Source organism: Sporotomaculum syntrophicum (assembly GCF_009932395.1).
Classification (GTDB): domain Bacteria; phylum Bacillota; class Desulfotomaculia; order Desulfotomaculales; family Desulfallaceae; genus Sporotomaculum; species Sporotomaculum syntrophicum.
Map to the genome: position 1 here is coordinate 278,881 of NZ_LSRS01000002.1, position 170,196 is coordinate 449,076.

Annotated in this window: 145 protein-coding genes, 1 tRNA gene and 1 other RNA gene (1 of these 147 only partly in view); 126 read left to right on the forward strand and 21 right to left on the reverse strand. The window is 48.5% G+C overall.

Translation table 11 applies throughout. The annotated features are described in order from the left end of the window. The 9 genes from atpA to SPSYN_RS03825 all read left to right on the forward strand — a co-directional run. On the forward strand, positions 1–514 hold the end of the coding sequence (gene atpA, locus SPSYN_RS03785; RefSeq protein WP_161821169.1) for a F0F1 ATP synthase subunit alpha. Its footprint begins 995 nt before the window's first position; 514 of the gene's 1,509 nt are visible here — the last part of the coding sequence; its start codon lies off the left edge, out of view; its stop codon occupies positions 512–514. A 40-nt stretch (positions 515–554) separates the two neighbouring features. Further along, positions 555–1,403: an ATP synthase F1 subunit gamma gene (gene atpG, locus SPSYN_RS03790; protein ID WP_161821170.1), complete on the forward strand. Its 849-nt coding sequence runs from the start codon at positions 555–557 to the stop codon at positions 1,401–1,403. Between the two features lie 173 nt (positions 1,404–1,576). Continuing rightward, positions 1,577–3,001, forward strand: coding sequence for a F0F1 ATP synthase subunit beta (atpD, locus tag SPSYN_RS03795; RefSeq protein WP_161821171.1), 1,425 nt, complete (start codon positions 1,577–1,579; stop codon positions 2,999–3,001). A 2-nt stretch (positions 3,002–3,003) separates the two neighbouring features. Further along, positions 3,004–3,414: a F0F1 ATP synthase subunit epsilon gene (locus SPSYN_RS03800; protein WP_161821172.1), complete on the forward strand. Its 411-nt coding sequence runs from the start codon at positions 3,004–3,006 to the stop codon at positions 3,412–3,414. 279 nt (positions 3,415–3,693) lie between these two features. Further along, entirely contained in the window at positions 3,694–4,953 is a 1,260-nt protein-coding gene (gene murA / locus SPSYN_RS03805; protein WP_161821173.1) for a UDP-N-acetylglucosamine 1-carboxyvinyltransferase, read from the forward strand. A gap of 167 nt (positions 4,954–5,120) precedes the next feature. Continuing rightward, on the forward strand, positions 5,121–6,083 hold the full coding sequence (gene spoIID, locus SPSYN_RS03810; RefSeq protein WP_161821174.1) for a stage II sporulation protein D: 963 nt from the start codon (positions 5,121–5,123) through the stop codon (positions 6,081–6,083). Between the two features lie 401 nt (positions 6,084–6,484). Continuing rightward, positions 6,485–6,745 (forward strand): sporulation transcriptional regulator SpoIIID, encoded by a 261-nt coding sequence (spoIIID, locus tag SPSYN_RS03815; RefSeq protein WP_161821175.1) that lies wholly within the window; start codon positions 6,485–6,487, stop codon positions 6,743–6,745. A 135-nt stretch (positions 6,746–6,880) separates the two neighbouring features. Further along, entirely contained in the window at positions 6,881–7,933 is a 1,053-nt protein-coding gene (mreB, locus tag SPSYN_RS03820; RefSeq protein WP_161821176.1) for a rod shape-determining protein MreB, read from the forward strand. A gap of 296 nt (positions 7,934–8,229) precedes the next feature. Continuing rightward, positions 8,230–12,297 carry a S8 family serine peptidase gene (locus tag SPSYN_RS03825; RefSeq protein ID WP_161821177.1) on the forward strand — a complete coding sequence of 1,356 codons (4,068 nt, stop codon included), beginning with the start codon at positions 8,230–8,232 and terminating at the stop codon, positions 12,295–12,297. Positions 12,298–12,342: 45 nt separating this feature from the next. Here SPSYN_RS03825 and SPSYN_RS03830 read toward each other — a convergent pair whose 3' ends face one another. Both SPSYN_RS03830 and SPSYN_RS03835 read right to left on the reverse strand, forming a co-directional pair. After that, positions 12,343–13,470, reverse strand: a complete 1,128-nt coding sequence (locus SPSYN_RS03830) for an anti-sigma factor family protein (RefSeq protein ID WP_161821178.1) — start codon at positions 13,468–13,470, stop codon at positions 12,343–12,345. Then, positions 13,467–14,105, reverse strand: coding sequence for a sigma-70 family RNA polymerase sigma factor (locus SPSYN_RS03835; protein WP_243152896.1), 639 nt, complete (start codon positions 14,103–14,105; stop codon positions 13,467–13,469). The genes SPSYN_RS03830 and SPSYN_RS03835 overlap by 4 nt, the downstream gene beginning before the upstream one ends. A gap of 572 nt (positions 14,106–14,677) precedes the next feature. Between SPSYN_RS03835 and SPSYN_RS03840 the strand changes: the two genes are divergently transcribed. From SPSYN_RS03840 to SPSYN_RS03985, 30 genes are all read left to right on the forward strand, one after another. Continuing rightward, on the forward strand, positions 14,678–16,963 hold the full coding sequence (locus tag SPSYN_RS03840) for a copper amine oxidase N-terminal domain-containing protein (RefSeq protein WP_161821179.1): 2,286 nt from the start codon (positions 14,678–14,680) through the stop codon (positions 16,961–16,963). Positions 16,964–17,120: 157 nt separating this feature from the next. Further along, positions 17,121–18,224 (forward strand): TolC family protein, encoded by a 1,104-nt coding sequence (locus tag SPSYN_RS03845; protein WP_161821180.1) that lies wholly within the window; start codon positions 17,121–17,123, stop codon positions 18,222–18,224. Positions 18,225–18,434: 210 nt separating this feature from the next. Next, positions 18,435–20,156, forward strand: coding sequence for a stalk domain-containing protein (locus tag SPSYN_RS03850; protein WP_161821181.1), 1,722 nt, complete (start codon positions 18,435–18,437; stop codon positions 20,154–20,156). 61 nt (positions 20,157–20,217) lie between these two features. Next, positions 20,218–21,939 (forward strand): stalk domain-containing protein, encoded by a 1,722-nt coding sequence (locus SPSYN_RS03855; RefSeq protein WP_161821182.1) that lies wholly within the window; start codon positions 20,218–20,220, stop codon positions 21,937–21,939. Between the two features lie 177 nt (positions 21,940–22,116). After that, positions 22,117–22,596, forward strand: a complete 480-nt coding sequence (locus SPSYN_RS03860; protein WP_161821183.1) for a MarR family winged helix-turn-helix transcriptional regulator — start codon at positions 22,117–22,119, stop codon at positions 22,594–22,596. A gap of 75 nt (positions 22,597–22,671) precedes the next feature. Then, entirely contained in the window at positions 22,672–23,823 is a 1,152-nt protein-coding gene (locus tag SPSYN_RS03865; protein ID WP_161821184.1) for an efflux RND transporter periplasmic adaptor subunit, read from the forward strand. A 4-nt stretch (positions 23,824–23,827) separates the two neighbouring features. Next, the gene (locus SPSYN_RS03870; protein WP_161821185.1) at positions 23,828–26,956 is read left to right on the forward strand and encodes an efflux RND transporter permease subunit; all 3,129 of its coding nucleotides are present in this window, start codon (positions 23,828–23,830) and stop codon (positions 26,954–26,956) included. A gap of 686 nt (positions 26,957–27,642) precedes the next feature. Further along, positions 27,643–30,087 (forward strand): hypothetical protein, encoded by a 2,445-nt coding sequence (locus tag SPSYN_RS03875; protein ID WP_161821186.1) that lies wholly within the window; start codon positions 27,643–27,645, stop codon positions 30,085–30,087. A gap of 94 nt (positions 30,088–30,181) precedes the next feature. Further along, a complete protein-coding gene (locus tag SPSYN_RS03880; RefSeq protein ID WP_161821187.1) occupies positions 30,182–31,522 on the forward strand; it encodes an S-layer homology domain-containing protein in 1,341 nt (446 codons plus the stop codon). Between the two features lie 49 nt (positions 31,523–31,571). After that, on the forward strand, positions 31,572–34,616 hold the full coding sequence (locus SPSYN_RS03885) for an S-layer homology domain-containing protein (protein ID WP_161821188.1): 3,045 nt from the start codon (positions 31,572–31,574) through the stop codon (positions 34,614–34,616). Between the two features lie 63 nt (positions 34,617–34,679). Continuing rightward, positions 34,680–36,005: a dockerin type I domain-containing protein gene (locus tag SPSYN_RS03890; RefSeq protein WP_161821189.1), complete on the forward strand. Its 1,326-nt coding sequence runs from the start codon at positions 34,680–34,682 to the stop codon at positions 36,003–36,005. Between the two features lie 371 nt (positions 36,006–36,376). Then, positions 36,377–38,758 (forward strand): O-antigen ligase family protein, encoded by a 2,382-nt coding sequence (locus SPSYN_RS03895; protein WP_161821190.1) that lies wholly within the window; start codon positions 36,377–36,379, stop codon positions 38,756–38,758. A gap of 58 nt (positions 38,759–38,816) precedes the next feature. Then, complete coding sequence (gene wbaP / locus SPSYN_RS03900; RefSeq protein ID WP_243152897.1) at positions 38,817–40,343, forward strand: undecaprenyl-phosphate galactose phosphotransferase WbaP; 1,527 nt, start codon at positions 38,817–38,819, stop codon at positions 40,341–40,343. A 59-nt stretch (positions 40,344–40,402) separates the two neighbouring features. Then, on the forward strand, positions 40,403–41,506 hold the full coding sequence (locus SPSYN_RS03905; RefSeq protein ID WP_161821191.1) for a glycosyltransferase: 1,104 nt from the start codon (positions 40,403–40,405) through the stop codon (positions 41,504–41,506). A 17-nt stretch (positions 41,507–41,523) separates the two neighbouring features. After that, positions 41,524–42,318 (forward strand): ABC transporter permease, encoded by a 795-nt coding sequence (locus SPSYN_RS03910; protein ID WP_202623718.1) that lies wholly within the window; start codon positions 41,524–41,526, stop codon positions 42,316–42,318. Continuing rightward, positions 42,315–43,550 (forward strand): ABC transporter ATP-binding protein, encoded by a 1,236-nt coding sequence (locus SPSYN_RS03915; RefSeq protein ID WP_161821192.1) that lies wholly within the window; start codon positions 42,315–42,317, stop codon positions 43,548–43,550. Before SPSYN_RS03910 ends, SPSYN_RS03915 begins: the two co-directional genes overlap by 4 nt. Before the next feature lie 5 nt (positions 43,551–43,555). Further along, positions 43,556–45,016, forward strand: coding sequence for an FkbM family methyltransferase (locus tag SPSYN_RS03920; protein ID WP_161821193.1), 1,461 nt, complete (start codon positions 43,556–43,558; stop codon positions 45,014–45,016). Next, complete coding sequence (locus SPSYN_RS03925; RefSeq protein ID WP_161821194.1) at positions 45,013–48,798, forward strand: glycosyltransferase; 3,786 nt, start codon at positions 45,013–45,015, stop codon at positions 48,796–48,798. Before SPSYN_RS03920 ends, SPSYN_RS03925 begins: the two co-directional genes overlap by 4 nt. Before the next feature lie 16 nt (positions 48,799–48,814). After that, positions 48,815–49,849, forward strand: a complete 1,035-nt coding sequence (gene gmd / locus SPSYN_RS03930) for a GDP-mannose 4,6-dehydratase (protein ID WP_161821195.1) — start codon at positions 48,815–48,817, stop codon at positions 49,847–49,849. A 20-nt stretch (positions 49,850–49,869) separates the two neighbouring features. Next, positions 49,870–50,784: a GDP-mannose 4,6-dehydratase gene (locus SPSYN_RS03935; protein WP_279279243.1), complete on the forward strand. Its 915-nt coding sequence runs from the start codon at positions 49,870–49,872 to the stop codon at positions 50,782–50,784. After that, positions 50,781–51,953 (forward strand): glycosyltransferase family 4 protein, encoded by a 1,173-nt coding sequence (locus SPSYN_RS03940; protein ID WP_161821196.1) that lies wholly within the window; start codon positions 50,781–50,783, stop codon positions 51,951–51,953. Before SPSYN_RS03935 ends, SPSYN_RS03940 begins: the two co-directional genes overlap by 4 nt. 59 nt (positions 51,954–52,012) lie before the next feature. Continuing rightward, positions 52,013–53,395, forward strand: coding sequence for a mannose-1-phosphate guanylyltransferase/mannose-6-phosphate isomerase (locus SPSYN_RS03945; protein WP_161821197.1), 1,383 nt, complete (start codon positions 52,013–52,015; stop codon positions 53,393–53,395). 17 nt (positions 53,396–53,412) lie between these two features. Further along, positions 53,413–54,321, forward strand: a complete 909-nt coding sequence (locus tag SPSYN_RS03950) for a hypothetical protein (protein ID WP_161821198.1) — start codon at positions 53,413–53,415, stop codon at positions 54,319–54,321. A gap of 43 nt (positions 54,322–54,364) precedes the next feature. Continuing rightward, on the forward strand, positions 54,365–56,620 hold the full coding sequence (locus SPSYN_RS03955) for a hypothetical protein (protein ID WP_161821199.1): 2,256 nt from the start codon (positions 54,365–54,367) through the stop codon (positions 56,618–56,620). A 28-nt stretch (positions 56,621–56,648) separates the two neighbouring features. Next, positions 56,649–57,698, forward strand: a complete 1,050-nt coding sequence (locus tag SPSYN_RS03960; RefSeq protein WP_161821200.1) for a glycosyltransferase family 2 protein — start codon at positions 56,649–56,651, stop codon at positions 57,696–57,698. Between the two features lie 22 nt (positions 57,699–57,720). Beyond that, positions 57,721–59,109, forward strand: a complete 1,389-nt coding sequence (locus SPSYN_RS03965; RefSeq protein ID WP_279279237.1) for a phosphohexomutase domain-containing protein — start codon at positions 57,721–57,723, stop codon at positions 59,107–59,109. Positions 59,110–59,217: 108 nt separating this feature from the next. Beyond that, complete coding sequence (locus tag SPSYN_RS03970) at positions 59,218–60,267, forward strand: copper amine oxidase N-terminal domain-containing protein (RefSeq protein ID WP_161821201.1); 1,050 nt, start codon at positions 59,218–59,220, stop codon at positions 60,265–60,267. Between the two features lie 130 nt (positions 60,268–60,397). After that, positions 60,398–60,865: a hypothetical protein gene (locus SPSYN_RS03975; RefSeq protein WP_243152918.1), complete on the forward strand. Its 468-nt coding sequence runs from the start codon at positions 60,398–60,400 to the stop codon at positions 60,863–60,865. A gap of 133 nt (positions 60,866–60,998) precedes the next feature. After that, positions 60,999–62,960, forward strand: coding sequence for a DUF5693 family protein (locus SPSYN_RS03980; protein WP_161821203.1), 1,962 nt, complete (start codon positions 60,999–61,001; stop codon positions 62,958–62,960). A 114-nt stretch (positions 62,961–63,074) separates the two neighbouring features. Further along, positions 63,075–63,695, forward strand: a complete 621-nt coding sequence (locus SPSYN_RS03985) for a stalk domain-containing protein (RefSeq protein WP_279279244.1) — start codon at positions 63,075–63,077, stop codon at positions 63,693–63,695. Between the two features lie 4 nt (positions 63,696–63,699). Here SPSYN_RS03985 and SPSYN_RS03990 read toward each other — a convergent pair whose 3' ends face one another. Continuing rightward, positions 63,700–65,619, reverse strand: coding sequence for an FAD-dependent oxidoreductase (locus SPSYN_RS03990; RefSeq protein ID WP_161821205.1), 1,920 nt, complete (start codon positions 65,617–65,619; stop codon positions 63,700–63,702). A gap of 235 nt (positions 65,620–65,854) precedes the next feature. Between SPSYN_RS03990 and SPSYN_RS03995 the strand changes: the two genes are divergently transcribed. The 9 genes from SPSYN_RS03995 (at position 65,855) to SPSYN_RS04035 (ending at position 75,691) form a co-directional block, all read left to right on the forward strand. Continuing rightward, positions 65,855–66,589 (forward strand): WecB/TagA/CpsF family glycosyltransferase, encoded by a 735-nt coding sequence (locus tag SPSYN_RS03995; protein ID WP_161821420.1) that lies wholly within the window; start codon positions 65,855–65,857, stop codon positions 66,587–66,589. Between the two features lie 108 nt (positions 66,590–66,697). Continuing rightward, positions 66,698–68,002 (forward strand): LCP family protein, encoded by a 1,305-nt coding sequence (locus SPSYN_RS04000; RefSeq protein WP_243152898.1) that lies wholly within the window; start codon positions 66,698–66,700, stop codon positions 68,000–68,002. A gap of 261 nt (positions 68,003–68,263) precedes the next feature. Further along, complete coding sequence (locus SPSYN_RS04005) at positions 68,264–69,673, forward strand: S-layer homology domain-containing protein (protein ID WP_161821206.1); 1,410 nt, start codon at positions 68,264–68,266, stop codon at positions 69,671–69,673. Positions 69,674–69,754: 81 nt separating this feature from the next. Further along, on the forward strand, positions 69,755–70,426 hold the full coding sequence (locus tag SPSYN_RS04010) for a hypothetical protein (RefSeq protein WP_161821207.1): 672 nt from the start codon (positions 69,755–69,757) through the stop codon (positions 70,424–70,426). Continuing rightward, on the forward strand, positions 70,419–71,207 hold the full coding sequence (locus SPSYN_RS04015; RefSeq protein ID WP_161821208.1) for a tyrosine-protein phosphatase: 789 nt from the start codon (positions 70,419–70,421) through the stop codon (positions 71,205–71,207). The genes SPSYN_RS04010 and SPSYN_RS04015 overlap by 8 nt, the downstream gene beginning before the upstream one ends. 73 nt (positions 71,208–71,280) lie before the next feature. Then, positions 71,281–72,693: a GumC family protein gene (locus tag SPSYN_RS04020; RefSeq protein WP_161821209.1), complete on the forward strand. Its 1,413-nt coding sequence runs from the start codon at positions 71,281–71,283 to the stop codon at positions 72,691–72,693. A gap of 102 nt (positions 72,694–72,795) precedes the next feature. Then, positions 72,796–73,896, forward strand: a complete 1,101-nt coding sequence (gene csaB, locus SPSYN_RS04025; protein ID WP_161821210.1) for a polysaccharide pyruvyl transferase CsaB — start codon at positions 72,796–72,798, stop codon at positions 73,894–73,896. Between the two features lie 94 nt (positions 73,897–73,990). Continuing rightward, the gene (fabZ, locus tag SPSYN_RS04030) at positions 73,991–74,419 is read left to right on the forward strand and encodes a 3-hydroxyacyl-ACP dehydratase FabZ (protein ID WP_161821211.1); all 429 of its coding nucleotides are present in this window, start codon (positions 73,991–73,993) and stop codon (positions 74,417–74,419) included. Between the two features lie 192 nt (positions 74,420–74,611). Continuing rightward, positions 74,612–75,691, forward strand: coding sequence for an MraY family glycosyltransferase (locus SPSYN_RS04035; protein WP_243152899.1), 1,080 nt, complete (start codon positions 74,612–74,614; stop codon positions 75,689–75,691). A 1-nt stretch (position 75,692) separates the two neighbouring features. Here the strand turns inward: SPSYN_RS04035 and SPSYN_RS04040 are convergent, their stop codons facing one another. Then, entirely contained in the window at positions 75,693–75,860 is a 168-nt protein-coding gene (locus SPSYN_RS04040) for a hypothetical protein (RefSeq protein WP_161821212.1), read from the reverse strand. 159 nt (positions 75,861–76,019) lie between these two features. Between SPSYN_RS04040 and SPSYN_RS04045 the strand changes: the two genes are divergently transcribed. The 6 genes from SPSYN_RS04045 (at position 76,020) to SPSYN_RS04070 (ending at position 83,386) form a co-directional block, all read left to right on the forward strand. Beyond that, positions 76,020–77,474 carry a phosphoglucomutase/phosphomannomutase family protein gene (locus SPSYN_RS04045; protein ID WP_161821213.1) on the forward strand — a complete coding sequence of 485 codons (1,455 nt, stop codon included), beginning with the start codon at positions 76,020–76,022 and terminating at the stop codon, positions 77,472–77,474. A gap of 160 nt (positions 77,475–77,634) precedes the next feature. After that, on the forward strand, positions 77,635–78,336 hold the full coding sequence (locus SPSYN_RS04050; protein WP_161821214.1) for a CpsD/CapB family tyrosine-protein kinase: 702 nt from the start codon (positions 77,635–77,637) through the stop codon (positions 78,334–78,336). An 85-nt stretch (positions 78,337–78,421) separates the two neighbouring features. Further along, complete coding sequence (locus SPSYN_RS04055; RefSeq protein ID WP_161821215.1) at positions 78,422–78,676, forward strand: hypothetical protein; 255 nt, start codon at positions 78,422–78,424, stop codon at positions 78,674–78,676. Between the two features lie 58 nt (positions 78,677–78,734). Then, positions 78,735–80,537, forward strand: a complete 1,803-nt coding sequence (locus SPSYN_RS04060; protein ID WP_161821423.1) for a polysaccharide biosynthesis protein — start codon at positions 78,735–78,737, stop codon at positions 80,535–80,537. 552 nt (positions 80,538–81,089) lie between these two features. Beyond that, positions 81,090–81,569, forward strand: coding sequence for a lasso peptide biosynthesis B2 protein (locus SPSYN_RS04065; protein WP_243152900.1), 480 nt, complete (start codon positions 81,090–81,092; stop codon positions 81,567–81,569). 26 nt (positions 81,570–81,595) lie between these two features. Beyond that, complete coding sequence (locus tag SPSYN_RS04070) at positions 81,596–83,386, forward strand: ABC transporter ATP-binding protein (protein ID WP_161821216.1); 1,791 nt, start codon at positions 81,596–81,598, stop codon at positions 83,384–83,386. A 32-nt stretch (positions 83,387–83,418) separates the two neighbouring features. On the opposite strand, the gene SPSYN_RS04075 is transcribed toward SPSYN_RS04070, so the two are convergent. Further along, the gene (locus SPSYN_RS04075; protein ID WP_243152901.1) at positions 83,419–83,736 is read right to left on the reverse strand and encodes a lasso peptide biosynthesis PqqD family chaperone; all 318 of its coding nucleotides are present in this window, start codon (positions 83,734–83,736) and stop codon (positions 83,419–83,421) included. Next, the gene (locus tag SPSYN_RS04080; protein ID WP_161821217.1) at positions 83,733–84,671 is read right to left on the reverse strand and encodes a phosphoenolpyruvate carboxykinase (ATP); all 939 of its coding nucleotides are present in this window, start codon (positions 84,669–84,671) and stop codon (positions 83,733–83,735) included. Before SPSYN_RS04080 ends, SPSYN_RS04075 begins: the two co-directional genes overlap by 4 nt. Positions 84,672–84,872: 201 nt before the next feature. Between SPSYN_RS04080 and SPSYN_RS04085 the strand changes: the two genes are divergently transcribed. Next, positions 84,873–85,013: a hypothetical protein gene (locus SPSYN_RS04085; RefSeq protein WP_161821218.1), complete on the forward strand. Its 141-nt coding sequence runs from the start codon at positions 84,873–84,875 to the stop codon at positions 85,011–85,013. Between the two features lie 58 nt (positions 85,014–85,071). Here the strand turns inward: SPSYN_RS04085 and SPSYN_RS04090 are convergent, their stop codons facing one another. Beyond that, complete coding sequence (locus SPSYN_RS04090; protein ID WP_161821219.1) at positions 85,072–86,916, reverse strand: asparagine synthase-related protein; 1,845 nt, start codon at positions 86,914–86,916, stop codon at positions 85,072–85,074. Between the two features lie 211 nt (positions 86,917–87,127). On the opposite strand from SPSYN_RS04090, the gene SPSYN_RS04095 reads away from it, so the two are divergent. From SPSYN_RS04095 to SPSYN_RS04125, 7 genes are read left to right on the forward strand one after another with little or no spacing between them, the layout of a single operon-like run. Beyond that, positions 87,128–87,805, forward strand: a complete 678-nt coding sequence (locus tag SPSYN_RS04095) for a PIG-L deacetylase family protein (protein ID WP_161821220.1) — start codon at positions 87,128–87,130, stop codon at positions 87,803–87,805. Position 87,806: 1 nt separating this feature from the next. Beyond that, positions 87,807–88,634: a formyltransferase family protein gene (locus tag SPSYN_RS04100; RefSeq protein ID WP_161821221.1), complete on the forward strand. Its 828-nt coding sequence runs from the start codon at positions 87,807–87,809 to the stop codon at positions 88,632–88,634. A 1-nt stretch (position 88,635) separates the two neighbouring features. After that, positions 88,636–89,241, forward strand: coding sequence for a sugar transferase (locus SPSYN_RS04105; RefSeq protein WP_161821222.1), 606 nt, complete (start codon positions 88,636–88,638; stop codon positions 89,239–89,241). A 28-nt stretch (positions 89,242–89,269) separates the two neighbouring features. Beyond that, complete coding sequence (locus tag SPSYN_RS04110; RefSeq protein ID WP_243152921.1) at positions 89,270–90,715, forward strand: B12-binding domain-containing radical SAM protein; 1,446 nt, start codon at positions 89,270–89,272, stop codon at positions 90,713–90,715. Beyond that, positions 90,709–91,866, forward strand: coding sequence for a glycosyltransferase family 2 protein (locus tag SPSYN_RS04115; protein ID WP_161821224.1), 1,158 nt, complete (start codon positions 90,709–90,711; stop codon positions 91,864–91,866). The genes SPSYN_RS04110 and SPSYN_RS04115 overlap by 7 nt, the downstream gene beginning before the upstream one ends. Positions 91,867–91,870: 4 nt before the next feature. Then, positions 91,871–92,977 (forward strand): glycosyltransferase, encoded by a 1,107-nt coding sequence (locus SPSYN_RS04120; protein ID WP_161821225.1) that lies wholly within the window; start codon positions 91,871–91,873, stop codon positions 92,975–92,977. A 12-nt stretch (positions 92,978–92,989) separates the two neighbouring features. Then, positions 92,990–94,087 (forward strand): glycosyltransferase family 1 protein, encoded by a 1,098-nt coding sequence (locus SPSYN_RS04125; RefSeq protein WP_161821226.1) that lies wholly within the window; start codon positions 92,990–92,992, stop codon positions 94,085–94,087. Between the two features lie 71 nt (positions 94,088–94,158). Here SPSYN_RS04125 and SPSYN_RS04130 read toward each other — a convergent pair whose 3' ends face one another. Continuing rightward, positions 94,159–94,641, reverse strand: a complete 483-nt coding sequence (locus SPSYN_RS04130) for a hypothetical protein (RefSeq protein WP_161821227.1) — start codon at positions 94,639–94,641, stop codon at positions 94,159–94,161. 33 nt (positions 94,642–94,674) lie between these two features. On the opposite strand from SPSYN_RS04130, the gene SPSYN_RS04135 reads away from it, so the two are divergent. From SPSYN_RS04135 to SPSYN_RS04160, 6 genes are all read left to right on the forward strand, one after another. Continuing rightward, a complete protein-coding gene (locus tag SPSYN_RS04135) occupies positions 94,675–95,409 on the forward strand; it encodes a hypothetical protein (RefSeq protein ID WP_161821228.1) in 735 nt (244 codons plus the stop codon). 26 nt (positions 95,410–95,435) lie between these two features. Beyond that, on the forward strand, positions 95,436–96,569 hold the full coding sequence (locus SPSYN_RS04140; protein ID WP_161821229.1) for a glycosyltransferase: 1,134 nt from the start codon (positions 95,436–95,438) through the stop codon (positions 96,567–96,569). After that, complete coding sequence (locus tag SPSYN_RS04145) at positions 96,562–97,530, forward strand: polysaccharide deacetylase family protein (protein WP_161821230.1); 969 nt, start codon at positions 96,562–96,564, stop codon at positions 97,528–97,530. Before SPSYN_RS04140 ends, SPSYN_RS04145 begins: the two co-directional genes overlap by 8 nt. Then, entirely contained in the window at positions 97,511–98,848 is a 1,338-nt protein-coding gene (locus tag SPSYN_RS04150; RefSeq protein WP_161821231.1) for a lipopolysaccharide biosynthesis protein, read from the forward strand. Before SPSYN_RS04145 ends, SPSYN_RS04150 begins: the two co-directional genes overlap by 20 nt. Positions 98,849–98,963: 115 nt before the next feature. Beyond that, positions 98,964–100,229, forward strand: coding sequence for a nucleotidyltransferase domain-containing protein (locus SPSYN_RS04155; protein ID WP_161821232.1), 1,266 nt, complete (start codon positions 98,964–98,966; stop codon positions 100,227–100,229). A gap of 50 nt (positions 100,230–100,279) precedes the next feature. Further along, a complete protein-coding gene (locus SPSYN_RS04160; RefSeq protein ID WP_161821233.1) occupies positions 100,280–101,773 on the forward strand; it encodes a tyrosine-protein kinase domain-containing protein in 1,494 nt (497 codons plus the stop codon). Here the strand turns inward: SPSYN_RS04160 and SPSYN_RS04165 are convergent. Further along, entirely contained in the window at positions 101,770–102,990 is a 1,221-nt protein-coding gene (locus tag SPSYN_RS04165; protein WP_161821234.1) for a DegT/DnrJ/EryC1/StrS family aminotransferase, read from the reverse strand. The two genes, SPSYN_RS04160 and SPSYN_RS04165, sit on opposite strands and share 4 nt — an antisense overlap. 127 nt (positions 102,991–103,117) lie before the next feature. Here SPSYN_RS04165 and SPSYN_RS04170 point away from each other — a divergent pair, with 127 nt between their 5' ends. Beyond that, positions 103,118–103,351 carry a YlmC/YmxH family sporulation protein gene (locus SPSYN_RS04170; RefSeq protein WP_161821235.1) on the forward strand — a complete coding sequence of 78 codons (234 nt, stop codon included), beginning with the start codon at positions 103,118–103,120 and terminating at the stop codon, positions 103,349–103,351. A 68-nt stretch (positions 103,352–103,419) separates the two neighbouring features. Here the strand turns inward: SPSYN_RS04170 and SPSYN_RS04175 are convergent. After that, positions 103,420–103,495, reverse strand: a tRNA-Lys gene (locus SPSYN_RS04175). A gap of 234 nt (positions 103,496–103,729) precedes the next feature. Here SPSYN_RS04175 and metK point away from each other — a divergent pair. From metK to prfB, 8 genes are all read left to right on the forward strand, one after another. Then, positions 103,730–104,920 carry a methionine adenosyltransferase gene (gene metK, locus SPSYN_RS04180; RefSeq protein WP_161821236.1) on the forward strand — a complete coding sequence of 397 codons (1,191 nt, stop codon included), beginning with the start codon at positions 103,730–103,732 and terminating at the stop codon, positions 104,918–104,920. Between the two features lie 326 nt (positions 104,921–105,246). Continuing rightward, entirely contained in the window at positions 105,247–105,729 is a 483-nt protein-coding gene (locus tag SPSYN_RS04185) for a hypothetical protein (protein WP_161821237.1), read from the forward strand. Positions 105,730–105,997: 268 nt separating this feature from the next. Further along, on the forward strand, positions 105,998–107,650 hold the full coding sequence (locus SPSYN_RS04190) for a GGDEF domain-containing protein (RefSeq protein WP_161821238.1): 1,653 nt from the start codon (positions 105,998–106,000) through the stop codon (positions 107,648–107,650). 56 nt (positions 107,651–107,706) lie between these two features. Beyond that, positions 107,707–108,453, forward strand: coding sequence for a ComF family protein (locus tag SPSYN_RS04195; RefSeq protein WP_161821239.1), 747 nt, complete (start codon positions 107,707–107,709; stop codon positions 108,451–108,453). A 290-nt stretch (positions 108,454–108,743) separates the two neighbouring features. Then, positions 108,744–108,941, forward strand: a complete 198-nt coding sequence (locus SPSYN_RS04200; RefSeq protein WP_161821240.1) for a cold shock domain-containing protein — start codon at positions 108,744–108,746, stop codon at positions 108,939–108,941. Positions 108,942–109,109: 168 nt separating this feature from the next. Further along, on the forward strand, positions 109,110–109,658 hold the full coding sequence (gene hpf / locus SPSYN_RS04205) for a ribosome hibernation-promoting factor, HPF/YfiA family (RefSeq protein WP_161821241.1): 549 nt from the start codon (positions 109,110–109,112) through the stop codon (positions 109,656–109,658). A gap of 175 nt (positions 109,659–109,833) precedes the next feature. Continuing rightward, positions 109,834–112,464, forward strand: a complete 2,631-nt coding sequence (gene secA, locus SPSYN_RS04210) for a preprotein translocase subunit SecA (protein WP_161821242.1) — start codon at positions 109,834–109,836, stop codon at positions 112,462–112,464. A 13-nt stretch (positions 112,465–112,477) separates the two neighbouring features. Beyond that, positions 112,478–113,582, forward strand: a protein-coding gene (gene prfB, locus SPSYN_RS04215; RefSeq protein ID WP_243152902.1) for a peptide chain release factor 2 whose coding sequence is annotated in 2 segments (ribosomal slippage) — positions 112,478–112,534 and positions 112,536–113,582 — 1,104 coding nt in all. Because the reading frame shifts where the segments join, the coding sequence is not laid out codon by codon here. Positions 113,583–113,742: 160 nt separating this feature from the next. Here prfB and SPSYN_RS04220 read toward each other — a convergent pair. After that, positions 113,743–114,258 (reverse strand): ferritin family protein, encoded by a 516-nt coding sequence (locus SPSYN_RS04220; RefSeq protein ID WP_161821243.1) that lies wholly within the window; start codon positions 114,256–114,258, stop codon positions 113,743–113,745. A gap of 215 nt (positions 114,259–114,473) precedes the next feature. Here SPSYN_RS04220 and SPSYN_RS04225 point away from each other — a divergent pair, with 215 nt between their 5' ends. The 11 genes from SPSYN_RS04225 (at position 114,474) to SPSYN_RS04275 (ending at position 125,057) form a co-directional block, all read left to right on the forward strand. Continuing rightward, a complete protein-coding gene (locus SPSYN_RS04225; protein ID WP_161821244.1) occupies positions 114,474–115,325 on the forward strand; it encodes a YitT family protein in 852 nt (283 codons plus the stop codon). 23 nt (positions 115,326–115,348) lie between these two features. Then, a complete protein-coding gene (locus tag SPSYN_RS04230) occupies positions 115,349–116,170 on the forward strand; it encodes a transketolase (protein ID WP_161821245.1) in 822 nt (273 codons plus the stop codon). Positions 116,171–116,224: 54 nt separating this feature from the next. Further along, positions 116,225–117,172: a transketolase family protein gene (locus SPSYN_RS04235; RefSeq protein ID WP_161821246.1), complete on the forward strand. Its 948-nt coding sequence runs from the start codon at positions 116,225–116,227 to the stop codon at positions 117,170–117,172. A 200-nt stretch (positions 117,173–117,372) separates the two neighbouring features. After that, positions 117,373–118,059, forward strand: a complete 687-nt coding sequence (ftsE, locus tag SPSYN_RS04240) for a cell division ATP-binding protein FtsE (RefSeq protein WP_161821247.1) — start codon at positions 117,373–117,375, stop codon at positions 118,057–118,059. After that, complete coding sequence (gene ftsX, locus SPSYN_RS04245; protein ID WP_161821248.1) at positions 118,049–118,936, forward strand: permease-like cell division protein FtsX; 888 nt, start codon at positions 118,049–118,051, stop codon at positions 118,934–118,936. Before ftsE ends, ftsX begins: the two co-directional genes overlap by 11 nt. A 90-nt stretch (positions 118,937–119,026) precedes the next feature. Then, positions 119,027–120,166, forward strand: a complete 1,140-nt coding sequence (locus SPSYN_RS04250; protein ID WP_161821249.1) for a murein hydrolase activator EnvC family protein — start codon at positions 119,027–119,029, stop codon at positions 120,164–120,166. 151 nt (positions 120,167–120,317) lie between these two features. Beyond that, complete coding sequence (locus tag SPSYN_RS04255) at positions 120,318–121,472, forward strand: S41 family peptidase (RefSeq protein WP_161821250.1); 1,155 nt, start codon at positions 120,318–120,320, stop codon at positions 121,470–121,472. Between the two features lie 28 nt (positions 121,473–121,500). Continuing rightward, entirely contained in the window at positions 121,501–122,742 is a 1,242-nt protein-coding gene (locus tag SPSYN_RS04260; RefSeq protein ID WP_161821251.1) for a PDZ domain-containing protein, read from the forward strand. Positions 122,743–123,051: 309 nt separating this feature from the next. After that, positions 123,052–123,615, forward strand: a complete 564-nt coding sequence (locus SPSYN_RS04265; protein ID WP_161821252.1) for a non-canonical purine NTP pyrophosphatase — start codon at positions 123,052–123,054, stop codon at positions 123,613–123,615. After that, entirely contained in the window at positions 123,609–124,421 is an 813-nt protein-coding gene (locus SPSYN_RS04270; protein WP_161821253.1) for an SIR2 family protein, read from the forward strand. Before SPSYN_RS04265 ends, SPSYN_RS04270 begins: the two co-directional genes overlap by 7 nt. A gap of 36 nt (positions 124,422–124,457) precedes the next feature. Beyond that, positions 124,458–125,057: a uracil-DNA glycosylase gene (locus SPSYN_RS04275; protein ID WP_161821254.1), complete on the forward strand. Its 600-nt coding sequence runs from the start codon at positions 124,458–124,460 to the stop codon at positions 125,055–125,057. 137 nt (positions 125,058–125,194) lie between these two features. Here the strand turns inward: SPSYN_RS04275 and SPSYN_RS04280 are convergent, their stop codons facing one another. Further along, positions 125,195–125,557, reverse strand: coding sequence for a DUF2508 family protein (locus SPSYN_RS04280; RefSeq protein ID WP_161821255.1), 363 nt, complete (start codon positions 125,555–125,557; stop codon positions 125,195–125,197). A 239-nt stretch (positions 125,558–125,796) separates the two neighbouring features. Between SPSYN_RS04280 and SPSYN_RS04285 the strand changes: the two genes are divergently transcribed. The 4 genes from SPSYN_RS04285 to SPSYN_RS04300 all read left to right on the forward strand — a co-directional run bounded on the left by SPSYN_RS04285 (position 125,797) and on the right by SPSYN_RS04300 (position 130,511). Next, positions 125,797–127,323: a sugar ABC transporter substrate-binding protein gene (locus SPSYN_RS04285; RefSeq protein WP_161821256.1), complete on the forward strand. Its 1,527-nt coding sequence runs from the start codon at positions 125,797–125,799 to the stop codon at positions 127,321–127,323. 252 nt (positions 127,324–127,575) lie between these two features. Continuing rightward, positions 127,576–129,555, forward strand: coding sequence for an excinuclease ABC subunit UvrB (gene uvrB, locus SPSYN_RS04290; RefSeq protein ID WP_161821257.1), 1,980 nt, complete (start codon positions 127,576–127,578; stop codon positions 129,553–129,555). 288 nt (positions 129,556–129,843) lie between these two features. Further along, on the forward strand, positions 129,844–130,110 hold the full coding sequence (locus tag SPSYN_RS04295) for an AbrB/MazE/SpoVT family DNA-binding domain-containing protein (protein ID WP_161821258.1): 267 nt from the start codon (positions 129,844–129,846) through the stop codon (positions 130,108–130,110). Continuing rightward, positions 130,110–130,511 carry a type II toxin-antitoxin system VapC family toxin gene (locus tag SPSYN_RS04300; protein WP_161821259.1) on the forward strand — a complete coding sequence of 134 codons (402 nt, stop codon included), beginning with the start codon at positions 130,110–130,112 and terminating at the stop codon, positions 130,509–130,511. The genes SPSYN_RS04295 and SPSYN_RS04300 overlap by 1 nt, the downstream gene beginning before the upstream one ends. 16 nt (positions 130,512–130,527) lie before the next feature. Here SPSYN_RS04300 and pssA read toward each other — a convergent pair whose 3' ends face one another. After that, positions 130,528–131,052: a CDP-diacylglycerol--serine O-phosphatidyltransferase gene (gene pssA / locus SPSYN_RS04305; protein WP_161821260.1), complete on the reverse strand. Its 525-nt coding sequence runs from the start codon at positions 131,050–131,052 to the stop codon at positions 130,528–130,530. Then, a complete protein-coding gene (locus tag SPSYN_RS04310) occupies positions 131,045–131,671 on the reverse strand; it encodes a phosphatidylserine decarboxylase family protein (protein ID WP_161821261.1) in 627 nt (208 codons plus the stop codon). The genes pssA and SPSYN_RS04310 overlap by 8 nt, the downstream gene beginning before the upstream one ends. A gap of 232 nt (positions 131,672–131,903) precedes the next feature. Between SPSYN_RS04310 and uvrA the strand changes: the two genes are divergently transcribed. The 4 genes from uvrA (at position 131,904) to SPSYN_RS04330 (ending at position 138,647) form a co-directional block, all read left to right on the forward strand. After that, positions 131,904–134,711, forward strand: coding sequence for an excinuclease ABC subunit UvrA (uvrA, locus tag SPSYN_RS04315; RefSeq protein WP_161821262.1), 2,808 nt, complete (start codon positions 131,904–131,906; stop codon positions 134,709–134,711). 92 nt (positions 134,712–134,803) lie between these two features. Then, on the forward strand, positions 134,804–135,673 hold the full coding sequence (locus tag SPSYN_RS04320; RefSeq protein WP_161821263.1) for an REP-associated tyrosine transposase: 870 nt from the start codon (positions 134,804–134,806) through the stop codon (positions 135,671–135,673). Positions 135,674–135,747: 74 nt separating this feature from the next. Further along, on the forward strand, positions 135,748–137,601 hold the full coding sequence (uvrC, locus tag SPSYN_RS04325; protein ID WP_161821264.1) for an excinuclease ABC subunit UvrC: 1,854 nt from the start codon (positions 135,748–135,750) through the stop codon (positions 137,599–137,601). Between the two features lie 227 nt (positions 137,602–137,828). Further along, positions 137,829–138,647, forward strand: a complete 819-nt coding sequence (locus SPSYN_RS04330) for a Cof-type HAD-IIB family hydrolase (protein WP_161821265.1) — start codon at positions 137,829–137,831, stop codon at positions 138,645–138,647. Positions 138,648–138,781: 134 nt separating this feature from the next. On the opposite strand, the gene SPSYN_RS04335 is transcribed toward SPSYN_RS04330, so the two are convergent. Continuing rightward, a complete protein-coding gene (locus SPSYN_RS04335; protein WP_161821266.1) occupies positions 138,782–140,173 on the reverse strand; it encodes a glucose-6-phosphate isomerase in 1,392 nt (463 codons plus the stop codon). Between the two features lie 351 nt (positions 140,174–140,524). On the opposite strand from SPSYN_RS04335, the gene SPSYN_RS04340 reads away from it, so the two are divergent. From SPSYN_RS04340 to SPSYN_RS04395, 12 genes are all read left to right on the forward strand, one after another. After that, positions 140,525–141,328: a PHP domain-containing protein gene (locus SPSYN_RS04340; RefSeq protein WP_161821267.1), complete on the forward strand. Its 804-nt coding sequence runs from the start codon at positions 140,525–140,527 to the stop codon at positions 141,326–141,328. 75 nt (positions 141,329–141,403) lie between these two features. Then, positions 141,404–142,258, forward strand: a complete 855-nt coding sequence (gene rapZ, locus SPSYN_RS04345) for an RNase adapter RapZ (protein WP_161821426.1) — start codon at positions 141,404–141,406, stop codon at positions 142,256–142,258. 243 nt (positions 142,259–142,501) lie between these two features. Then, positions 142,502–143,680, forward strand: coding sequence for a cysteine desulfurase family protein (locus tag SPSYN_RS04350; protein WP_161821268.1), 1,179 nt, complete (start codon positions 142,502–142,504; stop codon positions 143,678–143,680). Between the two features lie 85 nt (positions 143,681–143,765). Beyond that, positions 143,766–144,962, forward strand: coding sequence for a tRNA uracil 4-sulfurtransferase ThiI (gene thiI / locus SPSYN_RS04355; RefSeq protein ID WP_161821269.1), 1,197 nt, complete (start codon positions 143,766–143,768; stop codon positions 144,960–144,962). Between the two features lie 104 nt (positions 144,963–145,066). Beyond that, a complete protein-coding gene (whiA, locus tag SPSYN_RS04360; protein ID WP_161821270.1) occupies positions 145,067–146,014 on the forward strand; it encodes a DNA-binding protein WhiA in 948 nt (315 codons plus the stop codon). 144 nt (positions 146,015–146,158) lie between these two features. After that, positions 146,159–147,589, forward strand: coding sequence for an RNA polymerase factor sigma-54 (rpoN, locus tag SPSYN_RS04365; protein WP_161821271.1), 1,431 nt, complete (start codon positions 146,159–146,161; stop codon positions 147,587–147,589). 375 nt (positions 147,590–147,964) lie between these two features. Further along, positions 147,965–149,212: a phosphoglycerate kinase gene (locus SPSYN_RS04370; RefSeq protein ID WP_161821272.1), complete on the forward strand. Its 1,248-nt coding sequence runs from the start codon at positions 147,965–147,967 to the stop codon at positions 149,210–149,212. Beyond that, positions 149,194–149,961 (forward strand): triose-phosphate isomerase, encoded by a 768-nt coding sequence (gene tpiA / locus SPSYN_RS04375; RefSeq protein ID WP_161821273.1) that lies wholly within the window; start codon positions 149,194–149,196, stop codon positions 149,959–149,961. The genes SPSYN_RS04370 and tpiA overlap by 19 nt, the downstream gene beginning before the upstream one ends. Before the next feature lie 15 nt (positions 149,962–149,976). Further along, positions 149,977–151,524, forward strand: coding sequence for a 2,3-bisphosphoglycerate-independent phosphoglycerate mutase (gpmI, locus tag SPSYN_RS04380; protein ID WP_161821274.1), 1,548 nt, complete (start codon positions 149,977–149,979; stop codon positions 151,522–151,524). Between the two features lie 64 nt (positions 151,525–151,588). Continuing rightward, the gene (gene eno, locus SPSYN_RS04385; protein ID WP_161821275.1) at positions 151,589–152,875 is read left to right on the forward strand and encodes a phosphopyruvate hydratase; all 1,287 of its coding nucleotides are present in this window, start codon (positions 151,589–151,591) and stop codon (positions 152,873–152,875) included. A gap of 103 nt (positions 152,876–152,978) precedes the next feature. Next, entirely contained in the window at positions 152,979–153,215 is a 237-nt protein-coding gene (secG, locus tag SPSYN_RS04390) for a preprotein translocase subunit SecG (RefSeq protein ID WP_161821276.1), read from the forward strand. Between the two features lie 212 nt (positions 153,216–153,427). Beyond that, positions 153,428–155,581 carry a sodium-translocating pyrophosphatase gene (locus SPSYN_RS04395; RefSeq protein WP_202623719.1) on the forward strand — a complete coding sequence of 718 codons (2,154 nt, stop codon included), beginning with the start codon at positions 153,428–153,430 and terminating at the stop codon, positions 155,579–155,581. A 74-nt stretch (positions 155,582–155,655) separates the two neighbouring features. On the opposite strand, the gene SPSYN_RS04400 is transcribed toward SPSYN_RS04395, so the two are convergent. Then, positions 155,656–155,841 carry a hypothetical protein gene (locus SPSYN_RS04400; RefSeq protein ID WP_161821277.1) on the reverse strand — a complete coding sequence of 62 codons (186 nt, stop codon included), beginning with the start codon at positions 155,839–155,841 and terminating at the stop codon, positions 155,656–155,658. A gap of 154 nt (positions 155,842–155,995) precedes the next feature. Here SPSYN_RS04400 and SPSYN_RS04405 point away from each other — a divergent pair, with 154 nt between their 5' ends. The 5 genes from SPSYN_RS04405 (at position 155,996) to ssrA (ending at position 158,333) form a co-directional block, all read left to right on the forward strand. Then, complete coding sequence (locus tag SPSYN_RS04405) at positions 155,996–156,220, forward strand: hypothetical protein (protein WP_161821278.1); 225 nt, start codon at positions 155,996–155,998, stop codon at positions 156,218–156,220. 141 nt (positions 156,221–156,361) lie between these two features. Beyond that, entirely contained in the window at positions 156,362–156,781 is a 420-nt protein-coding gene (locus SPSYN_RS04410; RefSeq protein ID WP_243152903.1) for a PaaI family thioesterase, read from the forward strand. Between the two features lie 25 nt (positions 156,782–156,806). Next, a complete protein-coding gene (locus tag SPSYN_RS04415) occupies positions 156,807–157,358 on the forward strand; it encodes an HD domain-containing protein (protein WP_161821279.1) in 552 nt (183 codons plus the stop codon). 141 nt (positions 157,359–157,499) lie between these two features. Next, the gene (gene smpB, locus SPSYN_RS04420; protein WP_161821280.1) at positions 157,500–157,958 is read left to right on the forward strand and encodes an SsrA-binding protein SmpB; all 459 of its coding nucleotides are present in this window, start codon (positions 157,500–157,502) and stop codon (positions 157,956–157,958) included. Positions 157,959–157,972: 14 nt separating this feature from the next. Continuing rightward, positions 157,973–158,333, forward strand: a transfer-messenger RNA (tmRNA) gene (gene ssrA, locus SPSYN_RS04425). Here the strand turns inward: ssrA and SPSYN_RS04430 are convergent. From SPSYN_RS04430 to SPSYN_RS04440, 3 genes are read right to left on the reverse strand one after another with little or no spacing between them, the layout of a single operon-like run. Beyond that, a complete protein-coding gene (locus SPSYN_RS04430; RefSeq protein ID WP_161821281.1) occupies positions 158,312–159,820 on the reverse strand; it encodes a recombinase family protein in 1,509 nt (502 codons plus the stop codon). The genes ssrA and SPSYN_RS04430 overlap by 22 nt on opposite strands. Next, the gene (locus tag SPSYN_RS04435; protein ID WP_161821282.1) at positions 159,817–160,248 is read right to left on the reverse strand and encodes an ImmA/IrrE family metallo-endopeptidase; all 432 of its coding nucleotides are present in this window, start codon (positions 160,246–160,248) and stop codon (positions 159,817–159,819) included. Before SPSYN_RS04435 ends, SPSYN_RS04430 begins: the two co-directional genes overlap by 4 nt. Before the next feature lie 9 nt (positions 160,249–160,257). Next, a complete protein-coding gene (locus tag SPSYN_RS04440; protein ID WP_161821283.1) occupies positions 160,258–160,668 on the reverse strand; it encodes a helix-turn-helix domain-containing protein in 411 nt (136 codons plus the stop codon). Positions 160,669–160,867: 199 nt separating this feature from the next. On the opposite strand from SPSYN_RS04440, the gene SPSYN_RS04445 reads away from it, so the two are divergent. From SPSYN_RS04445 to SPSYN_RS04505, 13 genes are all read left to right on the forward strand, one after another. Then, positions 160,868–161,122, forward strand: coding sequence for a helix-turn-helix transcriptional regulator (locus SPSYN_RS04445; protein WP_161821284.1), 255 nt, complete (start codon positions 160,868–160,870; stop codon positions 161,120–161,122). Between the two features lie 2 nt (positions 161,123–161,124). After that, positions 161,125–161,340 carry a hypothetical protein gene (locus SPSYN_RS04450; RefSeq protein WP_161821285.1) on the forward strand — a complete coding sequence of 72 codons (216 nt, stop codon included), beginning with the start codon at positions 161,125–161,127 and terminating at the stop codon, positions 161,338–161,340. A 60-nt stretch (positions 161,341–161,400) separates the two neighbouring features. After that, a complete protein-coding gene (locus SPSYN_RS15900) occupies positions 161,401–162,639 on the forward strand; it encodes an AAA family ATPase (protein WP_279279238.1) in 1,239 nt (412 codons plus the stop codon). Positions 162,640–162,813: 174 nt separating this feature from the next. Further along, positions 162,814–164,838 (forward strand): AAA family ATPase, encoded by a 2,025-nt coding sequence (locus tag SPSYN_RS04460; RefSeq protein WP_161821286.1) that lies wholly within the window; start codon positions 162,814–162,816, stop codon positions 164,836–164,838. A 128-nt stretch (positions 164,839–164,966) separates the two neighbouring features. Next, on the forward strand, positions 164,967–165,167 hold the full coding sequence (locus SPSYN_RS04465; protein ID WP_161821287.1) for a hypothetical protein: 201 nt from the start codon (positions 164,967–164,969) through the stop codon (positions 165,165–165,167). 49 nt (positions 165,168–165,216) lie between these two features. After that, on the forward strand, positions 165,217–165,549 hold the full coding sequence (locus SPSYN_RS04470) for a DNA replication protein (RefSeq protein ID WP_161821429.1): 333 nt from the start codon (positions 165,217–165,219) through the stop codon (positions 165,547–165,549). A gap of 144 nt (positions 165,550–165,693) precedes the next feature. After that, complete coding sequence (locus SPSYN_RS04475; RefSeq protein WP_161821288.1) at positions 165,694–166,719, forward strand: DnaD domain protein; 1,026 nt, start codon at positions 165,694–165,696, stop codon at positions 166,717–166,719. Then, complete coding sequence (locus tag SPSYN_RS04480; RefSeq protein ID WP_161821289.1) at positions 166,649–167,404, forward strand: ATP-binding protein; 756 nt, start codon at positions 166,649–166,651, stop codon at positions 167,402–167,404. Before SPSYN_RS04475 ends, SPSYN_RS04480 begins: the two co-directional genes overlap by 71 nt. Before the next feature lie 13 nt (positions 167,405–167,417). Next, entirely contained in the window at positions 167,418–167,783 is a 366-nt protein-coding gene (locus SPSYN_RS04485; RefSeq protein WP_161821290.1) for a hypothetical protein, read from the forward strand. After that, entirely contained in the window at positions 167,783–168,133 is a 351-nt protein-coding gene (locus SPSYN_RS04490; protein WP_161821291.1) for a RusA family crossover junction endodeoxyribonuclease, read from the forward strand. Before SPSYN_RS04485 ends, SPSYN_RS04490 begins: the two co-directional genes overlap by 1 nt. Before the next feature lie 197 nt (positions 168,134–168,330). Next, complete coding sequence (locus SPSYN_RS15905) at positions 168,331–168,687, forward strand: hypothetical protein (RefSeq protein ID WP_243152905.1); 357 nt, start codon at positions 168,331–168,333, stop codon at positions 168,685–168,687. Between the two features lie 12 nt (positions 168,688–168,699). Continuing rightward, positions 168,700–169,062, forward strand: a complete 363-nt coding sequence (locus SPSYN_RS04500; RefSeq protein ID WP_161821292.1) for a hypothetical protein — start codon at positions 168,700–168,702, stop codon at positions 169,060–169,062. A 191-nt stretch (positions 169,063–169,253) separates the two neighbouring features. Continuing rightward, the gene (locus tag SPSYN_RS04505; RefSeq protein ID WP_161821293.1) at positions 169,254–169,457 is read left to right on the forward strand and encodes a hypothetical protein; all 204 of its coding nucleotides are present in this window, start codon (positions 169,254–169,256) and stop codon (positions 169,455–169,457) included. Between the two features lie 6 nt (positions 169,458–169,463). On the opposite strand, the gene SPSYN_RS04510 is transcribed toward SPSYN_RS04505, so the two are convergent. Together SPSYN_RS04510 and SPSYN_RS15840 are read right to left on the reverse strand one after the other, a co-directional pair. Further along, positions 169,464–169,817, reverse strand: coding sequence for a hypothetical protein (locus SPSYN_RS04510; RefSeq protein WP_161821294.1), 354 nt, complete (start codon positions 169,815–169,817; stop codon positions 169,464–169,466). A 148-nt stretch (positions 169,818–169,965) separates the two neighbouring features. Beyond that, positions 169,966–170,196 (reverse strand): hypothetical protein (locus tag SPSYN_RS15840; protein WP_207708546.1); only part of this gene is annotated, 231 nt, incomplete at its 5' end.

A 170,196-nucleotide genomic window follows, 5' to 3' on the forward strand; every position in this document is an offset into this window, starting at 1 on the left:
AAACGTCATATCTATTACCGACGGCCAGATCTACCTGGAGACCGACCTGTTTTACGCCGGTATCCGTCCCGCTATTAACGTGGGTATATCTGTATCTCGCGTGGGTGGTGCCGCTCAGATTAAAGCTATGAAACAAGTTGCCGGTACTCTGCGTTTGGACCTGGCTCAGTATCGTGAATTAGCCGCATTCGCCCAGTTTGGTTCTGATTTGGATAAATCTACCCAGGCTCGACTAACTCGTGGTGAACGCATGGTGGAAATACTTAAACAAGGCCAGTATGTGCCGATGGATGTTGAAGATCAGGTTATCGCCATTTTTGCCGGCGCCAACGGCTTTTATGACGACATGCCGTTAGATCAGGTTTTACCCTTTGAAGCAGGACTACTAAAATTTATCAAAACCAGCAAGGCCGATATACGCAAAGGGTTGACTGAAAAACAAGAAATTACTAAGGACCTGGAAGAAAAACTTAAGGCCGCTATCAAGGAATTTAAAGAAAGCTTTATTAAATAAAGTACCCGGCGAATGCTTTAGCGAGGTGGTGAAACAGTAAATGGCGAGTTTGCGCGACCTGAAGCGTCGTATTAAAAGTATTAGCAGTACCCAAAAGATCACCAAAGCCATGAAGGCGGTGGCTGCAGCAAAAATGCGGCGTGCCCAGGATAGTGTGCTGGCTGCCAGGCCCTTCGCACGGCGGGTGCGAGATGTTCTGGGCAGGGTGGGCTCTGCTTCCGTAGGCATGAAACATCCACTACTTGCCGTACGCGAGCCGCAAAAGGTTGCTTATATTATTGTAACTGCGGACCGCGGCCTGTGTGGAGGCTTTAACGCCAACGTTATTAAAATGGGTGTTCAGGAAATTAAAAAGCACCCGGACGCTGATCTTATTACTATCGGCCGTAAAGGCAGAGACTTCTACCGCCGCCGTGGGTACAACATTGCTCAGCAATATATTGGCACAGCAAAAGCTGACATCAGTCTGACCAATGAAGTTGCCAGGTTTGTCATCGACAAATACGCGGCCGAAGAATATGATGAGGTTTATTTGATTTACAGCCGGTTTGTAAACGTGCTAGTTCAAAGACCCGTAGTGCAGAAGATTCTGCCTGTTGAGCCCCCGGAAGGGGAAGCCGACGAAAAGAAAGTTGATTATATTTTTGAGCCTGATGCAGAAACGATCATGGATAGCATACTGCCCATGTATATACAAAATGCACTGTTCCAGTCATTGCTGGAAACTAATGCTGGTTTCTACAGCGCTCAGATGACGGCTATGGATAATGCCACTAAGAATGCTTCAGATATGATTGACAGGCTAACGCTTTCTATGAACCTTGCCCGTCAGGCTGCCATTACCAAGGAAATTTCCGAGATTGTCGGCGGCGCTGCCGCTCTGGAGTAAATTACGGGATGGCTTAAGTAACCAGCTATTAAAGGAGGTGCAAGAACCTGTTTCTTGCAGTTTACACGCTTTTGGTGTGATGGCCAGGCGAAAACTGCCTCCCGTTAGTCGGCGGGAGCGAAACCTTAATAATATAGTTATCTGAGGTTTCAAGAACCAGGTACGGATAGTTAATGGCTAACGTAGGTGAAGTTGTTCAGGTCATTGGCGTGGTGGTGGACATCCGTTTCCCGCCCGGCCAGGTACCTGATATATATAACGCTGTTAGAATAACCAGCGAAAAAGAAGACGTATTTGGTAAAAAAATTGATCTCACCTTGGAAGTTGCCCAGCACTTGGGTAATAATATAGTCCGTGCCGTAGCTATGTCTACCACAGATGGTTTAGTGCGGGGCATGCAAGCCGAAGACCTTGGTAAACCAATTAGTGTGCCCGTAGGTAAACCGATGCTTGGTCGCATGGTGGACGTGCTGGGTAGGCCTATTGACGGTAAAGGTGATATTGAAATTGAAGAGGAATATCCCATTCACCGGCCGGCTCCTGCACTAGTGGACCAGGCCGGCAGTACGGAACAGTTGGAAACCGGTATTAAAGTTATTGACCTTATGGTACCCTTCCTTAAGGGTGGCAAGGTAGGTTTGTTCGGTGGCGCCGGTGTGGGTAAAACCGTTGTTATTATGGAGCTTATTAATAACATTGCCAGCCAGCACGGCGGTATATCAGTGTTTGCCGGCGTGGGCGAGCGTACCCGTGAAGGCAACGACCTGTATTACGAAATGACTGATGCGGGTGTTATGCCGAAAACCACCATGGTGTTCGGCCAGATGAATGAGCCCCCCGGGGTGCGACTCCGTGTTGCCCTGACCGGTCTGTGCATGGCCGAATATTTCCGTGATGAGCAGGGCGCCGATACGCTGCTGTTCATTGATAACATTTTCCGTTTCACCCAGGCCGGTTCCGAGGTTTCGGCTCTCTTGGGCCGGATGCCTTCCGCTGTGGGTTACCAGCCGACACTGGCTACAGAGATGGGCCAGATGCAGGAGCGGATTACTTCCACTAAAAATGGTTCGGTTACTTCCGTGCAGGCTGTTTACGTGCCTGCTGACGACTTGACCGACCCCGCTCCGGCAACAACCTTTGCCCACCTGGATGCCACCGTTGTGTTGTCCCGTGAGATTGCCTCACTGGGTATTTACCCTGCTGTGGACCCGCTGGACTCCACGTCCAGGATTTTGGATCCCATCATCATTGGCCAGGAGCACTATGAAACTGCCCGTGGCGTGCAGCTGGTACTGCAGCGTTACAAAGAACTTCAAGATATTATCGCAATTCTTGGTATGGAAGAATTATCAGACGAGGATAAATTAACAGTGGCGCGGGCCAGGAAACTGCAGCGTTTCCTTTCTCAGCCATTCCACGTGGCTGAACAGTTTACAGGGTCTCCCGGAGCGTATGTAGCTCTGAAAGACAGTATTCGTGGCTTCCGGGAGATCATTGACGGTAAGCATGATGAACTGCCTGAGGACGCGTTCTACATGGTAGGCACCATTGAGGAGGCAGTAGCCAAGGCCAAAGGTATGGCAGGAGAAGGTGCATAAGCATGGCGGAAGAAAAACTGCAGCGGTTGGAAGTTGTTACACCCCAGGAAAGGGTATACAGCCAGGATATTAGATTTGTGGTGCTGCCCGGCGCTGAAGGTGAACTGGGTGTTTTACCCGAACATGCTCCGCTGGTCAGTGCATTAAAAACCGGCCTGGTGCGTGTGCAAAACGAAGGTAATACCTTAAAAATAGCGGTTAGCGGCGGTTTTGCAGAGGTGCGCAATAGCAAGGTGACCGTTCTGGCCAACGCTGCCGAGCGCGAAGACCAAATTAATATCGAACGCGCCAAAGCAGCCAAGGAACGCGCCGAACAGCGCCTGGCCGCCAAAGACCCGGATATCGATTTGATAAGGGCAGAGGCCGCTCTGAAGAGAGCCCTCAACCGTCTCAGAGCAACGGGTCAGGCTTAAACTTTTATAAACAAACTGCCGCAATGGTATTAGGTTAAGTATATGCGTTACGCGTAACTTATATTATTCAAGATTAATTTATTTAAAAAGGTTGGGAATTAGGCAAAAGCCGTAATCCCCAACCTTTTTTTTGCCATTATTGACACTCTTGGTGTCGGGTGTTACTGATAAAAAAGCTTAAATAAACATCAGTTGGCCTACCGAGGATTCGGGTATGTGCGGTGCATTAATTGGTAACAATAGGTAGCAGAAATTTGTTTTATATATAGGAGGAATAAGTTGGATAAGCTGTATTTAAGGGGTGGCAGGCCATTATTTGGTGAAGTACGGGTTAGCGGTTCAAAAAATGCTGTGCTGCCTATTATTGCAGCCTGCCTGCTGCCTATCTCCCCCTGTATACTGCATGATATTCCTGATTTGGCTGATGTGCATACGATATGTCTGGTGCTGCAGCATCTCGGTGCCAGGATTAACAGGCAAGGAAAAACGCTGGAAATTATTCCGACTGCCAAACCCAACACCGAGGCTCCGTATGAATTTGTGCGCCAAATGCGTGCATCATTTTTAGTTATGGGCCCGCTGTTAGCCCGTGCCGGTCTGGCCGATATATCTTTGCCGGGTGGCTGTGCCATTGGGAGCAGGCCTGTTGACCTGCATTTAAAGGGCTTTCATGCGCTGGGCGCCCACATTGAACATGGCTACGGAAGCATCCGTGTCAAAACCGGTCTTGGTGGGCTGTGGGGCAAACGAATTTACCTGGATTTCCCCAGCGTAGGAGCTACCGAAAACATTATGATGGCCGCGGTGCTGGCCGAGGGGCAGACTATCATTGAAAATGCGGCTGAAGAACCTGAAATAGTGGATTTAGCTAATTTCTTGGGGGCTATGGGAGCAAAAATTAAAGGGGCCGGCACCAAGGTCGTCAGAATAACTGGCGTGCGGGAATTACATGGTGCAACACATACTGTCATACCCGACCGTATTGAGGCAGGTACCTTTCTAATAGCGGGTGCGATCACCGGCGGTAATATTCTAGTTAGCAATGTGATATCCGACCACGTTAAACCGGTACTGGCTAAACTACGGGAAATGGGTATAACAGTGTATGAAGAATGCGGCGGGCTGCGTGTCATTGGTCCTGAGAAATTCAGTGCGGTTGATGTCAAAACCATGCCTTATCCTGGTTTCCCTACCGACATGCAGCCCCAGATGATGGCGCTGATGACCTGCGCCAAAGGAACCAGCATCATCACCGAAACTGTATTTGAAAACCGTTTCATGCATGTTGGCGAGTTAAAAAGAATGGGTGCGCAGATTAAAACGGTTGGCCGCAATGCCGTCATACAGGGTCCGGTTAAATTGAGCGGCGCCCCGGTTAAGGCTACCGACTTGCGCGCCGGGGCTGCCCTTGTGCTGGCAGGCTTATGCTCCCAAGGGATCACAGAAGTGAGTAATGTGTATCATATCGAGCGGGGCTACGAACACCTCGTGGAAAAGCTACAGGGTCTGGGCGCCGATATATGGGGGACAGATATATAGCTTTTAGCCAATGATACTTAGCTTGGCATTGTGCCTTCTTTCTCAAACCCCGAACTTGTTTAAGACAGGCTTGTTTAGGTAATAATTACCTATAAGGACACATATACTGCCCTAGAGACAAATTTCCTATATCACTGAGCAGGGGTAAGCAAGAAGGTGAGGATGACGTGCGCAGGCTATTTGTTATTACATTAATTCTGGTCATGGTACTGGCGTTAGGGCTGCCCTGGCTGGCTCAGCATCTGATGGAGCCCCGGGTGCAGGATGAGGGTACCATTGTGCGGTTATTCAGGCATGAAACCGGCAGGGTGGAGTTAATCCCGCTGGAGGATTATGTCACCGGCGTGGTGGCTGCCGAAATGCCCGCCCTGTTCCCTGAAGAGGCATTAAAAGCCCAGGCGCTGGCGGCCAGGACTTACATTGTTAAGCGTATGATGGCCGGCGGGGTAGTGAACAATCATCATGAGGGCGCCGACGTCTGTGATGATCCTACTCATGCTCAGGGATATTTAACTACGGAAGCTATGAAAGAACGCTGGGGAAAAATAAAGTACTACCAGTATTATTATAAAATCCGAATGGCTGTGGATAGCACAGCGGGAGAGATTATTACCTACCAGGGGCAGCCAATTGATCCTGTGTTTCATGCAGCCTGCGGCGGGCATACCGAAAACGCTGAGGACGTATGGAAGTTTGCCGTGCCTTACCTGCGCAGTGTGGCCTGTCCCTATGAAAACAATCCCGAATCGGTTCGCCAGGTAGCTTTTGTACGGGACCAGGTAGCAAAAGCATTGAACGTGGATTTTGAGTCTGTTTCAGCTTCTACCAACCAAAAGGAATTAATCCAGGTGGTTGAAAGTACTGCTACCGGCAGGCCAAAAACCTTACTGGTTAATGACAGGCGCTTATCCGCCTCGGAAATACGCCAGAAACTTGGACTGCGCTCTACAAATTTTACCTGGCAGTTGAAAGATGACCAAATTATTTTTGAAACAGTTGGTTACGGGCATGGTGTAGGTATGTGCCAGTATGGGGCCTGTGGCCTGGCACAGCACGGTAATGATTATAAAAAAATAATTAATCACTTCTATACAGGCGTTCAGATTAATAATATCAGTGATTACAGCTAAGATTAAATTCAGATTAGTTTATAGACATGCATCAAAAACCAGAGATGGGTCACAATAAATTTATGAAACCTTGACTATTAGCCAGGAAGGGAGATATATTTATGTGGCCCTTTGAGAAAAGATTGCGCGACCAAAATGCATTGGAAAAACACAGCCGCTGGTTAAGACGCTGGTTTTTTATTCTACCGGTGGTACATCTAATATAATGCCAAACAGGCAAATTAGGGTGGTTCGGCCAGACTACATGGCTGAACCGTTTTTTTTACATTGCCAGCCAAAAATACACGCAATAAACAATATTACAAATATTGCCAAACTTATCTGGCAAGTGTCAACATCTACAGGAGCATTTCTACCTACCACCTGCATATAATGTATTAAATGCCCGGGGAGGTAAGGCTATGCAGGAATACATCCAAAAGCGGGTGCTGGAGCTTTGTACCTATATTTTAGAAACGCAAGCTACTGTGCGCCAGGCAGCTCAGGTTTTCGGAGTAAGTAAATCCACCGTACATAAAGATATGACAGAAAGACTACCTTCATTAAATAAAGACCTGGCTCAACAGGTGAAAAAAGTACTGGATTTTAATAAGTCAGAAAGACACCTGCGCGGTGGAGAAGCAACCCGTAAAAAATATCGAAAAGAGGAAAAACAAAATTAGCATAACTGGAGGAATTTGTCCCATTAAGTAGAAGTATTACAATTTACAATTATACTAATTTCACTGCAGAGTCTAAAATGCAGTGAAAATTATAAATAAGATATCGCTTAACAATCCGAAAGGGGACAAGTTTAGATGCTCCATATGGGTGCCGATATAGGTATTGACTTAGGCACAGCCAATGTAATTGTTAATGTGAAAGGCAAAGGTGTTGTGCTAAAAGAACCATCGGTGGTTGCTATAGATAAATCCTCAGGCCAGGTTATTGCGGTGGGGAGCAAAGCCAGGCGCATGCTGGGCCGAACTCCGGGTAACATAGTGGCCATTCGCCCGTTGCGCGACGGCGTGATTGCAGATTATGATGTCACAGAAAAAATGCTGCGTTATTTTATTGGCAGGGCTAATGGCAATAAAATATTATTTAAACCCCGTGTCATGGTATGCATACCCTCCGGCGTCACCGGGGTGGAAGAGCGGGCAGTAAAACAGGCCGCAATCCAGGCGGGTGCCAGGCAGGCGTTTGTAATTGAGGAGCCGTTGGCCGCAGCACTGGGTGCCGGTTTGGATATAGCGCAGCCGGGCGGTACGATGGTGGTGGACATTGGTGGCGGCACCACCGATATAGCCGTGCTCTCCCTGGGCGGCGTTGTAACAAGCCGGTCTTTAAGATTGGGCGGTGACAAATTCGATGAAGCCATTGTTAAATATATCCGCAGGGAATTCAATTTGGCCATCGGTGAGCGAACCGGTGAGGATATTAAAGTTGAAATAGCTAACGCCTGCCCTGATGCTGCTCCGGTGCTTAACATGCAGGTAAGAGGGCGGGATTTGCTTAACGGGCTGCCCAGAGAAATAACCGTTACTAGTCATCAAATACATAGTGCGATAAATGAAAACTTGTCACAGGTAGTGAATACTGTGAAGGAAGTTCTGGAGGAAACTCCTCCGGAGTTAGCTTCAGATATCATGGATAAAGGTATCGTGCTAACCGGTGGCGGGGCGCTGCTGCAGAACATCGATATGCTTATAACTCGTGAAACCGGGCTGAATGTAATTATTGCTGAAGACCCGTTATCATGCGTAGCCTTGGGGACGGGACGTGCCCTGACCATGCTGGACGTGCTGAACTCAAAACCAAATAACCGTTTAATATCAAGCACACTAAAGCATAGTATGAATGCAGTTTAAAAAACTTTGTAAAAAAACATCAGGCAACAAAACAGGTTTATTTTAATTCGGCAAAATAACCTGTTTTTTTATTTGTTCAATTAGGAACAAAATTTTCTTGGGTAAGTCTATATAATCTAGGCATTAAATATATACCCAATTATTACTTAAGCTTACTAAATATTCATCATATAAACTAAAAGGAAATTATATGGTTTTTGTCGAAGATGGTGTAAGCTAAGTAATCAATTGCAAAACAACCAGTACATTGTACTCCTGATATGATCTAGAGATATTGTTTATTTAAGGAGGATAAAATGCGTATATCCAAGCGTTGGTTGCTAACCTTAGCGCTTTTAGTGATAGCTATGGGTGTGTGGGGCTGGCAGGAGTCACAAAGCCGGGAACCAAATATGAGCGAAAATGACCGTTCTGAAACAACTTACAATAAGGAAGCAAGTACCCTGGATACAAATCTGGTGATGTTTGCCCTGGAACCTGACCGGACTCTAACCGCTTCAGAGGAAGTTGAATTGAGTGAACAGGTTGACTGGTTAGGGCGCCTGGATGGCAAAACTCTGCTGGTGCGGGCGAGGGAGGAGCAAAAACAAGAGCTGGTGAATCTGCCGTATATTAAAAATGTTTCTGCTTACCTGCCTGAACAGAAGGCACCTTCCGGGCTCGTCGGCACTACCGGTACTTCAACATCAGATAACACCCCGGTAGAGCTAACGGTTACCCTTGCTAAACCCGGTGATAAGACTGCTGTTATAGACCTCGTCAAAAGCCTGGACGGGCGCGTGCTGGAAGGTGCCGGTGACAATGGTGTTTACCTGCGGGTAGAACTACCCGCTGGTGCAGTTAATGAGCTGGCCGCATCCTCCGGTGTACTGTACATAGAGAAGTATAACGTGCCTGAGCTGTTAAATGACCGGGCCAGGGATATTGTGGGGGCCAGGCCGCTGGCCATTCCCCAGTTTATCGCTGCAGCGGGGCTTACCGGTGAAGGCCAAACCATTGGCCTGGCCGACAGTGGTCTGGATGCCGGCTCGGTGAGCAACCTTCATCCTGATCTGGAAAGCTCAGCCGGCAAAAAACCCCGGGTGATTATGCTTAAATCATGGGCCGGGGTGGATACTCCCGCCGACGAAAGCGGTCATGGCACCCATATGGCCGGCACTCTGGTGGGGAGCGGTAAGGCATCTGCTGGCAAGTATTCCGGTGTGGCGCCCGGAGCCAGCCTTTACTTTCAGGGCATCGTGGACAAGGAGCAAAACCCGGCTCCACCCCTGGACCTCAAAGAGCTTTTTGAACCGGCCTATAAGGCTGATGTGCGCATCCATGTAAATGGCTGGGGTAAAAAGCAGAATGCCTATGTTAGCAGTACGGCTCAAATTGACCAATTTGTGCGCAGTAACCCGGATTTTTTAGTGATTTTCGGAGCGGGCAACTCGGGTGCTCAGGAGGGCACTATCACTGCCGAAGCCAATAGCAAAAATGCTCTGGTGGTGGGTGCAGCCATAAGCCCCCGGCCCGCCTTTGAAAAAGATATTTGTGATAGCGATGAAATAGCCGCCTTTTCCAGCCGTGGCCCTACTGGTGATGGTCGCATTAAACCGGAACTGGTTGCCCCCGGTACATCAATTATTTCTACCGCATCCCGGCTGGCGGAGGGTAACCTTGCCGGTAGACCAGACTATAACATAATGCAGGGCACCAGCATGGCCACGGCGGTGACCGGCGGTTCTGCAGCATTATTGCGCCAATATCTGGTTGAAAACACTAGGCATGCCGACCCATCCGCAGCCCTGATGAAGGCCGCCTTGATTAACGGGGCAACCGGCCTTGAGCAGGAACCGGAGGCAGCCGGATTTGGTTTGCTGGATATCGGTGCTACCACCATGGCCATAGAAAACGAACTCTTTGATTTAGTGGACGATAATGCAGGGGTAGCCGGCGGTGACAGCATAACCTATGAAAAGAAAATTACCCATTCCGGCGCTCCACTTAAGGCTACTTTGGCCTGGACAGATCCGGCGGCTGCTCCGGGCGCCAGGTCGGTGCTGGTTAACGATCTGGATTTAGAGGTTATTGGACCGGATGGTCAAAAATATTACGGCAACGATTTCAACAATAAGGGCCTACGAGATACTCATAACAATGTGGAACAGGTAAACATACCCTCTCCTGAACCGGGAACTTATAAAATTGTGGTGCGCGGCAGTTCACTGCAGCAGGACGCTTCACCGTCAAAGGGAATAAACCAGGACTACGCGCTAGTGTACGGGCAGCAAATGGCCAGGGAAACCATAACCGGTGAAAAACTAATAACATTACCCGAAAATACCATTGCGGCTGTTGACGACCGAATTTTGGCAGCAAGTAAAAAACTGCCGGCCGGTGCCGAACTTTACATGATTGGCCCTCCTGACCGACCCGAACGGGTTTACGCAGTTGGCCGTACCTGGCAGGCCAGTGGTGTTAAGGCATTATCTAAAGATGGCCGTACTATACTGGTGCGCATTAACGAAGAATACCGGGAAGGGGGGTATGCCATTGATACCCGGGCAAAGAATGTTCCGGGCAAGGCCATTCCATCAGGTGTCAGCGTTCATGCCGGGCTTAACCCTCGCACGCAGACGCTCTGGCAAGCCAATATTGTCGGCCGTGAAATTGCGGGCGTTATAAATGGAGTTGACCAGAAAAACCGCAGGGTGAAACTGCTGGATAACGAGGAAGTTTTTTCTATTGCAGACGAAGCGGTAATATCTTTTTCAGATATTGTGGTGGATGGGGATACCGCCGATCTGCCATTTGGTGCCTCCACCACTGCTGAACTAGAGAAAGTACTTTCGGGTATGCCGGTGCAAATTACCCTTGGTGCCGATGGTAAGGTATATAATTTAGCGGTAAAACGGCACCTGGCTGTTGGCCGGGTAGTGTCTGTGGAGCCGGGTGCGAAAACCATAACTATTTCACCAGGCAGAAGCTATCATATAAGGCCGGGTATTAATATAGACAGAGATCGGGTAAGCATTGAACTAAGTGATATTAGTGAAGGGGAACTGGCAATATTAGATCTGGTTCCCAACACCAACGAAGTATTAAACCTTACCGTCTATTCTGATGTTTTCTACGGCCGGGTTGTTTATGCCGAGCGGGATACCCTTTATCTAATGGACAATGCTAAGGGGTTCATAAATTTACAATTTAAACCGGGAAGTCAAGTGTTTCGCTGGGGAATGGCATCCGGAACTAGAATTTTAAGTCCGGGACAGTGGGTGCGGGTGATTACCAATCCTCTTTCCAAGGAAGTTTGGCGGGTGGATATTGCCGATGCATCGGACAAGGTTAGCTCAGCATTAAAAGAAGTAACAGGCAAAAGCATAACCTTAACCAACGGGCAAGTTTATCAGCTAAGCAACGTTTCAGTGCTCACCAAAAATAATTTGCCGGTGCGGCCTCGTGACCTCGTACCTGGTGAACCGGTTAAGGTAACTGCATTATACGGCCCGGCGGGTGAACAAATTGTAGCTGCCTTAGAGGCTCAAACACGCAAAGGTGTCAAAACGCCGGAAATTAAAATTATATCTACTATACCTTATGAGGATTTTTCACTAATTAGTGGTCACACTGCATCTTCCCGGCTTTACGTTGTATACCAGGCGGGAATTATTCGAGAGGTTGAGATTACCGGTTCCGGCGATTTTTACTATCCGGTTAAAGCCGGGGAGGCTGAAAACATCAGTCTGGTCGCTGTGGATGATAATAGTGGTGGTGTGACCGGTGTGCAATTGAGCCTGCCCCGCCTGCAAAAAGCCTTTACGGATATTGATAACCACTGGGCTGAAGTAGATATTCGCCAGCTGGTCTCCCGGGGGATGTTAAAAGGTTATCCGGACGGCACCTTTAAACCGGACCGGGCGGTAAACAGGGTGGAATTAACAGTGCTGGTCACCAAACTGATCGGGGCCGGCAGTTCTGAGAACGTTCTGCCATTCAAAGATGCACCTACCATCCCGCGCTGGGCGCAAAGTTCTGTAGCACTGGCCTTTAGCAGGAATCTTGCGTTTGGTTTTGAAGATAACACCTTTCGCCCTTATGATAGTATCACCAGGGAGGAGGCTGCCACTCTTTTGGTGAGGATCTATGACAGCATAAACGGGGTACCAGCTGGTCCGGCCGCACCGCAACCTTATAATGATCAGGAGAGTATTGCAGCCTGGGCAATGGCAGATGTGTACACTGCCCGCGTCCTGGGATTGATGACCGGTAAACCAGGCAATCTTTTTAGCCCCAAAGATGATATTACCCGGGCCGAAACGGCAGCGGCCCTTAATCATCTGCTAAATAAAATTATCCGGGGAGACAAAAAAGGGCAGTAACTTACTGCCCTTCAAATTGGATCTTAATTTACCGTTAATTATTTCTTAATTCTCCAGCCACAAAATAATGGTTGCAGTATTGCTTTCTTGCTCCCAGGTCTTTAATTGCGCTAATATACCGGCCATCTTTACCTCAAGCTGGTTTCTTTCCTCTAATGTTTGGGCTGCCGTCATTTGGGCTTCCAGTGATCGGTACTGTTCCACCTTTTCATTATACCGGCTATTTAAATCATCTTTTTGCGTATCCGCAGTAACTACCTGACCCAGTGTTTTAAGCTCGTCCTGCAGCTTCCCGGACCCTTCATGGTTAACTATCGCCTTTAAAGTCACCTGGCCACCGTCGGTCGTATTTTCCGATCCGAGCACTTCGTACTGAGCGCCGGAGTTATTGATGAAAGACAAAGCCTGGTTATGAGCATTGGCTAAATGTTCAACCTTAACCCTAATTAGAGTGCGTGCAATAACGTGATCCTGAGCTGTATTTAACAGGGCGTACTGTTCAGGGGACTCATTGGCGGCTAAGAATGTCCCGCCCTTTTGTTGAACAGTGTTACCAGGCTGTTTGTTGCTATCGCCGGAAACGTCACCACCGGCAGGTTCTTGCTCAACTTCAACTGCATTTGGGCTACTGGAGCCCACAGTTGCTTGATTGCCCCCTTGTCTAACAGGGGTTGATTGGTTACCTGCTGCTTCGTTATCAGGTTCTCCATTCGATTCAGCCGGCAAAATACCTGGTTTAGCAATACCGTTATTAGGAAGGGTTTTGCTCCCTTGTTCTTTAGAGCTAACCTGCGCTGTAGAGCCGTCGTCGTTATTGGCCACATGCCCGGCAATATTACCACCCATTTGCAAATACGCACCGATAGAACCCACCGTCATTAGTAAAAAAGTGGCCGCAACTGCCAAACTGCGCTTCCAGCTATATAAGAGCCTGCGCCAACCGGTTCTTTGTTGGCAGGTAAGTTGAGCCATTACTTCGTTTGCGAACCCGGGCGGTGCTGTTATATCCCCCAGTTCCTCTTTTAAAATGGCGCTGAGTTCACGCCAAAACTCCACTTCATTTTGGCAAACGGTGCAAGCTTTTAAATGTTCTGCGACTGAAGTGCTTTCATCATCTGCGAGTTCCCCGTCCAACCACTGGGGTATCTTTTCTTTTACTTCGCTGCAGTTCACTTGTTTCCACCCCCTTTATGCTGTTTCCCCTGGTAAGGTGAATTCCTCCCCTGCCAGACAGCCAGTTGTGTAATCTTCTCTTTTAATGACTGGCGTCCCCGGTTGATTCGGGACTTCACCGTCCCCAGGGAGCAATCCAGCATAGTTGCTATTTCATCGTAGGAATAACCCTGCATTTCCCTTAAAACCAGTACCGTTCGATGTTCTGGTGATAACTCCTGCAAAGCGTTACGCACCATATTGCGAAATTCCTTGTTTTCATAAGCGATCTCAGGATCTTCAACATCCGAAGCCACCAGGCGGGGCATTTCGCCCTCGGCTGTCTGTACCGGGTTGTCAAGGTAGACATCGGGTTTCCTTTTGCGCCTTTCATTAATGGAAAGGTTAACCGCGATACGGTGCAGCCAGGTACCGAAATCAGCTTCGTTGCGAAATCCGGGCAATGCTCGATACGCTTTTATAAAAACATTCTGCGCTAAATCCTGGGCATCGGCATAATTACCTGAAAGCTGGTAACAAAGCATATAAATTTTATCCTGATATAGGATGACCAGCTGCTCAAATGCCTTTGTGTCTCCCTTTTGTGATTTCTCAACCAGAAGCTTTACTTTATCCAAAGGCTTTACATTATCCAAAGGGATTGTTCCCCCTCAAATTTCTAACCCCGGACACTTTTTAGACACGCGTATATATTGAAAAGTTCCGGTGCCAGGTTTGTATTTGCTAAAAACAATGCAGCTAAATAGTTAATCTAATTAATAATTTACTTGAAAATTAATATAATTACAAAGGATACTAATGTCTATATGACCGATTATTTCAATTATTGAATAATACGCCGGGTTTATCAATTTTCCATATGTATTATACCGCTGCCTTTACTGCCAGGAACAGCGTTTTAGAAAAAAAATACCCTGCCTTGGAACTTTTGCTGATAACGAGGTGTCTAAAAACAGAATGCTAAACTAAGAGTTACAAAAAGCCCCATCTAAATGAAAAATAACTAACCAGTGGAACTTTTGCCTGTAAAGGCGTGTCTAATATCATAAGTTCGTATTTAAAGGAGAGTCGGTGGCCAAGCCACTTCTCTATAAAACCAGTTAGTTATTTAACTGCAAATGAATAAGGAGGGATGCAACACCAGGATATAAAGGCACCATCTTTTCCAGGCCGGTAGGCCAAAAATATTTTAAGGAGGGAATTAGATTTGCGTAAAGTACGTAACAAAAAGTTTTGCCTGGTAATGGCAGTGGTATTTGCCTTAACAATGGTATTTCCGTTTGCCGCATTTGCTTCCGATACTAGAACATTGAATATACCAACGGTTAATGATGATCAGGAAGCTCAATTAGGTACAGTATTTTTTGAATTTACGGCCGGTCAGCTTTCCAATGGTGATAGTGTAACAATGACCCTGCCTAGTGACTTCCAATTCTTGCAGGCCGGAAAAAGTAAAGACAATGTAATGAAAAATAGTGATTGGGATTCAGTGGGTAATGGTGTTTACGGCGAAATAGACGGCAACTATTTTAAGATTCCAGATACTTATCAAGGTGACACAAACGGTTTAAAGGGTGCATCCATTGATGTTGATATGCTGGATGAAAACGAAATTCAGGTAACCATTAATGGTGCGGATAGTGACCTTATTGACAATTGGGATTCGTACATGTACCTGTATCTTGGCAATGTATATATTGAAGACGGATTTGAAGGCGACATTGACTTAAGATTAAAAGCTCCCAGCACCAGTGGTTTTGAATCCGGTGACGTTACTGTAGGTCGCTGCACCGGTGGCGAAGTTGAAATAGAAGTAACCGATGCTCCTACTTTCAGCGATAGCGACACAGTAACTATCCGTATTGAAGAAGATGTGCCCGGCGCTCTGGAAAGTGAAAAAGAAAGCTTACAGTTTGTTCTGCCCAACGGATTTGAATGGGGCGTTGTGGAAAATGTGAAGGTATTCTGGGGCGAAGTACCTGGCTATAACACTAAAGATGAATTGGCAAATGCTCTGGAAAATGCATTTGATGCCGATGAAGATGAATTGAATTTAAACCTCAATGGTTTCAAAGAAAGCAAAAAAGCCATTGCTTTTGAAGTCGAGGTTGAGATTGTAGTGGAAGATGAAACCGATGCTGAGATTGGTGATATTACCGCTAAAATCTACGGTGAAAGCGATTTCACGCCAAACGAAGTGTTTGTTGGTAGATATGGACAGTTTGATTCCACCATTACTGCCGGTGAACCCACTACAATAGTAGCCGGCATGCTGGAACAGGTAATTGCCGACATCACTATTGAAGAATCCATCAAAGAGAGCTTAATGGACGGTCGTACCTTAACACTCACCCTGCCCTCCAACTATAAGTGGGGCAAAATTGACACGGACAGGGACAGTGGCTTAGGATTAGTCTTTGAAGGTTTCCCCGGTAAAGACGGTCAAACCGCTAAGTGGAAAATTGACGGCAAATCAAGCGATGCAGCCGAATTAGTGCTCGAAGAAATGGAAGTTGTTGTCGAGCCCGGTACCACCGGTGATCTGGTCATCGAAGTGGGCGGTACCTGTGGTCTTTCCGGTGAACTGACAGTTGCTAAAACAGTTGAAGCTGTAACCATAACCTCTGCCGGCGATGCAGCGATACTGGCCATCGGTAAAGCAGGTCAGGCCATTGGTGATTTAACTATTACCGAAAATACAGCCGGTGCTCTAAGTGAAGCTAAATTGTTGGTGCAACTGCCCGAAGGTTTCAAGTGGGTTAATTACAAGGATGTAGAAGTAACTGAAGGCGACATGAAAATTAAAACAGATAATATCACCACTGGTAATGACGACAGAGATATAGTAATTACTATTGATAAAGACAGTAATGTTGCCAGCACCCTTACCTTGAAAAACCTGGCAGTAACCGTTGACCGGACTGCCCCGGAAGGCGATGTTTTAGTAAAAGTTAAAGGCGACGCTGTTAACGAAGTAAATAATTGGAATGAAATTGATGATGTGTTTGATACTAATGGTCAAAACGGTTACGTTGAAATTAGCGGTTATCAAGCATTCGAGCTTGACGGCGGTAAAATCTTCCCCGAAACCGGTACCGCAGCCAAGACTGTTGCAGCTATCGTAGGAACTCCTGCTCCTTCCGACCAGACACTGACCACCACCATCGCTCTTGGTGACAATGGCAGCTACATTTCTGACGGCCGGATTATGGTTCAACTGCGTGATGCCGCTACTGCTCTGGGCGTAGCGCCGCAGAATATTTTCTGGGATAACAAAGCCAAGGCCGCTACCTTCATTAAAGGTGACCGGGTTGTACAATTGACTGTTGGTGACCCGCAGGTCAAACTGAATGGCACTAACCTGCCCACCGACAAAGGTGCAGAAATTAAAGACGGCCGGACCTTCGTATCCTTATCCGCAGCTGGTATTGCTTTGAACGCAGTAGCTCAGTGGGATAACGAAACCAAGACCGCTACCCTGACAGTTAAGTAAATAATCAGTTAAACAAGCCTGGGTTCTCGGACCCAGGCTTTCTCTTTCTATACATATTTATGAGCCGCCTGATATTGTTGACAATACAGTCAACTTTAGCTATAATTTAGCTGTTAAATAGTTAACTAAATTAAATAATGGTAAAGGGTGGTGGAGAGTGAGAAAACTGACCGTAATGTTCTTAGCGATGATCATGGTGTTTTTGGGCACAGCCTCAGCTGCTCTGGCGAAAGAACCTGCAACTCCTCAGTTGACTATAGAAGATGTTATGAGAATGGCTGTGGAAAATAGTACAGCCTTAAAAAGTGGTAACTTGGCTAAAGACCAAGCCTGGGAAGCCAGAAAAGATGCAGCAGATGATGTCAGTTTAAGACCCAGTGGCGGTGGTGGTCCCGTAAATGAAAAAGCGGAATCTTCGTTTACCAAATTAATGCAAACAAGCAATAGATACTTAACTCAAAGCAAATTATTGCAGCAAGAAGAAAAAAACGTTAAACTTGATGCCTACCAAAAATATATAAGCGTGCTGATATCCCAGGAAAAAATTAAAAACGCGGAAATTACGCTGGCTAAAGATCAATTGGCCGAACGCCTGGCAAAAATATGCGCGCAAGTAGGTACTATATCAAACCCGGAAATGGTTGCGGCTCAATCAACGGTGCAAGCATCTGCCGCTGCTTTGCAGGAGGCCATTGAGAATTTGGACAAAGCTTATGTTGAGCTTAATGCAGTAATTGGCTTATGGCCTGAAGACAGGCCAATCCTTCAAGACGAAATAGCCTTTGAGACATTTAAAGTGGATAATATAAATGCTGAGGCCAGCCGGGCTGAAACAAGCAGTGAAGCTTTATGGAGTCTTCAGCAGTTAGTTAACCTGCAAAAAATGGATTTAAGTTACTTTCGGTATGGCCCTGGTTCAGGAGCGCTAAGTTCCTACGATATAGAAAAAATTGACGTTGATATAGCTGAACTGAATGTTGAGGAAGCACGTAAGGAAGTTCGAAACGGTGTCTTTACATTATATAAAGATATCCAGGCTGCCGAAGAGCAATACAACAAAGTAAATGCCGCGATCAAGCTGATGGAAGAGACGTTAAGGGTCGCTAAAGTTAAATATGATGTTGGTATGGCCACTGCAATGGATATCAAAACAAGTGAAGCTGAACTGGCTTCATATGAGACTAATTTAGCGCTGCTAAAATATCAACATGCGATACTGGTAGCGAATTTTAAAAACCTCACTGGCAAGGAATTAGTTTAGTAATAGCTTATGTTTTATGTTTACTAAGACGAGGTTTCGTATTGTTGCTGCACAAATCCAATTGCTGTCCCCTAAGAAGAATTAAAGCGCTATTTTATAATAGCGCTTATCATTTGTCGGAAGCTTAAAACGTCAGTCAAATTATGCTGCTTTTGTGTAAAAAAATACGGATTCTCAAATGGCTATTGAAATAATATTACGGAGGTTAATATGCGAAGTTACATAATAAATATTTGTGCCGGTATACTCAGCTGTTTTTTAATTGCCTCTCCTGTTATTGCCGCACCGGCAAATACACAGGTGGACACGGTGGCATTAAAACTTAACGAAAGCCAGGCCAGGGTTGATGGGGTGCCGTATGAGTTAGAAACTGCACCACGGCTTAATGAAGGAATAACCCTGGTACCCCTGCGCTTCATTGCCGAAATCTTTGGTGCTGAGGTCGGCTGGAATAAAGAAGACAATCAAATAGCTATTCAACAAAACGATAAAAACATCATTTTGCAGCCGGGTAGTAACCAGGCTATGATTAACGGTGAGCCTCAAACTATATCCGGAGCAGCAACTGTAGTTAATGAAACAACGCTGGTCCCATTGCGTTTTTTGGTGGAGAGTTTAAACTATCAAGTGAGTTTTATACCCGAAACCAAAGAGATAAATATTAAACAATTAACACCTGCAAATATACCGCCCATAGCCGACTTCGTTATCAATAAGGAAACTGTGGCTCAGGGTGAAACGGTGGTATACGAAGACCAAAGCAGCGATCCGGATGGCGACCAAATCGTAACCGAAATTTGGACCGGTAATGAGCGGGCTTTCTTTGCCCCGGGTGAATATGAAGTAACATTAAAGGTTAAAGACAGCCTGGGGGCCTGGAGTGAGCCTTGTACCAAAAAGATAACCGTAACGGAAGAAGTTAAAATGGACCGTCTTACCTACAACCTGCAAAATCCTGTACCGGGGGAACCACTGGGCAACCTTAACATACCTGTGCTGCAGTTAAAACAATTTGACCCGCCGGTAAGCATGGACAGGGAACAAGTGCTTGTCAGCAATAGTCCGGAGGAAATCAAAGAAGACGGTATCCTCTACAGCGATACCCTTCGTGGGAAAAATCGACTGTATTTTCACCACATCAATGGTTCAAACGAGAAGAAGAGACTATTTCTTTTAGCTATAAATCAGGAAGACAAACCCGTAAAACTGGTGATTAAAAGGTGGGGTGTGGCCGGCCCGAGTGATGCTATGTCTGCGGGCAAAACAGCTGCTTACCGTTTTCTGGATTTTGATCGAAGTCAAGCTCGCACTTTAGTGTTGCAGCCAGGTGAACAAGCTATTATTAATGAAGGGATAGTTAATACTCTTGAGCCGGGACAGGTTATAAATGCAATGTTTGATGTGGAGGCAGATGGCGACCTGCTTTACTCCGTAGTAGCAGTTGGCAACCAGGAGCAGCTGTTTGAATACGACAATTTAACGATTCTACCCCGTGATGATAACCATATCCGGGGCACTTTCCCATTGGCCAACCGCTCTGTATCGGTACAGCTAAAAGGTGATGAGCCGGCAAGGCTTATCGTTGCCGACGGTAAAGAAGACAAATTTTTATACGGCAAGGATAACAATACCAGCACCATGGGACGGTACAGCTTGTTCAGTAGTGACACCGGTAATTACGGGGTGGTATACCGGGTTAGAATCGGTACCCAGCAGCGAGTTGGGGTAATATTCTCACCCCGGGGTGGCGTATTTGCTGGAGCCGGTTCCTGGGACGGTGAGGCTTTTAACTTGCCTAATAAGGGTATATTAAAGCCACAGACGGAATATGCCATGATTGGCGTTGTCGAGCCGGGTAAAGAAAAAGTGCTGGAGTTTATTCCGCCGGCCGGGTCCTTTTTACCGATTAATTTAATATTTATGCCATTTTAGGCTGCACTATATGATTAGATACAATCGGTTAAATATCACTGGAAGTAGAAGGAGGCCAACTATGCGCAGGTGCTTAATCCACTTAGTGTTTATAACCTTATTTCTTATAGCTGCTGCCCCTGGGGCGGCGGAAAACGAGGCAGAAACCGTCATCATGAAAATAAATGATCCGGTTGTGCAGGTGGACGGGATGCCCTATGAAATGCAAGTGGCTCCCAGTGTTAGTGACAGCACCACCATGGTTCCGCTGCGTTTTATTTTAGAAGTATATGGTGCTGAGGTTGGCTGGGATGCCGAGGCCAGGGAAATTTCCGTGCGGCATAATGATGTTGAGATCCGCCTTGAGCCAGGTGTAGCTGAGGCCATAGTAAATGGCGAAGTGCTGGCTATTACCGGGGCGCCGGTTATTGAAAATAATATTACGCTGGTACCCTTGCGTTTCCTGGCGGAAAAATTAAACTATCAGGTTGATTACCTGCCGGACACCAAAGAGATAATTATCAAACAGCTGCCCCCGCCAAACCGTCCGCCTGTGGCTGAGTTTGAATTTGAAAAAGATGTAGTACCCCAGGGTGAAACGATTTATTTCAACGATAAAAGTTATGATCCCGATGGGGATATTATTGTTGAAAGTAAATGGACAGGCCGGGAGAGAGCTTATTTTGCTTCGGGAGAATACCAGGTTACCCTGGAGGTAATGGATAGCCAGGGTAATTGGAGTGAGCCTTTTACCAAAACGCTTACAGTAACTGACGAGGTAAAGATGGACCGGCTTACTTATAACTTGCATTATCCTATCCCCGGCGAACCCCTGGGCAATATAACTAATTTCAATGTATTGGATTTGGATCAAGTTAATCCTGACGTAAGTATAGACAATCTGAAGGTAATGATTAGCAACAGCCCTGAAACAGTGCTGGAAGACGGTATTTTATTTAGCGATTTTTTTAGCGGCGAAACACGCTTGTACTATCATCATATAAACGGTTCGGGAGAAAATAAAAAAATAATCCCATTGCTCATTAACCAGAGCGATGCACCGGTATCTCTGCTTATTAAACGAGCAGGCATAGCCGGACCGGGTGAGGTGATGGCAGTGGGTAGATCGGCTGCTTACCGGTACCTGGATTTTAATGAGGCTGGCGCTAAGTATATCGAGCTGCAGCCGGGGCAAATATATAAACTTAATGAAGAAATCAATAGTCTGGTTCAGCCTGGTGCTACAGTTGACGGCATATTTGATGTCGACGCATTGGGGGAATTGCTGTTTCAAGTGATTGTCACAGGGGAACATTCTACTATGGAGGATTACAGACACCTTACTATTCTTAATAAGGACGATGTGCATATCCGGGGTACTTTCCCTGCTGCTAACCGATCTTTGTCAATCCAGCTGGATGGCACGGAGCCGGTCCGTTTAGTTGTGGCAGACGGTAATTATGATGAATTTTTAACCGGGCATGATAACCAATCCAATTTGCCGGGCAATGACTCTCAGCAGAGTAAAAACTTGGGCAACTGCGGTGTTACTTATAAAATTACCATACAGGCTCGGGAGCGAATGGGGGTCATATTTTCACCGCGTGGCGGCGTGTTTTCCGGGGCCGGTAAGTGGGAGAGTGACGGTGGAAAAGCATTTTACCTGCCCAACAAGGGAATTATGCAGCCCCAGACAGAGTTTGCCCTAATCGGCGTTATTGAACCCGGTCAGGAAAAAGTACTGGAATTTATACCGCCGGCCGGCTCTTTTTTGCCTGTAAACCTGATCTTTCTACCCTTTTGACTTTAATTATTGTTTCGACACTTCCCAGTTCTCTTAAGAGTACTTGGAAGTGTTTTTTTATTTCGCTCCCATGACTGCCAATTGACACCTCCGGGTAAAGAAATTATACTTAATCTTATAAATAATTAAATATGAAAACAATTACCGAAATACTCAGGCAAAGGAGGGATAATTTTAATGACTACCGAAAAAAGTAAAATTATTGCCCGTTACTATGACCGCCTGGATGAGCTGGGTCAAATATTTTTGCGCAGGCTGCACCAGGAAATAGAAGGTACTCTGCCTAATGCAATAACGGGCAATCAGTTTATGATGATGAAAATAATCAGCGTGCGGGGCCGGGCAACGGTATCCAGTGTGGCAGACGACTTAAGGGTGTCCCTGAGCGCCGTGACTGCCCAGGTTGACCGGCTATGCAAAATGGGGATGGTGGTGCGCAGCCGTTCGGAGGAAGACCGTCGCGTTGTCTGGTTGACGTTAACAAATGCCGGGCAAGATGTGGTTGATATATGTGACGCTGCCAGGCAAAGAGTCATGCAGCGCTACCTTGGACACCTGGATGAGCAGGATCTGTTACATATGATCAATATAAATGAAAAGATACTTGCACTGATGCAACAAGAGGAAAGGGAGGGCAAGACTAATAAACTAGAGTAAGTAGTTATATTCAACTAAATAATTAACTGACTGTTGTTAGGGGAGGTAGTTGCCATTAAACGTAAGGCATTATTTATGATAGCAGGTTGGCTGGTTATTATGTTTTGCCTGACCGGCTGCAATAAGGAACAGGCCGAAACTAAAGATGAGGAAGTTGTAATCCCAGTCCAAACCGCGGTGGTGAGCAAGGGAACCCTTAGTGATATTACCGTGGTCACAGGTAAATTGGAAGCCCTGGCCACCTCGGATGTTGTACCCAGCGGGCAGGGTGGTAAGGTTGCAGCGGTTAATGTGCAGGTGGGCAGCCAGGTTAGTAAAGGCCAAACACTGATTACTCTGGAGAATACCTCCGAGGCTACACTGAAGGCGGCAATCCACCAGGCCGAGCAAGGCGTGACCCAGGCTCAGTCGAACCTGGAAATAGCTCGCATCAATTTCGAACAGGCCTCTGCCAACTACGAGCGGGGCAAACAGCTCTATGAATCGGGAGCCATTCCCCAGGCAGGACAGGCAGGGTTTGAAACAGCTTATGAAATACCCTACAAGCAAGCCAAGGTAAATTTCGAGCAGGTAGCGCCTGCAGCGCTGGCCAGCGCCCAGGCAGCCGTAGCGATGGCAAAGGAGAACTATAACCAGCAGTATAACAACTCGTTTATTAAATCGCCCATCAGCGGCGTAGTAACCGCCATTAATGTTAATCCGGGCGAACTAGCAAGTGCTGCTGCTCAAAAACCCGTAGTAACCGTGGTTAACCTGGCTAAAGTAGAGGTGAACACCACCGTAACAGAGAGCCAGATCAATAAAATTAAACAGGGTCAACAGGTTCCGGTAAACGTCAGCGCGGTTTCCAGCCAACCGTTTACCGGGGTAATCACGAACATTGCCCTGGCAGCGGATCCCACCAGCAAAGCTTATCCCATTAAGGTGCAGATAGATAATGCCCGGCACTTGTTAAAGCCCGGCATGTTTGCCGAAGTACAAATTGAACAAACATTACCGGAAACTATACTAGTGCCCAGGGAAGCGGCGGTTAAAAGAGACAGTGCGGATATTGTCTGGGTGGTTAGCCAGGACCGGGTAAAATCCAGAGAGGTTACACTAGGTGCCAGTGACGGCAAACAAATTCAAATTCTCAAGGGGCTTAAGGTGGGAGACCAGGTGGTTACATCAGGCCAAAACATGCTCGATGAAAATACTAGAGTGTCAGTAAAGAGCCAGGTGAAGTAAGCTTATGAAAATTACCGACGTTTCAATTAAGCGGCCGATGTTGATTTTTGTTTGTGTAACCATAGTTCTCTTGCTGGGGGCAGTATCTTTTTCCAAGCTAAGCATTGATTTATTCCCTGAAATGGAATTGCCGGTGGCACTGGTCATGACCAATTACCAGGGGGTAGGTCCGGAGGAAATTGAAGAGCAGATTACCAAGCCAATTGAATCTGTACTCAGCTCGGTAAGCGATTTGGATACTATTACATCGACAAGTATGACGGGCAGCTCCACAGTCATGTTGATGTTGGACTGGGGAGCAAATATGGATGCCGCTTCACTGGAAATCCGGGAGAACATTGACCTGATTCGCGATATCCTGCCGGAGGAAGCGTCTGCACCGGTGGTTTTTAAAGCGGACCTGTCCATGATGCCCATAATATATTTAGCGGTAAACAGTTCAGACCCCATGCAGCTCAAGCAGACAGTAGACGAAATCATTCAGCCCCGGCTGGAGCGGGTGAGCGGGGTAGCCAGCGCTTATTATATAGGCGGCTGGGAACGGGAAATCCAGGTTCAGGTGGATCCCGTTAAGCTGAATGGCTATGGCCTGAGCATAAATACCCTGACCGCCGTCCTGGGCGGCGATAACAGGAATGTTTCCGCCGGCAGCGTGCAGGAGGGCCGCAGCGATTTACTGCTGCGGGTAACCGGTGAATTTCAAAACCTGGACCAGATCCGCAGGGTAGTGGTGGGCAGCTTCGGGGGAAGCCCGGTGTACTTGAGTGATGTTGCCCGGGTGGTGGACGGGCAGAAGGAAACTACGCAAATTGGCCGGGTTAACGGTGAGCCGGGCATGTTGCTGATGATCAACAAGCAAAGTGGCGGGAATACGGTAGCCGCTGCCGAAGATGTCAGGGCGGAACTGGAAAAGCTGGAGCGGGAACTTCCTTCGGTCGATTTTCGAATTATCATGGACCAGTCGGAGTACATTAATACGTCCATTAAAAATTTAACCAACCACGCAGTTATCGGCGGTATTCTGGCCGTACTGATGGTCTTGATTTTCCTGCGCAATTTCCGCAGCACCCTGATTATATCAACGTCGATACCGCTTTCCATTATCGGCGCCTTCGTGCTGCTCTATTTTGATAACATGACCATCAACGTCATTACCCTGGGCGGTTTGGCTCTGGGGGTAGGCTTAATAGTAGATGATTCTATTGTGGTCTTGGAAAATATTGTCCGGCACAACGAAGCCGGGCTGGATCCCCTCACCGCATCCCGGCAGGCCACGGATGAGGTGGGGTCGGCAGTTATCGCCTCGTCACTGACGGTGGTGGCGGTGTTTGTACCCTTTATTTTCGCTTCAGGTATGGCCGCTCAGCTTTTTACGCCGATGGCACTGACCATTAGCTTCTGCATCCTGGCTTCGCTGCTGGTGGCGATAACCGTAGTGCCGCTGTTGGCTTCCCGCTGGTTAAAAGCCCGCGCAGCTCAGGAAGAACAGGCAACCGGTAGTGAGGTAAAAACGCGGGGTGTGTCGCGGTTGTACAGTGTCTCCGAAAGATGGTTTAAAACACTGGACGAGAATTACCGCCGGCTTTTGCAGGCTGCCCTGAGGCGTAGAAAGCTGACGATTATAGTAGTTGTGATCACGTTTGTGATAACCCTGTGCGCTGTACCCCTGGTGGGGATGGAGTTCATGCCCAGTGAGGATCAGGGGTTTGTGACTATTGACGTGCAAATGCCGAAAGGCACCTCGCTGAATGAAACCGACCGGGTAATTACCGATATTGAACGGATGATCGAAGACAACCCGGCCATTGATAGTATTACCTGCCTTATCGGCAGCGGGGGATCAATGATTGAGGGCAGCAGCTCGGACAGAGGCCAATTGATAATCCAGCTGGTGGATAAGGCCAAGAGAAATGTAACCTCGGATGACCTGGCCACCCGGTTGGATGAGCAGCTAAAAGACATTCCCGGTGTGGATCTGAACGTTTCAGCCATGGAGCAGGGCATGGGGACCGGTACTGCGCCGATAGAAATTAAAATTAGCGGTGATGATCTGGATGTTCTGGCCCGGCTTGGTGAACAGGTGGCCGCTGTGGTAGAGCAAGTACCCGGTACCCGCGAGGTAGCCAGCAGCATGGAAGAGGGACGTCCTGAGCTGCACATCATTGTAAACCGGGACCGGGCAGCCATGTACGGTTTAAGTTTGGCCGAGGTGTCATCCGCCGTGCGCACGGCTATTGACGGTACTGTGGCCACCCGCTACCGGGTGGGCGGTGATGAGGTGGACATCCGGGTGCAGCTGCAGGAAACCGGCACAAAGTTTTCCCAAAGCGAATTGTCCGGCCTGAATATCACTACACCGGCCGGCACCTTGCTCCCCTTGAGCCAGGTGGCGGAACTAACGCAGGAACAGGGCCCCAATAGTATTTCCCGTGAGGACCAGGCTCGCATTGTGACGGTTACATCTCAGCTTGCCGGGCGTGATCTGGGCAGCGTTACCGAGGATATTCAGCGAGGCGTGGCCAAAATAGACATGCCCTCCGGTTACCTGGTGGAATACGGCGGTGAGCAGGAGCAGATGGCTGATACCTTTGGCACGCTGTTGCTGGTGCTGGTGCTGGCCATCATTATGGTCTATCTGGTCATGGTGGCCCAGTTTGAATCCTTAATGTATCCTTTTGTAATTATGTTTTCGGTACCGGTAACCCTGACCGGAGTTGTGTTTTCGCTGTTAATCACCCGCCGGACCTTCAGTGTTGTAGCCTTTATCGGTGTGATTATGCTGGTGGGTATAGTGGTGAAAAACGCTATAGTGCTGGTGGACTATGTCAATATTCTCAGGCGGCGCGGTCTGGAGAGGAATGATGCCATTTTAAAGGCCGGACCCACCCGGCTGCGGCCGATTCTCATGACGGCGCTGTGTACTTCCATAGCTATGCTGCCTATGGCCCTGGGGATTGGTGAGGGGTCTGAATCACAGGCACCACTGGCCACGGTAGTGGTGGGTGGGCTGCTTTTCTCCACGCTGATTACCCTGGTGCTGGTGCCGGTGGGATATACCTTAATGGATGACTTTAGCAGCAAAGTTAGGGCTAAGCTATGGAGAGGAAAAAAGGACATTAGTAAATCAGCATAGTTGAGCGGGAGAGAATTCCGGTTTGTGTCACAGGATGCGCAAAAACGCGTCCTGTGTTGTTCTAAACAAACATTTCCTGGTAGTGCAGGTATATATACAGTAAATAAGCTGATTAACCTGGCAGGCTCGTGTTAAGTGCGGCTATCGAAGTTCTTGTCCGGTCGGACGATGTCAAATTAGCAGAAAATTTATTGATAATTTAAAGTAATTCATGTATGATTATTCTATGCATAGATTAATTAACCAATAAAAGCGTTTATTTCTATTCTTATTTGTATTTTTGGCTCACTAAAAGCAACAGGCGGATTACCGCCAGGGACTTATCGGCGGAGACAATTTGCTCATACATATTAATGAAGGTAAAGGTATATTTAAAATCAATTAATTAATGTAATAATTTAACGGTTTATAAATAAATATAACTTGGATAAATACATTTCTGAAAAACTAGAGCAGTATATAATCAATTGCGGAACTTTTAATGGCTAAAGCGTGTCTAATAAGATGATTTGGATTAACATGGTATGTAAGGTAAATTTGCTAAGTATATTAATAATTCTATGGAAGGAGTGATGCATGAAATTGCATTATATATATGAAGTAAGGGAGGGATGCCTGGTAGTAATTTAGTTGAACAACAATATGGTCCGAGTTACCAAGTACCAACGAGAAGGAGGGAAACTTAAGTGTCACAAAGAAATAACAAATTTATGCTGATTATGTCTATTGTTGCACTGTGCTGCTTTATGTTTGCCGGTGCGGCAATGGCAGCCGACAATAATCTTGAGGTTAAGGCCACTGCTGATTGTTTTGGCCCTAACTACGCTTTAGCCAGTGGAAAAGCGACTTATGTTTTCGAAGCCACAGGGTTGAATCTAAACGCTAGTTGCTTTGGTTACGCCGATAACGTAACTATTGCGATCGATTTTGACTCTACTAATAAAGAGGGCGATTTCGATTTAAGCGCAACAACAGGGTTGACCGTGCCGGTTAAAGTATACACTAATGACGGAAACTGGTACTTTGCTCAGCCTACAGCTCAAATAGCTGGTAATGTGGTAACTTTAAGCATTCCTGCTATGCAGGAACTGGTCAATTCCGAAGCAAAAGTAAATACAATTGTGGTTGGTGATAAACTGCAGAACATTATTGCCACCGCACCATGCCAGGAAGAAACCTACTGTTTTAAAATGACGGTGAGCGGTTGCTGTAATGATGCCTTAACGAAAATGTTCCCTGTTTATTACTGGCCGGCCGGTGTTGTTGATGTTCAATATGCAGCCATTGAAGACGCCTGTAGCTGCCTTTACGTAACAGGCAAAGTTGTAAACTGCAATGGTGATGGCATGAGCAATGTCAACGTCGGCGTGCAGGTAAAAGCAAAAGACGATTGCAACTGGGAAACTATCAGTAATTTATGTTCTGGTAACGTCAAAACCAACGCTAAAGGAGAATTTGGTTGTGGTATACCAACAGATCAATGCGCTGGTGAATATGAATTCAGAATCGTTGCCGAAAGAAACGATGTAATATCGGGTATTGCTTGGAATAAATCGAATGATAAATGCAAATTCGTGTCGGAGCCGTATGGATTTAAACTTATCGGCAATGCACCTGTAACTGTTGCCTGGAAAGAATGCCCCACAAATCTCAAGTTCAACAAATGCAATGAACTGACTATTCAACTGTTGGATGATTGCGCATGTAAAAACCTGGCCACCAACGAGATTGCTCGGGTTATTAAATTAGACGCTTTCTACACAAATGGTGGTATCCCGGAAGTTGCCGGCCACTTTTATGCAACTGCCCAAGATTGCGCTGCTGACCAAAACCAAATCGGAAGTATCGTTATTCCTGCCGGGCAAAATCAAGTTACAGTATACCTTAAGCCCATTATGTCCGATGTCGCTATACCCGAAGCCGTAAGACAGGGAGGAACTGTAGACATCCCCATTAAGCTGGTAGCCAGTTCCGCAAACCTGACAAGTGCTGTATGTGATACTAACATTTCTTTAAACAACAATCTTAACCTGGAAGTTAAACCTCTGGCTACCAACGTTAACGACAAAAAAGCCCGGGCCGCCTGGCCTCTGGAAGCTGCAGTGTGGCTTGATACCCTAAGCATACCAGGCATGGGCGCAGCCGATAACTACAGTGTATGTGTTAAGGCTTATCAAGTTGGTGAACAAGGTGGAGAACTTAAAGACTTTGTGGTCAGCACAGAGTTAATCGCTGCTTATTCACCTGATGCAGATTGCATACCTTGTGATTTCGACAAATGCACCGGTTGCCAGGATTTATGCCGTTGCTTTAATGCAACCTATTGCACAGTTAAACAACACTTCTATATTTACGTTCCTGAAAGCTGGGCCGGTAAAACAGTACAGTTTGAGGCTTCCTTCATGAACGAACAGCAAGTGGTTATTACTTCAAACGTAGTAGAAATTGCTTTCGTCACTCCTGTTGAATTGATGCGTGAACTGGACTTCGATAGATGGCAGCTCATTTCTACGCCTAAGTATCTGGCCAAGAAGTGCGTGGAAGCTAACGGTAATCCTGAAGCTTACGGCACTTTTAAAGACCTGCTGGACGCTAACGGAGTCAAATATTCCAAGATCATCACCTGGGATGAGACAGCCGGGGAAGAGATCAACAACTGGCGTGTAGTAGACCCAACCGAAGTTGTTGAACCGCTGAAGGCTTATTTTGTCAAGACCAGTCAGCGAGGCGAATTTGGCACCGCTGATTATGTGGCTGAGTATGTATTTGCTCGCGTAACTCATCCGTCACTGATGATGCCACAAGTGCGTAACCTTAACGCCGGTTGGAATCTGGTTGGTGTAAGCGTGAATGACACCAATAAAGAGGACGGAAGACCCTTATACAGACAGTCCGATGATATTTATTTAGCTTTGGGTTCCATGTATAAAGGCTCCAAGCTGGTTTGGAACCCCGGCCAATACCTGGGCAACCTGGCCGAATGGATCAGCTACTCCTGGGTCACCCCCAATGGTGAAGAAACCGACGAGTACGCAGAGCTATTCAATGGTGACGGTTACTGGGCATACCTGACCGAATGGCAGCAACTGGCCGCCAATATCGGGCAGGATCTCATCTACAACGGAAAATAATAATAAACTCATGCAAATCGATTAGTTATTCAATTGGGGTGGGTTATCTTGGTAACCCACCCTGCCAACTTTATAATAATAATGAGGTGCTAACATGACGGCTGGAAAATGTGCATCGTTAAGAATTGTCATCGCTTTAGCTCTGGTTTTCTCCATGTGCCTGGCCAGTGCGGCATTTGCTGAGCCAGCTGCCCCAACTATACCTGCATTTCCTGCAATTTATGACGGGACGGTAAAAGCAGCCGATGGCACCGCCATCGTTTCAGGCACTGTTAAAGCATATATTAACAACGAGGTAAAGGGAGAAGTTGCTATTAAAAGTGGCGCTTACCAGGACCTTATAGTAACAGGTGAGCAAGATCAAATCGTAACCTTTAAGGTTGTCGTTAACGGTAATGAGTACACTGCCATAAGCGATCCTGCTCAGGTAAAGTTCGCAATTGGCGCTGTTAGCGGGGATAATTTCCCCATGGTTAACCTTACCGTAAATCTAACCGGTGCGTCACAGGTTTCCTTGAGCGCCCCCACAGCCAGTCCGGTACCCGGCAAGTATTCCGCCGGCGTTAAAGTAAGCTTTAAATCTGCTACTACCGGCGCAAAAATTTATTACACTACCGATGATACCAGTCCTGTAGATAGCCAGAGCAAAAAGGAGTATACTGCGCCTATCGCCGTGACAAGCACTACTATTTTCAAGGCTGTGGCCGAGAAAGATAATTTGTACAGCGCCGTTAAAACTTTTGCGTATAGCATCGGCGCCGGCGGTGCACCTAGCAGCGGTGGCAACAACCAGGATGCTTCTACAGAACCTGAAGAGCCTGGTAGCACCAACGAAGACACCAATCAGGAGCCCCCGGCAGATAATAATATCGATGTCTCTTTTACTGATTTAAACGGTCACTGGGCAGAAGCAACCATTAAAGCTTTGGCCGGCAAACAAATAATCACCGGTTACCCCGACAACACTTTTATGCCCGGCAAGAATATAACCAGAGCTGAATGTGCTGTTATACTGGCCAGGGCGTTAAACCTGAACGCAGAAAGTGAAACGGTTCTTGATACATTTAGCGATCAAGCAGGTATTCCACAATGGTCCAGGCAGGCACTGGCTGCAGCCGTAAACGACGGCTTGCTGAAAGGCTATCCGGCTCCGGGTGGCGGAGTGGCTGTAAATGCGCAAAATAACATCACCAGACAGGAACTGGCGGTTATTATGAGCCGTATCCTGAACCAGAAACTTGGTGTACAAGAAAAGGCAGAGCTAACCTTTGCCGATAATAGCGCAATTGCAGCCTGGGCGTCTGAAGATATCGCCATAGCAGTGGCCAATGGGATTGTTAAAGGGTATTCGGATAACACCTTTAAACCCGGTAACAATGTCACAAGGGCTGAGGTTGCAGCAATGGTTTCCCGTCTGTTGGACCTGCTTGAATAGTATCATTTAATAACCGATAATATTGTGCTTTATTAAGGAGGGAAATTCATTGTTGCACAAGGACAAGTGTTCCTTTAACAAGACTACGCGAGTGCTGGTATTTATGTTGGCCCTTGTGCTGTGCGCCTTTGGCGCCATGACTGCAATGGCCCAAACCGACACCACACCGCCAACTTTCGATTATTCAACTCCTGCCGACGGAGCCACCAAGGTGGATTTGGCACTGCAGGTGGTATGCTGTTACTTTAATGAAAATGAGATTTTAGATGCAGAAAAATGCAAACTTGATTTGATAACCTTCAAGGATTCATCCGGTGAAGATGTGGTTTTAGATGATGTTTACGGTAAAGACATTCAGCTTAACCAACTGGTTATAACGCCTAAAGCCTGGCTTAAAGCCGACACCACCTATATTATCAATATTCCCTACGGAGCGATTCAAGATCACGCCGGCAACCCGGCCGAGGCTGTAACCATTACATTTAGTACCGGTGAGGAAATAGATCTTCCCGATACAGTTCCTGCGGTTAAAACAGGAGCTGCCACTGCCATTACAGGAACTTCAGCTACACTAAACGGGACAATTGAAAATAATGGCGGTGCTCCGGTTACAGAATACGGTTTTATATGGACCGCAGACAATACTAACTGGCAAACTGTAGTTATAGACACAAATGATTATACCGGCCAATTTAGTTATGATATAACCGGCTTAACTGCTGGTGGCAGCTATTCTTACAAAGCTTTTGCCAGGAATTCTGAAGGTTCCGGTTACGGCGACCAGGTAACCTTCGCAACATCTAATCCACCATCCGGTGAAAACAAGTCTCCAACAGTTAAAACTAACGAAGCAGAGGTTAACGGAAATACGGCCGCATTAAACGGCAGTATTATCTCTAGCGGCGGTGCGGATATAGCTGAATATGGCTTTGAATACAGTTCCGATTTCAGCACCTGGACTAAACGTGTAGCGGGCACGAACAATCATATTGGAAGCTACAGCGCCGATTTAGGCGAATTGTCGGAAGGTACAACTTACTACTATAAATCATATGCGGTAAACTCTGTAGGAACCGGCTATGGCTATGTCAGTGCTTTTAGCACGGCAACCGATGCCGACACCGTGATTTCGGCGCCCATCGATGTTGCCGGTGAAGCCGGAAGTCTGGTGCAGGTACCCATTAAACTTAATAGCTTGGGTAATGTGGCAGGTTTACAATTTGATATTAAGTGCGATAACGGCTTACTCACCTATGAGTCTTTTGCAGCAGGTGATTTTACCCCAGCGGATGAATTTTCCACCAACCTTAATGAACTGGAAAATGGCGCTGTCAGGGTATTGATTTACAACCCGCAAAATGACGCCAATATTGAGCAGGGTGAAGGCAGTGTAGTGGTGCTATCTTTCCGGGTAGCCCAAGATGCTCAGCCCGGTGACAGCTGTGCGCTCAAACTGAGCGGATTTGAGGCGGTGGAAAGCGACGCCGGCATTATTGAGAATGTTGTCGCCATTGACGGTTTCTTCGCTGTACCGCAGCAGGATGTAGTTGATCTGCCCACCGTGCAGACCCTAGACGCTGCTAATATAACTAAAGTTTCGGCTACCATAAAAGGTATGGTAGAAGCAGCTGGCAGCAGCGCGGTTACTGAGTATGGCTTTGAGTGGACCACCGACCAGGCTAACTGGACTAAGGAAGTTCTGGGCGATAGTGAGCCCTACGGAGCATTCAGCAAAGACCTGAGCGGATTGACGGAAAACACTACTTATTACTTTAAGTCTTACGCCGTTAATGATTCAGGTACTGCGTATGGCGCTGTTAAAAGCTTTACTACCCTCGAGGCGCCAACCGTTGAGGAACCAACTGCTCCGGTAGTTGAAACCAAAGACGCCTCCAGTGTAGATAGAACATCAGCAGTGCTAAACGGCCGTGTTGTCGGCAATGGCGGTGCTGCCTTGAATGAATACGGTTTCCAGTGGAGTAAGGATCAGGCAGAGTGGACCACCGAGCTAGTGGGCACGGAAGATGTTTCGGGTAACTTTAGCTTTAAATTAAGTAATTTGCAGTCCGGCACTACGTATTATTTTAAAGCTTTCGCCGGCAACGAAATTGACCGCACTTATGGGGATACGCTGAACTTTAAAACTAAATCCTCCAGTAGCGGTGGCGGTGGTGGAGGCGGCAGCAGCTGCAGCAGGCCGGTAGTCAAAAAATATGACCCGGCTAAGGATGCTAAAAATGTAGCTGTAGACGCCAAAGTATCTGTTACCTTTGATATCAAGGTGGCCAAAGTGTCGAACGATGCACTGGACAAAATCACCATCGAAGATGCCGACGGCAATGAAGTAGGTGGTATTGATGTAACCATCGACGATGACATACTGACCATTGACCATGATGATTTTGCTTTAAACACTGAATATACGGTCACCATTCCAGAGGATACGGTAAGGTGCTCAAAATCAAACTCTTCTTCATATTACAACAAAGTAATTAGTTGGAAATTTAACACCATAACTGGTCAGGCCGATAATGAACCCGGCATTAACTGCACCTTTGTAGATGTGCCGAATAGTCACTGGGCCTATGATGTTATCACTGACCTTTGCCGGCAAGAGATCATTTCCGGCTACCCGGACGGCACATTTAAACCCGCTAATAATATCACCAGGGCTGAATTTGCCAAAATAATCGTTGAGGCGATGGAACTGGCCGAGGAGAAGCCGGTCGACCCGTCCTTCACCGATGTAAGTAGCAATGCCTGGTATTACGGGTATGTTGAAGCTGCGGCCAAAGCCGGATTGGTGAAAGGTTACAATAGCGGGCAGTTTATGCCCAACGCCCAGATTACCAGAGAGCAAATCGCGGCTATTTTAGTCAGAGCTTTGGATAAGGAAAGCACTGCGTTGGCCAATGCATCTGCAGCGACCGACTTCGCCGATGATCAGGCTATTGCAGCCTGGGCCAGGGGCTATGTAGTAACAGCCGTGGCCGAAGGGCTGGTAGGCGGTTACCCCGACAACACCTTCGGGCCGCAAAAGAATGCTACCAGGGCTGAAGCGTCTGCAATGATTTCGCGTTTCTTGGAGAAGTAAAGAATGCTGCGGCGCTGTTATATGGACAGCGCCGCAATATAAGAATTGAGGTGAAATATTAATATGGGAAGAAAATTTTGCATAGCCTTGTTAGCCATTGCCATGGTTATGTTTGTAGCTGGTGCAGCTTTTGCCGCCCCGGTGATGCCTGCAGTCTATGATGGCACTGCAGTATATAATGATGCCGGTAAAACTCCCGTAGAAGCCGGTTTGTTGCGAGCTTATATTGACGACGAACTGGTCAGTAAGGATATTGACCCTAATTCACATATTAAAGATGGTGCTTTTTCTAACTTCCTGGGAGATATTAATGATGACAAAGGAGATGCGGACTACACAAAAGTTGGTAAGCCTGTGGTCTTTAAAGTGGTCATCGGCGGCCAGGAATATGATGCAATTGCTTCTGAACCTGTAATCTATACAATTGGTGATGTAAGAAACATTGAATTAACTGTCCAAACTGTGCCCCAGCCAAAGGTTGTACCGGCACTGCAAACCTTAAGTGCAACGGATATAGCCACAACATCAGCTACATTAAACGGCAAGATCACCTCTAATGGTAACGCAGCTATCACTGAGTATGGTTTTAAATGGGGTACAAACGAATCCTCTTTAACTAACAAGTTAATAGTAGGGGAAAGTAATTTAACAGGATTGTTTAGCAAGAATTTAACAGGCTTGGCTGAAAACACAACCTATTATTACCAGGCTTACGCCACCAACAGTGAGGGGACGGGTACAGCATCGGAAATAGAGTCATTTAAAACCACAACTAATACCAACACTACTATCGAGGCCACTTTTGATCTGCCTGAACTGCAAGGATTGCCTGGAGACGTGATTGAAGTGCCTGTAACCCTGGACAGTACGGGCGGCATTGCCGGGGTTGAGTTGGTTATCAGCACTTGTGATGAACTGCTGACGTACCAGGATATAGATGAAGGTAGTTTAACAGATGGTTTCATGGTTGCTTATAATGAGCAAAATGGCAAATTAGTAATTGCCGACTTAGACGGCGCCACTATCCCCCAGGGTACCGGGACTATCGCTGTACTAAAGTTCAAAGTGAACGATGAAGTTCAGAACGGACAGAGTTGCGAACTCCAGTTTAGCGGTGTTGTGTTGAGTGACACAGATTCTAAGACTGTAGCTGCCGGTAATATAAATATTAATAATGGTTCTTTCGTAGTAATTACACGTATCATGGGTGATGTTAACGGCGATAAACTTATTAACGTATCCGATGTGATAAAAGCTGTAAACTTTGCCCTGGAGAAGGAAACCCCCACCGCGGAAGAGCGATATGCTTCCGACATAAATGGTGACGGCAGGATATCTGTGGCTGATGTGGTGGCCATAATTAATTTGGTCTTGCAAAAACAAGTTTAATTTTAAAGATTCAGGTTTGGATTTAGCTAGAGAAAGCCCTTTCTAGGGTCTTTCTCTAGCTATAATATTTTTTAAGGGGGTATTTCATTGTTAAATATTAAATTTAAGCACGGAGCTTTATTAATTTTATTGGTTTGTTAGTTCCAGGTCTTTCAGCTTGCTCATTCCAATTAAGCTCTGATAATTATAAAGTAATAGAAAATGGGGGATTTGAAGCTAATCGTTTTCTGATGTTGCTTTTGTGGCTATTAGAAATCAATAATTGGATAAAAGGGAGGATCGTGCAATTATTTGTTGAATTAGAAATCATTAGTTTAACGTTTTGAGTGTTTATATGGGAATGTTAATGAATGACAATGGAGTGTAACGTAATGACTGCCAAAAAGAAAAGGGTCAGTTCAGTAACAGTTAAACAAACTTTAGATAATAAAGATTATCTTGAATTTGGTATGCTGCATCAGATAGCTTTCTGGGGTCTGGCCTTATTGCTATTTCTCCCGCCTTACTTACGGGGGCTTTTCTTTGCACCGGAGCAGGAAAAAACGCTTATATTTGCCACCGTGGTATTTGGGTTGACCTTTCTATGGCGCTGGCTACAAAACGATCATATATTTTTACGTGGGCCGATGGATTACTTTGCTTTAGCCCTGCCATTGATTTACATAATATCCACCATTACTGCGGTGAACAAAGGGCTGGCCATAGATGAAGTAGTCAAGAACATTCTATATTTCCTGGTCTACTGGTCTGCTTCCCGGCTAGTGCGCAATCAAGGTGATGTATATAAACTGTTACACGTAATTTATCTAAGCGCCATTGGCGTGGCTCTGGCCGGGCTGGCTACGGCTACGGGGCTGATACATATTAAGGACGGGTATAATGTTGGCCAGTTTGGTGGTTTTATTTCGTCTACTTTCCAGTATCATAACGCGCTGGCCGCCTATTTGGGCGCAGTTATCTTTATCGGGTTCTACCTGTGGTATAAAAGTTTTAATGAGCATACCACATATGGGTTTGATAAATTAAAAGCATTATATTTCCTTTATCTAATTGGTAATTTCTTTCTTTTGACAGTACTGTTTGCCTCGAAGTCCAGGGCAGGTTTACTGGTTTTTGCCCTGGTGTTGGTCATCTACTTGCTTGGCCTGGGCAGCCAAAAGCGGCTTTATACATTACTTACCGCCGGAGGCCTGGGCGCTGTAGCATATCTGGCAAGCAAGCAGTTCATTGGTTCGGTACAGAACGGGAGTAACTGGCAGGCCTGGCTATGGATTGCCGGCGGTATAATACTTGCTGTTGCTATACAAATGTTCATATGTTTAATACGCAATTTAGCTACCAACAAATGGGGGGATAGCCCTAAACAATATTTGCTGGCCTTTGTCTCCCTGGCTGGGATGGCTCTGGCAGCTGGTGTCATATGGCTTGCAGTAAAACCTGGTTTGATTGAGAAGATAACCGGCTTTGATTTCCTCTGGACGGCCTACCACCGCTTCTACTACATGGGCAGCGCCATTGATATGATTAAAGAACGGCCTATTCTAGGCTGGGGCGGCGGGGGCTGGCAAGAAGCTTACGAAGCCTTTTTAAATTTCCGCTACACCACCCGGCAAGCGCACAGTTATTATTTTCAGGTGGCAGTGGAGACAGGACTTACCGGCATGGCAGTTGTATTAGGCCTGTGGATTTCCTATATAACTTTAACCTTCAGGCAATTAAGAGATAAATTAAACGATATGTCGCACAAGCAATTGATATGGCTGTTCCTGGTAATGTTTTTAATGATTGGCGGTCACGCTGTAGTTGATTTTGATTTATCATTATCAGCTATAACGATACTCTTATGGTGCATATTTGGTGTGACAAGCGCTCTGGCAACCCCTCTGGAAGATAGGTCGGAAGCTAAAGCACCAATACAACATAAGTCAATAAAATATTTACCGCCGGCGCTTGCTACTATATGTATGGTCGTAATATTTTCAGGAGCCGCTGTTCTGGTGCAGGCCAATAGCCTGGGCAACAAAGGATACCAATTCCTTAATGCAAACGATATAAATCGCGGGATTGAGTACGTGGGCAAGGCCTCTTTATACAACCCACATAACTCAAATTATCACCTGGTTCTATCCCAGGCTTATGCTAAGCAAGGCAACCTGGCTATTGCTTTAATAGAGGCCAAATTAGCGGTAAATAAAAGTATGTATTCAGTTGCAGCCAGAAACAACTATATTCAAATTGCTTTGACTGCCGGACAGAATAAGCAGGCGGCAAGAGAAAACGAATATATCTATAAACTTACGCCTAATAGTATAGAGGCTTATGAAGGTTATGCCACTAATTACTTAAATCTAGGTATTAGTGAGCTGCAATCAGGCAACCGGGAGGATGCTAAAGCATATCTAAATAAGGCTTTAAATGTAAGCCTGCTCATCAGCCAACAAGAGAAACAATTAACCGATATCGATAAAGATTTGTGGGAGGGGCCATTGCTGGCGGACACTGAACGAATTTACCTTGTTAAGGGGCAGGCCGCCTATTGCTTGGGCATGTTCTCCGATGCCCTCAATTACTTGCAGCAGGCAGCTCAAGGCGAAAACAGCGAGATAAAGGGGCAGGCTCTTTTATGGCAGGGATTAGTACAAGATAGAAAAGGCAACCAGGCAGAAGCTGATCAGTTGCTTAATCAGATAAATCAAGTAAATCCCCAGCTAATGCAAAATTATCAGGCATTAAAGAGCATCCCTGTTTTATAAATGCCAGCCAGGGCTGGCTGGCCAGCTTCTTTCAGGTTAGAAAGGGTTTGTGGTAAAAGTGGGCTATGATAACGGTTTAGGCGTTGTGGGAGGGGCATACCCCGGGGCGATACAAAGTGCTTCCGCAGATATACCGGTGGTCACCTATAATAAACGCCAATCCTTAGCAATTCCTTTATTGATCACGACTGACATTGCAGCTTTCTGCCTTAGTATAATAATGGCATATCTAATCCGCGTAGAATTATTTCCGGTGCTATTTAACAACCTGCCCCGAACCTCATGGGAGTTTGTATATGCGCTTTGGTGGTTACCTATTCTAGGGTGCATGTTTTTCATTTTTGAAAAAGCATATTCAAGGCGAGTCCCCTTTTGGCAAGAAGCCGGACAAATAGTCAAAACAACCACATTAGCTTTTTTAGTAGCTGTATGTTTTGTATTTTTAACCAAACAGGGTAATGAAAACTCAAGGGCTCTGGTAATGCTTGCGTGGATATTTAGCTTGTTTCTGTTACCTGCTATGCGTTATTTTAGTAAAAAACTGTTGTTTAAAGCACATATATGGGAAAGGCCGGTTATTATTCTAGGGGCAGGTGAAACTGGAAAACTCATACTTAATGCCTTTAATCGAGAAACCTTCATTGGTTATAAACCGATTGGTTTTTTAGATGACGATATCAAAAAGCAAAAGCATCCGCCGGAACTACCGTCAGGTGAAAAGGTTCCGGTGCTGGGAGGCTTTGACGATGCTGAAATCATTATTGAAAAGAGCGGAGTACATGATGTAATTGTGGCTGCTCCCGGACTAACTGGCAACAGGCTGGTGAATTTGGTTAACAAGCTTCAGCGCAAGACATATAACCTTCTTGTAATCCCCGACCTTTTTAATATGGCTATGGAGGGTGTGGAGGTTCAGCATTTATTCAACGAAAGAACCCTCGTTTTAAAACTAAAAAACAATTTGAATGACCGGTTTAACTTGATAACAAAGACGATATTTGATTTTATAGTCTCTTTAATACTTTTTTGCTTACTTACTCCACTCATGTTAATCCTGGCCATTGCTATTAAGATAGATTCAAGGGGTTCAATTTTTTTTAGTGATACTCGTATCGGTAAAGATGGTACAGAATTTAAATGTTACAAATTTAGGACAATGTACTCCAACGCTGATAAAATTTTAGAACAATACCTGGCAGTAAACCCCCACGCGCGGAAACAATGGGAGAAATATGCCAAGCTTAAGGATTATGATCCCCGTGTTACCAGAGTGGGTGCCTTTATAAGAAGATTTAGCCTTGACGAGCTGCCCCAGGTGCTAAATGTTATAAAGGGCGACATGAGCCTGGTTGGGCCACGTCCTTATTTACCACGAGAAAAGGAAAACATGCTGGGGCGGGAGGATATATTGATTACCAGACCCGGTATAACCGGACTCTGGCAGGTAAGCGGGCGGAATGATGTTGAATTTGCTGAACGCCTGCGGCTTGATGTATGGTATGTTAGAAACTGGTCGTTGTGGCTGGATATATCAATATTGATGCGAACTGTGGTCGTGGTCTTAAAAGGTAAGGGCGCATATTAGATTTGAGATTATTATGGGAAGGTATATTAATACTATATCCTATATAGGAGAATCATTTAATGAAAATTGCGCTGGTGCATGATTGGTTGACAAACTATGGAGGAGCGGAAAGGGTGATTGAGAGCTTTCACAGTGTTTTCCCCGCGGCACCGGTTTACACGATTTTTTATGACCAAAGCCGTCTACCTGACAGTTTTAAGTATATGGATATCAGAACTTCTTTTTTGCAAAAGATTCCCTTCGGGCGCAAAAAACACCAGTTTTTTTTACAATTTATGCCCCTGGCAGTTGAGCAATTCAATTTATCTGAATATGACCTGGTACTCAGTTCATCTTCCAGTTGCGCCAAAGGTATCATCACCGGTACAGGTACTTGTCATATTTGTTATTGTAATACCCCAATGCGGTATGCTTGGGACTTTTATCATGAATACATAGGTAAAAAGGGACTACTGATGCGTAGTTATATTGCCTGGCAGATGAAACAGATCAGACAATGGGATCGTATTAGCGCAGACCGGGTGGATTATTATATTGCTAATTCCCACCACGTTGCCGGGAGGATTAAAAAACATTACAGACATGATTCCAACGTCATTTATCCACCGGTGGATACGGATTTTTACCATCCAAATGGCGATAAAAGAAATTTTTTTTTATGTGGCGGGAGGCTGGTAGGATATAAAAGAACAGATTTAGCAGTTGCAGCTTTCTCGCGTCTGCAGCTTCCCCTTTGGGTTATCGGTGATGGTGAGGAATATAAAAACTTGAAAAAGATAGCAGGTCCTTGTGTCAAATTTTTAGGGAAGGTTAATGATTCAGAATTACGCAGCTTGTATCAGCAATGCCGGGCTTTTATTTTCCCAGGTGAAGAAGATTTCGGAATTATGCCTGTGGAAGCTCAGGCATGCGGTCGCCCGGTAATTGCTTTTGGCAGGGGCGGAGCCCTTGAGACGGTGATAGATGGACAAACGGGTATGTTTTTTACGGAGCAGTCAGTTGATTCTTTGATGATTGCTGTTAACAGGTTTATTAACTCTGAATCCAATTACATTCAGGAAACGATTGCCGACTTTGCCAAACGTTTTGGTAAAGCACGATTTGAATTGGAAATAAATGATTTTGTAACATCTAAGTACAATGAATATAAAAGCAATCTTTAAGGTGGCATTAAAACATAATGAAAAATATGCTTATAGCCTTATGGCAATACCGCCACTTTATTAAGTCATCTATACGTGGAGAACTTAAGGCTCGTGTTGCGCGTTCGCGTTTGGGTACCCTTTGGTTTGTTCTGCATCCTTTGGCACAAGCAACCATTTTTGCATTGGTTTTAGCTGAAGTGCTTGGAGCTAAGTTGCCTAACATTGAGAACAAGGCTGCCTATCCTATCTACCTAATGTCCGGTATGGCGGCTTGGGGGCTATTTAGTGATATATTAAACCGCTGCTTGAATATTTTTGTCGAGTATAGTAGCACACTTAAAAAAATTTCTTTCCCCCGCCTGTGCTTGCCTATGATTGTTTGGGGCAGTGCTTTAATCAACCATATATTACTTCTGCTGGCAATCGTTGTAGTGTTTTTATTTTTTGGTCACACTCCCAGAGTAACCTGGTTTGTCATTCCGCTGGGTATATTGCTTATTTCCTTATTTGCCTTTGGCATGGGGGTTATGCTTGGCATATTTAATGTCTTTACCAGGGATGTTGGGCAGGTTATAGGTGTGGTTATGCAAATATGGTTTTGGCTGACTCCTATAGTATATCCATATGAGATTATCCCGCAAAACTTGCGTTGGCTTGCCGAAATCAACCTGATGGTTCCGCTGGTTCGAATTTATCAAGATGCCTTGCTTTACAATCAATGGCCTGATTTTACTACGCTGTGGCTGCCGGCTGTTGTTGCCATGTCGCTGTTCATGTTCTCATTTGTGCTGTTTCGCAAGGCTGGCCCGGAACTGGTGGATGTCTTATGAGTAATATTGTTCTTGATGTACAAAACGTGGGTAAATCCTTTGTTTCTTATCGTTCCAACCTGTCGCGTTTCCTAAGGTGGTTTGGACTTCCCGTCCGCCCCGTGCATGAATACTGGGCGGTAAGGGATATCTCTTTTACCTTACATGCTGGCGAGGCACTGGCACTTATCGGACAAAATGGGGCAGGCAAGAGTACCTTACTTAAGTTAATTACCGGTACATTGCGCAACACTGTCGGCAATATTGCAGTAAATGGACGTATCAGCGCGATTCTTGAACTGGGTCTGGGTTTTAATCCGGAATTCACCGGCAGGCAGAATGTCTATCTTTCCTGTGGTCTTTTGGGCTTATCCAACCGTCAAATTGATGAGATAATTCCGGCCATTGAAGACTTTTCCGAACTTAGTGAATTCTTTGATCAACCGCTTCGCGTTTACTCCAGTGGTATGCAGGCACGTCTAGCCTTTTCTGTGGCGACGGCCGTGCGCCCGGACGTGCTGATCGTGGACGAAATACTTTCAGTGGGAGATAGTTACTTTCAACATAAAAGCTTTGACAAAATAAGACAATTTAAACAGCAAGGCACTACTATTCTATTTGTGACTCACAGTATGAGTGATGTAAGGGCATTGTGTGACCGTGTCATTTTGCTTGACAATGGTAAAGTTCTTAAAGATGGTCCGCCGGACGAAGTTGTGGATTACTACAACGCGTTAATCGCGGATAAAGAAAACGCCAAGCTGAGCGTACAGCAAAGGCGGCAGCAAGATGGTTGGTTACTTACCCGTTCAGGTAATTTTCAAGCAGCTTTAAAAAGTCTGATATTGATGGACGAAGCCACTCAGGAGTCTGTTGAAACAGTCAGAGTTGGGCAAAGGCTAGTACTGAAACTCACTGCTGTAATTAACGATAACATTCCCCGTTTAGTATTGGGTTATATGCTTAGGGACCGAACAGGCCATGTTGTCTGGGGCACAAATACATGGCACACCCGGCAGGTAGTCAATAATCTCAAGACGGGGGATGAAGTAGAATTTTTTTTGCGTTTTACTTGCACTCTGGGCCCGGGATCATATTCATTTTCTCCCGCTCTTGTTAGTTCAGATACCCATCTTGAGGACAACTACGAATGGGTTGATAATGCCCTTGTATTTGATGTCATAAACACAGACAAAAACTTCTTCATAGGTACAAGCTGGCTTGACGCTGTTTTTCAAATCAGCCGGAGGTAAAGGATATGTTTGTTTCATATGCGCAAAATTTTGAAGATGTTATGCTTTGGCGTGCTCTTAAACATGTAGAAAATGGTTTTTATATTGATATTGGTGCTCAAGACCCTGTGGTTGACTCGGTGAGCCTTGCATTTTACGAGCAGGGCTGGCGTGGTGTTCATGTAGAGCCGTCAATTTATTACGCGGATAGACTTCGCATTGCACGTCCTGATGAAACTGTTATTCAGTCAGCCATAGGAAGCAGGAGCGGGGTGCTCAGTTTTTATGAAATTGATGCTACGGGTTTAAGCACCGGTGATGCACGGATTGCCGAAAAACACCGGGCTGCCGGTTTTACCGTTAAGGAAACAACAGTATCTTGCCTGACTCTGTCAGATATTCTAGAGCGCTACCAGGAACGCGAGGTTCATTGGCTGAAAATTGATGTGGAGGGTATGGAAACTCAAGTAATCCAAGGCTGGCTGCCCTCAGAGGTTAGGCCATGGGTAGTTGTTGTTGAAAGTACCTATCCTTTGAACCAGGTAGAAACTCATGAAGAATGGGAACCACTGCTTACTAAACTCGGTTACGAATTCGTTTATTTTGACGGGCTGAACAGGTTTTATGTTTCAAAAGCCCATAATGAGCTAAAGGAACGCTTTAAAAGCCCACCTAATTTTTTTGATAATTTTGCTTTGAGCGGCACAAGCGGCGTTTTTTGCGAATTACTAAACAATAAACTAACGCAGAGCGAGCAAGAATTTTATAACCAAGTAGAACGTGGTCGGGAAGAAAACCAGCGTTTAATGGACACCTTGGCCGAACGGGAGCGGGAGATCAATGAACTGCAGGCTTACGTTGAACAGCTTAACAATGACTGGAAAGTGGCCAAGGGAGACCTGGATGATGCAAATAAGCGCAATAACGAGCTGCATGCTCACGTTGAACAGCTAAACAATGAATTGAACGTGGCCAAGGAAGACCTAGATGCTGTAAATAAACGCGTTAACGAGCTGGAAGTTAGTCATACGCAACAAAAAACGATGGCGGAAGAGGTCAATCGTGAACTGCAGGCGGTATATGCTAGCTGGTCCTGGCGCCTAACTAAGCCATTGCGGTTGATGAACAAGTATATTAAAAGGCTCCCCGGGGTCATTAAAGCCTTGCTGTTATATGCAGCCGGTTTAACAATGCGTATTGCCCGGTGGTTTTTTGAAATTGCTCTAAGCTATGTACGACGACACCCCAAGCAGAAAGAGTTTATAAAAAAACATTTGTCTCGCTGGCCACTTCTTCAGGTCCGTTTATATAATTTCGCGTCAGTACGGCATGATCAAGCTTCAAAGCTAGTGTGCCTGACTTCCGCTGCTCCAGAAGGTAGCCCTGACCTGAGCGGTTGCCCGGCATCGGTTAGGAGTACCTACCTGCAGCTTTGGGAAGCCCGTGCCCATGCAGCTAAAAGCTGGGAAAAGGAGGGGCGTCCGTGAGAATAGTGCTGGATTTACAAGGTGCACAAACCACAGGTAGTCGTCACCGTGGAATTGGCCGATACTCTCTTGCACTGGCACAAGCCATGACACGCCTAGCTGTAGGACATGAGATCATCCTAACCTTAAACGGCAGTTTTTCCGATACTATCGAGCCCATCCGGGCGGTCTTTGACGGTTTGGTTTCTCAAGAAAATATCCGGGTATGGCAGGCGCCAGGTCCGGTAAGTGAAATAGAGACCGCGAATACCTGGCGGCGCCAGGCGGCTGAGCGTCTGCGGGAAGCCTTTTTGGCCAACCTTAAGCCGGATGTGGTTTTGGTCTCCAGCTTATTTGAAGGTCTGGGAGATGATGCAGTTACTAGCATTGGTGTTTTTGACAATACATTGCCTACCGCACTCACCCTATATGATTTGATTCCCCTGATTCACCGGGAACATTATTTGCAAAATCCGGCGGTGGAGGCATGGTACCAGCACAAGCTGGGTCATTTGCGCCGGGCGCATCTGTGGCTGGCCATATCTGAGTCGTCAAGGCGGGAAGGAATTGAGTATCTAGGTTTACCTGAGGAATGGGTGGTCAACATTTCCACTGCAGCTGATGCTTGCTTCCGGCCGGTTGAACTGTCGAACACTAAGGTTGAAGAACTGCGCAGGTGTTATGGATTGGCGAAGCCCTTTATCATGTATACTGGTGGTATTGATTATCGTAAAAATATTGAAGGTTTAATCCGAGCATATGCTAAGCTACCGCAAACTTTAAGGCAGGCTTATCAACTGGCCATTGTTTGCTCCATACAGCCTGGGGATAAACAAGCCTATGAATGTCTTGCTGCCTCCCAGGGGGTGGGCGCCGGTGAAATCGTTTTTACTGGTTTTGTGCCAGATGAAGAGCTACTCGCCCTCTACAACCTCTGCCGGGCCTTTGTTTTCCCTTCCTGGCACGAAGGCTTCGGCCTACCCGTCTTGGAGGCTATGGCCTGTGGGGCGGCCGTAATCGGTGCCAACACTTCCAGTATACCGGAAGTGATTGGCCGGGCGGATGCTTTGTTTGACCCTTTCGATGACGCTGACATATCTGCTAGGCTTGCTAAGGTACTAACGGACGAATCTTTTAATGCCGAACTTCGGCGACACGGTCTTGAACAGGCCAAAAAGTTTTCCTGGGAGAACAGTGCCCGAAGTGCCCTGGATGCTTTAGCCCGTTTACATAAAGCCCAGGAAAAATTGGACGGGTTAAAAAAATATTATCTGGTTAATAACAGACCGCGTATGGCTTATGTTTCCCCCTTGCCACCGGAAAAGAGCGGAATTGCCGACTACAGTGCTGAGTTGTTACCCGAACTTGCACGCTACTATGAGATTGATGTTGTTATCAATCAGCTGGAAGTTTCTGACCCCTGGGTAAAGGCCAACTGTCAATTGCGTAGCGTCGATTGGTTCAACGCGAATGCCGGCAGGTATGACCGGGTGATTTACCATTTCGGCAACTCACCTTTTCACGAGCACATGTTCGGGTTGTTGGAGCAACACCCTGGTGTAGTGGTGTTACACGATTTCTTCTTGGGCAATGTTATCTCCCAAATGGATAATGTTAGTTTCGATAAGTATATTTGGGCGCGGGCGCTCTATTTCTCTCACGGCTATTATGCTATTCATGACCGTTTTCAGTCGAATGCCATAGCGAATTTGGCCTTGAAATATCCCTGCAATCTGAGCGTTTGGCAACAGGCTAGAGGTGTTATTGTCCATTCCGATTTTTGCCGCCGCCTGGCGGTTCGGTGGTATGGAACAAAGATAGCGCAGGAGTGTCAAATAATACCCCTACTAAGGGTACCGGCGCGAGCATTAAATCGCGATGATGCCAGGCAGACGCTAGGGTTTGGGGAGTCTGACTTTGTGGTCTGCAGTTTCGGCCTGTTAGGGCCTACCAAGCTGAACCATCGATTGCTTGAGGTTTGGCTGGCTACCCCCATGGTTAAAGACAAAACTTGCCGACTGGTCTTTGTAGGGGAAAATCATGGTGGTGAATACGGAGCTGAGTTGCTTGAGGCCATTCGCAAAAGCGGTTTCGCTGATCGCATTAGTATCACCGGCTTCGCGCCTGCTGAGCAGTATCAACACTATCTGGCGGCGGCGGATGTAGCAGTGCAGTTGCGTACACTTTCTCGAGGAGAAACATCTGCAGCAGTTCTGGACTGTATGAATTATGGTCTGCCAACCGTAGTGAATGCTCACGGTTCATTGGCAGAACTTCCATCCGACTGTGTTGTCATGCTGCCTGATGAATTTACGGACCAACAGTTAGCACAGGCTTTGGAGACATTATGGCGTGAACCTCAACAACGTCAGACATTAGGCGAGAGGTCTTGCACCTATATCCATGCCCATCACGCTCCACGCCAGATGGCCGATAGTTATGCTAGTTCCATAGAGAGCTTTTATAACGGTCCAGCGGTAATTCGTTACCGTCTGATAGAGTCCCTTGCCGCCTTGGAGGGTGCCCCAAGTGAGGAATGCCAGTGGTTCGATCTGGCTCAGGCAGTGGCGGAAAATTTGTCGTTGTCTCAACCGCAACGACAGCTACTTGTGGATGTATCAATTTTGGTAACGCATGATGCTAAGAGTGGAGTCCAGCGGGTAGTACGCAGTATATTAACGGAATTGTTGGAGCACCCTCCGGATGGTTTCCGAGTTGAGCCCGTTTATGCGACAACTGAAGTTCCTTATCATTATGCTCGCCGTTTCACCCTGAAATTTTTGGCTTGTCCTGATGATATGCTCTTTGATGAACCAGTTGAGCTCTACCCTGGTGATATTTTTTTGGGACTCGACCTGACTTCAGGGATTATTCCTCAGCATACAGATTTTTTAGATAAAGTGCGTAGTCTGAGTGGATACGTATTTTTCATTGTATATGACCTTTTACCTGTTTTCTACCCGTACCATTTCCCTGCCTTAGTTAGTGATTTACACGTAAAGTGGTTGAACACAATTGCTCAGGGCGACGGTGCCCTGTGTATTTCCCGTGCGGTAGCGGATGAGCTGAACTCCTGGCTGGACAGTTCTCAGCTGCAGCGCCACCGTCCCTTTAAAATTGGATGGTTCCACCTGGGAGCCGACATTGAAGCTAGCCTGCCTACCACAGGATTGCCCGAGGGGTTTAAGGCCCATCTTGCTTTACTGCAAAATCAGCCCAGTGTTCTGATGGTGGGCACTGTTGAGCCGCGCAAGGGGCATTCTCAGGCCCTGGCAGCCTTTGAACTTTTGTGGGCGCAGGGCGTTGAGGCAAACCTGGTGATTGTAGGTAAGCAGGGATGGAAGGTTGAAGGATTGGTTGAACGGTTGCAAAGCCACCCGGAGTCAGGCAAACGCCTTTTCTGGCATCCGGGCATCAGTGACGAAGGGTTACTTAAACTCTATGAAAAGGCAACTGGCGTGCTGATAGCTTCAGAAGGTGAGGGTTTTGGACTGCCTTTGATCGAGGCTGCCCGGCATTGTCGACCTATTCTAGCCCGGGATATTCCTGTGTTCCGGGAGGTAGCAGGGGATTACGCCAGTTATTTTTTCGGCACTACACCGGAAGCATTGGCAGAAGCTTTAAAAGAATGGTTGGCTGCCCTGCAAGCGGGAACCGCCCCTGCCTCAGAGGGTATGCACTGGCAGACTTGGGCGGAAAGTACCCAACAAATAGTTGAATTGTTAACAGATTCAAACCATCCTAATTGGATATATCACTGGTTACCCCGTTCCAAAGTAAATGTGCCAACAAATAAAGTATAGGAGAGAGAAAAGAAACATGAAGACAGCGATAATCACCGGCATTACCGGTCAAGATGGTGCTTACTTGGCTGAGCTGCTGCTGGGAAAAGGATATATAGTTTATGGCACCTATCGCCGGACAAGTTCGGTAAATTTTTGGCGTATTGAAGAACTAGGCATAGCAAAACATCCAAATCTTAATCTAGTCGAGTACGATCTCACAGATTTGAGCTCAGCCATCCGTTTATTACAAAAAACAGAAGCTGCTGAAGTATATAACCTGGCGGCGCAAAGTTTTGTGGCCTTATCTTTCGACCAGCCAATCACTACTGCGGAGATTACCGGTCTTGGAGTGCTGAACTTACTGGAGGCTATTCGCATTGTTAACCCGCGGATTCGTTTCTACCAGGCTTCTACCTCAGAAATGTTTGGTAAAGTTCAATCGATTCCGCAAAATGAGGAAACGCCATTTTACCCGCGTAGCCCATATGGTGTTGCCAAACTCTTTGCTCATTGGAGTGCAATAAACTATCGTGAAAGTTATGATATTTTTGCTTGCAACGGCATTTTGTTTAACCATGAATCACCCCTGCGTGGCCTTGAGTTTGTGACACGCAAAATAACTGACGCGGCAGCTAAGATAAAGCTAGGCCAACTGGATTGCCTGGAACTGGGAAACCTCGATGCCAAACGTGATTGGGGTTATGCTAAGGAATATGTGCAGGGTATGTGGCTTATGTTGCAGGCATCTCAACCGGACACTTATGTGCTGGCTACTAACCGGACAGCAACGGTAAGGGATTTTGTGCGCATGGCTTTTCGGGCAGTTGGCATTGAGCTGACCTTCCATGGGGAAGGAATAGAAGAAACAGCCATAGACACAGCTAGCGGTAAAACGCTTGTGCGTGTTAATCCTGAGTTTTACCGTCCGGCCGAGGTCGACATACTGCTTGGTGATCCCTCTAAAGCCAAACGTCAGCTTGGTTGGGAGTCTAGAACCTCTTTGGAGGAGCTCTGCCGAATGATGGTAGAGGCAGACCTGCGCCGCAACGAAAGGGGGTACTCTTTCTGAGTATTGACAGACGCGCTTTTATTACAGGTTTTGGAGGCTTTACCGGTCGTTACCTCGTCGATGAACTGGGTGCAAATGGATATGAAGTTTTTGGTTTGGAAAACCGGCAAACCTGTATTAATGGGGCAGTAGAATATTTATGCGATATAAATGATCAAATGCGTTTAACAGAGATATTGGCGAAGGTAAAGCCGGATGTCATCATACACCTTGCCGGAATATCTTTTGCGGTGCATGATAATACAAGAGAGATTTACCAGGCTAACTTGTTAGGAACTTTATCCCTTTTAAAGGCGATTGAAGACAGCAAATGTTGTCCGTATAAGGTCATACTGGCCAGTAGTGCTCATGTTTATGGGAACCAAGCACAATCGCCGATTTTGGAATCCTGTATCCCTGCTCCGGTAAGTGATTATGCGGTTAGCAAGCTGGCCATGGAACACATGGCTAGGTTGTGGTTTGACCGCCTGCCAATCTTGGTAACGCGCCCGTTCAACTACACAGGTGTAGGTCAGACGGCAATGTTTTTGCCGCCCAAGATCGTTAATCATTTTGTCAGGCGGGCTCCGGAAATAGAACTGGGTAATCTTGATGTGGCCCGGGACTGGTCCGATGTACGGGACGTAACGCTTATCTACCGTCGCCTGCTCGAGTGCCCGGCGCATGGTGTAGTGGTGAATATATGTTCGGGTATATCGTACTCTTTACAGTATGTTTTGGAGACGATGATAAAGATTACCGGACACCAAATCAAAGTCCGTGTCAATCCGGAATTTGTGCGTTTAAATGAGGTTAAGGAACTTAGGGGAGAAAACAGTTTGTTGCAGTCACTCATTGGTAATATACCGAGGCGTCCTTTGCAGGAAACGTTAGCATGGATGTATGAATCTGAACTGTCCTTAACCGGAGCCATTGCAGGTGAAGCTAAGCAATGAGGGTAGTACTGGCCGCGGATGCAATCAAACCGCCCCTTACTGGTATTGGGAGGTATACTTGGGAACTAGCCACCCGTTTGCCAAATCATGCAGGTATTAAGTCTGTCCATTACTTGGCACATGGCCGTTGGAGAACTCCGGAGGAAATTAATGCGGTTGGGCTTAGATATGATACCGGTGGGGTGGGTAAGGGTTGTAAAATTAAAAATCTATATCGTTGTCTTGGGCGGAACCGGGTTGTAAGTGGAGTTTACGATATACTGGCAGCATTACTTACTAAAGCTAGTCTAAACAGAAAAGATATAGATATCTTTCACGGGCCGAATTATTTTGTGCCGGAGGTAGATGTACCCTGTGTAGTTACGGTACATGACCTCTCTACCCATATTAATCAAGACTGGCATCCAGCCCCCCGGGCTGCACGAATCAATAGATTGATGAGCAGGTCTGTGGCAAATTCCAAGCTGGTTATTACTGATTCCCAGGCAATCAGGACGGAGGTAATATCTTACTTTGACCTCCCGGAAGACAGGGTTGTCGCTATACCTCTGGGTGTCGATGTTGCTTTCAGGCCTAGAGCAGAGGCCGATCTTAGGACACCTCTCAGGAAGCTTGGCCTGCAGCCAGGCGGTTATTGTCTTTGTGTTTCAACCATCGAGCCGCGTAAAAATATATTACGCCTGATCAATTCATACCGAAAGCTTCCCGCTTATGTTCGACGTTGTCAGCCCCTTGTGTTGGTGGGTGAGCCCGGGTGGAACAGTCAGGGCATTCATGAGTCTATTATGCAAGCTTGCCAGGAAGGATGGCTGAAATATATGGGTTTTGTTTCGCAAGATTTGTTACCCTTGCTTTATGCAGGTTGCAGGCTATTTGTCTATCCCTCCCTTTACGAAGGCTTTGGGTTGCCCATTGCAGAGGCCATGGCTAGCGGAGTTCCCGTACTGACATCTAACCGTTCGTCAATGCCGGAAGTAGCAGATGGAGCTGCGTGGCTTGTTGAGCCTGAAAATGAGAATGATCTGCGGGATGGCTTATTAGCGGCGATAGAAGATGAATTCTGGCGTTCTAAAGCTGTTAAGGAAGGCCTTCGTCGAGTGTCGGAAATGAGTTGGGAAGTTTGTATTGCTAAGACAGTTGAGGCTTATCGTGCTGCACTAAACAAATGAATTCCAAGAACTTAAAGTTTTTTTAATATATGCAATCAGGAAAAATGGGAGGACTACTTATGAAAGCTGTTATTTTGGCCGGGGGCAGCGGTACCAGGCTGTGGCCTCTTAGTAGAAACCAGTATCCGAAGCAGTTTTTAAAACTAAGAAATATGGATAAATCTATTTTCCAACTAACACTTGAAAGATGCCTTAAGCTCGTTGGTCTGGCGGAGATTTACATAGTAACAAACATCAACTATAAGTTTTTAGTGCTGGGACAAATTGAGGAGCTTGGCTACAGATTCGACGTGAATCATGTTTTAGTCGAGCCGTCAGGCAAAAATACGCTTCCGGCTGTTTATTATGCTATCAAAGAAATTCAAAAACAGGGTGATGATATAGTAGTAGTGATCCCGTCTGACCAATTGATTGACAATGAAGAGAAATTTATCCGTACCATCAAGCAAGGTGAAAATATAGCTGGGAAATATTTAATTACTTTCGGGATACGTCCAGACAAACCACATACAGGTTACGGTTATATTAAGCCTGCATTGCCTTTGGAGCAAGGTTATACAGTAGATGAATTTAAAGAAAAACCGGATTATGAAACAGCACTATATTACGTAGAAAATGGTTATCTGTGGAATAGTGGTATGTTCATGTTCCATACGGATGTTTTTACAGAAGAAATAAAACAGCATAACCCAGAAGTTTATGAGGCTTTTAAATCAAGCGATATTGATGAAATATATGAAAGAACACCTAGTATATCCATAGATTACGGTGTCATGGAAAAGACTGAACGGGTGGCGGTTATTCCTTTAAATATTGGGTGGAGTGATCTGGGGAGTTTTGATGCTTTATATGAAAGATTTAACGGAGATGAAAACGGAAATATTACTTTTAATGGTGACATATTAATTGATTCATCAAATAATCTTCTCTACACCAATAAGGATAAAACCGTAGCGTTAATTGGTGTTGAGGATTTAATTGTGGTTGATCAAAAGGATGCGTTGTTATTATGTAAAAAAGACCAATCACAAAAAGTTAAAGAAGTAGTTGATAGGTTGAAAAACACTAATAGCCCAAAGGTGGATTTTCATTTGACCACTTACCGGCCGTGGGGTTCTTATACTATTTTAGAGGAAGGGCTATTTTATAAAATAAAGCGCATCACTGTTTTGCCGGGGAAAAAACTAAGTTATCAACTGCACCACCACCGTAGCGAACACTGGATCGTGGTCAAGGGAACAGCCATGGTTACCGTAGAAGGTGTAGAGTCTTTTGTGAGAAGCGGTGAAAGCACTTTTGTAAAGTCAGGGCTCAAACACCGTTTGGAAAACCCTGGGAAGATTTTGCTGGAGGTAATAGAGGTGCAACTTGGTGAGTATTTGGAAGAAAACGATATAGTCAGGATTGATGATGATTTTGGCAGGGAAACTGGTAATGTTTGATATTAAGGTGGTTTTTAATGACTGATTACATGAAAAGATACCTTCATGTGGTAGGGGGGTTACTGGGCGCCCTCGGTGTAGTTTTTGTTGTTATAAAACTGGTAACGTATGCTGATCAGATTAAGTTTTCAGAGTTTGGTGTGAGCACCTTACTTGCATTGCTTAGTCTGGCAGTGGTTTATGGATTAGCTAGTATCATACTGGCGTTTGCTTGGCGTGATCTTCTTAAACATTTGAATTTAAGAGTAGACACCCGTTGGGCTATATGGACACATGGCACTTCGCAGCTCGCAAAATATGTGCCGGGGAATATATTCCACCTTGCCGGGCGACAGGCAATTGGTGTAGCAGCAGGTTTGCCCGCTTGGCCGCTGGCAAAGTCAGCAATTTGGGAATTAGGTACATTATCAGTTACCGGCAGCTTGTTTGTTCTGTTAGTTTTACCTTTTTTTGTGGCGGAAATAACGAGCTTGTTAGCTTTGTTCATCTTCTTCGTTTTTTTCTTGGCTTGTGTATGCGTTATCTATCGCTGGTTTAGTCCTTTGGTTGCGAGGGCTATGAGTATTTATGCTGTTTTTCATGTGTTATCTGGAACCGTTTTTTTTGTGGTCTTATGTATTATTCTTCCTTCCAACTTAGAGATCAGCGCTCTGTTCGCGGGAATTTGCGGTGCTTACGTTGTTGCCTGGTTGGCTGGATTGGTGACACCGGGCGCACCAGCCGGCGCTGGTGTTCGGGAGTTTGTGTTATTTGCCATTTTACATACTGTAGTCAGTGAGGCTGATTTACTTGCTGCCATTGTACTTGGGCGAAGCGTGACGGTAGTTGGAGATGTAGTTTATTATTTTATCGCGCTTGGCATGCGGAAAAAGGAATTTAATGCCAATGCTGACGGATTATCTTCAGTTAAGTACGACGACCTGTAAAAGTGTTATTAGACAGACATATCATTTTTTTAAGGGGTAAGATATGTTTATAAAGAGTAAATGGTTAGCGTTTGGGGCTTATGTCACTGTGTTTCTGATAATTTTATCGATATATGGTACAATTCCATTTTTATCGATACCAACATTAGGACAAGTAGTATGGACTTCAGGTTTTGCAGAGTCTTTTGTAAATGCAGATTGGCCCTCCATTAAAGCAGTAAACTTCGGTTTGCCCGATAAAGCTGCAATTGCATTCGGTCTTGCAGGTGCATTTTTGCAAAGTGCATTCATAGCAGTTTTTGGCATGCACCCGGCAGATGCATATGCATTGGGTGCAGTTGTGTGGCTTGCCTTGTCTCTCTGGGGGGCGATTAGGCTTTGCCAGTTTCTAGGCACCAGTTTTGTGCAAGGTTCATTTCTGTCGTTAATATACCTTACTCTACCAATTGTTTGGTGGCATGATAGGTATTCAATGCTATCTTTCGGTTTTGCATTACTGCCGCTATATCTGTATATCGCATTTATGGTGATCTACCGTTTGCCTGAAATAAAAATATATTCTAAAGATTGGTGGATTACAGTCTGTACGTTTGCCGCGGTTTTTTTACTTTCCGTGTTTATGGATGGGTACACATTTGTAATGTTTTTTGCTGCTTGTGGGCTTATTTGGTTTGTAGCATTTATTCGTAAAGATGTTACAAGAAAGTTACTTGTTTTTCAGTCATTGCCGGTCATTTTACTTTCTGCGTTGCTTTCCTATTTGCTTTACACGCTTTATGTCGGGACTTCCGAGTATTCTCCATCCCCTATGAGTTTCTTCCGTGGATGGGGAGTTGATCTGGTGATGTTGTTAATTCCAAGTCAGGGGGTTGGATGGTTGTGGGACGCACTGGGAATAAGCGTTCCACGTAGTAGTAGTGATTTCTTTGGCGATGCTTCAGTATGGATGACAACCTTTGCACTTCCTTTAATTATTGTTGGTGTAACTGGCTATTGCTTGGCGAGAAAGAATCGTTACGCTCTTCCATTGTTGCTGGTAGCTTTAATAGGGTTTTATTTTTCGCTTGGCCCGTCTTTAAAGGTAGATTCTGTTCGTCCTGTTGATGAGAATGGGAAGGTTCTGGTACAAGGACAGTTGATGCCTCCTGAGGTTGCAATAATACCAACAGGTAATGCGGTCATTTACGAACATGTGCCTGGTTTTAATAGTATGCGTGCAACATATCGCTGGTCGGGGTTGATGTTTACAGCGCTTTGGGGTCTTACAGTGCTCTTCGTAATATCAATCTCGTTAACAAATATAGGTTTTTTAATAAGTAGCATAATTATTGTTTTTTTAATTGTTTCTAACCTTCCGGATGTCCCGAACAGGTTAAAACAGGGAATGAATTATCACAGTGCAATGCACCAGATGGATACTGATTTTGTTCCTTTAGCCGATTATTTGGGAAAGGGGGCAAGAGTCCTTTTTGCACCACCGGGTAACGATTTTATCGTAAATTATTTGGCCGCAACTGGTAACTACCGTGCATTTAATATTGGAGGAGACAAAAATCTTGAAATAGCTCGAAAAGCTTGGCCTCAGCCTATTAAACAAATGCAGCTTTTCAGTCCGGGTCCATATTTTGTCGAAGAACTGAAAATTATTCTTTTGAATGATGTAGTTGACTATGTGGTTATACCATATTTCGATATGCTTTGGGGTGCACATGCTTGGCCTCCTAATAGAAATGAAATTATAAGTCGGAAGGAACAGTTTTCGCAAATGGTCGATATGTTTGAAAAAGACTCTTTGTTTAATGTAAAGAATGAAAAATTATACACATTAATATCTCTTTCCCCAGACGCTAATAGGCAACACATTCAATCTGCCATCCGTGAGGTCTCTATGATATATGATTGCCAACCTCCGCAATGCTTGAACTGGGAGGCAAAACGTGAAGATATTCCGACGCAAGTAGGGAAGCGGGTATCGGGTGCAGTGCGTTCAACCGGCCAATCCGGGTTTTTGGTATTTGGGCCCTATAAACCAATGAAAGCAGGAAATTACATGTTAGAATTGCGCGGTATAATCCACTCAACTAACGGAAGGGTGATTACGGATGTAGTAGGTGATAAAGGGCAGTGCACTTTTGCACGCTTTGAAGAGTTGGATGGTGTGAATTCGAGTAATGCGAGCGTTTTGCTGAACAAAGCAGTGGTGTTGGATAAAGCGATTAGTGATTTGGAGGTCCGGGTTTGGGTGGACGAGTTAGCGGATATTGAGTTGTACGGTTACTCGCTTCGTCCTGTTGATTAAGTTAATACATTTAAAGGGCTGATTTTGAATGAAAAAACTCATAGTGCAAATCCCCTGCTACAACGAAGAAAATACATTGCCTATAACAGTGGCTGATATACCCAGGTTTATACCTGGTGTTGATAAGGTCGAAATAATGATTATTGATGACGGAAGCTCTGATAGAACAGTAGAGGTTGCAAGAGAAATCGGTGTGGAGCATATCATAAGTTTTCCAAAAAATAAAGGGCTGGCAAGGGCTTTTGCAGCAGGATTGGATGCTTGTTTAAGGTTAGGGGCAGATATTATCGTAAATACGGACGGAGATAACCAGTATAACGGTTCGGATATTCCCAAACTGATTAGGCCGATTATAGAGGGTAGAGCCGAGATAGTAATTGGTGATAGGCAGGTAGAAACCATAGAACATTTTTCTAAAACAAAAATTTTATTGCAGAAACTTGGTAGTTGGGTAGTTAGAAAAGCATCATCCACAGATATTCCCGACACTACAAGTGGGTTTAGGGCTTATAGCCGTGATGCTGCTTTGCAGATTAACGTGACATCAGATTATACTTATACTCTAGAAACTATTATTTCTGCCGGCCATCGAAGAATGGGAATAGAATCCGTTCCCATATCTACCAACGAAAAGCTTAGGGAATCGAGATTATTTGGTAGTGTAAGAAAGTATGTATCACGGTCGGCAACAACTATTATTAGAATATACACCATGTATCAACCATTAAAAGTCTTTTTAAGTATGGGTATCTTCTCCATGATTCTTGGTACAATAATTGGTATTAGGTTTTTATTTTTTTATTTTATAGGCCAAGGAACAGGACATATCCAATCCTTAATTCTTATGGCGGTACTTCTTCTTATGGGATTTCAGTTAATTATTTTTGGCATACTAGCTGATTTAATAGCTAACAATAGAAAACTTAATGAGATGATTTTAACGAAAGTTAGAAAAATAGATGCAGATATTGATAAGGACAATTTTTTATATTCAAATAATACTACACGTAAAGGAATAGAGATTTTGGGGTCTAGTTATAATGAAATTGCCTCCGCAAAAGATGAAAATAAAAGTTAGCTAATATTTGGAGTGATTTAAAGTGTATAAATCAATTGAGGCCTGCCGCACTGCTTTTAAGGCATATGATATTCGGGGTAAGGTCCCAGAAGAATTAAATGAAGAAACGGCATATCGCATAGGGCGAGCTTATGTAGATCTCTTTAAAGCTAAAAAAGTAGCGGTGGGGTATGATGTGCGAACATCTAGCCCGACCCTTGTTAATGCGCTTACCAAAGGCTTAATGGAAAGCGGTTGTGATGTTATGGATATCGGTCTATGTGGAACTGAGCAGATTTATTTTGCTACATGTTATATGGAACTTGACGGTGGCATCATGGTGACAGCCAGTCATAATCCTCAGGACTATAACGGTATGAAATTGGTTCGTTCCGGTGCCAGGCCAATTAGTGGGGACAGCGGGTTGAATGAATTGATGGAAAAAGTGATTTATGCTCCTTACACGCCAAGTCTTGTTTCTAGCGCCGGTCTTGGGGAGCATATTCACCAGGATATTATGGCTGAATATGTGCAGCACCTTTTATCATACTTGGATCTATCCATTCTTAGCTCATTCAAAGTAGTAGTGAACGCTGGAAACGGTTGTGCAGGGCCGGTCGTTGATTTATTGGAACAAAAACTGCCTTTTCAATTTATAAAAGTTAACCATGAGCCTGATGGAACATTTCCTAATGGTATTCCCAACCCTTTATTGCCCGAAAATCGGGAGGTAACAGCAAAGGCGGTACAGGAATCGGGAGCGCACATTGGTATTGCTTGGGATGGTGATTTTGACCGGTGCTTTTTGTTTGATGAACAGGGTAATTTTATTGAAGGTTATTACATAGTTGGTTTATTAGCTAAATTTTTTTTACAACGTTACCCGGGGGGCAAGATAATACATGACCCTCGTTTAACTTGGAATACTGTGGAGTTAGTACGAAAACACGGTGGTCTGCCTGTACTCAGTAAAACCGGGCATGCTTTTATTAAAGAGCGCATGCGTTTGGAGAATGCTCTATACGGCGGGGAAATGTCGGCACACCATTATTTTAGAGACTTTGCTTATTGTGACAGCGGCATGATTCCCTGGCTGCTGGTTCTGGAAATGATGAGCCGGGACGGAAAGTATTTATCAGAGTTAATTAGAGAACGAATAAACCGTTTTCCAGCAAGTGGAGAAATTAACCGCGTGGTAGCTCAACCAAAAGAGGTTATGCGATGTGTAGAACAAAAGTATGCAATGGGGAAACCAATTATTGATCGAACAGACGGATTGAGTATGGAATTTGATACATGGCGTTTTAACTTGCGTATGTCAAATACCGAGCCTTTGTTAAGATTGAATGTTGAATCAAGGGGTGATTATAATCTCCTTGAGCAAAAGACAGATGAACTCCTGGCATTTATTGATTCTGTAGCTGAGCATTGATACGAGCATTATTCTATATTACTGTTTTATTATTGGCGGTTATGGAACAACTTAGCAAGCTCCTACGTCAAATAATTAAATAGTGAATTTTTAAGGAGGAGTTTGCTAATGAAAAAAAGATTTGTGGTTCTAGTTATTGCGGCATTTATGTTGTTTGTTTTTGGCAGTATGGCGGAAGCAACGGTGGCCAACAAACAAATTCAAGTTAATTATAATAACGTAAAGATAGTCACTAATGGGAAAGCGGTTACTTTAACAGCCGATCAAGAGCCATTTTTATTGAACGGGGTCACTTTTGTGCCTCTGCGCGCTGCAGGACAAGCATTGAACAGCACTGTGAACTGGGAAGCTTCAACTAAAACCGTTGTTATTACCGGGAACAGTAACAATAACGCGAGTAACACCGATTTGCTTGTACAAATAGCGCAAAAGAATCAGGAGATTGTCGCCTTAAAAGCTCAAGTCGCTGCTTTGCAGGCGAAATTAGACGATGAAGATACTGATGAAGATTATGATCTAGATAAAATTGAAGATAAACTACTGGATCAATACGGTGAACTGGAAGATGTAAAAATTGATGAAATCGCATTGAAGGGTGACGATGATTTTGTGAAAGTTGATGTCGAAGTTGACCTTGACGATTATAAAAAAGAGTGGAAGGATTTAACCGAACGGGAAATTAAAAACTGGGTGGAAGACCTGGTGGAAGAAATCCAAGCTAAGTTAAATAGCAATACGGTAGTTGACGGTATGATTTACAGTACGGATGATGAAGATTTAGTGGAATTCTACAAAAGAGGCAAAAACCGGTTGGATGTATATATCATAAATAATTACAAAGGAGTTAATGCCTCAAAGGTAATAGATAGCCTGGAAGGTGACAGGTATTCAGTAGAAGGTATTAGATTTTCTATAGGTGAGCTTGATTATGAAGAGGATAAAGAACTTGTTAACGTGAACTTTGAAGCCGAAGCAGCCGATGTCGCGGAAAGATGGGATGAATTAAACAGAATCGAGATTAGTGATGCTGTGGATAAAATTGGCAAAGCTATAGCCGGCGAGTTTGAAAATGAAGACGTTCCGGTTGAAGCAGTGAGGTTATATTTCTATGACGAAGATAATGAAAGACTAGGCAGTTACCGGTATAACAATAATTAAAGAACACCATGCCCTGGAGTCTCCTGCTTGGTTGCGGCGGGAGGCTTTTTACCTTGCAGGAAATGAGGCGGTACTGTCGAAATAGGGAACCGTATATTTATTAATGGAGGTTTGATATATAGTGAGAAATATGAAGTTCAAAGCACTGCCGTTAACCCTGCTGCTCATTGCGGCAGTCGTCATTGGATATGCCGGTTTGGCGGCGGCCGACAGTGCTGATCCGGGTTCCATCAATGACCCATTGGTCACCAAAAGCTTTGTAGTTAAGTATGTGCAGGATTACATAGGTGGCCAGGCTTCTCAAGGCGGCTCCGGTTCTTTAGCCTGGACGGTGGTTAATCTGGAAGCTGGCCAGGAATTCATCGGCAAGGCCGGGACCGAAATTATTGTGCGCAGCGGCAGTGCTGTGGTGGTGGATCCCAGCAGCGGCGGCATCCCTGACCTGACGGATGGTAAAAACGTCATGGCCGGCCAGGTGGTGGACAATAATCACCTGCTCAGTGTACCCAGATCCGATGGCCGTGGTATCCAGGCACAAAAACCGGCTACCATCATGTACCGTGGCTTTGAATCTGAGGCAGCGGCTCTGGTTCAGTAAAGAGAAAACCTAAAAAATACACCGGTGTCACTATGTACAGTGCCCGGTGTTTTTATGAATGCTTGGGTTGGCCGCCGGCGGATATAATAAGGCATGAATAAATAATTGCGAATCTGCCTTTGGAGGTATTGTTTTGAACGAAAGTAAATGGAAGGCCTTGTTAATCGGGATTATCCTGGTAGCGCTGCTGTCTGCCGGGTATACAGCCTGGCAGAGACATGGGCTGGAAGAGAATAATCAAAGTGTAGCTATAACAGTTGTTTATGATGAAGCAGCGGCACTGGCCCGTATGAATGGCCAGAGCGTAGCGAGAGTTCTTAGTAAGTTCAAAGAAAATGGAGTAAGTACGGTCTTAGTTAAAGAGCCCACTGTCAGGGATGCCGAAGCTAACGGTGAACTGCTGCTGTGTACCGGAGGCGAACTGCTCTTGCCGGGTAATGCGAGCCTCTGGCAGCAGTTTGGAGAGGAGTTCAGGGCGCAGATTAAACCTGATTGCCGGTATTTGCTTCTAGGTGACTCCGCAGTATTCCAAAGGGTGCTGGGCCAGTTGCAGGCCAAGCAAGTAGCGGTTCGTTCCTGGGCTGGTGGAGAAGGGACGAATATTTATATTATCGAGGTAGCTTATCATTGGGGCTTGTTTGAACAAATGGGTCTGGGCTTCCCGTCCGGTGCATTAGAGGAAATAAATGCAGCCGGGTTAGATACAATGGTTCAAGTGCGCTCATGGAATCAAGTAACCCCGGCCGGATTGACCTATGTTTTGCGGGAGCTAAAAAAAATACCTAATCTTTCCGGGATATTATTTAATGATCCGGTACTGCCAGGTTACCCCAAAAATATCAGGCTGCTTTCGTATTTAATTTTAGAGCTGGATGTTCCCCTGGTGCAGATTGAGTTTACCACCCAGAAAGGCCTGGCCAACCTGGGACTGCTGCTGGATAAAAACGTGGTCAGGCTGCACACGCTGTCCCTGGAGGAAGATAACAAGAAAAATTACGATATTGCTGAGATGGTGGACCGCTTTAACCTGGCGGCTGCGGAACGCAATATCAGGGTTTTGCTGCTGCATTCCTACATGAAAAGCGATGAGCCGGATATGCTGGCCTTTAACCTCCAGCTGGCTCAGGCCACACGGGACAATCTCGAAGCCGAGGGACTGCAGGTGGGAGAGGCGTCGGAGCTGCAGCCCATGCACAATTCACGGCTGGTCCTGTTTGTGACCGGGCTGGGGGTAATTGCCGGGGCAATGCTGCTGGTGATAATGTTGGGCTGGAACAGGGCAGCCATGGGTATTGGTTTGCTGGGTCTTCTGGCCTGGACCGGCATGCTGGCCGTTGAGCTGGTTACCCCGGCTCGTAAAATAATGGCCTTTATCGCGGTGGTGGTTTTCCCCACCCTGTCCTTGATGGTGAATGTAAGGCAGGGCGGGACTTCGGTGGGCCAAAGTATCCTGATGCTGTTGCGCACTTCAGTTTATTCACTTGTTGGGGCTTTATTGATGGTGGGCTTGTTGGGTGATATCGGCTTTATGCTGAAACTGGACCAGTTTTCCGGTGTTAAGTTGGCCCACGTGGTGCCATTACTGCTGCTGGTGGTGATCTTCTTCTTTAAAGTCGCTAAGGATGGCGGCGGCTGGCAGCGTAAACTGCAGGAACTGCTGGAAGAGCCGGTTCTGGTCAAGTTTGTCCTGATTGGCGGGTTGCTTTTAGTGGCGCTGATGGTTTATGTCTCCCGTACAGGCAACGAATCCGCGGCGATATCTAACTGGGAATTGCAGTTTCGTGCCTTGCTGGATAATCTGCTCGGCGTGCGTCCCCGCACCAAAGAGTTTCTGCTGGGACACCCGCTTTTGCTGCTGATGTTATACTTGGGGTACCGGAACAACAAGTATCTACCGCTGTTGCTGGGCGGGGCTATTGGTCAAATTTCCCTGGTCAACACATATGCCCATATCCACACACCGCTGGTTATTTCATTACTGCGCAGCCTGCACGGCCTTTGGCTGGGAATACTTATCGGCCTGATACTGATTGCTCTCTGGCGCTTTGGCGAAGCCCTGCTGGTTAATCACCGGGGCCGGCTGCGAAGGGATTAATGGCCGGTGATGAGAAGTGGAAGGGTTAATATAGATATCAAATAATATACAAAGGGGGAGGTTAACTTAAGAAAGTCTTGGTCGTTTATTAGCGGCGTTATTGTTGGTGCCTTAATTTTTGGTTCGGCGGTATCCTTTACCAGTGAAGCGAAAAGAAATGTCCAGGTGCTGTTCTCGAACATCAGAGTTGTGGTAGATGGCGCTCTTTTGCTCGACACGGATGAACCCTTTCTGCTGAATGGTCGTGTATATGTGCCTCTGCGCACGGTGGCGGAAGCTCTGGATAAAGAAGTCGCCTGGCAGGACAACCTGGTGTTGATTGGCAGCGGCAAACAAGGTTTGCTGCTCCCATACCTGGCTCCACCCTCTGTCCATGGCGTCAATTGGCGGGTAGGCGAGTCACAAGTTAATGGTACTGTCTATGAGCAGGGTTTTCATGTAGTGGGCATGAAGGGCTGGAAAGAGGCCGATATGACCTTTAATGTAGGTCAGAAGTATATTAAGGAGATTAGCGGTTCTATTGCTCTGGATGATGGAAATAAGGAAAATGTCCAGCCGGTTAAAGTGAAAATTATGCTGGATAAAGAAATAATCTGGCAGGGCACCCTGAAATCAGGGCAAAAGCCCATCCCGATCACCATTAAGCCGGCAGTTAAATCCAGGCAAATAATTGTCCAAATGGACAATTTAGCGGAAACCAGGATAGACTTTATTGGCTTTAAAGCTAAATACTAGGCAATTATGGGGAACACACATCAGTGTTCCCTGTTTTTTTGCAGCTGGCGAGGGGTTGCACTTTTAACACTTTTCTTTTTTCTACATAACTTTTTAAGATCATATAAGCAGTGCCATTGGTAATAATCCCATTATTCTCTTTAATCTGCTCCAGCACCTGGTTATCAAAGAAATCCTGCTTTAATAAAAATTGATAAGCCTGCTCCTTAGTTAAATTCTTTTGGTCTAAATACTGTAGCAGCATGTAGGAAATGTCCTGAAGCGTTAAAGCATTGCCTTCGGTATAAAGCAGTGGTGGTTTTATATCCACAGCGGTAAGCTTGGTTAGCCAGTGCAGCAAGTTAATAAACTTTGCCTCACTCATTTCCTCATCTAAATCATATTCATTCTCATAGCCGCCAAAGACCAGACCGTAACTTCGTACCAATTTTAAACCCGGGTAAGCCCAGTGCTTAGTTTCCGGCGCCTGGTACTGGAAGGGCTTGAGCTCCATCCCCTGTTGGTTTAACCGCTGCCGCAGTTCAGTAAGATAAACTTTGTGCTTACTGAGCTCGCTTACTGGAACACCCTTATCGATACTCAACGCGGCGGCCACTCCGGCGGCCTGGCCGGCGGCCATCCCCACCGGGAGCACCCTGGCGCTGCCGTGAGCCAAAGAATCAAAGCTGGCAGCCCGGCCTACGACCATTAATCCATTTATATTTTGAGGAATTAACGCCCGGAGTGGTATTCCGTATTGCTTCGGCACCCCGACGATAGCCCCCTTAAAGTTTGGGTCCAGCGCCTGAATATCAATGGGGTAGGAACCGCAGGCTATCGTGTCGGGAAAATCCCTGTTTTCCAAAACATCATCCACTGTCAGCCGGTACTCACCATAAATATGGCGTGATTCCCGGACATAGAATTCGGGCGCCAGAGCCACCAGTTCAGCGTGGGCGAAGCCGGGAATATGCTCTCTGAAATACTCAACAATGAGCGGCAGCTCCTGCTCGGCCAGCACACGAGCCGAGGCCAGCTGTTCCTTATCCAGCGGGTTGATATTGTACACATGCAGCGCATTCACCAGCACCGTGCCATCTTTTTGCCGGCCAATGTTTAAGCCCCGTATCCCTACTTGTTCATTACTGGGCCGGTACTTGGACATCACCTCGCCAAAGCCCCAGGCGCTGACCATGTTGATGCCGACATAGTGGGTGCCCGTTATCCTCTGGAGGGCAAGGTTAAAGCCTAATTTAAGCCAATCCAGTCTGGAGACCCCCTTCAGTTGGAAGACTGGAGTAACAGCCATATTTCTTGTCTCATAGCCCATATCACTTTGGCCAAAGCTGTAGGCTGCACCGGCCAGGGCTGCCAGGTCGGCATCCTGGGTGGCATCAATGACGATGTTTGCATTGAAAGGCCGCTCACCGCCGCCTTGTTCAGTGACCAGAATACCGGTAACTTGGCTTTTGCCGGCTGTGTTGGGAGCTACGACAGGCTTGATTGTGGCCGCACCGAGCAAAACATGAATATTGGGTTCATTTTCAACCAGTTGATTAAATACTTTCAAGGCGGTACCGACATCAAAGGAATCGCCTTCTACCTGCTCGAAGAACTCAAGAAAAATTCCTTTATTTAAAATCCCTCCCCCGGGAGCATAGTTCATATCAATGGTATTTAACCAGCCACGGGTCATTAAGCCACCCAGCACTGGACGGGTATCCACCAGCAGTGTAGCTAGCCCATTCCTGGCCCCGGACACAGCTGCGGCAACCCCTTCAGGGTCACTGCCCACCACAATTAAATCGTAGTGCCGGTCCCGGGCTGCGGGTGCATCCGGCGGTGTCGGAACCATGGGTGCAGGCTCCGGACGCCTGTCCAATAAAAAATATAAGCCTGTAACTGCAGTGATTAGCAGGACAGCCCATAATATGTGACGCTTCATTTGCTCACCTTTTCATAACAATATCCTTTTTTACTCCGTCATTATATAACATAAAACCTTTATTTGATAGAGTCGGTTAGCCTGCTTACATAGAATGGTTTCGGCTAGGACAAGCAAATGGGCAGGAAATACGACAGACTTGTCGAATAAAAACTAGAACCTGTTATCTTGCTCAAATTTTTTTACGCAACAAAATACTGCCTAATACGTCTAAAATTATATACCGGGTGATATGATGAGAGTTGAACTACTCAATGTGCCAGTTGACAGCCTAACCATGGAGCAATGTGTTGAACGGGTAGCGGAATTAATCAAGGCCGGGGGCCCGCGCAGGGTGATTACCCTGAACCCCGAAATCCTTTACCGGGCTGTGCAGTTTGACCATACCTTGCTGGAGCTAATCAACCGGGCCGACCTGGTTACTGCCGACGGGGAGGGCATCGTCTGGGCCGGCCGGGTGGCGGGCTTGCCGTTCCCGGAGCGGGTTACCGGTATAGACTTGATGCTGCGCCTGGTGGAACGGGCTGCCGCCAAAGGGTGGTCCATATACCTGCTGGGGTCCGCGCCCGGGGTGGCTGAAGAGGCTGCGGCCAATTTAATCCGCCGTTATCCAGGGCTGCAGGTGGCCGGGACCCGGCATGGCTATTTTAAACCTGATGAGGAAGCAGGCCTGGCGCAGGCCATAAAACAAGCGGCGCCGCAGCTGCTCTTTGTGGCCCTGGGTGCGCCGGCCCAGGAAAAATGGATTGACCGCCATATTGAGCACCTGGGTTCTATGGTAGCTATCGGGGTTGGCGGTAGTATGGACGTAATCTCCGGCCGGGTGGTACGAGCGCCCCTGTGGATGCGGAAATTAAAAATTGAATGGCTGGGCCGGCTGCTCAAGGAACCGTCGCGCTGGCGGCGCATGCTGGTGCTTCCAAAGTTTGCCTGGCTGGTGCTGAAAACCTACCGATTCAGCCGCAAATAAGGATAATTTTAATTGAAGAAAACCCTGGAAAGATATATTATGTCGGTGTGGGTTATTTCACCCGGTTAACTATTTGGGTGGTGGCAAAAGGGAGGCGTGTCTGCAAGTATGTCTGAAAGAAAAAGAAGGAAACTAAAAAGCAAACTGCGCCTGGCAGTATTTTTAATAGTGCTGGCCGGTCTGTTTGCCGGTGGCTTTGCGGCTGCGAACAGCTTGCTTTGGCCATTATTAACCGGCAAATCCCTGGTGGACTTAAGTGACGATGATGCCGGAGACTTGGCCAAAATGCCGGGTATCAATGTGCTGATGATGGGTGTCGATGAACGCAGCGATGATGCAAGCCAGCGTACAGATACCATAATCCTGGCTAACATCAATAACAAGGAAAACAGGTTGGCGCTGCTCTCCATCCCCCGCGATACTAAAGTAGATATTCCGGGCCACGGAGTTAATAAAATCAATGCAGCTAATATTTTCGGAGGCCCCGAGCTGGCTATGCAAGAGGTGTCCGAGCTTACAGGCGTGAATGTGGATTACTATGTGCTCACTAACTTTAACGGGTTTAAGGATATCGTGGATGCCCTGGGCGGGGTTACGGTGGATGTGGAAAAGAACATGGATTATGCTGAAGGGCTTTATAACGGTGTCTACGATATTCACTTGACCAAAGGAGTGCAGAGGCTTAATGGTACCCAGGCTTTAATGTATGCCCGTTTCCGCAATGACGAGCTGGGTGATATTTCCCGAACCCAGCGCCAGCTTAAATTATTGAAGGCCATCGGCAATGAAGCGATGCAGCCCAGTTCAATCGCCAAGCTGCCCAAGCTGGTGCCCGAAATCTATAAAAATGTAGATACCAATTTAGGGCTGTCGCAAATGATTGCCCTGGCCAAGGCAGCGAAAAATTTAAATAACGTACAAATAGTCACCCAAACCATGCCGGGTTGGTTTTTAGATGAACACGGGGCCAGCTACTGGTATGTTGATCCTTCAACGGCCAAGCAGGTAGCCACAGCTTTATTTGAAGAAGGCAAGGTTGTTGAAGTGGTGCAGGGGGCACTCAAGGACGGCCAAAAGCCCACCCAGGTGGCCCTGGAAAATGTTAGGCCGGTTGAGCAGGCGAAGGAGAATGATTCCGGGGCTGAATCCGGCAATACAACAAATAACAACTATAAATACGACTATGACACCCAGGATTATGACGAGCCGTATACCGGCGAATATATAAATGAGGACAGCAAAGAGGATCCACTCACTGAAGGCGATAACGGTGGAGCATATACAAACAATGAGCAGCAGTCGCTGGAGGAACCGGTTACAGACATATTTGCTCCTGCCTTACCCGAGTCAACTAACCAGCCGGAACTTGAACCGAGCGAGCATGTAGATGTCATTATTAATACTTATCCATAGGAGATTAACAGTAGAAATTAGAATTACCACACTCGCCTGTGATTTGTCATGAACGGGTGTGGTTTTATTTTAGCAATAAAGTTAAAGAAAAATTTGTTAAGTTTTCTTTAATTTGCAGGGGAAAAAAAAGGAGTGTTGAATTATTAATTAATATTGCTATTATGATTCTGTCGTAAGATTAACTGCTTACATAACGGCCAGTTTTAAAAAATAGGCGTTGTTGGAGAGCGGACACTAATTCTATGAAAGGAGAGAGGTTAATTGTTAAAGAAAAGATTTATGGTGGTACTGGTAGTGGCATTCTGCCTAGCGTTAACGGCAGGTGGCGGCGCTTGGGCGGCCTCTTTTAGTGATGTGCAGGGACACTGGGCTGAGGATATAATTGATGAATGGTCTTCACTGGGGATGATCAATGGTTACCCGGACGGCACTTTTAAGCCGAACAGGCAAGTGACCAGGGCAGAGTTTGTGACGTTGATTAACAGGGCATTCTGCATAGAAGAAAGCAACACTGATCCAGGTTTCACCGATGTGCGCTCAAGCAATTGGTATTACGAGGACGTGGCTGTCGCCAAAGCTGCAGGCTATATTGAGGGTTATCCTGATAATTTATTTAAGCCCAACAATGGTATTTCACGACAAGAAGTAGCCGCTATTTTAGCCAGACTGCTGAACCTTGATGAAACCACCGATGAGTTGGATAAACTCACGGATAAGGACAGTATTGCCGACTGGGCGCGGGGCTATGTCGGAGCTAATGTAGATAATGGTGTATTTATCGGTATGCCTAACGGCGCCTTCCAACCCGCAAGGGGGATCACTCGTGCTGAGACACTGGCCGTTCTAGACAGGGCTTTAGATGACAGAGTCCCTGGAGATTGCGACGGTGATGGCAGCAGTGACGGCAGAAGTGAAAGCAGCGATGAAATAATAAACGATGATGATAACAGTGGTATTGAGGGAACTGTGATTTATAACGGCGAGCCGGTAGAAAACGCAACAGTCAAGGTTTATAAAGCAAATAGCAATAATGTGCTTGAAACAGAATATACCAACGAAGATGGCGAGTTTGAATTTAAGCTAGCCCCTGGTAAGTATGATATTACAGCCAGCTCTAGTAATAGAAAAACTAGTAAAAACGATATCGAAGTAGAGGAATCAAAATACACCAATGTAGAACTAAAATTAACCAGGACTAGTTCAGGCGGTGGCGGTAGCTACAGCACAACACCTAAATTAACAGCCGCAACAATTACAATTAATCCCCAGGGTGATAATAACGATAACATAACGATACCCGTAACCCTCAACAGTGACGGTTTGAAGGGGACAATTGATTTAAGCGAATATGGTGATTATGATTACGTAATCGGCGGTACGGTAACTTGCAGCGAAGTCGCGGAATTAAAAGTAACCGGTATTAATGGGGATTATGGTGACATGCTTAACCTGGTGCAGAGCAAACTCCAAATTCAGACACTGGCAGCCGGTAAAGAGGAAAAATTGGATCTGCTTAAATACCTTGACGAGCTTGATCCCCAGGATGACGGTATAAGTATGTGGTACCTGCGTACCCTACTGGGCAAACAGGCAACCATTAAAGGTACGCTTGCTGGCAATAGCAGAACCGTAGACGTTAACTTAACGGTAATTCTTGATAAAGCTGTCTAAGCCTAAATAAAAAACGACAAGTTCCAGAATGCCCCTTGCCGGTTTTTTTCCCCAGGGGCATTTTTTAATGGAGGGACAACATTGCCACGGGAAAAACACAAAAAGAGAAGAAAGCATCGCAGAAGCATTAAAATACCCAGGTACTGGTGGGCGGTTGTGCTGGCCGTGGTTTTATGTATAGTGGCGGTGGGCCTGGTTAGTTTTAGCAATACCAACCGGTTTCAGCCTATTTCCTATATTCCTATGGAGCATCTGGTCGCTCTGAGTACAAGTGAAGACACAGGCGGCGGTTATGTATTCGGGTCCCCCCGGGGATCAACGCCCCCGGCATACGGCCAGGGTGAAATGGTGGCGGATTTATACGAGCCTGCCCCGAGCGGTCTGACCAGAGAAGGAAAACTGCTGTTTATTCAGAATAAATATCTTAACCTGTTCAACAGGCTCGAAACCGCTTACCGGCAGGAGTTGCAGCGGCTGGCTCAGTCTGCCTGGCAGGACTACCAGGCCAGCCGGAGTGGCAATCTGGATATATCCGTGCCTGCCCTGGCCCGGCAGTATATCGGTGCAGCCCGCAGCCTGGAAAAGCAAGCCGATGCGGAATTTGCCGGCCTGCTGGCGATTATGAAATCCGAGCTAATGGCCGATGAACTGCCCACGGATTTAGTCCAACAGGCGGAAAATGAATACGAGCGGCAGAAAAGTGAAACGCGCAAAGAAATGCTTAAACAGGTGGCGAGCTTAATAAATGATTGACCTGCATATACATATCCTTCCGGGAATCGATGATGGTCCCGCCACCCTGCAGAAAGCCGCAGCCATGGCCCGCCTGGCCCTGGATGCGGGTACCAGTGCGGTTGTGGCCACTCCCCACGTGGCGCCCGGCCTGTATGACAACGACAAAGCAGGCATACTGGCAGCCGTGCAGGAGTTCCAAAGTCACCTGCAGCAGTGCGAAATTGGTTTACATGTGTACCCCGGAGCAGAATACTTGCTGGAGCCTGACCTGGCGGAAGGACTAGCTGCAGGGGAGGTGCTTACCCTGGCGAACAACGGCAGGTACCTGCTCGTGGAACTCCCGGCCATGGGTATACCGGTATTCGCGGAACAGGCTCTGTTTGAAATCTGCCTTCAAGGGGTAACACCCGTCATAGCCCATCCCGAGCGCAACGGCGACTTCCTGCGGGATCCGGGCAAATTGCTGCCCCTGCTGGACCGGGGGGCTCTGTGCCAGGGAACTGCGCGCAGCTTTTCCGGTTTATTCGGGAAACGGGTGCGCCAGGTAGCTTTAACTTACCTGCGTGAGGGTTGCTACAGCTTTATCAGCAGCGACGCCCACGGTGACGGTGCCCGCGGCCCCGCCTTGTCTGATTTCCTAATCACTGCAGGGGATTATGACCCGAACGTGGGCGAATTGTTAACTGCTATTAATCCCAGGCTTCTGCTTAGCGGTGCCCCCTTGCAGGTCTCACCAAAACTTATACAAACCAGCGGGTTAAAAAAGCGCGGTTTTTGGAGCCGGCTGTGGAGTAAATAGGGAGGACCAGGCAGGAAAAATAATATTTACCGTTGAAATATACAGTTAAGCAACTTGGGGGAGTGAACTACCTTTGGAAGAAAAACAGGACTATGTTGAATCCGATGTTATAGACTTGCGGCAAATTTTGGAGGTTTTACGAAAATGGCGCTGGTTAATTATCGCTATAAGCTCTGTGGCGTTAACTATCAGTGTGGTTATGAGCTATTTCGTGATTGATCCGGTATACGAAGCCAAGTCCATGCTGGTGGTCACTATGCCCGTTACCGACCCCACTAAGTTTGGAACCACAGGTCAAGCCAATACAGATGACCTGGAATCGGTAATCAGCACCGTATCCCGCATGCCTGTTATGACCATGAATACCTATGTGGGACAGCTGACCAGCGACACCATGTATGAGCGGACAGTCAAAAGATTAGGTCTGGATAAGCAGGGCTATAGCGGTAAAAACCTGGCCGGCATGGTTAGGGCCGAGGTGGCCAAGGACAGTAACATTATTATGCTCAAGGTACAGCACACCGATCCCCGGCTGGCGTCCGATGTGGCTAATGGCTTGGCAGAAGAATACCTGGCCTACCTTTCGGAAGAAAATGAAAGAAAGATGACGCAGTCTACAGAATTTTTAAGCGTGCAAAAAGCAGAGACGGAGCAGCAGCTGAATAAATTACTAACCGAGATGAAAAATTTTAATGCCGGTTCCACCAGCGTTGAGTTCATGCAGAAGCAGTTTGAAATCCTGACCACAGATTTGAACACCTACCAGAACAGCCTGGACGCGGCTCGGGTGCAGGTTGCACAGCTGCAGTCAGCGGTAAACAGCCTGCGGGACAGGCTGAACTCCACGCCGCAGAAGATTACCACTAAGTATACCCAGCCGGCGGATACTTTTGTACCTGTCGATCCTGCTGCTGAAACTGAACCGGTTCAACCACCGGCTACTGTCGTGACTGAGGAACAAATTAACCCGGTTTACCTTTCACTAAGTGAACAGCTCAGTGCCAAGGAAACCGAGCTGGCAGAAAAAAAGGCCCTGTTTACGGCTAACCAGAATACCGTTACCCGTCTGAAGTCTGAGCTGGCTGCACTGCAGTCGCAGCTGAGCAGCAAGCAAATTGATCAGCAGAAACTTCAGAATGAAATCAACCGCCTGCAGGAAACACAGAACTTGCTGGCCCAAAAGGTTACCCAAACTCAGATTGCCCGGTCTATTGATATGGGCAATACCACCATTGATATAGCTTCACCGGCACTGGTACCATCCAGTCCGGTTAAGCCCAATAAACAAATGAACGTGGCGGTGGCTTTGGTGCTTGGCTTGATGATCTCGGTAGGTCTGGCCTTTCTACTGGAATTCATGGATAACACCATTAAAAGCCCCGATGATGTGCAAAAACACCTGGGCCTTCCAGTAATGGGCACAATTCCATCTAGACAGGCGGAAGGCAAATCAAGTCGCAGGTTCTTCAGGCTGCGCCGTAACTGACATGTGTTGAATTCAAAGAATAGCTACAAGTATCTTATTTCAAGCCCGGGGTCTTGCCCGGGTTTAATTAACTAAATCCCAATGAACCAGCGAGGTGCAAAAATGGGACACAGAATAGTCATATCCGGTTATTACGGGTTTGACAACCTGGGGGACGAGGCGGTGCTCTTTAGCATGCTGCAGTCACTGCGCAGGGAGATACCCGGTCTGGAAATTACCGTGTTATCCAACAACCCGGCTATTACCGCACGGGAATACGGTGTTGAGGCAGTAAATCGCTGGAGCATGCGACAGGTAGCCGACGCCCTGCTGCGCAGTGAGCTGCTGATCTGCGGCGGGGGCAGCTTACTCCAGGACGTTACCGGAGGCAAAAGTCTGTTTTATTACCTGGGTATCATCTGGCTGGCCCGTATGCTCCGACGCCCGGTGATGTATTACGCCCAGGGTATCGGCCCGGTAAATACGCCCACCGGGCGTCGGTTGGTAGGTATAACTACCCAGGGCGTACAGGCCATTACCGTGCGTGATGGCGAATCCCTAAAGGACCTGCGTGCAATGGGCGTGCAGCGGACCGTTGAGGTTACCGCCGACCCGGTACTGGGGCTGCACCCCGGCGATATTAACCTGGCGGAGGGTGCGGGGATACTCGCCCGGCACGGTATAATCCCGGGTAGCCCGTTGGTGGGGATAGCTGTGCGTCCTATTCCCGGCCGTTCAACCTGGGAAACCAGGCTGGTGCAGGTCTGCGATAACCTGGCCAGGGCGGGGATGCAGGTGGTATTTATCCCCATGCAAATCCCTGCAGACCTGATCTTGTCTAAGAGGCTGGGTGCGGCTATGCTCGATCCCTATGTCATCATCGAAGAAAAATTAAACGTGTCCCAGATGCTTGCCCTGGTGGGCAACTTAGACCTGCTGGTGGGCATGCGCCTGCATGCTCTAATTTTCGCTGCGGTCAACGGTGTGCCGCCCCTGGGCATTGTCTATGACCCTAAGGTGGAGCGGTTCCTGAATCGTCTGGGCATCCCACATGCAGGTCAGCCCGGGGATGTGCGGAGCGACGACCTTACCCGCATGGCCCAGAATTTTTTAGCCAGCCGGAAGGAACTGCGGGAGCAGATTTCCCGCCGGGTTCTCGACCTGCGGAGCACATCCGAGCAAACCGCCAGGATAGCTCATCAGATATTAAAGGGACGGTCTTAAACATCACGAAATTAGCCAATAATATATGGGGTCAGGCTTTAACTTTATTAAACTAACTGTGCACGCTCTAAATCAAGGAGGATTACCCAAAACTATGGATATTAATGAAATTATGGAGGTATTGCCCCACCGGTATCCTTTTCTGCTGGTGGACCGCATTGAAGAAGTAGTGCCCGGTGTAAAAGCAGTAGGCATAAAAAACATATCTGCCAATGAACCTTATTTTCAGGGGCACTTTCCCGGCTTTCCGGTGATGCCCGGGGTACTGGTAATCGAGGCTATGGCTCAGGTTGGAGCGGTGGCCGTGCTGAGCATGCCGGGGTTTACCGGCAAACTGGCACTGTTTGCGGGGATCGACAAAGCCCGCTTTCGGCGCCAGGTGATGCCCGGTGATGTGCTGCGCCTGGAAGTGGAGCTGCTCAAGGTACGTAGCAGCCTGGGCAAGGGAAAGGCCGTGGCCACCGTGGACGGAGCACCTGTAGCTGAAGCGGAGTTGATGTTTGCCATCGTAGACCGGGAGTAGCGTTGCATGTCCCTTTATGTAAGATAAACGCCGTGAAACGAGGAAAAGTGGGACAAACCCGGGCAATTTTCTAGCTAATCAATAAATTAGCCCGAATATTGACTGTTTTTGTTCTTTATGCATATAACACTAGATGCTAAAATAACCATAGCTACGTGTACGTTGACTTAACTGGATGTTGGAGGGATAAAATTGGCCTACTATATATTGCCCCTGCTGCTAGCCCTAATAGCGGGATACCTGTTAACTCCTGCGGTGCGGGTGCTGGCATTAAAAGTTGGGGCGATGGATCTCCCGGACCCGCGCAAGGTGCATCGCAGTATCATGCCCCGCATGGGTGGTCTGGCCGTTTATCTAGCTTTTGTCGCGGCGGTGCTACTATTTCGTGATTTGACCCCACAGGTTTGGGGGCTGCTGGCAGGGGCAACATTAATCCTGCTGGTGGGAATTCTGGACGATATCAAGGGCCTTTCCGCCCGGGTCAAGCTGGCCGGTCAAGTTTTAGCCGCAGCGGTAATCGTGCCCTTTGGCATTCAAGTTCATTTTATAACTAATCCGTTAAATGGTGAAATGATCTTTTTAGGGGTGTTTAGCATCCCGGTGACCATATTCTGGGTGGTGGCGGTCACCAACGCCGTTAACTTAATAGACGGCCTGGATGGTCTGGCCGGGGGTGTTTCCGCCATTGCCGCCATGACCATGGCGGCGGTAACCTGGACCCAGTGGGGTTCCGGGGGCATGGAAAATATTATGCTTACGCTTACCCTGGTGGCGGCACTGATTGGATTCTTGAAGCACAACTTTTTCCCGGCGAAAATATTTTTGGGTGACACCGGTTCGTTGTTCCTGGGCTTCACCCTGGCGGTCATGGCCGTTACAGGCCTGACCAAAAGCGCTGCGGCTGTTTCCGTGATTATTCCTCTGGTTATACTGGGCGTACCACTGCTGGACACCTTTTTTGCGGTGGTCAGACGTTGCCATGAGCGCAAGCCCATCTTTGAACCCGACAAGGAGCACCTGCACCACTGCCTTATGGCCATGGGCCTCAGTCACCGGCAGACGGTGCTGACTATATACGTGCTCAGCGCTTTCCTTGGCATCACAGCGGTAGTCTTGAACATGGTGACCAATCACCAGGCCCTGGCTATGCTGGTACTATTGGCAGTGGTAGTGATTTATCTGGCTAACCGGGTGGGAGTACTGGGCAGAACGCAGCAATCAGGCTACAGCTTAAGTACCAAAGAAAATACCCAACAATCGAGGAAAATGTAAGCTAGGACAGGCAGTTGCCTGTTCTTTTCTTATTCCGGCTTAAACCGGGCAGCGCCGCAGACTGCCGGTAATCCTGCCTATCCCTGTTAAGGCTTACCAGGTAGTCCTTGTACATATCCTCCCGATACAAATCTTCCAATTTAATTAACTTAATCTTCTTAATTTTCATTGACCGTAGTTCTCCTTTGGCGGATAATGAATAAACAAACAGTCCGCAGGTAAAATATAGCTTGTACAATATATGAAACATACTGGATAAAAATACTTATTTTTGATAAAATTTGTATATTGTAAAGGCTGAGCAAATTGGTAGGAGGTTGATTTTGGTATGCAACAGATTAAATTCGGTACAGATGGCTGGCGCGGCATTATTGCGGACGACTTTACCTTTGAAAACGTACGAATTGTAGCCCAGGCCGTGGCTGAATACGTGAACGGCCTGGACATTGGCCACAAGGGCATTGTGGTGGGCTACGACAACCGATTTCTCTCGAGCCGGTTTGCGGACACTATAGCGGACGTCATGGTTCAGAACGGCATCAAAGTTTACCTGTCCAACGGACCGCTGCCCACCCCGGTGACCGCCTTTGCCGTTAAAGTGCACGACGCCGCCGGCGCGGTGATGCTCACCGCCAGCCACAACCCGCCGGAATATAACGGCTTTAAATTTATCCCCGATTATGCCGGCCCCGCCCTGCCCCATATCACCGAGGCCATCGAAGAAAATATCGCCCGGCTGCAGAGCGGTGTCGGCAAGCGAAAGTTCTTTTTCCAGGAACAATCCGCGGAACTGGCACCGGCCCGGCCCCGGGTGGCCGAACGCATCATGATTGACCCGCGCTCCGAATATTTTGAGCACCTTGAGAAGCTGGTGGATATGAAGGCCATCGTCGAGTCCAAGTTGAACATCATGGTGGATGCCATGCACGGCAGCGGCATTGGCTACCTAGACGCTATGCTGGTGCGGGCCGGCATTACTGTGGAACAGCGCCGCTGCTCTCGAGACCCGCTGTTTGGAGGCGACCTGCCGGAACCCACATGCCAAACCCTGGCCTGTAGCTGTGACTGGGTGAAGGAAGGGCATGGCCGGCTGGGGCTGGCTATGGATGGTGACGCCGACCGGTTCGGCATCATCGACAGTACCGGCGATTACATTACTCCAAACCAGTTCTTTCCCGTGCTCTACCACCACCTGATTACTAAAAAAAGTTTGCTCGGGCCGGTAACACGCACGGTAGCTACCACCCACAAGCTGGACCGTATTGCGGAAAAACACGGGCAGGTAGTTTACGAAACTGCCGTGGGTTTCAAATACATCGGCCAGAATCTTCTGGAGAAGGGCTGCGTGCTGGGCTGCGAGGAAAGCGGCGGCCTGTCCATTAAGGGGCACATTCCAGAGAAGGACGGCATCCTGGCTGGTCTGCTGGCGGCGGAAATAGTGGCCGTTAACCGCAAAAGCCTAGCCGAATTAGCCCGAGAACTGGACCAGGCGTATGGTAAATTATGCAGCGACCGGCTGGATGTACACACCACACCGGGTCAAAAGCAAGACGTGCTGGATAAGCTAAAAAGTTTTGCCCCGGCGCAGGTAGCCGGAGAGGCGGTAAAAGATAAAATCACCTTAGACGGACTCAAGCTGGTGCTGGCCAGTGGGGAATGGACGCTGGTGAGGGCATCGGGCACCGAGCCATTGTTCAGGATCTACGCCGAAGCAGGGGATGAGCAGCGGGTCCAACAAATTCAGGGCGATATGATGCAGCTAATAGGCTTAACCAGGTCTTAAAAAGGCAATCAAAAGCGACATACCTTTTAATAGGTATGTCGCTTTTTATTTATAAATATTGTTAAATAAAAGAAGGACAATTGATATTTTATGCCGAAGTAATATTCACCAATAACTAGTATATATTTTACATATCATCCTTAATAAAGAGGTACATATAATGGCCGATCAAACAGCTACGGAGCTGCTCACAACCGCATCAAAGTCTCCTTTTGCGGAAGCTTTCCGTACCCTGCGCACTAATATCAATTATGCCAGCCTGGATGAACCCTATCAGATTATTCTGGTGACCAGCGCCGGGCCGGGAGAAGGCAAAACCACAGTCACCTCCAACCTGGGTGTGGTGATGGCTCAAGTCAATAAAAAAGTATTGATTATTGACTGCGATCTGCGCCGGCCGAGTATGCATAAGGTATTTGGGTTGAACAGCAGCGTAGGGGTCACCCAGGCGCTGATCAATGATGCCGATCCGAAAGTCCTGGCGCAGAAAACTCAAATTCCAGGCTTATATGTATTAACCAGCGGCCCCATTCCCCCCAACCCGGCAGAACTAATGGGATCCCAGCGCATGCAGGCACTGCTTTCCCGGGCCGTGGAAGGTTATGACTTCGTGCTGGTGGATTCACCTCCCGTGAACATGGTTACCGATGCTGTCCTGCTCTCCTCCATGGTGAGCGGGGTGCTGATGGTGGTGCAGAGCGGCGATACCCGCATCGATCACGCCAAGGAAGCCCTGAATAAGCTGAACAAGGTGGACGCCAAAATGGTTGGTGTAATACTGAACGATGTAGATACCTCAGCCGGTAACTACTATTACTACAACTACTATTACTACTCCAACAATAAACCGGACGCCTCGTAAAATAACATGCTTTGAATAAATACCTGTCATATTCACCTTATGTATTTTTGAGCCTTTAGATATAAACCAAGAGGAGGATATTACTTTGCCCATAGATTATCCTGTCCCTGGTGCACAAGACTGCAAAGCCAGTCGGCTGACCAGGGAGAGAAATAATATTGAACTGATTAAACAAAAATTGGTTAATATTGGCTACAGCAGCGGCGAAATAGAATATTTGGTGCAACAGTTTGCCGGGAAAGCCAAAATTAAAGATCTCAGTGTAGAAGACCTGCGGTCGCTAAAAGAATCACTGCAGTACCAGCTGGAACTGGCTAAAAAATGCTTGGAGATACCGTAAATAAGAAGGAGGCAGGCTTGGTTTGCCGGTGAACGGATTGTTAAGAAAAATTTTACTCATGCTATGCGACGCTATACTGATTAATTTCGCCATTATAGCGGCTTACATGCTGCGCTTTGAAAACTTTAATTTAACCAGTTCTTATCTAATTAACTACTACAAAATAGCACCGGTCATCACACTAATTTACCTGGCCAGCCTTTACCTAATGAAGTTGTATAATCGGGTCTGGGCTTATGCCAGCACCGGTGAGCTTTTTGCCATCGTCCAGGCGGTATCCCTGGGTTGTCTGGGCACAGTTGCCTTCACTTACCTATCTGAAACACTGCTCCCCCGGAGCGTTCTGGTGGTGTCCTGGGCCTTCATAATTTTGCTGGTGGGCATCTCCCGGCTGGGTTGGCGCATTCGAATGGATTACAAAAAAGGATATGGCCGCCAGGGCAAGCGCACATTAATCGTCGGGGCCGGTGACGCCGGCGTACAGGTAGCCCGGGAACTGAAAAATCACGACAGCGGCTTGCTGCCTGTAGGCTATATCGACGACGACATGAACAAGCAGCACCAGAGTATACTAGATATCCCGGTGCTGGGCACCCGGGACCGGATAACCAATCTGTGCAAGCAATACAGCATAGAAACCATAATTGTTGCCATTCCTTCCGCAAATGCATCGACCATTAGAGAAATATTCGAGTTGTGCAAAAATACCACATTGGAAGTAAAGACACTGCCCGGCCTGTACCAGCTCATTGACGGCGAGGTATCCGTCAGTAACCTGCGCCCGGTGGCAATTGAAGATTTGCTGCAACGAGAGCCGGTGAAACTAGACCTGGAGGAAATATCCGGCTATATCAGGGGAGAAACCGTATTGGTAACCGGGGCCGGGGGGTCCATAGGCTCAGAGCTCTGCCGGCAGATAGCGCGGTTTAGACCATTAGAACTGATCCTGCTGGGCCACGGAGAAAACAGCATCCACGGTATCTGGTTGGAACTGGCCGATAAGTATCAGAAACTACCCTTGAGGGTAGAAATTGCCGATGTCCGGGACAAGGACAAGATAAACCGCATTTTTATAAAATATCGGCCAGGACTGGTATTCCACGCTGCGGCGCATAAGCACGTGCCCCTGATGGAAATGCACCCGGACGAAGCTGTGAAAACAAACATACTGGGTACCAAAAACCTGGCTGAGGCCGCGGACCGCGCAGGCACTAAAACCTTTGTGCTGATTTCCACTGATAAGGCGGTGAACCCCTCCAGCGTGATGGGAGCCACCAAGCGGATGGCCGAGCTCGTTGTCCAGCAAATGGACCGGATCAGCGAAACCCGGTTTGCAGCCGTGAGGTTTGGCAACGTGCTGGGTAGCCGTGGCAGCGTCGTGCCTATATTCGAACAGCAAATAAAAAAAGGCGGCCCGGTTACCGTCACCGACCCGGAAATGAAACGTTACTTCATGACCATACCGGAAGCGGTGCAGCTGGTCATCCAGGCGGGCTCAATGGCCGGCGGCGGTGAAGTATTCATCCTGGACATGGGGCAGCCTGTGAAGATAGTGGACCTGGCTAGGGATATGATCAGGTTGTCCGGTTTAGAGCCGGACAAGGATATAAAAATAAAATTTACGGGCATCAGGCCTGGGGAAAAGCTATTCGAAGAATTGCTCACTGCCGAGGAAGGTTCTTCTGCCACTAAACATAAACGAATTTTCGTGGCCAAGCCTTGCCTGGTGGATATATCTACCCAGGAGCAGCAACTGTTGCTCCTGTCCCAAGACCCTACCAGGCTAAAAGATAGCGATGTCTTTAATGCCCTCTCGGCGATATTGCCTAACTTCAAGAGTTATCGAAAGATGGTAGGTTAGTTTGGGGTCAGGCTTAAACTTCTTTAAACTAATTGCAATACCTAGATAATTGAATGCGTAATGATAAACAAACATAATATGTCTATTGGCAATAGTGTTGATTCTTAATTGACCACTTATATTCCTCCTGCATTTTGTAGGGGAATTTTTTCATTTTATGTTCATCAAACTAATATTGGCATCGAAATATTTTCTAAAGTATAGTTGCTATGGTTACTACGATTTGTAGGACAAGCCTATTGCTTGCCAGAAATTCTTGATGGTGTATTTTATTCTCTTTAGTAGGAGTTCTGGCATTGCCGGTAAGGGTTCCATATTTCTGCTTACCGGTTCCTTAAGATATTAACTGAGCGTCAGAAAGATGATAATGACTTATTAAGAAAATTAAGTGCTGAGGTATACGAAAGGCAGGCTATGTCCGGCTATTTGTTCTTAAATAACGGTGGTCATTGCTACGAGGCATGGTATGATAGTATGAGTAAAGCTAGTTACGAAACCATATCTTAATTTGCTTAGGCAAGGGAGTAAGGTCTGGAGGGATTTGACAACTATATGAGCAAGGGCTTGTTGATATTGCTTAGACGAACATTAAAATTTGTTCTTTTGCCTTTGCAGGAGCAGTGGCTTTACTTACAAGCCTTTGTCCTGGCCGGGGTTGTGCGGCTGGCAATTATCTTGCTGCCTTTTCGCTGGCTAGCCGGGTTCCTAGGTAACCAGGAGTTGGAATCACCTGCTGAGGAAGACCATGAAAAACTTAACGCAGCCAGGCGGGTTGGCAGGGTGGTAGAAACTGTGTGCCGGCATACGCCGTGGGAGAGCAAGTGCCTGGTCCAGGCAATCGTGGGCAAGATCCTACTACGGCAATCTCGTATCAGTAATACACTTTATTTAGGTGTGGGTCGGGATCCGGAGGACAAAATGGTGGCTCATGCCTGGCTGAGATGTGGTGATATGATATTAACTGGCAACTATAACTTGGATAAGTATGCCGTGGTGGGTAAATTTACCGATGGTGGGTTGGACAACGAGTGAACGTGAACGTAAAGGGCGGGTAATGAATGGGCATGTTTTTGGGTTACATCAAGGAACTGTATGCCTTATCGCCAATTAAATTCCTTGTCAACGGACTATTGATGGTTATGCTCGGCGTGCTGGAGAGTGTCGGAATCTTAATGGTGATACCCTTGCTAATTGTAGCCGGGGTTATTCCTGGTGTGGAAGCTGCCAGTGGTTTAATTGCCTGGATTGATAATTTTTTGCGTGCTCTTGGTGTGATTCTGACGCTGCCCCTGGTGTTGTTGTTATATGTCGGTATTATTGTAGGTCAAAGCTGGTTGCAACGTTATCAGACTCTGCTTAATACGGGAATTCAGCAATCGTATGTTGTTCATTTGTCTACTCGGTTGTTTCGGGCGGTAGCCTATGCTGATTGGCAATATTTGGTTTCTAAGGCTAAGTCCGATATATCTAATGTCTTGATTACTGAATTGCTGCGGGTGCATAGCGGCATACAAGTTTTTTTGCAAATGATCTCGGCGGCCACGATTACACTGTTGCAGGTTGTGGTTGCTTTTCTGGTTGCACCCGGTCTGACCTCTTTGGTGCTGGCCAGTGCTATTGTGTTGCTTGTAGCTTTACGTGGTTTTGTGAAGAAAGCTCGCAGAATAGGGGAGGAGTTGTCGGATTTAAATCAAGGTTTATATTTTACCCTGACCGAGCATTTAAACGGCATAAAAGAGATCAAAAGTTATGGTATTGAAGAGGCTCAGGTTGCCAACTATAATCGTGTCCGGGTCATGATGAAGAATAATATAATTAACTTTGCCCGCATACAAACCGGGCTGACTATGCTGAACAAAGTGGGTTCAGCGGTTTTGATCAGTGTTTTTTTATTCTTCGCTATTGCCATATTTAAGCTCAACCCCCAGGAGTTTATCGTGATTACGGTGATTGCTGCCCGTATCTGGCCAAGGGTTTTATCCTTGCAGTCAAGTTTGCAGCATATCAATTCTGTGCTGCCAGCTTTTCATGTAGTTAAAAATTTGGAAAATCAGTGCCTGGCTGCCCAGGAAAACTTTGCGGAAGATGGTGCGGCTACCAAACTGCAATTGCGGCGCGGGGTTGAATTCCGTCATGTTTCCTTTGGTTATGCCGAGGAGCGGGCCGGTTTTGTGGTTGAGGAGGCGAGCTTTGAACTGCCTGTTGGGACCACTACGGCTTTTGTCGGCTCTTCGGGGGCCGGCAAAAGTACTATGGTGGATTTGCTCATGGGGTTGCTCAAACCGGTTAAGGGTGAGATTTTAGTTGATGGTGAGCCTTTGGACGACAATTTGCGCTCCTGGCGGCGTTCCATTGGCTATGTGCCTCAGGAACCGTTTCTATTGAATGCAACTATCAGGGACAACCTGTTGTGGGCGTGTCCGGAGGCTACGGAGGAGCAAATGTGGGAAGCTTTGCGTTTGGCCTCTGTCGAAGCTTTTGTACAAAGCCTGCCGGATGGTCTTGGTACCGTTGTAGGTGACAGGGGTGTACGTTTGTCCGGCGGCGAGCGGCAGCGTGTGGTTCTGGCCAGAGCGCTGCTGCGCAAACCATCCGTGCTGATCTTAGATGAAGCCACCAGTTCATTGGATTCGGAAAATGAAAAGCGCATTCAGCAGGCCATTGAAAGCCTGCAGGGCAAGCTGACCATCGTAGTTATCGCTCACCGCATATCTACTATTAGAAATGCCGATAATATTATCGTGCTGGAGCAGGGGCGGATTATTGAAATCGGCAATTATCAATCCTTGATGAACAACAAGTATAGTCGTTTCTACGCTTTAGCCAATTTAAGTGAAACCGCCCCCTGAGAAAGGGAACGGTTTTTGTTCCTGATTGCCGGTTAGTAGTCAAACTTGCTTGTTTTGCTAACGAGCTGAATTAATCCCTTATCATTTAGTTTATTTAAAAACGCCAGAACGCTCTGCAGGCAGGCTTTCTCATCAACCTCGTATTCTATTAACAGTTCCACAACCACCTCATGGACTGTACGCGGTTTTTCGATGAGCTCCCAAATACGGCTGCCAATATCGTCAAGTCCGTAATATTTGCCGCTTTGGATGTTGAGCATTGCTTTTTCCTCGTTACCTATATCAACCGCCACCAGACCAGGCATCTGGCTCACGATGCTATTCTCGCCAATAACTATTGGTGTCTTCAAACTGTTTCGACCTCCTTGTCTACAATGTGCCGTTTTAGATCCTCTTCAATGCAGCGTACCTGTTCCGGCAGAGAAAATACTTTTAGCGGCCTGATTAGCCGGGCAATGGCAACCAGCCTGGAAACTTCCGCACATTGTTTAAAGTGCGCCGCTTTCAACCCCAGCCCGTCCACCAGGTAGGGACGGTAGGTATTCTTTAGCAGTACGGCCAGCTTGTCAAAACTGTTTAGTGGCTGCAGGGTGACTTCCCGGCATTCGGTGGCCTGGATTTCGTATATAGCGGCCAACGGCAACGGTGACGGCCAAAAACTTTGGTGTGCAGGTAGCGCAAATTTATCTTGCCCAAACTCGGTGTACAAGGGTGTTAATGATTCAGTCTCAAACCCGATGGCTTCAGTACTGTCACGCCAGAGCTTTTGCTGGGGATAGGAGGGGTGTACAAGTGCGCTGCCGTCCGGGGCTATGGTTATGGCTACGATATCATCGGTTAAAAAAGGATAGCCTTTTTGGCGAAAAGCCGCCAGTAGGGATGATTTGCCGGCTCCGGATAACCCGGTGAAAATCACGGCTTGCCCGTGAGCGGCCACTGCGCTTCCGTGCAAGGGCAGGATCTCGCGCTGGATAAGCAGTGCGCCAAAGGCAGTGCCCAAAAGATACAGCCGCACATTTTTTCCCGGGGCGCCTTCAGACGGCTCCACTACAATCCTGTTGCCCTGAGAAACATAAAAGCCGGCCACGTCACGGACATGGAAGATGAGTTGTCCCTTGCCTATTTGGTAATTTACACCTTTTTGGACGGGATTTGCTATTTTCTCCGGTACTGTACCCAAAATAATTGCGACCTCCGGCTGGTCCTGGGGGAAAGCCGCCGGCAGCAGTTCCGGTAAGTAAATTTCCGATCTGACCCGGATTCCAAATAACTGATAATGATGCATCTTAATTCCAACATTCCTTCATCGCCACATAATTATTATTATCTTAGTATGTTTTTTTATAATAGACAACAGATGTTAAGAAATTTATAGAAATTGTTGCTCATGCCGGTTAATAATGACTTTACAGTTATGGAGTAATGTGCTATTGTTCAAGTAGTTAAAGAAATTGTTGGGTGAAAAAAAAAGAAAGGGGTGCTTGCGATGACTAAAAAAAGCTGGCATGAGCCCGACATATCGGAAATTAAAGTAAGCGCTACCAAAAGCGGAGGCGAGGGCACATCGGAATGTCAACAGGCATACGGTAGCCAAGAATGGTTTTACTACGGTACTTGTAAAAGCTAATACTCACACATAATTTAAGTGCATCAAGCGGTTGGTCAGACCAATTGCTTGGTTTTTTTTATTTGTCTGCTTCGGCTAAGATTTGCTGAATCTCATAAAGGGGACCGGTCAGGCGTGCCGTTAAGTTTTGTATGTGTAAATTTTCTTTCAGCATGGGCAATGCTTTATCGAAATGATCCCAGTCAATATATTCCGCAAACAAGTCACGTTGGAGCCGGTTAACGGTTAAGATTAAATTGTTCACTTCATTATATCTTTTTTTGTAGTAATAATTTGATCTGGCGATATCGTTTTTAGATAAAAAGTTGCACACTTCAGTCGGTAATATATGAGCAAAGGCCTGGCGGTAGATATAGCGATTTATGCCTTGTTTGAGGAACAGAGTTCTGGGGATCGACATGGCAAAGTCAACTACCCGGTGATCTAACAGGGGGTATAAATGCTGTACATTGTAATGAGCACCCAGCAAGGCATTCAACTCGGTGCGAACCTGGATATCGCCTGATGCAATATCTTTCACCGGATTGACGCGATAATATAGAATATCTTCTTGGCAGCGGGGCTTCAGCCTTTTGGCGAAATTTTTGTTGAGCAATATGCAATCGTTTTTTCCAGGCCGGCGGAGACGGCGGAAAATATTATACTTGCCCAAATAATTCAGAGGAGCAAATAACTGCAACACTGCATTATCGAAAATTATTCTGGCTAATCGCCGCGGCGAGCCATTAGCCAGGTATCTGGCTTCTTGCCAGAAATGCCGCCAGTAACCATTGACAAACATGCCGTACATGCTGTAGCGATAGCTGGCTGCCTCATCTCCTCCCTGGCCGGACAGGATCAGCTTGACACCCTGTGCCGTGAGGTACTGGTATTCCTGATTAAATTCATCCAATGCGGCGTAGGTCAGGCGCAGTTCGCCGAAATTTCTAGCAAAGGGTTGGCGCGGGTCAAAATACTGCACTTGCAGTCCTTCTTGATGGCAAACTAATTCCACTAGCTGTCGCTCGTCGTTCGGCTGCTTGTCTACCATTTCATAAGGCGGGGACCAGGAAAACAACACGATTTGTTTATCTTCCTTTAACAATTCCCGGCGGGCTAAAATGGTTACCACGGAGGAATCAAGACCGCCGCTAAGTTCGGTGCCCAGCTTGGCTCGTTTACTTACCCTGATTTTGACCGCGTCGGCAACAATATCATACATAGCCCGGGAATAATCTGCTTCTTCAGCTAAAATTATTTTGTGCCGGCCAGGTGTCCAGTATTTTTGTATATCTATACCGTGAGCATTAGCTTTCAGTAAGTGAGCTGCCGGCAATCGTTTCAGCTGGGCAAAATAGGTGGCTTCAGGGGCAAGATGATAGGTACCGGAGAGCCTGGCATACAGGGTAACCTCATCGAACTGCCTGCCCACAAAGGGCAGGGCTAACAGTGCGCGCTGGTCGGTGGCAAAAGCAAAGCTGGACCCGTTGTAGAAATAAAACAAAGGGCGCACACCCAGGTGATCTCTGCAAATCAACAGCTGCCGGTTCTGTTTATCCCAAATAGCAAACACAAAATCGCCGTTAATATATTTGGGGCACTCATTGCCCCATTTTTTGAAGGCCGCCAGCAGCAATGACAGATTACTGGCCTGGCTGTGCGCATGCAGCCGGGCAATTAATTCCGGGCGGTTATAAATTTGCACATCGCCTGTGACTACAAAAGTCTCATCGCTATACAGCGGTTCCTCTTCCGGTGACTGGCTGATCGCTATATTAAGACAACCGCCCAGTCCCAGGTTGTGGTCAAGTTCACTGGCCTGCTTATCCCGCCCATAATGTCTGAGTTTGGTTTCCAGCTTCTGCAGGTGCAGTAACTCTACTTGCTCACCGGTGAGGTGTAGGATACCAAAAATTGCACCCATCTTAGCTCCACTAACCTCCCTTTGCCTGGCTTTTTTTGTTATCAACTAACAAGTATTTACTGTTTCAACTAAATTGTAGTATTTACCTGATGATAATGATAGACTATAGGTAGAATAAAAATCAACTCTTAACCCTGTCATTGACATAACTATTGGTACAAGCTAAAATTCTTCTAGTTGAGCAGTTTATAGAAGTGAGGGAATTGATTAGATGACGTTTTTAATTGTCGCAGCACATCCTGATGACGAGGTTTTAGGTGCAGGAGCTACTATGTATAAGCTGGCTCAAGAAGGTCATTCGGTTAATGTTTGTCTGTCAGGTAATGTTAATGCGCGAAGTTACTGCTCTGATCCAGAGGAGATAGATAAAGAGGTTAACAGCGCTATGCGCATCTTAGGTGTCGAAAGAGTTTTTCAAGGTAACTTTCCCAATATTCAATTTAACACGGTTCCGCACCTTAAGCTCGTTCAATTTATAGAAAAAGCAATCGTTGAAACCAATGCCCAGGTTATTTTCACTCATCACCCGGCTGATTTAAATAATGATCATTTACATACTTCCCTTGCCTGCCAGGCTGCTGTACGATTATTTCAAAGAAGGACTGATGTAACCCCGATCAAAGAATTGCTTTTTATGGAAGTGTCATCAGCCACAGACTGGGGGTTGAATAAGGGCATGAATCAGTTCACGCCAAATACCTATATCGAAGTGGGCGAAGCGGGAATGGATAAAAAACTGGAGGCACTTGCCCAGTATTGCGGTGTAATGAGAAATTACCCGCACCCTCGCAGTGTAGAAGCGCTTAAAGGACTTGCCGCTTATCGTGGCGGGCAGGCCGGCATGGTTTATGCTGAAGCCTTCGAGAGTGCTTTTAGGCGTGGTTTATAAAATGAAAGCAGCATTTGCAACTTGCGTGCAATTAGGCTTAAGCTGTATTGAGGAAATATATCGCATTGGTGGCAAGCTGGACTTACTGATTACCCTAAAGAACGAAAAGGCAAAGCAAAAGTCCGGCAGAGTTTATCTTGATGAACTTGCCGCCAAGCATCATACGCCGCTGTTAAAAATCGATAATATTAATGAGCAAGCAACCATTGCGGCTTTGCGTGACCTTTCAGTTGACTGGTTATTTATCATTGGTTGGTCACAAATTGCCGGCCAGGAGTTGCTGGCAACGCCTGCCTGCGGTTGTATCGGTATGCATCCCACGCTTTTGCCCGTTGGCCGGGGCAGGGCTTCTATACCCTGGGCGATCCTTAAAGGGCTTAAAGAAACTGGGGTAACGATGTTTAAATTGGATGCAGGTGTTGACACCGGTGACATTATAGCTCAAGGGGTGATTAGTCTTGATGAGCAAACCACAGCCACAGAGCTCTATCAAAAGGTTGATGCTATGCATAGGAAACTTATTGCCGGTTACTGGAACGACATCATGAGTAATAATATCACTCTGACCAAACAATGCGAAGCTGACGCTACCGTATGGCCGGGCAGGAAACCTGAGGATGGCGAAATCTTTAGCAGTATGACCATGGCTGAAGCCGGTACCATGGTTCGGGCGGTTACACATCCCTACCCGGGTGCCTTTTACCGTTTTGGGGGGAAGGTGCTCCGGATTTGGTCGGCTAAGGTTCAGGCGGAGAGCGATGGCGACAGTAACTCGATTAAGCTGGCGGATGGCTACCTGATGCCGCTTGATTATGAAATTGAGGGATAAGATGCTTGATGTTCAGAAAGCCATTAAACGATTATTTGACCTGGTGATTGCGCTGCTCCTTCTGGTAATATTCCTGCCTGTCTGGTTTGTTATCGGTTTACTGATTAAAGCAACCTCTCCGGGGCCGGTTTTTTTTATACAGGAGCGCCCTGGTTTGCATGGACGGCTGTTTAAAGTGTTTAAATTTCGCACCATGAGGCCGGGGTCTGAGCGTATGGTAAAGGGACAAGAGGTTATGTTGGACGATGATCGCATTACTTCGATTGGTAAATTTCTGCGTAGGAGCAAAATTGATGAAGTCCCGCAGCTGCTCAATGTTTTAAAGGGCGAAATGAGCCTGGTGGGGCCGCGCCCTGAAAGGGTCGATTCTCTGGCGGATTACACAGATGAGATTTGGCAGAGGCTAAATGTAAGACCGGGGCTAACGGGATTGGCACAGGTCAGCGGTAACATCTATCTGCCGCTGGAAGAGAGATATAAACTCGATGTGTATTATGTTAAGCATTTCAGCTTGTGGTTGGATTTCCGGATTATAATGAAAACCTTTGGTGTGGTGCTTAAGGGCGAGGATAAATACATTAATTATAAAGGAACATTCAATTTGTAGCGAGTTGAGGAACGTTACCGTGAGAATTATGCTACTAAACCCTCCATTTCTTAATAAATATTCAAAGAGCTCCAGAAGTCCTGCGGTCAATAAAAGCGGGACGATTTATTTCCCTCTTTGGTTGTCCTATGCGGCGGGCGTTTTAGACCGGGAGGGGCATGAACTGCAGCTGGTGGACGCACCTGCCAGGTGTTTAACTAAGGAGAATACTTTAAAAAAAATCGAAGCTTTTCAACCGGAATTGCTGGTTGTTGACACATCCACACCGAGTATTAATAGTGACCTGGCGTTTTGCCGGGCTGTCAAAGAGGTGCTGCCGGAGGTTAAAATCTGTCTTGTAGGTACTCATGCGTCGGCTTGTGTCGATGAAATTCTGCCTGAGCATGCATGGGTAGATTTTATTGCTCGCCGCGAGTATGATTATACGCTGAAGGAACTGGCGGAAAAGCTGCATAGTCCGGAACAATATGCCGAAATAACCGGTCTTAGTTATATGTCGGAGGGGCAGGTGGTTAATAACCCGGATCGGGATTATATCCGGAATCTCGATGAGCTTCCCTTTGTCAGTGAAGTGTATAAGAAGTATTTGGATATAAAAGATTACTTTTATGCTCATGTCAGCTATCCCACAGTGAGTATTTTTGCCAGCCGGGGCTGCCCCTCAAGGTGCTTTTACTGTATGTACTCCCAGGTCATGTTCGGCAAGCAGTATCGCAGGCGCAGTGCCCAAAACCTCTTTGACGAGTGCGTTTATATTACGCAAAACTTTCCCGAGGTCAAGGAAATTCTTATTGATGATGATAATTTTGTTGTCGACCAGGAGAGTGTTAAAGAATTTTGTCGGTTGATGATTGAAAACAAGGTTAAACTCAAATGGATTGTACAGGTTAGAGTTACTTTACAATACGAAACGATGGTGGTAATGAAAAAAGCCGGTTGCAAATTAATCGTTGCCGGCTTTGAAAGCGGTAATCAGCAGATTTTAAATAATATGCATAAAGGCATTACGCTGGAGCAGTCCCTAAAATTCAACCAAAATGCACGGAAAGCCAGGTTGCGAGTGCATGGCTGCTTCATGGTGGGTAATCCGGGTGAGACTAAAGAGACCATGCTGGAGACACTGGAGTTTGCTAAAAAACTGCGCCTGGATACTGCGCAGTTTTTCCCTTTGATGGTTTACCCGGGAACCAGGGCTTATGACTGGGCAAAGCGGAATAATTATCTGCAAGCTGCCAGTTACGATGATTGGTTAACTGCTGAAGGGCTGCACAACTGCGTATTGACTACTCCGGAGGTTTCCAGTCAAGAGTTGGTGGACTTTTGTGATTATGCCAGGAGGAAATTTTACCTCCGAACGAAGTATATTGTTATGAAATTGGGTGAAGTACTAACCAGCCTGGAAGACGCCAAGAAGACCTTTAAAGCCTTTGGTACCTTTAGAAAGTATTTATTTGGACGGGGTAAAGCATGGTAACGTTGTTGTATGTCATTTTTTTTGTGGCTGTTTTCGCTCCCCTTTACACTTACGCTATATATCCGCTGATTTTGAAAGCACTCCCTGCCCGGTCTTATGTCACGGACAACAACGCGGTTCCCCTGGTCTCGGTGTTGGTGGCTGCCTACAATGAGGAGTGCGTCATTGCGGATAAAATAAAGAATATGAGTGAGCTGGACTATCCTGCTGAGCGGATAGAATTCCTTATTGGCTCGGACGGCTCCTCCGACCGCACGGTGGAGATTGCCCGGTCCTGCTCGACTATGCCGAATTTAAAGGTTTTTGATCTTCCCCGGGGGGGTAAGGTGCAGGCTTTGAACGCGCTGCTCCGGGAGGCCGGAGGAGATATTCTGGTTTTCACCGATGCCAATACTTTGCTTGACCGCCAGGCGATCCGCAAGTTGGTGAGCCGTTTCGGTGACCAGGCCATCGGTCTGGTCAGCGGTCTGCTCCATTACAGCGTAGACGAGAATTCGGGCCAAGGCGCGCAATCCCTGGGCACTTACTGGAAATACGAGAACTGGGTTAAAATGCAGGAGTCCAAGCTGGGCCGTCTGTCCGGCGCCAACGGCGGTCTTTACGCCATGCGCAGGGGTATTGTTCCCGAAATTCCACCGGGCATCGTTAACGACGATTTCTATATGGCTAACTACACCCTGCAGGCTGGCTGGGATGTGGTCATGGCGGAGGAGGCCGTAGCCTATGAAAAGCCTAACGATGCTATGAGCAGCCAGTTCAAACGCCATGTCCGGGACGGCGCCGGACACTATCAAGCCATGGCGGTTTTTTGGCGCATGCTGCTACCCCGGAAAGGTTCCTTTTCCTACGTGTCCCACCGGGTAGTTAAGTGGCTGGTGCCCTTTATGCTCATCGCCGCTTTTTTCTCGAACCTAGTCCTGAGCTTTTTCAGCCCGGTGATGCTGGTGGTCTTTTGGCTGCAGGTACTCGGCTATGGGGTATTACTTCTGAACTGGTTTATTAACCGCCGCGGCGGAAGGCTCCCGGGTATCGTCGGGAAGCTTATTCAGATGGCCTGCTATTTTATAGCGGTGAATATTGCTCTGCTGGTGGGCTTCTTTAAATACCTCGGCGGTAAGCAGAGCTCAACCTGGGAAACCCAAAGGGCTTGAGAGCATGAAAATTGTCTTTATTATAAGTAATTCCATGCAGGGAGGTGCACAAAAACACCTCCGGGATATGTTTCGCACCCTGTTAGGGCTGGGTCACGATATATACTTGATTGCTCCCCGGGGTTGGCTGGTGGACGAGCTGAAGGATACCCCGGACCGTCTCTTTATCACAGGTTTGAGCTGCTTTACCACAGGCCGGGTGAGGAATATGCTTGATGAAATTCAGCCGGATATTGTGAATACCTTTATTCTTAGCGGCGGCATCTATGGCTATCTAGCCTGGAAAAAGAAAAAATACGGGCATATCTTTATTACCGTGAATAATCCCATCATATATGACGGGATTAAGCCAATAAACCGTTTTCTGTACCCCCGCTTTTATCGGTGGCTGGCCAGGGGCTGTTCCGGTTTTCTGGTCAAATCCGACAAGGTGCGGGACGAGGTGCGGCAGGTGATTCGCAACCGCGTTCCCACCATGTCGGTAATAAACGGCATTGACTTCACTATTTTTGACCGCAAGCAAACTTATCCCGATCTGCGTTATGAGTGGAACATCCCCCGGGATGGGTTTATTGTGTCCAGCGTGGGTGCGCTGGAGGTTCGCAAAGGGCACTGCTACCTGATTGAGGCCATTGCCAGGCTGGCTGCCGAGCACCAAAATATTTATTGCTGCCTTGTTGGTTCCGGCAGTGAGGAGGCCAACCTCCGTGCCAACGTTGCCAGGTTGGGTGTTGGAGACCGGGTGCTGCTGCTGGGTAATAGAGCAGATATTAACGCCGTCCTGAGTAATTCCGACGCCTTTGTCCTGCCTTCCCTCCATGAGGGGCTCCCCAACGCTCTGCTGGAGGCTATGGCTATGGGGCTGCCCTGTGTTGCTACCGACGTGGGCGGTGTACGGGAGTTACTCCCGGATGCCGGCCTGGGCAGCGTAGTGCCGCCCAGGTCCGCCGAGGCCATTTACCGGGAACTGAACCGCTACCTGGCGGACCCAGAGCTCCGCAGGAGTACCGGGGAGCGGGCTTGTGAAAAAATTAAGGCTGAATATTCTCTGAAGGCGGCTACGGAAAATCTGCTGTCCGTATACCGGCAATGTATGGCCGGGGACCCGTAGGAGCGTGGTGTCGTGAAACGAGTCCTGATTATTTCCAATACCATGGATGCTGGCGGTGCTGAAACCTTTCTAATGAAGGTTTACCGGTACATCGATCGTAACGTATTGCAGTTTGATTTTCTGGTAAACCGGCCGGGACGCAACTTTTATGAGGATGAGATCTTCGCTCTGGGCGGTAGGATGTACCGTGGTTTCTCAAAATCCCGCTACCCCGTAAAGTCCTTTAACCGCATCCGCCGGCTGGTGAAGTTCGGGTGTTATGATGCTGTCTTGCTGGTGGCGGTGCACCCGGTAGCCTGGCTGGATTTACTGGCGGCAAGGATGGGTGGGGCCAAAATCCGCCTGGTGCGCTCCACTAATTCCAGCTCCGGCGGAGGTAGCGTTGCAAATCTGCTTGCAGTACTTTCCCGACCTCTAGTAAGGACCCTGGCAACCGGCATGCTGGCTCCTTCCGATCAGGCGGCTGGGTGGCTGTTTGGGGATAAGGCAGTTAAAGAAGGCAGAGTGACCATCATCACCAACGGTCTGCCTTTAGAGCAGTACCGCTTTGACCCGGACATTCGAGCCCGAGTACGAGATGAGCTTGGCTGTAAAGATGCCTTTGTGGTAGGGCATATAGGCCGTTTTAATAAACAAAAAAACCATAGTTATTTGATAGAGGTATTTGCACAGCTCGTGAGCCGGTGTGAGAAAGCCTGTCTAATGCTGGTTGGCACCGGGGAACTTGAGGGCTCCATCCAAGAGTTGGTCCGAAAAAAAGGGTTGGCGGAGCGGGTTCTCTTTTTAGGGGTACGTTCCGACGTGCCCCGATTGCTGATGGCTATGGACGAGCTTATTCTCCCCTCCCTCTACGAGGGGATGCCCAACGTGGTTGTGGAGGCACAGGCCACCGGCCTGCCCTGCCTTATCTCCGACACCATTACCAAAGAGGTGGTACTCACGGATTTGGTGCAGCGGCTTCCCCTGGCTGAAAATAAAAGTATCTGGGTCAAGGAGAGCCTGGCGTTGGGTGTCCATGACCGGGGGTGCTACACTCGTATCCTGGAAGTAAAGGGATATCATATCCAGAAAACTGCTGAGCAGGTCACTGCCATGCTGCTGGATGGATGACAAAGGAGCAGACAAAAGACATTATGAAAATCAACACCAGCTTCAATTTCAACCTTAGCTTGGATTACATACTAACCTGTTTTATGCCATTTTTGTTTGCCATGCTCGTTATTTTTGATTTTCCGCCCAATATCCGGCGGGCCGATTACAGCCAGCTGGGGAATACGGTGATCAATGGCCTGGTTATTCTTTTTTTCTGCATCACAGCGGTGTATTTTTTCAAGCGGTTCCAGTGGAGCATACGGAATGTTCTCGCTTGCCTGTTCGTGGCGGGGTTTTTTGTTTACCAGTCCGTCCATACTTATTCCGGCCAGTTCCAGTTCAGTGTCTCTACAGCGTTGACGGCCCTGCTCATCTGCGAGTTCCTGCTGCTGGATACATTTAGTAAGTTGAAGGTGTTCCATTATTTTCGCAAGATCATGGTGGTGTTGCTCTTCCTCGGCATCCTTGTCTACGGGATGCGCATGCTCCTGGGCACAGGGCTCTTTGAAAAAGCCTATTTTTATAGCAAGGTCCTTGCCGCCCACGGTTACTACTACTTGCATTTTAGCCATTTTTATATCCTTGAGGGGGGTTACGTCAGTCGGATGTGTGGCCCTTTTAACGAGCCCGGTGTGGTTGGCACCTTTGCGGCCCTGCTGCTCATTGCAGACCAGTTCAACTTAAGAAAAATAGGTAATCTCATCTTGCTGGTGGCGGGTGTCCTGTCCTTTTCCCTGGCCTTCTTCATCCTTTGCGCCGGCTATGTGGTGTTCTGTGCGATTACGGAAAAGAGGAAAGACCTGCTGGCTATGATCATGGTTGGGTTGTTCCTGCTGGTGTACCTGTTGCCCTATCTGCGGTCGGTCAACCCGGTAGTTGATGAGCTGGCCGCTCGTTTCGAGATTTCCGGCAAAGGTCTGGCGGGCGATAACCGGACCAACAGGGCTTATGATGCCTTTTTTGCCGTGTATATGCAGACGGAAGAGCGGTGGTTGGGCCTGGGCACCGGGGTAAACGATAGGTTTGGGGCTACTTTATCCTACAAAGATTTGATTATTGACTACGGACTTGTAGGCTTTGCTTGTCTAATGCTGGGGTTGCTGCTATTACCCATGGCCGGTAAATGGGGGGAGCGCAAATGCATCTATTTTGTCCTGCTGTTCTTGATCTCTATCTACCAACGCCCCAACGTTATGACGCTGAGTTATCTGGCGCTTCTGTTCGGGGGCGTAGAATACATTTTCGCCCGGAGCATGGAGATGTCTGATGCAGAGGCTTCGGTGCCCCTTTGGCTATCTGAGCAACCTGCTGGCCTGCCTTTCTCAGGTTTAAAGGAGTAGCAGGCATATTGGCGAGGTGGACGAGCATGAGGTTAAAAGTTATGCACTTGATTTCCGCCATGAATCAGGGCGGTGCACAGCACATCGTTCTGGACTACCTCAGACATCTGAAAGATGACCCTGCGGTGGAGTTAAAGCTGTTTGTGCTGGGGTATAAAGGGGATTCTATCTATGATCGGAGCTTGGTCAATGAGCATTTACCTGTGGAATATCTCAACAGCACCGGCTCCCGCTTACGCAATCCCCTGCTGCGGGTCTTGCAGAACTGGATCAGGCAGCTAAAAGCCGTCAACCGGGCAATCAGGATGTACCAACCGGACATTATTCACACCCATATCACCATTATTTTAAAACACGCTCTGCTGCCCACGGTGCTCAATCACGTGCCGCTCCGTTTCAACACTTTGCACAGCGACCCTGTTGTCTATCGAGGCCTGAACCTGCTACTGGTTAAATACTGCCTCCGTCTGGGAGGTTTCGTCCCGGTGTGTATCACGGAGGAGCAGGCGGAGAAGGCAAAAAAACGTTATGGTATCCGCAGCTATGAGCTGCTCCGCAATGGTGTAGATATTGAGGCCTTGCAGCGTGCCCGCATTTCCCGGGACGAAGCCCGGGAGCGCCTGCAGCTGCCCCGGGATGCCTTTGTGCTGGGCAGCGTGGGCCGGCTCGATAAAATTAAAAATTACGATTTTCTTCTGAATGTGTTTGCCGGTGTGCTTACCCAAAAGGAGAACGCGCTGCTGGTGCTGGCAGGTGACGGTGAGGAACGGGCCGCTCTGGAACAGCAGGCACAGGTGCTGAACATTGCCCACCGGGTGCTCTTTCTGGGTAACCGGGAGGATGTGGCGGTTGTCTACTGTGCGCTGGATGTATTTGTTTTGCCCTCCCGCCATGAGTCCTGCTCCCTGGTAACTCTGGAAGCCCAGACTGTGGGGACTCGTTGTGTAGTCTCTGCGGGTATCCCGGCTGAGACCGCCGCCACCCCCCTGGTCCGGCGTCTGGCTGAGCATGCCTCTATGGAAGACTGGGTGGCCGCTATCTTGGATGATGGCTATGCGGGGAAGGTTGTTTGCCCCCTGTCGGTATACGATGTGCGGGAGACCACGGTTAGGCTGAAGGCAATGTATTTAAGGTATTGGAGCAATCGTGACCATGGCTAAATATTTTATCATCACCATCGACACAGAGGGCGATAACCAGTGGGACCTGTCCAGGGGCATCTCCACAGAGAACGCCCGGTATCTGCCCCGTTTCCAGGATCTATGCGAGAAGTATAGCTTTAAGCCTGTGTGGCTGACTAACTATGAGATGGCCAAGGACGCTTTTTATGTGGAATATATGAGGGACTGTCTGGTCCGCGGAGTTTGCGAGGTGGGTATGCATTTGCACGCCTGGTACAGCCCGCCGGAGTATTCTCTGCCCAGAGTCAATCAGGAACGGGCTTATTTGATTGAGTATCCCCCGGAGATTATGGAGGCGAAGGTCAAATTCATGACAGAGCTGCTGGAGGATACCTTTCAGAGGCAGATGGTCTCCCATCGCAGCGGCCGCTGGGCTTTGAATGAAACCTACCTGGCTCTGTTACATAAATATGGCTACCAGGTGGACTGCTCAGTTACCCCTCATGTGAGCTGGGCCGGCAAACCGGGTTGTACTGGAATTCCGGGGAGTGATTACCGAGCCGCGCCTGAACGGCCCTATTATATCTATACCGACCTGCTGGAGGTCCCGGTTTCCATTCGTAAAATAAGATGCTTTCAGCTAAAGCGCGTCCTTTCCCTGCGTGATTTTCTGCGGGAGTGTCGAGACTACATTAAGGGCAAGGAGCAGTGGTTGCGCCCGGATAAATTTCTTTCGGAAAAGGGTATGTTGCGCTTAGTCGAGATTATCTGCAAAGAGGATACGGATTACTTGATGTTTATGATGCATTCCTCGGAGCTGATGCCTGGAGGCAGCAACACTTTTACTACCAAGCAGCGTGTGGAGGAGCTATTTGTCTGTATGGAGCGGTTGTTCTCTTATATAGGACAAAACTATCAGGGCGTGACGTTAAAGCAATACCGTGAGCTTACCGCAGCTCGGGAAGGAACACGGAAGAATTGTGAAAAGACCGGCAATTAACTCGCCCCGCCAGCTGGTGCGAAGGGTAATGGTCAGCGATTTCTGGTCTACGCTTATCCGGAATACCTTCACCAGCCTCTGGGGGACCGGCGGCGCTAACGTTATTAACCTAATAACTCTTCTGATCATGGTGAATATGCTGGGTAACACCAATTATGGCCTATTCGTGCTGGCTCAGCAGTATATGGTTATTGTGGACAGCCTGGTTAACTTTCAGTCCTGGCAGGGTGTGATCAAGTTCGGCAGCGAAGCTGTGGTGGACAAAAACGACAGTCGCCTGGCCTCCATCATCAAATACGGCTTCACCATTGACATTGTCAGCGCTGCTGCCGGTTTGGCCGTGTCCTTAATGGCCATACCTATCGTGGGCAGGCTTCTGCAGTGGGATGCCGGTCTGCTCTTTCTGGCTGTAATCTTTTCCCTGGAGATTGTGGTCCACCTCGGCGGCACCCCCACCGGTGTGCTCCGATTGTTTAATAAGTTTAACCTGGTAGCCATCCATGCCGTTGCCCTGGCCTTCGTACGCCTGGCGGCGGTTGCCATTTATGCTCTGTTTGCAGAGGTTAACCTGAAAAGCTTTGTCATTCTTTACGTCTGCGTGGATTTGGTCAAGCACATTGCTCTGCTCGCCATCGCCGCCCATATCGTGTCTCAACGTGTGGGCCTGCGGAAGGTGGCTAAAAGTAAATTGGGCTACGCGGGGGCGGGCTTTCTTCGTTATACTTTGTGGTCCAACATTGGCTCTACCGCAGATATTCCGATTAAATATTTTGATGTGTTCATCATATCCAAGATTTCCGTAGAGCTGGTAGCTATCTATAAGGTGTTTAAGCAGATTATTCAGGTGTTCTCTATGCTTACTACTCCCATAGCCCAGGCGATTATGCCCCAGCTGGCCGAGCTGATCGCCCGTAAGGAGGATGTCCGAGCCTATCAAGTAGTGCTGAAGCTTCGGAATTTCATTCTGACGGTCCTGCTCCCGATAACGGTGCTGTGCAGCATCGTGGCAGAACCTTGCTTCCGGGTTATTCTGGGGCCGGAATACGCTGAGCAAGTCGTGATGTTTATCGTTCTACTGTTGATCAATGATTTTGCCCTGTCTTATGTGGCGCTTCATCCCTTTTTTGCAGCGCTGGGTAAGGTGAGAGAGGATTTCTTCATCATTCTGGGCACGAATATCGTTTATCTGGTGGTAGCCTTTCTGTTGGTGGGTATCCTGGGTATCTACGGCATAATTCTCGGTACCGCGCTGCAGTACGTGCTTACTATTTATTCTAAAACTTACCTGATTAATAGGAGTCTGAGCCGGCTAATCTAAAATTGCCCATTTAGAAGGGTTTGAGTAATGTGTTGTTTATGTTATATAATTAATCAGCGCCTACTAACTAAATGAGGATGTAGCCGGAGAGAGATGGTGTGCGAGGTGCGGTTTGATGAGTCAAGCTTTTGATGATACTATATATTTATTTGCATGTGGAGCAAGAGGTTACGAGCCTGTGCTAACCCATGATATAGACGTTGTAAAAATATTCAACCTGGCTGTCTCTCAAGGTATTTGGCAAACTACCTTTATGGCGATAAAGAACCTCTATAAGCAAGGCCGGCTTGCCATCGACGAAAAAACGTTTGTTCAATGGAATAATGAGGTTGCAGTTAATTTAATTCACGTTACACAAAAGAATAGGGCAGTTAGCAGGGCCATGCAAGCGTTGGAACAAAATGGTATTCAATGTTGTCTGCTAAAGGGTGAAATTCTGGCAACTTTATACTATCATCCAATTAGCAGGGTATCCAATGATACTGATTTATTAATAGAAAAGAAATTAATCAAGAAGGCTGTGCATATTTTAAAACAATGCGGTTTTGAGGTTATACCCGAGGAGAAACCTTCTTATCATGTTTGTTGTAATCACCCTCAGGCCGGACTAATTGAATTGCATCATCGTTTATACGACGAGATTTTTGAAGATGTCTGGTTTGATAAAATGAGTTTAAATAGGGAGGCCTACAGACAATTAAAAACCAGTCAGGGTAATTACATAACCACCCTTGGTATAAACGACGGGTTGATTTTTGTTACACTCCATTTAATCAAACATTTTTTATACGAAGGTGTGGGCATAAGACAATTAATGGATGTTCTGCTCTATATGAGTTATTATAAAGATGAAATTGATTGGGGTAGGTATGATAATTTACTCGCTTATTTGAAATATGATAAATTCATACGTAACGCGATTGGTATTGGGGTGAAGTATCTCGGTTTTGCTGAAGCTGAGCTGCCCCAGAGCCAGTACGATAATGTGATAATGCAAAAAATTCTTCTTGATATGGAAAATGGGGGGTTGTATGGCAAAAATGAAGTCGAACGCAAAGAATTTTATAAAGTATATACTGAAGAACGATTTAAAAGATTTAAGCAAGGTAGTTATAAAAATTACATGTATGAGCGGATGAAACCACAAGTGTTCAAAGCGTTGTTCCCTGCTCGAGGGAGGTTGTTAATAAATTACCCCTATGCGAGAAATAATCAGCTGCTGTTATTGGTTGCCTGGTTGCATCGGCTATTGAACTTTTTTTGGGGCCTATTTAACAAGGAAAAAGCAATTAAAGAGTATATTGGCTATCAAAGTCCGGTCTTAAGCAACGAGGTAATTAAAAAACGCATGGATATCATCAGGGAGTTAGATATGGTTTAACTAACCAATTACTATTAAAGCATATTTGCTGGTAAGAGGGGGCCTGATTTTTGGAGCAGCAGAGACTAAATGCCGGGTTCAGCAATACAAAAGTTAGAGAAATCAGCCTTGGGGAAATGTTGTCCGGGTTGTTTAAGTGGTGGTGGGTGACTGCCCTTTGTATTGTTTTAGTTGCCCTGGCGGCATATTCTATTACTATTTATACCTATGTTCCGGTATATACTTCGTCAGCTAGCCTGGTTATTATGGCTAATGAGTATGTGGACGAGCAGGATGAGAGATTTATCAATGATATTGAGTTGTCGTCAAAACTGGTTAACACCTATACCACCATATTGACCAGTAACAGGGTAATGGAGTTAGTCGCCCAAGAACTTGATCTGAATGTGCCGGCTGCTGTAATCAGATCATATGTTACTGTCGAGCCGGTGGTCGGTAGTGAGGTGCTTAACGTAATTGTTGACCATCCTGACCCTGAACTCGCGGCTAAAATTTGCAATGCCATTATGAAAGTAGCGCCTAATGCTATTTCCGAAACGGTTTTAGTTGGTTCAGTCAATGTTCTGGACGAAGCTAAAGTTCCCGAATTGCCTAATCCACCGGCTGTTTTTCGTAATACCGGGGCTGGTGCAATACTTGGCCTGATGCTTGGCCTGGTTATTGTTTTTCTCCTTTTGTTTTTTGATAATACCATTAAAAGCGGTGATGATGTTAAACATAAACTTGGGCTCACTTTGTTGGGCAGCATCCCGTATCATAGACACCGAACGAGGAAACGCCAGGGAGCTTTACTTGTCACCTCTGCCGACGCGGGGTTTGGGTTTGTTGAAGCTTACAAGGCTGCGGGTACGAACCTTAGATTTGCTTCTGCGGCAGCCAAAGCCAAAAAACTGCTGGTGACCAGCACCCTGGCAGGGGAAGGAAAGTCCACTGTATCGGTGAATTTAGCCATTACCATTGCCCAGACCGGCAAGTCGGTTCTATTGCTGGACTGCGACCTGCGCAAATCCAATGTTCACAGGTTGTTGAAACTAGGTACTGTCGAGGGTAAGGGTATAGCTTCTGTTTTAACAGGGGATGCCGAACCTGAGGAATGTATTGTTTATGTACAAGAAAAGGATATTTATGTTATGCCTAATACCTCTGTTGTGACCAACCCTTCCGAACTGCTGGGTTCAGAAAAAATGGCTGCCCTGTTGGCCATGTTGGAAAAGAAATTCGATTACATTATTTTAGATACGCCGCCTTCATATTTGCTTACGGATGCTGTAACCTTATCGGTGTATACCGACGGGGTAATTCTAGTGGTTAAACAGGGTTATGCCAAACTGGATATGATTAATTTAACCAAAGCTGCTATTGAAAATGCCGGGGTTCGGATTATTGGCTGTATCCTTAACGGTTTACAGTACAACCGGGTCGGTACGTTTAATAATTACCGGTATGATGAACGGTTCTTGGGTAAGTATTACAAAGAATATGCCGTGAAGAATAGAAGGGGTGCCGACAAGAAAGAAGTCGCTGTGGCAAGTGACAATGATTAAGCTGTGGATGCCCGGATAGCGGCACCACACACTTTTTCTACCGCCAGGCATACATCTTCCATATCTTGCTCTGTAAGGGTTGGATGAATTAGAAACATCAGTGCAGTTTCGCCCAACTCTTTTGCTGTTTTGAGTCGCTCCGGCGGGCACAGACCGGCTCTGGCAAAGGCCTTTTCCAGGTAGATTTCACTGCAGCTGCCGCTAAGGCAGGGGATACCTTCCGCGTTTATCGCGGCCATGATGCGGTTTCTGTCCCAACCATCTTTTAAGCACTCCGGCCGGATAAAAACGTAATATTTGTAATAGGCATGTTCTATAGTTACAGGCGGGATAGTTACTCTTAAAGCAGGAATGCCGGAAAAGCGCCGGTTAAGCTGGGCCGCATTACTCCGCCGCTGCTTAAGCCAGGCGGGTAGTTTGCTAAGAGCAACGCGTCCAATGGCAGCCTGCATTTCGGTTAACCGCCAGTTAGTGCCGAAGGATTCATGCAACCAGCGAAAGCCGGGCGGGTGTTGGCGGTGGAAAACCGCCTCATAACTTTTACCGTGATCTTTAAAGCTCCAGGCTTTCTCCCAAATATCCCGGTTGTTGGTGGTTAGCATGCCACCTTCCCCGCCGGTGGTCATAATTTTGTCCTGGCAAAAAGAAAAAGCGGCTGCATCTCCCATCGACCCTACCGGGCGTCCTTTGTAAGTGGCACCGTGAGCCTGTGCGCAATCTTCAATAACGAATAACCCGTGCTCTTGAGCTAAAGCTAAAATTGGGTCCATGTCACAAGGCCACCCGGCCAGGTGCACTGCAATAATCGCTCTGGTCCTGGGGGTGAGGGCGGCCGCAACCGTTTGGGCGGTGATGTTCTGACTCACCGGGTCCACGTCGGCCATCAGAGGTAGAGCACCGCGCATCACCGCGCAGCTGGCCGAGGCTATGAAGGTTCGGCTGGTGACAATAACTTCATCCCCGGGGCCGATCCCCAGGGCATATAAGGCCAGTTCCAGGGCTAAGGTGCCGTTGGCCAGGGCAATGGCGTACCGGCAGCCGGCAAACCGGGCGAATTCCTCTTCAAACCGCCGCCCCTCCTGGCCGGTCCAGTAGTTCACCAGGCCGGATTTTAACACGGCAGAAGCGGCTGCAATTTCATCTTCAGCAAAGTAAGGCCAGGAAGGGAAAGGTTTAGTGCGCACAGGTTCTCCCCCGTTATAGGCCAGCTTGGACATGTCATCAATTCCTCCACATAGATCATTTTTATAACAGATATATGCGGAATTATAGCTAGTCGTTACTGGGGCGCCATGCACCAAATGTGGTGGCCCGGCATAGTATGAATCCGGGAGGTGGCCCGCGATGCTTAAAATTACTGAGCTTAGCCGCAAGGATATTATTAATATCAAAAACGGCGCCAAATTGGGTGCGGTGAGGGATGTACATGTTGACCTGGCCGATGGTAAGGTGCGGGCTATTGTTTTGGAAGGCCCGAAGAGATATTTCCGGCTGCTGGGCGCCGGCGGGGATATTATAATACCGTGGGAAAAGATTAAAACAATCGGTGTGGATGCGGTACTGGTGGAGCTGGATTAACGGCAGCTGCCGTTTATTAATTTGGCAGGGGATATAAAAAAGGAGCTCACATATGTGAACTCCTTTTTTGGTGGGCCATTAGGGACTCGAACCCTAAACCTGACGATTAAGAGTCGCCTGCTCTACCAATTGAGCTAATGACCCCTGCTGCCATATTAGTATACCATAACCTTTTAAAAATGCAAAATAGAATTTTTTTATTACTTTGGTTTAATTAGTGTTTATGTATAACTATGTCGTTACTTTGTTGACAGTAATTTCTACCCTTGTTAGAATAAACATGGTTTTTGTCATAGCGGGGAATGCTAATGTAGCTTATTATGTAACGATTGTTCCGGACTGCATGTTGCTAATGCAGCCACAAAGGAGGTATTTTTTTTGGCTAAGCGTCTTTTTACTTCTGAGTCGGTTACCGAGGGGCACCCGGATAAGATAGCTGATCAGATTTCCGATGCTATTTTGGATGAAATAATCGGGCTGGACCCCTTTGCTCGGGTCGCTTGTGAAACCTTTGTGACCACCGGCCTGGTGCTGGTAGGTGGGGAAATTACCACTAAGTGTTATGTGGACATTCCCCATGTAGTCCGGGAAACGGTGCGTGATATTGGTTACACTCGTGCTAAGTATGGGTTTGATTGCGATACCTGTGCAGTACTTACTTCTATCGACGAACAGTCTCCGGATATTGCCTTGGGAGTGGATAATGCTTTGGAGGCACGTTCCGGTGAATATATGGATAAAAACCTTGAGGCTATCGGCGCCGGTGACCAGGGGATGATGTTTGGTTACGCTACCAATGAAACGCCGGAATTAATGCCTCTACCCATTTCTATGGCACACAGCATGGCCCGCCGGCTGTCTGTGGTTCGTAAGAACGGGGAATTAGCTTACCTGCGGCCGGATGGGAAAGTGCAGGTGACAGTGGAATATAAGGATGGCCGCCCTGAGCGGTTGGATACTATTATTGTCTCTACTCAGCATTCCCCCCGGGTGGAATTGGAGGTTATCCGGAAGGATGTTATTGAACAAGTGGTTAAACCCATGGTGCCCGAGGGTATGATTGATGCGGGTACCCGCTTTTTGATTAACCCCACCGGGCGTTTTGTGGTGGGCGGGCCTCAGGGAGACACCGGGCTCACGGGTCGCAAGATTATTGTGGATACCTATGGCGGCATGGCCCGGCATGGCGGCGGTGCTTTTTCGGGCAAGGATCCCACCAAGGTTGATCGTTCGGCTAGTTATGCCGTGCGTTATGTGGCGAAAAATATTGTGGCTGCCGGTCTTGCGGACAGGTGCGAGGTTCAGGTGGCTTACGCTATTGGGGTGGCTCGCCCGGTGTCGGTGATGGTGCATACCTTTGGCACCGGCAAGGTGGATGAGGAGAAGTTAATGCAGGTGGTGCTGGAGGTGTTTGACCTCCGGCCGGCAGCCATTATCAGGGATCTGGATCTGCGCCGGCCAATTTATAAAAAAACCGCGGCATACGGCCATTTTGGCCGCAGTGATGTGGCTCTGCCCTGGGAATTAACCGATAAGGCAGTCATATTACGCCAGGCCTTTAACTTGTAGCAGTTTGTACTATAACGTTTTTACGGTAAGCTACGCCATGGGGGAGATGTCAAATTATATACACTGAATAATTGGCGTTAATAACGAGCCGGCGGGGCAGAGCCCCGCCCAACATTTTCATCATGTTGACACCAAGCTGGCCGGAACATGTAAGGGTGGGGCTCTGCTCAACCCGAAGGAACTGTTGTACAGCGTACCGGATGGCTCGCGTGCAACATTTTTTTATGCGTTTGACCATTTGCCAACCCTGGTGGAAACGTTCCTCGGTTAACCGCTGTGCACCATTTTGCATATGGTGGTGTATAGAAACGATGGGGGGCGGCTTTATGATCGCGGTGTATGTTGTAGCTGGATTGTTTCTGGTCTGGCTGGTGGCGGTGTTGTTCAGAGTAAGGCAAATGGCGCCGGCCCACCGGGCAGCAGGAAGGCAACGCGGCGGTGAGGTGTGTGATGTGGCTGGAGCCGTTGCTGGTGCTGGCTGCTGCTCCGGTGGTGGCGCCAGCTGTGTAGCGCGGCCGCGAAGCTTGGCGGTGCTGTTGCAGGATCAAGCGGATGGGGTGGAATTCCTGGTCAACAGACTGGCAGCGAACTTGTGTTGCTGTCCGGGGCAGCGGGTGGCCCTGGTTGACGGAGGATCCGCGGATGCCACCGGATTAATTTTGGAGCGCCTGGCCAGACGGTATAACATGGAGTTTTACCAGTTGACCGGGGATGAACCGGTGGTTGTCCAGGAGTCGGTGCGCCTGCTGGATTTGCGTGGCATTCCCGGCCAGGATTTGCGACGCTGTGATTTGTCTCTGGATGCTTAAGGGAAGCCATGGAGACGGTTTGAGCATTTAACGTGGACATTCCTCGAAGAGGTGTTTTCCCATTCTGCAATGTAGTGGTGGGGCTCTGCCCCACCTGGTGGGATCGTACCCGTGGCGTATAGTGGGCATGGCGAATTGAGCGATAGTACTTTGTAGTATTAAAATACTTTGGCGGGATAATATGCCTGATAATACGGAGGTATTCAAGTTTGTTTTGTCGAATTCATTTTTGACCGGATGATCAAATGCTTAGAAACGGGTGAAATGTTTGCGCAAAGTTAGGCGACTACCATTTACTGTGTATACTTGTCTGGTGATTGGGCTGGGAGTTGGGCTGCTCTGGTACACTTTCCCCCTGCTGAACCTGGATTTAGGGCGGGAGTTGCTGGTTATGCTGGCCTTTGGCGTGCTGGCTGAATGGCTGGCCGTAGTTACCCCCCAGGGGCAGTTGACCGGTGGCTTTGCTGTTATGCTGGCCACTTATTTGATTTACGGGCCTGTGCCTGCGGCATGGGTAAATACTTTGGCCGCGCTGTTGGGGCAGGGGGTGGTCAACCGCGGTAATCCATTGCGTACTACGCTGTTTAAGGCCGCTCAGTATGTCCCCGTGGTACTGGGGGCTAATTTTATTTATGTGCTGGTGGGAGGGACAACTGATGAGAAGTTGGCCTGGAGCAATGCGTGGCCACTGGTACTGTTTATCGGTGTATATTACTTTTTAAACCAGTTGTTTGTGTATACATATAAATTACTCAGGCGGGATGAGAATCTTTTGCTGCACCGGCCCGACATGCTGGGAGGGGAAGGTCTAAACTATCTGGTGGCGGTTCCTCTGGGCTTATTCATGGCCTGGTTATATATGTATATCAGCATCTATAGCGCTCTGCTGCTATTTATTCCCATGCTGGCGGTGCAGTTTGTTTTGCAATTTTATTTGCACCTGCAGCTGGCAAACCGGGAATTGCGCTTGGTTTACGAGGCGGCCAGGCGGCTTGGGGGTAGTTTGAACTTAACGGAATTGTTTGATATCTACCTGCGGGAGACGCGGGAGCTGGTTAATTTTGGTGACGGAGTGATTTACCTCTGGTCTGAGGAACAAAAGTGCTTTGTGGCTGAAACAGCTCTGGGCAATCACGCTGAGCTGCTCAAGGATTCAACAGTGCAGCGGGGCGAGGGTTTTTTGGGCAGGGTTGCCGAGGGCGGGGATGCGCACCTGGTGGACGATACCAGGGAGGATGAGCGTACCTCGGGTGATATGGGGCTGATCCAGCTGTACCGTTCGCTGCTGGTAATACCTTTGGTAGCTGAGACCGAGGTGGTCGGGCTGATGGTGTTGGGTGACAAGCGGTCCGGTGTATTTGAGGAAGAACATGTGCGGCTGCTGACCATCCTGGGCGGGTTCTTTGCCATGGCCTTCGCCAATGTACGCTTGGGCCGGCGGCTGGACCAGGCGGTGATTACCGACGAGCTTACCGGACTGTACAATTACCGGTATTTTCGTCATCGAGCCCTGGGCGATCTGGAACAAGCCCGCCGGTTAAATGAGCATATCTCACTGGTGATGTTAAATATCGAAAATTTTAAGCAGGTGAATAACCGGTACGGCCAGCTGGCGGGGGATATGGTGCTTGCCGGTGTAGCTAATGTAATTTGCGGGCAGGTACGGGACTGTGATCTGGCGGCCCGTTACGGCGGGGATGAATTTGCTGTGCTGTTGCCGCAAACAGGTCCCACGGAGGCTAAGCACGTTGCGGACAGGTTGCGTCTGGCTGTGCGAGAGTGCGTTTATGAGGCCGGTGATAGCCGTATTCTGGTGCGGGTTACCACAGGCCTGGCTACTTTCCCGGATGACGCGGCCGATCTAGATGCTCTCTTCAAGATTGCTTTAAAGGAGCTGGAGGGGGAGCCCCAGGCTAAGTAGAATATTACCGGGTGGTCATTTTTTGATGTAAATGCACTGTATGGATGGTGATACAGGTGTGGCGGGAGTTGCTGCAGGCGGTTATCGAATTGCTTTACCCATCGCGGATGCAATGCCCTTTATGCGGTGCGTACCGCCCGGACGAATCATTGTGCCCGGACTGTCGGCAACTGCTGGCGGGCTATACCGGGGAAAGGGTTTGTTCTCTGTGCGGGGCTTTTCTGGGCTCTACGGGGGCAGGTGGCCGGGGTAAACTCATCTGCCCGACTTGCCGGTCTGAGAACCGCTCCTTTGACTTAGCCCGCGCGTCAGCCCCTTATGAAGGACCGGTGCGGGAGGCGGTGCTCCGGCTAAAATACCGGGGTAGGAAGCCGCTGGCCCGCCCGCTGGGTCAGGTGATGGCGGCAACGGCGCGGCGTGAAAAAGCTTTTGCCCGGGCAGAGGCATTGGTGCCGGTGCCTCTGCACCCGCAACGTGAACGCGAGCGGGGCTACAACCAGTCTGTGCTACTGGCGAGTGTAGTAGGGGAAGCGCTGCAGCTGCCTGTGCTGGAACAGGTAGTAGTTAAGGTAATAGAAACACCTTCTCAGACCGCACTGACAGGCCGGCTAAGGCGGCAAAATCTGCAGCAGGCTTTTGCAGTTGTTCATCCCGGGCTTGTCAATGGGAAAAATATTCTTATTATTGACGATGTTTTTACCACGGGCAGTACTATTTCCAGTTTATCCCACTTATTGCGACAATCCGGGGCAGTAGGTGTTATGGCGCTGACCTTCGCTGGAACGCGGCAAAACGAGAAATAGTGACATGATTTTAAGTAGCTGTATTTATATTGTGACAAGCTTCCCTTTTTATTTTAAGATAATCACAGCTGCAAACCCTTGAATTATTTGTTATTAACAGACTTATCCACATTATCCACAGGTTTCGGGACAAAAACAGGTTTCAACATAGTAATGATTTGACACGTTGCGACACGGGTTATAGCTTTAGCTTGACATTCGTGGTAAGTGTTGACAGGCATTAGGTGATGTGGTACAGTAGTTTTACGTGAGTTTTTAACACGTGATTATTTTTTAGGAGGAATGTTTTAGTGTTAGGTAAGGTCAAGTGGTTTAATAAAGATAAGGGTTACGGCTTTATAGAGCGGGATGACGGCGGCGACGTTTTCGTACACTTCTCGGCAATCCAAGAGGATGGCTTTAAAACCCTGTTGGAAGGCCAGGAAGTGGAATTCGATATAGTTGAGGGTGCTCGTGGTCCACAAGCTGCTAATGTGGTTAAATTATAGTACACCAGGCCTCGGCTATAGCCGGGGCTTTTATTGTTATTGAGCATAAGTTGAGACTAGCTTTCGGGCTAATATTAAATATATTCACTTGTTAGAAAATTTTGCAGGAATTATTACAATTTTCGGGAATAATATTAGATACTACTCGCTCGAAAGGAGTTGGGAGTTATGAAGGTTTTAGTTAGAGGTAGAAATATTGAGGTAACAGGTGCCCTGAATGATTACGTTGAAAAACGGGTGGGTAAACTGGGTAAGTTTCTGGATGGCGCCAATGAGGCAACCGTGGTTTTAACCGTGGAGGGTGTTTCGCGCAATGAAGGTGCATCGCATCGTGTTGAGGTAACTATACCGTTTAACGGTATGATCCTGCGCGGCGAGGAAGCCACCGGTGATATGTATTCTTCCATTGACCTGGTTGTGGAGAAACTGGAAAAGCAAATTGAGAAATACAAGGGAAAACTGTCTCGCCGCCGGGCTGCCGCTGATAGCAAGGTTAATGCTGAGCCACGGGTTCATGAAAATGAGGATTATGAAGGTATCCAACTGGCCAAAACCAAGCGTTTTGCTTTTAGGCCTATGCATGTGGATGAAGCGGTCATGCAGATGAACCTGCTGGGCCATAGCTTTTTCGTTTTCGCTAATGCCGAAACCGAGCAGGTTAACGTAGTATACAAGCGTAAGGACGGAAAGTATGGCCTGATTGAGCCGGATTTTTAAAGACGTTTGCATTCGAAAATTTTATACTCTTTGCTTGGAAATGCCCGCCTTGTTCTTATAAGGCGGGCTTGTTTTAGCAAGGGTTGCAGCCAATTGTCTAAAGTAGTAATATTATAGTGTATATTTATGGGAGCCATATGGTTCCCTTGCTTATTTTTTGGAAAGGTGATAACTTATGTTAAATTTTTTACGCAATTGGTTAGATGATAATTCAAGGGAAATAAAACGATTGCAAAAAATTGTTAACCAAATAAATGAACTTGAAACTCAAATGAGCGTGCTATCCGATGCGCAGCTGCAGGCCAAGACCCCTGAGTTCAAAGAACGACTGGGCCAGGGTGCGACGCTGGATGACCTTCTACCTGAGGCCTTTGCCGTGGCGCGGGAGGCATCCAAGCGGGTGCTGGGTATGCGCCATTTTGATGTACAGCTACTGGGCGGGATGGTTCTGCACAAAGGCAAGATTGCCGAGATGCGCACAGGTGAAGGTAAAACGCTGGTAGCTACGCTGCCGGTGTACTTAAATGCCCTGCTGGGCAAGGGTGTACATGTGGTCACGGTGAACGATTACCTGGCCAGACGGGATAGCGAGTGGATGGGCCGCCTATATAAATTCCTGGGTTTGTCCGTTGGCTTGATTGTGCACGGCCTCAGCTGGGATGAACGCAAACATTCATATAACTGCGATGTTACTTACGGCACTAACAATGAGTTTGGCTTTGATTACCTGCGAGACAATATGGCACTGCAGGCGGATCAGCTGGTGCAACGGCAGTTGCATTATGCCATTGTGGACGAGGTGGACAGCATCCTCATTGACGAGGCCCGCACCCCGCTGATTATCTCCGGCCAGGCGGATAAAGCCACCGACCTTTATTTTACCTTTGCCAAGCTGGTGCCGCGGCTGCACCCTGATACCGACTATACCGTGGATGAAAAGGCGCATACCGTGGTGCTCACCGAGGAGGGGGTGGCCAGGGTTGAGCAGATGCTGGGGGTGGAGAATCTTTATGATGATGTGCACATGGAGCTTACCCATCACCTGAACCAGGCCTTGAAGGCCCATGCCCTGATGAAGCGGGACCGGGATTACGTGGTCAAGGACGGTGAAGTGATCATCGTTGATGAGTTCACCGGCCGCCTGATGTTCGGGCGCCGTTATAGCGATGGATTGCACCAGGCCATAGAGGCCAAGGAGGGTGTGCGGGTGGAGCGGGAGTCCCAGACTCTGGCAACCATCACCTTCCAGAACTATTTCCGTATGTACGAGAAGCTGGCCGGGATGACGGGTACGGCGGAGACAGAGCAGGAGGAATTTCGTAAAATTTACAACCTGGACGTGGTAGTGATTCCCACCAATAAGCCGATGGCTCGCCGGGAACTGCCTGATGTGGTGTATAAAACTGAACAGTCTAAATTTAAAGCTGTGGTTGAAGAGATTGCCCAAAAGCATGCTACCGGGCAGCCGGTGCTGGTGGGTACCATATCCATTGAAAAGTCCGAGGTTTTACACGAATTGCTACGCCGCCGGGGGATACCCCATCAGGTGCTGAACGCCAAATTCCATGAAAAGGAAGCAGAAATTGTCGCCCAGGCCGGCCGGCTGGGGGCGGTGACCATAGCTACCAACATGGCGGGGCGTGGTACTGATATCGTGCTGGGGGGCAATCCCGAGTTTTTAGCCCAGGCAGAGTTGCGTACCCACAGTGCTTATGATCCCGAAGACCCCATTGCGACGGGGAAGTTATACCAGCAGCTGCTGGCCAAATATGAGCAGCAGTGTGCAGAGGAGCACCGCCGGGTGGTGGAGCTGGGCGGCTTGCATATTATCGGCACCGAGCGTCATGAGAGCCGCCGGATTGACAACCAGCTGCGGGGCCGCTCGGGACGCCAGGGAGACCCCGGGTCCAGCCAATTCTTTAGTTCCCTGGAGGACGATTTGATGCGGCTGTTTGGTTCTGATAATATTGCCGGTATAATGGATAAACTGGGGTTAGAAGAGGATGTGCCCATTGAGCACGGCCTGGTCACCCGCTCTATAGAAAGTGCCCAGAAACGGGTGGAGAATCGCAATTTTGACACCCGCAAGCATGTGCTGGAATATGATGATGTTATGAACCAGCAGCGCGAGGTGATTTACCGGCAGCGTATGCAGGTGCTGCTGGGCGAGGATCTCAAAGATGTGGTGCTGCAGATGATTACCGATACGGTAAGCGCCGCGGTGGAGGTTTACGCGCCAAATGGGGTAATTCCCGAAGAGTGGGATTTGGAGGGCTTATTGACCAATGCCGACCAGGTTTTCCTGCCCGAGCACGAACTGCAGGTGGAGGACCTGGAGGATATAGGACGTGAGGCGCTGAGAGACCTGCTGCTGGAAAAAGCGCTGGCCGCTTATGAAGCTCGAGAGGCCGAGCTGGGTGCGGAATTACTGCGGGAGCTGGAACGGATGGTGCTGCTGCGCATGGTTGACGAAAAGTGGATGGACCACCTGGACGCCATGGATCAGCTGCGAGAGGGCATTGGACTGCGAGCTTATGGCCAGAAAAACCCCCTGGTGGAGTATAAATTCGAGAGCTACCAGATGTTCCAAAACATGATCGATGCTATCCGGGAAGATGTGGTGCGCTACGTCTTCCGGGTGAATGTGGTTCAGGCTCCCCAGCAGCAGCGCCAGACGATCGAGAACAAGTACCAGGACGAAGCAGTACCGGTACCCGTGCGCCGCGAGGTTAAAGTTGGCCGCAATGACCCTTGTCCCTGCGGTAGTGGCAAGAAGTATAAAAAGTGCTGCGGCAAAGTAAGTTGAGGGAGGGAAAACTTTGTTTATTGAATTGCGCAGAGAAATAGAACCTCTGAAAAAACGCCTGTCGGATTTGAGGGTTTCTCTTTGACATAACCGGAAAGGAACAAACCATAGCCGAGCTGGAAAATGAAATGACCTGTGAGGGGTTTTGGGAAGAGCAGAACCGGGTCCAGGAGGTGACTCAGACAGTCACTCATTTAAAGGAACGTATCGCTGCTTACAATGAGCTGGAAGCAGCCCTGGAGGACGTGGAGGTATTGCTCGACCTGGGGGAAGAGGAAGACGAGGAAGCCCTGGTGGAGGAGGCCGCTGATGCGCTGGCTGATTTGAGGCGGCGGGTGGCCGACCTGGAGATGCAGGTAATGCTTAACGGGCCACACGATGACAGCAATGCTATTGTAGCATTGCATGCCGGAGCGGGTGGTACGGAGGCCCAGGACTGGGTGGAAATGCTGTTGCGCATGTTTACCCGCTGGGCGGAAAACCATGGTTTTAAGGTTAGTATTCTGGATATTCTACCTGCTGACGAGGCAGGTATCAAAAGCGTCACCTTTGCGGTAACAGGACCCAATGCCTATGGTTACCTGAAGTCCGAAAAAGGGGTGCACCGACTGGTGCGCATTTCCCCCTTTGACGCGGCCGGGCGGCGGCATACCTCTTTTGCTTCGGTGGAGGTGCTTCCCGAGGTGAAGGATGATGTGGAGGTGCAGATTGCCCCCGAGGACCTGCGCATAGATACCTATCGATCCGGGGGGGCCGGCGGGCAGCATGTGAACAAGACGGATTCGGCGGTGCGCATTACCCATATCCCTACAGGCATTGTAGTGCAATGTCAGAATGAGCGATCCCAGATCTCCAATCGCAACACCGCCATGAAGGTGCTTACAGCCAAACTGATGGACCTGGAAAATCAGAAAAAGGAAGCTGAACTGTCCCAGATGCGCGGAGAGAACAAGGAAATCGCCTGGGGCAGCCAGATTCGCTCCTACGTGTTCCATCCCTACTCGCTGGTCAAGGACCACCGAACCGGGGTGGAGATTGGCAACGTGGACGCGGTGATGGATGGTAATCTGGACGAGTTTATCACCGCCTACCTGCAGGAGCAGGCTCGCAACGGGTAAGGTAATTACTGGCTGTTAATAATATTGCATAGAACAACTCCCACTGCCTTTTGAGGCACCGGGAGTTGTTTTTACTTTAGGAAACTATGCTTGCCATATTTATGGCAAGCGCTAAGGTTTAAAGTATTGAAAAGCGCGCTGTTTATAGAAAAAACGTTTCTTACTTGTACACGTTCGATATCTGCAGATGCTCGGTTTCAATTTCGGACAGGGCGCGGAAAACCTCTTTGACCCTGGGATGACGGGCGGCGGAGGCGGATTCCAGGTAGTATTTAATGGCCCGGTGTTCCCGCAGGTGGGCTTCCTCGAATTTTTCCTTGTCGTTGTCCGGGCAGCTTTCCTCGGTGAAGGCGGGCATTTCTTCACCCATCATGCGGGCAAGTACTTCGGCGTGCTCCATTTCCTGCTTGGCCAAGCGCTTGAAAATTGCCTGGTTGAAGATGTTGCCGGCTTTGTTAACACAGCATTTGTAAAAGGTCCAGTTGCTTATTTCAAACCCAAGGGCGGTACGGCATTTTTCCAGGTCTCCCTGGTCAAGGTCCAACTTGTCGTAGTCGATCCATTCTGCAGCATGGACCATTTGACGGCCGGCCGCTCCGCAGAAGGGACACCGGTCAGGTACCTGCTCTCCAAGGTATACTTCTCCACACACCTGACAGCGCATGGGTTTCATCATTTTCTATCACCTCAAGGTTATTTTTGGCCAGAACACCAAAGGGTATGCATTTCTTTCCCCTTTTATCGACAGCAGGGCAGGATCTTTTCAAATAAACAAGAATATTATGGATGATGTTGCGGAGATAAGCCACTGATAAGTCCGGTTTGGACGGAATATGATCAAGTGGCTGGGAAAAGATAACCTTATATCGGGCCAACTGCGGGGAGATTTTAATGTCTTGGAAAATACTGACTAGATTTTTTTGGGTTACGGTGGGCGTGGCAATTACGGCACTTGGCCTGGATATGTTCCTGGTGCCCAATAAAATTGCCGCCGGCGGCACCAGCGGTGTGGCCACCATATTGCATTATTTGCTCCATACCCCGGTGGGTATGACCATGCTGGCGCTTGATGTGCCGTTGTATGCCATGGGTATTTACAGGCTGGGGTGGGCTTTCGGGCTGCGCTCCTTGTATGGCTCGGTTGCTCTGGCGGTATTGGTGGACGTTTTTAGCCTGTTTGTTCCGGTGCCCACACAGGATCCCCTTTTAGCCAGCCTGTTCGGGGGTGTGCTGGTGGGCCTGGGGCTGGGCTTGGTTTTCCTCTTTCGGGGGACCACCGGGGGTACCGACTTGGCCGCAGCAATTTTGCGCACTTATACGGATATCAATATCGGCCAGTTGCTTTTTTTACTGGACGGTGTAGTGGTAGTAGCGGCAGGGGTGGTTTTCCAGTCCTGGGAGCTTTCCTTATATGCGTTAATCAGTATCTTTGTAGCAACCAGGGTGATTGATACTGTCCAGGAAGGTATCAGCTACACCAAGGCCTTTTTTATTATTTCCGACCACACGGAAATTATTGCCGATAAGATTTTGCATGATTTGGACCGGGGCGCCACAGCCCTGAAAGGGCGGGGGCTGTATACAGGCAACGAACGGGAGGTGATCTTGAGCGTGGTCAACCGTTCAGAGGTTAGCCGGCTGAAGGATATTGTCTACCAGGTTGATCCCCGGGCGTTTATCATAGTAGCCGATATGCGGGAGGTGCTCGGGGAAGGTTTTAAGGGGTATGGCCATGAAAAGTAGAAATTGATCGGAGGTTTACGTTGATGAGTGGACAAGCGGAAAAACTGGCTAAACTACAGGCTCGGGCCCGGCAGATCAGGCGTGATATTGTGGCTATGGTGGGAGCGGCTGCTTCCGGCCACCCGGGCGGGTCACTGTCGGCAGCCGACATTGTAACTGCGCTGTATTTCGAGGTGATGCGCATCGACCCTCAAAATCCAGCCTGGCCGGAGCGGGATCGTTTTGTGTTATCCAAGGGCCACGCTGCGCCGGTGCTCTACGCCGCCCTGGCCGAGCGTGGTTATTTCCCGGTGGAGCAGCTAACCACGCTGCGTAAAATGGGCAGCCCGCTTCAGGGACACCCGGATATGCGTAAGGTGCCTGGGGTGGAGATGACCACCGGGTCGCTGGGGCAGGGGTTGTCCGCGGCCAATGGCATGGCCCTGGCCGGCAAGCTGGATGGCAAGGATTACCGGGTGTTCGTGATGCTTGGGGACGGTGAATCGGAGGAAGGGCAGGTCTGGGAGGCCGCCATGGCTGCGGCCCACTATAAGCTGGACAACGTCATCGCCTTTTTAGATTACAATGGCCTGCAGATCGACGGTCGCTGTGATGTGGTGATGTCCTATGAGCCTTTGGCTGATAAATGGCGTGCCTTTGGCTGGGCGGTGCAGGAAATCGACGGGCATGATTTTGAGCAAATTTTGTCGGCGATTGAACAGGCCAAGGCAATCCGGGGCAAGCCTAGCATAATTATCGCTAGGACCATCAAGGGCAAAGGCGTTTCCTTTATGGAAAACGAGGCGAGCTGGCACGGCACGGCGCCCAAACCTGAGCAGGTGGAAAAGGCGCTGGCTGAGCTTTAGGCGATAGCCTGCAGAGCTTGGACAACGTTATTGTTCAATAGGAGGTTTGCATAAATGACCAAGAAGATAGCTACCCGGGATGCATACGGCGCCACGCTGGTGGAACTGGGGGGGAAAAACCCCGCCGTGGTAGTGCTGGATGCGGATTTGTCCAAGTCCACCAAAACCTATGATTTCGGTCAAAAGTTTCCCAGCCGGTTTTTTAATATGGGAATTGCCGAGCAAAATCTGATGGGTACCGCTGCAGGTCTGGCCGCAGCAGGGAAAATTGTATTTGCCAGTACCTTTGCCGTCTTTGGCACCGGGCGGGTGTACGACCAGATAAGGAACAGCATTGCTTACCCGCAGCTTAACGTAAAAATTGGGGCAACTCATGCCGGTCTTACGGTGGGTGAGGACGGTGCCTCCCACCAGATGCTGGAGGATATTGCGCTGATGCGCTGTCTGCCAAATATGACTGTATTCGTGCCCGCCGACAGCGTGGAAACCAGGGCGGCTGTGCTTGCTGCAGCGGAGATGGACGGGCCGGTGTATATCAGAATGGGACGTTCCGAGGTACCGGTGCTGCATGACGAAGCCAGCTTTAAATTTGTGCCCGGTAAGGCCGTTACCCTCAGGGAGGGCAAAGACGCGGCTATCGTAGCTTGCGGTATTATGGTAAACGTCGCGCTGGAAGCGGCGGAAACCTTGGCCGGACAGGGCGTGGATGTGCTGGTGCTGGATATGCATACCATAAAGCCGCTTGACGTAGAGGCGTTGGTGGCAGCAGCCCGGGCTGCGGGCGCCGTAGTCACCGCTGAGGAGCACAGCATCAATGGCGGCCTGGGCAGTGCCGTGGCCGAAGTACTGGTAGAGAATTACCCGGTACCTATGCGCCGGGTAGGCGTGCGGGATACCTTCGGTGAATCCGGCAAACCCCAGGCTTTGCTGGAGAAATATGGCCTGACGGCCGGCGATTTGGTCAGTGCGGTGCAAGAGGTGCTACAGCGCAAGTTTAAATAGTGATCAGGTACAGGCAATACCGGTTGTGCGCTAAGACACTAATATGTGCTAACAAAAAATACCCTGCGGGGTATTTTTGTTTTCCTTTTGTTGCAGGATTTGCTTATCTGCTGTCGAAATGCCAAATTGTTAAAGGAATTATTATTACACCTGTCGAAGTAATTTACATAATCACCGAAGTTTAGCAGATGAGGTACAACATGATTCAATTATACAACGTTTCTAAAACATATCAGAACAAGGTGCAAGCCCTTAATGGAATAACCTTGCACATTAATAAAGGTGAATTTGTTTTTTTAGTAGGACCCAGCGGGGCAGGTAAGTCTACCCTGACAAAATTAATTTGTCGGGAGGAACTGCCCACCCACGGGCAGGTTATCGTAAATGGCAGAAGCCTGCCCCGAATGAAGAACCGGCAGGTGCCTTACCTGCGCCGGAAGATGGGTATGGTGTACCAGGATTTCCGGCTGATACCTAATAAAACAGTTTTTGAAAACGTAGCCTTTGCTTTGGAAATAATTGGTGCCTCGCGCAGTGAGATAAGGCAGGCAGTGCCGGAGGCGCTGCGCATGGTGGGTATGGAAAAGAAGCTCAACATGCGTCCGTACCAGCTTTCCGGGGGCGAGCAACAGCGTACTGCCGTGGCCCGGGCTATTGTGAACAACCCGGCGTTGATTCTAGCGGATGAACCGACGGGCAATCTCGATCCTGATACTTCATGGGAACTGATGAAGCTTTTTATGGACATCAATAGCCTGGGTACTACGATACTAATGGCCACCCATGCCTGGGATATAGTTGATGAGATGAAAAAGAGGGTGGTACAGCTGGAAAATGGTGTTATTGTCCGGGACGAAGAAGGCGGGGTTTACGGTCATGATCATTAACACCATTTTCTATTATTTTCGTGAGGCAGCGACCTCCTTAATTCGCAACAGCTGGCTGACGGTTGCTTCGGTAGGCACGATTATTATCTCGCTGCTGATTCTGGGCAGCTCAGTGCTGCTGGTGTTGAATGTACGGGAGGTGGCGTCGGATTTAGAGTCCAGTTTGGAGATTACTGTGTTCCTGGATGATGGTTTGGAGCAGGAACGGTTGGAGCAATTGGAGGAAGAGATCAAATTCGTGCCCGGGGTGAGCTCGGTTAACTTTGTTACCAAAGAACAAGCCCTGGAAAACTTAAAAGAAAGTTTTGGGGATAAAGCTGAGCTGCTTAGCGGTCTGGAGAAGGATAATCCCCTGCCAAATTCCTATACGGTGAAAACCAGGGAGGCTAATATGGTGCCCAGTGCAGCCCGGCAGTTAACTGAACTGGAGGGTGTTGATCAGGTGCGCTATGGGCAGGGAGTGGTGGAAAACTTGCTGGCTTTAACTCACTGGGTTCGCATTTGGGGCACGCTGGCCCTGCTTGTACTGGGTGTAGCGGCGGTACTATTAATCGCTACTACCATTCGGATGTCGGTGTTTGCCCGGCGGCGGGAGATCGGGATTATGAAAATGCTGGGTGCGACTAATATTTTTGTGCGCATGCCCTTTATGTTAGAGGGGATGATTATCGGGCTGACGGGTGGTTTTGTTGCTGCAGTGATGATTCATTTTGGTTACGCGTCGCTGCTGAACAAGGTCATGATCTCCTTGCCTTTTATTCATTTAGTCGATGACTCAAATAGTATATACCAGGTGCTGGGTGCCTTGTTAGGTGCGGGTTTTTTAATCGGCACCCTGGGCAGTGCAATTTCATTGCGCCGGTTTTTAAAGGTTTAGCGTGGCTTAGCGGAGGGATGGCGCGCAGCATAATTATTTCTTTATCAAGCTGGTAATTAATTGGAATAGATAATGTGGGGAGGAGCTATAGTGCGTTCGGTGGGTAATTCTAGCTGGAAAACTAAGTTTATTGCGTTAACACTGGGTACTGTTATGGTTCTGGGGTGTGGGACGGCGTACGGTGCCAGCCTGCAGGAATTGCTGCAGCAAACCAGGCAGAAAATTAGTCAGATAAAACAGCAGCAGGAGGACAAACAGGAGCAAATCAAGGATTTTACCAGTGAGGCGGCTGTGCTGGACCAGCAGATTGCGCAGAAGAACCGGGAAATTAGTGGTTTGCGGGCTCAGCTGGATGTTGCGATGGCCAAGCTGGCACGAAATGAAAGAGAAATAGCCGTGGCTGAAGAGGAACTACAGAAAAGCACTGATGAATTGCACAAACGTGTGCGGGGTATGTATATAAACGGTAATGTGCAGTATATTGAGGTGTTGCTGGCGTCCAGCAGCTTCGGCGAGTTTTTGAACCGCTATGAGATGCTTAAACGGGTGGTAGACCGCGATGTGGGCATTGTCAAAGAGGTGGAGGCGCGCAAACAGGAATTGGAAAATATGCGCCAGGCGCTGGCTAAGCAGAAGGAAAATATTGCTGCTTTAATGCGGCAGCAGGAGGCGGCCCGCCAGGAGCTGGCCTCCAGGAGCGCCCAGAAAAAGCAAGTAGTCGCCCAGGCTAAGCAGGATATGACTAAATACCAGGCTGAAATAGACCGGCTGGAACGGCAGGAGGAGGATATTATCCGGCGCATATCTATGCAAAGCATGAGCAGCGGCCAGCCTGTGGCCACCGGTGCTTATTGTTGGCCGTTGCCGGGGCATACGTCTATTTCGTCACCGTTTGGTTACCGGACGCACCCCATCTTAAAAACTTCGCGGCTGCACAGCGGCATTGATATTCCTGCTCCCACAGGAACAACAGTACTGGCAACTCAGGGCGGGCGGGTGATTAATACCAGCTATATGAGCGGTTATGGTAACGTGGTCATGATTGATCACGGCGGCGGAGTCGTTTCGCTGTATGCACATTTATCTGCCCATTTGGTGGGCAATGGCGCGGTAGTTGCCAAGGGACAGGCCATTGCCCGGGTGGGCAGCACTGGTATGTCCACCGGGCCTCACCTGCATTTTGAAATGAGGGTCAACGGTTCGGCCGTTAACCCTAGAAATTATGTGTAAAACGCCTGCGAGGGCGGCTGACTTAACCAGGGACAGTTGTCTCCATCCGTGAGGCGGGCTGTCCCTTTAAAATTTGTTGTAATTGTTCTGCTCTATGTGTAGTATAATATGGTATATAATTAATTCCGGAAAATGGCAGGTGGCTGTGGCTATGAATGGATACTACAGGGATAGAAGTGGCGGCATCTCACGCTGGTTGACGGTGCTGGCCATTGTTTTTTTTGCTTTCTTTGTGTTGGTGGGAGCAGTAATTGGCAGTAACTATCAGCACCTGGGCAATTTACTTAAAGTGATATCCCTGGTGCGCACCCAGTATATCGAGCCGGTACAAGTTACCGAGCTGGTTGACGGGGCTACTCGGGGCATTGTGGATGCGCTGGAGGATCCCTACTCGGTCTACCTGGACCCACAGACCTTTAAGCAGCTGCAGGAGCAAATCACCGGCAGCTTTGGCGGCCTGGGCATACTGGTGGGGTTGAATAAGGAGGAAATGCTCACCGTAGTACGGGTGTATGATCATACGCCTGCTGCGGAAGCGGGTGTACAGGCAGGCGATATCATTACCGGTATTGATGCGCGTGATGTGCAGGGGCTGGATTTGGATACCGCTGTTGGCCTGATGCGCGGTCCGGTGGGCAGTAAAATTAGGCTCAGCGTGCTGCGGGAGGGACATGCGGAACCACTAGAGTTTAAAATAACCAGGCAGGAAATAAGTGTCCCCACCGTGGAGGGAGAACTGCTGCCCGATTCTTCTATTGGCTATATAGCCATCAGCCAGTTTAATGAAAAAACTTCAAATGAAATGATGCAAATACTGGGCAAACTTAAGGGGCAGGGAATGCAGGGAATTATTTTGGATTTACGCGATAATCCAGGTGGTGAATTAACTGCTGCTACCCAGGTGGCGGATAATTTTATTCCCAAGGGGCCCATAGTGTATATTGATTACCGGACAGGTAAGGAGGAAATTAGAGAAGCAGACGATGATTATCTCAAACTGCCTCTGGCTGTGCTGGTCAACGGGGGCAGTGCCAGCGCCTCTGAAATCCTGGCCGGGGCTGTTAAGGATACTGAAGCAGGTGTTTTAGTGGGCACCAAGACCTTCGGCAAGGGCATTGTGCAAACAGTGTACACCCTGGATAATGATGCCGGCCTGAAGCTGACCACAGCCCGCTACCTGACGCCGAAGAAGAAGGATATCCATAAAAAAGGCGTACTGCCCGATGTGGTGGTGGAAAACCTGCCTGACCAGCCCGGTGACGAACAGCTGGATAAAGCTATTGCGCTGGTGAAACAGAAATTATAGCTGCCGGCAAGCGTTTGAGGTGAGTGCAATGTTTCCTTTTGCTGATATACTCCCTTTGATTATTGTGAGTATAGGGGCTATGCTGTGGGAGCCCGTGTTCTGGGTGGTGGTGCTGCTTATTGGGCTTCAGTTCTGGCGGATGCACGGCATGCGGTCAAGTATTTATGGGGTTGCGCTGAAATCCTCCCTTTGGTCTGAGGTGGGCACCATTATTCTGACAGGGTTGCTGGGCGGTATATTGGGCAGTTTGCTCATGGTGTTCATAGGGGTGACCCTGGCCGAGTCCGGCTTAATTTACCTCTGGCCGCTGGCCATCCTATTGATGCTGGTGGATGCGCGTTTTCTTTGTTTTGCCTACGCAGGCGGAATACTGGCTCTTTCCCATCTGCTGTTTGGCTTTCCCCGGGTGAATGTCTCCCAGGTGCTGGCTCTGGTTGCCGTGCTGCACATGGTGGAGAGTATGCTGATCTTCTTTAGCGGGCATCTCGGCGCGGTGCCTGCTTTTTTTCGAGATCGTGCTGGGCGGGTGGTCGGCGGGTTTACGCTGCAAAAGCTCTGGCCGATCCCCATTACAGCCCTGGCTGTTATGGTGGGTGTTGCTGCCCCGCCGGGCAGTGTGGACATGCCCGAATGGTGGCCCTTGATTCAACCCGGTGGGGAGGGTACTGAGGATATAGTCTATACTCTAATGCCTGTGGTGGCGGCGCTGGGCTATGGTGATATGGCGATTTGCCGGAGCCCGCGACAAAAAGGACGAATATCTGCGGGGTACCTGGCACTGTATAGTTTGCTGCTGCTGGTTCTAGCGGTGCTGGCCAGCCGCTCCCTGCTGCTGGGAGTGCTGGCTGCCCTGTTTGCCCCCCTGGGCCATGAAACGGTCATTTACATCGGACGCCGGTTGGAGATGGAGGGGGAGCCCATCCATGTACCCCATGCAGGCGGCCTGGCGGTGCTGGATGTGGTACCGAAATCTCCTGCCTGGCAGACCGGGCTGCGTTCGGGCGATTTGCTGGTACAAGTCAACGGCGTGCCGGTGCACAGCCGGGCGGATTTAGCGGTGCTGATGTACGCAGAGGGCCCAGCCCTGGAGATGGTCTATGTTAACAGCAAGGGGCGGCGTATTCGGCGACGGCTGCTGGTCCAGGCTAATGAACCGCTGGGTATCTTACCGGTACCCGAGGGTGACGAGCAGGAAGGGGTGGTGGAATTAAGTACCGCCGGGCCGCTGAGTCGTTATTTTACTGCGCTCTGGAGGCGGCTGGGCAATTAAGAGCCGTTAGGGCCGGCTACAAATTCGGCGTTGACAGGCATGTTTTAGCATGTCTATAATTTAACCAGGAATTGGGGTCAGGCTTAAACTTTCTTAAACTTATTGCTGCTGTAGCTGAATAACTTGTAAACAAGCCCGCCGTTGTGTTGTATGTCAGCTACCGGTGGGCTTTAGCTTTGTTTCACCTGGTTGCCGGTTCAGTGGCAAGGATTTGGCGTTGGTTTGCAGAAATTGTACAATATATAAGAAATGCATTGAGGTGCTAATATAATAATGAGACGGCTTGTTAAGGAGAGGCTGTGATATTAATTGTCTAAACCAATGCGTTTTGTAACCAGCAACCCGCAAAAAATATCTGAATATGAGCAGTTGCTAGCTCCTCATCAGTTTATCCCGGTGCGTTTAAATGTCCGACAACCCCAGGGGGATAACCAGCGGGAGGTGGTGCGGTGCAAGCTGCTGCTGGCCTACACCGAAAAAAGGGCCCGGTTGTTTGTGGACCACACAGGAATCAGTGTAGTAGCCTGGAATGGTTTGCCGGGAGGTATGACCAGGGAAATTTGGGGACAGCTGGGTATTGCCGGTTTTCTTCGACTGCTGCAGTGTGATGTTAACCGGCAGGCTACGGTACGCACCATTATCGGGTATTGCGACGGACGACAAATTTATACTTTCGAAGCCGAACTGGAGGGGGTCATCGCTGCTGAGCCCGATGGGTTGGCGAACACCTGGGAAAGTATATTTATACCTGCCGGATATGACCGGACGCTAGCTGCGCTGCCTCTGGAGGAGAAATTGCAAATATCGACCCGAGGTCAGGCAGCACAAAAATTTAAGGAGTTTTTATCCCAGCAGGCGGTGAGGATATGGTAAGCTATAATAAACTGATGGACGAATTGGCCCAGGATATCCTGGAAAAGAAAATCATTCCCTTTGTGGGGGCCGGTCTATCCCGTAACCTGGGGCTGCCGGAATGGGATGTTTTGATAGCTAAAATAGCGGAGGATTTGGATATAGACCCGGAGATCTTGTCTATCCACGGAGACTCCCTACAAATTGCCGAATACCATATCATCTGTCACGGTGGTAGTAAAAATCGAATCAGCAAAATCATTGACCGCAATCTGCGTTCCACGGAAGTGAATATTGCGGCCTCCGTTGTGCACAAGTGCTTGGTGGATATGCATTTCCCTAAAATATATACCACTAATTTTGATGAAGTGATTGAAAAAGCCTTCCGGTACCATGGAGAACCCTACTATGTGATTGCCACTCTGGATGATATACTGGCCGCCCCGGACAATGTGACCCAGATCGTCAAGTTTCACGGTACCCTGGACCTGGACGAAACGTTGGTGATCAGTGAAACCGATTACTACAACCGGCTGGACATGGAGGGGCCACTGGATATTAAATTACGGGCGGACCTGCTGGGCAAAACCGTGCTTTTTCTGGGCTACAGCTTTCGGGACCTGAATATCCGATATATGTGGAGCAAGCTTTTTAAAATCATGCAGGCTAATTGCAAGGCGTTCATGGTGACCATGAAGCCCAACTATGTATTTGAAAAGATTTACGGTGAAAAAGGTATGAAAATTATCTGCCTGGACTCAGATGATTTTAACGCCGATTTTACCGAATTTATGGTGGATTTGCGCAGCCGGGTGCAGAAGGGCTAGGCTGAGCTGAGTAAGTGAGCTAAATGAAGGTGTTAAATGGTGAAGGATAAACTTGAGCGCTGGAATCAGGCCAAGTCAGTTTGCCTGCGCTGCAGTGCCTGCCCGCTGGCGGACCGGCGAACCAAGGTGGTTTTTGGAGAAGGAGTGCTGACGGCGCCGGTGATGTTTGTGGGTGAGGGGCCCGGGGAGCAGGAGGATTTGCAGGGGAGGCCCTTTGTCGGCCCGGCCGGGCAACTGCTGGACCGGATGTTGGCCGCCATTGGCCTGAGCCGCGACCAAAACGCCATGATTTGCAATATCGTCAAGTGCCGCCCGCCCGGCAACCGGGAGCCCACTGCTGAGGAAGGCGCTCAATGCCTGCCTTTTTTAAGAGCCCAGGTGGATATCGTGCGGCCCCGGATTATTGTCTGTCTGGGAGCTACTGCGGTGCGGCACATCCTTGGCCCTGAGGCCCGGATCACCCGGGTGCGGGGGCAATGGATCGAGCGCAAGGGGTTCTGGATTACCGCCACCTACCACCCCGCCGCGTTGCTGCGGGATGCTTCCCGCAAAGGACAGGCCTGGTCTGACCTGCAAGCTATTCGTGCTAAACTGGCGGAGCTGGGTTTGATCCCGCCGGAGTCTGCTGATACATAGGTCTATTTGACAAGACGTTCCGTCTGCTTATGGGTGACCATGATTTACCCCTGCTAAGGTAACACAGCCTAAAGCCTGTAGTTTGTGCCGGCTTTAGGCTGTGTTATTGTTAATAGCTGGTTGTATTAGTCTATTGTTTAGTTATACATGCTATCACCTGGTCCTTTCACCGCAGCTCTGGTAGTTTGGCTGGTTTCCTCCCCTGCCGGCAAGGTTTTGCCGGTAGCTGCGCCGGATGGCGGCTCTAATTGCCAGGCGGTAATTTTGTCCTGTTTAGCCAGCTTTAACATGGCCATGTATTGCCTCTCGCTGGCTTTGATTTTGTGTATGGTACAATCAATAAAATTTTGATCGCTGACAAAATCAAAATCATACTTGGCTAGCTGCCATTCCCGCCGGGCGGAATTAACTGCTTCCAAAAGTCCACAGGGCTCTTTTTTTAAGGGTGATAACCAGGTTAGAAAACGATCAATATATTCTTTAAAATATTCTTTAAACACAGTGCAGTCGCCTCCCAAAAAATACCTATATCAATAAATATGCGCTTGCTTGCTATTTAGCACCTTTATAGCCGGCGACTGCTCCGACAACCTCTGCATAAAGACTTGCGAAGCAGCACAGCCTAAATAAAGCTTAATAATAACGTTAAATCAGCGCGAAATAGGCATAGAGTACAAGCTGTGCAAAGTAATCCATAACGCGTGCTGCTGAGATGGAAATATATCCCGGAGGTGGGTAAATGGGTGGACTCAGGTGCTTGGGGTGGTTAAAGCAAACCAGTGCTTTGCTGGTGATTGCTGTGCTGCTGGTATTGCCGCTGTTTTCTACGGGTTGCGGAAATCAGGAAGCGCAGCGCAAGCCTGCCGAGGCGCCGCTAAAGATTGCCTTTGCTGTGGCTGATCTGAACCGGGATGGCAACAAGACCATAAAAAAAATAGTGGATGAGCAAAAAAAACAGGCGAACGCCGATATAATCTGGCTAGATGCCAAAAACGATGCAGGTGAACAGCAAAAGCAGCTAAGTGGGCTGGCCGATAAAAAGATCAAGGCAGTGGTGCTGCAACCGGCTGATCCCGGTGCTGCCCAGGCGATGGTGGAAAATTTAGCCCGGTCCGGTATTAAGGTGGTAGCGCTGGAGAGCCTGCCTGTAAATACCCCGTTGGAGGGTTATATTGCTTCTGAACATGCTATGGTGGGGCGGCTGCAGGCCCGTTATGTCCTGGAGGCGCTGAGGCGATCTGCCGAGACCCGTGAGGATAGCCAGTTTACTCTACCCAAGGCGGGTACTATTATTAGGCCCGGAGAGGCTGAAAGTGAGCCAGCCCAAGAAGGACAGACAAGTTTGGCTAACGAAAGCGGGCAATCGCGTACAACAAGCAGTGGCCAGGGCTTGGTTTCCGGGGTGGTGGATTACACTGTGGTGGCTCAGCTGCCCACCAAGAGGCCCTTGAACCTGGTTATTTTGCAGGGGGACCCGCGCGACCAGACAGCCCGGGATATCACCGCTGCCAACCAGGCGGCTCTGCAGGGGCAAGAGGAGATCAGCATTGTAGAGGTTTTTGCCCACCCCCGCTGGGATCCAATTACAGTTCCCGCCAACCTGGCTGAGGCAATGAACAAGCATGGCCGGATTGACGTCATTTTGGCTAATGACAGCACTCTGGCTATGGCCGCGGTAGAGTTTTTAAAAATGGGTGGCTATGAGAAAAGTGTTTTAACTGTGGGCGCCGGAGCCGATGAAAAAGCCTCCCAGGCGCTGGTCAGAGGGGAACATGATGCAGAGGTTGACCTGCAGCCCGAGATGCTGGGTCGGTTTGCCCTGGAGGCGGCTGCAGGTCTGGCGAAAACCGGCTACTGGCAGTACGGTGAAAAGGTGAACAATGGTGATTACAGTGTACCTGCACGGATTGTGCCGGCCCGCCTGATTACCGCTAAAAATGCCTATTTGCTTGAAGAACGTTGGAAAGAGTTAAAGAAAGCCCGGGAAAAAGAGGGCGGCCAGCAGCAGGAACAGGCCCGGCCACCGGGTGAAGAACAGAGCGGCGGACAGGAGCAGGGGGACCAGCAAGGCCAGCAGGGCCAACAAGGTGAACAAAGCCAGCCGGGACAGCAGGGCAAAACAACGCTGCGCATTACTACCCAGGATGGTAAAACGATGGAAGTGCAGATTGAGGGCGAGGTTAAGAAAATTGAGTCTTCCCAGGGCGGTCAGCAAGGCTACGGGCAGGGCAGTGGTGATAACCGGCCGGAAGAACAAAGCCAGTAGGAGCACCTGCAATTGCCCGAGCAAGTGTTTTCAGTTGTTGCATTTGTATAAGCCTGCCATATGGTGAGTGAGCTGTTGTTATCTGGACAGCTCGCTCTTTTTATTTCATCCCTGGCTATAATGCTAGATTAATGCTAGATGGAAACGTTACTTGCTGCTGCTCAATCAGATATATTTTCGCGTTGCCTTGTCAGGATTTGTTACTATATTGAACTGTTGACCGGTGTGATATAATACACCCGGGTGATAATAATGCAATTTGAATTAAAATCTTCCTACGTGCCCCGGGGTGACCAGCCTAAGGCGATCGATGAGCTAGTCGAGGGGCTTAATGACGGACTGAAGCACCAGACGCTGCTGGGGGTAACCGGCAGCGGTAAAACATATACCATGGCCCAGGTAATCCAGCGAGTGCAGCGGCCTACGCTGGTACTGGCCCATAATAAAACCCTGGCCGCGCAGCTGTGCAGCGAGTTCAGGGAGTTTTTCCCTAACAATGCGGTGGATTATTTCGTTAGCTATTATGATTATTACCAGCCAGAGGCCTATATAGCTCACACCGATACCTACATTGAAAAAGATTCCTCAGTAAACGACGAAATTGACAAGCTGCGCCACTCGGCCACCTGTGCCTTGTTTGAGCGACGGGATGTGATTATCGTGGCCAGCGTATCATGTATCTACGGCCTGGGTGACCCCGAGCAGTACAGCACCCTGGTACTGTCCCTGCGCAAGGGGACCGAATACGACCGGGACGCTGTGCTGCGCCGGCTGGTGGACATCCAGTACGAGCGCAATGACATCAACTTTACCCGGGGTACCTTCCGGGTGCGGGGTGATGTGGTGGAAATATTTCCGGTAGGCAACTCGGAGCAGGCTATCCGGGTGGATTTTTTTGGCGATGAAGTTGAGCGCCTACTGGAATTTGACGTGCTAACCGGGGAGATTATCGGGGAGCGACAGCACGTTTCGGTTTTCCCAGCCAGTCACTATGCGATTTCCCGGGAACGCATGGAGGTGGCCGTCGCCAGCATTGAGGAGGAACTGGAGCAGCGCCTGTCCGAGCTGCGCGGGCAGGAAAAGCTGCTGGAGGCTCAGCGGCTGGAACAGCGCACCCGTTATGATATCGAGATGATGAGGGAGATGGGGTTCTGCAGCGGTATAGAGAACTATTCGCGGCATCTGACCGGGCGGCAGCCTGGCCAGCCGCCTTACACGCTGCTGGATTATTTTCCTGATGATTTTTTAATGATAATTGATGAATCCCACGTGAGCATTCCCCAGGTGCGAGCTATGTATGCCGGGGACCGCTCCCGCAAGGAATCCCTTGTGAACTACGGCTTCCGCCTGCCTTCGGCTTTTGATAACCGGCCCCTTACATTTGGGGAATTTGAAGAGCGGCTGGGCCAGGTGATTTACGTTTCAGCTACCCCCGGTCCCTATGAGCTGGAGCACAGCGACCGGGTAGTGGAGCAGATTATCCGCCCCACCGGCCTGGTGGATCCGGAATTGTTTGTCCGGCCCACCCGGGGTCAGATTGACGACTTAATCGGTGAAATCAACCGGCGGGTGGCCAGGCAGGAGCGGGTGTTGGTCACCACCTTAACCAAGAAAATGGCCGAGGACCTTACCGATTACTTGCGGGAGTCAGGTATTAAGGTGCGATATATGCATTCAGAGGTGCACACCATTGAGCGGATGGAAATAATCCGTGACCTGCGGCTGGGCACCTTTGATGTACTGGTGGGGATCAACCTGCTGCGGGAAGGCCTGGACCTACCCGAGGTGAGCCTGGTGGCCATCCTGGATGCCGACAAGGAGGGTTTCCTGCGCTCCGAGCGTTCCCTGATCCAGACTATCGGCAGAGCGGCCCGCAACGTAAACGGGCGGGTGATTATGTACGCCGATATGGTCACTGACTCCATGGCCCGGGCTATAAGCGAAACCGAGCGCCGCCGTAAACTGCAGACTGAGTTCAACCTGGCTCACGGCATTACGCCCCAAACCATTATCAAGGCGGTGCACGACGTTATCGAGGCCACCAAAGTGGCGGAGACCGCCGCGGTTTACGATACCGCCATTGAGGCGAAAAAAGGCCGGCTGAGTAAAAAAGAACTCAAAGCACTGCTAGCCCGCATGGAGAAAGAAATGCAGGAAGCTGCCCGGCGACTGGAATTCGAGCAAGCCGCCCAGCTCCGCGACGCCATCATCGAACTACGGGGTCAGGCTTAAACTTGCTTAAACTAACTGTAATATTGCAATTATGTGATATTGATTGTTCGGACAAGTGCTAATGTGGAACTGAATGATTAATTATTTGACAATTTATTTTACCGGTACTAATTAATTGGCTTAATCTAGCTGCCGAACCTTGATTCCAAAAAATACCTCTGATATAGTAAGGAAATAAGTAAGAACTAATGCATGCTGTTCCGGTGGTATTGAGCAAGCCACCGGTAGTGCTGAATAGAGCATAGATGCGGGAATAGGCTACAAAGCAGATGAAAGGGGAGTTTTACTTTGCAGGCGGAACTGGTGAAGCTGACCAGCAAAGGGCAGCTTACTTTACCCAAGGAATACCGGGATAAATTGTGCTTGGACAAAGGGTCCCACTTGTCGGTCACAGTCAAGGGTGATACATTAATGCTAAAAAAGGTATATGAATTGAAGCCGCTCAGTGATAATGATCCCATCTGGGATATGGTGGGGATTTTTGATGACCGCAGCCGGGCCGCCTTTGTTTCCATGGAACACGACAGCTGCGTGGCAAATGGGGAGCTGGGTTGATGGAAAAGATACTGGTGGATTCGGGGGCGGTTTTTGCTCTGCTGTGCAGGGATGACCAAAACCACTTGGCTGCGGTGGCCGTTTTGCAGAAAATGCAGAGGCAGCGGGCTTTGCCGGTATTAACCAATTATCTGCTGGCGGAGACTCATGCACTGCTGGCTGCTCGCTTGGGAGCGGATGCAGCAAGGCTGTGGCTGCGAAGCAATATTTGGCCGGTGGAGCGGGCTGGAACGGCGGATGAAAAGCGGGCGATGGAAATATTGCTGTCCGGCCGGGGTGGGGACTGTACTCTGGTGGATGCGACCAGCTTTGCAGTGATGGAGCGGCTGGCTATTAGCACTGTCTTCACCTTTGACCTAAATTTTGCCCATTACGGCTTTAGACTGGCGGAGACGGCGTAGCTGAACAGGGGGCTCCTCAGACTTTCCTTATTTCCTTTTTGCAGACCATCAGATAACTTAAAAACAGCATAATTATCGCTGTCCAGTACGGGTGAACAGCCGTTTGCGTTTGCAGTAAGGCCAGCAAGGCCAGTAAAAAGCCTGCGATGGTGATGGGCAGTCCAATATAAACACCGGAAAATTCCAGGACATTATAACGGGCTAGCCGGTAAGCTCCACAGGTAACAAAAATCACGGTCAAGATAAAGCCCAGCACAAAATATTCGGTGAAGCTAAGCAAGAAGAGAGAAACGGCCGGGGCAATACCAAAGGTAATCAGGTCGGACAAGGAATCCAATTGCTTGCCCATTTCGCTGGTTAGCTCGTACTTACGGGCAACATGCCCGTCCAGGCGGTCGAAAATCGCGCCGATGATGATGAGTAGTCCGGCCAGGGTAAAATTGCCTAAAGAAGCGGTTATAATTGAACTTAAACCCATGGCGATATTGCACAGGGTTAAAACATTGGGTAGCTGGGTTATGGGTGAGTTGCCGTTAATCATTCTTTAACACTCCAATGACGGTTATTCCTGCCCGCACCTTTTGACCTTTATGTACGACTATTTTGGTGCCGGCGGGTACAATAATTTCCGTGCAGGAACCAAATTTAATCAGCCCGAAAATTTGCCCCTGCTTTAAATAATCACCTTGCTGATTATAAAACACAATGCGCCTGGCCAAAAAACCGGTAATCTGGTGGATTAGCACTTTGGTATCACCGTTATCTATGCCCAGGGTGTTTCTTTCGTTAAACTCTGAAGCATGACTCTTAAAAGCCGGCAAATACTTGCCAGGTCGGTAGGAGGTATAAGTGATTTGCCCACTTATCGGGCTGCGATTGATATGCGCGTTAAACAAGGATAAAAAGATTCCGACTTTAATTGCCCGGCCATGGATAAAGGTTTCTTCATCAATTTCTTCAATGGCTTGAATAGTGCCGTCTGCTGCCGATAAAATGTGGTTGATGTTTGGAGCCACTCGGCGGGGGGGATTGCGGAAAAAGAACAGCACAAAAAGCAATAAAAGCGCGGGCAGTATGGCCATGATAGGGCTAAGGGTATAAATAAACAGGCTGAGTAATACTAATATTACTAAATATTGTATACACTCCCTGACTAGCATACCTTTTATAGTCCCTCCGCATATAATCTTATACAGATAGCTAATTAGATTTGCCTTAAACCACTAATTAAACCATACGTTTATTTATTGTATCATAACACCGTGCGATTTGATGTAGTAAAATGTTATCTGGATTCTTTTTTTTGTCGTTAGTCTACCCGGTATTCGTATCTAACCGAGCTAGTTTAGGGGGCAAGGTGCTCATACTGTTTGTTATTAACGGAGGCTTTTCATGCAGGACAAAATTGTGGTCAGGGGCGCCCGCGCCCATAATTTAAAGAACATTAACGTGGAAATCCCGCGGAATAAACTGGTGGTGATTACTGGCCTGTCGGGTTCAGGCAAATCCTCCCTGGCTTTTGATACTATTTACGCCGAGGGCCAACGCCGGTATGTAGAGTCTCTGTCAGCCTATGCCCGGCAGTTTTTGGGTCAGATGGACAAGCCTGATGTGGATTATATTGAAGGTTTGTCTCCGGCCATTTCCATTGACCAGAAGACCACCAGCCATAACCCCCGCTCCACCGTGGGTACAGTAACCGAGATTTATGACTATCTGCGGCTGCTTTATGCTCGTGCCGGGCGACCCCATTGTCCCAAGTGCGGCAAACCAATTACCCGCCAGACAGTGCAGCAAATTGTGGACCAGCTGTTGGCTATGCCTGAAGGGACCCGACTGCAGCTTTTGGCTCCTGTGGTGCGTGGTAAAAAGGGTGAGCATGTTAAATTACTGGAGGAAACCCGTAAAGAAGGGTTTGTCCGGGTACGGGTGGACGGTGAAGTACTGGATGTTAACGAGGAAATCAAGCTGGATAAGAACAAAAAGCATACCATCGAAATCGTGGTGGACCGGGTGATCATCCGCCCGGGCTCAGCCAGGCGGTTGTCTGACTCACTGGAAATCGCCCTTAAGCACGGGAATGGGGTGGTCGTGGCGGCGGTAGTAAATGGCGAGGAGATTGTTTTTAGCGGAAACTTTGCCTGCACCGACTGCGGTATCAGCATTACTGAGATCACTCCGCGGCTGTTTTCTTTTAACAGTCCCTTTGGGGCATGCCCGGAATGCACCGGGTTGGGGATTAAACTGGAACTGGACCCGGAACTGATCATCCCAGATAAAAATTTGTCGATTCGTCAGGGGGCTATCGAACCCTGGATGAAGAGTTTAAACGGCATGCGCTACCTGGAGGCTGTGGCGGAACACTATGATTTTGACCTGGATACCCCGGTGAGGTTAATGGACCCGGCTCACCTGGATAAACTGCTATACGGCACGGGCAAGGAGGCTATTCAGATTACCTTGTCCAACTCCACGGGCATTCTGCATAGCTACCGGTTACCCTTCGAGGGTGTAATGAATAATCTGAACCGCCGATATAAGGAAACCAACTCGGACTGGATGCGGGAAGAGATTGAAGGGTACATGAGCACAAAACCCTGTCCGGTCTGCCACGGTGCCCGGCTTAAGCCTGAAGCGCTGGCGGTTACCCTGGGGGGTCTTTCGATTAGCGAAGTTACTGCCATGCCGGTGCTTGATCTGCGCGACTTTTTGCAGGAAGTGGAGCTGAGCGAGCGGGAGCGTCTGATTGCACGGCAGGTGCTCAAGGAAATTGTGGACAGGCTTAACTTTTTAATCAACGTGGGCTTGGATTACCTGACTTTAGACCGGGCGTCGGGTACGCTCTCGGGCGGCGAGGCCCAGCGTATTCGGCTGGCTACCCAGATTGGCAGCGGCCTGATGGGGGTACTATATATTTTGGACGAGCCCAGCATTGGACTGCACCAGCGGGACAACCGCCGGCTGCTGAAAACGCTTATGCACCTGCGGGATCTGGGCAATACGCTGATCGTGGTGGAGCATGATGAGGAGACGATTTATGCGGCTGACCATATTATAGATATTGGACCCGGTGCCGGGGAACACGGCGGTTACCTGGTGGCCAGTGGCTCGGTACAGGATATCATGCAGACCCCTGAATCCATCACCGGGCAGTATTTGAGCGGGCAAAAATTTATCCCGGTGCCCAAGGTGCGCCGTCAACCCGGCAGTAAAACCCTTACTGTGGTGGGGGCCAGGGAACATAACCTAAAGAATGTTGATGTGGTCTTTCCTCTGGGGCTATTCATCTGTGTCACCGGTGTGTCCGGTTCGGGCAAAAGCACACTGGTGAACGAAATTCTTTATAAAAAACTGGCCTATGAGCTGCACCGGGCAAAGGCGAAGCCGGGGGATTGTCGGGAAATCCTTGGTATGGAGCACCTGGATAAGGTGATTGAGGTGAGCCAGTCGCCAATCGGGCGTACACCTCGCTCCAACCCGGTTACTTATACCGGTGTATTTACCGACATCAGGGACCTTTTTGCCCAGACCCCCGAGGCTAGGGCACGGGGCTATCGGCCGGGCAGGTTTAGCTTTAATGTTAAGGGCGGTCGTTGTGAGGCCTGCCGCGGGGACGGAATAATTACCATAGAAATGCACTTCTTGCCTGATGTGTACGTGCCCTGCGAGGTGTGCAAGGGTAAACGCTATAACCGGGAGACGCTGGAGGTTAAGTATAAGGGTAAAAGTATTGCTGATGTGCTGGATATGACGGTAGAGGAAGCACTGGAATTTTTCCAGTATCAGCCGAAAATTCAGCGCAAGCTGCAGACGCTGTTCGATGTGGGGCTGGGCTACATCCGCCTTGGCCAGCCTGCCACCGAGCTGTCCGGGGGAGAAGCCCAGCGGGTTAAGCTGGCCACCGAGCTGTCCCGGCGTTCCAACGGCAAGACATTGTATATCCTGGATGAGCCCACCACAGGCCTGCACATCGCAGATATCCATCGCCTGCTCAATGTGTTGCACCGGCTGGTGGACGCCGGGGATACCGTATTGGTGATCGAGCATAACCTGGATGTGATAAAAACGGCGGACTATATCATCGACTTGGGACCCGAAGGCGGCCATCGGGGCGGCGAAATTCTTGCTGTCGGCACCCCTGAGGAGGTAGCCCAGTCACCGATTTCATATACTGCTAAGTATTTAAGGGGTCAGGCTTAAACTTTCTTAAACTTATTTAGCAAAATCACTTCATAAAGGAACGCCTGTGCTATAATGAGGTAGCAAATTACTTTGTTGGGAGGGATTATGATATGCCCCGCCAGCCAAGGTTGCATCTGCCTGGGGCTTTTTATCATGTTATGGCTCGTGGCAACCGTAAACAGCATATCTTCCAAGGAAAAGAGGATTATATAACTTACTTGCGGTTAATGCGACATTATAGCCAGCGTTACAATGTCGAGGTGCACGGGTATGTGCTGCTGCCCAATCACGTGCATATGCTCCTAAAAATTGGCAATGTCACTCTTGCTAAATTTATGCAGGGCATACAGCAGACCTATACTCAGTATTTCAACAAAGAGCAGCAGCTGGTGGGACATGTGTTTCAAGGGCGTTATAATAGCATTTATGTGGACAGGGACGAGTACTTGTTGGAGCTTATCCGTTATATTCACCTTAACCCGGTAAAGGCCGGGCTGGTTGACGAGCCCTCAGAATATATTTGGTCCAGCCATCGCAGCTATTTTTATAATGACCAGTCCTTTGTTAAAACAGACTTTATCAAACAGCTGCTGGCCCACTACGGTGGAACGGTAATAGATGATTATAAATTAACACCTGAATCCATTAACCGTCAGCAAAGCCCTTCTAATGTAAATCAATATAACTTAGAGGCTAGACAACCAATTATGCTATACAAAGGCTTGGAGGATATCATGAGACAGTTATGCAAGGAATTGGAAATAGCTCCTGCAATAATTTTAGGGGCCGGCCGCGGTAGCCGGGCAGTGCTGGCTCGGCGATTGTTTGCTTATCTGGCCTGCCGCTTGGCCGGCCATCGTTTGCGTGACGTAGCCAGTTATTTAGGCTGCAGCGAAGTAACCACTTCCAAGTCAGTTAAATGGGTGGAGGAAAATCTGTCTGCTGAGGAAATAGATGGGGTCAGGCTTAAACTTTCTTAAATCAACCATGCAAACCATATATTACGATAATATAGTTACTTTAATAAAGTTAAAGCCTGACCCCTTAGGGGGTGGTGGAAGTGCGTGATAAGCTGGCTCAGCTGCCTGATAGTCCCGGGGTGTACTTGTTCCGGGACGGCAGTGAGCAAATTATCTATGTGGGTAAGGCGGTATCTCTGAAGAGCCGGGTGCGGTCTTACTTCAGCTCTGCGGCTGAGCGTGATGCCAAGGTGCGGGCGATGATGGGGCGGGCCAGGGATTTTGAGTATATCACCACCGATTCCGAGGTGGAAGCTTTGATTCTGGAGGCTAACTTAATCAAGGAGCATCGCCCCCGGTACAATATCAGCCTTAAGGATGATAAAACTTATCCTTATCTCAAGGTAACCACCAATGAGCAGTACCCCCGGGTCTTCATTACCCGGCGGGTGATTAAGGACGGTGCCCGTTATTTCGGCCCATACACCCATGTGGGAGCGGTGCACGAAACTCTGAAGCTGCTAAGGCGCATTTTTCCCCTGCGCACCTGCAAGCAGCAGGTGCTCGCCCCGCGCAGCCGGCCTTGCTTGAACCAGCATATCAAGCGGTGCTTGGGTCCTTGCTGTGATTTGGTTACTCCTGAGGAATACCGCAAGCTTGTGGACGGGGTACTGCTCTTTATGGAGGGCAAACAGGAGGACCTGGTGGAGGGGTTGCGCCAGCGCATGGAAGAGGCTGCAGTTAACCTGGAGTTTGAGCGGGCTGCCGAGCTGCGGGATCAGCTGCTGGCCGTGGAACAGGTGATGGAACGACAAAAAATTGTGTCTTCGGATAACAACGACCGGGATGTGCTGGCCATGGCCCGTGGGCAGGATGAGGCCTGCGTGATGGTGTTCTTTGTACGGGGCGGCAAGCTGATCGGTCGGGAACACTTTATGGTGGAGGGCACCGCCGATATGAGCAGGGATGAGGTGCTCACGGCTTTCCTGAAACAATATTACCTGCGGGCTGAATTTGTGCCCCGGGAGGTGCTGGTGGAGAATGTGCTGGCCGGGGAAGTCGAGGTGCTGGAGCACTGGCTTAGCGACAAGCGCGGCGGACGGGTGTACCTGATCAGGCCCCAGCGGGGGGATAAAAAGCGCCTGGTGGATTTGGCGGGACGCAATGCTCTGCTTGTGTTGCAGGAGGTGGAAACCGGGCGGGCGGTGCGGAAGGACGAACTCCAGCAGGCGCTGCAGCAGCTGGCTGAGACACTGGAATTAAAGACTCTGCCTCTACGCATGGAATGCTATGATATTTCCAATACCCAGGGCACTGAGTCGGTAGCTTCCATGGTGGTGTTTGAGGAGGGCAAACCGGCGCCCCATCAGTACAGGCGGTTTAAGATAAAAACCGTTACCGGCCCGGATGACTTTGCATCGATGCGTGAGGTACTGAACCGGCGGCTGGCTCGAGGTCGAGAGGAGCGCGAGCTGGTTAATACAGGGCAAATGTCCAGCCGGGATGCCAAGTTTCAACGCTTCCCCGATCTTCTGGTGGTGGATGGTGGCAAGGGGCAGCTTTCTTCTGCGGTAGCGTCTCTTGAGGAACAGGGCTTTAGTTACCTACCTGTTTGCGGGCTGGCTAAGGAGGAGGAATTAATCTTTCTGCCCGGCCGGGCCGAGCCCGTGCGTTTGCCCGAAAATTCCCCGGCCTTGAAAATGTTGCAGCGGCTGCGGGACGAGGCGCACCGGTTTGCCGTGACCTACCATCGCCGTCTGCGGGTCCAGCGCAACCTCAAATCGATGTTGGAGGAAATCGACGGTATCGGCGCGGTGCGCCGTCGGGAATTACTCAAAGCTTTTGGCTCGGTGGAGAAAATCCAGGCTGCTGCCCTGGAGGAGCTTGTTGCGGTGCCCGGCATGAACCAGCGTGCCGCTCAGGCGGTATACGATTTTTTTCGGAACTAGGGCCGGCAAGGAAGGCAATTAACAGATGGCTGCATAGGGGTTGCAAATGATTAAGCGCATTAATAACTGGCGGCAATCTCTATGCCTGCATATTCAGGGGACGTTTTAGATGTGCCTGTCTTTGGAAGCTATCCTATGGGCTTCATGCATAAAAATCAATACAGCATTAAAACCCATCTTTAATAAAACAATGGTTAGAGGCATAGGTCATTTAGGGGGCAATAAAATTGAGTAAAGGCCAATATAAATTGCTGGCTGTGGATTTAGACGATACCATCCTGAATTCCCGGTTGATAATCCCCGATTGCTCGCGCCTGGCCGTTGAGCAGGCGCGGCAGGCCGGGGTGCGAGTGATATTGGCAACTGGTCGGATGTTCTGTTCGGCACTGCCTTTTGCCCGGGAACTGGGGGTGGAGGATTATTTGATGACCTACCAGGGGGGACTGGTGAAGCATGCCGTGACCGGTGATGTCTTGTTACACCGGCCGGTGCCCCTTGAGCTGGCACTGGAGGTAAATGAGCTGGTGAACCGGTATGGCTACCATGTTAATATTTACCTGGATGACGTGCCCTACATAGCGCGGCAAACCAAGGAAAGTGAGCTGTACACTTCTATTTCCCGCATCCCCATGGAAGAGGTGGGCGACCTTGGGTCCTTTCTCCGTGAACGGGCTCAGGACCCCACTAAGATTGTGGTGGTTACCCGGGAGGAGTTGATTGATCGCTTGCAGGAAGAGGTACAGCCACTGTTTGGGCATCTCTTGCATATTTCCAAGTCCAAACCTCATTTTCTGGAGTTTTCCCACCCGCAGGGGAACAAGGGCGATGCTCTGGCGGCCATTGCCGGATACTACGGCGTGGCGCGGGAGGAAATCATTGCAGTGGGGGACAGTTACAATGATCTGGAAATGCTTGATTATGCCGGGTTAGGGGTAGTGGTGGGCAATGCCCGCCCGGAAATCCAAGCCCGGGCTGATTACGTGTGCCGGAGTAATGATGAGTGTGGTGTGGCTGAAGTGGTGGAGAAATTTATTTTAAACGCGTAAAGTTCAACTTTTAGCCTGCATATTGCCTGTAGTTTTTCAATAGGTATAACTTAAAACAGATAAGCCTGACCCCTATTGCAGTTTGGTGGTCAGGCTATATCTATATAATGCTGGTATGGAAATTAACAGTTAGTTTAAGAAAGTTTAAGCCTGACCCCATTGTATCGGGCTACTGCTTTTTCGTAATCTGGGCGCTTTTGGCTGTAGTCTTGCCGTCCCATTAGTGCATAGGTGATGTTTTTGCCTTCTTCCACACCGGGCTGGTCAAAGGGGTTGATGTTGTAAAGGTTAGCCGTGTATACCACCAGGGCTTCATAGAAATATAACAGCGCGCCCAGCGTTTCCGGGGAGACCTCCTTCAAGGTAATCCGGTAGCAGGGCCGGCCTGCGCCCACCAGGGTCATTTCGGTGGCCAGCTGTTCAATGTCCAGCTGCTCGCTCATGGTATGTCCGGTGAAGTAAGCGTATTCTTTCTCTTCCGGGAAGGCTTCCGGCAAAGTGATATCCACAGGAAAACTGTCAATCTTGACAAAACCCAGCACTTTATCTGCGGGGCCTTCCTTATAAAGCTGTAGTATGGAATGCTGATCCGTGGCTCCAAGACTGGTCAGCGGCGTGGTGCCAGCGTAAACTACCTGGCCGTCCAGATTTATTTTTTTGCCCAGGCTTTCCGCCCATAATTGCACAAACCACAAGCCGAATTCTAACAGCAGGCTGCTGTAATTAAACAGCACGTGGATAGATTTACCTTTCCTGGCCAGTTCATAAAGGCAGGTGCCCAGACCAAACAGGGCGTTTTGCGGTAAAGGGGTGTCAATGATGGATTGATGCACCGTTGCCGCGCCGGCCAGTAGCCGGGTGCTATCAACACCGGTAATTTCAGCGGGCAGAAAGCCCACTGAGGATAAAACAGAATAACGGCCGCCCAGGTTTTTGGGAATATGCAGCAGGTGGCAGCCCAGCTGTTGGGCAATATGATTTATGCCGTTGTCACCGGAGTCGCAGATAATCACGATGTCCTCCTTGCGTCCGCCGGCGGCCTTGTATTGGTCATAGAAGAAAATAAATTGCGCTGCGGTTTCCGGGGTGGAACCAGATTTACTGGTATAAATGATAGCGGTTTTTGCTATATTAATCACACCCAGCACCTTGGTGATCAGTACAGGGTCCAGGTTATCCAGGATAAACAGCCGGGGCTGAGCATGTTTTTCCAGGTTGTAAAAAGGGCCGTGCAAAAACTGCAATACTGCTTTAGTCCCCAGCGCTGAGCCACCGATGCCCAGGAGTAGTATATCATCGTATTTTTCACCCAGGGTTTTAGCCAGATTCTTGATATGGGGGATGGCGTCGGCCTCGCCGAAGGACAGGGTGATCGGTGAGGTTTTATCCTTAAGCGCAGTTTGGAATTTGGCGAAGGCAGGCCCGTATTGGGCTGCAAACTGCTCAAAGTCAGCCCTGGGTATAAAGTTGGCCGTGTCTTGCTCACTAAATAAACTACCTATATCAATAGTAATCAAGCTTTGCATTTGTTCACATCCTTATTATTAGTTCTGTTTTAGTATAACCGCAGGATAGGAGGTTATTTGCGCAACAAGCTCGGTCTAAATTATTGTAGCTGTTATGCTTTAATTAGGATTTATCTGTCAATTATTATACTTGATTTTTTAGAATTTTTAAAGAATAGGTTGGCAGGAATTTAACACTACTTGTATAAGATGGTATGGCAGGTTAAATTTATGTCAGGACAACAAAATATATTACGACACTAGCAAAAAGTTTTGTAGTGGGGTAAATATAGTGTTATCGTGAATAAATTGTTTTGGGTTGAGATATGTTAAAATATCAGCAGTGTTAACTCAAACAGGAGTACCGGTGCTATGCAGCTGTTTGCTGATTGGCATGTACATACTAGTTACAGTGACGGGCGGGCTACGCTTGAGGAAATGGTGGCGGCGGCGGCCAGCTGCGGGCTGGATGAGGTGGCAGTTACCGATCACGGCCCCCGAGCCATGTTTATCGGTGTTCGGGAGGCCGGGGTTTATCAAGAGCTTAAGGAACAGGCTGCCCGGCTGGCGGAACACTACCCGGTGCGAGTGCTGGTAGGTGCTGAGGCTAATGTGATTAGCTTGTCCGGGGAGATCGATTTGCCGGCGTCCATCATTAAGGAGCTGGATATATTGGCAGCCGGGCTGCATCCCCAGGTTTGGTGCCTGCCGTGGTGGCAAACAGTGACCTGGATTTTGCCCAACCGGCTGGGTAAAGCAGTAGGGTCAATTCGGGAAAAAATGCGTGAGGCTAATACCCTGGCGCTGGTAGCTGCAGTGCGCCAAAACCCGCTAACTTTTATCTCTCACCCTGGTTTAGGTATGGCTGTAGATCTAGACGAGGTAGCCCGGGCCTGTGCAGTAACCGGATGCGCCATGGAGATTAATACCGGTCACCATTATGTCCGGGATAAGGTGGTGTTATCTGCGTTGCGTGAAGGGGCTCGGCTAGTGGTGAACAGTGATGCTCATGTCCCTGGGACAGTGGGTAAGTTGGATATTGGTATTAAGCTGCTGGACAAGTACCGGGTACCGCCGGAGCAGGTACTAAATGCCCGCCCGGCTCCCCAAAAGGTAGAATCCAGGCTACCAGTCTTTACAGCTATAGCCGGGCGGATGGTGTCACCGCCCTCGTGAATCATGTAGATGAAACTAGTCAATTTATGTTGAACTAGTTGATATAAAAGGGGTTAGTTTCTATTGAGTGCACATATGGTTATCGTCACCGGCCTGTCCGGTGCTGGGAAAACTCAAGCGCTACGCCACCTGGAGGACATGGGTTATTTTTGCGTGGATAATTTACCACCTACCTTGATTCCCAAGTTCGCCGAACTCTGTGCGCAAACCAACCGCGGTATTAGTAATATGGCTCTGGTTGTAGATATTCGGGGTGGGGAATTTTTTCAAGCCTTGTCCGAAGTGCTGGAGCAGTTGAAGCAGTACGGTATTAAGTATGAAATATTATATCTGGAGGCCTCGGATGACGTGCTGGTAAGGCGCTATAAAGAATCACGCCGTCGTCATCCCCTTGATACGCATGGCGAAGTGCTGCCTAATATCCATGAGGAACGGATGTTACTGGCGGAAATCAGGGGACAGGCCGATAAAATTATTGATACCTCAAATTTAAAGTCCCAGGAACTCAAAGATAAACTGATTGATCTGTTCAGCAGTGAAACAGCAAGTTCCCAACTGTTGATTTCCGTGATATCCTTTGGTTTTAAATACGGTATCCCCCTGGATAGTGACCTGGTCATTGATGTTCGGTTCTTGCCCAATCCTTTTTATGATCCGGCGATGAGGCCATTGTCCGGTAATGAACCGGTGGTACGCGATTTTGTTTTTAATTCGCCGGTGACCATCGAATTTATGGAGAAATTTACCGACCTGGTGGAGTTTCTCATCCCGCGCTATATTGACGAGGGTAAGACGACATTAATGATTGCGATCGGTTGCACCGGTGGTATGCACCGCTCCGTAGCTCTGGCCAACCGGCTGGGTGAAATACTCCAGAACAAGGAGTACCGGGTGGCGGTAATTCACCGGGATATTAACAGGGTTAGTTAGGCGCAGCTGTAAGCTTAAACAGGCTAACAGCTGGCGGTATATATAGTGCTATAAAGAGATCGAGTAGGGCATCGAGATATATTTTCGGTGTCTTTTTTACGCCAATGGTACAGCCAGGGTAAGTGCCATGCAATAATATTAGTTGCCCAATGAGTTGCTTGACGCTGTTTGGTTTGCGGTATACTATGAAATAATATGAAAAACCAGTGTATTAGTTAAGAATTGTTTGAGGAAGTGTCAAGCATGCCAGGGCGACAAGTATATTTGGACAACAGCGCCACCACCCGTCCTTACCCGGAAGTGGTCCAAGCCGTGGTGGAAGCGATGGAAGTGTATTATGGCAACCCATCCTCGTTGCATAAAAAAGGCGTTGAAGCCAGCCGGGTACTGATCCAGGCACGGGAAGCGGTGGCTGCTAGCCTGGGTGTGGGTTCCGGTGAAATTGTGTTCACGGGCGGGGGCACCGAAGCGATTAATTTAGCCCTCAAGGGGGTACTGCCCGGCCGGCGGGGCAGGCATGTAATAACCACTGCAGTGGAGCACCCTGCGGTTTTAAATACCTGTGAGCAGTTAAAAGCGCAGGGTGTGGAGGTCACGGTGCTGCCTGTTGACGGGCAGGGTGTGCTGGAACCCGGGCAGCTTCAGAAAGCGTTGCGGGATGATACTTATCTGGTGTCCGTAATGTATGTGAATAATGAGGTGGGCGCGGTGCAGCCGTTGGAGGAAATCGCTGCAGTACTGGCTGATTTACGCCGGGGTGGGCGCAAACTCCTGTGGCATGTGGATGCGGTGCAGGCTTACGGAAAACTGTCCGTGCGACCCAGGGAACTGGGTGTAGATTTGCTGTCGGTGAGCGCCCACAAAGTGCATGGACCTAAAGGGGTAGGAGCGCTGTATGTAGCATCCCACACGCAGTTGCAGCCTCTGCTGGCAGGTGGCGGGCAGGAGCATGGCCTGCGTTCGGGTACGGAAAATGTGCCCGGCATCGCTGGTTTTGGTGTAGCGGCCGCAATAATTGCCCGGGAAGTTAAGGGAGTAGCCGGAAAAATTTTCTCTTTGAAAAAAAGGCTTGTCGATGGTATCATGGCAGCTGTTCCAGGTGCGGTTTTAAATGGCCCGGCGTGCCGGCAGGACAACCCGCGCTGTGCTCCGCAGATTGCTAACCTATCCTTCCCAGGCCTGCGCGGGGAGATACTGCTGCACTCCCTGGAGGAGCGGGGTATCTATGTTTCCACCGGTTCGGCTTGTGCCAGCCGGAAGAACCCGGGCAGCCATGTGCTCAAGGCAATGGGCGCCACAGGGGAGCTGCTGGAAGGGGCGTTGCGGTTCAGCCTGTCACCGATGACTACGGTGGAGGAAATTGATTACACGGTGGAGCAAACAGCAGCTGTGGTCCGGGAACTCTATGCTTTATATAATTAGCCGGCGTGGTGTACCACGGGACTTTGGGGATCAGATCTATTGTAAACACTGGTATGCTTTTCAATTGTGAAAGGAACGATGGACCATGTATAATATATATATGATTCGCTACGGGGAAATCGGGCTGAAGGGCAAAAATCGGCCGGCCTTCGAACGCCGGTTGATGGATAATATATATCGTGCACTCAAAAAATTGAGGTCGCCCTCCCGAGTGCTGCGGGTGTATGGCCGCATTTTAGTGGAAAGTGAAGCTGAGCCATCCCGGGTGCTGGAAATATTAAGTAAAGTCTTCGGTATTGTGGGCGTCAGCCCGGCGCTACGCCTGCCTCTGGAGGAGGAGGCTATTTGTGCAGGGGCGCTGGCGACAATGAAGGATGCCGCTGCCCGCATGCTGTTGCCTGCCGGCGTGGCGTTGACTTTTAAGGTTGAATCTAGGCGCTCCAACAAGCAATTTCCTCGCACTTCCCCTGAGCTGAATGGTCTGATTGGCGGCTATTTGCTAGAGCATTTTCCCGGACTACAGGTGGATGTGCATTCACCCAAAATTAAGGTACAGGTAGAAATCCGGGAAAAAAACGCCTTTGTGTACGCTGATGATATACCAGGTGTGGGCGGACTTCCCGTTGGGGCGAGCGGCAAGGCTTTGCTGTTGCTTTCCGGGGGTATTGACAGCCCGGTAGCCGGCTGGATGGCCATGAAGCGGGGGATTGAAATTGAAGCGGTGCATTTTTACAGTTTCCCCTTTACCGGAGAGAAATCCCTGGAAAAGGTGCGTGACCTGTGCCGTATTCTCACCAACTATACGGCCAGGATTAAAATCCATATCGTGCATTTTACCGATATCCAAAAGGAAATCCAGAAGAACTGCCCTGAGGAACTGCGGGTGACTCTGATGCGGCGCATGATGTTTCGCCTGGCCGCGCGGATTGCGGATGAACAGGGGGCGCTGGCGTTGGTTACAGGGGAAAGTGTGGGTCAGGTGGCCAGCCAGACGCTGGAAAGCATGCGGGTTATAAACCAGGTTGTCGATATTCCCGTGCTGCGCCCGGTTGTGGGCATGGACAAGCTAGAAATTGTAAGCCGGGCACAGGTCATCGGAACATATGAAACATCGATACTGCCTTATGAGGACTGTTGCACTTTATTTTTACCCAAGCATCCGGCCACCAGGCCCCGGCTGGAACAGGCGTTGGAGGCCGAGCAAGCTCTGGATATTGTAAGCTTGCTGGCCGGGGCGCTGGAACGAACAGTGGTGGAGGAGGTTCAGCAGCCCCTGCTTTAAGCCTGTTGTGTAGTGTATTGTTGCCAGGGCGAGTGCAAATGCTCTCTTAGAACAGGGCATTTATACGAGTGGTGCGCTGGTTTTTCTTTGGGAGGTGGGCCACGTTGAGTTTTTCCACACTAACTAAGAACGAACTGGCCAGGGTGATGGACCCAAGGCCTTGCTGTAAAATGGCCGAGCTGGTGGCACTAATTAAAATGGATGGTTCTTTACAGGTGAGCAGAGGCCAGGTGTCTTTAAATATATTAAACCATAACGCTGCGGTGGCCCGTAAGTTGTTTAAGCTGCTCAAAGAACTCTTCGGTATCCATGCCGAGGTGTTGGTGAAAAAAAAGATGCGCCTGCGTAAAAACAATGTTTATTGGGTGCGCATACCCCCCCAGGATGGCCTGCGGGAGATGCTGATACGGCTTGGCCTGCTCAATTCGGACGGATATCTGCAGGAGGGGTTGCAGCAGGATTTAGTTAGTCGAAATTGCTGTCGGCGCGCTTACCTGCGGGGAGCTTTTTTAGGCGGCGGGTCGGTAAACAGCCCGGGCGGTAATTATCATATGGAGATTATTACAAGCAAAGGACGACATGCCACCGACCTTTGCCGGTTGATGCAAAAATTTGGCTTGTCGGCCAAGATAAGCCGGCGCAAAACCTGGTTTGTTATATATTTAAAAGACAGCGAGCAGATTGTGGAGTGCCTGAACGTGATCGGCGCCCACTCGGCGTTGCTTGAATTTGAGAACACCAGGATATATAAAGGGATGCGTAATCAGGTCAACCGCCTGGTTAACTGCGAAACAGCCAACTTGAATAAAACAGTGGATGCCTCACTGCGCCAAACAGAAAGTATAACTCTCGTAGCCCGGACAGTCGGTATAGATAAATTGCCCTCCGGGTTGAGGGAGATCGCTGAGCTGCGCTTGAAATTTCCTGATGCCACTCTGAAAGAACTGGGTGAAATGGCTAACCCGCCGCTGGGTAAATCGGGGGTTAACCACCGTTTGCGTAAGCTGGACCAGATGGCCGAAAAGCTGCGTGCTGGTGAGCCGAGGTTATAAACTGAATTTTTTATTATTGGACGACCTGTAATTTTTACTTGAGCAAGTAAATATAAAATTACAGGCAGGATTTTTGCTAATGAATGTCGAAGTAATGACTTAATAAAAATTAAATAGTTTATTGAATTGGGGGTATTTGGCTAAATGCGCATGGGTTATGTGCTTGATGTTGTTCAAACTCAAAAACTAATTATGACTCCCGAATTGCGCCAAGCCATTGCTATTTTACAGTTTTCTTCCTTGGAACTGGGTACGTACGTGGAACAGCAGTTGCAGGAGAATCCTATGCTGGAAATAGGTGAAGATTACGAAAATACTAACCTTGAAGAACCATTATCTGTTGAAGCCGATATCGGCGGCAAGGAAAAAGATAAAGATAAAGAAAATGAATACGATATAGATTGGCAGGATTATTTCCAAGATAGTAGCGATCTGGGTATGACTCCTTCTGAATCCTGTCGGGAACATAATGATTACACTTATGAAAATTATATCAGCATTGCACCGAATTTAATGGAACACTTGATGCGTCAACTTGGTTTGGTGAAGATTAGTGAGCGGATAAGGGTCATTGCTGAATATATTATCGGTAATATCAATGATCATGGGTACCTTAGTTGTTCAATTGACGAAATAGCTCAAGAAGTTAATGAACCTGCAGAGAAGGTGTTGGAAGCCTTAAAAATTGTACAAACCTTCGATCCGCCTGGCATAGGTGCCCGTACGCTGCAGGAATGTCTGCTGCTGCAGTTGAATTACCTGAACTTTGATGACCCGCTGGTCTGTGCGGTAGTAGATAACCACCTTACGGATCTGGCCGACGGCAAGTACAACCGCATCGCCCAGGTGCTGGGTGTATCGGTACAAGAGATCCAGCAAGTGGCTGATTTGCTAAAAACCCTGGACCCTAAACCCGGGCGCAATTTCAGCAACCAAAATGATAATCGTTATATTGTGCCGGATATTGTTTTAAATAAAGCAGATGGCGAGTATGAAATCATCACCAACGACACTTCAGTTCCTCGATTAACGATCAACAACACATACCGTGCTGTGCTGGGCCAGAGTAAGGGTGACAGCCAGACTAAAAAATTTGTGGAGAATAAACTAAATGCTGCGGCTTGGCTGATTAAAAGCATTGAGCAACGCCGTTTGACTTTATACAAGGTTACTAAGTGTCTGGTTGAATTACAGCGTGATTTCCTGGAACATGGGGTAAAATATTTAAAACCGCTAAATCTTAAAACTGTGGCAGATATTGTTGGTTTGCATGAGTCCACTGTATCTAGGGCGACCTCGAATAAGTATATTCAGACTCCCCAGGGTGTCTTTGAAATGAAATACTTTTTTTCTTCCGGTTTAAGCAGCATTGAAGGTTCCACGGCAGTTTCTGCCGAAAGCATTAAAAAAACCTTACAAGAGATTGTCGACCGGGAAGATGCTAAAACGCCTCTAAATGACCAGCAGATCGCCGATATGTTTAAAACGCGCGGCGTGAAGATTTCCCGGCGTACAGTAGCAAAATACCGCGATGAGATGAATATACCTCCTATAAGAAAAAGAAAACGTTATTAATGACGAGAGAAGGAACCGCCTAGCGGTTCTTTTTTTTTGTAGGTTTTTGTTTTTTGTATACAACAAAAAGCAGGAACTATTATCTAAATTAGCGAATAGAGTATAACATATTTGATTAAATAATACCAACTGATGTATACTATTAGAAATAGCGTTAATGCAGCAGTAACGAAATAAGCCGAAAAAAGTAAAATTAATGAAAATAACGCGGCACGGTAAGATGCATCCGATAAAGAATTCAGGGCATACTAAATAAGGCGATTTACCACACGTTCCTTCCGCTTTTTCTTAGTACCCTCACTTCTTATGCAGATGCACTTTCCGCAATGGTGATAAAAGAAGACTCTAATATTATTTCTTAAGGAGGGGGATTTTATGGCCAAAAAGACGATCAGGGATGTGGATGTATCCGGCAAGCGGGTGCTGGTGAGAGTGGATTTTAACGTTCCCTTGGATAAAAATGGTAATGTTGCTGATGATACTCGAATCAGGGCTACGCTGCCTACTATAAAATATCTGCTCGGCGAAAAAGCTAAGGTAATCTTAATGTCGCATCTCGGCAGACCCAAGTTTGGGGAGCATAATGAAATTTACCGGATGGATGTCGTTGCTGAATGCCTGCAGAGGCTGTTAGAGGTTACGGTGCACAAGGCGGATGATTGCATTGGAGAATATGCTCAGCGGGCGGTAAAGCAGCTTAAGGAAGGTTCTGTGCTAATGCTCGAGAACCTGCGGTTTCACCCCGAGGAAAAGAAGAACGACCCTGAATTTGCCCGTCAGTTGGCCTCTCTAGCCGATGTAATGGTTGATGATGCCTTTGGTATGGTGCACCGGGCTCACGCCTCCAATTACGGGGTTGCTCAATATCTCCCTGTGGTGGCGGGTCTGTTAATGGAAAAAGAACTTAACATGCTGGGGCAGGTGTTAAAATCTCCAAAATGCCCCTTTGTAGCCATTATGGGAGGGGCAAAAGTTTCGGATAAGATCACTGTGATCAACAATTTATTGGATAAGGTATGTACTTTATTAGTTGGCGGCGGTATGGCTAATACCTTCCTTAAAGCCAGCGGTCTGGAAATAGGAAAATCATTTTTAGAAAAAGATAAAGTTGAGCTGGCCGGGCAATTGATGCAAAATGCTCGGGACAAGGGTGTAGAACTTATATTGCCCGTGGATGTAGTAGTGGCCACGGAAATGTCTCCTGATGCAAATGTCCAAATAGTTCCGGTTAACGCTGTGCCGATAGATAGCATGATCTTGGATATAGGACCTGAGACGGTGAAAAAGTTTACTGCAAATCTCAAAAACGCAGCTACGGTATTGTGGAATGGTCCCATGGGGGTATTTGAAATTGAGCCTTTTGCGAGTGGAACCATGGAAATTGCCCGTGCACTGGCCGATCTTGATGCAATCACCATCATCGGCGGCGGTGATTCGGCGTCTGCAGTGGAAAAAGCAGGGGTAGCTGATAAAATTACCCATGTTTCCACTGGCGGTGGTGCGTCGCTTGCTTTTTTGGAGGGCAAGGAACTGCCTGGTTTGAAAGTGATCCAAGAAGTGGACCGGAGCGAGATCTATCCGCATTATCCTGAGGAGAGTGTAACATGGGCGAACCCCTCATAGCAGGTAACTGGAAAATGTTTAAGACCGTCGGTGAGGCGGTCGATTTTGTGCGTGAGCTGGCGTACAGGGTATCCGGATTGCACGGGGTGGAAATGGTGGTATGCCCACCATTTACCGCCCTTGCGGCAGTGTCCGGGCTGCTGCGGGACCTGGGAGCGGGAATTGCCGTCGGGGCTCAGAATATGTATTGGGAGAACGAGGGTGCTTACACTGGGGAAGTTGCCCCTGGCATGCTAAAAGAAATTGGCTGCCGTTATGTTATTCTTGGCCATTCCGAGCGCCGGCAGTATTTTGGGGAAACTGACGTCATGGTAAATAAAAAAGTACATGCTGCGCTGGCACACGATTTAATGCCTATTGTTTGTGTTGGCGAACGGCTGGAGGAACGAGAGTCCGGTACTACTGAAGCGGTTGTTCGCAAACAGGTGGAAGGCTCCCTGGCGGGGCTTAGCGCTGTGCAGGCGGCCAAGCTGGTAGTGGCTTACGAGCCGGTCTGGGCTATTGGCACCGGGCGCACGGCCTCTGCCTCGGATGCCCAGCAGGTAAACGAGTTCATCCGTGGCTTGTTACGCAGCCTGTTTGGTGAAGTTGCGGCTCAGGCAGTCCGTATCCAGTATGGGGGTAGTGTTAAGCCGGGCAATGCTGCTGAATTAATGGCTCAGCCCGATATTGACGGGGCACTGGTGGGCGGGGCAAGCCTGGAGGTTGACAGCTTCACCGATATTATCAAAAATGCTGTTGCTGGATAATGAGGAGGAAGATATTTGGCTACCAATAAACGCCCCCTGGTGCTCTTTATTTTAGACGGCTGGGGCCTCTCCGAAAATCACCAGGGTAATGCCATTGCCTTAGCTTGCAAGCCCATCATGGACAAACTGCTCGCACAATATCCTCATACTTGGCTGGGCACTTCCGGTGAGGATGTAGGGTTGCCCGAGGGGCAAATGGGCAATTCCGAAGTGGGACATTTAAACATCGGTGCCGGGCGAGTAGTTTACCAGGAATTAACCAGAATTAGCAAGGCTATTCGCGAGCGCACTTTTTATGATAACCCGGTGCTGCTGGAGGCTGTTGATAAGGTGCGGGAGCGTCAATCAGCCCTGCATTTGATGGGTTTGCTTTCAGACGGTGGTGTGCATAGCCATATAGAACATTTATATGCCTTACTTGAACTGGCCCGTGACCAGGGTTTGTCACGGGTATTTGTGCATGCTTTCTTGGACGGCCGGGATGTGCCCCCGGCTAATGCGCGAGAATACATAATCCCCCTTACCGAACGGATGAAAAAAATTGAAACCGGCCAAGTGGCTACAGTTATGGGGCGCTATTATGCTATGGATAGGGACCGTCGCTGGGAGCGTACTCAATCTGCTTACCTGGCGATGGTGCTAGGTGAAGGCTATCAAGCACCATCGGCCTTGGAAGCATTGGAGCAGGCTTACGGTCGTGGTGAGACCGATGAATTTGTTAAGCCTACCGTTATAGTGGATGAGCAAGGCCAGCCTGTTGGCCGGGTGGACAATGGCGATGCGATTATTTTTTATAATTTTCGGCCTGACCGGGCCAGACAAATCACCCGTGCTTTTGTTGATATTGATTTCGATGGTTTTGAGCGGCCTGCTGACCGGCCGGTGGTGCATTATGTTTGTATGACCCAGTATGATAAAACCATTGAGGCACCGGTAGCCTTCCGTCCCCAAACACTAATTAATACCCTGGGTGAAGTGCTTAGCTACCATAAGCTTAAGCAACTGCGCTTGGCAGAAACAGAAAAATATGCTCATGTCACCTTCTTTTTTAATGGCGGTGTGGAAAAACCCAATGAGGGTGAGGATCGAATTCTGGTACCTTCACCCAGTGTAGCTACCTATGATTTGCAGCCGGATATGAGCGCTGAGCAGGTAACCAATGTTTTGCTGGATAAAATAAATGAACAGATTTATGACGTGATTATTGTAAATTATGCCAATCCAGATATGGTTGGGCATACTGGAATATTGTCCGCTGCCATTAAAGCTATAGAAACAGTAGACCGGTGCATTGGCCGGGGTGTACAGGCAGTGCAGCAGGCAGGCGGGATCGCACTGATCACAGCCGATCACGGTAACGCGGAAAATATGGTTGCTCAAAACGGGGAACCTTTCACCGCCCACACAACCGATCCAGTTCCCTTAATCCTGGTCAGCGAGGAGCATAAAAATGCCAAGCTGCGACCCGGGCGATTGGAGGATCTGGCTCCCACTGTGCTGCAACTGCTTAATATAGCAAAACCACCCGAAATGACTGGCCACAGCTTGTTGGAGGCAGATTAGTGTCCCCGGGTGTTGAAAGTAAAAATATAAATAAGTTACTATGTTCGCAAGGAGGTAAATTAAAATGTTAACTACGATACTTGATGTAATGGCCAGGGAAATACTGGATTCAAGGGGCAATCCCACAGTTGAAGTAGACGTGATTTTGGAGGATGGCACAATGGGTCGGGCTGCGGTGCCCTCTGGTGCTTCCACCGGGGCTTATGAAGCGGTAGAATTGCGGGATGATGACCCTCAGCGTTACAATGGCAAGGGTGTTCTCAAAGCTGTCGAAAATGTTAATGAAACCATTGCCCCGGAAGTCATCGGCTATGACGTGACCGACCAGGCAGGTATTGATTTAACTATGATCGACTTGGATGGCACTCAAAATAAAGGCAATCTGGGCGCTAATGCCATCCTGGGTGTTTCCATGGCTGTTGCTAAGGCTGCTGCAAAAACACTGGGACTGCCTTTGTACCGCTACCTGGGTGGGACTGGAGGCAGGTTGCTGCCCGTGCCCATGATGAACATTTTAAATGGCGGCAAGCATGCCGATAATAATGTAGATATTCAGGAGTTTATGGTCATGCCTGTGGGAGCCTTGAATTTTGCTGAAGCGCTGCGCATGGGCACAGAAATTTTCCATACACTAAAAAACGTATTGAAGAAAAAAGGCATGAATACGGCAGTAGGCGATGAAGGTGGTTTTGCTCCCAACCTGGGCTCCAACGAGGAAGCTTTGGCCTCACTGGTGGAGGCTATAGAAGGAGCGGGTTATCGCCCCGGAGAAGATGTGGCTCTGGCCATTGACGCTGCGGCTACCGAAATGTTTAAGGACAACCGGTATGTGCTGGCTGGTGAGGGAGTTACCTATACGTCGGCTGAAATGATTGATTTTTACGCCCGTTTGGTTGAAAAGTACCCCATTATTTCTATCGAAGACGGTTTATCCGAGGACGATTGGGAGGGATGGCAGCAGTTAACTCAGCGTCTGGGCAGCAAAGTGCAGATTGTGGGGGACGACTTGTTTGTCACCAACACGGAGCGGCTGGCCAAGGGTATTGAAACTAACACAGCTAATTCCATCTTGATTAAACTAAACCAAATCGGCACGATTACAGAAACGCTGGATGCCATTGAAATGGCTAAACAGGCAGGCTATACGGCAGTGGTATCTCATCGCTCAGGTGAAACTGAGGATGCTACTATTGCCGACCTAGTAGTCGGGGTAAACGCGGGTCAAATTAAAACCGGAGCTCCTTCCCGTACCGACCGGGTTGCCAAGTACAACCAGCTGCTGCGCATTGAGGATGAGCTGGGCGGGACAGCATTATTCAAAGGCCGTCGGGTATTTTATAATTTGCGTTAAATTTGACACTCCCCGGGCGACATTGTCCTTCTTCTACCGGACAAGTGTTGCTTTATCCACTCCGGTATATTAAAATGTTTATGTTAAAGGGGGGAGTGAAATTTTGGCTGTTGGTGAAATTATTCTAACTGTTTTACAAGTAATCCTGAGTATAGGTCTAATCACAGTAGTTTTGCTGCAATCAGGTAAGAGTGCAGGATTATCCGGGTCCATCGCCGGTGGCGCTGAAACTTTCTTCGGTAAGAAAAAAGGCCTGGATGATTTTCTTGCTAAAATTACTGTATTAGTTGCTATTGCATTCGCTGCTGTTTCACTAATTCTTGTAGTTTTAGCCAGATAAAAAATCCGGGGTTTCCCCGGATTTTTATTTGAGTTTATCGCAAGGCAATATTTACTATGTTTATTTAATAATGTTTGCACATTATGTTATAATTTATATTTATAATGGTATTTTTCAAGGAGGTGAATGTAGATTCACTGACATTTTAATATTTTATTGGGAATTTTATTAAAGTATTGCTTATTTTTAGAGGGAAGAGAGGGTATTTATAAGTGGACTTTGATATTAAGTTGGCCTACTATGCTGCCGGAGCAGGTGCTCTGGCGCTGCTGTTCGCCCTTTTCACTATGTCTCAGGTTCTCAAAGAGAGTATGGGCACACCTAAGATGAAGCAGCTTTCTGAAGCTATTCAAGAGGGTGCCATGGCGTACATGAACCGCCAGTACAAAACACTGACTCCTTTTGCAATTGTAATTTTTATATTATTATGGGCAGCTGGATTTTTTATTGAACAACAACCAGGTTCTCACTTGCCTGTAGGCCCGGAATCAGCTATTTCGTTCCTGGTGGGCGCAATTTGTTCAGCCATTGCCGGTTATATTGGTATGAATAGTACTACCAAATCCAACGCCCGGACTGCTGAAGCTGCCCGCAGCTCCGGATTGAACAAAGCTTTACAGGTATCTTTCCGGGCCGGCGCCGTTATGGGACTTTCCGTGGCCGGTTTGGGCTTGTTGGGTGTTTCCGTGCTGTTTATTGTCTTTAAAAGCCCGCTGATTATTAACAGTTTCGCCTTTGGGGCATCCGTAATTGCATTCTTCGCCAGGGTCGGTGGCGGTATCTATACCAAGGCCGCTGACGTAGGCGCTGACCTGGTGGGTAAAGTTGAAGCCGGTATTCCGGAAGATGACCCACGCAACCCGGCGACTATCGCGGACAACGTGGGTGACAACGTCGGTGACACCGCCGGTATGGGAGCCGACTTGTTTGAATCCTATGCAGCTACCACCATTGCGGCGATGCTGATTGGTAACACCTTGTTTGGCTTTTCCGGTGTTATTTTCCCGCTGCTGGTAGGCGCTGTTGGCATTATTGCCGCTATTTTGGGTACCTTTACTGTGCGCACCACTGAAGGCGGCAACCCCCAGGCTGCTTTGAATGTAGGCTTGTGGAGCACTAACCTGATGACTTTGATTGGTACCTGGTTCGTGGCCAAGGCTGTTTTCCCTGCTGAAAAAATTGCTGAACCATCCGGGGTGGCTTTCGGCAATGTTTCATTTGGTATTTTTATGGCTGTGGCCGCTGGTTTGGTTGTAAATGTGGCTGTTGGCTGGCTTACTGAACACTACACCGGTGCAGATAAGACTCCGGTATTAAAAATCGCTGAAGCTTCCAAGTCTGGACCGGCGACCAATATCATTCATGGCCTGGCAGTGGGTTTGGAATCTACATTCTTCCCCATGCTGGTATTTGCCGGTGCTATTTACTTCTCTTTTTGGGCTGTGATGTCAAATGCTCCCGAAGGACAAGCCGGCCTGTGGGCTATTTACGGTATTGCCATGGCGGCTATGGGGATGCTCTCCACTGCCGGTATGGTGGTGGCTATGGACTCATTTGGCCCTGTAGCCGACAACGCTGGTGGTATCGCTGAAATGGCTGAGTTGCCCCCTGAAGTTCGTGAGAAAACTGACAAGCTGGATGCTGTGGGTAACACCACTGCAGCCATTGCCAAAGGCTTTGCCATTGGTTCTGCTGCTTTAACTGCTCTGGCTTTGTTCAGTGCCTTTGTTGACGGTGTTAAGCATAACCCCAATATGCAGGATGCTCTGGCAGTTACTGGCGGTGACTTTATCGTTAACGTGACTGATCCTATGGTATTGGTTGGTATTTTCATTGGCGGAGCGGTACCTTTCCTAATTGGTGCCCGCACAATGCGTGCTGTAGGTGAAGCTGCTTTTGGAATGGTGGAAGAAGTACGACGCCAGTTCCGGGAAATTGAAGGAATTATGGAAGGTACCGGTAAACCAGACTACGCTCGCTGTGTGGACATCGCTACCCGATCTGCTATTAGCAAAATGATCTTTCCCGGTATTATCGCCGTTGCCGTGCCGCCTCTCGTAGGTTTCGGTCTTGGCGCTATGGCGCTGGCTGGATTCCTGACCGGTCTGACCACCACGGGTGTATTGTTAGCCTTGTTCCTGGCCAATGCCGGCGGTGCTTGGGATAATGCCAAGAAGTACATTGAAGGCGGTGCCCTGGGCGGCAAGAAGATTGACGGCCAGCCCAACCCGGTACACCAGGCCGCGGTTATCGGTGATACTGTAGGCGATCCCTGTAAAGACACCTCCGGTCCCGCAATGAACCCGCTGATCAAGGTGGCAGGTACTATTTCACTAATCCTTGGTCCTCTGCTCACTAGACTGTAAAATAAAAAAAGCTGGGCTTTGTGTCCGGCTTTTTTTATGGGATGTCAATAGTAGATTCGAATTCTTGAAAGGATTCATTTATTACTATTTAGCGCTGGCGCGAACATGGCTAACCAAGCTGCGGCAACCAGCAGGGCTAAAGTAATAAGGCGCCAAATGCGAACACCCTTTCCGCGCATGTTCAGCTTGCTCATGGGGATCAGGCTGGCAGCGAAGATAAAAGCAATTAAAGCCAAGAAAAACGAAAGTTTATTCTCCAAGGCAATACCTCCCATGGTTAGCTTGATTAAAGTTGATTATAAGGCTTTTTGTTCTGAAATGCCAGCACCGCTGCTGAAAGGTAAATTATATGGTGCATTTTTTATGCAAGCATGAGCATAATAAAAATTAACTAGATGAGCGGAGGGGTTATTTTTGGATTACAGCGATCCTGGGGAACGTTACCAAAAAGGCATGACTTTTGATGAGAAGATAAACTTTGCTTATGAACTAGAACAGGAAATTGAAGAGAATAAAGATGAGCTTGCCCAGCTAAAAGAGCAGGGCGATGCTGATGCGCGTATCGAGGATTTATCAGAGCGCATTAATAAAAATGAGATATTATGCCAACAAGTGCAAAACGATATTCACGGGCTATAGCAATTTGCCCGGAAAGGTAAAGTACTACTTGTCGTCCAATTGGACGACTTTTTATTTGTCGCAGCCTATATTTCCCCCATTGTTAATCAGGTAACTATTGCCATAATAGGTTATAATATATAAGGATATTGTACGTGGGGGGTGGAGCTTCTGCAAGATAGAATTAAAGACAATAACAATATGTGTTTTGGCTGTAGCCAGGCTAATCCCATTGGCTTAAAGCTAAAATTTACACTGGACGGTGAGATTTGTCGCACCGAATTTGAAGCCAAGGAAGAACATCAGGGCTGGAATGGTTATATGCACGGCGGTTTAATTGCTGCCTTACTGGATGAAACAATGGCCTGGTGGCTATGGTTTAATGATATTTCCATTATGACTGCGGAAATGACCACTCGGTATAGCTATGGAGTACCGATTAACACAAGACTGGTGGTGGAGTCGTGGTGCGAGGAGGTAAAAAGAGGACGGCTGTACTTAATGGCCGGCCGGATTATCCTGCCTGACGGGAAAGTTGCTGTCAGAGCAAATGCCAAGTTTATGAAAACTGAACTAAAATAATTATTAAAGATTGGAGACTTAGTGGATGACCAGAGAAGAGGCTTATGCAGTCTTAAAGCAGCATTTAAAGAATAAAAATTTAATTAAACATTCACTGGCAGTAGAGGCTGTAATGCGTCATTTAGCCCGGCATTTTAACGAGGATGTTGAAAAATGGGGCCTTGCGGGATTGCTGCATGATATTGATTACGACCGGACTAAGGACGACCCGCACAGGCATAGCCTGGAGGGCGCATATTTGCTGGCGGAACTCGGGTTGCCGGAGGATGTGGTATATGCTGTGCGGGTTCATAATGAGGCCCATGGCCTGCCTCGTAATTCATTAATGGACAAAGCCTTGTACTCAACCGACCCGCTGACCGGGTTAATTGTTGCTGGTGCGCTAATCAAGCCGGAGAAAAAGCTGTCGGCTATCGATGTTGACTTCCTGAAAAAGAGGTTTAATGAAAAGTCATTTGCTCGTGGTGCCAATCGCGAAATAATTGCCTCCTGCTCCGAAATTGGCCTGGAATTGGGTGCGTTTCTCGGGCTGGGGCTGGAAGCTATGCAGGATATTGCCGATGAAATGGGACTCTAGGTAGTTGACAAACAATAAGATGATGATATAATTTATAATTACCTGGATTACAGAATGCATTTCTCATTATGTTATAGAAATTGGACTTAGCAAGCCCTTGCCTAAACGACTGGCAGGGCTTTGATTATCGAGGTGTTGTTCATGCCGGCCAATACAATTGTAAACCGTAAGGCACGTCACGAGTATCACATTGATGATACTTATGAGGCCGGTATTGCTCTGTCCGGTACAGAAATAAAGTCTATCCGGGCCGGTAAGGCCAACCTTCAAGATAGTTATGCCAGGATTGAAAATGGTGAACTGGTATTGTATAATATGCACATAAGTCCATATGAGCAGGGCAATCGGTTTAATCATGAACCCAAGCGGCCGCGCAAGCTACTAATGCATAAACGTGAAATCATGCGCTTGTTTGGCCAAACCAGAGAAAAAGGTTTCTCTTTGATTCCTCTGAAGGTGTACTTTAAAAATGGCAAATGGGCTAAAGTAGAGTTGGCCCTGGCCCGGGGCAAGAAACAGTATGATAAGAGGGAAGATATTGCTGCAAGAGATGCCAAAAGGGATATGGACCGAGCAATCAGGGAAAGGCAAAAGCAGTAATATTTAAATTATTCGGGGGCGAAATGGTTTCGACGGGGGAAGTTGTGGCAGGATAAGCGAGCCGGGGTTCCATCAGCCCGTTAAACGGTGGAACAGTTAATATAACTGCCAACGAAGAAAATTACGCTCTAGCTGCTTAATTTGCAGCTAGCATCCCACCCGCACTTGCCTGTGGAGCGGATCATGGGGTGTCATATGAGCAGGCTTACCTTTTAGCCAATTCTCGGAGGCTAAACGGGGACATTTATCGAGATAGTTCCGGCGAAGCCTGGTTGTGGGCGCCAACGGAGCGAAGTTTAAAACACATCCTATGCTCGTAGAAGGTCTTGTGGCTCTTCTTTCGGACGGTGGGTTCAACTCCCCCCGCCTCCACCATTGGTAACCAAAAATAATTTCAATACAACTTCGATTTCATCTTCAAAAACAGTCACATTATTTACAAACTGCTGCACGAGGGGCTTCAAAAGCTCCTCGTTTTGTTTATCACTAAACCTTTCATATAAATCCTCAAGATAACGTTCAATATCCTTTTTGGTCAACGTAATTGCTGTTCTGGCTTCTATTTTGTCCAATTCCTGTTGCAAAAGGGCCGCTTCTTGCTCACGCTTGGATAGCTGTTCCAGCAATGCTTCCGATGCCTGTCCCCGTTCTATTACCTGCAGTAAGTTGTTTATTGCCACCTGTACTCGTTTAAATTCTTTCTCCAAGTGTTTTGCTTCGTTATTTGTTTGGCTAAAGAACTGGCTATAAAAATCAATTATTTTATTTACCAACGCAGGTCGTACAGCAAGGGAAAAAATGGATTTATCAATTTCGTCAAGGACAATGCCTTCCAATGCGTTTTTTCTGATGCGCCGGTTGGTACAGGTTCTAGTCCGGTCACGGGCACCGCATTCATAATAACTGTAACGTGTGCCGTTATTGGTGGCCGTGTTGCCTATGTAAGCAGTGCCGCATACACCGCAAAACACCTGGCCGGTAAGCAGGAATGTTGTTTTAGCCTTTTGCCTGGCCTTTTCCGGGTTATGTTTACGTTTAAGCATCCGTTCCTGTACCCGGTTAAACAAATCTTCGTCGATTATGGGTGGAATGGCCCCGGAGATTCGGATAATTTCATCCTTTGATTTTTGCCGGCGGTTATTTTTTCGCCCGTCTGCAGTCCTGCCCTGGCGTTTGTTAAAAGTGTAAACGCCAATGTATTTTTCGTTTTTCAGGATTTCGTGGAGGGAGTTTTTTCCAAACGGACCGCCTCGTTTTGTGCGGTAACCAAAAGTATTCAATTCGTCGATAATCCTATCGTAACCAAAACCGTTGTCATACATTTCAAAGATAAGGCGCACGGCTTTTGCTTCGTATTCATTAATAATATAATGTCGCTCCGGGTTGACATCCAGGCCCAGTGGCGGGGTGCCGCCGCAGTGCTTGGCCTGCAGGGCGGTTTCCTTCATGCCTTTCATTGCTTCCCGGCCCAGGTTTTTACTGTAGTATTCGGCTAGCCCTTCCAATAAACTTTCCAGCAAGATGCTTTCCGGGGAGTCGTCCAGGCGTTCCAGTACGGATTCAATCTTAACTCCTGCCCGGCGCAGTTCCCGCTTGTAAAGCGCACTATCGTAGCGGTTGCGAGCAAACCGGTCCAGTTTGTGAATAATCAGGGCATCAAACAGGCCATCCCGTGCATCCTGGATCATTTTTTGGAATTGGGGCCGGTCGTCAGTCAGGGCCGAGCGGGCTTCGTCGGTATATGTTTTAGTAACGATGTACCCCTTGTTTTTACAGTATTCCGTACAGGCCCGCACCTGAGCGGTTATACTCTCCTCCCGCTGGTTGTCGCTGCTGAACCGGGCGTAAATTACTGCTTTCACGGTATATCATCCTCCTTTTCACTCAATTCCCATACCAGCCGGGTTAATCGCTGCAGGTCATTGGACGATGCTGCCTCGCTAATTAAATTGCTGTATTCTTCAGCCCTCTCACCCAGCTGGAGAACGAAGGAGAAGTAATTGGCCTGGTACTCGTGTTTGCCGTAATAGAAGGTGTTTTGCAAAATGAAAAGAAAATTTGTCGAAGGGTGCAATAAAAAATGGCCCAACTCGTGTCCGCAGACAAATTCTTGTTCTGCTTCCGGTAGGCCATCGTTGATGAAGATCATTTTGTTGTTGCCTAGTGATAAGGCCAATCCCTTGATTTTTTGAAAAGGCACGTACAAAATTTTAATACCTATGTCCCGGGCGATTGTCGAAGGTTTTTTCCCGCTCTTGGCAAGTATTCTTGCCTCTTTGTACAAGGCCATAGATAAAAATCACTTCCTCTTGGGTTGCTTTGAGGCGGTTTTTTCCTTTTTTATGGCTTCCCATGCCGCACGCAATGCCAACATCACATCGTCCTTGATGTCATCGTCTAACGGGTCCCCAAAAATGCGCAAATTCGTCTGGTTTCTAATAAAATATTCCAGTTCAATGGCCGCGGGCGGGTTATCTTTCTCCCACCAGGGTGAGTTATCTTTTTCATAGTTTCCCGTCAGAAGGTAACTGGGTGTTGTGTTAAGTTTTTCCGCCAAATTTAACAAAATTTTATAACTGGGCTCCCTTTTGCCCGACTCATAAAAGGAAATGGTTGATTCCCCCAAATCACAAAGTTTGGCCAGCTCTGACTGGGTTAATTTCCTTTGTTCACGCAGTTTCCTCAATCTCGCCCCAAACTCATTTTCCACAGTTTCACCCCCCACTAACAAACGCATTGCAATATGCAAACTACATACATATTATAGTTTGCTATTTGCCAAAAAAACAAGTGTTTTCTTTGCTTCTTGGCAAAATGCAAAATTTTTTGTTTTCATTCATTGCATATCGCCAACCAAGCTGTTATAATTTAGTTAGTTGGCGAATTGCCAAGTCGGAGGTGTCATAATTATGCTGACTAATCTAAAAAAAGTACGCATGCAGAAAAAATTTTCCCAAAAGAGAATCAGTGAAATGATTGGTATATCTGAAAGCTACTACTGCCAGCTGGAAACGGGAGTAAGACGCATGTCCCTGCCCATTGCCCGGAAAATTGCCGTTGTTTTGGGCCAGAGTATGGACGACCTTTTTATGTCTGTAAACTTTGCAGATTGCAGAGAGGATAGGTCGGCCATGAATGACCGGGGTAACTCCGGCGCGAGGTAACCATGCAGGTGGTGTTATACAAAGTTATAGCTAAACGCACAAAAGATGGGTTTAAGACCGTCAAACGGGAGGTCCTTGGTGCAACCGGAGACGATCCCAATGCTTACCTGGACCGTTTGGCCCGGATACTGGCGGTAAATTTGAACACCCAACACAAAAGGGAGGTGGACAAATTGTCAAAGGCGGCAACCGAACCCCGGGCGCAACCCGGTGCTTAAAAGGCCGGTGTGTGCGGCAAATCCAATTAATTGGTTACTAATTTAAAGGAGGAATAAACAATGGCCATCCAATTCCACCGCGCCCTGCGCAAGAAGGCCAAGCTGCGCCTGGCCATCGCCGGTCCCGCCGGCAGCGGAAAAACTTACAGCGCCTTGCTTACGGCATTTGGCCTGGGTGGGCCGGTCGCCCTTATCGACACGGAACGCGGATCGGGAGAGCTCTACGCCCACCTGGGTGAATACGACGTTTGTACCCTCACCGCTCCCTTCACACCGGAAAAATACATCGAGGCTATCCGGGCGGCAGAAAACGCCGGCTACCAAATTACCATCATCGACAGCCTCTCCCATGCCTGGGCCGGCCCGGGCGGCGTGCTGGATATCCACGGTTTCGCGGCAGATAAAGGCGGCAACTCCTGGAGCGCCTGGCGGCAGGTGACCCCGCGTCACAACGAATTGGTGGACACCATGCTGCAGTCCAGGTGCCACATCATCGCCACCCTGCGCTCTAAGATGGAGCATGTCCAGGTGGTGGAGAACGGCAAAACGGTGGTCAAAAAAATAGGCATGAACCCCATCCAGCGTGACGGGCTGGAGTACGAATTCACGGTTTTCCTGGACCTGGACCACAACCATACGGCCAGTGCCAGCAAAGACCGCACCGGCCTGTTCGACGGGCAGGTGTTCAAGCCCACACCGGAAACGGGTGGTAAACTGCTGGGATGGCTGGAGGCCGGTGTCGATGCACAGCCTCGCGCCGAACGACAGCCTAACCTGGTGGTAGTTGGCGGCGTACAGGCCGAAGCAGCCGGTGCTGCAGGCGGTACCAGAGGATATACGGGACTTGCAGCGGATAACAACGGCGGCGGTATTCCGGTCGAACACGGACCGGCTGCGGCGGGTAATCCGCCGGCCCCGGAGCGGGATAACTTCGGGCAGCATGCGGTAACTTCGGGTCGAACGGTTAACCACCGTGAACCCTACACGCAAAATACTGTTCTCGCCGGCCAGAACCAACCCGCCAGGCAATCACGGACAATTAACCAGGCTCTGGCCACTCCGGCGCAGGTTAAAAAGATATTAGCCTCAGCCGGAGAAGCCGGGCTGGGGGAAGATATGTTGCACCAGCTTGTTGAGCGGGAGACGGGCAAAACGTCAATCAAAGAACTGGCCAAGCCGGAGGCCAGCCGGATGATAGACCTGCTCTTGAGTATGGCTGACAGCAGGGCAATCTCCCAACCCGAGCCGGCACCGCTTCCACCCAGAGCGGCAAACGGCAGCAGGATGCGGCTGTTTTAGCGAACCAGGGGACATTCCTCTTGCCCCAAGCCTTGAACCAGAAACAAGGCAAGAGGTGCCCCCATCGAATGAGGGGCGGCATTTGCCGCCCCATGCGCTAACGCGCACCTTTTTGCTGGTGGCAAAAGCTAATTGAACATAACCACATATTACCCACAAAGGAGGAACAAGTTAATGCGCATAAATAAACTGGCCATCCAAAATTTCCGCAACCACAGAAACAGCGCTATTGAGCTTGACAAACTGAATATATTCGTGGGACGCAACAACAGCGGAAAATCCAGTATCCTGGCCGCCATTGAATGGGCTTTGACCGGGCGCAACCTGTGGACGGACAAAGCCGGCCGGGGAGCAAACGAGCTGATCAACCGGAGGAGCAAAGACTGCCAGGTTGGGCTGGAAATAGCTGGCCTTGGCGGCGTGGTACGAGCCATGCCGCCCCATACCCTGGCCGTTGGTAAAAGCCGGAACATCCAGGAAAGCCAGGCAGCCATCTACCACCACCTGGGAGCGGACGAACAGCTTGTTAGACAAGCACTGAATACCGGCGCTTTTATCACCATGACACCCGCCGAACAAAAGGCATTTTTGTTTGCGTTGTGCGGTATTTCCTGCACAGCGGAGGAAATCGCTGCCGCAACGGTACAGTACCTGTGCGGGGTCGGGGTACCGGAGAAGCAGGCTCGGGAAATAGCTCGCAGGGTAAATACCCTGCTGCCCAGGGGCTTTGGCGGGGATCCAGCCATTCTGGAAGGCATGGAGAAGCGAGCACGGGAAGAGCGACGGGAGACGAAAAAGGACCTTGAGCGGATCCGGGCCGCACTGTCTGAAATGGAACTGCCCAACTTCCCGGACAGTATTGGACCGGAGGATAAAGAGGCTGTGGAAAGACAGCTGGCCGGGCTGGAAGCTGAAAAAAACGAACTGCTTAAGGACTACGGTTCGCGTCGTGCAGCGGAAGAGAATATCGCCAAAGGCCGGGAAAGAACAGGCCGGTTAGCACTTGAATTGGATCGGCTGGGTGAAAAAGACATATTGGAGCGGGAATTGGCGAGCAAGGAGCAGGCCAAACTGGCCGCAAACGCAGGGCTTCTCAGGCTGAAAGAACAGCTGGCCCAGATGGCGGGCACGTCGGCCGAACTTGACAGGGAACTGGCGGCACTGCAGGCCGGGTGCCGGACCAGACAGGCAGTGGTGGAAAAACTGCGGTCATTTGACGGGCACTGTCCCCTGGCCCCTAAGCTGATCGCCTGCCGAATGTCGGGCAGTGAAGTGGCAGGACTGGTCAACCAGTTAGAAACCGAAAACGATGCCGAAGCCCAGAAAATAATCAATCTTAAGGCCAGTATCCAAAAACTGCAGGCGGGCAAGCAGGATTTGCAGCGACAAATTGAACGTGCTGAGAAAACACTTGCCGAGACTGACACTGCCCAACAGGAGCTGCGCGGGCGGATCTCCGCCATCGATCGCGCCCAAAGAGAGCTGGACAGCACAAGACAGGAAGTGGCCGCCTGGGAGGAAACGCTGCATAGGGGCGGCGCAGACCCCGAGGAAATCGACCGCCTGCAGGAACGCATCTCCCAGGGCCGGGAGATCCTCCGCCGGCTGGAGGTGGCCGAACACGGGCGCCGGCAGGCCTGCCAGCTGCAGCAGGACTTGGAGATGCTGGAAGTGGAACTGGCCGTCACCGAGCATATGGTCAAGGCCCTTGGCCCGGACGGCATCCGGAAAAGCCTGCTGGGAGACCGTCTGGCCGGGTTTATTAGGGAAATCAACACCATGCTGGCCGCCTGCACCGACGGACGCTACAAAATCACCTGGCAGGACGATTTCACCCCGCTGGTACATCAGGATAGCACGGCCCTGCCCATAAAGTTGCTCTCTAAAAGTGAACAGCTCCGGGTGGGCATCGCGCTTCAGGCCGCTATCGCCAAAATGACCGGGCTGAACTTCCTGGCCGTGGACGAAGTGGACATGCTGGACCAGGACAACCGGGACCTGCTCACGGGCACCATGCTGGGTATGCTGGATAAGTTCGACCAGATTATGTTGTTCTGTACCGTGGGCGATGTAATCCCTCAAAATCCCGGACTGCCAAGGGTAAAGATGTTTTGGGTAGAGGACGGTATGGTCAGCGAGCTGGGCGGCGAGCGCGGCAAGTCTGCCGTGGTAGGGAGTGTCGCCCATGCCGCAGTTTAAGGAAGTAGAAAAGCTGGGCGAATTACTGGCCGCCACCCTGGCCCAAATGGGCATGGTGGCCGGCCTCTATTCCTACCTTGACCTGCTGGAGGGCATCTAGCGCGTGGAACTGAAAAGCTGATCAATCTTTGCGAAAACGGCGCGGAAATCTAATAATTGGCTCGGTGGGTGAAATATCTGCAAAAACCCCGCACCGAGGGACGGATATTTTTACAACCCAACGGTGGTACGTCATGAATACCACCGGCATCGAGTTCACCAGCGGTCGGCCCATCGAACTTGCGACAGGCGGGGCTGGACCCGGTAAACCGGCGGAATTTGTAACATAAGTCTTGCGGGGGCAACCACCGGGAAAGGAGTGAAACAACATTGGAAAAGATGACCCGTAAAGAGCGCCTAGTGCTTGGGCTGATCCCGATTGGCTCTAAACAGGCCATCCATAAACGCCGGCTGGCCGAACTGACCGGCTTAAGCGAGCGGGAAGCCCGGGAAATCATCTACCACTTGGTGGTAGAGCACGGTCTACCCATAGGCAGCAGCACCGAACCCGGTGCCGGCGGTTACTTCATCATCACAAGCGCCGAAGACATGGAGATAGCCACCCGGCACCTGAAGCCCAGGGCGGCAAAAATATTTAAACGCGCCCGGGCACTGGAGAAATTGGCGCAGCAAATGTTCAACCGTCAATTAAAGCTGGTGCTGGAGGAATGAATAATTGGGATGATAAAGCCGCCTGTGCTGTACTGGCCTTTACGGTAGGATATGTTTTAGTGAGGCTGTGCGCTTTCTTGATTTGGCATTTCTAGCGGTATAACCATGAGGGCGTTACAGCAAAAGAACTCAGGAGGACTGTACGTGAGTAAAGCATTACATTCAGACATACCCCCAAAAATAGATATGGACGATGGCTACTTTCCGTTGGCCCGTACTGCTATCCTAACCTTGTCTAAGACCAGGCTATCCGGCTCGCAAAGGAGCATAATTGACGTAATTTTTACCCAAACATACGGCTATTACTGCGATACAAGCCCCCACGAACAGCGGGCCAAGAAACGTCATACCAGGGCTCAGATATCCCATGAATACTTTATGACAGCCACTTGGATGGGCAAACAGGAAGTGAGCCGCGCCATTAATTCTTTAATTAAATGGCGGATTATCGGCAGGGAAAAGAATACATCACCCTATACCTACTGGTTCAACGTCCAAGTTGACGACTGGGCACCTGACTGCTGGCGGGTTAGCAGAATAGCGAACAATAAGCAAAACAGCGAACAGTCAGCAGCAGTTCCGCGCACAGTTAGTAGTTTGCAGGATAGCGAACAATTAGCTAGCCAGCTAACCAAAAGTTCGCAGGATAGCGAACCAGGTATTCGCAGGACAGCTAACTGTTCGCAGGTCTCGGCCCTAGGGCCGCAAGGCGTGTCGGGTATCCTAAATAAATATATAAATAAAATAAATAAAAATAATGATGATGATAACAACAGCGGCAGCCAATTGGCAGCCCTGTTTGAAAACGAATTAGGACGGCCATTGTCCGGTTATGAAATTGATCAGCTGGAACAGTGGAGCAAGAAAACCACTTATGACTTACTGGTTGAGGCGCTAAAAAAAGCAATCCAACACGACAAATTCTCATTTGCCTATATCCAGGGCATTTTGAAGAACTGGCATAAGGACAATGTCCTAACACTGGCTGATGTGCAAAGACACGATGTTGAATTTAAAAAGAAAGGTGGCGTAATCCGTGGCCCAACAGGAACAACTGCGAAACCCGGAAACGCTGGAGGATATCCTGCTAGGGATAAAAATGCTGGTTTTAGAAGACCGCCAAACAAATACGACAGTATCGACTTCTCCAAATTTTACTTCCAGGGATGACGGGCAACCCAAATGCGCCATATGCCGGGACCGCGGTATTGTGGTTGATATTGAAAAAAACTGTGCTGCGCCGTGCAGCTGTCAGGCCGACCGCCGGCGGGAACGACTTTTTAAAAACAGCAAAATAACCCCTGGTTTCAAGAGTAAAACCTTTGATAACTTTTGCAGCCAGAACCGTCCGGTTGTAATTAAAAAAATGCTGCAAAGCGCTTGGCATTACGCTGCCAATTTTAAGCTATTACAGGAGAACAACTGGCTGGTACTTCTTGGTGAGCCGGGTTGCGGAAAAACTCACCTGAGCTGTGCTGTTGCTAACCAGCTGCTTGAAAAAGGCATATCTGTACTGTATTTCCCTCATGTGCAAGGTATGAACGAACTTAAAGACACTCTGCGGGCCGGAGAGGAAAGCCTGGAGGCGCGGCTTTGGGATATGCGCAAAGTCCACTTGCTTGTGTGGGACGACCTGTTTAAGGCGCGAAGAGAACCCACTCCGTGGACGGTGGAGATTGTATTTGATATTTTAAATTACCGCTACCTGAACATGCTTCCCACTATAATATCAAGCGAATTAACACCGCAAAATTTACTAAGCATTGACGCTGCCATTGGTTCCAGGATTATGGAGCGAGGCAGGGGACATACAATGGTGGTCAGTGGTATCGAGTATAATTACCGGATTTTATGAGGGGAGTGGACACATGGAAGAGTTATATAACATCATCAAAGTAGACATTACCACCGGAGAGGTGCTGGAAAATAACCTGCTCGCCTTTTGGCGCACCCAGGCCCGGGGCGATGATATGCCGGGTGCCGCGGCATACCCGGCATGGCACGACCTTTCAAGGCCAAAGACAGAGACACTTATTGCAGAGCGGGTTAAGAATTATAACAGCAACCGCCGGCGGCAAAATAAAAACTCCTGGACCGATGCCGAGCTGTACCAGTTAGCTGTGTTGATAGTGCTGCAAAAACAAAAATTCCACCAGGCTGCCGCCCAGCTAGCCAAAACACCAGGTGCATGCCGGCAGGTCTTTAGACAAATGAAAAATGCGGGAGTGATTTAATGGTTTCATTTGTAATTCCAGGCCGCCCGGTGCCTAAGCAACGTCCCAGGGCGGGCAAAAACGGGAGAATTTACACCCCGAAAAAAAGCCGTGACTATGAGAAAACCGTTGGCTGGGCAGGCAAGCAGGTGTTTAAATACCCTTACAATGGGCCGGTGAGCCTGCAGGTGAAAGTTTATCTTACTGATTCCCGCTCCCAGGGCGACTTGGACAACTATATCAAAAGCATTCAGGACGGCCTGAATAACATAGCCTGGCGGGACGACCGGCAGGTCGTCCGCTTAAAGGCCGGATTATACGTGCGGCCCGGGGCGAAGGAACGGGTGGAAGTAATGATACAGAGGTTGTGAATGGAGTTAATGAAGTGCACAGTCTGCCTCAAAGAATGCCCTTTGGTGGCCTGGTCACCGGACGGCGAGTGCCCGCATTGCGAAGGCAGCGCATGGTATTGTGAAAGGTGTAAGGCAAGGTATTGCATGGGTGGCGAGTAATGCCGCATTAGCTAAATTATATTGAAAAAGGAACTCAGCACAGGGAGTGAGAATAAATGAGTATAGCCGATTTTAGGGCCAGGATCAAAAAAATAGAAATAGTCAATAAAGTATTAGCTGACGGCTGGGCTCAGGCCATCCGGGTGCAGCTGGACGACATCGAATTGACCAACGAAAACTTACTGGAGCTTCGCCAATTCAGACCCAACGAATCCGTGGACGTGGTAATTAAATCGGTCCAGCCCAACCTGTTTGAAATGGCGGCCCGGAACAATAATAAAGCCCAGCCCGGTACCGCTCCAAACCGGAAACCGGCACTGGACGAAACAACAGACGACGAAGAATTCCTGGCCTTTACCGAAGAAAATGAGGACAAGCCGAATGGGAAAGTAGTGCATGAATTTAAAGTATAAAGGAGTGCGGACATGAAGATTGAACTTGAGATGGAGGAAATGTTTTGTCTGATGAACGCTTTAAACGTAGCCCGTTATTTTTATGAAAAACTCAACCAGATAGACCGGGCTGCAGAGGCCCAGCAAGTACATGACTTGTTAACTAGTGCCCGCGAAATACATGCCCATGTGCACATGGAGCAAATGACCGAATTGGGTAGGCAAGATTATCAGGAAATATTGCGCAAGCGAGAAGCCAGACTAAAGGGAGATGGAAAAGTAATTGAGCTATACCAGTTTGCGCCCTTTGACGAAGACGATCCCAACGAGGTTAGCGCGGACCAAGAGATAAGCAGAATAGCCCGGGAATGGGCAAAGGATCAATCCAAAGAGTAACAACCCCCTAGTGGGGGTATTTTTTTGGTCCGCTCCCGGTAACGTGGCCGGCCTGGTGTTGCCCGGTTTCTGGCAGAGGTCAACATTGCTTTGGCATAGCTGCCAGATGGCACGGGCCTATTTTCCAGGCAGGTGCCCGTCTTTCTTTGCCAATACCTTTACTTTTTTGTTGTGGGGTGTTCATCAATAAGGTGCATAAGTTTCCGCATCTGGCGGAAAAGCGCGCGCGAAGCGCGCGTAGGGGCCGCAGCTGCGGCCCCCGTTCCCGGGGCGGCAACGCCGCCCATCTGGTAGCACAAGGCCATGCGCGTATACTAGCCCAGCGCGGGGCGGGTGTGCGGGACGATACAACTATCGCGCGGACAGGGCCGCGGGCTAAGCCGGCGGCCTGTTAGATGAGGTTAGGTGATGCGCGCTTTTTGCGCATGACCTAACCGTTCCTTTTTGAGGACTCCAGAGGAATACATGCAAAGACCCGTTAGCTGGCCAGTGTGCCGGCAAAGCCAAACCGGTAAGTTAGGCCCCAAAGCGGCTTTGCCGGCACTCTGGCCGACATGCACAAGACCTCGAAGCCAAGCATGCACAGTTAAATCAAGCCACACATGATCAGGCCCGACCCCAGAGATTTGATCCCAGAGCTGGGCCTGGTGATGTGTGGCTTCCTTTTGAAGACCCCAAAGCTGGCCAGTGTGCCGGCAAAGCCAGACCGGTGAGTTATGACCCCAAAGCGGCTTTGTCGGCACTCTGGCCGACATGCACAGGACCCCGGAGCCAAGGCATGCATAGTTACAGCAAAGTCACAGGCTTTGCGAAAGCAATGCCTGTGACTTCCTTTGACCCCAAAGTTGCGACCCCGAAGTTATCGCCTCCGTGGCTGCAGCGGTAGCTTAGGCTACCGACTTACTAGGCGCAACACGCTCCGCAACAGCGGAGCGGGACAAAGGTACGACCAAAAAAGGGCGCCTTAGCGCCCCAGCCTCGACAGCTGCCTGTGCGCGCTGCGCGCCGCTGCTGCCAGCCCCAGTTCCGACATAGCCGCAAAAGCGATGTGCTTGCAGAGCACCCCGCGCTTGACTGCATCTTCACAGCCGCACCGCGCGAAGTAGCGCCTGCCCCGCTGCCCGATAACCACCA

Excerpts from the sequence above, each read along its gene's own strand:
- SPSYN_RS04230 (WP_161821245.1), top strand. The coding sequence starts at position 115,349 with ATGAGTGGACAAGCGGAAAAACTGGCTAAACTACAGGCTCGGGCCCGG.
- SPSYN_RS03905 (WP_161821191.1), top strand. The coding sequence starts at position 40,403 with ATGAAAATTGCGCTGGTGCATGATTGGTTGACAAACTATGGAGGAGCG.
- SPSYN_RS04485 (WP_161821290.1), top strand. The coding sequence starts at position 167,418 with ATGGAAGAGTTATATAACATCATCAAAGTAGACATTACCACCGGAGAG.
- atpD (WP_161821171.1), top strand. The coding sequence starts at position 1,577 with ATGGCTAACGTAGGTGAAGTTGTTCAGGTCATTGGCGTGGTGGTGGAC.
- SPSYN_RS04015 (WP_161821208.1), top strand. The coding sequence starts at position 70,419 with ATGATTGACCTGCATATACATATCCTTCCGGGAATCGATGATGGTCCC.
- eno (WP_161821275.1), top strand. The coding sequence starts at position 151,589 with ATGTTAACTACGATACTTGATGTAATGGCCAGGGAAATACTGGATTCA.
- SPSYN_RS04435 (WP_161821282.1), bottom strand. The coding sequence starts at position 160,248 with ATGGCCTTGTACAAAGAGGCAAGAATACTTGCCAAGAGCGGGAAAAAA.
- SPSYN_RS04040 (WP_161821212.1), bottom strand. The coding sequence starts at position 75,860 with ATGAAAATTAAGAAGATTAAGTTAATTAAATTGGAAGATTTGTATCGG.
- SPSYN_RS04350 (WP_161821268.1), top strand. The coding sequence starts at position 142,502 with ATGCCAGGGCGACAAGTATATTTGGACAACAGCGCCACCACCCGTCCT.
- SPSYN_RS04285 (WP_161821256.1), top strand. The coding sequence starts at position 125,797 with ATGGGTGGACTCAGGTGCTTGGGGTGGTTAAAGCAAACCAGTGCTTTG.
- SPSYN_RS04450 (WP_161821285.1), top strand. The coding sequence starts at position 161,125 with ATGCAGGTGGTGTTATACAAAGTTATAGCTAAACGCACAAAAGATGGG.
- SPSYN_RS04070 (WP_161821216.1), top strand. The coding sequence starts at position 81,596 with ATGGGCATGTTTTTGGGTTACATCAAGGAACTGTATGCCTTATCGCCA.
- fabZ (WP_161821211.1), top strand. The coding sequence starts at position 73,991 with ATGGATATTAATGAAATTATGGAGGTATTGCCCCACCGGTATCCTTTT.
- SPSYN_RS04310 (WP_161821261.1), bottom strand. The coding sequence starts at position 131,671 with ATGCTAGTCAGGGAGTGTATACAATATTTAGTAATATTAGTATTACTC.
- spoIIID (WP_161821175.1), top strand. The coding sequence starts at position 6,485 with ATGCAGGAATACATCCAAAAGCGGGTGCTGGAGCTTTGTACCTATATT.
- SPSYN_RS04320 (WP_161821263.1), top strand. The coding sequence starts at position 134,804 with ATGCCCCGCCAGCCAAGGTTGCATCTGCCTGGGGCTTTTTATCATGTT.
- SPSYN_RS04090 (WP_161821219.1), bottom strand. The coding sequence starts at position 86,916 with ATGGGTGCAATTTTTGGTATCCTACACCTCACCGGTGAGCAAGTAGAG.
- SPSYN_RS03855 (WP_161821182.1), top strand. The coding sequence starts at position 20,218 with ATGCGCAGGTGCTTAATCCACTTAGTGTTTATAACCTTATTTCTTATA.
- SPSYN_RS04185 (WP_161821237.1), top strand. The coding sequence starts at position 105,247 with ATGATCGCGGTGTATGTTGTAGCTGGATTGTTTCTGGTCTGGCTGGTG.
- SPSYN_RS04115 (WP_161821224.1), top strand. The coding sequence starts at position 90,709 with ATGGTAACGTTGTTGTATGTCATTTTTTTTGTGGCTGTTTTCGCTCCC.
- SPSYN_RS04130 (WP_161821227.1), bottom strand. The coding sequence starts at position 94,641 with ATGGCTAAAATGCAAGTAGTAGTAACCGTGGGCGGCAAGGACCTTGCT.
- hpf (WP_161821241.1), top strand. The coding sequence starts at position 109,110 with ATGAAGGTTTTAGTTAGAGGTAGAAATATTGAGGTAACAGGTGCCCTG.
- SPSYN_RS04095 (WP_161821220.1), top strand. The coding sequence starts at position 87,128 with ATGACGTTTTTAATTGTCGCAGCACATCCTGATGACGAGGTTTTAGGT.
- SPSYN_RS04165 (WP_161821234.1), bottom strand. The coding sequence starts at position 102,990 with ATGTCCAAGCTGGCCTATAACGGGGGAGAACCTGTGCGCACTAAACCT.
- SPSYN_RS04110 (WP_243152921.1), top strand. The coding sequence starts at position 89,270 with ATGCTACTAAACCCTCCATTTCTTAATAAATATTCAAAGAGCTCCAGA.
- SPSYN_RS04050 (WP_161821214.1), top strand. The coding sequence starts at position 77,635 with ATGGCCGATCAAACAGCTACGGAGCTGCTCACAACCGCATCAAAGTCT.
- SPSYN_RS03955 (WP_161821199.1), top strand. The coding sequence starts at position 54,365 with ATGTTTATAAAGAGTAAATGGTTAGCGTTTGGGGCTTATGTCACTGTG.
- SPSYN_RS03895 (WP_161821190.1), top strand. The coding sequence starts at position 36,377 with ATGACTGCCAAAAAGAAAAGGGTCAGTTCAGTAACAGTTAAACAAACT.
- SPSYN_RS04100 (WP_161821221.1), top strand. The coding sequence starts at position 87,807 with ATGAAAGCAGCATTTGCAACTTGCGTGCAATTAGGCTTAAGCTGTATT.
- SPSYN_RS04225 (WP_161821244.1), top strand. The coding sequence starts at position 114,474 with ATGTCTTGGAAAATACTGACTAGATTTTTTTGGGTTACGGTGGGCGTG.
- SPSYN_RS04445 (WP_161821284.1), top strand. The coding sequence starts at position 160,868 with ATGCTGACTAATCTAAAAAAAGTACGCATGCAGAAAAAATTTTCCCAA.
- SPSYN_RS03910 (WP_202623718.1), top strand. The coding sequence starts at position 41,524 with ATGAAAAATATGCTTATAGCCTTATGGCAATACCGCCACTTTATTAAG.
- SPSYN_RS04045 (WP_161821213.1), top strand. The coding sequence starts at position 76,020 with ATGCAACAGATTAAATTCGGTACAGATGGCTGGCGCGGCATTATTGCG.
- smpB (WP_161821280.1), top strand. The coding sequence starts at position 157,500 with ATGCCGGCCAATACAATTGTAAACCGTAAGGCACGTCACGAGTATCAC.
- SPSYN_RS04060 (WP_161821423.1), top strand. The coding sequence starts at position 78,735 with ATGCTATGCGACGCTATACTGATTAATTTCGCCATTATAGCGGCTTAC.
- SPSYN_RS03970 (WP_161821201.1), top strand. The coding sequence starts at position 59,218 with ATGAAAAAAAGATTTGTGGTTCTAGTTATTGCGGCATTTATGTTGTTT.
- ftsE (WP_161821247.1), top strand. The coding sequence starts at position 117,373 with ATGATTCAATTATACAACGTTTCTAAAACATATCAGAACAAGGTGCAA.
- SPSYN_RS04480 (WP_161821289.1), top strand. The coding sequence starts at position 166,649 with ATGCTGGTTTTAGAAGACCGCCAAACAAATACGACAGTATCGACTTCT.
- SPSYN_RS04105 (WP_161821222.1), top strand. The coding sequence starts at position 88,636 with ATGCTTGATGTTCAGAAAGCCATTAAACGATTATTTGACCTGGTGATT.
- SPSYN_RS04140 (WP_161821229.1), top strand. The coding sequence starts at position 95,436 with ATGAGGTTAAAAGTTATGCACTTGATTTCCGCCATGAATCAGGGCGGT.
- SPSYN_RS03940 (WP_161821196.1), top strand. The coding sequence starts at position 50,781 with ATGAGGGTAGTACTGGCCGCGGATGCAATCAAACCGCCCCTTACTGGT.
- SPSYN_RS04220 (WP_161821243.1), bottom strand. The coding sequence starts at position 114,258 with ATGATGAAACCCATGCGCTGTCAGGTGTGTGGAGAAGTATACCTTGGA.
- SPSYN_RS03850 (WP_161821181.1), top strand. The coding sequence starts at position 18,435 with ATGCGAAGTTACATAATAAATATTTGTGCCGGTATACTCAGCTGTTTT.
- pssA (WP_161821260.1), bottom strand. The coding sequence starts at position 131,052 with ATGATTAACGGCAACTCACCCATAACCCAGCTACCCAATGTTTTAACC.
- uvrB (WP_161821257.1), top strand. The coding sequence starts at position 127,576 with ATGCAATTTGAATTAAAATCTTCCTACGTGCCCCGGGGTGACCAGCCT.
- secA (WP_161821242.1), top strand. The coding sequence starts at position 109,834 with ATGTTAAATTTTTTACGCAATTGGTTAGATGATAATTCAAGGGAAATA.
- SPSYN_RS04155 (WP_161821232.1), top strand. The coding sequence starts at position 98,964 with ATGAGTCAAGCTTTTGATGATACTATATATTTATTTGCATGTGGAGCA.
- SPSYN_RS04510 (WP_161821294.1), bottom strand. The coding sequence starts at position 169,817 with ATGTCGGCCAGAGTGCCGACAAAGCCGCTTTGGGGTCATAACTCACCG.
- SPSYN_RS04500 (WP_161821292.1), top strand. The coding sequence starts at position 168,700 with ATGAAGATTGAACTTGAGATGGAGGAAATGTTTTGTCTGATGAACGCT.
- SPSYN_RS04000 (WP_243152898.1), top strand. The coding sequence starts at position 66,698 with ATGTCTGAAAGAAAAAGAAGGAAACTAAAAAGCAAACTGCGCCTGGCA.
- uvrA (WP_161821262.1), top strand. The coding sequence starts at position 131,904 with ATGCAGGACAAAATTGTGGTCAGGGGCGCCCGCGCCCATAATTTAAAG.
- csaB (WP_161821210.1), top strand. The coding sequence starts at position 72,796 with ATGGGACACAGAATAGTCATATCCGGTTATTACGGGTTTGACAACCTG.
- SPSYN_RS04275 (WP_161821254.1), top strand. The coding sequence starts at position 124,458 with ATGGTGAAGGATAAACTTGAGCGCTGGAATCAGGCCAAGTCAGTTTGC.
- SPSYN_RS04415 (WP_161821279.1), top strand. The coding sequence starts at position 156,807 with ATGACCAGAGAAGAGGCTTATGCAGTCTTAAAGCAGCATTTAAAGAAT.
- SPSYN_RS04080 (WP_161821217.1), bottom strand. The coding sequence starts at position 84,671 with ATGCATCATTATCAGTTATTTGGAATCCGGGTCAGATCGGAAATTTAC.
- SPSYN_RS04490 (WP_161821291.1), top strand. The coding sequence starts at position 167,783 with ATGGTTTCATTTGTAATTCCAGGCCGCCCGGTGCCTAAGCAACGTCCC.
- rapZ (WP_161821426.1), top strand. The coding sequence starts at position 141,404 with ATGGTTATCGTCACCGGCCTGTCCGGTGCTGGGAAAACTCAAGCGCTA.
- SPSYN_RS04470 (WP_161821429.1), top strand. The coding sequence starts at position 165,217 with ATGACCCGTAAAGAGCGCCTAGTGCTTGGGCTGATCCCGATTGGCTCT.
- mreB (WP_161821176.1), top strand. The coding sequence starts at position 6,881 with ATGCTCCATATGGGTGCCGATATAGGTATTGACTTAGGCACAGCCAAT.
- SPSYN_RS04335 (WP_161821266.1), bottom strand. The coding sequence starts at position 140,173 with ATGCAAAGCTTGATTACTATTGATATAGGTAGTTTATTTAGTGAGCAA.
- SPSYN_RS04135 (WP_161821228.1), top strand. The coding sequence starts at position 94,675 with ATGTGTGGCCCTTTTAACGAGCCCGGTGTGGTTGGCACCTTTGCGGCC.
- SPSYN_RS04460 (WP_161821286.1), top strand. The coding sequence starts at position 162,814 with ATGCGCATAAATAAACTGGCCATCCAAAATTTCCGCAACCACAGAAAC.
- SPSYN_RS03975 (WP_243152918.1), top strand. The coding sequence starts at position 60,398 with ATGAAGTTCAAAGCACTGCCGTTAACCCTGCTGCTCATTGCGGCAGTC.
- SPSYN_RS04145 (WP_161821230.1), top strand. The coding sequence starts at position 96,562 with ATGGCTAAATATTTTATCATCACCATCGACACAGAGGGCGATAACCAG.
- SPSYN_RS04260 (WP_161821251.1), top strand. The coding sequence starts at position 121,501 with ATGTTTCCTTTTGCTGATATACTCCCTTTGATTATTGTGAGTATAGGG.
- SPSYN_RS04340 (WP_161821267.1), top strand. The coding sequence starts at position 140,525 with ATGCAGCTGTTTGCTGATTGGCATGTACATACTAGTTACAGTGACGGG.
- SPSYN_RS04170 (WP_161821235.1), top strand. The coding sequence starts at position 103,118 with ATGCTTAAAATTACTGAGCTTAGCCGCAAGGATATTATTAATATCAAA.
- SPSYN_RS03800 (WP_161821172.1), top strand. The coding sequence starts at position 3,004 with ATGGCGGAAGAAAAACTGCAGCGGTTGGAAGTTGTTACACCCCAGGAA.
- ftsX (WP_161821248.1), top strand. The coding sequence starts at position 118,049 with ATGATCATTAACACCATTTTCTATTATTTTCGTGAGGCAGCGACCTCC.
- SPSYN_RS03945 (WP_161821197.1), top strand. The coding sequence starts at position 52,013 with ATGAAAGCTGTTATTTTGGCCGGGGGCAGCGGTACCAGGCTGTGGCCT.
- SPSYN_RS03825 (WP_161821177.1), top strand. The coding sequence starts at position 8,230 with ATGCGTATATCCAAGCGTTGGTTGCTAACCTTAGCGCTTTTAGTGATA.
- SPSYN_RS03915 (WP_161821192.1), top strand. The coding sequence starts at position 42,315 with ATGAGTAATATTGTTCTTGATGTACAAAACGTGGGTAAATCCTTTGTT.
- SPSYN_RS04085 (WP_161821218.1), top strand. The coding sequence starts at position 84,873 with ATGACTAAAAAAAGCTGGCATGAGCCCGACATATCGGAAATTAAAGTA.
- SPSYN_RS03920 (WP_161821193.1), top strand. The coding sequence starts at position 43,556 with ATGTTTGTTTCATATGCGCAAAATTTTGAAGATGTTATGCTTTGGCGT.
- SPSYN_RS15900 (WP_279279238.1), top strand. The coding sequence starts at position 161,401 with ATGGCCATCCAATTCCACCGCGCCCTGCGCAAGAAGGCCAAGCTGCGC.
- SPSYN_RS04065 (WP_243152900.1), top strand. The coding sequence starts at position 81,090 with ATGAGCAAGGGCTTGTTGATATTGCTTAGACGAACATTAAAATTTGTT.
- SPSYN_RS03995 (WP_161821420.1), top strand. The coding sequence starts at position 65,855 with ATGAGAGTTGAACTACTCAATGTGCCAGTTGACAGCCTAACCATGGAG.
- SPSYN_RS03950 (WP_161821198.1), top strand. The coding sequence starts at position 53,413 with ATGACTGATTACATGAAAAGATACCTTCATGTGGTAGGGGGGTTACTG.
- SPSYN_RS03960 (WP_161821200.1), top strand. The coding sequence starts at position 56,649 with ATGAAAAAACTCATAGTGCAAATCCCCTGCTACAACGAAGAAAATACA.
- SPSYN_RS04300 (WP_161821259.1), top strand. The coding sequence starts at position 130,110 with ATGGAAAAGATACTGGTGGATTCGGGGGCGGTTTTTGCTCTGCTGTGC.
- SPSYN_RS03865 (WP_161821184.1), top strand. The coding sequence starts at position 22,672 with ATGATAGCAGGTTGGCTGGTTATTATGTTTTGCCTGACCGGCTGCAAT.
- SPSYN_RS04120 (WP_161821225.1), top strand. The coding sequence starts at position 91,871 with ATGAAAATTGTCTTTATTATAAGTAATTCCATGCAGGGAGGTGCACAA.
- SPSYN_RS04370 (WP_161821272.1), top strand. The coding sequence starts at position 147,965 with ATGGCCAAAAAGACGATCAGGGATGTGGATGTATCCGGCAAGCGGGTG.
- atpG (WP_161821170.1), top strand. The coding sequence starts at position 555 with ATGGCGAGTTTGCGCGACCTGAAGCGTCGTATTAAAAGTATTAGCAGT.
- SPSYN_RS03990 (WP_161821205.1), bottom strand. The coding sequence starts at position 65,619 with ATGAAGCGTCACATATTATGGGCTGTCCTGCTAATCACTGCAGTTACA.
- SPSYN_RS04235 (WP_161821246.1), top strand. The coding sequence starts at position 116,225 with ATGACCAAGAAGATAGCTACCCGGGATGCATACGGCGCCACGCTGGTG.
- SPSYN_RS03890 (WP_161821189.1), top strand. The coding sequence starts at position 34,680 with ATGGGAAGAAAATTTTGCATAGCCTTGTTAGCCATTGCCATGGTTATG.
- SPSYN_RS04270 (WP_161821253.1), top strand. The coding sequence starts at position 123,609 with ATGGTAAGCTATAATAAACTGATGGACGAATTGGCCCAGGATATCCTG.
- rpoN (WP_161821271.1), top strand. The coding sequence starts at position 146,159 with ATGCGCATGGGTTATGTGCTTGATGTTGTTCAAACTCAAAAACTAATT.
- SPSYN_RS03870 (WP_161821185.1), top strand. The coding sequence starts at position 23,828 with ATGAAAATTACCGACGTTTCAATTAAGCGGCCGATGTTGATTTTTGTT.
- SPSYN_RS03860 (WP_161821183.1), top strand. The coding sequence starts at position 22,117 with ATGACTACCGAAAAAAGTAAAATTATTGCCCGTTACTATGACCGCCTG.
- SPSYN_RS04255 (WP_161821250.1), top strand. The coding sequence starts at position 120,318 with ATGAATGGATACTACAGGGATAGAAGTGGCGGCATCTCACGCTGGTTG.
- gmd (WP_161821195.1), top strand. The coding sequence starts at position 48,815 with ATGAAGACAGCGATAATCACCGGCATTACCGGTCAAGATGGTGCTTAC.
- SPSYN_RS03880 (WP_161821187.1), top strand. The coding sequence starts at position 30,182 with ATGACGGCTGGAAAATGTGCATCGTTAAGAATTGTCATCGCTTTAGCT.
- SPSYN_RS15905 (WP_243152905.1), top strand. The coding sequence starts at position 168,331 with ATGAGTATAGCCGATTTTAGGGCCAGGATCAAAAAAATAGAAATAGTC.
- thiI (WP_161821269.1), top strand. The coding sequence starts at position 143,766 with ATGTATAATATATATATGATTCGCTACGGGGAAATCGGGCTGAAGGGC.
- tpiA (WP_161821273.1), top strand. The coding sequence starts at position 149,194 with ATGGGCGAACCCCTCATAGCAGGTAACTGGAAAATGTTTAAGACCGTC.